The following is a 229,483-nucleotide window of genomic DNA, read 5'->3' as shown; positions in this document are numbered from 1 at the left end:
GCGTCAGGTCGCCGCCAACCGAGCGCTTTCGCTTGGCCTAATGGAGTATGACCAACGGCACGGCTACCGGGGCGCCGAAGGGCGAATGGAAAACAATGATCGCGAAGCTTGGCTGAAGGCACTTGGAAACTACCGTGGACAAGGCGACTTGATGCCCGCCATCGTTAGTGAAGTTGCCAACGATTCAATCAAGGTCCTGCTTCGAGACGGCAGCGAGCACAGCGTTAGTTGGGAAAGCATGAAGTGGGCTCGCCCGCACATCAATACGAACAGCCTGGGGCCTCAACCTAAAGCGCCGTCGGATGTAGTCGAATCCGGTGACGTGATACGTGTCCGTATCACCGACGAAGATGTACGCTTCGCCCAGGTACCTCAGGCGCAGGGAGCGCTGGTGTCCCTTGACCCGCTTGACGGCTCGATCGAAGCACTGAGCGGCGGGTTTTCGTTCGGGCAAAGTAACTACAACCGCGCCATCCAGGCGAAACGGCAACCTGGTTCCAGTTTCAAGCCATTCATATATAGCGCAGCTCTGGATGCCGGCTATACACCCGCAACGCTAGTCAACGACTCGCCCATCGTCTTCATCGAACAAGGCCAAGACCGGATCTGGCGCCCGAAAAACGATAACAACACGTTTTTAGGCCCGATTCGCCTGCGCGAGGCGTTGTACAAATCACGCAACCTGGTTTCGATCCGCTTGCTGCAGACCCTCGGAATCCCACACACGCTCGACTATGTCAAACGCTTCGGATTCAAGTCTGAGGACTTGCCACCGAACTTGTCGCTGGCGCTAGGCACAGCAACCCTCACGCCCATGGAAATCGCCACCGGCTGGACGGCATTCGCTAACGGCGGCTACAAGATAGAACCTTACCTGGTTGAGCGTATCGAGGACCGGGACGGCAAGGTGATATTCACAGCCAATCCAGCTCGAGTACCAGAGCGAACCCCAGCGAGTGCAGCTAGCCAGGCAGAAGACGGGACTGCTGCAGTCAGTTACGCACAGAATGACACGACGCTCGATGATGGCTCCGATGCAGTCACTGAGCGCAAGCACGCCGAGCAGATCATCGATGACCGAACCGCTTACATCATGACCAGCATGCTGCAAGACGTTATCAAGCGGGGGACAGGCAGAAAAGCGCTGTCCATGGGTCGGGGTGATCTGGCCGGGAAGACAGGCACGACGAACGAGTCCAAGGACAGCTGGTTCTCCGGGTACAACGCCGACATCGTGACGACGGTCTGGGCTGGATTCGATCAACCCCAGAGCCTGGGCCGGCGGGAGTACGGCGGAACCGTCGCGCTTCCTATCTGGATGCATTACATGAGCGCGGTATTAGACGGAGCGCCCGAGCATGCACCAGCTGAACCCGAAGGTATTCTTACGCTGCGTATAGATCCCAAGAGCGGCCGAGCGGCCGCACCGGGTACGCCTGATGCCTACTTCGAGATATTCCGAAGCGAGGATTCGCCTCCTGGGATGGACGGAGAGATGACGCCGGGTTCCGTGCTGCCCGACAGCCCACTACCAGAGTCCGAAGCGGCACCGATGGACCTTTTTTAAGCGATGAGCCCCCAGGTCTAACGTCGGCTACTATCGTGAAGCGCCTTGGTGTCCCAGGGCATGGCGCAGCGGGAAGACGTATACCTGATACTCATCCCACGAACTGCTTCCATAAAAAACCCCAGCCAAGGCTGGGGTTTGTCGTCTGGAGCTTCCGCCCGGTGCCGGGCGAGCTAATCAGTCATCCGTTGAAAACGTCGTCGACCGACTTCAGCGGGTAATTGGAAGGGTACGGCAGCGTCGCTACACCGCTTTCGATCGCAGCCTTGGCCACCGCATCGGAAACCAGCGTAATCAGGCGGGGATCCATTGGCTTCGGGATGATGTACTCACGTCCAAATTCCAGATTATCGACGCCATACGCAGCCGCCACTTCTGCCGGCACGGGCAGTTTAGCGAGCTCACGCAGCGCCTCAGCCGCGGCAATTTTCATTTCTTCGTTGATGCGCTTGGCCCGCACATCCAAAGCGCCACGGAAGATGAACGGGAAGCCGAGCACGTTGTTGACCTGGTTCGGGTAGTCCGAACGGCCAGTCGCCATGATCACATCGGAACGGGTTGCATGCGCCAGCTCTGGGCTGATCTCCGGATCGGGGTTGGAGCAGGCGAAGACTACCGGATTCGCCGCCATACGCTTCAGACCTTCGGCGCTCAGCAGATTTGCGCCGGATAGCCCGACAAACACGTCAGCCCCGTCGAGCGCATCATCAAGTGTGCGCTTGTCGGTCTCATGCGCAAATACCGCCTTGTACTGATTGAGATCGTCCCGACCGGCATGAATAACGCCCTTGCGGTCGATCATGAAGATGTTCTCAATCTTGGCACCCATGCTGACCAGCAATTTCATGCAGGAGGTCGCGGCAGCGCCAGCGCCGAGGCAGACGATCCTGGCCTGCTCCAGGGTTTTCCCAGCGATTTCCAAAGCATTCAGCATGCCCGCCGCAGTCACGATGGCTGTGCCGTGCTGGTCGTCGTGGAACACCGGAATATCGCATTGCTCGATGAGCGCGCGCTCGATCTCGAAACACTCGGGCGCCTTGATATCTTCCAGATTGATTCCACCAAAGGTGATGGAAATGCGCTTGACCGTGTCGATGAAGGCTTGCGGGCTCTCCGCATCGACTTCGATATCGAATACGTCGACACCGGCGAAGCGCTTGAAAAGGACACCCTTGCCTTCCATCACCGGCTTCGAAGCCAGCGGGCCGAGATTGCCGAGACCCAGAATTGCGGTGCCATCGGAAATTACTGCAACCAGATTGCCCTTACCGGTGTACCGGTACGCCAGTTCGGGATCGCGAGCGATTTCCCGGACCGGCTCCGCTACGCCAGGGCTGTAGGCCAACGACAGGTCGCGAGCGGTGGAAGTGGGCTTGGTCAGCTCGACGCTCAGCTTTCCCGGACGGGGCTGGGAGTGATAGTCGAGAGCGGCGGTTTTCAGGTCAGTCATGTGGCATTTCCGCTTATTTTACTGGGACAGACAGGGGGCCGAGCATACGCCAAGACCGATCGTCGTCACAAGCCGAGGGGAAAAGCTGACTGTCAAGTGCTGACTCTACGACTTTAAGCGCATAGCGTTGCAACAACACGCCATCTCAGCCAAACCCTTGCGGGACGGGTCACGGTTGCACGATGAGCATCGAGGGATCACTGATCTTCAGCAACCAACGCGCCTGCCGCGACAAATCCGCGCGACCCTTGCGATCGATCACCCAACCCCTCGCCTCAATCTCCTTGCCGGCGAGATCCTTCAACGGCTCGAACTTGTGAGCGACCTTATGAGGAACCTGCAAAACCGCAGATCCATCCAACTCCAACCAGGTACCGCCGCGGTTCGACTCAACGCGCTCCACCCGCCCATTGAGCACGGCAAATCCTCCACTGTGCAGCTTATTCGCGGGGACGACCGGGGATTGGCGCCAGACGCCAAGGCCTTCCGCGCGCGCCTCGCGCTCCAATTTCCTATGGCAGCCGACCAACTTAGTGTTTGGCGCGATGGCGACGAAGTACCCGAGGCCTTCGGCCAGAAGTAGCGCTTCGAGATTTCTGCCGTCATCGTCAAAGGCATGAGCCAGAACGCGACCGTAGTGGTCTTTCGCCTGCAGCCCAGGACGCAGTCCAACCTGCCAGCTATTGGCGCTGATCAGTGCTTTGAGCTTTAGCCGGGAGGCATCAGCAAAGGGTTCTGCACGTCGCCCTTGGCGCGCGACCTCTGGCGCATTCAAGCCAATGAGACGAACACTGCGCCCGTCGGCCAGGCGCAGCGTATCGCCATCAATGACCCTTGCAACCTTTACACGCGTCAGTGCACCACTGATTGGGCAAAGCGCTTGGGCCGGCAGACTGAGAAGAACAGAAACGAAAAAGGCGCCCACAAGGGACGCCTTCTTCAGATGCTCGGAAAACCGCATGGGGTTCCCGTCGCGGCGACAGCTTACTTGGCGCCGAACACACCGAAACGCTGCTTGAAGCGGTCGATACGGCCGCCGGTATCCAGCACTTTCTGCTTGCCGGTGTAGAACGGGTGGCACTCAGAGCAAACATCGATGCTCAGGTTCTTGGCCAGCGTGGAGCGCGTCTTGATGACGTTGCCGCAGCTGCAAGTGGCTTCGATTTCAACGTAGTTAGGATGGATATCGGCTTTCATGGAAAAATCCTCTAGGACTTGTGCCGCCACCCGACCCTATGTCGAGTACCGCACGGAAGGGCGCGAATAATACCAGAGCCGGTTAGCGATGCAAGGGCAGCCGGTCGCCATCAAATACCGCCTGGCTGTACCCAAGCCGACGTTGGTTGGCAGCCGCGGACGTCGCCAGGCCTGTTGCCTCGCTGGATAGTTTAAGATCGCCGCTCGCCGCCAAGGACTATCGCGTGCCCCAACCCATACTTCGCCTCGCCCTGCCCTCGCCGCTGCGCAGGCTTTTCGACTACCTGCCTCCCGCCGGCGTGCCGCATGCATCGTTGCGGCCGGGCATGCGCCTGCGAGTGCCGTTCGGTCGACGCGAGATCGTTGGCGTACTGATTGAGGTCGTCAGCACCAGCGAGGTGCCGGAGGCGAAGCTCAAGCCAGCGCTGGAACTGCTCGATGCGCAGCCACCGCTCCCTCCGCCGCTGTTCAAACTTTGCCTGTGGACTGCCCAGTATTATCAACACAGCCTGGGCGACACACTCAGCTGGGCACTGCCGGTTCTGCTGCGCCAAGGCGAGCCCGCCGAAGCGAGGCAGGAACGTTTCTGGCACGCGGCCAGCGAAGCGCGCCCGGAGGATCCGCGATTGAGCCGCGCCCCACGCCAGCGCGAGGCGCTGAAGACCATCGCTCAGCACCCACACGGCGTGGCGCATTCGTTGCTGACTCAGTTGCAACTCAACAAGGACAGCCTCGACCAGCTGCTGCAGAAAGGCCTGCTGCGAGTCGAGACCCGGCGCAGCCATGAGGCGCGGCAGCATCAAGGCAGCTGGCTCCTTCAGCCGGAGCTTTCGCTCAACCCGGAACAACGTGCAGCTTTCGAGGCCATCCGCGCCGGACTGGACGGATTCCAGACGTTCCTGCTCGCTGGCGTTACCGGGAGCGGGAAGACGGAAGTCTATCTGCAGCTGATTCATCAGGTGCTCGAGGCTGGCAAACAGGCCTTGGTGCTGATCCCTGAGATCAACCTCGGACCGCAAACGCTGGCGCGCTTCGAAAAGCGCTTCAACGCACGCATCGCCCTGCTGCATTCGAACGTCAACGATCGCGAGCGCCTGGATGCATGGCTGGCTGCGCGGGACGGCGAAGCGGACATCATCATCGGAACGCGGTCGGCGTTGTTTACCCCGATGAAGAATCCGGGACTGATCATCCTCGACGAGGAGCATGACGCCTCATATAAGCAGCAGGAGGGCCTGCGTTATCACGCCCGCGATCTTGCGGTTGTCAGAGCGCGCCAGGAAAACCTTCCGATTCTGCTCGGGTCTGCCACACCCTCTCTGGAAAGCCTGCAGAACGCCCACAGTGGCCGCTATGCATTGCTGAAACTGACCCAGCGAGCCGGCGGCGCCCAGGCACCGCGCTTCTTGCGTCTGGACGTCAAGAGCCGCCCGCTGGACTCGGGTATCTCAGGCCCCCTGCAGCAGGCCATGACCCAGACACTCGCTGCCGGGCAGCAGGTATTGGTGTTCCTGAACCGCCGCGGCTTCGCCCCATCGCTGCTCTGTCACGATTGCGGATGGATCAGCCAGTGTCCGCGCTGCGACGCCAGAATGACCTTGCACCAACGCCACAACGAGCTGCGCTGCCATCATTGTGGGCACGTCGAACGTCCTCCGCACAGCTGCCCGGACTGCAATAAACTCGATCTGCGGCCCGTGGGGGCGGGTACCGAACGTGCAGAAGAACGACTGACCACGATATTCCCGGAGTTCCCGGTACTGCGCATCGACCGCGACAGCACCTCCCGCAAGGGTTCGATGGAGCAGCTGCTGACAACTATCAACCGCGGCGAGCCTTGCCTGCTGGTGGGCACCCAGATGCTTGCCAAGGGACACCACTTCCCCCGGGTCACACTGGTCGCCATTCTCGACGCCGATGGTGGGCTGTTCTCTGCAGACTTTCGTGCTAGCGAGCGCATGGCGCAATTGATCGTACAAGTCGCCGGACGGGCAGGACGCGCTGAGGAGCCCGGAAAAGTAATCATCCAAACGCATCTGGCTGATCATCCGCTGCTGGTTCAGCTCACCGAACAAGGCTATTTCGCCTTTGCCGACCAGGCCCTGAGCGAACGCCGCGCCGCCGGGCTACCGCCATTCAGCCACCTTGCGCTGCTGCGCGCTGAAGCGCAGAAGCCTGGGCAGGCAGAAGAATTCCTCGACCAGGCGTGCAGCCAGGCCGAGCAACTGATCACGCAGCTGAGCATCACGGGCGTTGAGCTACTTGGCCCGGTACCGGCGCCCATGGAGCGACGCGCGGGGCGCTTCCGGGCCCAACTACTACTGCAGGGCAACGCAAGAGCACCGCTACACAAGTTGATGAGCACGTGGATTCCGCTCGTAGAAGCACTTCCGGGCAGCCGCACGGTGCGCTGGTCGCTGGATGTGGACCCGATCGACTTGTTCTGAGAAAGAGCAAATACAAGCGCAACCGGCAACTAGACGCCTTAAGCCTTGAAGGTTCGCCCCCTGCGCCCCGATAATGCCCAGTTTTCGACCAAAGCCTCCGGGCCGCAGAGCACACGATGAAAGACAGTATTCGCCACCTGATTCAGCAAGCCCTGGCCCGCCTTACCGCTGAAGGGGTGCTGCCCGAGGGGTTGAGCCCGACGATCCAGGTGGAGAACACTCGCGACAAGACTCACGGCGACTTCGCCAGCAACATCGCCATGATGCTGGCCAAACCGGCCGGTATGAAGCCGCGGGATCTGGCGCAAAAGCTTATCGACGCCCTCCCAAGCGATGCATCCGTCAGCAAGGTGGAGATCGCGGGCCCCGGCTTCCTCAATTTTTTCCAGAACAGCGCAGCGCTCGCCCAGCGGCTTGATGTAGCCCTGGCCGATCCGCAGCTCAGCGTCAGCAAGACCGGCGCCGCTCAACGCGTGGTCGTCGACTTGTCCTCGCCGAATCTCGCGAAAGAAATGCATGTTGGCCATCTCCGCTCGACCATCATCGGCGACGCTGTCGCGCGGGTACTGGAGTTTCTTGGTGACGATGTTATCCGCCAGAACCACGTAGGCGACTGGGGTACCCAGTTCGGCATGCTGCTGGCCTTTCTCGAGGAAAACCCGGCAGCCGCCGAAACCGAGCTGTCCGATCTTGAGCAGTTCTATCGTGCGGCGAAACAGCGCTTTGACGAATCCACGGAGTTCGCCGAGCGTGCGCGCGAACTGGTGGTGAAGCTGCAAGCAGGGGACGCTGACTGCCTGCGCCTGTGGAAGCAGTTCAACGAGGTCTCGCTCTCCCACTGCCAGAAGGTTTATGACCGTCTCAACGTCAAGCTGACACCCGCCGACGTCAAGGGCGAAAGCGCCTATAACGCCGACCTCGCCGATATCGTCGAGTCGCTCAACGTAAAGGGCCTGCTGAGCGAGAGCAATGGCGCCCATTGCGTCTTTCTCGATGAGTTCAAGAACGCTGAGGGCAATCCCCTTCCGGTGATCGTCCAGAAAGCCGGCGGCGGCTATTTGTATGCGACCACCGATCTGGCATCGATGCGCTACCGTAGCCAGCAACTGAAAGCAGATCGTGCACTGTATTTCGTCGACCAGCGCCAAGCGCTACATTTCCAGATGGCATTCGAAGTTGCGCGCCGGGCTGGCTTCGTCGATCCCGAGATGCAACTTGAGCACATGGGCTTTGGCACCATGAACGGAGCGGACGGACGCCCATTCAAAACTCGTGACGGCGGGACGGTGAAACTGGTCGACCTGCTCGACGAAGCCGAACAGCGCGCCTATAGCCTGGTCAAGGGCAAGAACCCCGAACTGGATGACACAGAGCTGCGGCAGATCGCGCGCGCAGTAGGCATCGGCGCTGTGAAATATGCTGACCTGTCCAAGCACCGCACCAGCGATTACAGCTTCAATTTCGAGCAGATGCTCAGCTTCGAAGGCAATACCGCGCCCTATCTGCTGTATGCCTATACCCGTGTCGCCAGCGTGTTCCGCAAGCTGGGCACTTCCATGGATGAGCTGGCCGGTGAGATTCATCTGGACGCAGAACAGGAACAGGCGCTGGGCGCGAAGCTGGCTCAATTCTCCGAAGTGCTCAACGGTGTGGGGGAGAAAGGCGTTCCACATCTTCTGTGCAGCTATCTGTACGATCTGGCAGGGCTGTTCTCCAGCTTCTATGAGCACTGCCCGATTCTCACTGCCGAAAGCGAAACCGTGAAACAGAGTCGTCTGCGCCTTGCCGCCCTGACTGGAAGGACGCTCAAGCAGGGCCTTGAGCTGCTTGGCCTGGAAACCCTGGAGCGGATGTAAGTGGCAGCCAAGAAGAAACCCGCACCCAAGCGTGGCGCGAGCCGCTATCAGGCGCCAGCCCGCAAGCCGATTCCTGGTTGGGTGTGGCTGGTATGCGGCCTGGTCATTGGAGGGTTCATCATGTTCCTGATGAGCCTCGAACCTGGCGGCGATGAGATCAAGCGCGCCAAGGACACGGCGAAGCCCAAGGAGCAGCCTAAGCGCTCGGCGCCTGCCACGGGTCAACCGGTGAAGCCCAAGTACGACTTCTACACGCTGCTGCCAGAGTCGGAAGTAATCCTGCCGCCCGAAGCGCCAAAGCCAGAGCCGCCCAAGCCGGTCACTCCCGAAGAGGCCGCCAAGATCGACGCCGCGCGGGCTGAGGCTGCACTGAATGGCCAGGTTCCGCCGCCACCCCCGACGGTAGCCAAGGCGCCGGTGACTCAGTTCTTTCTGCAAGCCGGCTCCTTCCGCAAGAAACCCGAAGCCGAGAAGGTCCGCGCACAGATCATCCTGCTGGGTCAGGATGTTCGGGTAGAGAGCGTCACGGTGCGTGACGAAGACTGGTATCGAGTACTGGTAGGCCCGTATGCAAATCGTGACCAGCTGGCCCAGGCACAGAAAGCGCTAGCGGCCAGTGGCTACAGCAATCTCCTGCTGCAACAGCGCCAGGTGCGGTAGCTGAAAACAACGAGCGCGGTGCCTTCCGAAGCTGGCACCGCAGCGCTAACGCCTGACGAGCCCCGCCCGCTCGAAGCTCAGTCGGCTAGCGCAACCAACCTAGTGATCGACACCCAGAAGCCAACAGGCTCTGTGGGGCGCTCTGCCCATCCAGACCTATTCTTGGCAACGAAACGATTTGCCTGAATGCCAGCCGTCAGCCAACAGGACAAGGCAGGCTACACGTGCCGACAAACTGAATATCTTGCCTGATACAGCACGGAAAATCAGCCCACCTCAACCCCGCCGTGGCGCATAGGCGAATACGTCCGCACGCATCTGGGTCGCATCCATCCCCGCCTCGACAAGCGCGTCCAGCGTGCCGTAGATCATGGCTGGAGATCCGCTTGCGTAGACATGCACCGGCTTCAGATCCGCGATGTCCTCGCACACCGCCTCGTGCAGCAGGCCGCAACGCCCCTGCCAGCCGCAAACGTCACTGACCACCTGATGCAAGTAGAGATTCGGCATACGCTGCCACTCCGCCCAGTGGGGGAGCTGATAGAAATCTTCTGGACGTCTGACACCCCAGTAAAGGTGTACCGGGTGCGCAAAGCCCTCGGCCCGGCAGTATTCGATGAGGCTGTGCATCTGAGCCATGCCGGTTCCCGCCGCGATAAGCACCAAAGGGCCATCCGGTAGCTCGGCAAGGTGCGTGTCGCCGAACGGCATCTGAACCGTCGCCATCCCCTTGTTCCTGATGAACTTCAGCAGTTCGATGGCCGATGGCTCACGCGCGAGCACATGAAGCTCCAGCTCGCGACCACGGCCGGGGGCCGACGCCAGCGAGAAAGCACTGAATTCTCCATCCGCTCGCTCAAGCAACAGGTATTGCCCGGCGTGATAGCGCGGCAACTTGCCCGCTGGCGCCCTGAGCAGCAGGCGAAAAACGTCGCCTCCAACCTCTTCGCAGCCGATCAGCTGGCAGCTGAGCGTACGCACCGGCAGCTCCCCCGGTGCCAGAACACCATCCCAGAGCAGCACACAGTCTTCTTCAGGCTGCGCCAGACACGCAAAAACTTCGCCGTGATCGTGACTCTCGCCGCGTTGGCGAACCCGCCCGTTAACGAGCAGAGCAGCACAGATCAGGCAGTTGCCGTTGCGGCACGCCTGCGGGCAGTCATAGCCCAGGCGCCGTGCCGCGTCGAGAATCAGCTCGCCACGCTCGACTTCGAGCACCGCGCCAGAGGGTTGCAGCGTAACTTTCATCTGATTCAAAACCTGAAATTGCGATTACGTATCATCAGTCGATACCCAGCTCGGCCCAGAGTTCGTCGACACGACGCTTGACCGCCTCGTCCTGAACGATGGCACGGCCCCATTCACGGGTGGTTTCACCCGGCCATTTATGAGTTGCATCGAGCCCCATCTTGCTTCCGAGGCCAGAAACCGGCGAAGCGAAGTCGAGATAGTCGATGGGGGTGTTCTCGATCAGAACCGTATCGCGCTTGGGATCCATGCGCGTCGTGATCGCCCAGATCACATCATTCCAGTCACGCGCGTTGATATCGTCATCGGTGACGATAACGAATTTGGTGTACATGAACTGACGCAGAAAGCTCCAGACACCCAGCATCACCCGCTTGGCGTGGCCGGGATACTGCTTCTTCATAGTCACTACAGCCATTCGGTAGGAACAACCTTCCGGGGGCAGATAGAAATCGGTGATCTCGGGAAACTGCTTCTGCAGAATCGGCACGAAGACTTCATTGAGCGCCACGCCCAGAATCGCCGGCTCGTCCGGCGGACGTCCCGTATAGGTACTGTGATAGATCGCATCCCGGCGCCGGGTGATGCGATCTACAGTGAACACCGGAAAGCGATCGACCTCGTTGTAATAACCCGTGTGATCGCCATAAGGCCCCTCGTCAGCCATCTCGCCCGGCTGGATATGCCCTTCGAGCACTATCTCGGCACCTGCTGGCACCTGCAGATCACTCCCTCGGCATTTGACCAGCTCGGTTCGACTGCCTCGCAGCAGGCCAGCGAAAGCGTATTCAGAGAGCGAGTCCGGCACTGGCGTCACCGCACCGAGGATGGTGGCCGGATCCGCCCCCAAGGCAACTGCAACCGGATAAGGACGACCGGGGTACTTCTCGCACCACTCCCGAAAATCCAGCGCACCACCACGATGGCTGAGCCAGCGCATAATCACCTTGTTGCGACCAATCACCTGCTGGCGGTAGATGCCGAGGTTCTGCCGCTCCTTGTTAGGGCCTTTGGTGATCGTCAGCCCCCAGGTAATCAATGGGCCCGCATCACCTGGCCAGCAGGTCTGGACTGGCAACGTCGACAGGTCGACATCGTCGCCTTCGATAACCATTTCCTGGCAGGCCGCATCCTTCAGCACTTTAGGTGCCATGCTGATGACCTTCTTATAGATCGGCAGCTTGCTCCAGGCGTCTTTCAGCCCTTTGGGCGGCTCGGGCTCCTTGAGGAAAGCGAGCAATTTACCTATCTCGCGCAACTCAGAGACTTCTTCAGCCCCCATCCCAAGCGCGACCCGCTTCGGAGTGCCGAACAGATTACCGAGCACTGGCATGTCGAATCCGGCCGGGTTCTCGAAGAGCAACGCTGGCCCCTGCTTGCGCAAGGTGCGGTCGCAAATCTCAGTCATCTCGAGAACAGGGGAAACGGCGGTCGAGACGCGTTTGAGTTCGCCGCGCTTTTCCAGACCGCTGATAAAGTCGCGAAGGTCACGATACTGCATGCTTGAGCCTCGTGTGGGCCGGCAGGATTGGGTCGCAGAGTTTAGCCTTGACGCTGGCGATTCCAAAACCTGCAGACAGACAAAGGCCGGGTTTCCCCGGCCTCGGTGCAACGAACCAGACGCTTACTTGCGCTTCATGGACATGAAGAATTCGTCGTTGGTCTTGGTGTCTTTGAGCTTGTCCAGCAGGAACTCGATGGCCGCACTCTCATCCATTGGATGCAGTAGCTTGCGCAGAATCCAGATCCGCTGAAGCTCTTCCTCGCTGGTCAGCAGCTCTTCACGGCGAGTACCCGAACGGTTGATGTTGATCGCTGGGAACACCCGCTTCTCGGCGATGCGACGATCGAGCTGCAACTCGAGGTTGCCGGTGCCCTTGAATTCCTCGTAGATCACCTCGTCCATCTTCGAGCCGGTTTCGACCAGCGCGGTGGCGATGATAGTCAGGCTGCCACCTTCCTCGATATTCCGTGCAGCGCCGAAGAAGCGCTTAGGCTTCTCAAGGGCATGGGCATCGACACCACCGGTCAGTACTTTGCCAGAGCTCGGAATCACTGTGTTGTAGGCGCGCGCCAGACGGGTAATGGAATCGAGCAGGATGACCACGTCTTTCTTGTGTTCGACCAGGCGCTTTGCCTTCTCGATCACCATCTCCGCAACCTGCACGTGGCGGGTCGGCGGCTCGTCGAAGGTCGAAGCAACCACTTCACCGCGAACGGTGCGCTGCATCTCGGTCACTTCTTCCGGACGCTCGTCGATCAGGAGCACGATCAGGTGGCATTCAGGATTATTACGCGTGATGTTGCTGGCGATGTTCTGCAGCATGATCGTCTTGCCCGCTTTCGGCGGTGCGACGATGAGGCCGCGCTGGCCCTTGCCGATCGGAGCACAGAGGTCGATTACGCGACCGGTGAGGTCTTCGGTGGAGCCGTTACCAGCTTCCATCGTCAGCCGCTTGTTGGCGAACAATGGGGTCAGGTTCTCGAAGAGAATCTTGTTCTTGGCGTTTTCCGGGCGATCGAAGTTGATCGTATCGACCTTGAGCAACGCGAAGTAGCGCTCGCCTTCTTTCGGCGGGCGGATTTTTCCGACGATGGTGTCGCCAGTACGCAGGTTGAAGCGGCGAATCTGGCTCGGCGAGACATAAATGTCGTCAGGGCCGGCGAGATAGGACGAATCCGCGGAGCGCAGGAAGCCAAAGCCATCCTGCAGAATCTCCAGCACGCCATCACCGGAGATTTCCTCACCGCTCTTAGCGTGCTTTTTCAGCAGAGAGAAAATCACGTCCTGCTTGCGCGAACGGGCCATGTTGTCGATGCCCATCTGTTCGGCCATTTCCAGCAGTTCGGTGATGGGCTTTTGCTTAAGTTCGGTCAGATTCATAGAGAGAGATCAGAAGGGATGAAGAAAGCGATTAGCTTGAGAAGCCGCGCAGCAAGAGACGAACAGGTTCGTTGTGCTTTATGAGGCTGAAGTGCGTCGGCGACGGCATGCAGGGGGCGACGGAAGAAGCGTCGCGAGGCCGAATTTAGCACCGTGCAGGCGAAGCGTCCACCCTGCAGTTATAAAAAAGCCCCCGCATTTTGCGAGGGCTTTCATAAACAGCCGAATCGGATCAGATGTTGCTGTCCAGAAACGCCGCCAGCTGCGACTTCGACAAGGCGCCGACCTTGGTGGCCTCGACATTGCCGTTCTTGAACAGCATCAGCGTCGGGATACCGCGGACGCCGTATTTTGGTGGCGTTTCCTGATTCTCATCGATGTTCAATTTGCAGACCTTGAGCCTGCCTTCGTATTCCTTGGCGATCTCGTCGAGGACCGGAGCGATCATCTTGCACGGGCCACACCACTCAGCCCAGTAGTCGACCAGCACAGGGCCGTCGGCCTGGAGCACGTCCTGCTCGAAACTGCTGTCGCTGACATTGTTGATGTATTCGCTCATGGAATTTTCTCCAGGGTCAAAATCGGAAGTGCCGCCATCATAGCCCGGCTTGGGAGGGATCGAAAGTCGCAGTCTGTCGCTTGGGTAATAGGCAATAACTATGGAACGGGGCACTGGAGCGATACGTCTCGCTGCGGCGAAGCAGCGCTGCGCGTTGGCGTATGAAGGCGATCATGTCAGGATGTCGGGGTTTTGCACAGAGACCGCCCCATGCGCCCACTAGCCGTCGAACCCTCGCCGATGATCGCTGCACTCGATCTTGGCTCGAACAGTTTCCACATGGTCCTTGCTCGGACCAGCAACGGTGAGATGCGCATCCTCGAACGGCTTGGCGAAAAGGTCCAGCTCGCAGCCGGCATAGATGAAAATCGTCAGCTCGACGAAGCCGCCATGCAGCGCGGCCTGGACTGCCTGCGTCGTTTCGCGCAACTGGTCAATCACCTGCCACAGGGCGCTGTACGTGTGGTGGGCACCAATGCCCTGCGGGAAGCCCGCAACCGTGCACAGTTCATTCGGCAGGCCGAGACGATCATCAATCACCAGGTGGAAGTGATTTCGGGCCGCGAGGAAGCGCGACTGATTTACCTGGGTGTCTCGCATACTTTCCCGGCATCGGCTGGCAAGCGGCTGGTCGTCGATATAGGTGGCGGCAGCACCGAATTCATCATTGGCGAAGGCTTCGACTCGCTATTGCGTGAGAGTCTGCAGATGGGTTGCGTAAGCTTTACGCAGCGATTCTTTCGAGACGGCAAGGTCACCCCCGCCCGTTACGCACAGGCATACACCGCTGCGCGATTGGAATTGATGAGCATCGAACACGGATTGCGTCGGCTCGGCTGGCAGGACGCAGTAGGCGCTTCCGGCACCATTCGTGCCGTCGGACTGGCTATCAAGGGTGCCGGGCTGGGCAATGGCGAAGTCACCGCCGAAGGCATCGGCTGGCTGAAACGCAAGCTGTTCAAGCTCGGCGATGTCGATAAGCTGGACATGGACGGCATCAAACCAGACCGCAAGGGTATCTTCCCAGCCGGATTGGCGATCATCGAAGCCATATTCGATGCGCTGGAATTGACCAGCATGGCGCACTCGGAGGGCGCGTTACGCGAGGGCGTACTCTACGACCTCATCGGCCGCCATCATCAGGAAGACATCCGCGACCGCACCCTGAGCTTTCTCATGGAGCGCTACCATGTCGATACCGAGCAAGCGTCGCGTGTCGAGAGCAAGGCCCTAGAGGCCTTCGATCAGGTTGCAGCGGACTGGGGGCTGGACGAGGACTGGCATCGCGAGCTGCTGAGCTGGGCCGCTCGCATCCATGAAGTCGGCCTGGACATCGCGCACTATCACTACCACAAACACGGCGCCTACCTGATCGAGCATTCCGACCTGCCCGGCTTCTCCCGTCAGGATCAACAAATGCTGGCTCTGCTGGTCCGCGGGCACCGTCGTAACATACCCAAGCAGAAGTTCGAGGAAATGAGCGAGGACGGCGTCAAGCTGACACGGCTTTGCGTGCTGCTTCGCTTTGCCATCCTGTTCCACCATATTCGTGGGCCGCAGCAGGCGCCCGCGTGCAAGCTCGAAGCCAGCGACAACGCCCTTGATGTGGCGTTTCCCGACGGCTGGCTGGAGCAGAATCCGTTGACCCAGGCCGATTTCGCATTGGAAGCCGATTGGCTCAAGCGAATCGACTTTGCGCTGATAGTACGCTGATTGGCCCGCCTGCCAGCCCAGGCCTCCCAGCAGGAAGTTTCTAGCGCGCCGCTGCGCTGCCCAAGCGTTCGAGCAAGGTGTTCTGTACGTTCCGTGCGTTCTGGTTGCCGCTGGGACTGTTACGCAAATAGCTACCGTCGGGTTGCAGCACCCAGCTCTGGGTGTTGTCCGTCAGGAAGCCTTCCAGCTCCTTCTTCACCCTGGTTATCAGCTTCTTGCCTTCTACCGGGAAGCAGGTCTCGACGCGACGGTCGAGGTTACGCTCCATCCAGTCTGCGCTGGAAAGGTAGAGTTTCTCGTCGCCGCCATTGAGGAAATAGAACACCCGGCTGTGCTCAAGGAAGCGCCCAATGATAGAGCGCACCTGGATGTTGTGCGAAACCCCAAGAATGCCGGGGCGCAGGCAGCACATGCCGCGGACGATGAGATCGATGCGCACGCCGGTCTGGCTGGCCTTGTAAAGGGCACGAATCATTTTCGCGTCGGTCAGCGAGTTGACCTTGAGAATGATATGCGCCGGCTTGCCCTCGCTGGCGTGCTGGGTTTCCTGAGTGATCATGTCCAGCAGCGCCTTTTTCAGCGTGAACGGCGCGTGCAACAGTTTCTTCATGCGCATGGTTTTACCCATGCCGATCAGCTGGCTGAACAGCTTCGAAACGTCCTCACAAAGCGCGTCATCCGAAGTCAGCAGGCTGTAATCGGTGTAGAGACGTGCATTTCCGGCGTGGTAGTTGCCGGTACCCAGATGAGCGTAACGCCTCAGCTCACCGTTTTCGCGACGCAGGATTAGCATCATCTTGGCGTGCGTCTTGTAGCCGACCACACCGTAGATCACTACGGCACCGGCCTGCTGCAGGCGACTGGCCAACTGCAGGTTGGATTCCTCGTCGAAGCGCGCGCGCAGCTCGATGACGGCCGTGACCTCCTTACCGTTACGTGCCGCTTCCACCAGTGCATCGACAATCTCGGAATTGGCGCCTGATCGATACAGGGTCTGCTTTACCGCGAGCACACAGGGATCTTTGGCCGCTTCGCGCAGCAGATCCACCACTGGAGTGAACGATTCGTAGGGATGCAGCAACAGGATGTCCTGCCGGCCGACGACGTTGAAGATGTTCTCGCTGTTCTGCAGGAGCTTGGGGATGGCCGGCGTGAACGGGGTGTATTGCAACTCCGGGTGGCTATCCAGCCCTGTGATACTGAACAGCCGGGTCAGGTTGACCGGACCGTTGACCCGATACAGTTCGCTCTCGCTCAGGCTGAACTGCTTGAGCAGGAAATCTGCAAGATGCTTCGGGCAGGTATCGACCACCTCCAGCCGTACCGCATCGCCATAGCGCCGTGAGATCAGCTCGCCGCGCAACGCACGGGCCAGATCCTCGACGTCTTCCGTGTCCACAGAAAGGTCCGCGTTACGCGTCAGACGGAACTGATAACACCCTTTTACCTTCATGCCATGGAACAGGTCGTCGGCATGAGCATGAATCATCGATGACAGGAACACGTGGTTCGCGCCGACCCCGCCAACCTCTTCAGGTACACGGATCACCCGCGGCAACAATCGCGGCGCCGGGATGATCGCCAGTCCGGAATCGCGCCCAAAGGCGTCGATACCCTCAAGCTCCACGATGAAGTTCAGGCTTTTGTTGACCAGCAATGGGAACGGATGGGTGGGGTCCAGCCCGATGGGCGTGATGATTGGCGCGATCTCATCGCGAAAATAACGGCGCACCCAGGTCTTGATCTTGGTCGTCCAATGCCGACGCCGGATGAAGCGCACCTGATGCTTGGCCAGCTCCGGCAGCAACACCTCGTTAAGAATCGAGTACTGCCGATTGACCTGGTCATGAACCAATTCGGAAATGCGCGCCAGCGCCTGATGCGGCTGCAAACCGTCGGCCCCCGCCTGTTCGCGGGCGAAGGTGACCTGCTTCTTCAAGCCCGCAACGCGAATCTCGAAGAACTCGTCGAGGTTGCTGGAGAAGATCAGCAAAAACTTGAGCCGCTCCAGCAGCGGGTAGGACTCGTCCAGCGCCTGTTCCAGCACGCGGATATTGAATTGCAGCTGAGAGAGCTCGCGATGGATGTACAGGCTGTTGTCGTCCAGGTTCGGCGGAATCACCGCAGGCACTGGTACATCCTCGACTTTTTCGAGTTCTGGGGCCGTCTGCACCACCTCCTCGAGGGGTTGCTCCTCGACGGTGGCCAACTGCAATTCGTTTTCGCTGAGTCCCTGATTGGTCATCGATCTGCCTCGGGCGGGCTCATCGGCCCTGTTTTAATTGCTGTGCCGCCTGCTTGGCGAAATAGGTGAGGATGCCATCGGCGCCCGCACGTTTGAAGGCGGTCAGCGATTCGAGAATCACTGCATCGCTTAGCCAGCCGTTTTGTATGGCGGCCATGTGCATCGCATATTCACCACTGACCTGATAGACGAACGTCGGCACGCGAAAGGCATCTTTGACTCGCCAAAGGATGTCGAGATAGGGCATGCCGGGCTTGACCATGACCATGTCTGCGCCTTCAGCCAGATCTGCGCCAACCTCGTGAAGCGCTTCGTCGCCGTTTGCGGGGTCCATCTGGTAAGTGTTCTTGCTGCCTTTGCCCAGGTTTGCAGCCGAGCCGACGGCATCGCGGAACGGGCCATAGTAGGCACTGGCATATTTAGCCGAGTACGCCATGATCCGTACGTTAGGGTAATCGGCTACCTCGAGCGCTTCGCGAATCGCCTGAATTCGTCCGTCCATCATGTCCGAAGGGGCGACTACCTGAGCGCCTGCCTCGGCATGGGATAGCGCCTGCCTGACCAATGCATCGACTGTGACGTCGTTCTGTACATAGCCCTGCTCGTCGAGGATGCCGTCCTGCCCGTGCGTGGTGAATGGATCCAGCGCGACATCCGTGATGACGCCGAGCTCGGGGAAGCGCTCTCGCAGTGCACGGGTGGCGCGCTGAGCGATGCCATCGGGATTCCACGCTTCGGCTGCGTCGAGCGATTTCTTTTCCAATGGCGTGACCGGAAACAGCGCCAATGCCGGAATCCCCAATGCCACGAGTTCAGCCGCCTCTTCGAGCAGCAAATCGATGGACAGCCGCTCCACCCTTGGCATCGACGGGACTTGCTCGCGGCGATTTTCGCCATCGAGGACAAATACCGGCAGAATCAGATCGTCCACACTCAGCAGGTTTTCACGAACCAGCCGGCGGGAAAAATCGTCACGGCGATTACGGCGCAGCCGAGTACCCGGGAACAGACGATTGGCAGGGACGAAACTCACAGCGAACTCCTGGCCCGTAGCACGGGCGAATATGACGTTTATAAGCCGACTTCGTGACTGAATGATGACAGAAACAGTCGAGCCGACAGGTAACCGCATACATTGTCGCCACCCATGGCGGTCGCGGCCAGTGCTTTAATCGAGTGATCGCCGATGCCCTGAGTGCACCACCTAGAGCCTTGGCAAAGCGAACGTCGGGCGCCACCAAGCCTCCAATGTACAGGTGGTGATCAGCGGTACGCTCACCACGCACCAGTATCCAAAGCCATCGCCCGAGGTCGTCGGGCCGTTCATCGATCAGGAGTACCCCTATGAATAGAAAAGTCGCCGTCATTCTCTCGGGCTGTGGCGTCTACGACGGCTCGGAGATCTACGAAAGCGTGATCACCCTGCTGCGGCTTGACCAACGTGGCGCTACGGTTCAGTGCTTCGCACCGAACATTGCTCAAATGCACGTGATCAACCACCTCACAGGGGAGGAGATGCCCGAAAGTCGTAACGTCCTGGTGGAGTCGGCTCGGCTGGCTCGTGGCGAGATCAAGGACCTGAGCGAAGCCCGCGCAGAAGATTTCGACGCCCTGATCATGCCCGGTGGGTTCGGCGCCGCGAAAAACCTGTCTGACTTCGCCACGCAGGGCGCTGGCTGCAAGATCCTGCCCGCGGTCTTGGAACTGGCGCAGGCCTTTGCAAGCTCCGGCAAGCCGGTGGGCATGATGTGCATCGCACCAACCATGGCTGCTCAGATATTCGGCCCAGGCGTCGTCTGTACTCTGGGCAGCGACGATGACCCGGCCGCAGCAGCCTCCAGAGAGATGGGCGTCGAACACCAGGCCTGCGAAGTGACGGAGATCATCGAGGATTCAAAGAACAAGCTGGTGACGACGCCGGCATACATGCTGGCTCAATCGATCAGCGATGCAGCTTCGGGCATCTACAAGCTGGTCGACCGGGTTCTTGAACTGACCAACAAATAGTCACCACCTCTCATGAATCCCGGGCTTGGCCCGGGATTTCGGAGCAGTGTGTGGCTATATAGCCAATCCTACCGACGCTCCGGCCGACCGGCTGGCCAATACGGCCACAATCCTGCAGTTTGAGCCGATCTGCTAGGAAGCCGCCTCATGACGCCGCCTCGAATCGAAACGATAGAAGAACAACAACAAGCCGTGCGCCAACTATTCGAGCGCATCCCCTTCAATGAATACTTGGGAATCGAACTGGACGAAGTCTCTCGGCAGCGCGTAGTGATGCATCTGCCGATGAAGCACGAGCTGATCGGAAATTTCTTTCACGGCATCCTGCACGGCGGCGTGATCGCGTCACTACTGGACGTAGTGGGTGGTGCCATGGCGATGATAGGAGCCTTCGAGAAACATCAGCACCTGACGACCGAAGAGCGAGCCGTTCGTTTATCGCGGCTCGGCACCATCGATCTGCGCGTCGATTACCTCCGCCCGGGACGCGGCAGTCGCTTTAGCGCCAGTGCAACGCTGTTGCGCTCCGGGAACAAGGTGGCAGTGGTGCGTTCTGAGTTGCATAACGAAGAGGAGGTGCTGATCGCAGTAGGCACCGGCACCTACCTTTGCGGTTGACGGCTGGATACGAAGACGCCGGGCCCTATGACCCTGCTAGCGACCCCGCGCTCGCGCCAGTTGCGTCAATATCCGATCCAGCGCATTGGCGAACGCTTGCCGGTCGCGGTCGCCATAAGCTCCTTGCCCCCCGCTAGCCTGTCCCTGTTCTCGCAGATCAGTGAATAGATTGCGCACCGCCAACCGGTCACCCATGTTGCGCTCGTCGAACTCCCGACCACGCGGATCAAGCGCTGCGACGCCCTTCTTGACCAGACGATCAGCCAGCGGGACATCGCTGCAAATCACCAAATCCCCCGGCCGAGCGTTCTCGACGAGATAGTCATCGGCAGCGTCCGGGCCACTTGGCACGACGATCAAACGGACGCAGGCGAAGGCCGGTTTGATCTGGCTTTGTCCGGCGACAAGCACGATCTCGAACTTACGTTTGAGGGCGAATTTGATCAGCTGATCCTTGGCCGCCTTCGGACAGGCATCGGCATCGACCCACACCCGTAACGGCTCGATAGCACTCACACCACGGCCCGCCGCACGGTTGCGAGCAATGCTGCCGCGCCAGCAAACATCACAGCGAAGCTGCGGTTGACCAAGCGCTGTTGGCGCGGCGTGCGCAGCAGACGCAGGACCTTGGCAGCCAGCCCGGTATAGCCGGCCATCACGATCAAATCGACCACAACCATGGTTGCCCCCATGTGCAGATACTGGATAACCAGATCTCGCTGCGGGTCGAGAAACTGCGGCAGCACAGCAAGAATGAAAACGATCGCCTTGGGGTTACTGGCGTTGATCAGAAAACCGCGAAACACCAGCGCAAGAGGGCGTCCGATAGGTCGCGGAGCGGCGCTGTCATCGAGCATCGAGGGGATCGCTTGCCACTGCTTGAGCGCGAGCCACAGCAGGTAGGCGACACCGAACCACTTGATCAGACTGAACGCCAGCGATGAGGTCGCCAGCACTGCACCGACGCCCGCCGCCACGACGGCGATTTGCAGCGCCAATGCGATTTGCAGCCCGAGCGCATTCCAGTAGCCGCGCCAGAAACCGTATTGCAACCCGCAGGACATCGAGGCAATGGCCCCCGCACCCGGCGACAGGCTGATGATCCAACAGGCGACCAGAAAGGCCAGCCAGGTTTCGAGCGTCATGCTTGATCCTCCAGAGGCCGCCGCGCCCGATCAGCGCAGCACGGCGACGGTCATCAGTCGGGGATGTCTTTGCCAAGCTGAACCGGCTCTTTCAGCTTCCGGTTCATCGCCTTGCGCATACGAATGTTGATCGCCTCGACACCAAGCGAGAACACCATGGCGAAATACACGTAGCCCTTGGGCACATGGGCACCGAATGCTTCAGCCACCAGCAGCGTACCGACCACGATCAGGAAGGACAGCGCGAGGATCTTCAGCGTGGGATGCTTATCGATGAAGTCACTGATGGTGCCCGCCGCGAGCATCATGACGCCGACGGCAATGACGATGGCAGCGATCATCACTTGCACGTTGTCCACCAGGCCAACTGCCGTGATCACAGAGTCCAGGGAGAACACGATATCGATCACTGCGATCTGCAGGATGATGCCCACGAATCCGGCCTTGACCGCTCCGGAAGTAGTACCCTCCTGCGATTCCTCGCCTTCGACACTGTGCCAGATCTCCATGGTGCTCTTGAACAGCAGGAACAGGCCGCCGAAAAATAGGATCAGATCACGTCCGGACACGCCATGATCAAAGACCGTAAACAGGTTATTGGTCAGGCGCATGACCCAGGCTATCGACAGCAACAACAGGATCCGCGTACCCATTGCCAGGGCCAATCCAAAGAAACGCGCTTTGGGCTGCTGCTCCTTCGGAAGGCGGCCGACCAGAATGGAAATAAAGATGATGTTGTCGATACCCAGGACGATTTCCAGGGCAGTCAGGGTCAGAAACGCGACCCATATTTCGGGGCTGCTAAGCCATTCCATGAGAGTTACCCGTGCGAGCTATGATTGGGCGTCTGAATGTCGGTCCCGCGCCAGCGTCGCAGAACCTTTTGAAAGAACAAGCTGTTGGGCACCTGGACGATGGCACCGGTTCCACCCTCCGAGACCTCTTCCAAGGTGGTATAGAGCAGATTGATGTCGATGACACGGCCTTTGACGATGGGTTTGTCGAAGCTCTCGACCAGCTCCACCAGATCTCCCAGGCGAAAGGGACCAGTTGTCATGATCAGCACCGCGCAGAGCAGGTTGGACAGCACACTCCACATGGCAAAGAAGGCCACCGCTGCCACGGCCACGAAACCGGAAAAGGCTGTCCAGATGATAGTGGCCGAAACGCCGACGCGCTCCAGCACCATGATCAGCGCACCACCAATAATGAGCCAGCGGATGCCGGCACGCAGCGGTAGAAGCAGCTCGGGCGGAAGCGGATAGCGACTGCCGAGCCGGGAAAACCCGCGCACGACCAGCCGCTGAAGCACGTAGGCGACCAGCAGAATCAAGAGTATCTGCAAGCCCAGCAATAACTGATCGCTCCAACGCTGCGAAAAAAACAACCACTGCTCGCTCACAGGCTGGCCTCGAGTTTGCTTTGTAGAACTTCAAGCGCTTCGAGCGCTTCCAACCAGGCTTCTTCCAACTCACCTTCGCGGACTTTCAGTTCAGCCTGCTTGGCCAGCAGCTCGCGCAGCTCGTCCTTTCGGCCCGCCTCGTATACCGCCGGATCGGCGAGGCGCGCCTCCAGCGGCGCAAGCTTTTCATGAACATCGGCCAGAGACTTTTCAAGCTTTTCAGCTTGCCGCTTCAGCGGCGCCAACTGCTGACGCAGGGCAGCGGCAGCCTGGCGCGCGGCGCGCTTATCCGTCTTGTCGCCCGTGGATTCCACAGAGCTCAGCGGCTGCTGGCGGGAGCGGTAGTCAACCAGCCATCGTGCGTAGTCCTCGAGGTCCCCTTCGAACTCCACAACCCGGCCGTCGGCAACCAACAGGAATTCGTCGGTCGTGCTTTTCAGCAAGTGCCGGTCGTGGGACACGACAAGTACGGCACCCTCGAAGTCCTGTAAGGCCAGCGTCAACGCCAGTCGCATTTCGAGATCGAGGTGGTTGGTCGGTTCGTCCAGCAGCAAGAGATTCGGCTTGTCCCAGGCAATCAGCGCCAGGGCCAGCCGCGCCTTTTCACCGCCGGAGAAATTAAGCACCGCTTCATCACAGCGATTGCCTCGGAAATCGAAGCCCCCCAGGAAGTCGCGCAGTACCTGTTCACGCTCGCCCGGTGCAATGCGCTGTAAATGCAGCAACGGGCTCGCCTTGGCATCGAGTGCATCGAGCTGATGCTGAGCGAAATAGCCGATCACCAGGTTCTCGCCGCGCTGCAAGCGCCCGCCTAACGGTTGCAGTTCGTTGGCCAGTGTCTTGATCAGCGTGGATTTGCCCGCGCCGTTGGGGCCGAGCAAGCCGATGCGGGCACCTGGGACCAACTGCAGCTTGACCTTGTCCAGCACCACTTTTTCGCCGTAGCCAAGACTTCCCTGCTCGAGATCAAGCAGGGGGCTGGAGATCTTATCCGCCTCGCGAAACACGAAGTCGAAGGGGGAATCGATGTGAGCCGGCGCCAGCTCTTCGAGCCTTTCCAGCGCTTTGATCCGGCTCTGCGCCTGACGTGCCTTGCTCGCCTTGGCCTTGAAGCGCCGAATGAAGTCTTCCATGTGTTCGCGCTGCGCCTGCTGCTTTTCGAACGCTTGCTGCTGCTGCGCCAGACGCTCCGCACGGGCGCGCTCGAAAGCCGAATAGCCCCCACGGTAGAGCGTCAGCTTGCGCTGTTCGACATGCACCACGTTGCCCACCACCTCATCGAGGAAGTCTCGGTCGTGGGAGATCAGCATCAATGTTCCCGGGTAGCTCTTGAGCCAGGCTTCAAGCCAAAGAATCGCATCCAGATCCAGGTGGTTGGTGGGTTCATCGAGCAGCAACAGATCCGAAGGACACATCAGCGCCTGCGCCAGATTCAGGCGCATCCGCCAGCCGCCGGAAAAACTGCTGACCGGAAGGTCCATTTGCTCATTGGCAAACCCCAGCCCGGCGAGCAGCTTGCGCGCACGTGCATCGGCGGTGTAACCGTCGGCGTTGTCCAGTTCGGTATGCAGTCGCGCCAGAGCAGTGCCGTCATGCGCCGCTTCGGCGGCAATCAGCGCAGCCTGAACCCGGCGCAGCGCCGTATCGCCATCAAGCACATAGTCAACGGCCAGCCGTTCGAGGGTATCGACCTCCTGGCGCATGTGGGCAATCCGCCAGTCCGGCGGCAGCTGGCAGTCGCCACCATCAGGTGTGAACTCGCCAAGCAACAGCGCGAACAGGCTGGACTTTCCAGCGCCATTGGCACCAACAAGCCCAACCTTCTGGCCAGGATGAAGAGTCAGCTCGGCGCCTTCCAGCAAACGCTGGGGGCCACGCTGTAGAGTGAGGTTCTGAAGTCGGATCATAATGGCGGCGGAGTTTATCAGGTCGCCCGGAAATCCATCCGGCTGCGCAAAAAAAAACAGCCCCGATGAAACATGACGATCTCTGGAGCTTCGCCCTCGCCTGCTATGCCCAACCGGGCGTGGAAGAGGCCTGCCTGGATTTGCAGTCGGCCGGTGCGGACGTCTGCCTGCTATTGACATGCGCCTGGCTGGAATGCCGCGCAATCGCTCATGACGACACGCGTTTGCACCAGCTACAGCGTTTTAGCGAGGAGTGGCGAACCCTGGTAGTCGCCCCGCTGCGAAGGCTGCGGCTGGCGTGGCGTGAACCAGCTGGTGAGGATGCCGATCTGGCTGGTCTGCGCGTCCGGGTGAAATCGCTCGAACTGGACGCCGAACATGTCCAGCTCCAGCGTCTGCAGTCGACGACCAAGGATTGGCCCGCCGAGGCGGGCTCAGTCGACTGGTTAGGGCGAGCCTGCGTTGGGCTCGGTCCTGAGACGCTGGCGTCAATCGAGACGCTGCGCAATGCGGCAGCGTCTGCTCATTTGGCAGCGGGAGGTGATTGAGTCGTAGCAGGGCGCTTTGTTGCAGCGGGCTTGCGGGGCGTCGTCTTTTTCGCAGCGGCGGGCTTCGCAGACGAGGCAGCCGCGCCTGCATCAGCGCCACTACCCTGCCTTGCCGTGGCCGGTTTCGCACTCGTTGCCACTGGCTTGTTCGCCTGAGCTCTGCTACCGCTCCTCGCTGCTGGACGAGCAGGGCCGGCAGCCGAGCCAGTTGCACCCGCAGATGCTTTCTCAGCGGCTTTCTCAGCGGCTACCTTGCCTGCTGCGCTCGCCGGTCGTGCGGCCGACTCGGTGCCCTTGGCGCTACGAGCGGGTGATTTCTTTGCTGCTGCGGCGCGAGCAGCAGCAGGTTTCGCCCGCGCGGCCAACGCTTGAGCGGCAGCTTGTTCGACCTTGGTGACGCCCTGAGCCAGCTGCATGCTCTGCTCTGCATCACGTTTCAATTCGGACAGATACGTCAGGGTCTCGCTTTGCCTCGCTTGCAGTACGGCAAGCATGTCATCGAGCTCGGATAACCGGCTACGAGCCTTGGTCTGCGACTTGGATTTGCCGGCATTACCGGCTTCATCCAGCTTGGCGCGGGCCTTGATGATTTTTTCCTGTGTTCTCCCGCGCTGCTTCTCAAGCTTGGCCAGTAGCATTTCCGCGTCTAGCTGCGCCTCGCTGCAAGCCTTTTGCAGATGCTCCACCAGACTGTTCGACAACTGCTGCAGCAGATGAAGCGGAGTGGTAACAGAGGGTTTCTTTGCGGGCATGACGGGGGCGCCTCCAGGCGGGGTCAGAGCAAGCTTCATAAGCGTAAGCACGGCTGGCGCAACCGCGGCAAGGCAGCGACTTGAGACGCTGCGGTTGCCCTGCGGATGATTCAGGCGGTAGCGGCAGGCTGCTTATGCGCAGTGTGCAGCACTTCGATGAGGCAGTCTTCAAGCTCAAAACGCTCATGCAGCAACTGCCCAAGGCGTTTCAACTCATCAGGCAAGCCGGGACTGTTCAGGCAGTCACCTTTATCGCAGCGATCATTGAATGCAACGGCTACTTCGGTAATGGCTTCGATTCGGGGATAGATCTGGCGGGCCAGCTCCAGCCCACGTTTGTCGCCAAACGCTTCTGCTTCATTGAGCAGCTGTTCGTAGATTTCGAAATGTCCTGCTGACACGTAATCAAGCAGGATTTCGCAAAACTTCTGCAAGGCGGCGCGACTTGCAGCAGCGTCGCTGACATGCAGCTCGTCGAATGCGTTGATCAGTGCATGGCGTTCCTGCAGCCAGCGATCAATCAGCAGGTGTACACCTCCCCAGCGTTCCTGGGCGTTCCGACAGCTCTCGAGCATGATGACCTCACTTCCCTAATCGATGATGCCTGTTGCGCCTTCCGAGACGATTATTTGTCTTGGTATATCGGCCTTGGGTGAGTGGCGGCGAAATCGGCAAGAAACCGACGCCGCCAGAGCAGACTAAGCTGCGGCGATCGAAGCATCAAGCGGCAGGACAAAAATCATCCGAGCAGCGGTGTCAGCATTGCTTCGCGCTGGTCGATTGACCGCCAAGCGCAGCGATCATTCGATCGCTGCGACAAAAAGCGCTAGTCGCGACGCAGCAGCTGCCAGAAGCAGAACAGCGCCATCGCGATGAACGCAAGCAGTGTCCACTCCGGAATGCTCATGCCCAGCAGGGTCCAGCTGACTTCGGCACATTCGGCGGTGCCATGCAGGACCAGCCGGGCAATCTCCTGAAATGGCAGCGCATCCATCATGTATTCGAGACTGGGCAGGCAGCTAGGCAGCTGGTCGGCAGGCATGTTCTGCAGCCATATCTGACGTATGGCGGTGGCGCCGCCTGCGACGGCAACGACCAGCGCCAGGATGGAATAGACACGGCGACCGGTTTTATGCGGCCCGTGAATAGCAGCGATCAGACAGACTAGACCGAAGCCGATCACGCAGATTCGCTGAACGATGCATAACGGACAGGGTGCCAGTCCGACGACATGCTCGAGATAGAGCGCCGCGATCATCATCAGCGCGCAGCCGATGAAGGCCAGAAGAAACAGCGAACGAGGGCTGGCCAGGTTCATGATGACTCCGCAGAGAGGAAAAGTTCGCTACGGTAGTGCTGCTCGCGTTTGGCTGCAAGCCAAAGGGGTACCAGCGCGGAGGAGCGGGACGCCTGTCACGTCCCGCTCCTCATGACAGCTATGGATTGCTGACCGTTGGCAGCTTGTTCGGGCTGCTCTGGTCGAGCAACCCGAGGCCCTCCTGGAACAAGCGATTGCTGCGCTCGTTATCGCCCAGCTGTGCCAACAGACGCGCCAGCTCGGCGCAGGTCTCGGCGCGATGTTCGAAGCGCAGACTGGCTTCAAGATAATCCCGCGCTTTGCCCCATAACTCGTTGCGAAGGCTCAGTCGGCCCAGGGCAAGTAGCAGTTCAGCGTTATCCGGACGCGCCTTTAGCCATCCCTCGGCGTGACCTAGCTGACGCGCTGGCTCGCGCCCCCGAACTCGCCCGTAGCGCTCGACCAGTCGGTCATCGTACTGTCGTTTAAGTGCAGCGTAGAGGACCTCTTCCGCTTTCTCCTCGGCACCCAACTTGCTCAGGCCGTCGGCATAGGCGCGGACCAGCAGCGGCTCGTTACGCAGCTTGCCTGGCACCGTCTGCCAACACTGATTGAGCGCCTGCTGCGGATCTGCCGGGGTCGCGGTCCCCACCAGCCCGGCTTGTTCCACAGCTGCGGTCCATGCCAGCAGCTCGAGCTCATCCAGCTTTGCCGGCGGCAAAACCCGGTGCTTGCGTAGTTCCGGGATCAACCGGCACAAGGCCGGCCAGTCTTTCAGTTGCACATAGAGTTGCTGAAGCAAAGTCAGCACGTGGGAATGGCGAGGATGCTCGCCGTGCAGCTCGTTCAGCGAGGATCGCGCTTCGGCATACTGGCCTCGATCGATCTGCAGTTGGGCTCGGGTCAGGCCAACGGCAAGCCCCGCTTCCGGGTCGCGCTCTTGAGCTTTGCGCAGCAACTCATCGCTCTGCTCATACTCACCCAGCTCACTCGCAGCTCGGGCGGCCCCGAGGTAATGCACCAGAGGCTGAGGATCATGCTCGGCAGCCGTACGCAAGTGGGTGAGCGCATTGCTCCACTGGCCCTCTGCAAGCTCCCGCAGGCCGGAGCGTGAGGCCTTGGCGACGCGTCGCGCACGGTGGCGACGCGACCATGGATTGACCAGCGCGCCCGAGGCATACAACAGCCCGAGTACCCAGTGCACCACCATCGACAGCAGCCAGAGAAAGCCAATCAGGGCGAGAAATATCCAGAAGCTCGACTCATAGCGAAAGCGGTCATAGCTGATCAGGACATAACCGGTGTCCTGATAGATGGCCCAGCCCAGGAAACCTACCGCGGCCAGGAGCAGGATGACGACAATGGCGAATCGCTTCATGTGCGCTGATCCCCTTCCGTCGCTTGCTGCGATTCAGCTGGCGCTTCGGCGTCACCGGCGGACGAGCCCTCTTCCTCGCTGTCGGCAGACCCACGCCCGCCCTGGCTATCCATGCCGCTCTGAGCCGATTCGCGCTTTTGCACGTAGGTCTGCATCGCATCCAATGCTGGCGCCAGGTCCGGAAGAGTCACCGAGACTTGCTGATCTGCCAGTTGCTCGATTCGATCACGCAGGCCTCGACTCTGGCCATTTTCCTCGCTGAAGTGATCTTTGATCAGGCGAGCGGCCTGTTCCAGTGACTGTCGATAGACCTCCTCATTGCTATTTAGCACGGCCCATTGGGCCTGCTCGATAGCCAAGGAAAGCGCCAGACGCACCTGCGCCAAGCTTTGCCCGGCAAGCAACGGCTTGACGTCCGTACCTGCGTTGAAATCGATTCGCACGTACCGCGTCAATTCATTCAGCCAGTGCTTCCAGCGACTTTCACCTTGACCCTCGGACTGGCCCGGACCGTTCTCGAACTCCGGAGCCAGGCCACTGAGTTGGTTGGCCTGGCCACGCAAGGCGCCCAACTGCAGGAACAGGCCGGTGCGATCCAGCTCGGGCAGACTGCGCAGCGCCTCGAGCCCTTCGAGCAACTTCTGGCGGGTTCCGTAGGCGCCGGGATCGTCCTGTTTGCGCAGGATCAGATCGGCTTCAGCGATCAGAGATTCAGCACTGTTCACGTCTTCCATGGCCGACAGGCGCAACATGGCCATTCGCAAAAGATGTTCGGCTTCAGCCAGACGCCACTGCTCACGGCTGGCACCCAGCACCTGCTCCACGCGCCCCGAGAGTCGCTGCTGGTCACTCTGCAATTCTGCAAGCAGGCGTCGCCGCTCTTCCAGCTGTTCCGCTGATGGCAACTGCTCCAGGCGGCCGAGGCGACCGGCTATCTGCTGCGTACGATCGCCCAAGCCTCGTGACTCGTCGCGGGCAGCCTGGAGCGCTTCGAGTTGCTGCTGTTCCTGTTTGGCCAGCTGCTGAGTCTGCAGCACGCTATAGCCACCGGCAGCCAGCCCCATCAAACCGACAACCAGCGCGACGCCAGCCAGCGCTTTGCCTCCACCATTGGAACTGGATGCTGTAGTCGGCGGCGGCTTCGGTGGATCCCGCGGGGGCTCTTTCGGGTCTTTCGGAGATTCTTTCTTGACGGGCTTTTGTGGAACGACAGCGTCGCTGCCCATGGGTTGCTGCGGTGCCTTATCGGGGTCTACTTCGCTCACGTTTCCATCCTTTGCGTCAGGAGGCGGGCTCGGGATACTCCCGTAGCGCCGCCAGCAAAGCCGCGGTTCCGGCACCACGGCAGTCCACTATTCTTTTGGCGCCCATCTGCGCGGCCATCTCTGCCACACGAGGGCTGGGTACGAACAAGGGTAGCTCAACCATTTCACGCCAATCGGCCGCTGCCAGCTCGCGCAACGACAGCAAACCCTGTCCACTGCTGACCACCAGCGCATTCAGCCGTTCCGAGCGAAGGGTCTTGAAGAGGGTCCCGGAGGGGTAATCGGGAAGATAGCGACGGTACAACTCAAGGCAGTCAACCTGAGCGCCACGGCAGCGAAGCGTTTCGGCAATGTGCTCACGTCCGCCCTCGCCCCGTATGATCAGTACCTTCGGCTCGGGCACTCCGAGCGCCTCAGCAAGTTGCGGCAGCGCCAGCAACGCCTCGCTATCGTCACCTACCGCAGGCCAGCTGACATCAAGACCATGTTGCTGCAGGATCGTACCCGTCGCAGCGCCGACACTGAACCAAGCCTGTTGCTGCGGTGGCTGTGGCCAGTAACGACCAAGCCTTTCCAGTGCCAACCTGGCCGCCGGTTTGCTCACCACCACTACCGCGGCATAACGGTTTAGCTCCAGCAATATCGCGCGTTGCTCGGGCGTTTCGACCAGTGGCTCGATGGCCAGCAACGGCAGGCTGACGCTCTGTATACCGTACTCGGCCAGCATGGCGGCCGTCGTGGCGCATTCCTCAGCGGGACGCGTCAGCAACAGACGCCAATTGCTCACGCCTTGCCAGCCTCGCCATAGATATCTTCAAGAATCTTGCCAGCGCCTTGCTGGAGCAGCTCTTCGGCGATCCGAATGCCCAGCGCTTCGGCTTCGGCTCCGGATGCACGGCCCTCGGCACGCAGCAGCTGAGTGCCATCAGGCTGGCCGACAAGGCCACGCAGCCACAGCTGATCGTCTTCCAGCACTGCATAGCAGGCAATGGGCACCTGGCAGCCACCATTCAGATGACGATTCAGCGCTCGCTCGGCACTGACGCGAAGCGCGGTCTGCGGATCATTCATGCATTGCAGAAGCTGATGCAGCTCGGTATCACCGGTGCGGCATTCGATGCCGACGGCACCCTGCCCGCCAGCGGGCAAGCTGTCTTCGACGCTGATACTGGTGCGAATGCGCTCACCGAAGCCCAGGCGAATCAGACCGGCAGCTGCAAGGATGATGGCGTCGTATTCACCCGCGTCGAGCTTGGCCAGACGGGTGTTCACATTGCCACGCAGAAACTGGATCTTCAGATCAGGGCGACGCGCCAGCAGCTGCGCTTGGCGCCGAAGGCTCGAGGTACCGACTACTGCGCCTGAAGGCAGCGCATCGAAATTCTCGTAGTGATTGGAAACGAAGGCGTCGCGCGGGTCTTCCCGCTCGCAGATGCAATACAGGCCGAGCCCTTCGGGAAACTCCATGGGCACGTCTTTCATCGAATGCACGGCGATGTCCGCTTCGTTCTCCATCAGGGCCGTTTCCAGCTCTTTGACGAACAATCCCTTGCCGCCAATTTTGGCCAACGGCGCGTCGAGCAGCTTGTCGCCGCGACTGACCATCGGCACCAGGCTGACGGTCACTTCGGGATGTGCTGCTTCCAGGCGGGCTTTGACGTATTCAGCCTGCCACAGGGCCAGGGCACTCTTGCGGGTGGCGATGCGAATTTCGCGGGACATGAGCAATTCCAGACAAATGAACTGCCGGCGATGATAACAGGCCGGGCCGCGCGACCGGGTTGGCCCGAATCAAGGAAAGGTCAGATGAAACCAGCCCAGCGCCCGACTCAAGCAGGGCTGGCTGGACAGTTCTCGCTAGAACCTGCCGGGTATCAGAGCGCCTGCATCAGCTTCCGCACACCGGCAACATGACGCCGGCTCACTGTCAGGGGCTCGCCCTCAAGGCCTTTGAGGAACAACTGGAAATGGCCAAGCGGCGTGCGCTGCAAACGCTCGATACGGTCGCGGTAGACCAATGCATTTCGGTGGATACGCACGAACCGCTCGCCGAACTCATCCTCAAGCGCTTTCAAAGGCTCATCCAGCAGGACCTCGCCGCCCTCATGCCGCAGCGTGACGTACTTGTGATCGGCGATGAAGTAGATCACCTGAGGCAGCGGGATCAGCTCGATACCCTTGCGGGTACGAGCGCTGATATGACTGCGTGGCCCGGTACCGGAGACCGCTGCCGGACGGGTAAGCGCAGCGAGCTGAACACGATTGGGGCGCTCGGCTTTCTTCAGCGCCTCGGCCAGATGCTCCGGGCGAACCGGCTTGACCAAGTAACCGACCGCACTGACCTGAAAGGCATCCAGCGCGAATTCATCGTGCGCCGTACAGAAAATCACGGCAGGCGGCGCATCGCGCTCACACAGCTTGGCAGCGACCTGGAGACCATCGAGTCCTGGCATACGGATATCCAGCAACACAACGTCGGGGCGCAGTTCCTCGATCAGGGACAGCGCCTCCTCGCCATTGGAGGCGGAAGGTTCCAGGACACGATAGCCGTCAAGGTCACCTACCAGTCGGCTGAGGCGCTCGCGGGCTAGAGGTTCGTCATCGACAATCAGCACATTCATATAGTTCTGGCTTCCTGCTTCTATGTCGCACACGGATAGCGTAGACAGGTGTAGTGACGGGCATTACGCCGCTTCACGCTGAGACTCGCTGCGGGGCCGAAAAGTGCCGTTAGTCGTGCGTCTATATTGTGCAGTGCCTGCTGAGTCCCCCGAGACGGCTGCGTTTGAGCGGTCTCATCAAAGGGGTTGCTGACCTCCAGTTGAAACACGCCGTCAGCATATTGCGCCGTCACGCTGACCATACCGCCTTCAATACGCGGTTGAATACCGTGAATAAGGGCATTCTCCAGTAACGGCTGCAAGGTCAGCTGAGGGATGGGCAGATCATCTGGAACGCCATTCACCTGCCATTCGACCTGCAGCCGGTCGCCGAGCCGGTAATGTTCGATCGCCAGATAGCGCCGCGACAGCTCCAGCTCCTCTCGCCAGGGCACCAGCGTGCCGGGGCGAGCCAAGCTGGCGCGGAACAGATCAGACAGATCAAGCACTGCTTGCTCGGCTTTGCGCGGATCGGTCACCACCAGGCTTGCAATGCTGTTCAGGCTGTTGAACAGGAAATGCGGGCGAATACGCGCCTGCAGCGACTCGATTCGCGCCTTTAGTTCAGCCTGCTCCTGACGTCGCCACTGGCTCTGCAGGTAGAAATAGCGCAGCAGCAGCCCTGTCATGATCAGGCTGATGAGCGCGTGGCGAAGATAGAGATTGACCTCTCCAACCCGTGTCAGTGGTCCGCCAAGCTGATAGATATCGGCCACTGCCGTGCAGGCCAGCGTCAGCCCGACCACCATCGCGCAACAGGCGAGCCCGGCCAGCCAGGCAGGCAAACGTGCCAGGAGTGGGCGCAACTGACACGTCAGGCCGGCCGACAGCAGCATCACCCATTGCACGAACAGCGATACCAGCGCCAGACGCATCCAGTTGAAACCCGGCTGCATCGGCTCGGCGAGCACCAGTACCAGCACCAGCAATTCGGCCAGCAGAACGAGGCCGAGCAGCGCCTCTGGCTGGCAGAGTTCAGGCACGAAGAAATCATCGACCGGCGCGGCGGGGCGCGCACGTTTGGGGCTTTTAGTTTGCATCACAGCAGTTTCCGCGGGCACTGGCGCTACCGCAAGAAGCATGACGGCAGCCGAGCGGTCAAACCTTCGAATTGCAGCGCAACGCACTGTTCTCTGCCGCCTCGAGGCGCCGGTCAACCCTGCTATCATCCGCGCTTTTCCAGTACCGATTCAGCGAGCGCAAACATGAGCACCGACAAGACCAACCAGTCCTGGGGCGGCCGTTTCAGCGAGCCCGTCGACGCCTTCGTCGCCCGATTCACCGCCTCCGTCGAGTTCGACAAGCGCCTCTACCGCCACGACATCATGGGTTCGATCGCCCATGCGACGATGCTGGAAAAGGCCGGCGTGCTGAACGCCGATGAACGCGACCAGATCATCGCCAATTTGAAAGACATTCAGGGCGAAATCGAAGCCGGCACCTTCGACTGGCGCGTCGATCTGGAAGACGTGCACATGAACATCGAAGCACGCCTGACCGATCGCATCGGCGTGACGGGCAAAAAACTCCACACAGGGCGTTCGCGCAACGATCAGGTCGCGACCGACATCCGTCTGTGGCTACGTGACGAAATCGACCTGATACTCGGTGAAATCACCCGTTTGCAAGAAGGCCTGCTGGGCTTGGCGGAAGCCGAAGCGGACACCATCATGCCCGGTTTCACTCACCTGCAGACCGCGCAGCCGGTAACCTTCGGCCATCACCTGCTGGCCTGGTTCGAGATGCTCAGCCGCGACTACGAGCGTCTAGTGGATTGCCGCAAGCGCACCAACCGCATGCCGCTGGGTTCGGCCGCGCTGGCCGGCACCACCTACCCGATTCAGCGGGAGATCACCTGCGAACTGCTGGGTTTCGAGGCGATCTCCGGCAACTCGCTGGATGGCGTGTCCGATCGAGACTTCGCCATCGAATTCTGTGCCGCCGCCTCGGTGGCCATGATGCACCTGTCGCGCTTCTCCGAAGAGCTGGTGCTCTGGACCAGCGCGCAATTCCAGTTCATCGACCTGCCGGACCGCTTCTGCACCGGTTCCTCGATCATGCCGCAAAAGAAGAACCCGGACGTGCCTGAGCTTGTGCGCGGAAAGACCGGCCGCGTATTCGGCGCGCTCGCAGGGCTCCTGGTGCTGATGAAGGGCCAGCCGCTTGCGTACAACAAGGACAATCAGGAAGACAAAGAGCCGCTGTTCGACGCTGCTGACACCCTGCGTGACAGCCTGCGAGCCTTTGCCGACATGGTTCCAGCGATCAAGCCCAAGCGCGAGATCATGCGTGAAGCGGCGCTACGCGGCTTCTCCACCGCAACGGATCTCGCCGACTATCTGGTGCGCAAGGGTCTGCCCTTCCGCGACTGCCACGAGATCGTCGGCCATGCCGTGAAATACGGTCTGCAGACGGGCAAAGACCTGGCCGAAATGAGTCTTGACGAGCTGCGCCAGTTCAGTGACCAGATCAGCGACGACGTCTTTGCCGTACTCACGCTGGAGGGTTCAGTGAACGCTCGCGACCATATCGGCGGTACGGCGCCGAACCAGGTCCGCGCCGCCGTGCAGCGCGGCCGCGAACTGCTGGTCGTCCGTTAGGCGCTTTTTCGCAGGATCGAGCTCGCTCGCGAGGGCCTTGTACCCAACCCCATCGCGAGTGGGCCCGCCGCCACAAGATTGGAGAATTCAATGTCGCTGCACATTCGCCCCGCCATCCGCGATGACGCCGCGCTGATTCTGCGCTTCATCACCGAATTGGCAATCTACGAGCGCGCCGAACATGAGGTGAAGACCGACGCTGCCGGTATCGAAGCCAGCCTGTTTGCGCAGGACTCCAGCGCCAGCGCGCTGATCTGCGAGCGCAACGGTCAGCCGATCGGCTATGCAGTCTACTTTTTCAACTACTCCACCTGGCTAGGCTGCAACGGGCTTTATCTGGAAGACCTCTATGTCACACCCGAGGCGCGCGGCACAGGCGCGGGCAAGGCGTTGCTCCAGCACCTGGCCCGAATCGCAGTGTCTCGCGGGTGCGGTCGCTTCGAGTGGTCGGTGCTGGACTGGAACGAACCGGCGATCCAGTTCTACGAGTCCCTCGGGGCCAGGCCGCAGGATGAATGGACAACCTATCGCCTGACAGGCGCAGCCCTGCACACGTTAGCCGAGCAACCCTGACCGGTTGGCTGGGACGGAACTCAGGTCAGCGATCATCGACCAAAACAGGGTCACGCACTGATGAAGCGGACCTGATGGCTGATCTAAAAACACTGTTACTCAACCAGGACACGCAGGGCGCCGAAGTCTTCGACTCGCCCAAAGAGCGCCTGAACTTCTACCGCTCTGAAATCCACTTCGAGTCGACGCTTCTGGCCAGCCGCACTAGCGGCTACCTGTCTTCTCAGTCGTTTCTGATAATCGCCTTTGCCTCGTCGATGGCCAACACCAACCCTGATTGGGGAAGCCTGTTCAGGCTCGTGGTACCGACCGTATTGGCGTTGCTCGGGTTGATCACCTCATTGCATGCGATACCAGGCATCAGAGCCAGTTATGACGTCATCGAGCGCTGGCATCGCAAGCAGGCCGACCTTCTGCAGACCGAGGGCAATGTCGGGCTGCTGCCCAACCATGACTCGGCGCTGTTCGGGGAAGGCAACAGCCCGGCTGGCGGACAGCGATACAAGCGCACGCTGATGTTTTCCCTGCGTACCCCCATCATCTTCGGTAGCGTTTGGGCCTTACTCGGAGTGTTCTGCGTCGTCCTGTATTTTTTTGGCTGATCAGAGCCAGTTGCGGAATTTGAACCAGGCGTAGGGGATGATCGCCGAGATAACCATCATCCCCAGCGCCATCGGGTAACCAAGCGACCAGCTGAGCTCAGGCATGCGATCGAAGTTCATGCCGTAGACCGTACCCACCAGGGTTGGGGGCAGGAACAGCACTGCAGCGATGGAAAACACCTTGATGATCGCGTTCTGCTCGATGTTGATCAGCCCCAGAGTGGCATCGAGCAGAAAGGCGATGTCGCCCAACAGACGTGCCTGATGCTCGCCCAGCGAACGGACATCGCGCTCCAGCGCTTTCAACAAACCCTTACCTACGCCTTGCTTGGACTCATTTGCGTGCAGGCGATAAAAGGCGATCAACCGGCTCGAACTGAACAGACTTTCGCCCAGCTGTGACAATAGCGATCGATGCTGACCCAGCTGCTGAATGATCTGCTGCAGATCGGTGCGCTGATCCTTTTGCTTATCGAAAATGCACCGGGACAATGTCTGCAACTGGATCTGAACGTTTTCCAGCACATCAGCGATGCGATCCACCACTGCGTCGGCGAGCCCAAGAAATATCTGGTGGCTGGAGGAAAAGGTCGAGGGCTGGCGGGAGCTTTTCGCCTCGAACTGGCGGAACGCGCTGAGCTCGCTGTAGCGAACCGTCACCAGGCATTGATTGGTGAGCACAAACGTCACTTCAGCATTTTCCGGACGCCGATCCGCGATTCCCATCACCACCGTAGTGGTCATGAATATCGCGCCGTCTTCATCGTAAAAGCGCGACGAATCCTCGATCTCCGCAAGCTCTTCGCGGGTCGGAATATCGAGTCGCAGCGTCGACTCGATGAAGCGCTCCTCTTCCGGCTCAGGAGAAAGGAGGTCGATCCATAGCGCATTGTCGGGAATCGCCTGCAAATTTTCAGCAGGGCGCCGTACAAGGGAGCCGTTTTCAAGACAGTGAAAGGTGATCATTGCTGTAGTCGCGTTCTCGATGGTCCATAGTAGGAATAGAAACCGACCTAAGCGAAGCGTTCAGACGGTCCTTGCCGCGCGGGCTACTTTGCAGGCGCGCTCTTCAACACGCTATCCGGATTTTACTGACTGAGAGTTTGCGACATGAACGACGTTACATCCGACGACGACGAAACCTTTGCGGAAGAAACCCTGATTCAGGCTATCGAAAACCAGCTCGAAGCCGGCGAACCTGCAGCGGCGCAAGCAACGCTGAACAAGCTGACGCTGGTTGGCTACGAGCGTGATGAAATCATCAAGCTGATGGCACTGGTGCTGGCGCGGGAAATCCGCGACATGCTCGCCGAGGACCGCGCATTCGACATCGAGGTGTACGAAACGCAACTGCGCAAGCTGCCGGAACTGGCCGAATAGTCCAAGACAGCAGCATGCCGGCCAACAACATCTACACTTCGCAAACAGGGCTTATCCCACCATCCCGAGGAGCAGACATGTCCTACACCCCAGAACTGGTAGCCGAGCTGGAAATTCTTCGCCTGTTCAACCTTGAAAACAAAACCGAAGGTCTGAAAGTCCACCACGACGCAGATAGTGCAGCCATTGCCGCTGCGAAGCGCCTGCACGCCAAAGGCCTGACGACCCAGCCCGACGGCGGCTATCTGACCGGCCTCGGCCGTGATGCTGCGGAGCATGCTCAGGTGTTGTTGACCATTATGTCGGAGACAGCCTCGGCGTAAGAGCGAGCGACCAGGCCTTTGATCGAGCGAACACGGCTCAAGCGGGTCTGGTCGCAACACTGCTGATCCAGGGGCGCTGCCGACTGCCGTTGCAGTTTTTCCCTGGAGCCCGGACCCGTGTTAACTTTCGCGCTTTCACGATCAACATGTCGGACAACTTCGCTTGCCTGAACGAACCGCCCCATGACGCGCCTACAGGAAATACGGCCCATCCTCGAAGAGGGGATCGATCGCAAGGTGCTCGCTGCGCTACGTGCTCGCTTCCTTACATTGAATACGGCACGCCTGGAACGCACCCGCCTGAGCATGTCGTCTCGTCAGCAGGCCGTCCTCACGCTGCTGCCGCTGCTGTTTCACGTCAATCACCCGATTCTGCCCGGCTACGTATCCAGCGCCACGCCGGCTGGCCTGGCGGGATTCGAGCCTGACGAGGACACGCTTGCAGAGGCCCAGCGCCTGAGCCGTTCGTTTTCCCACAAGCCGACGCGAGGCAAGGCGCACCAACCGATTCTCGGTCTGTTCCTGATGGGCAGCCTGGGGACCGTTGCCCAGGATGATCAGAGCGACCTCGACGTATGGGTCTGCCATGACCCTGACCTGTCGGCGCAGCAGCTTGGCGAGCTGCAACGCAAATGCGACCTGCTGCAAGCATGGGCAGCGACCCAGGGCAGCGAAGCACACTTTTTCCTGATCGATCCGGTGCGCTTCACGCAGGGCGAGCGCGACGCGAAACTGACCTCTGATGATTGCGGCACCACCCAGCATTACCTGCTGCTCGATGAGTTCTACCGAACCGCGATCTGGCTCGGAGGGCGTACGCCGCTCTGGTGGCTGGTGCCCGACTATGAGGAGCATCGCTACAGTGAATACGTGCGGATCCTGCTGGACAAGCGCTTCGTGCGCAGCGACGAAGTTCTGGATTTTGGCAGCCTCGCCCACATCCCGCCTGGCGAGTACCTCGGCGCCGGTCTGTGGCAGCTGTACAAGGCCATCGAGTCACCCTACAAGTCGCTATTCAAGCTTCTGCTGGTTGAGATTTACGCCAGCGAGCATCCCGGCGTGCGCTGCCTCAGCCTGGACTTCAAACAGGCGGTATACGCCAATCGCCTGGAACTGGACGAGCTTGACCCCTACATCGTCGCTTACCGCAGAATCGAGCGTTACCTCACCTTGCGCGCCGACCATGAGCGGCTGGCCTTGCTGCGTCGCTGCCTGTATCTGAAGGTCAACAAACCGCTCAGCCAACCACCCAGTAACCGCACCAAGAGCTGGAAAAGAAGACTCCTCGAGCGCCTCGCGTCAGATTGGAATTGGGACGAGCGCCAATTTGCCCAACTCGATGCGCGCTGCCAGTGGAAGGTCCGCCGCGTGGTGGAAGAGCGGCGAGCACTGGTCAACGAACTGACCTACGGCTACCGGTTTCTCAGCGAGTTCGCCCGCCGCCTGCAGATCATCAGCAGCATCAACGGCCGAGATTTCGGCGTGCTCGGCAGGCGCCTGCACGCGGCAATCGAGCGCAAGGCCGGCAAAATCGAAACGATCAACCTGGGCATTGCCCCGGATCTGGCCGAACACAGCCTGACGCTCGTACAAGGCTACGATGCAGCCGACGATGTGTCCTGGGCGCTGTACGAAGGCAACCTGACGGCCAGGCAGATCACCAATTTCTCTCCCCTTAAACGCTCGCGGGAGCTGGTCCCTCTGCTGGCCTGGTGTCACCGTAACGGCGTGATCGATACAGCAACGCATGTCGCGCTGCATCCTGGGGACAGTGGACTGACCGAGGCCGAGCTGTTCGCCTTGCTTACCGACGTGCGCCAAGCCCTTCCAATGCCGCCTCAAGCAGTTTCGGACGACGCTCTGCTTAGCGCGGCGAACCCAGTGAAAGTACTGCTGCTCCTGAACGTTGGCATTGATCCGCTAAGCCCTGCGCATCCGCTGTCATTCGATGAGCTGTCCGACTCATTGGGGCAAGGCGTCGCGCGGGAAAATCTGGTGCTCAGCATTGATCAGCTCACACTGAACAGCTGGAATGAACTAATCGCTACACGCTACGAGAACCCCGCCCCGCTGGCTGAGTGTCTACGCGATTATCTGCACGTGCTACCAGCCCATGGCGAGCGACCTAGTTTTCAGGTGCGATGTTTCAGCCGTAACGCAGGCATGGCGCTTTCTCGACGGGTCGAAACCGTGTTCATGGATGCCCAGGCAGTGCTCGACGAGCCAGAAGACAGCCGGTATCTGCTTCAGGTCCGCCAGCACTTTCACATGCTCGACCTGATTGCCGGCAACATTCGACACACATCCTTGAGCGATATGGCTGCATTACTGGAGCATCTAGGTGAGGCGCACCAAGAGGTAAGGCCGATCAGGGTAGACCGTAAAACTCTGGAAGGCACCGACCTTTCGCTGATCCTCACCCAGGCCAGACCGCATTGCCTTCAGGTCTTCTATCGCGCCCAGGGCGACATGGCAGAATTGACGGTACTCGACGAATTCAACGCACTCTGGCGCCAGCAGCAACCCTACCGCGACGAGCAAAGCCTGCTGACACCACTGCTGCGCTTTCTCCAGTCAGTGAGCTATCGCAGCAACACGCAACTGCCCTTCGAAGAAAGCCGCCTGGCCGCGATGGATATTCTTTTTTACCGATTATCGGGACTGGCAGCAGAACGCTCGCTGGACATTGAGCGCAGACCTGCACCGCGCGAAGAACCCAGCGACCCGTTCTACGACATACAAGCGATCGTCGAGCCATGCGAACGGGGCCGCTCGCATGTCACTCTGTATTGCAACCATCAGGAGTTTTCGAGCCTGGAATATGGAGCAGAATTGTTCGCGGCGGTTGCGCACTACATTCTTGCGCAGCGACGAGGCGGCGAGCGCTATCCCTGCTACATCACTGATCTCGACCTGTCCGGCCTGCACGGCACGGGGCGCGCTCAGACAGTCCAGCACCTGCGTTACAAGGCGCAGCTAGAAGCGAGCCTCAATCAAGCGTTAAGCGCGCTCTGACGTCCAGCAGCCGGGTTAGGCGGGGGCCTTCAGAGGTGGACGTCGCCGGCCGCTTCCGGCTGGTATTCGACAGCCAGCAGCGTAAGTTTGAGGACCTTGCCTCCAGGCGTCGGCCAATCGATGTGCTGGCCGACCGTCATGCCTAGCAATGCGGTGCCGACCGGCGCCAGAACGGAAACCGTGCCATCTTTTCCTGCGTCTTGTGGGAAGACCAGGGTCAGATGATAGTCCTTGCCGCTCCCCTCTTCGCGACAATGAACACGGGAATTCATGGAAACCACGCCGGCGGGCAATTCGCTGCGCTCGACCACCTGGGCACGAGACAGCTCTTCTTCGAGCGCCTCGGCTGCCGGACCGTAGTCAGCCAGGCCATCGAGCAGACGCTCGAGCCGCTGAAGATCGGGTTGAGTGATGATGATGGGCGGTGCGCTGGTCATGAGGCCGGATGAGCTCCTGAAAAAAGTAGAACAGACAAAAAAACAAAACCCCGCCCGAAGGCGGGGTTTTTAAACCTGAAACCGACCCTATCACAGCTCATTAAATAAGCAAGGGTGCGGGCTTAGCAGCCCCGGCGCAGCGGGCGACACGGCCACTGTCCGGTTTACAGATCCTCGAATTCCACCGACTCACCGCCCTGCTCCTGGGTGACGCGCACCAGCAGTTCGCCGAGACGCTCGTCGTTGGCATCGCAGATCCACAACGAAGCGGACTCGTCGTAATCGAAGTGAAAGCCCCCCGAGCGCGCGGCGACCCATAGTTGGCGCAGCGCCGGCTGACGGCTGAAAATCAGCTGTGTACCGTTTTCGAAACGCACGGTCAGCACGCCGCCCGAGTTTTCCAGATCGACGTCCAGACCGCTGTGATCGAACACGTCTTCGATTTCTTCCTGTACGGCATCGACCAGATCGTGAAAGCGCGCTTCGCTCAGACTCATGAATCATTTCCTCGGTACGGTGATGCGGCGGCGCTGGGCCGCCCGATGATGGCGGCGAGCTTAGCAGGCGATCGCCGCGTCTAGCGAGCGGCACACCGATGGAGTGCATGCCCGCCCTGCCGGCGAGCGCGGCCACATAGGCAATCCGGTGGGTGCTGGGTATACTCCGGCCCATCGATTTTTCTAGGATTGCACCCCAATGAAGCGTCTGCTGCTTCCACTCATTGCACTTGCGGTTCTTGCTTCCGCGCTCGCTGGCTGTGGCCAGAAAGGCCCGCTCTATCTTCCGGACGACGAGGCTACCGCCAAAGAACGTTCCAAAGACCGATTCGAACTGTAAGGAGGCATTCCATGGAGGCCTTCTCGTACCGCGACGGTCAACTCTTCGCGGAGGGCGTGGCGCTGCCCGCTCTCGCGCAACGCTTCGGCACCCCGACCTACGTTTATTCCCGGGCACACATCGAGGCTCAGTACCGTGCCTACGCAGATGCATTGAAAGGCATGCCCCATCTGGTCTGCTTTGCCGTCAAGGCGAATTCGAACCTCGGTGTTTTGAACGTGCTGGCCCGCCTGGGGGCAGGTTTCGATATCGTTTCGCGCGGTGAGCTGGAGCGGGTCCTGGCAGCCGGCGGGCAGCCGGATCGCATTGTGTTCTCAGGCGTTGGCAAGACGCGTGATGACATGCGTCGCGCGTTGGAGGTTGGCGTTCACTGTTTCAACGTCGAATCCACCGAAGAGCTTGAGCGGCTGCAGCAAGTCGCTGCCGAACTTGGCGCCGTTGCGCCGGTGTCGCTGCGGGTCAATCCGGATGTCGATGCCGGTACCCACCCGTACATTTCTACCGGCCTCAAGGAAAACAAGTTCGGCATCGCTATCGCCGATGCTGAAGCGGTCTATGCCCGAGCCCATGAGCTGAATAATCTCGAAGTGGTTGGCGTGGATTGCCACATTGGCTCGCAGCTCACCACGCTGCCTCCCTTTCTCGATGCCCTTGATCGGCTGCTGGCGCTGATTGACCGCCTCGCCGTGCGCGGTATTCGAATTCGTCATCTCGATCTCGGTGGCGGGCTTGGTGTGCGCTATCGCGAAGAGCAGCCGCCGCTGGCCGGTGACTACATCAAGGCCGTACGCAAGCGCATCGACGGGCGCGATCTGGCACTGGTATTCGAGCCGGGGCGCTCCATCGTCGCCAATGCCGGCCTGCTGCTGACCCGCGTGGAATACCTGAAACACACCGAACACAAGGACTTCGCCATCGTCGATGCAGCAATGAACGACCTGATCCGTCCGGCCCTGTATCAGGCCTGGATGGACGTCGTGCCGGTGCAGCCACGCGAAGGCGAAGTACGTCATTACGATATCGTCGGTCCAATCTGCGAAACCGGCGATTTTCTCGCCAAGGACCGGCCGCTGTCGCTCGCCGAAGGCGACCTGCTGGCCGTTCGTTCGGCGGGTGCCTATGGCTTCGTCATGAGTTCGAACTACAACACCCGTGGCCGTGCAGCCGAGGTGCTGGTCGACGGCGACGAAGCCTACGAAGTGCGCCGCCGCGAAAGCGTGCAGGAGCTATATGCAGGCGAAAGCCTGCTGCCTGCCTGAGGCCACGACGATGCTTTTGCGTTTTACCAAGATGCACGGCCTGGGCAACGATTTCATGGTCATCGACCTGATCAGCCAGCACGCGCACATCCAGCCCAAGCACGCCAGGCAATGGGGTGACCGGCACACTGGCATCGGCTTCGATCAGCTGCTGCTGGTAGAGCCGCCGCACAACCCCGACGTCGACTTCCGCTATCGCATCTTCAATTCCGACGGTTCGGAAGTGGAGCAATGCGGTAACGGTGCGCGTTGCTTCGCCCGTTTCGTGCTGGACAAACGCCTGACCATGAAGCGGCAGATTCGCGTTGAAACCAAAGGCGGCATCATCGAGCTGAGCGTGCGACCCGACGGGCAGATCAGCGTCGACATGGGCCCGCCTCGCCTGACCCCGACGGAGATTCCCTTCCAGGTCGACCAACAAGCCTTGAGTTACCCACTAGAGGTAGATGGTCAGCAGCTGGAGATCGCCGCCGTGTCCATGGGCAATCCCCATTCGGTGCTACGTGTCGAGGATGTCGATACCGCTCCGGTGCACCAGTTGGGCCCGAAGATCGAACACCATCCGCGCTTTCCGCAGCGGGTCAATGCCGGCTTCATTCAGGTGATCGACCGCAACCTCGCCAAGCTGCGTGTATGGGAGCGCGGCGCAGGCGAAACCCAGGCTTGCGGTACCGGTGCCTGCGCTGCAGCCGTAGCAGCCATCAGTCAGGGCTGGATGGATTCGCCCGTACAGCTCGACCTGCCGGGTGGCCGTCTGTCCATTGAATGGGCAGGCGAGGGACAGCCCGTTATCATGACCGGCCCCGCCGTTCGCGTATTCGAAGGACAGGTTCGCCTATGACCGAGCAAAATCAGGACAAGCCGCAACTGCCCGACTCCGAAGCCGTCGCGGCCTACCTGCGAGCGCACCCGGAATTCTTCGTCGACCATGACGAGCTGATTCCCGAGCTGCGCATCCCGCATCAGCCAGGCAGTGCCGTGTCGCTGGTGGAACGGCAGGTGAAACTCCTCCGCGAACGCAACATCGAGATGCGTCATCGTCTGTCCCAACTGATGGATGTCGCCCGCGACAACGACCGCCTGTTCGACAAGACCCGCCGCCTGGTGCTCGACCTGCTCGACGCCAACAGCCTTGAAGAGGTCATCGGTGCAGTGGACGAGAGCCTGCGTCACGAGTTCCAGGTGCCGTTCGTAAGCCTGATCCTTTTCAGTGACACGCCGCTACCGGTCGGGCGCAGCGTGACCAGCGCCGAAGCGCAGCAAGCAATCGGCGGGCTGCTTGGCAGCGGCAAAACCATATGCGGCGTGCTACGTCCACACGAGCTGGCGTTTCTCTTCGGTGAAGAGGAAAGCAGCGCAATCGGCTCGGCCGCCGTCGTCGCACTGAGTCAGCAACAAGGCATCCTGGCAATTGGGAGCCAGGACCCGCAACACTACAAGAGCTCGCTGGGTACCTTGTTCCTGGGCTATATCGCTGAAGTGCTGACACGGGTATTGCCCAGTTACTCGACGCCGTTGCGCTCGGTGCGCTAGCAGCGTTCTCGCTTGCAAGCTCGTCCGGGCAGAGCCAGCGGCTAGTCTTATTTTGCCTCAGCCCCAGCGTTTCCTAGCGCCGTTGCGAACGAAGGGACCTGCCCAATGCGATCAGAAGTCGATGCCTACCTGAGCCATCTTCGCAATGAGCGACAGATGTCGACCCACACCCTGGACGCCTATTGGCGTGACCTCGGCAAGGTCATGGCCTTTTGTGAAAAGCATCAGCTTGCCTCCTGGACTTCTCTGAAGAGCGCTCAGGTTCGTCAACTGATTGCCGAGCAACATCGGCAAGGGAAATCCAGTCGCAGCCTTGCGCGCTTGCTGTCTTCGCTGCGCGGGCTCTACCACTACCTCAATCAGGAAGGTTGCTGTGATCACGATCCGGCGGCCGGGATATCCGCGCCCAAGGGCGAGAAGCGCCTGCCTCGGCTGCTTGATACGGACCGCGCCATGCAGCTGCTCGATGGTGGAGTGGAGGATGATTTTATCGGTCATCGCGACCAGGCCATGCTCGAGTTGTTCTACTCCTCGGGGCTGCGCCTGGCAGAGTTGGTGGGCCTCAATCTGGACCAGCTCGACCTGTCAGCCGGTCTGGTTCATGTCCATGGCAAGGGCAATAAAGACCGTGTACTTCCCGTTGGCCGTAAAGCACGTGAAGCCCTGGACGCCTGGTTACCCGTTCGCGCCTTGAGCAATCCGTTGGACGGAGCGGTTTTCGTCAGTCAAAAAGGCAGGCGCCTCGGCGCCCGTGCCGTTCAAATGCGTGTCCGCGAGGCGGGCGTGCGAGAGCTTGGCCAGCATCTGCACCCGCACATGCTCAGGCACAGCTTCGCCAGCCATATGCTCGAGTCCTCCCAGGACCTACGCTCGGTGCAGGAGCTGCTCGGTCACGCCGACATCGGTACCACGCAGATCTATACCCATCTGGACTTTCAGCACCTGGCCAAGGTCTATGACCAGGCGCACCCGCGCGCCAAACGCAAGCAGAGCAGTGAGCACGAACAATGAGCATCCGGCTGATCACCTTTGACCTGGACGACACCCTGTGGGACGTCGGCCCGGTCATCCATAGTGCCGAAATCAAACTGCGCGACTGGCTCGGCCAGCATGCGCCACGGCTGGGAGAATTCCCGGTCGATTCGCTGGCCGCCATCCGCAGAATGCTGATCGAAGCTGATCCGGACCTCAAACACCGCATTAGCGAGTTGCGTCGGCGTATCCTCTTTCATGCGCTGCACGACGCGGGCTACGGCGAGGCGGAGGCGCGAGATATCGCTGCAGAGGCCTTCGAGGTCTTTCTCGAAGCCCGGCACGCCATCGAACTCTTCCCTGATGTGCATCCGACGCTGGAACGGCTGGCCAATGAGTACACGCTCGGCGTGCTGACCAACGGTAATGCAGACGTTGGCCGATTGGGACTCGCGGACTACTTCCGTTTCAGCCTGTGCGCCGAGGAACTGGGCGTCGGGAAGCCAGACCCTCACCCCTTTCGCGAAGCGCTCAAACGCGGCGGCGTCGAAGCGGCTCATGCGGTGCACATCGGCGACCACCCCTGTGATGATATTGGCGGCGCTCAACGCGCCGGCATGCGCGCGATCTGGTTCAACCCCGGCGGCACTGCCTGGCAGCACGACGGCCGTCCCGATGCAGAAATCGGCAGCCTCGCCGAGCTGCCTCCGCTCCTCCAGCGCTGGCGCTAAGGCAACGACAGGGAAGACCGGCCATAAAAAAACCGCTACTAGCGGTTTTTTTATCGCTGGCAAAGCGACTCAGATGGGTCGACTGCCGTACTTGCTGTCCGGCTTCTTGGGCGGGTCGGCTACCACGTTCGGTTCGACTTCCTGCACGCGTCCTCCGCGGGCAAGGAACTCCTCCATGGCACGAGCGAGCTCGTCGCGCTCCTTCTGCTTGGCTTCGAGGCTGGGCAGCTCCTCGACGACAACCGCCTTGGCCTTGGCCTTTTTGCTGGTCGGGGCCGCCCGGTCGCTGTCAGTACCCTCTTCGTCGGCGCTGTTGTCTGCATCGCCGTCATCGGCAGCAGGCAGTTCTTCGCCGTCTTCCTCGTCGTTAACGTCCAGATCGTCTTGTTCTAATTCTTCGTCGCTCATGTTCAACCTCGTACCATGCCAAAGCGGAAGTTATAGCCCAGCGATGTGCTTTGTTCGCCATCGCCAAAAAAAATTCAACTTGCCATCCCGTGCAATGTCGCCAGCACTTGTCTGGGCCCACCCTGATCGCGGTGTTCCCCCAGATAGACGCCTTGCCACGTCCCCAATGCCAGCCGCCCCTCGCTGATCGGGAGGCTTACCTGGCAGCCCAACAGGCTCGCCTTGAAGTGCGCTGGAAGATCGTCCGGCCCTTCATAATCATGCTCGTATCCACCCTGACCCTGTGGCACCAAGCGGTTGAAGAACCGCTCGAAATCGCGCCTGACCGCACCGTCGGCATTTTCATTGATGGTGAGCGAGGCGGATGTATGGCGCAGCCACAGGTGTAACAGACCGGTCTGGCATTGTTGCAGTTCCGGCAATTGCGCCAGCAGCTCGTCGGTAATCAGGTGAAAACCCCGCGGTCGCGGCTGCAGTGTAATGATCGTCTGTCGCCACATCGTCGAGCGCCTCTGGCTCACCGGAACGCAGCGCATTCTAGCGCGGCGCCAGAAAAAACAAAGGGCGCCCGAAGGCGCCCTTGTCGACAGCTGACGAATCAACGCTTGTTGGTGAACTCCGGGTAGGCTTCGAGGCCGCATTCGACGACGTCGACGCCCTCGTATTCTTCCTCTTCGCTGACGCGCAGCCCCATGACTGCCTTGATGATGCTCCAGACGATCAGGCTGGCGATAAATACCCAGGCGAAGATCGAAACCAGGCCCAGCAGCTGAGCGCCGAAGGATGCATCGGCGTTGGTCAGCGGCACGGCCAGCAGGCCCCACATGCCGACGACACCGTGTACCGAGATGGCACCGACCGGATCATCCAGCTTCAGCTTGTCGAGCCCAAGGATGCTGAACACAACCAGCACACCACCCACACCGCCGATCAGGACCGACTGCAGCGCGCTTGGGGTGAGCGGCTCAGCTGTGATGGCAACCAGACCCGCCAGCGCGCCGTTGAGCACCATGGTCAGGTCGGACTTGCCGAACAGCAGACGGGCGGTGATCAGCGCAGCGACCAGGCCACCGGCGGCGGCCATGTTGGTGTTGGTGAAGACCTGCGCGACGGCGTTTGCGTCTTCGATGGTGCTCATCTTCAGCTGCGAACCACCGTTGAAGCCGAACCAGCCCATCCACAGGATGAAAGCGCCCAGGGTCGCCAGTGGAAGGTTGGCACCGGGAATCGCATTGATCTGACCGTTGGGGCCATATTTACCCCGACGCGGACCAAGCAGCAGCACACCAGCCAGGGCAGCCGAAGCGCCGGCCATGTGCACCAGACCTGACCCTGCGAAATCCAGGAATCCGGCCGCGTCGAGGAACCCGCCGCCCCACTTCCAGAAACCTTGCACCGGATAGATCACACCGGTCATCACCACTGCGAAGGCGATAAAGGCCCAGAGCTTCATCCGCTCGGCCACCGCACCGGATACCACCGACATGCAGGTTGCCGCAAAGACCACCTGGAAGAAGAAGTCGGCGCGGGTCGAGTAGTAAGGCGCGTCCTCACCGCCGGCTGCCACGACATCGACAGCGTTCTCGTCACCGATCAGAAAACCCAGGCTCGGCAGAATGCCGCCGTCCGGGCTGGAGTACATGATGTAGTAGCCGATCAGCAGGTACATGATCGAAGCCACTGCATAGAGCACGATGTTCTTGGTGAGGATCTCGGCTGTGTTCTTGGCACGAACCAGACCGGCTTCGAGCATGGAGAAACCGGCCGCCATCCACATCACCAGCGCGCCGCAGATGAGGAAGTAGAAGGTGTCGAGTCCGTACTGGACGGGTATCAGTGCTGTGCTATCCATTGTTTATCACCTTTTGCCGTCGCGCCTCATGGCGCTGTTCGGTTAAGGCGCCCGGGTTGGCTCCGGGCGCACTCCGTGTGCTTACAGGTTGTAGCCACGCTCGTTGTGCAAGCTGAGATCAAGGCCGATGGTTTCTTCCTCTTCGCTGACGCGCAGGCCCATCACCATGTCGATCACCTTGAGAATCACGAAGGTGACGATGGCGGTGTAGACGACCGTGAAGAGCACGCCCTTGAACTGAATCCACAGTTGCAGCGCGATGTTCTCCACCTCGCCGAAGCCGCCCAGTGCCGGGGCCGCGAACACACCAGTGAGCAACGCACCGACGATGCCGCCTATCCCGTGCACGCCAAAGGCATCCAGAGAGTCGTCGTAACCGAGCTTGCGTTTGAGGCTGGTGGCGCAGAAGAAACAGATGACGCCCGAGGCGAGACCGATAATCAGCGCGCCCATTGGACCGACCGTGCCGGCTGCCGGGGTCACCGCGACCAGACCGGCCACGACGCCGGAAGCGATACCCAGCGCGCTGGGTTTGCCGTGGGTCATCCACTCGGCAAACATCCAACCCAGAGCAGCAGCAGCCGTGGCGATCTGAGTGACCAGCATCGCCATACCGGCGGTGCCGTTGGCGCCCAGCGAAGAGCCTGCATTGAAGCCGAACCAGCCGATCCAGAGCATGGCGGCGCCGACAAGGGTCAGGCCTAGGTTGTGCGGTGCCATCGCCGTGGTCGGGAACCCTTTGCGCTTGCCCAACACGATGCACGCCACCAGACCCGCGATACCGGCGTTGATATGGACTACCGTGCCGCCAGCGAAATCGAGTACTCCCCAGTCCCACATAAGACCGCCGTCGCCGCCCCAGACCATGTGTGCGATCGGTGCGTAGACAAGGGTGAACCACACGGTCATGAACACGAGCATCGCGGAGAATTTCATGCGCTCGGCGAAGGCTCCGACGATCAGCGCCGGGGTAATGATGGCGAAGGTCATCTGAAAGGTGATGAAGACGCTCTCCGGCACGGTGCCGGTCAGACTGTCAGGCGTCAGACCGCTGAGAAACACACGACCCAGCCCGCCGACGAAGGAATTGAGATTGGTGACGCCCGCTTCCATGCCAGCCGTGTCGAATGCCAGGCTGTAGCCGTAGACCATCCAGAGGATGCTCATAAGGCCAGTGATGGCGAAACACTGCATCATCACCGAAAGAATGTTCTTGGAACGGACCATGCCGCCATAGAACAGCGCCAGGCCCGGAATCGTCATGAAGAGCACGAGCGCAGTGGCCGTGAGCATCCATGCCGTATCGCCTGAATCAAGCGTTGCCTCCTGCGCCATGGCAATGCCTGGGCTTATCAGAGACAAAAGGGCTCCTAGCCCTGCGAATTTTCGCAGAGTCATGGTTTTACTCCTGGGGCGTGGGGGTTCGTAGGCCTGCTAAGCAGGCAATCGCAAAACTTCGGTCGGCGCGTGGCGAAATCCAAGTCGCTCGCGACGCGTCGGGCCGTCAGATTGCGTCGGTATCGGTTTCGCCGGTGCGGATACGGATAGCCTGTTCCAGGTTCACGACGAAAATCTTGCCGTCGCCGATCTTCCCAGTGTTGGCCGCTTTGGTGATGGCTTCGATCACGCGATCGAGCTGGTCATCAGCGATGGCCACATCGATCTTCACTTTCGGCAGAAAATCGACCACATATTCAGCACCACGGTACAGCTCGGTGTGGCCCTTCTGGCGACCGAAACCTTTGACTTCGGTAACCGTGATGCCCTGAACGCCAATCTCGGACAGCGACTCGCGTACGTCGTCCAGCTTGAACGGCTTGATGATGGCAGTGACTAGTTTCATGAAAACTTCTCCCGTTTAGGTGGACTTGCCCCAGAAGTACGAACCCGGCTCAAGTCTAAGCGCAGTGTCTGGCTCTTGTAACGCGCCGGCGTTGCCGAGCGACCTTCCGACACCATCAACCGATCCGACGAAACGTCCCGAATCGCCTATGCACCGCAACCTGTCGGCGCATGCGTCAGGATGAACCAAGCAGAAACGATGCCAATTTTCTGAAACTCCCGATCTGACGCGCCGCGCACCGCGGTCGACCGGACGCAACTGAACAGAGGCGGAAAATGATGCACCTGAATGGTGCGATCGCCTGTCAGCCAATGCCCGCAAACGTGCACGCGGTCAAAAAAGGGCAGCCAGAGGAGCGTGCTACACTGCCCGCCGCTCAGAACACAGGTGATCAGCATGTTTCCACCAAAAGCTTTTCTCGACGCCATCGGCTCCCAGGCCTCACGCCTGTTCAATGGTGAGACGCCCCTGCCCCGCGCCGACATCGAGGCTCAGTTCAAGAGCATCTTGCAAAGCGCGCTGAGCAAGCTGGACGTAGTCAGCCGTGAAGAATTCGATACCCAGATGGTCGTTCTCGCCCGCACTCGCGCCCGTCTCGAAGCTCTCGAGGCCAAGGTCGCAGAAATGGAAGAAAAGCTGACGCCACCCGCCTCCGAATAAACCCGGCGGCAACGATCAAAGGAGTGATCGGATGTCCCTTGCAATAGTTCACAGCCGCGCCCAGGTTGGCGTGGAAGCGCCGACCGTCACGGTCGAGGCGCATCTCGCTAATGGCCTGCCCTCGCTCGCCCTGGTTGGTCTGCCGGAAACGGCAGTCAAGGAAAGTAAGGATCGCGTACGCAGCGCGATCCTTACCTCAGGCTTCGACTTCCCCGCTCGCCGTATCACATTGAATCTCGCCCCGGCTGACCTGCCCAAAGACGGCGGCCGCTTTGACCTCGCGATCGCCCTCGGCATTCTCGCTGCCAGTGCTCAGATCCCCGGGGACCGTCTGGATAGCCTCGAATGCCTCGGCGAATTGGCCCTGTCGGGCGCACTGCGGCCGGTCCAGGGCGTCTTGCCTGCTGCCCTCGCTGCACGCAAGGCCGGACGCGCGCTGCTGGTGCCGCGAGCAAACGCTGAAGAAGCAAGCTTGGCGTCCGGTCTGGTGGTGTACGCGGCGGACCATCTGCTCGAGGTCGCGGCACATTTCAACGGCGTGGCACCCATCGCCCCGTTCGAAGCCCAGGGGCTGCTGCGTCAGGTCCTGCCCTATCCGGACCTGGCCGATGTACAGGGTCAGATGGCCGCCAAGCGCGGCCTGCTGGTCGCGGCAGCCGGGGCGCACAATCTGCTTTTTTCAGGCCCTCCGGGCACCGGCAAAACGCTGCTCGCCAGTCGTCTACCGGGGCTGCTGCCACCGCTCGAAGAACAGGAAGCGCTGGAAGTCGCGGCAATCCAGTCGGTGGCCAGCCAGTCGCCACTGGAACACTGGCCGCAGCGACCCTTCAGACAGCCCCATCACAGTGCATCCGGACCGGCGCTGGTCGGTGGCGGAAGCCGCCCGCGGCCAGGTGAAATCACGCTCGCGCATCAGGGGGTGCTTTTTCTGGATGAATTGCCCGAATTCGACCGCAAGGTTCTGGAGGTGCTTCGAGAGCCGCTAGAGTCCGGTTGCATCGTCATCGCCCGCGCGCGAGACAAGGTGCGATTCCCGGCACGCTTCCAGCTGGTCGCAGCAATGAACCCCTGCCCGTGCGGTTATCTGGGTGACCCGAGCGGCCGCTGCCGCTGTTCGCCGGATCAGATCCAGCGCTACCGCGGCAAGCTATCCGGGCCGCTGCTCGACCGTATCGACCTGCACCTGACGGTGGCACGCGAGGCGACGGCGCTGAACGCCCCGCTTGCCAGTAACGAGACGACGCAACTCGTCGCCCAACAGGTGACCGATGCGCGGCGCATCCAGCTGCAGCGCCAGGGCTGCGCTAACGCGTTTCTCGACCTGACCGGATTGCGCAGCCACTGCCAGCTGCAGCCCGAAGATCAATCATGGCTCGAACGAGCCTGCGAACGGCTCGGCCTGTCGCTGCGTGCTGCTCACCGGATACTGAAAGTGGCACGAACGCTGGCTGATCTGCAGCAGGCCGAGTCCATTGGACGTCCACACCTGGCCGAGGCGTTGCAGTATCGCCCCGGCAGCCAGGGCAGCTGAACCGATACGCCAAAGAGACACGAGCCAGCCGAATTTACCTGGCTCGACAGGCCGGTGATCATTGGCGGTTGCCGCCGCACCCTGCTCATTACGGCGCTCGAAGACAAAAGCCAGCTGTTGATCAAGGCCGAACGATCCAGTCTGATCCTGACCAATATGTTAGGTTACGTCCTCTTCGCCACAGGCGGCCACTCCCTAATCGGTAATCAAAGGAGCGCAGCATGGAGGCCAACACGTCTTCCTCTCCCACTCTCAACCCTCCCGTTTTCTACGGCTCTGCCGTCCTGATCCTGGCGCTGGTCCTCTACAGCGTCACCGCTCCCGAACATGCCCAGGGGCTGTTCAGCGAAGTCCAGGCATGGATCATCGCCAACGTCAGCTGGTTCTATATCCTCGCGGTGGCAATCATCCTGCTGACCGTCGTGCTGTTGGCATTCAGTCGCTATGGTGAAATCAAGCTAGGCCCGGATCACAGCGAGCCCGACTACAACTACCTGACCTGGTTTTCGATGCTGTTTTCGGCCGGCATGGGGATCGGCCTGATGTTCTTCGGCGTCGCCGAACCGGTGATGCACTTCCTCACGCCCCCGGTAGGTGAAGGCGGTACTGCTACCGCGGCCCGCGATGCGATGAAGATCACGTTCTTCCACTGGGGCCTGCATGCCTGGGCCATCTACGCCATCGTTGCGATGATCCTGGCCTACTTCAGTTTTCGACAAGGCCTGCCACTGACCCTGCGCTCAGCCCTGTACCCCCTGATCGGCGAACGCATCTACGGCCCTATTGGCCATGCGGTGGATATCTTCGCCATCATCGGTACGGTACTTGGCGTAGCCACCTCGCTTGGATTGGGCGTTACCCAGATCAACACCGGCCTTAATCACCTCTACGGCTTGCCCATATCAGTGCCGGTGCAGATCGCCCTGATTGCCGGCACGACGGTGCTGGCGACCATTTCGGTGGTGACCGGACTGGACAAGGGCGTACGTCGCCTCTCCGAGCTGAACCTCGGTCTGGCCGTGCTCTTGCTGCTGATCGTGTTGATCGCCGGCCCCACGGTTTTCATCATGCAGACCTTCGTGCAGAACACCGGCAACTACTTCTCCGAGATCGTCGCGGCCACCTTCAACCTCTACGCTTACGAGCCCAATGACTGGATCGGCGGCTGGACGCTGTTCTACTGGGGCTGGTGGTTGGCCTGGTCGCCCTTCGTCGGCCTGTTCATTGCGCGCATTTCGCGCGGGCGGACGATCCGCGAGTTCGTCACCGGCGTCTTGCTCGTGCCCACCGCTTTCACGCTGCTCTGGATGACGGTATTTGGTGACACGGCTATTCACATGATCCTCTGGGATCACGTCGACAGCCTGGGCGCCGCCATCGAGCGAGACAGTTCGCTGGCGCTATTCGCCTTCCTCGAACACTTTCCCTTCGCCTCCCTGCTGTCGCTGATCGCCATCATCATGGTGGTGGTGTTCTTCGTGACCTCTGCAGACTCCGGCGCGCTGGTGGTAGACATGCTCGCTTCCGGCGGTCAGGGCCAGACGCCCGTCTGGCAACGGATGTTCTGGGCAGGGTCCATGGGTGCCGTGGCTATCGCGCTGCTGCTCGCCGACGGGCTGACTGCTCTGCAAACCGCCACCATCGCCAGCGCCCTGCCATTCACCCTCGTGCTGCTCTGCGCCATGTGGGGGCTGCTCAAGGCGCTACGCGTCGACGCGACCAAGCAAGGGCTGCGTTATCAGGCGATCAGCAGCGCGCCCACAGCAGCGCCATCGGAAGGCGGCTGGCGCCGTCGGGTGCAGAACCTCACCAAATATCCGCGCCGCGGGGACGTGGAGCGCTTTCTCAGCGAAACCGTCGCGCCGGCCTGCGCCTCGGTTGCCGAAGAGCTGCGCAAGCAGGGTTACAGTGTCGAGCTGACCGAAGGCGAGGATCACCGCAACGGGCTGCAGATCACCCATGAAGGGGCGCCGGACTTCATCTATCAGGTGCGCCCGCGCGGCTATCCGATGCCAAGCTTCGTCGCCACCGAGAGCGACGGCGACGAGCCCACCTACTTCCGCGCCGAAGTCCACCTCAATGAAGGCGGGCAGAACTACGACGTGATGGGCTGGAGCCGGGAAGGCGTGATCGGCGACATCCTTGACCAGTACGAGAAGCACATGCACTTCCTGCACATGGTGCGGTAGCCGTCAGGCGCCGGGCGCAATGCCCGGCGCATTTACTCAGGCACTGGCGTGGGCCTCACGGCCTTCGGCCAGAAAGCGGCCCAGCTCCGCCAGGGGCAATGGCTTACTGATCAGATATCCCTGAACCTGATCCGCGCCGAAGCGTCGTAGCTGACCAAGCTGGGCCGCGCCCTCCACCCCCTCGGCCACGACTTCAAGACCCAGCTCATGGGCCAGACCGATCATCGCCCGCACCAGCCGACCATTCTGTGGGCGTGCATTCATCTGATCGACAAAGCTCTTATCGATCTTCAGCAAGCTGATGGGCAGGCGGCTGAGGTGCACGAATGATGAAAAGCCGGTACCGAAGTCGTCCAGGGAAAAGCGCACGCCCAGTGCCGCCAAGGCGTTCATGGTGCTGCGAACCTGATCGCTGCGACGCATGACGGCGGTTTCGGTAAGCTCGAACTCCAGCCAGTGCGGGTCCACCCCGCGCTCGTGGATCAGCCGCTCCAGCGTGGACAGCAGCTGGCTGTCCTGGAACTGCCGAAACGACAGATTGACCGCCATGTGCAGCTCGCCGGCTCCGCTTTCGCGCAGGCTCTGCATGTCACGCAGTGCCCGCGAGATGACCCAGTAACCCAGCGGCACGATGAGACCGCTCTCCTCGGCCATCGGGATGAACTCGTCAGGTGCCAGCAGTCCGCGTTCGGCATGAGGCCAGCGCACCAGCGCTTCCATGCCGACGATGCGCCCCGTTTCGATGCACAGCCTCGGCTGGTAATGCAGCTCCAGATCATCCCGTCGCAGTGCGCGGCGCAGTTCCCCTTCAAGGTCGGCCAGGTTGCCGGCGCTGCGGTTGACGCGTTCGTTGTAGAGATACCAGGTGCAACCCTGACTGGCCTTGGCGTGGCGCATCGCAATCTGTGCCAGCCACAGCAATTGGTCGGCATCGGTATCGGCTTTGGCGCGCGCAAGCCCAAGGCTGCAACCAAGCATCAGGCTCTCGCCATCGATCCAGTACGGCTCGGCCAGGGCTTCCATCAGCTGGTCAGCCAGTCGTTCGGCGCGCCCGGGGCGGGAGGCGTCCAGCAACACGGCGAATTCGTCACCGCCGAGTCGACCGAGCCGATCACCGACCTCCAGCTGCGCTTTCAATCGCGCCACCGTCTGGACGATCAGCCGATCACCGGCCTGGTGGCCAAGGGCATCGTTTACGCGTCGGAAATTGTCCAGATCGAGAACGCCCAGGACCAGCTCATCGCCGTCATGAGCCAGCAGCTCCGTCGCCATCAACGCCTGGAAGCCTTGGCGGTTGGCGATGCCGGTCAACGGATCCTGAATCGCCAGACGCTGCAGAATGCTCTGCAGATTGCAGCGTTCACGGGCGTAATGGATGCAGCGACGCAACAACTCCGGGTCGAACTGCGGCCCTACCAACCAGTCGATTACGCCATCGGGCGGTTCGACCGGGTTCTGTTCGACCAGTAGCACCGTTGGCCAAGGAAAGCGCCCTGATTCCGGGCGGTGCTGTGCAGTGGTGAGCAGCACGTTGATCCCGGCCTCGCTCAGCAAGGCGTTGGCGGCAGGCCAATCGGTCGCGACGACCAGCGGCTGCGGGCTGTGCAACGTTTTCAGCGCGGCCTGCAGACGCTCACGCCACTCCGGCTCGTCGGCGAGCAGAACCAGACGCAAAGATTTAACGGACGATGTCACTTTTGTTCCCCGATTCTTGCGGAGCAGTAAGGTGTGCAACCACCTTGAATTACACCTCCTTGTGTGAAGCGGGACGGCAGGCCGAGCGGCCTAAAGCGGGCGTCGGCGCATAGACTAGAGCATTGCACGGCATAACCCAGCCTCGCTGGCGACGACCGGTAGTTGCAGTCGCCGAGCAATCCCAATTCGAAGGGCCAGCCCTGCTAAACTCTCGCCCCCGCTTCAACAGACCAAACGACGATGTCCCGACTCAACCCCCGGCAGCAGGAAGCCGTGAACTACGTCGGCGGCCCCATGCTGGTGCTCGCCGGCGCCGGTTCCGGCAAGACCAGCGTGATCACTCGCAAGATCGCCTACCTTATCCAGCAGTGCGGCATCCGCGCTCAATACATCGTGGCCGTGACCTTCACCAACAAGGCCGCCCGCGAAATGAAGGAGCGCGTCAGCAGCTTGCTACGCGGCGGAGAAGGCCGCGGCCTGACAGTCTCGACCTTTCATAACCTCGGTCTGAACATCATTCGCAAGGAATACGCCAAGTTGGGCTACAAGCCCGGCTTTTCAATCTTCGACGAGGGTGACATCAAGGCACTGCTGACCGACATTATGCAAAAGGAGTATGCCGGCGATGACGGCGTGGACGAGATCAAGGGCTACATCGGCAGCTGGAAGAACGACCTGATCGTTCCTGAAGAAGCCCTGGCCAACGCGCGCAACCCGAAGGAACAGACTGCCGCCATCGTTTATACGCACTACCAGCGCACGCTCAAAGCCTACAACGCGGTGGACTTCGACGACCTCATCATGCAGCCGGTCAAGCTGTTCCAGAACCACCCCGAGGTGCTGGAGAAGTGGCGCAACAAGGTCCGCTACATGCTGGTGGACGAATATCAGGACACCAACGCCAGCCAGTATCTGCTGGTGAAGTTGCTGGTGCAGGAGCGCGCGCACTTCACCGTGGTCGGCGACGACGACCAGTCGATTTACGCCTGGCGTGGCGCTCGGCCGGAAAACCTGATGCAGCTGAAGGACGACTTCCCCTCGCTGAAGGTGGTGATGCTCGAGCAGAACTACCGTTCCACCAGCCGCATCCTCAAGTGCGCCAACGTGCTGATCGCCAATAACCCGCACGCGTTCGAGAAGCAGTTGTGGTCCGAAATGGGACATGGCGACGCGATACGGGTCATCCGCTGCCGCAACGAGGAAGCCGAGGCCGAGCGCGTGGCCATGGAAATCCTCACGCTGCACCTGAAGACCCAGCGGCCCTACAGCGACTTCGCGATCCTTTACCGTGGCAACTACCAGGCCAAGCTGATCGAGCTGAAGCTGCAGCATCATCAGATTCCCTATCGACTGTCCGGCGGCACCAGCTTCTTCGCCCGCCAGGAAGTGAAGGACCTGATGAGCTACTTCCGCCTCTTGGTCAATCCGGATGACGACAACGCCTTCCTGCGAGTCATAAACGTGCCGCGCCGGGAAATCGGCTCGACTACCTTGGAAAAACTCGGCAATTACGCTACAGAGCGCAAGGTCTCGATGTACACCGCGTGCGACGAGATGGGCCTCGGCGAGCATATGGACAGCCGCTTCACCGATCGCCTGTCGCGCTTCAAGCGCTACATGGACAACCTGCGCCAGCAATGTGCGCAGAACGACCCGATCGCCGCCCTGCGCAGCATGGTCATGGATATCGACTACGAGACCTGGGTGCGCCAGCAGACCTCCAGTGACAAGGCCGCGGACTTCCGCATGGGCAACGTCTGGTTCCTCATCGATGCTCTGAAGAACACCCTTGAGAAAGACGAAGAAGGCGAAATGACCATCGAGGAAGCCATCGCCAAACTGGTGTTGCGCGACATGCTCGAACGTCAGCAGGAAGAGGAAGAAGGCGCCGACGGCGTGCAGATGATGACCCTGCATGCGTCCAAAGGGCTGGAATTTCCTTACGTGTTCATCCTCGGCATGGAGGAGGAAATCCTCCCGCACCGCTCCAGCATCGAGGCCGACACCATCGAAGAGGAGCGCCGTCTGGCCTACGTGGGCATTACCCGCGCGCGGCAGAATCTGGCGATGACCTTTGCTGCCAAGCGCAAGCAGTACGGCGAAATCATCGAGTGCATGCCCAGCCGCTTTCTCGACGAACTGCCGCAGGAAGACCTGGAATGGGAAGGCCAGGAAGACGCGCCGGTGGAGGTCAAAGCCGCGCGCGGTAACGACGCACTGGCCGCCATGCGGGCAATGTTGAAGAAGTAGCAGCGCCTGCACGACTCAAGCAAACGTAGGGTGGATCACGCTTCACCGATCCACCGGGCGACGGCACGGGTTGCGCTCCACCAATTCGTGGGGCGGCGATTCAACGAGCGGGATCACGGTGGATGAAAAGAGCGTCATCCACCCTACCTGCTGACGACACCCGCCACATCGAACGGCGCTGCTGCGCTTTATGTAGGAGCGAGCTTGCTCGCGATCATGGCATTCGCGGGGCCGCGGATCGCCAGCAAGCTGGCTCCTACAGAACAGGTGGGGCCGTCTTGTCGTTTGGCATACCGCGCGGGCGGCTATCAGCCGGAGACAATCGCCTCCAACTCCCCAGCCGCCGCGCGCAAACGTGGCACGAACGCCAGCAGTTGCTCCATGCCACAGCGGATCACCGGCGCGTGGGTGAAGAGGCAGGCGCTCAGCTCACCGCGGGCATCGCGCACCGGCACGGCGCAGGCGACCATCCCGTCGATGAACTCCTCTGAATCGGTGGCCAGATCCTCTTCACGTATCCGCACGAGGTCGTCGCGCAAAGCGCTGAGATCAGTGAGGGTATTGCGCGCTATCTGCCGGATCGGCAGGCGCGGCAGGATGCGCTCCAGCTGCTCGTCCGGCAGCGAGGCGAGGTACAACTTGCCGCTGGCGGTGCACCAGAGCGGCGTGTGACTGCCGATGGGCAGATTGATCTGCAGCGGCCAATTGGTCTGCACGCGGTCGAAATAGAGCATGTCCAAGCCATCCGGCACCGACAGGCCGCAGGTTTCGCCGATCTCATCTGACAGCTGACGGAGAATCGCCTGCCGTAATGCCTTGTGCCGGCCGCTGCCCAGTATGTTCACCGCCGTCGCATGCAGCCGATCACCCGGTAGCAACCCGCCACGCAGGCCGAACTGCAGGAAGCCTTCCTTTTCCAGCGTCTGAACCAGTCGGTGGGCACTGGCTTTGGGAATGTCCAGCTTCTCCGCAAGCGCGCTGGGCGTCAGCGGCTCCGCAGCACAGGCCACAGCCTCGATGATTTCGAGCACGCGGGTGATGGACGAACCTTTTTCGCGGGAGCTACTGCGCATTGCCTGCCCTTTCCTTCGAAATAGAGAGTGCCCGGTCTGGGCGGCACGATTGTATCGGCAGGCAACACCGACGCAACCGAGCCGGCCGTTGACCGGGTTGGTCCTCCAGGGTGGGCTACAGCTCACCAGCTGGACGATCCATTCGATAGTGCTAGCGAACCAGACCCGTTGAGAATCGTCGCTGCCCATCGGCGGGCTGAAGCCCACCCAACTTGCTCACCGTACTTGCCACGTACTGCCCTGCCGTTCGAACGATGGCGCGCCAATCCGAGCGTTACGACTGTATTGGCCGGCGAGGTAACCGCTCACCCCGTAGGGTGGGCTTCAGCCCACCAATACGCATCGGTTTCAGACACATCTGTTGGCTGAAGCCCACTCAATGAGGCAGCGCTTTGTAGGAGCCAGCTTGCTGGCGATCAGCGACCAGGATCGCCAGCAAGCTGGCTCCTACCATGAGTCTGTGAATCCCGTTACTTCATCGTTGGCATGGAGAAGTCTGCCCCGGCACGGATGCCGGTGGGCCAGCGACGGGTCACGGTCTTCATGCGAGTGAAGAAACGCACGCCATCCGGACCATGCATGTTCAGCGGGCCGAAGATCGAGCGCTTCCAGCCGCCGAAGCAGTGGAAGGCCATCGGCACCGGGATCGGTACATTGACGCCGACCATCCCGACCTTGACCTCTTCCTCGTACTGGCGCGCAGTATCGCCGTCACGGGTGAAGATCGATGTGCCGTTGCCGAACTCATGGTCATTGACCAGCTTCAGCGCCTCGTCGAACGAGTTCACACGCATGACCGCCAGCACCGGGCCGAAGATCTCTTCCTTGTAGATGCGCATCTCGGGCTTCACCCGATCGAACAGCGTCGGGCCGACGTAGAAGCCGTTCTCGTATCCCTCGACCTTTAGCCCACGCCCATCGCAGACCAGCGTGGCGCCCTCCTCCACACCCAGATCGATATAGCTGACGACCTTCTGCTGATGCTCACGCGTCACCAGCGGACCCATGTGCGGCTCGGGCTCGACACCCGTACCCGGGCCGGTGCGCATCTGGCTGATCTCGGTCTTGATCATCTCGACCAGATTGTCCGCCACCTCATCACCCACACAGACCGCAACCGAAATGGCCATGCAGCGCTCGCCGGCCGAACCGTAGGCGGCGCCCATAAGCGAGCCGACCACCTGCTGCGGATCGGCGTCGGGCATGATCACCATGTGGTTCTTCGCGCCGCCCAGGGCCTGGCAGCGTTTGCCGTGCGCCGACGCAGTCGTATAGATGTATTCGGCGATTGGCGTCGAGCCGACGAAGCTCACCGACTGCACGCGCTCGTCGGTCAGCAGCACATCCACCGCTTCCTTGTCGCCGTTGACGATATTCAGCACGCCGGCCGGCAGCCCAGCCTCGGCCAGCAATTCACCGAGAAGCATGGTCGCGCTCGGGTCCTTTTCCGACGGCTTGAGGACGAAGCTATTCCCGCAGGCGATGGCCACCGGCAGCATCCACAGCGGCACCATCGCGGGGAAGTTGAACGGCGTGATGCCGACGCAGACGCCCAACGGCTGCATCAGCGAGTTCGAATCGATATCGCGACCGACGTTGGGTGAAAACTCGCCCTTGAGCAGATGTGGTATCCCGCAGGCAAACTCCACCACTTCCAGACCGCGAGTGACTTCACCCTGGGCATCGGAAAACACTTTGCCGTGCTCCATCGAGATCAGCCGGGCAACGTCGTCGCGACGCGCTTCCAGCAGCGCCTTGAAACGGAACATGACGCGCGCCCGCACCAGCGGCGGCGTTTTCGACCAGCCTTCGAAAGCTGCCTGGGCGGCGGCAATCGCTTCGCGGGTTTCGTCCGCCGAGGACAGCGAAACATACAGACGCGGCTCGCCGGTGGCCGGGTTGTAGACGGTGGCGTGGCGTTCAGAGCGGCCGGCGACGGCCTCGTTATTGATCAGGTTGCCGAGGGTCTGCATGGGGCTCACTCCTGGTTCCAGACGGTTTCATAAAGGTTGATGATTTCCGCTTCGCTGGGTACGCGCGGGTTGTTGCCCGGCGAGCCGGAAGCCAGCGCCTGCTTGGCCATGGTTTCGCGCAATTCGAAGAAGCGCTCACGGGTAATACCGAACCGCTCGGGGCTTGGCACCTGTAGCTCCTCATTGATCGCGCGCAGCTCGGTCAGCAGTTTGTCGTTGGCCACATCAACGCTGTCGGCCTCAGCGGCGACACCCATGGCACGGGAGCACTCGGCGTAGCGCTCGGGCGCCGCCGGAATCGAAAACGCTGTGATCGCTGGCAACAACATGGCGTTGGACAACCCGTGCGGCACATGGAAAAACGCACCGATAGGACGGCTCATGCCGTGCACCAGCGCCACCGAGGCATTGGAGAAAGCGATGCCGGCTAGCGTCGCGCCCAGCATCATCGCCTCGCGCGCCTGGCGATTGCCGGGTTCGTGGTAGGCCGCCCGAAGGTTGGGTGCCAACAAGCGCATGGCTTGCAGCGCCTGGGCATCGCTGTAGAGGCTGGCCTTGCGGCTGACGTAGGCCTCAATGGCATGGGTCAGCGCATCGATGCCGGTGTCGGCGGTTACCCGTGGCGGCAGCGACAGGGTCAGTTCGTAGTCGATCAAGGCGGCGACAGGCATGAAGCCGAGGCCGGCACAGAGCATTTTCTCGTCGCTGGTTTCGTCAGTGATGATCGTGAAGCGCGTGCCTTCCGAACCGGTGCCCGCCGTGGTGGGGATGGCGATGAGCGGCAATCCCGCTTCGCTCACATCGCGCGGGAAGCGGTAGTCGCGCATCTCGCCGCCGAACTTGCCAAGTATGCCGATGGCCTTGGCAGAATCGATGGGACTGCCGCCACCGAGCGCAATGATCGAATCGTAATCACCCTGACGAACCATCTCGACGCCCGCATGAATCGATGCCGCGGTTGGCTCTGGCAGGGTGTCGGCAAAACAATCGCTGCGGATATCAGCCTTGGCCAGGATCTCGCTGATCCGGGCCACGTAGCCCAGTTCGACCATCATTCGGTCGGCGACGATCAGTGGGCGTTTGCAGCTCAGGCTGTGCAGCACGGAAACGATCTGCTGAACGGCGCCAGCGCCAATTTCCATCAGACGCGGCAGGACGATGCGATTGCTCATGGTGCGCTCCGGTAGGGTTCGCGATGCACGTGGGACAGGTTTACGACCCGTCGAATAAGACGCTACGCGAACGGATTGCATGAGAAGACATCAGGTCTCGATTGAGAGGATTCGTCTCAGGTGGTCTTGAGACTAGAAAACAACGCACGCAAGTGCAATCTAAAACGAGACGATTTTTCTCGTTATTGATTTACAGGACAGCGCCGTCGGGAGGGAGCGGGACCGGATCGCCAGCAAGCTGGCTCCTACCAAGACTGGGATATGACTCTGGCGCGTGGATCTGCTTTTCGTAGGAGCCAGCTTGCTGGCGATCATCTGCACTGCGCGCAGAGATGAAGCCGCAGATTCATCAGATATTGGTGACGCGCGATTGATCAGGCAGTACCGGGGACTTCTCTAATAACCCGATCGCGCAGCCCCTCCAGCAGACCATCCCCCTCATCCTGCAAGCGCATGCGAGTCTGCGCGGCTTGGTCCCGGGCGGTAGGGTCATCCAGGCTCCCCATGTCCGCATCGACATTGATCAATGCAGCGCTGAGCCCCGAATGGATAAGCACAGCGCCGGCCTGAGCATCGCTTTGCACGTTCGGATCGGTAAGGGGCCAGGCTTTGACGGCAAGGTCGAGCGCTTCCAGGCAGCAGTGGGCCAAGGCAAGGGGCACAGCACAGGCCTGCCGAGAGGCCGCCTGTTTCTGCTCCGGCTCACCTGCTCGGGCAGCGTCCAAATAACCGCGGAAGGCCTGAACGTCATCGTCAGCGAAAGCGCCCGGCCTGCCCAAGAGCGATTCCGACGCTTGCAACAGCTCGAGCCTGGCCGGTTCGGAGCCGTGGGCCTCGCTGATGCGCAACCCCTTCACCACCAGCGCAAGGCCTATATCAGCTGTGACAGCCGCTACCGCGCCACAACCCGGCGTCGGCTGGCGGGCGGCCGTGGCCTCCCTGAATTCAGCCAGCCGTTGCGTCCAGACGCTTGCGCCCTCGCTCATGAAAGTCAGACGGCTCGCGCGCTGCCATCACCCCAGTGCAGCAGCACATCGAGCATGCGGTTGGAGAAGCCCCACTCGTTGTCGTACCAGGCCATCACCTTGACCAGTTCCCCCTGCACGCGGGTCTGGCTGAGGTCCGCTACGCAGGACGCGGGATAGCCATTGAAGTCGCAGGACACCAGCGCCTCCTCATTGCACTCCATGACGCCGGCCGGCATCTTCAGCGCGCCCTCGCGCAGGATCTGATTGATCGCCTCGACGCTTTCCGGCGGGTTTTCGGCAACGAAGGTGAGGTCGACGAGGGACACATTCGGCGTCGGCACCCGCACCGACAGGCCATCCAGGCGTCCCGCCAGTTCCGGCAGCACCAGCCCGATCGCCTTGGCGGCACCGGTGGTGGACGGGATCATCGACAGCGCCGCAGCACGCGCCCGATAGAGATCGCTGTGCGCCTTGTCTAGCAGGTTCTGGTCGTTGGTATAGGAGTGCACGGTGTTGAGCAGACCCTGACGAATGCCGACCGCCTCGTGCAGCACCTTGGCTAGCGGCGCCAGGCAGTTGGTTGTACAGGACGCATTGGAAATGACTCGCTGATCGCTCAGCAGCTGGTGGTTCACGCCGTACACCACGGTCAGGTCGGCGCCATCGAGCGGATGCGAGGCGAAGACCCGTGCTGCACCGGCCTGCAGGTGTTGCTCAATCAGCGCGCGCTTCTTGAATTTGCCGGTGCACTCGAGCACCACGTCGACGCCCAATTCCTTCCACGGCAGCTTGGTCGCATCCCGCTCGGCCAGCAGGCGGATCGCCTGGCCGCGCACCACCATCGATTCGCCTTCCAGCTCTACCGGCTCGGGAAAACGACCAAAGGTCGAATCGAAGCGCGTGAGGTGCACAAGGGTTTTGTGGTCGCTGAGATCATTGATGGCAACGACCTGTACCTGATCCTGCAGTCCACGCTCGAACAGCGCTCGTACGACGGCGCGGCCGATACGCCCATACCCATTGATGGCAATACGTAGCATGCAAATCTCCTCGCGGGGGGTTGAAAGCCAGTTGTTAGCTTAGGTCGAGTATCCACCCCTTGCGTTCACCGCGCACCGACCCGGATCAACAAAGCGGCGAACCCAGGTGCCGCTTGTCAGTCGTAAACCTGACAGAGCGGCCGAGCACCTTCGGCTGAGACCTGCGACAAATGGGGGTGTGAGGCATGAGCGAGACAACCCAGGCACCGTGGTGGAAGGGCGCGACCGTCTATCAGATCTACCCGCGATCCTTTGCAGACAGCAACGGAGACGGCATCGGCGACCTCAACGGCGTGCTGCGCCACCTCGATCATTTGCAGGCGCTAGGCGTCGATGCGCTGTGGCTGTCCCCAATCTTCCGCTCACCCATGGCCGATGCCGGCTACGACATCAGCGACTACTGCGACATCGATCCGCTGTTCGGTTCGCTGGCCGATATCGACCGGCTGATTGCCGAGGCCCACGCCCGCGGTATCCGCGTGCTGCTGGATTTTGTGCCCAATCACACGTCCGACGAGCACCCCTGGTTCGTCGAGTCGCGCAGCTCGCGAGACAACCCCAAGCGCGACTGGTATGTCTGGCGCGACCAGCCGAACAACTGGCGCGCCGCGCTGGGCGCCGGCAGCGCCTGGACCTGGGACGAGCACGCCCAGCAGTATTACCTGCACCTTTTCCTCGCCAAGCAGCCGGACCTTAACTGGCGCAACCCCGAGGTGGTCGAGGCGATGCACGACGTGCTGCGCTTCTGGCTCGACCGCGGCGTGGACGGCTTTCGCATCGACGTCATTCACTGCACCGGTAAGGACCCGAGCTTCGCCGACGACCCGCGGTGCCAGGCCGGTCAACCGCTCTCGGACTTCAACGATCAGCCCTACAGCCACGAAGTGCTGCGTGGTCTGCGCAAGCTCGTCGACAGCTATCCCGGCGACCGCATGCTGGTGGGTGAGGTGAACATCCGCTCAACCGAACGGGTGCTGCAATACTACGGCGCTGGGGATGAGCTGCACCTGGCCTTTAACTTCAACCCGCTGGATGCGCCCTGGGATCCGGTCATGTTTCGCACCTGCATCCGCGAGGTCGAGCACTGGCTGCAGCCGGCCGGTGCCTGGCCGACCTGGGTGCTTTCCAACCACGATAACGTGCGTCAGCGCAGCCGCTATCAGGGCTCCGAGCGAGCCGCCCGTGCCGCTGCGGTAATGCTGCTCACACTGCGCGGCACGCCTTTCATTTATCAGGGTGAGGAGTTGGGGTTGGAAGACGCGGTTATTACCGCCGAAACCCGAACCGATCCGGGTGGCCGCGATGGCTGCCGGGCGCCGATTCCCTGGCGGGCCGAACCGCCCCATGGATGGGACGGCGCGACGCCGTGGCTGCCCTTCCCTCCTGAGGCGGACGAGCTCGCGGCCGAGCGGCAGACCGGTGAGGCGAACTCCATGTTCGCGCTCTACCAGCGGCTACTTGCCGCGCGCAAGGCCAGCCCGGCGCTGCACCACGGCGATTTCGAAGAACTGGCCTCACACCCCGAAGTGCTCGCCTACCGCAGGCACTTAGGCGGCGACCAGCGACTGGTCTGCATTAACTTCTCGGATCAGCCCCACGCACACCCGCACGCCGGAGAATGGCACCTCGAGATCGCCAGTGACGGCGTCGGTGAAGGCGCTCCCTACAACGGCACCCTTAACCCAGGGCAGGCCGTCGTGCTGCGCCCAACGGAGAACTGAGCATGCGTCCACTCTGGTACCGCAACGCGGCGATCTATCAGATCGATCCCACCCTGTTTCGTGACAGTAATGGAGACGGCTGCGGCGATTTGCGCGGCATCACCGAGCGACTCGACTACATTCGCGGCCTCGGGTGCACGGCCGTGTGGCTGATGCCGTTCTATCAATCGCCATTCGACGACGCTGGCTACGACATCACTGACCATCTGCAGGTGGACAAACGCTTCGGTGATCTGGCCGACATCGTCGCTCTGCTGGAGAAGGCTGAAGAGCTGGGCCTGCACGTCATCATCGAGCTGGTAGTGCAGCACACGTCCATCCAGCACAAGTGGTTTCAGGAGGCGCGCCGTGACCGCGAGTCGCCCTACCGTGACTACTACATATGGGCCGACGAGCCAGACGACTTCATGGAGCCTATTTTCCCGACGGTCGAAGACAGCATCTGGACCTGGGACGAGGAAGCCGGCCAGTACTACCGCCATCTGTTCTACAAGCACGAGCCGGATCTGGACCTGACCAACCCGAAGGTCATCCACGAGATCGAGCGGATCATGTCGTTCTGGCTGCGGCTGGGCGTCTCCGGTTTCCGCATCGACGCCGCGGTGCACATGGTGCGCCAGGCCGGCGGCGGTGAACTGGAAAAAGGCTATTGGCTGCTTGAGCACATGCGCGACTTCGTCACCATGCGCCGGCCTGAAACCGTGCTGCTGGGCGAGATCGACACTGATCCGGAAAAATACGTCGAATACTTCGGCGACGAGGCCGATCGCGTCACCCTGCTGCTGGACTTCTGGACCAACAACCACCTGTTCCTGTCCCTGGCACGCCAGCAGGCCGAGCCGCTAGTGCGCGCCCTGAACAGCCAGCCGCTGCCGCCCAGCCATTCGCAATACGCGCTGTGGATCCGCAACCACGACGAGCTGAGCCTCGACCGGCTGGAGGAGGATGAGCGCAAAGAGGTGATGGACACCTTCGCCCCTGACGAGAACATGCGCGCGTACAACCGCGGCATTCGTCGACGTCTCGCACCGATGCTTGACGGCGACGAGCGACGCATCGCGGCCACCCACGCCCTGCTCTTCTCGCTGCCCGGCACGCCGATCATTCGCTACGGCGAGGAAATCGGCATGGGCGATGACCTCGACCGCCCCGAGCGACTTGCCGTACGCACGCCCATGCAGTGGTCCAACGAACCCAACGCCGGGTTCTCCTGTACCAAAGGTGAGCTAGCCGCACCGGTGATCGACGAAGGGCCCTTCTCGTACGAGAAGATCAACGTGTTCGCCCAAACCCTGCGCAGCGACTCGCTGATGGCGCGCACCGGCAACATGATCCGCACGCGCATCGGCCTGCGCGAGATTGGCATCGGCAAGCGCACAACGGTCGAGGTGAACGACCCCGCCGTCTTTGCCATCCGCCATGACAACGGCTCCACGGTGCTGATGCTGGTCAATCTCGCCGACAAGGAGACTACCGTCGAGATCACCGCGGACGACCTTCAGGACATGGTCGATGTGCTCGCCGACTGCGATTACGGGCAGCCGGAAGGTTCGCCGCTAAAGCTGAAACTGGGGCCGTACGGCTACCGCTGGCTGCGGCGCAAGCAGCAGTTGTTCGGCTGACTAGCCTATGATCCGGCAACTCGATGCATCGCATTGGCGCGCGTGGCACGGCGAGAGCTTTCCCGACGACTGCTGGCAGGTGCGCGGCGATGAGCTGCATGCCATTGCCGGCACCCGGCGAATCGACCTGATCTCGCTGGATCGTTATCGGGATTTCACGCTTCGCTTCGAGTTCGCACTGCCGGTGGGCGGTAACTCCGGCGTGTTCTGTCGCGTCGAAGAGGACGCCGACCTGAGCTGGCACAGCGGTCCGGAGATGCAGCTGCTCGATGATCGCGGTCATCCCGATGGCCGTGTACCTGAGACCCGCAACGGTGCCCTGTATGGGCTACAACCGCCGGAAGGGGAAACCCAGCTGGTTCCCGACCAGTTCATCGAAACGGCGCTAAGCGTTTGCGACGGTGAGGTCGAACACTGGCTGGGAGGCCGACGCGTTCTGCGCTATCGGCTGGATGACCCGGCGCTTCGCATGCGGATCGCCGACAGCAAGTTCAGCGGCTATCCACGCTTCGCCCAAGCGAAAGAAGGCCACATCGTGCTGCAGCACCATGGCGAGGCAGCGCGCTTTCGCCGCCTGTCGATAGAAACACCGGACTGAACGGTCCACTTGGACCCGCGCATGGAATTAGGCGAGAATGCGCGGCTTTCCAGGCTGCGGAAAGCAGTGACGAACGGATATTGGATCGAAACGAGCTGGGCGCTCGCCACCATGGCGCAGCGCCCAGCTGGCTTTTCGACCTCCGATTCGTCAGGTGAACCCGGCCGCCCACGCTTGAGGTAGCGCGTTCGTGGAACAGCTGAAACAGAAGATCCGCAATGAAGGCATCGTACTCTCCGACCGCGTGCTCAAGGTCGATGCCTTCCTGAACCATCAGATAGACCCCGTGTTGATGCAGCAGATCGGCCAGGAATTTGCCCGCCGATTCCGCGATGATGGCATCACCAAGATCGTCACCATCGAAGCCTCGGGCATCGCGCCAGCAATCATGGCGGGTCTGGAGCTGGGCGTGCCGGTGATCTTCGCCCGCAAGCATCAATCACTGACGCTGACCGATCACCTGCTCACCGCCTCGGTGTATTCCTTCACCAAGCAGGTTGAAAGCACCATCGCCATCTCCACCAATCACCTGTCGCCCAGCGACCGGGTACTGGTCATCGATGATTTCTTGGCCAACGGCAAGGCGGCGAAAGGGCTTATCTCGATCATCCAGCAGGCCGGCGCAAGCATCGCCGGGCTCGGTATCGTCATCGAGAAGTCTTTCCAGGCCGGCCGCCATGAACTCGAAGAAGCAGGCTTTCGCGTTGAGTCATTGGCCCGCGTTGCAGCGCTTAGCGACGGTGAAGTGGTGTTCGTCGAGTAAGCGCCGCTCGCTTTACTCGTTGCGCCAGAGGCTGACCAGCGCGCCCTGGGTGCCGGCGACCGGATCGCTTACCGGTACGCCGACCCGCTGCGCGCGCAACCGAGCCTCGTCATGGCTGCTTTCGTCCGGGCGCAGCAGATCGTATTGCTGCTCTATCGGATAACCACCGACTACCTCGAAATCCTCACTGGCGCTCAGTTGGCAATGTCCAGTGCCGGCAGGCAGCACCAGCGCGTCCCCCGCACTCACCTCCACTTCCTGACCGTGCTCGCCGCCCAGCATCAGCCGCGCCGATCCGCGCGAAACGCCAAGCACCTCGTGCGCGGTGGAATGGTAGTGGTGGTAGTCGTACACACCCGCTCGCCATTGCGCCGGCCACAGGTGGCTGTTGAACAGGTTTTCGAACGCGCTGGCGTAGTCGTTACCAGCCAAGGGCAGCTGACGGTAAACCAGCACCGGGTGGGCGCTGTTCGGCGTGCGACCATCGCTGGAAAAATGCAGCTGCTCGGGTTGCGGGGCGGAACTGGGCATGGGCACCTCATCGAATGCCGAGGGCGTCAATGAAACCCTCGGGAAGGGATTTGGAGTTTCGACCCGGCACCGAGCGGCTTTGCTCCCGCCAGAAACGACAAAGCCGCCCGAAGGCGGCTCAGTGTGACCGGCTGGCGCTTGAGGGCGCCTTTTACAGACCGGACATATGCTTGATGGCACCCAACAGCTCGTCATCCGAGCAGTCGGCACATGTGCCCTTTGGCGGCATGGCGTTGATGCCACTGATGGCATGCTTGAGCAGACCATCCAGCCCACCTGCCGCATCGGCACGCGCAGTCCAGGCAGCGCTATCGCCGGTTTTCGGTGAATTCAGCAGGCCGGACCCGTGGCAAGCAGTGCAGAATTTGCCGTACACGTCCTCACCGCTGCGAGCAGCGCCGCCAGCGGCGGCAGTCGCACCACCTGCAGCGGCGCACTCCTCACCTTGAATACATACTTCGCCCACCGGCTTGAGTCGCTCGGCGATGTCATCGTTGGTCGCAGCCTGAGCGCTCATTGCCCACAGGGCCACTACGGTAGCCTGTGCTACCAGGATCTTCTTAATCAGGTTCACCTTATACCCTCATGTGGCTAGATTCGCCCGCGGCCACGGTATCGCGAGCGGCGGTCAGTATAACGGCAAGCCATGCCCGCCGAAACAATACGAATGGCCCGCCCATCCTAAGCGACGCTTTGTCGCAGCGTCGCCCAGCACGGCAGCGCTGTCGCGCAATCGGCTAGAAATTGGCCGGTGTAGTCGCGCTGATCAGCCGAGCTGGCGCGTCGAATGGGTTACGAAAACGATGCGGCTTGCTGCTTTCGAAGTAATAGCTGTCACCCGTTTCGAGCACATAGGTTTGACCGCTCACCGTCAGCTCCAGACGCCCTTCGACCAGCATCCCGGCCTCCTCGCCCTGATGCGCCAGCATGTCAGTGCCCGTATCGGAGCCAGGCGGGTAAGTTTCCGTCAGAAAGGCGATGGCGCGGCCTGGATGGGCCTTGCCCACCAGCTTCATGCTTACCGCACCGTCGGATATATCGATCAGCTCACCGGCCTTGTAGACCACCTGAGTGTCGCTGTCCTGTTCGAAATCGGGCGAGAAGAATTCGACGAGCGACATGGGGATCCCGCTCAATACCTTCTTCAACGAACTGATCGAGGGGCTTACGCTGTTTTTCTCGATCATGGAAATCGTGCTGTTGGTGACGCCTGCACGTTTGGCGAGTTCGCGCTGCGACAGGCCCTTGAGTTTACGGATGGTTTGCAGTCGAACGCCGACGTCCAATACGGGAGCCCCCAATCAAGAGCGATAGCAGAGGCCGCTATGATGGCGAGGGCGTTCAGAATTTTCAACACACCGGGATGAAATGCCCGGCATGCTCGGTCAGGCAGGCAGCGCGGCTACGACTGATAACTCCACGAGAATCTCCGGCTCGCAAAGCTTGGCCTCGACCGTTGCGCGTGCCGGCGCGACGCCCTGGGGAAGCCATTGGTCCCATACGGCGTTCATGCCGGCGAAATCCGCATCGATGTCTTTTAGATAGATAGTCACCGAAAGGATGTGCTGCTTATCTGTGCCGGCTTCGTCGAGAAGGCGCTCGATATTCTCAAGGGTTTCGCGGGTTTGCTGCTCGATCCCGGCGGTCATGTCACCGCCCACCTGGCCGGCGAGATAGACCGTGCCGTGATGGATGACGATTTGGCTCATGCGTTCATTGGTGTGCAGGCGCTGAATGGGCATGCTTGTGCGATTCCTTGGTTTTGCCATAACGGGAGATATCCAGGCCATCGGTACTGATCTGGGTGCGCTTGTTCGCCAGCAGATCGGCGAGCAGGCGGCCAGAGCCGCAGGCCATGGTCCAGCCAAGCGTACCGTGCCCGGTGTTCAGATACAGATTTCGATAGGCCGTACCGCCAATGATCGGCGTACCGTCGGGGGTGGCCGGGCGAAGTCCGGTCCAGAGCTCGGCATTTCCGGGATCGCCGCCCTGAGGAAACAGGTCGCCAACAACCATGGCCAACGTCTCCCGACGACGTGGATTGAGGGACAGATCGTGCCCTGCAATTTCAGCCATGCCACCGACACGGATGCGCTGATCGAAACGAGTAATGGCGACCTTGTAGGTCTCATCGAGCACGGTGGACACCGGCGCCATGGCGGAATTGCTGATCGGTACGGTCAGCGAATAGCCCTTGAGTGGGTAAACCGGTGCGTGAATGCCAAGCGGCTTGAGCATTTGCGGGCTGTAGCTACCCAATGCCAGTACATAGCGATCGGCCTTCTCGAGCACGCCATCGATCCATAAGCCGTCGACGCGGTCGCCGGAATACTCCAGCCGCTGAATGTCCTGATTGAAGCGGAACTCTACGCCAAGCTCCTTTGCCATTTCGGCCAGCCTGGTGGTGAACATCTGGCAGTCGCCGGTCTGGTCGTTGGGCAGGCGCAACGCGCCGCTGAGCTTGTCTGCAACCTGGCCGAGCGCCGGTTCAGCACGGGCGATTCCGGCGCGATCAAGCAGTTCATAAGGCACGCCGGACGCTTCCAGCACGGCGATGTCCTTGGCGGCGTTATCCAGCTGTGCCTGGGTACGGAACAGCTGGGTGGTACCGCACTGGCGACCTTCGTAATCAATGCCGGTCTCATCGCGCAGCTGGTCGAGGCAATCACGGCTGTACTCGGACAGACGCACCATGCGCTCCTTGTTCACTGCATAGCGTGCAGCCGTGCAGTTGCGCAACATCTGCGCCATCCAGATGTACTGCTGGATGTCGCCGGTGAGCTTGATTGCCAGCGGCGCGTGACGCTGCATCAGCCACTTCATCGCCTTCAGCGGTACTCCGGGCGCCGCCCAGGGCGACGCATAGCCGGGGGAGACCTGACCGGCATTGGCAAAGCTGGTCTCCATCGCGGCGGCTGGCTGGCGATCAACGACCACCACCTCGAACCCCGCCCGGGCCAGATAGTAGGCACTGGTGGTGCCGATCACGCCGCTACCCATCACCAGAACACGCATTGCCGCCTCCCACCCGTCGCAGCCGGGCTTTTTCGAGTCACTGTTAATGCGGAGTATAGAAAGCGGCCAGTAGTGGATTTCGCTATATAACAGGCTATCTTTGCGATTTATTCACGCCATAACGCGCTTTACTGGAGGCGATACACCTATGCGAACCAAGCATCAGACCCGTCGGGAACTGGACAAGATTGACCGTCAGATCCTGCGTCTCCTGCAGGCCGAAGGGCGAATGCCATTCACCGAACTGGGCGAGCGCATCGGCTTGTCCACCACGCCGTGCACCGAGCGCGTACGGCGCCTCGAGCGCGAAGGCATCATCATGGGCTACACCGCGCGGCTAAATCCGCAGCACCTCAAAGGTGGCCTGCTGGTGTTCGTGGAAATCAGCCTGGCCTACAAGTCCGGCGATATCTTCGAAGAGTTCCGACGCGCCGTGCTCAAACTGCCGCATGTGCTGGAATGTCACCTTGTATCTGGCGACTTCGACTATCTGATCAAGGCGCGCATTTCCGAGATGGCCTCCTATCGCAAGCTGCTCGGCGACATCCTTCTGAAGCTGCCCCACGTACGTGAATCGAAGAGCTACATCGTCATGGAAGAGGTGAAAGAGTCGCTGGAGCTGCCGGTACCAGACTGATTCGGCGATGCGTTTTTGCTCCGTGCGCCCTCTCCGGTCTACCCTTCGACCTGGCAAATCGTCCAAGGCTTGAACATGACTCCCCGGCAAATGACCCCACGCGCTCAGCCCCACGCCCCTTCCTATTACGCTGCCAGCGCCAATCGAACGCTTGAATTCGACTCGTTGCAGGGCGAGCAACAGGCGGATGTCTGCATCGTAGGCGGCGGTTTCAGCGGCCTGAACACGGCCATCGAACTGGCCGAGCGCGGTTTGTCGGTGGTGTTGCTGGAAGCCCATCGCATCGGTTGGGGCGCCAGCGGTCGCAACGGCGGGCAGCTGATTCGGGGCGTCGGACATGATGTCGAGCAGTTCCAGCCGGTACTCGGTGACGAGGGCGTGGACAACCTCAAGCGCATGGGCTTCGAGGCGGTAGACATCGTCCGCCAGCGCATAGAACGCTACGCCATCGCGTGCGATCTGACCTGGGGCTACTGCGACCTGGCCACGAAACAGCGCCACGTCGAAGGCTTCGAAGCCGACTATGCCGATCTCAAGCGACTGGGCTATTCGCATCCGCTTAAGCCTGTAGCCCAGGATGCAATGCACGAGGTGATTGGCTCGGACCGCTACGTGGGCGGCCTCATCGACATGGGCTCAGGCCACCTGCACCCGCTCAATCTGGCGCTGGGCGAAGCCGCTGCGGCACAGTCGCTCGGCGTGCGGCTGTTCGAGCAGTCTGCGGTGGAGCGCATCGAGTATGGCCCGCAGGTACGGGTGCATACGGCGCAGGGCAGCGTGCGAGCCGGGCAGCTTGTTCTGGCCTGCAACGCTTATCTCGGCACATTGAATCGAGGACTGTCTGGCAAGGTGCTCCCCGCCGGGAGCTACATCATCGCCACCGAGCCACTGCCCGATGCAGTCAGAAAAGAGCTGCTGCCACAGAACATAGCGGTGTGTGATCAGCGGGTCGCGCTGGACTATTTCAGATTGTCCGCCGACGGCCGCCTGTTGTTCGGCGGTGCCTGCCATTACTCCGGCCGCGACCCCAAGGACATCGCCGCCTACATGCAACCAAAGATGCTCAAGGTATTCCCGCGCCTGGAAGGCAGTCGAATCGATTTCCAGTGGGGCGGAATGATCGGTATCGGCGCCAATCGCCTGCCGCAGATCGGCAGGCTGCCCGACCACGCCAACGTCTATTACGCACAGGCATATGCCGGGCACGGCCTGAACGCCACGCATTTGGCCGGGCGACTGCTGGCCGAAGCCATCTCCGGTCAGGCGGACGGCCGCTTCGACCTCTTCGCGCGAGTACCGCACCCGACTTTCCCCGGTGGCCAGCGTCTGCGCTCGCCGTTGCTGGCGCTGGGCATGCTCTGGCACAGGCTAAAAGATCAGTTCTGAATTTCGCCGTTGCGCTGACGTCAAACCTGCCGAGGAAGATAACAATCGACAGGAGTGACCCTGCGCATGCGTCTGCTACTCGTGGCAGTGCTCTTCCTGGCTGGCTGCGCCGGTCAGGTCGCCCCCACCCCGCCATCCTATGCCCTGCCGGACCGCAGCTCTGCCCTTGCTCAGCGGGTGGACGCGCTGGCGGCTAACCAACCCTCGGGCACATCCGGCTTTCGCGTACTCGCAGAGAGCGAAGACGCGTTTTCCGCGCGCATGCAGATGATCCGCCATGCCGACACCAGCCTCGACGTGCAGTACTACATCGTCCACGACGGGCTCAGCACCCGGGCGCTGATCGAGGAAGTACTCTGCGCTGCGGACCGCGGCGTCAGAGTCCGGCTACTGCTCGATGACATGACCAGCGATGGCAACGACTACCAGATTGCCACGCTGGCGGCGCACCCGAATGTCCTGATCCGCGTGTTCAATCCGCTGCATCTGGGGCGCAGCAATGCAGTGACGCGTTCGCTCGGACGCCTGCTTCACCTTTCCCAGCAACACAGGCGCATGCACAACAAGCTGATGCTGGCCGACAGCAGCCTGGCCATCGTCGGCGGGCGTAATCTGGGTGACGAGTACTTCGACGCCGATCAGGCCTTCAACTTTACCGACATAGATCTGCTGGCGGCCGGGCCGGTAGCCGGGCAGCTGGCGGCGAGCTTCGACCAATACTGGAATCATCAATTGAGCGTGCCGATTCAGCAGTTTTTGCGCAGGCCGCCCAGCAAGGACGACCTTGAACAGGCGCGCTCAGATATCCGGCGCTATCTGCAGAAAGAGAAGCTGAAAGACAACCGCCGCTACCAGCACCTGATGGGCGATCTGCAAGAGCCACTTCTCGCCCGGTGGCTGGACAACCTAATCTGGGCGCCAGGGCAAGCGCTCTGGGATCATCCTGACAAGATCGAAGCGCCGGGAGTCCCGGATGAAAAACTGCTGCTGACAACTCAACTGCAACCGAGCATGGACCGGGTGCGTCATTCGATGAGCCTGATATCCGCGTACTTCGTGCCTACCGAACAAGGGGTCAAATACCTCGCAGATCACGCCGCAAAAGGCGTTTCTGTGCAGGTGTTGACCAATGCGCTCGAGGCAACCGACGTGCCTGCGGTACACGGCGGCTACGCGCCCTACAGAGCGGAGCTTCTCAGGGCAGGCGTCAAGCTGTTCGAGTTGCGCAGACAGCCGGATCAGCAGTACGAGTACAGCCTGACGGGCAATTCCGAATCCAGCCTGCACAGCAAGGCCGCGGTATTCGATCGGCAGGAGGTGTTTCTCGGCTCGCTGAATTTCGACCCTCGCTCTGTATTGTGGAATACCGAAGTAGGCATCCTCATCGACAGTCCGGCACTGGCCAGCGACATATATGAGCTGGTTCAGGAAGGTACGTCCCCAGCAGTCAGCTATGAGGTGCGGCTGATCGAGCGCAACGGCCGGGAACAAATGATCTGGCTGGCCGAAGATCATAACGAGCGCAAGGTCCTGCTGCGTGAGCCCGGCGGCACCTGGCGACGATTCAACGCCTGGTTCAGCCGAATGATCGGCCTGGAGCGACTGCTCTAGGCGACAACCACTCATGAACGGTGTTTCGTGTCACTTCGGCCAATCTTGCCGCGCAAACGGCCGACCCGCTGGAATTCATCCTTTGGTGTGATACCAGGGTGCCATCCCTTGGCTAGGCTACCGAGCGGATGCCGAGCTGGTAATGCCAGCCGCACTTGCTTCTATAAAAATAAAAAGGGAGCGCGACATGTCTCATCGCACATGGCTATGGATAGTGGTCCTACTGGCGAGCTGGTTCCCAGCATTGCTCAATTCTGCCCAGGCGCAGTCCTACACCGCACTGGAAAGCATGCAAATCCATGCGAACCGAGCCACCAGCAGCCTGCTGCTCTACCGTGGCGAGGGCTTCCAGAAAGCGCACCTGACGCGAATGGAAAGCGACCTTCATACGCTGGCCAATACGGTTGAAAGCTACACTCAGGGCAGCGCCGAACTACGCGAGATGCACCAGACCCTGCAAGCCACTTTGAGAGAAGGGGCGGGGTTCGGCTACAGCGAAGATGACGTGCCATGGGGTTGGCCGCTGCAGATGAGCAAGGCCTTGCGCGACTTTCTCACGGAGGTGCGCAGTCAGCAGGGGGCTGATGTCAGCGCCGAGCTGCCAGCCAAGGTCGAATACCTCACCGTGCAGTACCTCAGCCGCGCCTATGTGGGTTCATTCGAAACCGCCCGGGAGCAGCCGGAAACCTACCTCGGGCAGGATGAGCGCCGCCTGGTGCCATCGATCGACGAGCAGCTCGCCCAACTCGACGGCAAAGCGAACCCCGCCATTGCCAAGCTCAAGACACGCTGGGACTTCCTCAAGGTTGCGCTGGAGGATATGAACAGCGGCAACAACAGTTTCAACACCGCATCTGGCCGTCCCTTCGCACCAATCATGGTTGATCGCCATGCGCGCAGCCTCAGTGATCAGTGGATGGCCCTGGCTCGCTGATTCAGGCGTCGACCGGATGCTGCCTCAGCTGCACCGGGCCGACACGCGCCTCGATGGCTTCACGCAGCGGCTCACGGCAGCCGAGCATGAAGCCCAGCTCAGCGGCGACGAACAGCGGCCCGATGATCAGCCCGGTCAGATCATCAACGAACGCCGGTTTGCGGCCTTCGAAGTAGTGCCCCACGAACTGAATGATCCAGCCGACCACGAACAGGCCAAGCCCCGCGCTCAGCCAGATCGTAGTCGACTGCTGCGCAAGCGCCGCGCCAACCCAGACGCTGATCAACAGCACGGCACCCATGAGCACCCCGAAGCGCAAATCCAGCCGCAGGTAGAACAGCGTGGAAGCCAAGGCCGCCAGCGCTGCTGGACTCAGCCACAGCCCCATTGCATCAACACCAGGCCGTGACAGCAGCACTGCGACGGCGAGGACAATCATCGGGATACCGATGAAATGGCTGAGAAGATTGCGCGGATCACGGTGGTAAGCGGCGTACTGCGCGAGGTGGTCAGTGAGTGTTTTCATCGGGCAAGCTCCATGTAGCCTGACTGGCAAGCTTAGCCAGCCTTCAGAGTCGAAGGGCAGTGGCGAGTGGTAATCGAGCGCCAAAGAACATGGCACTTATGCCAACGTGTCCGATGCCTAGGGCTCGGGGCGGTAGCCCAGCCGCAGGCCACCCCAATGCCGCCCGTTCACCATGATCGGAACCGACAGGTCATGCATCAGCTCGCCCGTATCGCGGCTGTAGGTTTGCAGCAGCACCTTTCGCTCATGGCTGCCACAGCGCGCACCCGTCCGGTCGTTGAACAGGCGCTTGCTGCGACTCTTGACCTTGTCGATCTCGGGGTCGCCAATCGGCGGCTGACTGAACGCTCGGTTGTGGGTCGGGACATAGCCGTCTGGCGTGGTAGCAATGGCATAAACCACCGCGTCACTGCGCTCCAGCAAGGGCTCCTGAATCCCCGGCAGAACCTCGTCAGCGTATCGATCGAAACGGGTGGTGTAACGGGGCGGATTGCTCCCTGGCTGCGGCTTGTAATTGCGATCAAAAAGATCATCGAGCGTCAGCCGGCCGGCCTGCAGATCCGCCTCGAAACGCGCCCCTATCGCCGCGGCGCCTTCTCGGGCGAGGTCGAAGACATTCTGATGGTAGGCATCGAGCTGTACCTCGGCGAGCTGCTCGCTCACCGTTTCCGCCTGGCCAACGAGCTTTTCTGCTGCCTGCTCCAGCTGGCGGGTCTGGTTCTCGCTCTCCAGGGCATCAGCGCGCAACTGCTCCACCGCTACGAACAGCTGAGACAGTCGTTCATGGTTGCTCGCGGTGCCTGCTGCAATCTCGGCCACCTGGGTTTCGACGCTGCCTGCCAGATCGGCAATGCCACTGAGCTGAACCCCGGTACCGGCAATCTGCGCCGCTGCCTCATCGAGTTCGCTGGCCTGCTTCTGAATATGGCTGACCACCGCGCCACTCTGCTCGCGAATGTCGCTGACCATCCGACCCACCTCTTCGGTAGCCGACGAAGTGCGCCCTGCGAGGTTGCGTACCTCATCGGCGACCACGGCAAAGCCCCGCCCGGCCTCGCCTGCACGGGCAGCCTCTATCGCCGCGTTGAGCGCGAGCAGATTGGTCTGGCTGGCGATGGACTGAATCACGTCGGTGATCTGGCGGATCTCCTCGGTTCGGGCCGAGAGTCCATCGAGCAATTCACGGCTGGCCTCGGTCTGCGCGCTGAGGTTCTGCATGCGTTCGATGGCGTGCTGCAGTTCCGTACGCCCGCTATCGCTATTGCGCCGCACGGCTTCGGCTGCCTCAAGCGCATGGCGTGCCCGGGCTGCGCTGTCCTGTTCGGTAGCCGTCATCGCTTCGGCACCGCCGGCTATCTCGCTGACCGCGGCCAGCTGCGACTGCAGCCGAATGGCCAGCTGCTCGGCGCTGTATGACACCTGAGCGGCGGACAAGGCGTTGTGGCAGGTGTGCCGCGACAGGCTTTTGCTCAGCGCAGCGGAACTCAGCACGCCCGTTTCGGCTGACGCAGACGGTTCGTTTGCGGTACGCCAGGGGCCGAACCAAGGCCACAGGCCAAGGAGCAGGATGGAGATGGCGGTTAGGGGAAAGGGCAGCTCCATCCATTGATGAAACAGCAACAACCCCAGCAGGGCAGCAGCGTGCAACAGACAGGCCTTCGGGTGAAGGCGGAAGGCAGGGCGCATGTGTGGCCTCTTGTTTTCATCCGGGAATAAGGTGTTGTAGCACCTCTGCCAATAAAGAACATCGTTCCTTAGTGGCAATCGGCCGGCACGAATGACAAAAGGGACCGCATACGCGCCGCTAACCCCGGCTCGCCGGGTTTACCGGGTTAGCGGCTGCTCATCAGATTCTTTAAGCGCTATTGGATCCTGCATATCAAAGCAGTGCTGGCGAGTCCGGCGCGGTCAGCGCGAGCCCCAGCTGCACACGACGGCGTAGCCACGGACTTGGTCGATAACGCGGCTCGTTGCCATAGCAGGCCTGCATGCCTTCCAGAATGGTGAGAATCCGCAGCGGGTTGTAGTGCTCGGCAAACCCAAGCGGCCCCTTGGGGTAACCCAGGGCAACCGTGACGGCACGATCAAGTGTCTCGGGAGAGGCGATACCTTTTTGAGCGATCTCGCACCCGAGATTAACGATACTGGCCACGACACGCTGACTGACAAAGCCAGGGGAATCATTGATCACTTCCACCGGCACCCCATCGGCGCCCAAGGCCTGTCGCGCCTGGGCTTCCAGCGCTGGATCGAGCGCGGGCTGGCGCATCAGCACGCGGCGCTTTTCGAGGTCGCTGAATGAATCCAGGGCGAGGGTGCGCACCGCTGGCAATCCCAGCCGCTCAATACAGTTGCTTGCATCTTCGCCCAGCGGAGTGATCAGGCAGATCGCCTGGCTCGAGGGCTCCGCGCCCTCCTCCAAGACTGCGCCTGCCTGCCGCAATATCGCGTCGATAGTTCCGCGTAGCGCGGGCTCGAGGCTGTCGAGCCAGAACGGTCGATCGATAGTCACGGGTTCGAAGCGGGGCTCGGGCGATCGAATCTGCTGACCGTCTTCGTAGCGATAGAAGCCCTGCCCGGTCTTGCGGCCGAGCAGGCCAGCGGCCACCCGCTGGGCAGCGAGATAGGACGGCGTGTAGCGCGGGTCGTAATAGAACTGGTCGTGCACCGACTCCATCACCGCATGGGAAATATCAAGCCCGGTCAGATCGAACAGCTCGAACGGCCCCATTCGAAATCCGGGGCCGTCCCGCAGAATACGGTCGATCTGCTCGGGCGTGGCGATACCCTCGCTGAGAATGCGCTGCGCCTCGGTACCGTAAGCACGACCGGCATGGTTGACCAGAAAGCCGGGCGTGTCGGGCGTTATCGCAGGGAAGTGACCGGCGTGCTCGGCCAGCTGCACCAGCCGATCGATTATCGCCGCGTCCGTGCGCTCACCACGCACCACCTCGACAAGCTTCATCAACGTCACGGGATTGAAGAAGTGATAGCCGGCCACGCGCTCCGGACGAGAACAGGCGCTGGCGATGCGGGTTACCGACAGCGATGAAGTGTTGGTCGCAAGCACGGCTTCGGGGGCAATCAGGCCTTCCAACTCGACGAACAAGCTCTGCTTGGCTTCGAGGTTTTCGACGATGGCCTCGATCAGCAGGTCGCACCCGGAGAGTTCCGCCAGCTGATGAGCTGGCTGCATCCGCTCCAGCGTTGTCGTCAACTCAGCAGCACTGAGACGGCCCTTGGCCACGCTGCGCTCAAGCAGCTCGCGGTTGAATTGCAGGGCTTGCTCGATGGCTTCCGGTCGGCTGTCGTACAGCCAGACCTGCTGCCCGGCGCTGGCGAACAACTGTGCGATGCCGCGCCCCATGGCGCCGGCGCCGATGATGCCGATACGGGAAAACATGCGGACCTCCTCAATGATGGCGTTGCGACTGTCTGATTTATTGTTGTATTCCGCAGTGCGAAATGACATTCCACCTACATTGACCAAGAGCCTAAAGACTGCCAGTCTCCTTAGCAAGCCATCCGCGACCGAGCGCCATGCCCACTTCCGACTACTCACCCGCCCAGCTGCAGCAGGTTCATGCATCGGTGACCGGCTTCTTTCAGGACATCGGCTGTGAGCTGCTCGCCTACGGCCCTGAGCACGCCACGCTGGCGCTGACCTTACTGCCGCGGCACCTGAACAACGCCAGCAACATGCACGGTGGCGTCATGGCGACCTTGATGGATGTCGCCATGGGCCTTTGCGGGACCTGGGAGCCTGACCCGGACGAGCGCCGTGTCGCCATTACCCTGTCGATGAACATCAACTTCAGCAAATCCGCCGCTGCTGGCAGCCGCGTCAGAGCCGTCGCCCGATGCCGTTCGGCTGGACACAAGGTGTTCATGGCCAGTTGCGATTTGCTGGACGAGAACGATCGCCTGATTGCCTTCGGCGAAGGCGTTTTCAAACGTGGCGCCCTGCGCCGTGAAATGCCCGCCTAAATGACCGCGCTATTGCCGTTGGCTCTGCTGTTCGAGCTATTGGCGCTGATTACCCATGTCCAGCCACTGAGTGTCACAAGCGGCGTGCTGCTGGCTGTGTTCTTTGCCTGGCACTGGCGTTCGCTGATGCCCTACCCCCGCCGGCTTGGGATGGTCACCCTGGCGCTGCTCGGATACTGGCTTCTTTCTGGCGAGGCGAACTGGCAGCAGGCCTCGCGCATGCTGTCCTCGGCGGCCTACTACGCCGCCTTTATCGGCGCATTGGGCCTGATGCACTGCCTGGTCAAGCGGCTGCGTCAACTTAGCGAGCTACATCGGCTGCTGCTCGCTGGCCCGCGCGCATGGCTTTATCCGGGCTACCTGATGAGTACTTTCGCGATCAGCTCCGTGCTCAGCTTCGGCATGCTCAACCTGATCTGCGGCTCGCTTGAACGCCATATGGAAGGGCGGCATTACAGCGAAACCCAACGGCGTGAGGGTCGCCGCGGCGTGATGGTTACCGCATTACGCGGGTTCGCACTGGTGCCGCTGCTGGCACCCACGAGCGTTGCGGTCGCGATCCTGACCCGTGAATTACCCGGCCTGAGCTGGAGTGCGCTCTTGCCATTCGGTCTGCTCGGCGGTGCGATTATGTTGCTGTTTGGCTGGCGCACCGAGAACCGGCGTCTGCAACAGTTGGTCGATCATCTGCCTGACGCGGCGGGCGCTGATTCGCATCAGCCCGCCGGGAGCCTGCGTGGTCTCTTTTTCGGCAGCCTGATCGGGATCGGACTGATCGCCTTGCTCGCCGCGCTGACGTGGCTGTCGGCGACCCAGGCCGCGATGCTGCTAGTGCCGCTCTCAGTGGTCGCAATTCTGCTCTGGCAACGCATCGCCCCGCGGCAGGTCTTCCGCGAAGTCAGCGAAACACTGATCGGCATGCGCAACGAGACGTTCATCTTCGCCAGCTCGGCCCTGCTCGCCGGGCTGGTTTCAGCCATTCTGCCGGTGCATCACCTGGCCGAACATCTGGGAAGCACGCCTCTGGCATTATTTGGCCTTGGCACCTTTGGCGCATTAGCCGTGATGAGCCTGGCGCTGCTGGGCGTCGCGCCACTGATCTCACTCAATCTCTGCGCCGCCTTGCTCGCACAGCTGGCGAGCCAGGGCCTGGAGGTGATGCAGCCTGCGGTAGCCCTGCTGTTCGGGTTTTCCCTGGCGATGCTGCTCTCACCTTATGGACCCTCCGCCTTATTGCTGGCCCGCCACGCGCAGCTGTCGCCCTGGCGGATAGCCGTCGGCTGGAACGGCCGCTTCGTGCTCAGCGTTTTGATCCCGTTGCTATTGATACCGCTGCTGGCGTGAGCAACCTTGGCTTACATCCAGCCGTATTCAGCCATCGACAATGGTTCGCCGTCGCCGACAATGAAATGATCGAGCACGCGCACGTCGATCAACGCCAAGGCATCGGTGAGTTTGCGAGTCAGCTGGCGATCGGCCTGGCTAGGTTCTGCGACGCCAGAAGGATGGTTATGGGTCAGGATGACGGCTGCAGCATTCTGTGCCAGCGCGCGCTTGACCACCTGTCTCGGGTAAACGCTGGCACCGTCGATGGTCCCGTGAAAGAGCACCTCGAACGCAAGCACCCGATGCTTGGAGTCGAGGAACAGGCAGGCGAAGAGTTCGTGTTGTTCATGCCGCAAGCGGGCCTTGAGGTAATCACGCACTGCCTGCGGGCTCTCAAGCGCGGAATCGCGGCGAATGCGCTCGGCAAGGTGGCGACGCGCCATTTCCAGGACAGCCTGGAGCTGCGCGAATTTCGCAGTACCCAGTCCCAGGTGCGAACCGAATTGCTCCAGATCGCTTTCCAGCAGCGCGCGCAGGCTGCCGAACTCGTTAAGCAGGTGCCGGGCCAGATCCACCGCGCTTTTACCGGACACGCCGGTGCGCAAAAAGATTGCCAGCAGCTCGGCGTCCGAAAGTGCCGAAGCACCTTGTTCCAGAAGCTTTTCCCGCGGTCGTTCCGCCGCGGGCCAGTCACGAATGCTCATGCTTTCTCCCTGTTGAGCGTGCCCTATTTCCCTTTGGGCCCTGTGCTATCTTAGCGGCCTTTTGACCAGCGTCACCGGCTTCCGCCGGAACCAGTTCTCACCACGCAACAAGGCAGGCCTATGCAGCGGCTTTATCGTAAACGCATCGTCCTGGGTGTCGGCGGCGGCATCGCCGCTTACAAGAGTGCCGAGCTGGTGCGCCGGCTCCGTGATCAAGGCGCCGAGGTTCGGGTGGTAATGACCAGTGGGGGTCGTGAATTCATCACGCCGCTCACGCTCCAGGCACTGTCCGGGCATCCGGTACACCTGGATCTGCTCGACCCAGCCGCCGAGGCTGCCATGGGCCATATCGAGCTGGCTCGTTGGGCCGATCTCGTCCTGATCGCCCCTGCCACCGCCGATCTCATGGCGCGTCTGGCCCAGGGCGTCGCCAATGATCTGCTGACGACGTTGGTACTAGCGACCAACGCACCCGTCGCGCTGGCACCGGCGATGAATCAGGCCATGTGGGCCGACCCTGCCACCCAGGCCAATCGCGCGCTTCTGCAGCAGCGCGGCATCAGGATGTTCGGGCCTGCGTCAGGCAGTCAGGCCTGCGGCGACGTCGGCATGGGCAGAATGCTGGAAGCTGACGATCTGGCCCAGGCCGCCGCCGATTGCTTCGAACGCAGCCTGCTGACCGGCAAACATCTGCTGATCACAGCCGGTCCCACTCAGGAAAACATCGACCCGGTGCGCTACATCACCAACCACAGCTCGGGAAAGATGGGCTTCGCCCTTGCCGAGGCGGCAGCTGAAGCTGGCGCTCGGGTCACCCTGGTAGCGGGCCCGGTGTTTTTGCCAACACCAGACAGGGTTCAGAGAATCGATGTAGTCAGCGCCCGCGACATGCTCGCCGCCTGCGAAGCTGCGATGCCCTGCGATCTGTTCATCGCTGCCGCAGCCGTCGCTGACTACCGCCCAGAAGTGGTCGCGCCGCACAAATTGAAGAAAGACCCCACCAGCGGCGACGGACTGCTGCTGCAGATGGTCCGCAACCCCGACATCCTTGCCACGCTGGCCGGGCGTGCAGATCGCCCGTTCAGTGTTGGTTTTGCCGCCGAAACGGAAAACCTGCTGGAGTACGCGACACGCAAACTGCGCGACAAGAATCTCGACCTGATCGTGGCCAACGACGTAGCCAACCCCAGCATTGGTTTCAACAGTGAAGAAAATGCCGTCACCGTGATCGACCGCCAGCAGCATGAAACCCGCTTCAGCCAGGCCAGCAAGGGCCACATCGCCCGCCAGCTGATCGCCTTTATCGCCGACCGTTACCACCAGGCCTGACCAATAATGCACAAACTCCAAGCCAAGATTCTCGATCCCCGCCTGGGCCAGGATTTCCCCCTGCCCGATTACGCCACCAGCGGTTCGGCAGGCCTAGACCTGCGTGCCATGCTGCAGTCTGACGCGACGCTTGAACCGGGCCAGACCCTGCTCATCCCCACCGGACTATCGATTCATATCGCCGACCCGAATCTGGCTGCTCTGGTGCTGCCCCGCTCCGGCCTGGGCCACAAGCACGGCATCGTGCTCGGCAACCTGGTCGGCCTGATCGATTCCGACTACCAGGGCGAGCTGATGGTGTCCTGCTGGAACCGTGGCCAGACCAGCTTCACCATTGCCGTGGGCGAACGCATTGCACAGTTGATGCTGGTCCCAGTGATCCAGGCGCAGTTCGAACTGGTCAGCGAGTTCGACAATAGTGAGCGTGGCGCCGGCGGCTTTGGCCATTCCGGCAGCCATTGAGGCATTTCTCACTTATTCAGGATGATCGAGGAGCTCCATGAAACTCTTCAAGCGCACGGCCAAGGACGACGGCGTTCTCAACCCCGCCGACACCCAATCATCACCAGCCCGTCGCAACAACGGGCTCAAAATGCTCATTCCCGGCTTGCTGCCAGGCTTGGCGGGTCTCGTCGCGGCCGGCGTCTTGCTCGGGATTGCCTACCAATCCAGCGGGCAACAGCATGCTGCCGAACTTGCCGAGGCGTGGGGCCGTAGTCAGGCATCCGCGGTCGACCAAGCCCTGCGCCAACTCGCCGAAGATACCCAGGCGGCTGTCCGCGACCCGCAACTGCTGGACGCCCTGCGCAGCGAGCAGCCCGGCCAGATGCGCGCCGCCGAGCGCGAACTGGGTTACCGGGACGGCGTGATCGATGTCCACATCAGCGCACGCGGCCAGGCGCGGCAGGACTCTGACCGCCCGGGGCCGTTGAACTTCGCCGCGCTGGACCTGCTTCAGCGTGCTGAAAACGGCGCCGCACCGGCACCCGAAGCATTCAAAGTGGGCGATCGCTGGCTGCTGTACAGTGCCGCGGCTCTGCGCCGCAACCCGCAACAACCGGTCGAAGGTACATTACTGTTGGTGACCAGCCTGGAGCGCTTTCTAACGACGCTGCCCGCGCTGCCCGCCGACGCAGGCCAGCTTCGCCTGGTACAACAATTCAGCAATGCACCGGCACAGACACTCGCTCAGCGCGGTTCGACATCAGCGTCGGGCGAAGCCATTCCGCTGCCCTCAACCAATCCGAACTGGCAAGTCAGCTTTGTACCGAGTTCGTCCGCAAGCACCACTGCGATATCTCCACTCCTGCTGCTCGTCGCCGCCTTGGCAGCGCTGTGTGGATTGCTGCTGGGCCTGCACACAGTGCTAAGTACCCAGCAACGTCGACTTCGCGAGGACGTCATGAACCTGGGTCGCATGGTGCAGGAACTCTCGAACGGCAAGACCATCAAATCACCGACTTTGAGCCTGCCAGCACTTGATGCGCTGGCCAAGAGTCTGGCCAGACTGCCGCAGCGCGCCCCCGCAGCGGCACCGACCAAAGCTGCCGCTGCACCACAGCCAGCGGTCCGAAAAGCAGCAACTAACGAGTACGTCGATCCTTTGTTTCAGGACACCGATATTCTCGACATCGACATTCTCGACGAGGACCAGGACTGGCTTGGCCTCGACACCAAGGAGCGAGAAACCGCAATGAGCGCCCCCAAAGCCCCGCAATTGCCTGCGAGCATCTTTCGCGCCTACGACATCCGTGGCGTTGTCGGCGATACCCTGACCAACGAAACCGCATACTGGATCGGCCGCGCAGTAGGCTCCGAGAGCCTGGCTCAAGGTGAGCCGAACGTTTCGGTCGGTCGCGATGGCCGCTTGTCAGGCCCAGAACTGGTCCAGCATCTGATCCAGGGCCTGGTAGACAGTGGTTGTACCGTGAGCGACGTCGGCATGGTCCCTACCCCGGTGCTCTACTACGCGGCGAACGTGCTGGCCGGCAAATCGGGCGTGATGCTGACCGGCAGCCACAATCCTCCGGACTACAACGGATTCAAGATCGTGATCGCCGGCGACACCCTCGCCAACGAGCAGATTCAGAAACTGCGCCAGCGCATCGAGACCGGCGACCTGGCCGAAGGCGTCGGCCAGGCAGAACCGGTTGATGTACTGGAGAGCTACTTCAAGCGCATCCGCGAAGACATCGCACTGGCCAAGCCGTTGAAGGTGGTGGTGGACTGTGGCAACGGCGTGGCCGGCGTGATCGCCCCGCAACTCATCGAAGCGCTGGGCTGCAAGGTCATCCCGCTGTTCTGCGATGTCGACGGCAACTTCCCCAACCATCACCCAGACCCGGGCAAGCTGGAAAATCTCGAAGACCTGATTGCCAAGGTCAAGTCGGAAAATGCCGATCTCGGCCTCGCATTCGATGGTGACGGTGACCGCGTCGGCGTGGTGACTAATGCCGGTACAGTGGTCTACCCCGACCGCCTGCTCATGCTGTTCGCTAAAGACGTAGTCTCTCGTAATCCAGGCGCGGACATCATCTTCGACGTCAAATGCACCCGCCGGCTGACACCGCTGATCAGCGGCTACGGTGGCCGTCCGGTAATGTGGAAGACCGGCCATTCGCTGATCAAGAAGAAAATGAAGGAAACCGGCGCCCTGCTCGCTGGCGAGATGAGTGGCCATATCTTCTTCAAAGAGCGCTGGTACGGCTTCGACGACGGCATCTATAGCGCCGTCCGATTGCTGGAAATCCTCAGCCAGGACAAGCGTAATGCCGAGCAGGTGTTTGCCGCGTTCCCCAATGACATCTCGACGCCGGAAATCAATATCCAGGTAACCGAGGAAAGCAAGTTCACCATCATCGAGGCACTGCACCGGGACGCTCACTGGGGTGAAGCCAACATCACCACCCTCGATGGCGTGCGTGTTGACTACCCGAAAGGCTGGGGTCTGGTTCGCGCATCGAACACGACGCCGGTTCTGGTACTGCGATTCGAAGCTGAGACCGATGAGGAGCTCAAACGCATCCAGGAAGTCTTCCGCGCCCAGCTTTATACTGTCGCGCCCGATCTCACCCTGCCGTTCTGACTTGCGGAGCCCTGCATGACCCTCAGCCGTGAAGCTGCCACCCAATTCGCCCAGGTTCTGTCCGAAGCGCTGCCCTATATCCGTCGCTTCGTCGGCAAAACGCTGGTCATCAAATACGGCGGCAACGCGATGGAAAGCGAGGAGCTGAAGACCGGCTTTGCCCGCGACATCGTGCTGATGAAAGCGGTGGGCATCAATCCCGTGGTGGTGCACGGCGGCGGGCCGCAGATCGGTGACCTGCTCAAGCGTCTGAATATCGAAAGCCACTTCATCGACGGCATGCGGGTCACCGACAGCCAGACCATGGACGTGGTGGAGATGGTACTGGGTGGTCAGGTCAACAAGAGCATCGTCAGCCTGATCAACCAGCACGGCGGCAGCGCGATTGGGCTAACCGGCAAGGATGCCAAGCTGATTCGCGCCAAAAAGCTCAAGGCCACACGGCAGACGCCTGAAATGACTTCACCGGAAATCATCGACATCGGTCATGTCGGTGAAGTTACCGGCGTCAATACCGAGCTGCTTGAAATGCTGGTTCGGGGCAATTTCATTCCGGTCATTGCACCCATCGGCGTGGGCCCAGACGGCGAGTCCTACAACATCAATGCCGACCTGGTAGCCGGAAAAGTGGCCGAGGCGCTGAGGGCCGAGAAACTGATGCTACTGACCAATATCGCCGGCCTTATGGATAAACAGGGGCACGTGCTGACTGGACTGACCACGGCCCAGGTCGATGATCTGATTGCCGACGGCACCATTTATGGCGGCATGCTGCCAAAGATCCGTTGCGCCCTGGAGGCAGTCCAGGGTGGAGTGCACAGCGCTCATATCATCGATGGCCGCGTCCCGAATGCCGTGCTGTTGGAAATCTTTACCGACATAGGCGTCGGCACATTGATCACCAATCGCAAGTAGCGATCACTAGTTCATAAAAAACCCAGTGCTTTTGATCAAGCACTGGGTTTTTTTATTCGGCGCCACTAATCAGACTGACCGAGCAGCTCTCCGACCCGCTGATGCTCACGTGCAAAACTGGTCTCGGCCTGCTTGCGGGCCTGCCTATAGCGCTCGATGTCACGCCGCAAACTGGCCTGTTCCTTGTTCAGATTCTCTATCTGAGTCAACAGCTGCTTGGGCACTGTACGGCCGGCACGCTCATGACCTGCCGCCTGACTCTGGAGATTAGCCTGTTGAGTGCGCAATGACTGCAGATTGCCGCGGGTGATGCCGATGACGCTATCCAGCTCCGACAGCTTGCGCACCTTGGCCCGCTCGACATCTTCAACGCTGGCGTACAGACGGAGCAGTTGAGCATCGGAACTGGCACGCGCTTGCGCCTCGAGCAATCGCTGGCGTTCTTCAGGTGTAGGCGCCGGAGGCACGACGCGCGTTACACGCCCCTGATCATTGAGAACTTCATAGCCCTTGCCGATATGCTGCGGTGGAACGCCCTGTCGATTGAGCACCACGACACCCTTGTCATCGACATAGCGATACAGCTCAGCCTGCACCGTTGCTGCCCCCAGCATCCCCAACAGCAACAGTAACCCGCTCCCTATTCGCATCATCCTGCCTTTTCGTATTCAGTGCGCACGGTACGGCACACCGAAACGCCTGATATTTTTATGTCGAAACACCGAGCTTATACAAACTATAGCTATCTGCAGAGCAATAACTGCACCAACTGGCATGCCTTGCCTTGTCCGGTTTTGAGGTTTGAGTTGCAACAGCTGTCGGAAGCCCGGCTCAGCTCATTCAGGCGCCCCCACATGGGCGAGCAGCTACGGATTCAGTGTTTCAGCCTTTCTGCGTTTCAAACAGTCTCCGACTCGCGCCAGAATTGTCAGGACCTGACAAAACAGAACACTCCGCAACGAAATGAGCTAGATGATGCGAGGACAAATTCAGGTAAACGGAGTGGCGAAAAGGACTGCAGGCTCAAATACCGTATTGATCTCTATAAGCCATGACCGCCGGCAAATGCTGGCGAAGCTGCTCATCCTCAGCCAGGTAATCCAGGACCTGAGTCAACGATACGATGCTCACAACGGGCATCCCGTAGTCACGCTCCACTTCCTGGATTGCAGATAGCTCGCCCTGACCGCGTTCCTGCCGGTTGAGGGCGATGAGTACGCCCGCCGCCGCTGCACCCTGGGTGCGAATGATCTGCATGACTTCACGAATGGCCGTGCCGGCGGTAATCACATCGTCAATGATCAACACGCGGCCGTTCAACGGCGATCCCACCAGCGTGCCGCCTTCCCCATGATCCTTGGCTTCTTTGCGGTTGAAGCACCAGGGCAGGTCGCGGTCATGATGTTCAGCCAGTGAGATCGCTGTTGCCGTTGCCAGCGGAATACCCTTGTATGCGGGCCCGAAGATCACATCGAAATCAATTCCGCTGTCGACAACCGCAGCCGCGTAAAAGCGTCCGAGCTGAGCCAGAGCGGAACCACTATTGAACAGTCCGGCGTTGAAGAAATAAGGGCTGGTCCGCCCGGATTTCAAAGTGAACTCACCGAAACGCAGAACCCCGCGCTCGATGGCGAAGCGGATGAAGTCGCGCTGGTACGCCTGCATGAAGAATATTCCCGGAAGACACTGGCTTAGCTAATTGCAAAGAGCTTGGGTTATCATACACGCACGTGTTTTTAGGGGCCATTTATGCGGATCATCAGCGTCAACGTGAATGGCATTCAAGCGGCGGCGCAGCGGGGTCTTCTCAGCTGGTTGCAAGCGCAGAATGCCGATGTCATCTGCTTGCAGGACACCCGTGCCTCCGCAGTTGAACTTGACGATCCCGCTTACCAGCTCGACGGGTATTTCCTCTACAGCGTCGACGCGGAAATCCCTGAACAGGGCGGCGTCGCTCTGTATTCGCGGCTTCAGCCGAAAGCCGTGATCATGGGTCTCGGCTTCGAGACTGCCGACCGCTACGGCCGCTACCTTCAGGCCGATTTCGACAAGGTCAGTATTGCCAGCCTGCTGCTGCCAACCGGCCGTGGCGGGGACGAAGACCTGAACCAGAAATTCAAGTTCATGGACGACTTCGCTCATTATTTGGATAAGCAGCGCCGCAAGCGCCGCGAATACATCTATTGCGGCTCGCTGTACGTTGCCCACCAGAAGCTGGACGTGAAGAACTGGCGCGACTGCCAGCAGGCCACTGGTTTCCTCGCTCCAGAGAGGGCCTGGCTCGACGAGATTTTCGGCAACATGGGTTACATCGATGCCCTGCGCGAGGTCAGCCGTGAAGGTGACCTGTACAGTTGGTGGCCAGATACCGAGCAAGCCCAGATGCTGAATCTCGGCTGGCGCTTCGATTATCAGATCCTCACCTCCGGCATGCGTCGCTTCGTACGCAACGCCCGCCTGCCACGCCAGCCTCGCTTCTCCCAGCACGCGCCTCTGGTTGTGGACTACGATTGGACCCTCAGCCTCTAAGCTGCAAGCGGATTAGGATGGCATCCAGTCCATACTGATCGCTTCGCCAAGCGGTTTCTGCTTTTCGCTGAAGCTTGCCGCTACTTCACGATCCGCCAGCAGAATGGATAACGATAGGGTCTGCCCTCATTGGCGCGGATGCCCGCGATTACTACCAGCACCAACGCCACCACACTGATTAACGCCATCAGCGGGAAGCCGATAAGGATCCAGGCAAGCGCACCGCAGATCATCAGCAGGATGCTGAAGGTGATCTGAAAGTTCAGCGCCTCCTTACCCTGCTCATCGACGAAGGGGTCCATGTCCTTCTTCAGCTGCCAGACAATCAGCGGTCCCAGCACGTTGCCTATCATCGGCACCAGAAACCAGAAGAACGCCGAATAGTGACAGAACATGGCCCACTGCCGCGCTTGCGCAGAGGGTTGAGGAATCAGCTCTTGATCAGCCATGGCGTTCTCCTTTAGGTCAATCGGCGAGCGCTGCCGTTTGCAGCGCAAACAGCTCCTTCATGCCATCTTGCGCGAGCGCGAGCATGGCGTTCAGCTCGCTTGGCTGGAACGGAGCACCTTCAGCGGTGCCTTGCACTTCAATGAAACCGCCGGCACTGGTCATCACAACGTTCAGGTCGGTTTCAGCCGCTGAGTCCTCAAGGTAGTCCAGGTCGAGCACCGTTTCTCCCTGATAGATACCGACCGAGACTGCCGCAACCATCTGCTTGAGCGGGTCGCCACCTTTCAGACCGCCGCGCTTCTTCAGCAGCTTCAAAGCATCGACCAGCGCAACCATGGCACCGGTGATAGATGCGGTGCGGGTTCCTCCGTCGGCCTGAATCACATCACAGTCGATGTAGATCGTGTTTTCGCCCAACTTGCTCATGTCCAGCGACGCACGCAGCGAACGGCCAATCAAACGCTGAATTTCGAGCGTTCTGCCACCCTGCTTGCCCCGGCTGGCTTCCCGCTGGTTACGATCGCCAGTCGCGCGAGGCAACATGCCGTACTCAGCGGTCAACCAGCCTTGCCCCTGCCCTTTGAGGAAGCGCGGCACGCCATTCTCGATGCTGGCGGTGCAGATCACCTTGGTGTCACCGAACTCCACCAACACTGAACCCTCGGCGTGCTTGGTGTAGTTGCGCGTGATGCGGATGGAACGCAGCTGATCGGCGGCGCGGCCACTGGGTCGCTTCATGAGACTTGTCCTGCTTATGGGGAATGAACGGCGCCCATTATAGAGCGCTCGGGCAACACAACGACCACCGCCGAGCTAAATGGCCTGGAACCTCAGCCCACACCCGTCATTTTTATCAAGCCCAGCCATAGCCGCACGGGCGATACGCGGACGCAACGTGAAGGTTTTTCCTTTACAATCCTTCGCCTTTCGCATCGCACCGAGGGTTCCCCAATGATCCACAGCATGACCGCTTTCGCACGCGCCGAGCAGGCCGTCGACCACGGCACTCTAAGCTGGGAAATCCGCTCGGTGAACCATCGCTACCTGGAGCCCCACTTGCGTCTCCCGGATGCATTCCGGGAACTGGAAGGCGCCGTCCGTGAAGCGTTGCGCAAAGGCCTCTCACGGGGCAAGGTCGAATGTACCCTGCGATTTGCAGAGGACGCCGCTGGCCGCTCCATGCAAGTGGACAATGAGCGCGCCAGCCAGCTGATTGCTGCTGCGGAGAGTGTAGCCGCGCTGATCAAGCAGCCCGCCCCACTCAACCCATTGGAAATCCTTGCCTGGCCGGGTGTCCTGGTCGGTGATTCGGCTGACCCACAAGCGCTCAATAGCGCAGCACTGCAGCTGTTTCACAAGGCGCTCGAAGAAATGAAGGCGGGAAGACTTCGAGAGGGTGAGGAGCTCGCCCGTCTGATCAACGAACGCCTCGACCTGATCGCCGATGAGACCGCCACGCTGCGCGCCCAAGTCCCGCACATGCTCGCCACCCAGCGTCAGAAGGTTCTTGATCGCTGCACAGAGATGCGCGTCGAACTTGAACCGCAGCGCCTTGAGCAGGAAATGGTGATGCTTGCTCAGAAAAGCGACGTCGCCGAGGAGCTGGACCGGCTCAGCACTCATGTCAGCGAAGTTCGCCGCGTACTCAAATCTGGCGGAGCCGCCGGCCGGCGCCTGGACTTCCTCATGCAGGAACTGAATCGGGAAGCCAATACCCTCGGCTCCAAAGCGTTCGACACGCGCAGCACCCAGGCCGCCGTAAACCTCAAGGTGCTTATCGAACAGATGCGCGAACAGGTCCAGAACATCGAATAGCAACTACGCTTGGCCTTAGCCGAATCGACCTCGCCCCCGGCATATCTCAGCAACCGTACAGAGAACCACATGTCAGCCTCCACCGGCACGCTCTACATCGTTTCTGCACCTTCCGGTGCTGGCAAAACCAGCCTGGTCAAAGCCCTGCTCGATGCCCAGCCGCAGGTCAGGGTGTCCGTCTCCCACACCACCCGGGCCATGCGCCCGGGTGAGGTGGACGGCGTCAACTACCACTTCGTCAGCCGCGAGGAATTTCAAGAGCGCTTGAGCCACAACGAATTCCTCGAGCACGCGGAGGTGTTCGGCAATCTGTACGGCACATCGCAACGCTGGCTCGAACAGACGCTCAGCGAAGGCTTCGATCTGATTCTGGAAATCGACTGGCAAGGTGCGCAGCAAGTGCGCCGCCTGATGCCCCAGGCAAAGTCGGTCTTTATCCTGCCGCCGTCTCAGGAAGCCCTTCGTCAGCGTCTGACCAATCGAGGCCAGGACAGCGACGAGGTCATTGAAAAACGCATGCGCGAAGCGGTCAGCGAAATGACCCACTTCGTTGAATACGACTACCTGGTGATCAACGACGACTTCGCCCACGCCCTGATCGATCTGCAGGCGATCTTTCGAGCTAACCAGCTTTTGCAACCTTCACAACAGCAACGCTTCCAGGGTCTGCTGGAGCAGCTGCTGGCCTGAGATCGGCCACTCGCACCGATGTTCGCGACACCCTGCCGACTGCAAGCTGACTGAAACGCCGGCAGCCTTCCGGCGCGGAAACGTTTTACCGCTTCCCTATTGGCTGGTGATTTTTTAGACTATCCCGTCCGCTCGCCCATTCGGGCACGCTTTATCGCTATTGATGAGGAACACCATGGCCCGCGTTACCGTTGAAGACTGTCTGGACAACGTAGATAACCGCTTCGAGCTGGTCATGCTCGCTACCAAGCGCTCTCGCCAACTCGCCACCGGCGGCAAAGAGCCCAAGGTAGCCTGGGAAAACGACAAGCCGACCGTTGTGGCCCTTCGTGAAATCGCATCTGGCCTGGTGGACTATGACGTCATCGCCCAGGACGAAATCGTCGACGACGAGCCGCTGTTCGTACAATACGAGGAAGAGCCGAACGAGGCCCTCTGATTAAATGCCAGGTCGAAGTCGAACCGCAGATGTAGCGCCGCGCCAGCAGGGAGAACTCCCTTGCCAGCCATAGACGCACTTGCCGATCGCCTGTCGACCTACCTCGGCGATGACCAGGTCAATCTGGTCCGCCGTGCCTATTTCTACGCCGAGCAGGCCCACGACGGCCAGCGTCGACGCAGCGGTGAAGCGTACGTCACCCACCCCCTCGCAGTAGCCAACATCCTCGCCGACATGCACATGGATCATCAGAGCCTGATGGCTGCGATGCTGCATGACGTCATCGAGGACACTGGCATCGCCAAGGAAGCGCTCACCGCACAATTTGGCGAAACCGTCGCCGAACTGGTGGATGGGGTCAGCAAGCTGACCCAGATGAAGTTCGAAACCAAAGCCGAAGCTCAGGCCGAGAACTTCCAGAAGATGGCCATGGCCATGGCGCGCGACATTCGCGTAATCCTGGTCAAGCTCGCCGACCGCCTGCACAACATGCGTACCCTTGAAGTGCTGGCTGGTGAGAAACGCCGGCGCATCGCCAAGGAAACCCTGGAAATCTATGCGCCGATCGCCAACCGGCTTGGCATGCATGCCATGCGCATCGAGTTCGAGGATCTGGGCTTCAAAGCCATGCATCCGATGCGTTCGGAGCGTATCCGCGCTGCAGTCCGACGCGCGCGGGGCAACCGCAATGAAATCGTCGACAAGATTGAGCAGTCACTCGTCCACTGCCTGGAACGTGACGACCTGCAAGGTGAAGTAGTCGGACGAGAAAAACACCTCTACAGCATCTACAAGAAGATGCGCGGCAAGCGTAAGGCGCTCAACGAGATCATGGACGTTTACGCCTTCCGCATTGTCGTCGACAAGGTCGATACCTGTTATCGCGTGCTCGGCGCAGTGCACAGCCTCTACAAGCCACTGCCCGGCCGCTTCAAGGATTACATCGCGATCCCCAAGGCCAACGGCTATCAGTCCCTGCATACCACCCTGTTCGGTATGCACGGCGTGCCAATCGAAATCCAGATCCGCACACGCGAGATGGAAGAGATGGCCAACAACGGCATTGCAGCGCACTGGCTCTACAAAGCCAACGGCGAAGAAACAGCCAAGGGCACTCACGCGCGTGCCCGGCAGTGGGTCAAGGGCGTGCTGGAGTTGCAGGAGCGTGCCGGCAACTCGCTGGAATTCATCGAAAGCGTCAAGATCGACCTGTTCCCCGACGAGGTTTACGTTTTCACACCCAAGGGCAGCATCATGGAACTGCCCAAGGGTTCGACAGCGGTCGACTTCGCTTACGCGGTCCACACCGACGTCGGCAACACCTGCATTGCCTGCCGCGTCAATCGCCGGCTGGCACCGCTTTCCCAAGCACTGGAAAGCGGCTGTACGGTGGAAATCGTCACTGCCCCCGGCGCAAGGCCCAATCCTGCCTGGCTGAACTTCGTGGTCACTGGCAAAGCGCGGACGCACATCCGCCATGCGTTGAAGCTGCAGCGGCGTTCGGAATCGATCAACCTCGGCGAACGCCTGCTGAACAAAGTGCTAACCGGATTCGAAACGAGTCTGGACAAGATCGCCCCAGAGCGCATCCAGGCCGTGCTTAGTGAATATCACATGGAAGTCATCGAGGATCTTCTCGAAGACATAGGCCTCGGCAACCGGATGGCTTACGTCATTGCGCGCCGCCTGTTGGCAAGCGAAGGCGAGCAGGCTCCGAGCGCCGAAGGCCCATTGGCCATCCGCGGCACAGAAGGATTGGTGCTGAATTACGCCAAGTGCTGCACCCCGATTCCCGGCGACCCCATCGTTGGCCACCTTTCCGCCGGTAAGGGAATGGTCGTGCACCTCGATACATGTCGGAACATCGCCGACGTCCGCCACAATCCCGACAAATGCATCCAGCTGTCCTGGTCCAAGGATGTCACAGGTGAATTCAATGTCGAACTGCGCGTCGAACTGGAGCACCAGCGCGGACTGATTGCACTGCTCGCCGGCAGCGTGAATGCCGCAGACGGCAACATCGAGAAGATCGGCATGGACGAGCGCGATGGCCGCATCAGCGTCGTCCAGTTGGTGGTGAGCGTCCATGACCGAGTACATCTGGCCCGCGTGATCAAGAAGCTACGTGCAATCAAAGGCGTCATGCGCATCACCCGGATGAAAGCCTAGTTCTACACCAGCGACGCGCCTCGGGGCTTTTGCCCGTTCGCTTCAGCCCGTATCCTCTGGGGCCGCACTCTTCTATCGGAGCACCCCATGAGCAAGACCGTGATCCACAGCGACAATGCCCCGGCCGCGATCGGCACCTATTCGCAGGCGATCAAGGCGGGCAATACCGTGTACATGTCCGGCCAGATCCCGCTCGATCCGAAAACCATGGAACTGGTTGAAGGCTTCGAAGCGCAGACCGTGCAGGTCTTCGAGAACCTCAAGGCCGTCGCCGAAGCAGCGGGCGGATCGCTGAAGGACATCGTCAAGTTGAACATCTTTCTCACCGACCTTGGCAACTTCGCCACGGTCAACGAAGTCATGAGTCGTTATTTCCAGCAACCCTACCCGGCTCGCGCCGCCATCGGCATTGCTGCACTGCCCAAGGCGGCACAGGTCGAGATGGACGCCATTCTGGTGCTTGAGTAACAGACGGCTAGCCAGCCCAGCCCCTCGGCCGGTTGCAGGGAGCGCGACTGATGATGCCAACCGGCCGTTTGGTCCCAAGATTGCTGCTCGCCTGCGCCGGCCTGCTCGCCGCGTGCATTCTCTATCTTGCAGAGCCGGCGCTACTGCAGACCCTGCGCAATAACCTCTTCGATCAGTATCAGCGCTGGCAGCCACGCCCAGCGCCGGCAGATACCAAGGTGCTGGTGCTGGATATCGACGAGGAGAGCCTCGCACGCATCGGCCAGTGGCCATGGCCGCGTAACGTGATGGCGCAACTGCAGACACGCTTGCACGAGGCCGGCGCAGCAGTGGTGATATACGACGTTCTTTTCGCAGAACCGGATCGCAGCTCTCCGGCGCAACTGATCAAGCTACTTCCCCAGGCGCTTGCCCCTCAGCTCCAACAACTGCCCGATCATGACCAGATGTTCGCCACTGCCTTGTCCCTGGGGCCGAGCGTGCTCGGGTTTGCGGCAACGCGCGAAGCGACTCAGGCGACACCGAAAAGTCGCTTTGCCGTGCAGCTCAATGCTGATGCCGGCAGCCCCGGATTTCCGTCCTATGCCGGTGCCACCATAGCGTTGCCCGAACTCGAAACCGCGGCCGCCGGCAGCGGTGCCATGACCTTCCAGCCTGATGGCGATGGAGTCGTGCGGCGGGTACCGCTGATGATTCGAGTCGGCGATCACCTGCTGCCCTCGTTATCCGCCGAAGCGATACGCGTCTACCTTAAGCAGCGTTTTTACCGTATCGATGCCGATGAGCGCGGAGCCATCACGCGGGTCGATATCGGCGGCACCCGCCTGCCGACCAACCGCACCGGTCAGCTCTGGGTCCATTACCGCGCTGACATGAGCGAACAGACGATTCCGGCGTGGCAGCTGCTTCAGGATCAACCAGACACACGGCTGCAAGATGCGCTGGTGCTCATCGGCAGTTCGGCACAGGGACTGCAGGATCTGCGTTTTAGCCCGCTTGGAGGCATGATTCCCGGCGTCCAGGTGCATGCTCAAGCAATAGAGCAGGCCTTGTTCGGTGCCCCCTTGCAGCGTCCACACTGGGCCAATCCACTCGAAGCGCTGACGCTACTGCTCGCGGCATTGCTGATTTGCGGCGTAACACTGACCACCGGCGCGCTGACCGGCGCCCTTGTCTCTGCGAGCGTGCTCGGCGCGCTGAACGTACTCGCATGGTGGGCCTATTCGACTCACGGACTGCTGTTCGATTCGCTCAGTCCTTCCATCGGCCTCTTGCTGGCCTATCTGGGCGCCAGCATCGCCCGACACCGCGCCAGCGAACGGCAGCATCGCTGGGTGCGTGACGCCTTCTCGCGCTACATCTCACCCAATCTCGTTGAGCACCTGGTCAGCCATCCGGATCAGTTGCAGCTAGGCGGCGAGCGTCGTCATTGCAGCTTCGTGTTCACCGATCTCACCGGCTCTACCAGCTTGATGGAAGGGCAGCCCCCGGAACGGGTGGTCAGCATGCTTAACGAGTACCTCGAAGGCATCATCCGGATCGCTTTTCGACACGAAGGCACACTAGAACGCATCATCGGGGACGGCATGGCCATCCTGTTTTCCGCCCCAGTGGTTCTGCCTGACCATCAGCGTCGTGCGCTCGCCTGCGCACTCGAAATCCGCCAGTTCACCCGGCAGCACGCCGCGGCCCAGCAGGCTGAAGGAATCGCGCTCGGCCTTACCCGCATCGGCGTGCATAGCGGCGATGTGGTGGTAGGCAATTTCGGCGGTTCGACGCTGTTCGACTATCGGGCTCTGGGCGATGCGGTAAATGTCGCGGCGCGACTGGAAAACCTCAATCGCCATATCGGTACCGAACTCTGCGTTTCCGAGGCGATTCGCGACGCAAGCCCGGAAACGCCCATGCGGCCCGTCGGCGAGGTCGTACTCATGGGCAGACAGCAGCCAATCCGGCTTTATGAGCCCTGCGAAACCATAGCGGACGACGCTTACGAGGCGGCCTACACGTTGATGGCCGATGGCGACGATGATGCCGTGGAAGCGTTCGAGCGGCTGAAGGCACAACGACCCGCCGACACACTGGTGCAGTTCCAGCTGGAGCGTCTGCGCGCGGGGATGCGCGGTGAGCTTATCGTGATGACGGAAAAATGAGCCGCCTCAACGCACGCTGATTTCGACCCGGCGGTTGCGCGGTTCGGAGACCCCATCAGGCGTCTTAATCAGCAGGTTACGCTCGCCATGGGATGCGACGCGCAAGTCGATCACCTCGATCTTCCGCCGTCTGAGCAGATCAGCCACCGTTTGCGCGCGAATCAGGCCGAGCTGCTCGTTCCAGCGCGGCCCACTGAGCGTATCGGTATGACCAATTACCGAGACAGCGGACGGGCCACGCAACCGTATCGCTTCGAACACTTCGTCAACTGCCCGCTCAGATTCATCGGTCAGCTCGGCACTGCCAATCTTGAAATACAGCTGAAAGCGCTGCGGCAAAGCTGGCTGGGCTGCCAGCGCAGCGGCGAAGTCGCGGGTTATCCGAAAGTCGCCAACATCGAACGTGCCCGATCTGGCAAGCCCTGGCCCGATGTTGGCAGCCTGATTCTTACGATCCAGCCGGGTATGACCCTTACTGTCTTCGATCACCACAGCGCCAGTGGTCCCGTCCGGGCTTTCCAGCAGCACCACGTAGTTACCCGTCGCGCATCCTGACATCAACAGGGCAACGCACAACAGCGCGAGCCCTTTGCAAAACACTGAACTCACTCGCTGACCTTCACCAGAAAATGCGTGCCCCGAACGCCAATGGTACCGGTTGGGGTCTTCAACTCGACGGCTTCCGGTTTGAGCTTGGCAATCACGCCGGAGATGAAATTCAGCGTGCCGCGACTGATGCGCGCGCTCAATCTGAGCTCTTCGTGCGCAGGCTCGAACTGGTACTCGTCGAGGACAAACTCACTGTTGGGGCCGAACGACATCACCGTGTTGTCGCTGAGGGTGACGCCCATTGAGCCCTGCGGACCGGTGCGCAGCGTTGCGCCCAGGATCACGGCCTGCCCGACCCGGGCATCGATGGTCTGGCCACGGCTGGTCACGGTTGCGGGACTCTGGACTTTCATGATGTAGCCAATCGGCTCGCTTATCTCCTCGGCCCATGCCAAACCGGAGGCCGTCAAAAAGCCAAGGACGAGCACTGTTCGGGCGAATTTCGGCGCTGCATCCTTTTTACTGACCATGATCAATGTACTCTCCGTAGCTGGCCAATGGCCTGCGAGTCGACGCTACTGCAACCTCAGGTTCGGTCGCACGATGTTTTCTGGCACTTCCGTCAAGTAATCGCCGCAGGATGCAGTATGACCTCTAGCAAATACAAGCTCAGCTACGAGACCTGGGCCTCAGCGCTAGTCACCCTGTTTGTTCTATTACCCACCGTACCGGCGCTCATGCTGGTTGGTTTCGAGTGGTTCGATCTGCGCAGCATGCTGATCTCCGAGCTGCTGATCATGTTCGTGGGCCTCCCCCTGCTGCTGACCTGGCTCGGAAGCATCCGTCGCTCGCTCAGTGCCCTGGCAGACGATACCCGGCGTATCCGCCAGCTTGATTTCAGCACCGGCAACAGCCCGGGCTCGCTTATCCGCGAGCTCGACGATCTGCATCGCCAGCACGACGCCATGCGTAACTCACTGCATGTGCAGAACCAAGCCCTCGAAGAGGCGCAGGAGAAGCTCGCAAGCCTGGTGGAGAACGGCATGTTGCTTTCCTCAGAACGCGACAGACACCGTTTGCTGCAGCACATTCTCCTGCAAGGCAAGCGCATCTGTAACGCCGATGCCGCAACGCTGTACCTGATGACCGACCATGACAGCCTGCGCTTCACGCTGCGCTCGAAGGCCGATGATCTACCTGACGTCGAAATCCCGCTGCATGACCCGCAGACCGGCACGCCCAACGAGCGGCACGTGTCGACCTACGTGGCGTTGAGCAAGCAAACCCTGGTCATCGATGACGTGTACCGCGAGACACGCTTCGATCTTTCCGGCACCCGCCGGTTCGACGAGGAATCCGGCTACCGCACGGTCTCGATGCTCTGCGTGCCACTGGTCGCCCACGGCGGAGAGGTACTCGGCGTATTGCAGTTCATGAACGCTCTGGATCCCGTCAGCGGCGACGTCACCAGCTTCTCCAGACAGAGCCTGCGGTTCGTCGAAGCGTTGGCTTCACAATCCGCGGTCGCACTGGACAACCATAATCTGATCGACTCGCAAACCGCGCTTATCGACGCGATGATCGAGATCCTGGCCGGCGCAATCGACGCCAAGAGCGCCTACACCGGTGGTCACTGCGCGCGCGTGCCGGAACTGGCGATGATGCTGGCCGAGAAAGCCTGCGCCACCAACGAAGGTCCGCTGGCCGATTTCAATTTCGAAACCGAGGAGCAATGGCGGGAGTTTCGCATCGGCGCCTGGCTGCACGATTGCGGCAAGATCACCACGCCCGAGCACATCGTCGACAAGGCAACCAAGCTGGAGACGGTCTACAACCGCATTCACGAAATCCGCATGCGCTTCGAAGTGCTGCTGCGAGACGCCATGATCGAGCGACTCGACGCACTTGGGACCGGCGAAGCGTCTGAATTCGTTGAAGCCCGCTACGCCGCCACGGTGGATCGCCTGAAGGACGAGTTCGCCTTTGTGGCGCAGTGCAATATCGGCAGCGAGCTGATGGCACCGGAGCGAGTCGAGCGCCTGCAGCGTATCGCCGAGCAATGCTGGACTCGCCACTTCGATGACCGGCTCGGTATTTCCCACGAGGAGGCAGCTCGCCTGCAGAACTTCCCGTCCAAAGCGATACCAGCATCCGAAAAGCTGCTGGCGGACAAGCCCGAACACCTCATGCCCCATATTGCGACCAAAGCACTGGATCCGAAGTACGGTTTCAAGATGAGCGTGCCGGATCATCAGCTCAATTTCGGCGAACTCTACAACCTGAGTATCAATCGCGGCACGCTCACCGCCGAAGAGCGCTTCAAGGTCAACGAGCACATCGTGCAGACCATCGTGATGCTGGAGAACCTACCCTTCCCCAAAAACCTGCGACGTGTCCCGGAGTACGCAGGCACCCACCATGAGACGCTGCAGGGCACCGGCTACCCGCGCCAACTGGGACCGCATCAGCTGTCAATTCCGGCGAGGATCATGGCCATCGCGGACATCTTCGAAGCGTTGACCGCCTGCGACCGACCTTACAAACAGGCCAAGCCGCTCAGCGAGTCGCTGCGCATCCTGGCGCGGCTGCGTGATCGCGGCCATATCGATGCCGATCTCTTCGCACTGTTTCTGTCATCCGGAGTGCATCTGGTCTACGGCGAGCGCCACCTGCTGACCGAGCAACTGGACGAGGTGGACATCGCTGCGCTCATGCAGCCGGGTATCGACCCGGCAGAATGATGGGTATGCGAATTCAGATCGCGATCCGACCTTCCCACAGTTCCTTGTCGTCGAGTTGGCAGGTATCGACGTAACGCGGCAGGCCGCTGATCTCCTCCAGCTCGGTCATGCCGGCGAGCTGGCTGACGATGCGGTAGCGCTTGCCGGCGGTCTTGTCTTGCAGCGGATAGAGCACAGCGATCTGCTGGGCTAATTCAGTAAGGGTGGACATGGTGCGGGGACTGCTCTGGGTATGAAAAGCCAGGCTATTTACTACGAATTGCCGCTTCTTGCGCGAAGCAGCCGACGCCTAGCATTCCGCTCATCGGAACGGCTTGTTTCGGCCCCGAGAGCGAGCCCGTCCACGACCGGGTTCTTCACCGCACGCCTTCCTGAATAGCGTCCTTCGACAAAGCAGCCGCCCGATGTTCTCCGACTTGTTCCACTTGTTCTAACGGCCGTATCGCGCGTTGCGCCGCGTTGGGACGGCCGCACCGAATTCGCACCACAGGTGAGCGCATCAGGGCTCAGCGCTACGCTGACCGTGCAGTCAGCAACCCAGTCAAATCCACTCTTAAAACAGGGAGATAAGTCGAATCCGAGGCGTTGTGGCACAGCCGGTGCACCTTCAAACACAGGCGTTATGCCCTGTTAGTACAAGTTGCTCAACCGCCAAGGTGATGACAATGCACAACCGGAATAGCCTGCTTACAACCTCGTTTCTCGGATCGCTCGTGTTGTTCAGCGGCCAGGCCGCTGCCGAGACCATCCGCATCGGAATCGGCCATCAGAGCATGGTCACCAACACCGTCTCTGGCGGTGTCGTGCTGGAAAAGCTCGGCCTGCTGGACACGCACTTGCCCAAGACAGGTAAATATCAGGACGCCGACTACCAGATCGAGTTTCGAGACTACGATTCAGGCCCGCCGATCACTAATCAGATGCTCGCCGGCAAACTCGACTTCGGTGTCATGGGCGATTACCCGCTGATCGTCAACGGCGCCAAGTTCCAGCAAACCGGCAAGCAGCAGACGCGCTTCATCGCCGTGACCGGTTACAACCTCAAGGGTACCGGCAATGGCATCGTCGTTCCGGCCGCGTCTTCCGTGCAGAGCTTGCAGGACCTGGCCGGCAAGAGCCTCTCCACGCCGGTCGGTAGTGCAGCCTGGGGCATGACGCTCAAAGTACTGCGTGATGCCGGTCTGTCCGACAAAGTCACCCTGGTCAACCAGAGCCCACCCGTTGGCGCAGCCAACATCGCTGCCGGCAAGATCGACGCACACGCCGACTTCTGTCCCTGGTCGGAGATCATGGAATTTCGCGGCACTGGCCGGAAGATCTATGACGGCAGCGAGGCAGGCATTCCCACCTTTCACGGCATCGTGGTGCGCGAGGCCTTTGCCGAGCAATACCCGGAGGTGGTCCAAGGTGTACTCAAGGCTACGCTGGCCGCACAGAAGTGGATCAGCGAAGACCCGATGCGCGCCGCCACCCAGGTGGCCCAATGGACCGGTGTCGACAAGGAAGTGCTCTACCTCTACTTCAGCGAAGGCGGCATCTCGACCATGGAAGCGAGCATCAAGCCGCAGTGGGTCGAGGCCATGAAGTACGACCACGCACTGCTCCAGAAGGAAATGGACATTCCCGACCTCGATTTCGCGGCGTGGATCGATGATTCCTATCTGAAGCAGGCTTACGCCGCCTCGGAGCTCGATTACGACGCCATGGTGCAGAACGTGATCAGCCCCGCCCCCAGGGCACCGGGTCGCAAGCCCGCGGAAATCTGGTTCGCCGACAAAGGCATCGTCGCCTACGACAGCACCGCCGCGATGCTTGCCGCCGAAGAAAAGTCCAAAGCTGCGGGCACCGCGATCAACGCCACCTACGTCTACGACAACCTCACCGGGCTGAAGCTGTTCGGCAAGGCTGCCTACCTGATCAAGGATCCGAGCGGCGAAGTGCTCGCCTTCATGAAGAAGAGCGACTCGGAAGGGCACATCGCCGAAAGCGGAGGCGTACCGCTGATCGCCTCACAGCCAGTCGCAATGTTGCCCTGACCCGCATGAATGCGCCGCAGAGCGCAACCAGACCTGAGCCGAGGAGCGTAGCCATGAATACCAAGCCGAACCCTGTGTTCGATTCAGCCGCACCGGTGCCCGCAGCGGTAGCGTCGCCGACCCTGGAAGTAGCGGCGACGCCCAGCGCGCCCGCTGCCCCGGCAGATGCCAGCAAAAGCCTGCCGCGTCGGCGCATATCAGAGATGGCCGGCCGCTACGTGGTGCGCATCGCCGCGCTGCTGATGGCGCTGGTGGTCTGGCATTTCGCGTCAACTTACGGTTTCAACTTTTTCATCAACTTTGAAAACGTGCCGACGCCGCTGCTCGTGGGTGAGGCGCTGATGAGCCAGTTGTCCAGCTCGGAGTTCTACCTGCACATCGTCCACAGCCTGGAACGCATCGCCATCGCCTACGCCTATGCAGTGGTGCTGGGCGTATTGACCGGGGTGATGATGGGCAGATCACGCTGGGCCGAGGACATCATTCTTCCGTATATCGAACTGTTTCGGCCGATCCCGGCGGTGGCCTGGATTCCCTTGGCGATCCTGATGCTGCCCACCGAACAATCGAGCATCGTGTTCATTACCTTCCTCGGCGCCTTCTTTCCCATCGTGCTCAATACGGTGCACGGCGTGGAGCAAACCCCGGACGTGCTGGTGCGCGCCGCTCGCAGCCTCGGCGCTAGCAAGAAGGCAATTCTCTGGCATGTAGTGATCCCAGGAGCGATGCCAAGCATCGTCGCCGGGCTGGCGATCGGCATGGGCGTGGCCTGGTTCTCTTTGCTCGCTGGCGAAATCATCAGCGGCCAGTACGGCATCGGCTACTTCACCTGGACCAGCTACACCCTGGTCAAGTACCCCGAAATCATCATCGGCATGCTAGCCATCGGCTGCCTGGGCACCCTTTGCACGCTGCTCGTGCGCAAGGCTTGCACACCGCTGCTGCACTGGCAGGCCAAAGGAGGTCGGCCATGAACAGTGCTGTTCAGGACAACCGCCTCGCAGTACTTGACCACAGCCGGCTCCGAGCAAAGGCCAACAGCAAGGGCGACGGTCGCGGCCAAATCAGCGTGCGCAACCTGCACATCGAATTTGATCACCAGGGCGGCAAGCGTGCCGCCGTGCAGGACGCCCAACTGGAAATCCGCCCCGGCGAGTTCGTCTGCCTGCTTGGTCCCTCCGGTTGCGGCAAGTCCACCCTGCTCAATGCCATGGCCGGATTCGTCAGCCCGACCCGCGGTGAGCTGACCATTGATGGCAAAGGTGTCGACGCGCCGAGCCCCGACCGCGGCATGGTGTTCCAGCAGCACTCGCTGTTCCCCTGGAAGACCGTACGCGACAACGTCGCATTCGGTCCGCTGATGGCGGGCGCATCGCGCAACGAAGCCTGCAGCGTGGCACGTACCTTTCTCTCGCTGGTTGGCCTGGCGGCGTTCGAGGACGCCTATCCCGGCACGCTGTCGGGCGGCATGCAGCAGCGAGTGGGCATCGCCCGCGCGCTGGCGAACTACCCCAGCGTGCTGCTGATGGATGAACCCTTCGGCGCGCTGGATGCGCAGACGCGAATCATGATGCAGGAGAACCTGCTGGAGATCTGGCGCGAATTCAAGAACACCGTGGTGTTCGTCACGCACGACATCGACGAGGCGGTGTTTCTTTCCGACCGCATCGTGGTGATGAGCGCCAGTCCCGGGCGAATCATCGCTGACATCAAAGTCACCCTGCCCCGGCCGCGCGAGCAGAGCCTGCTCACCAGCGCCGAGTTCATAGATTACAAGCGCCAGTGCCTGGATCTGATTCGCCAGGAAACCCTGCTCGCTTTCCAACAGCAAAACGGAGCCTGAACCATGCGTGATTGCCGACGTTTCTCGCTTTCACTCGACATGACCTGTCATGACAGGCTGGAGCACGCTCGATGAAAGGAACCCAGCCACTCGCGCCGGGACAGTCGCCTCTGCCGCTGTACGTGCAGATTCGCGACGACCTGCGCCGCAAGATTCTCGAAGGCAGTTACCTGGTGCACGAGCGTCTGCCCTCTGAAAACGAGCTGATGAATGCTTTCGGCGTCAGCCGTATCACCATCCGCCAGGCGCTGCGCGACCTGCATAACGAAGGATTGGTATTCAGCGCTCAGGGCAAGGGCACCTACGTCAGCAAGCCGAAGGCCGTGCAGAACGTCCAACGCCTTCAGGGGTTCGGCGAGGCGATGGCAGCCCAGGGATACGAAGCCACCGCACGACTGCTTTCGATTCAGGAGCGCAAACCGCCCAAAGCGGTGGTTGCCGCGCTGCATCTGCTGACAGGCGAGGACGTGGTTGAGGTCAAGCGAGTGCGCTACCTCAACCGCGAAGCCGTCTGCGTGGAGAACAGCTATTTCCCCCTCGATATCGGTCGCCGGATGTTTGGTGTTGACCTGTCCGGCGACATTTTTCCAATGCTGGAGAACCTGTTCGGCATTGCCCTGGGCCACGCCAACATCGGCCTGGACGCCACCCTGGCAGATGAAGAACTCCATCAGTACCTGGCCCTGAAAGTTGGCGAGCCGATTCTGCGCGTCGAGCGGCTGACCCACGACCGTAACGGCCGCCCCATCGATTTCGAATACCTCTGCTACCGCGGCGACGCATTCAAATACCAGTTCCGAGTAGATCGGAAATAGGAGGCAACATGACCACTATCAATGGCATCCCAGTCATCGACACCGACGTTCTGGTCATTGGCGGCGGCACCGCCGGCCCCATGGCCGCCGTAACCGTCAAGGAGCAGGACCCGAACCTCAAGGTCATCCTGCTGGAAAAAGCCAACGTAAAGCGTTCCGGCGCCATCTGCATGGGCATGGACGGCCTTAACAACGCCGTGGTCCCTGGCCACGCCACGCCCGAGCAGTACGTCAAGGAAATCACCATCGCCAACGATGGCATCGTTCACCAGCCGGCCCTGATGGCCTATGCCACCCGCTCTTTTCCGATGATCGAAAAGCTCGACTCCTGGGGCGTGCATTTCCAGAAAGACGAGACCGGCGATTACGACATGAAGAAGGTGCATCACCTGGGCACCTACGTGCTGCCGATGCCTGAGGGCCACAACGTCAAAAAAATCCTCTATCGCCGCCTGCGACGCGTGCGGGTGGAGATCGAAAACCGCTTTCAGGCCACCCGCCTGCTCAAGGACCCGGATGGCAACATCGCCGGCATGATCGGGGTGAACACCCGTACCGCCGAGCCAATCATCATCCGCGCCAAAGCAGTGATCATGGCCACCGGCGCCGCCGGACGCATCGGCCTGCCCAACTCCGGTTACCTGTTCGGCACCTACGAGAACCCGGCCAACTGCGGCGACGGCCACGCCATGGCCTACCACGTCGGCGCCGATCTGGTGAATCTCGAATGCTTCCAGGTCAACCCGCTGCTCAAGGACTACAACGGTCCGGCATGCGCTTACGTCACCGGACCACTCGGCGGCTTCACCGCCAACGCCTATGGCGAGCGCTTCATCGAGTGCGATTACTGGTCCGGGCAAATGATGCTGGAGTTCTTTAAAGAACTCGAATCGGGCACGGGGCCTGTGTTCCTCAAGCTTGACCATCTGGCCGAGGAAACCATTCAGGAAATCGAGACCGTCCTGCACACCAACGAGCGCCCTACCCGCGGTCGCTTCCACGAAGGCCGCAACGTCGACTATCGCCAGCGCATGGTGGAGATGCACATTTCCGAAATAGGCTTCTGCTCCGGCCACTCGGCATCCGGCGTGTGGACCGACGAGACCGGCGCTACCACTGTCCCCGGCTTATATGGCGCTGGCGACATGGCCTCGGTTGCGCACAACTACATGCTCGGCGCCTTCGTCTACGGGCAGATCTGCGGAGAAAGCGCGGCTGCCTTCGTCAAGGATCGGGCCGAGCCGCAGCTCGACGAAGCCTTCATCGCCCAAGAGCTGGCGCGCATCCAGGCACCGCTCCTGGTCAAGGACGGCATCCCGCCGGAGCAGATGGAATACAAGGTCCGCCGCCTGGTGAACGACTACCTGCAGCCACCGAAGGTGACCAAGAAGATGGAGATCGGTCTGGAACGCATCATGGCCGTACGAGACGACCTGCACATGCTGTCCGCCGCCGATCCCCACGAGCTGCTCCGTGCGCTGGAAGTGCAGTCGATCATCGACTGCGCGGAGATGGCCGCGCGCGCCTCGCTCTACCGCACCGAATCGCGCTGGGGCCTGTACCACTACCGCGTCGACTTCCCCGAGCAGGACAACGCCGAGTGGTTCTACCACAGCCGCCTGTTCAAGGACGCCAGCGGCCAGATGGCCCACGGCAAGCGCCCGATCGCCGACTACATCGTCCCGCTCGGCGAGGAGAAGGATGCCTACAGCAAGTTGCGGGTGAAAAAGGCCGCCAACGCCTGACCTTCTGGTGACCGTTCACCTTGTAGGGGCGAATTTATTCGCCGGCCGAACCTGACATACGCGGGCGAATGAATTCGCCCCCACAGAAAAGCGGGCTAACCGTGCCCGCTCGACTGGAACCGAGGAGATAAACCATGCCCGTAGCCAACCACCGCTCTGCCGTTCCGGTGATCGTGGACGAAGAAAAATGCATCGCCGAGAAGGGTTGCCGTGTCTGCATCGATGTTTGCCCGCTGGACGTCCTGTGGATCAACCCGGACACCGGCAAGGCCCATATGAAATACGACGAGTGCTGGTACTGCATGCCCTGCGAGACCGACTGCCCGACCGATGCGGTCAAGGTAAACATTCCTTACCTGCTGCGCTGAACCAGGCCCGAATTGCGGCCTGCAACGGCCCAGGAGATGAACATGAAGACATACGACAATCCGCAGCTGCAAAGCCTTGCTGACAACCTAGCCTCAGAGGACCCCGGCATTCGCCGTGTTGCCGTGCTCGAACTGGTTGATTGCGGCGAGCCGGAAGCGGCCGAGCTGCTGATCATCGCGCTCAACGACGCTGACCCCGCGGTACGCCAGGAGGCGGCCAAGGTGGTCGATGAATTCGACGCTGTGGATATCGCCGATGCACTGATCGCGGCGCTGCAGGACAGCAACGAAGTCGTGCGCAACGCCGCCGCTCACGCGCTGGCTGACCTGAAGGACCCGGCCGCCGCCCTGCCATTGCTCGAGGCGCTTGAAGGCACGGATGACCCCTTCGTCGTGGCTGGCATCCTGCGGGCGGTCAAACCGCTGCGCAACCCGGCGTCCCAGGCTCCGGCTCTGCAACGTATGCACGCCGAAGACCCCGGCGTACGACGTGAGGCCGTGGCGGTGATCGGTTGGCTCAAACAGGCCGAAAACCTCCCTGCGCTGATGGAACGCGCGCAGCAAGACAGCGATGCCGAAGTGCGCCGCGCGGCCACCGGTGCGCTGGTGTACGCGACGCCTGAACAGGTCGGCCCGACACTCGTTGGCCTGCTGCGCGACGAGCACTGGCAGGTGCGCGTCGAAGCCGCGGTCAGCATCGGCAAGCTCAACTACCAGGCCGCCCTGCAGCCACTGGTTGATGCCACCCACGACAGCTTCTGGCAGGTCCGTGAAAAAGCCGTGGATTCACTGGGCAAGCTCGGCTCCATCGGCGCTATCCCGGCGCTCGGCGTCTGTGCTCGTGATCCGATGAGCAACCTGCGCAAGGCCGCCATCGGCGCGCTGGGCTCCATCGGCCACAGCGACGGGCGACCCTTCGTCGAAGCCGCCATGGACGACCCGGATCCGGATGTCCGCAAGTTGGCGCGCTGGGCCATTTCTAAACTCGACGCCGCCGCGTGAGGTCCGCGCTGTGCTTCCGCCCCCTCTCCCCTAGGGGAGAGGGCTGGGGTGAGGGGCGAGGCGCACCAGAGGAGCCTACGACATGACCTATGTAGTGACAGAGAACTGCATCCGCTGCAAATACACCGACTGCGTCGAAGTCTGCCCGGTCGACTGCTTCCATGAAGGCCCTAACTTCCTGGTGATCAACCCCGAGACCTGCATCGACTGCAGCCTCTGTGCACCGGAGTGCCCGGCCGATGCGATCTTCGCCGATAACGCGTTGCCCGCCGACCAGACCCACTTCATCGAACTCAACGCCGAACTGGCCGAGGTCTGGCCGGTGATCACCCAGACCAACAGCCCGCTGGCCGAGGCAGACACCTGGGTGGACCAGAGCGACAAGCTGCAGTTTCTGGAGCGCTGAAGCATGCCCGAACTTGTCATGACGAGTTGGCTTCGTCGCGCGTTGCTGGCTCTGGTGATCGGCAGCGCCGCGCTCACCGGCAGCGCACGGCCGGTAGAGGACCAAAGCCGCTCTGTCAGAACGCCGGAAACGCCGTCGCTGATGGTCCTGGACGGCTACCCGCCGCGACTGTTGATTTCCATTACCCGGATTGCTTGAGGAGTTACCCATGACCGCTCAGATCCTGACCGCACCCCCTACGGAAATCCGCCTGCGCAAGGCGCTAAAGATGCTCGAAGTGCTTTGGCCCGACGGTGTGCGCAGCCAATTGAGCTGCCTGGCGCTGCGCAAGTCCTGTGCATGCTCGATGTGTGCCCAGGCGCAACAGCGCGGCGTGCTGAGCCTGATCGATGCCGACGTAGGCGTCGACCGGCTGGAAGTGTCCGGCGTCAGCGGTGTGCAGTTCCATTTCAGCGACGGGCATTACCGGGGCCTGTATCCCTGGGCTTATCTGCGCGAACTGGGAGAGCGCCTGCAATGAACACCCGCGCCCAGCAACTGCTCGCACCGCCTTTCGCCACGCTGCGCCGGCTCTACCCCGGCGCAGCACTGTGCGCGGTGCTGGCACTGGCCGGCAGCTTTCTTGCCGATCACTACTCGGCGCCCGCGCTGATGCTGGTTCTGCTGCTGGGTTTTGGCTTCGCCAATCAAGCCGCCGATGCGCGGATGCAACCTGGCGTGACCTTCTGCAGCCGGCAGGTATTGCGCATTGGTGTGGCGCTGTTGGGCGCGCGTATCGGCGTAGAACAACTGCTCACCGTTGGCAGCCTGCCGGTGGTGATGGTGCTGACCAGCGTGCCGCTGGTTATCGGTGCCGCATTGCTATTTGGTCGCTGGCTGGGACTGCCGACCCTACACAGCCTCGTCGCAGGGGTCGCAGTGGCAATCTGCGGCGTGTCGGCGGCGATTGCCGTGGCGGCGGTGATTCCTGCTGGCAGGCTGGAGGACCGGCGACTGCTGGGCGTGGTCGTCGGCGTCACCGCGCTAGGCACGCTCTCGATGCTGGTATATCCACCTTTACTCAGCACCCTCGGCTACACCGAGATCGAAAGCGGACTGCTGCTCGGCGCCAGCATCCACGACGTAGCCCAGGCCGCTGGTGCCGGCTATTTGGTATCCGACAGCGCCGGCGATATCGCAACGCTGACCAAACTACTGCGCGTAGCGCTGCTGGCGCCGCTGGTACTGCTGCTCGGCTTCCTGCTTCACCGGGAAGATTCCGGCAGCGCCGAGCTTCCCCTGTTTCTGCTGGGTTTCCTGGCGCTGTTTGGCCTGAACAGCCTCGGTTGGCTACCGACCGGCCTGCGTGATGTGCTGGTTACCGCCTCCAATGCCTTCCTGCTGATGACCATGGCTGCGCTCGGCATGCGCACCACGCTGGGCGCACTGCTTGCCCAGGGCTGGCGCCCGATGCTGCTTCTCGTATTGCTCAGCGGCGGCCTGCTGCTCAGCGCAATGGCGATGCTGGCAATGGCCTCGCCCTGACGATTTCTACTGCCTCGTTCTACTTACTGTTGGAGGATTGGCCCATGGCTGCAATCGGTACCGAAAGCGTTCTCAGCGTTCGTCACTGGAACGACACCCTGTTCAGCTTTACCACCACCCGCGATCCGGGGCTGCGCTTCGAGAATGGTCACTTCGTGATGATCGGCCTCGGTGTCGAGGGCAAGCCCCTGATGCGCGCCTACAGCATCGTCAGTGCCAATCACGACGAGCACCTGGAGTTCCTCAGCATCAAGGTGCCGGATGGCCCGCTCACGTCGCGCCTGCAGCATCTCAAGGAGGGCGACCCGATTCTGGTGAGCCGCAAGCCGGTCGGGACGCTGGTGATGCATGATCTTCGACCCGGCAAGCACCTCTACCTATTCGGCACCGGCACTGGCCTCGCGCCGTTCATGAGCATCGTCCGTGACCCGGAGGCGTATGAGCGCTTCGACAAGATCGTACTGGTGCACTGCGTGCGCGAGGTCAGTGAGCTGGCCTACCACGACTACCTGACCCATGAACTGCCAGAACAAGAATTCCTCGGCGATGAGGTGCGCGAGAAGCTCATCTACTACCCCACGGTCACCCGCGAGCCGTTCCGCAACCAGGGCCGCATCACCACCCTGGTGGAAACCGGCCGGCTCGCCGCCGACATCGGCCTTCCGCCGCTGAACAAGGACAGCGACCGGGTGATGCTCTGCGGCAGTCCAGCCATGCTCGATGCGCTGACCGGCATGCTCGACTCGACGGGCTTCGAAGCCTCCGCACAGCAAGGCGAGCCCGGCGACTACGTGATCGAGCGCGCCTTCGTCGAGAAGTAGCCGCACCGAACCCTAGGAGCGAACTTGCTCGCGAAGCGCTGCCTTTGTCTGCTCGCGAACAGGCTCGCTCCTATGCACGGATAACATCTTTCTTACGGGCCAAACCCCAGGAGCGTGCCATGAGCCTGATCACATTGAAGACGTCCGAACGCGACCTCTGCGCCCAGGCCGAGCAGGCGTTGGGCCAGTGGACTGAACCCTTTCTGGGTTGCGACCTGGTCAGCGCCGGAGCGGTACGTGCGCTCCAGGTCGAGGGGACGCACCTGCACCTCGCGCTATCGCTGGGCTTTCCCGCAGATGGCTATCGGCACGCGCTGAGCAGGGCCCTGCAAGCGCTGCTGCTGGCCCATACCCAGGCAACAGCGGTAACGGTCGATATCGACTGGACGGTCTCGACCGCGCCTGTCACAGCTCAGGCCGTGCCAGGCGTAAAGCATATGATTGCAGTCGCTTCGGGTAAGGGGGGCGTGGGCAAATCCACCACCGCGACGAACCTCGCGCTCGCCCTTGCCGCTGACGGCGCACGGGTCGGCATGCTCGACGCCGATCTCTACGGCCCCAGCCAGCCACGCCTGCTGGGGCTATCCGGCATACCGGATAGCCGCGACGGCAAGCTGCAGCCGATGCTCGGCCACGGACTGCAATGCATGTCGATCGGCTTTCTGGTCGATGACGAAGCGCCGGTGATCTGGCGCGGCCCAATGATCACTCAGGCCCTGACCCGCCTGCTCCAGGAGACCAATTGGCAAGAACTCGACTACCTGATCGTTGATCTGCCGCCCGGCACCGGCGACATCCACCTGACCCTGGCGCAGCGGATGCCGGTTTCCGCGGCGCTGATCGTCACCACGCCGCAGGACCTCGCCCTCCTCGACGCTCGCAAGGGCCTGCGCATGTTCGAGAAGGTCAACGTGCCGGTGCTCGGCATCATCGAGAACATGAGCCTGCATGTCTGCAGTCAGTGCGGGCACGAGGAGCACATTTTCGGTAGCGGCGGCGCTCGGCGCATGGCGCATGGCTGATCAGTACGGCAGCGAATTGCTTGGCGAGCTGCCATTGGACATGCGCATCCGCATTGGCGCCGATGATGGACTTCCGGTGGTCATCGCTGATCCGCATGGGAGCCTCGCCCAGACCTACCAGACCATCGCCCGCCGGGCCGCGGCAAGCTTGTCACTGCGCTCGCAGCAAGCATCGATGGTGCCTCTGCCGGAGGTTATTGAAGCCTGATCGCCGCAACGGCCCGTTCGGGTCCATCTGACTCTTTATTGTCACCCGGTGGGCAACTTTCGCCTCGCCTGTTGTCTCGTTCTTGAGCGCGCATCAAACCAACCATAAGCGCGCCGCTTTAGAGCCTGACGTGAGGTCCCTCCACAATGCTGACACTTTCCATCAACGGCGCCGACCTCGAGGTCGACGTTCCTGACGATATGCCCCTGCTCTGGGTCCTGCGCGATGTGCTGGGCCTGACGGGCAGCAAGTACGGTTGCGGCATTGCCCAATGCGGCGCCTGCACCGTCCACCTTGACGGCCAGGCAGCGCGCTCGTGCGTGTTGCCGGTGGGTGAGGTGAAGGATCGCAAGGTCGTGACCATCGAAAGCATCGGCAACACCGATCTGGGCCAGCAGGTGCAACAAGCATGGTTGGAAGACGAGGTGGTGCAGTGCGGTTACTGCCAGTGTGGGCAGATCATGTCGGCCGTCGCGCTGCTGGAGAAGAATCCGCAGCCCGATGACAAGGCCATCGATCAGGGTATGGCTGGCAATCTCTGCCGCTGCTGTACCTACACCCGCATCCGCAGCGCCATCAAGCGCGTCGCCCAAGCATGAGGATGCGCGAGATGACCAAGCCGGACACGACCCTGCAATCCCCCTCACGCCGGACCCTTCTGAAAATCAGCAGCCTCGCACTCGGCGGGCTGGTCATCGGTTTTTCATTCCCCTTCGCCGGTCGCAGTTTTGCCGAACAGGTGCTGAACGAGGGCCCGGAAGATCAGCCGATGTCCAACGCTACCGCGCTGGACGCCTTCATCAGTATCGATCGCGACGGCCAGGTGACCTTCACCGTGCCGAAGATCGAAATGGGCCAAGGCGCCCAGAGCGGGCTGGCGGTGATGGTGGCCGAGGAGCTGGAAGTCAGCCTCGACCAGATCACCCTGAAGGAAGCGCCGCCGAACGAGGAAATCTATAACGACAAGTTGCTCAACTTCCAGGCGACCGGCGGCTCGACCTCGATCCGCAGCAACTGGGAGCCGTTGCGCCAGGCCGGCGCCGCTGCGCGACTGTTGTTGATCCAGGTCGCGGCACAACGCTGGCAAGTCGGCGTCGATGGATTGCGTGCGGAGAACGGCCGGGTGCTCGGTCCAGACGGTCAGAGCTTCGGCTACGGCGAGCTGGTCGAGGACGCCTCGAAGCTGCCGGTACCGGAAAACATCCCACTCAAACCCGCCGAGCAGTTCAAGCTGATCGGCAAACCAACCCGACGCCTGGACACCCCCGCCAAGGTCAACGGCAGCGCGCGTTTCACTATCGATCTGGTGGTGCCGGGGATGAAGTACGCCTCCGCCCGCGCCTGCCCGGTGCTTGGCGGCACCGTGCGCAATGTCGATGAGCGCGCCGCGAGAGCCGTTTCTGGCGTGATCGATGTGATCCGTCTGGACAACGCCGTGGCGGTAATCGGCGAGCACACCTGGGCCACCTTCGCCGGCGTGCGCGCACTTGAGATCGAATGGGATTATGGCGACAACGCCAGCATCGACTCGGCGCAGATGGAGCGCGAGATCAAGGAGGCGCTGGACAAAACCGGCGCCATCGCCAACGAACAGGGCGACATTGACCAGGCACTCAAGGATGCGGCCAAGACCTTCGAAGCCGAATACCAGATGCCCTTCCTGGCCCACGCCGCGCTGGAGCCTATGACCTGCGTCGCCCAGGTTCGCCCGGACGCAGTGGAACTCTGGGTCGGCACCCAGGTGCCGGTGCGCGCGCAGACCGCTGCGTCCGAAGCCTCTGGGCGTCCTGCTGAACAGATCATCGTCAACAACCAGCTCATCGGTGGCGCATTTGGTCGGCGGCTGGAAGTGGACTTCATCCACCAGGCCGTGGCCATCGCTGCGAAGGTGGACTATCCGATCAAGCTGACCTGGACGCGCGAGGAAGACACCACCCACGACATGTACCGGCCGCACTACATCGACCGGTTCTCCGCCGCGCTGGACGCCGAGGGACGCCTGCAGGGCTGGCGCCATACCATTGCCGGCGCCTCCGTGCTGGCACGCTTCGCCCCGGCCGCCGTACCGGAAAACGGCCTGGACGGCGATGCGGTCGAGGTGGCGATGCATCCGATCTACGCCATGCCCAACCTGCGCGTGAATTACGTGCCGGTGCCGCCCAAGGCGCTGCATCAATCCTGGTGGCGAGGCGTCGGCCCTCTGCGTAGCACCTACATGCTGGAAAGCTTCATCGACGAGGTCGCGCGCAGCGTCGACCGAGATCCGGTGGAATACCGTATGGAATTGCTCGGCAAGCATCCCCGCGCCCAGGCGGTGCTGCGCCTGGCGGCCGAAAAGGCCGGCTGGAGCGAACCGCTGGAAGCCGGTCACGGCCGCGGCGTGGCAGTGCAGGAGGTGTTCGGCAGTTTCCTCGCCACGGTTGTCGAGCTGCAGGTAACCGAGGACAAGGGCATCAAGCTCAAGCGACTGGTGGTCGCGATCGATTGCGGGCAGGTCATGAACCCTGTGTCGGTCAAGTCGCAGGTCGAGGGCGGAACGCTGTTCGGCTTGTCCGCAGCGCTGTTCAACGAAATAACCGTCAGCAAAGGCCGCGTCGAACAGACCAACTTCCACGACTACCGCCAGCTGCGCATCAGCGATGCGCCTTCGGTGGAAACCTACATCGTCGAAAGCCGCGAAGCGCCAGGTGGCGTCGGCGAAGCCGGCACTGCGATGATCGCGCCGGCACTGGTCAATGCCCTTGCCACCGCCAGTGGCACTCGCATCCGCCGCCTGCCGCTGGCTCGCGCCGGCTACTACGTGATTTGAGGAACCCAGCATGACGATTCGACTTTCCCGCCGCGGGCTGCTGGGTGCTGCGCTTGCCGTTTGCGCTGGCGCATCCCTCGCACAACCCACCGACCAGGCATTGCTTGAACGCGGCGAGTATCTGACCCAGGCCGCCGATTGTCTGGCCTGCCACGTAACCGAAGGCGGCAAGCCCTATGCCGGCGGCCTGCCGGTCAAAATGCCCTTCGGCACCCTTTATACGACGAACATCACCCCGGACAAGGAGACCGGCATTGGCAACTGGAGCGACGACGACTTCGTCGAAGCCATGCAGCAGGGCGTCGGGCCGGACGGCAAACACTACTACCCGGCGTTTCCGTACACCTCCTACACGCTGATGCCGCGGGAAGACATTCTGGCGATCAAGGCTTATCTGTTCAGCCTGGAGCCGGTGAACCAGCCGAACAAGGAGAACGACATCGGCTTCCCGTTCAACCAGCGCTGGGGCATCGCCTTGTGGAACATGCTGTTCCTCGATGACGAACGCTTCGAGCCGGACGCTGAACAGTCCGAACAGTGGAATCGCGGCGCCTATCTCGTGGAAGGTCCCGGCCACTGCGGCGAGTGCCACACGCCACGTAACTTCATGCAGGCGAAGAAAGGCTCCGAGGCGCTCGGCGGCACCACCATCCAGGGCTGGGCAGCCTGGAACATCACCGGTGACGAACAGAGCGGAATCGGCGGCTGGCCGGATGAAGCACTCGCCAGCTACATGGCAACGGGCGTCGCCCCGGGCTACGGCGTCGCGGGCGGGCCGATGGCCGAGGTGGTCAACCACAGCTTGCGACACCTGACGCCTGAGGACATCCAGGCGATGGTGATCTATCTCAAGTCCGTGCCAGGCCAGCCGGCTGAGGTCAAACGTCCCGAAGCCAGAGCCCTGGCGAACGAACCACCGGCCGAGAGCCGTCACCCTCTAGGCCAGAAGCTCTTCGCAGACGCCTGCGCCAGCTGTCACCAGTGGGACGGCAGCGGACGCCAGAGTGACTACGCCTCACTACGAGGCCTCCGTACGCTGAACGATCCGAACGGCTTGAATCTGGTCCAGGTGATCCTGAAGGGCGACGCCCTCCACGGGCCAAGCGGGCACCACCTGATGCCGGCATTCAGTCGCCATTTCAATGATCGAGAGGTATCGGCCCTGAGCAATTTCATGCTCAGCCACTTCGGCTCGCAGGCTGGCGACTTGAAACCGGAAACGATTGCGGAGCGACGGAACGAAGGTCACTGACCATAGAGTGGGGGGCACGGTGTAGGCATTTGAGACCTACGCGGTACACGCTCGATGGGTATCGCTTCGCTCAACGCCATCCCACGCCAGGGTGAACGAACCGGGCAGATAGCTAATCGTTAAACGTTCCCACGCGCTCCGTGGGAACGCACTCTGTGACGCTCCGCGTCACGCGGCAATTCGCCATCGTCCGCGCTTGGCGGGGCAAAACAGAGGCAGGCATGACTTCAGCGTAGCTCATGGTCGTTTCGCCAATACGAGCCTAACGGCGCACTCGAAGCCTCTGGGAACCACAACGAGTGCGCCGCGCCGTTTCGGTTCCCAAACCTGCACTGTCATTCGTCGCAAACCTGTCCGCCATTCGTCGAGTGGCCGTTTGCATGATGGCACTTGTCGTATTCTCGCCGGCTATCGGAGCCTGAGAATCCGAGTCGCAGTCCGGCATATAAATCGCATCCAACACGCCCGTACTGTGCTGCGCCATGCAATTGGCGCCGCGGGGATTCCCCGCGAACAACTGTGGTCCGCCTCGCTGGCGGTTGTTTGTCGAACGTCGGGCTTCCCGATTGGATGTGAAATGAAAACACCACGTCTGCTACAAGGTCGCCGCGGCCCTGTGCTCTCCGTTTTCCTGCTTCTGGTGATCGCTGCGTGTGTGGCGTTCTGGCAGTTGCGCCCGACCGCTCCGTCGACGCCGGCAACCGGCGCTGCGGCCAGCATGCTCGAGGCCTTGAAGGACTCTACCGAACCTTGGAAAGCCAATCGGCGCGATCTCTCCGTGCTGATGGCCGACCTGCGCGGCGCGACTATTGCCAGTGCGGCACTGGACAAGGATGCCGTCTATATCAGCCTGGATGACGGCCTGCGCTACTGGGTGCCGGATCAGTCCGGGCGTGTCGCACAGCTCATGCTCGACCAGTACGCCAGCAGCGAAGGGCAGCTGTTCCCGCTGACCCTGTTCGAGACCGATGGCGAGGCGCCCTGGTACAAGGCTGTGGTGCCTTACGCACCCTTCATCCTGCTATTGCTTGGCGCGCTGACCTATCTGGCGATCAAGAGCCAGGCCTTCCAGGTGCAGCGTAAAGGCAGCGGCATCAGCTTTGCCGATGTCGTGGGCGCGGGTGAGGCCAAGCAGGCGCTTAGCGACGTCACCGATTATCTTCGCGACCCGGCCGCTTACGCCGCGCTGGGTGCTCGCCCGCCTAAAGGAGTACTGCTGACCGGCGAGCCGGGTACGGGCAAAACCCAGCTGGCGAAAGCTCTGGCGACCGAATCCAACGCCAGCTTCATTCAGGTGACCGGCAGCGATTTCTCGTCGATGTATTTCGGTGTAGGTATCCAGAAGGTCAAGGCGCTGTTTCGCACCGCACGCAAGCAGGCACCTTGCATCATCTTCATCGATGAGATCGACGGCATCGGCAAGCGCGCCGAGCAGCAACGCTCCAGCGACGCCGAGAGCAACCGCATCATCAACCAGTTTCTGGCCGAGATGGATGGCTTCGACGGTGCCAGCGGCGTACTCGTACTGGGCGCGACCAACTTCCCCAACTCCCTGGACCCGGCTCTGGTGCGTGAAGGCCGCTTTGACCGGTCCATCGCCGTCGGCCTGCCGGGCCTGAACGACCGCGAGGCGCTGTTCCGCCTCTATGCGGCGAAGATTCGCGCTGAGCAGGATCTGGATTTCCAGCAGCTGGCGCGCAACACCGTGGGCCTGACGCCCGCCGCCATCGCTTACATCGTCAACCACGCCGCACTGCTCGCTGCCCGTGGCGCGGCCAAGTCGGTCAGCATGGCGCACTTCGTGGACGCGGTGGAAACCTGCCGTATTGGCGAGCAGCCCTCAGGCGTGACGCCCATGTCCCCCACCGACCGCAAGCGCATCGCGGTTCATGAAGCCGGACACGCACTAGTCGCCGCCGCGCTGAAGGTCGGTCGCGTGGAGAAGGTCACCATCCTGCCGCGCGGTCAGGCGTTGGGTGTCACCCTCGTGACCCCGGTGGAAGACAAACGTCTGCACATGGAATCCGAGCTGCGCAATCGCATTCAGATGCTCCTGGCCGGGCGCGGCGCCGAACAACTCTACTTCCATGAAGTCTCCTCTGGCGCCGGACAGGATCTGCAGGAGGCATCCAAGATCGCCCTCTCCATGGTCGGTGCGCTGGGCATGGGGCCGAGCGGCTCGCTACTCAGCCTGCAGGCCGTCAGGGACGCGCACATCGAGTTCGATTCCGGTGACTCGATTCGCGCCGCCGATAACCTGCTCAAGCAACTCGACCGTGAATGCATGGCGCTGTTGCAGCGGCTCAGACCCGCGCTGGATGAGATCGCGGACAAGTTGTTAGCCGAGGAGACCGTACCGGGTGAGGATGTGCTGGCAGCGATTGAGCGCCTGCCCGAGCATCATCATGAGGCCAGCGTCAGCTCGATCATCGGCCATGCCATGAGCACCATCGACCGCGTCGCGGCCAGTGCGATGGAAAGCGCGCCCTTCCTTGAGCTTGCACCCGTGGAGCAACCCGAGGACGAAGGCCCCGGAATGGCCTGAACCCGACCGAAACAAAACGGCGGAGGCAGCGCGATGGTGAATCGCTCTACTCCGCCGTTTTTGTTTTCAGCCTGTTTACTTGTCGGCCACTGCGGTCATATGAGGCGGGTAACCCCCCCGCCATTCGTGGCTAACGCAGCCCACGTCGGGCTGAACCCCGCACCACACTCAGTTATTTCCTGGCTTCAGCCGACCAGCCTCAAGCACTCTTGCCACGGTCAATCCAGAACCACTAAATGGTTTGGCAACTCGTTGCGCTCGTGAGTCGCCGGCACGTGTTGCTTGAGCAACGAACCGCAGGTTTCGATACAGCCTAGGAAGCCTTCCAGCACCTGCCCGTTGCGCACGTCTTCGGTGAAGGTGTCGACAATGGACTGCCAGACGCTGTCATCGATGCGGCTGGATATTCCCTGATCCACCAGGATCTCCACATAGCGCTCGGCTTCGGAGACGAAGATCAGCATCCCCGTACCGCCGACGGTATGGTGCAGGTTCAGCTCGATGAACTGGCGCCGCGCCAGATTGCACGCGCGCCAGTGTCGAACCGAGCGTGGAATCAGCCGACTGGTCAGGCTTGGAATGCGAAATACCACCGCCAGCACGACGAAGGTCACCCACTGCACCAGCAGCAGTTGCCAAGCAGCCAGCCATCCGGTGAAGAACAGCAACGCGCCAGGCAATATCAGCGCCAGCAGGCTCGCCCAGAGCAACGGAATGTAACGGTAATCGTCTGCCTGAGCGGCCAGGACGGTCACCAGCTCAGCGTCTGTATCGCGCTCGATCCGATCGATCGCGTCGGATACCTGTTTCAACTCGCTCTCGTTCAATAACGTCATGGCGTAATCATCTTCGATGAAGGCACTCGTTGTGCTGAATGGGTCGCCGTGAGGCTCGGCAAGTTGGATGTCATGGATGCTGCTTCAAGGTCATCACCAGCCACCGGACGCACCGCCACCACCAAAGCCGCCACCGCCGCCGCCGAAACCACTGCCACCAAATCCACCGCCACCGCCGCCGCGCCCCATGCCTCCGAGCAACGCGCCGAGCAGCAGCGCCCGCCCTGCACCACGACCACCGCCGCCGCGACCGCCTCGTCCCCCGCCGATCACGAAGATGGCGACCAGCATCAGGAAGAAGCCGAGGATGCCGAGCCCGCCGGGCTCCTGAGCGCCCATAGGCATTGCAGGCTGCATGCCGGCGGTCCGCAAGGGATCTCCACCCAGCACCTGAATCATCGCAGCAGCGCCTTCGGTGATCCCGCGGGTGAAGTCACCTTCACGAAATGCAGGGGTAATGATGCGATTGATGATGACTGACGACTGCGCGTCGGTCAGTCGCCCTTCCAAGCCGTAGCCGACTTCAATGCGTACCCGGCGATCATCGCGGGCGACGATCAGCAGCGCGCCGGTGTCCTCGTCTTTCTGCCCGATGCCCCATTCGCGACCAAGATCGACGCCATACTCTTCGATGCTTCGGCCCTGAAGATCGGGCACGGTGACGACCACCACCTGCTCACCGCTCGCCTGCTCATGGGCGGCGAGCATGCTGGTCAGCCGGGCTTCAGCCTGAGTATCGAGCAGCTCGGCCTGATCAACCACACGGCCAGTCAAGGCAGGGAGCTCGACTTCCTGGGCGGCGACGCCGCTCGCCCAGAAGAGCAGCGCCAGGATCAGCGAAAGCGGACGCGTCATTGAAACTGCACTTTCGGCGCTTGATCGGCGTTCTCGGTAGTCGCCTCGAAGTTCTCGCGGATCGGCATGTCGCTGTACATCAGGGTGTGCCAGATGCGGCCAGGAAAGGTGCGGATCTCAGTGTTGTAACGCTCGACCGACGTGATGAAGTCGCGGCGCGCAACGGCGATGCGGTTCTCGGTGCCTTCAAGCTGGGATTGCAACGCGAGGAAGTTCTGGTTGGATTTCAGATCCGGATAGCGCTCGGACACGGCCATCAATCGGCTCAAAGCGCCGGTCAGCTGATTCTGTGCCTGCTGGAAGCGCTGCATTTTTTCGGGATCGTCCAGATCCTCTGCGCTGATCTGAATGGAGGTCGCCTTGGAGCGAGCCTCCGTAACAGCGGTCAGGGTTTCCTGTTCCTGACGGGCGAAGCCTTTCACCGTCTCCACCAGGTTGGGAATGAGGTCGGCGCGGCGCTGGTACTGGTTTTCGACCTGAGACCAGGCCGACTTCACCTGTTCGTCGTACTGCGGAATGTTGTTGATGCCACAACCGGCCAGCAGCCAGGACATGAACAGGACAACCGAAAGCTGCCAGGTAAATCGATAACGCTGCGTCTGCATGATTCGCTCGTCCGCCAAAATATGTGGGTACATCCATAGGGATGGCCGAACGGCGAGAGAGTTCAGCTTATGCGCCCGAGCCGGCCCGTTTCGGGCGATGGCTGAGGTGATGTAACGGCGTCCGTGCACATGATCGCCAGCAAGCTGGCTCCTACATGGCGGGCTGTGCGATCAACCCTGGCGATCAGACTTAGTGCTGGCCCGCGGTTTTTCGTAGGAGCCAGCTTGCTGGCGATCAGCCGGAGCCGCATCGCCGGATCGATTTAGATCACACTCGACTGCCGCAAGGACAAAATCTTGTCGAAACTCAAGCTCAGCATGTTCTGCAGCACGGCTTCACTGTGCTCGCCAAGCAGTGGCGGCGCCTTTCGGTACTCGACTGGAGTTTCGGAAAGCCGGATCGGGCTGGCGACTTGGGGCACGCTGCCGGCCAAGGGATGCGGCATGTCCACACGCAACCCGCGCGCCTGCACCTGCGGATCGGCAAAGACCTGGGCAAGATCATTGATCGGCCCGCAAGGTACTCCGGCCTGCTCCAGCACAGCGACCCACTCAGCCGTCGTTCGGAAGACCGTGACCTGACGAATCATCGGCACCAGCTCCTTGCGATGGGCGACGCGCGCCTTGTTGCTGGCGAAACGGGGGTCAGCCGCCCACTCGGGGTGGCCAGCCACCTCGGCGAATTTGCGGAATTGCCCGTCGTTGCCGATGGTGAGGATGATGTCGCCGTCTGCAGTGGGGAAATCCTGATAGGGCACGATATTGGGGTGTGCGTTGCCCATGCGCTTGGGCGCGACGCCGGTGGTCAGGTAGTTCATCGCCTGGTTCGCTAGGCAGGCGACCTGCACATCCAGCAGCGCCAGCTCTACGTGCTGACCGATGCCACTCTGCTCGCGATGATTGAGTGCGGCCAGCACGCCAACGGTTGCATACAAGCCGGTGAGGATGTCGGTCAGCGCGACGCCAGCCTTGACCGGCCCTGCGCCCTCTTCGTCCTCGGCACGGCCTGTCAGACTCATCAAGCCGCCAAGCCCCTGAATCATGAAGTCGTAACCGGCGCGATTTGCATAGGGGCCATCACTGCCGAAACCGGTGATCGAGCAATAGATCAGCTTCGGATTGATCACCTTGAGGCTGTCATAATCCAGCCCGTATGCCGCCAGCCCGCCAACCTTGAAGTTCTCCAGCAGCACGTCGCACTGTTCGACCAACTCGCGGATGATCCGCTGGCCTTCAGGCTGGGTGAAATCCAGCGTCAGCGACTGTTTATTTCGGTTCGCCGCGAGGTAATACGCCGCCTCCGAGGTGTTCTCGCCGTCCTGATCCTTCAGATAGGGTGGGCCCCAATGACGGGTGTCATCGCCGGTGCGCGGCCGTTCGACCTTGATCACCTCGGCGCCGAGATCACCAAGAATTTGCCCGGCCCAGGGCCCGGCAAGCACGCGCGACAAGTCGAGGACGCGGATATGGGAAAGGGCGCCGGGCATGGGTGAAGCCTCGAATTTCAAGTGAACGTAGGGTGGATCGGGGCGCGTAGCTGACGCTTTATCCATCCACCGTGCAGGGTGAAGGTGGATGAAAAGAGCGTCATCCACCCTACAGCGATGTCGGTGTTTTTACGTAGGTCGGTCAGCGTCCCGCTAGAAGAACGCCTGGATCCCGGTCTGCGCGCGGCCGAGGATCAGCGCGTGCACGTCGTGGGTGCCTTCGTAGGTGTTGACCACTTCGAGGTTGACCAGATGCCGCGCCACGCCGAACTCGTCGCTGATGCCGTTGCCGCCGAGCATGTCCCGAGCCAGACGGGCTACGTCCAGTGCTTTACCGCAGCTGTTGCGCTTCATGATCGAGGTGATTTCCACCGCCGCGGTGCCTTCGTCCTTCATCCGGCCAAGGCGCAGGCAGCCTTGCAAGGCCAAGGTGATCTCGGTCTGCATGTCAGCCAGCTTTTTCTGGATCAGCTGATTGGCAGCCAGCGGCCGACCGAACTGCTGACGATCGAGCACGTACTGGCGCGCGGTGTGCCAGCAGAACTCGGCAGCGCCCAGCGCTCCCCAGCTGATGCCGTAGCGAGCGGAATCCAGGCAGGTGAACGGACCGCGCAGGCCGCGCACGTCGGGGAAGGCGTTCTCTTCCGGGCAGAACACGTTGTCCATGACGATTTCACCGGTGATCGAGGCGCGCAGGCCGACCTTGCCGTGAATCGCCGGAGCGCTCAGCCCTTCCCAACCCTTCTCCAGCACGAAGCCACGAATCGCACCTTCGTCGTCCTTCGCCCAGACGACAAAAACGTCGGCGATCGGACTGTTGGTGATCCACATCTTGGCGCCGGACAGGCGATAGCCGCCGTCGACCTTCTTCGCGCGGGTGACCATCGATCCCGGATCGGAGCCGTGGTTCGGCTCGGTCAGGCCGAAGCAGCCGATGTACTCGCCGCTGGCCAGTTTGGGCAGGTACTTCTGCTTGGTTTCTTCATTACCGAACTCGTTGATCGGCACCATGACCAGCGACGACTGCACGCTCATCATCGAGCGGTAGCCCGAGTCGATGCGCTCCACTTCACGTGCAATCAGGCCGTAGCAGACGTAGCTCAGCCCGCTGCCGCCATAGGCTTCGGGGATGGTCGCGCCGAGCAAGCCGGTATCGCCCATCTCCCGGAAAATCGCCGCATCGGTGCGCTCGTGACGGAAGGCTTCGAGCACCCGTGGTGCCAGCTTGTCGGCGGCGAACTGCTGCGCGCTGTCACGCACCATGCGCTCTTCATCGGTGAGCTGCTGATCGAGCAGCAGCGGGTCGATCCAATTGAAGCTTGCTTTGCCGGCCATGGTTGGTCCTCTTGTCGTTAGCGATGAGCGAGCACGCGGCCCGATGCAGCTTGGTGATGCGTTGATCCTAGAAGCTGAAGCGGGATGCAGCAAACGAGTAATTCGCAACGACCTGTGCGGTTTACGCACTCCGAGGTATTCTGAGTGGCATCTTCGGCCGCAATTTAGTGAGGTAGCCGCATAATGCGTCGCAAGATCCCCAGCACCGCCGCGCTGGTCGCCTTCGAAGCCGCTGCGCGACATCAGAGCTTTACCCGTGCCGCGGAGGAACTGGCGCTGACCCAGAGCGCCATCTGCCGCCAGATCGGCGGTTTGGAAGAATTCCTCGGGCTGGAACTCTTCCGCCGCTCACGTCGCGGGGTAAAGCTGACCGAAGCCGGCCTGTCCTATGCCCGCCGCGTCGCCACCCAACTCGACGCCGTTGAGCGCGACACCCTTGCAGTGATGGGCCAACAGGGTGCACAAACCATCGAACTGGCGCTGGTGCCGACCTTCGGCACGCAATGGCTGCTGCCACGGCTGCGGCAGTTCCAGGCGCTGCACCCGGAAATCACCGTTAACCTGACCAATCGCACCCGCCCTTTCCTGTTTGCGGATACCGAGTTCGATGCGGCGATCTATTTCGGTGATGGGGATTGGTCCGGCACCGTCGCCCACCCTTTAATGCCGGAGCACTCGATACCCGTCTGCAGCCCCGTGCTGTTAAAGGATAGCGACGAACTGAGCGCCCAGGCAATTGCCGAGATGCCGCTGCTGCAGCAGACCACCCGGCCCTACGCCTGGCGTCAGTGGTTCGATTCGCTTGGGATGAAGATCGCACGAGACATGACCGGGCCCCGTCTCGAGCTGTTTTCGATGCTGGCCCAGGCGGCCGAGCACCAGATGGGCGTGGCGCTGATACCGCCGTTCCTTATCCAGCGCGAACTCGCCGAGGGGCGCCTGGTAATCGCCCACCCACACTCGTTCCGTCGCGAGGATCAGGCCTATCACCTGATGATTCCCGAGCGCCGCGTAGAGTCAGCCGCCATGCACGCCTTTCGCGACTGGCTGCTGGATGAGGCGCGCGCATGGATGGCGCAGCAGGCATAGGCCCGCCGCACTGAAACAGGGGACGCCCGCCCGAAACCGCCAATGTAACCGCGCGCTTTGTGAACGGCGCGCTTGAAACCCCCATTGCCGTCCTTCTTACTATGCGTCACGCAGCTGCAGACAGGATGTATGCCCAGCCGCGCGAGCCATCACCAGCCTTCACGGCATTCAACCAAGGACAGGTAGAAGCATGAGCGGTTACGTCCCCAACATCCCGAAAGCCAAGCGCGACGCCGAGCTCAAAGGCGTCGAACCCGTCGATATCCACGCCCAACGCTGGGCTGAATACGAACGCCACGCCAAGCAGCCTGCGAAGCCAGCCGAGAAAACCAAGATCGCTCTGCGCATCGGTGTCTTCTTCGACGGCACCGGGAACAACGCTGCCAATACGGCGCTAGGTATCGCCTGCGGTGCGCATCACCCGATAAAGCCAGAAGATCTGGATACGAGTTGCAAGCCCTATATGGCTGATCCAAGCAGCAGCTACGGAAATGACGCTACCAATGTAAAAAAGCTGAGTGAGTTGTACCACGCTCCTCCGTCACCTGAGGGCAGCGATCAGCAAAAGCATGCCTTTCGTAAACTGTACGTCGACGGTATCGGCACTAAAGCTGGTGAAAAAGATAACGCGCTAGGCTTGGGAGCGGGCCGAGGCGATACAGGCGTCGCCGGGTGCGTACAGAAAGCCTTTGACGGAATAAAAGACCTGATCGACAGCCTGAATCGAGAGCATCCAGATGGTGAAATCATCTCGCTGACTTTCGATACTTTTGGCTTTAGTCGCGGTGCCGCCGCAGCGAAGCACTTCGCTAACGAGATCGTCCGAGGCATAGAGGGGCCCCTAAGAAGAGCGCTGCAAGACAACGGCAGGGCGTTCAGTTCGAGCTTCATTCATCGTTATCAACGCGGCATCAATATGGGATTCATTGGGCTGTTCGACACCGTTGCTTCTGTCGGTGGCCTAGCGAATCTGGGAAATATCCAAAGTTCCACCACGCCCTGGCTAAAACAGCACCTACCCCGGAAATACTTCGCAGATGTCATCCATCTAGTAGCCCGAGACGAAGTACGTGCCAACTTTCCTCTAAGCCGAGTGAAACCGGATCACACTGAAATTACGCTGCCTGGTGCGCACTCGGATATCGGTGGTGGTTATTTGCAGGAAGCTGAAGAGTGCGTACTGGTCAGCCCCATGCAGGCCCTTGAAGTAGCGCTGCACATAGATGTAACTACCACTTCGATCTATCGGGATGCCATGCAAGCCAGGGATCGATTGATCGTCGAAGGGTGGTCGGCATCAATGCTTGAGATCATCACTCCGGAAGCTGAACTGCTGCCTACGAATCCGGAGGATCGCCTAGCCGCAAGACGCAAGCGGGTATACGTCGGGCTGCAGCTGAAACGCAGAGTGAGGGGGGAGCTATCGCGAGTGTACTTACGAGTGATGCATGAGCTAGCAAAACAAAGAGGCGTACGGTTTGAAACTATCGACGACCATGATCCTAACTATGTAATCCCGGATGATCTTAAGTCGCTCTGTGACCGCTTCACAGCAGGGGATTACAGCACTACGACCACTGACGAAATGTTGCTAAAGCAGCATTACATTCATATTTCCGCACACTGGAATAAGCCTGTTAAAAATTGGTCGCCCACCGGGTTTAAGCTGCTGTATATCAACGCTCCCGCGCCCGATGGGATCCGCCGACAACATCCTCATGTACCCGATTGGACACTATTGTGATGAAATCTTTCCTCGCCCTCTTGGGCATGATTTTTCTTTGCGGCTGCCAGGCAACAGATCCGTTGTCCGCAAAGCACGACCCGAAGGATCGCTGGTGGAGCCTAGAGTTTATTGGGCCGAACTATATGACCGGCTGGGTCGAATCCAGCGTTGTCGAAGATATCAACGGTAAGCTCTTTGACCACGGCAGTGGCGGTGTTATTGGCAATGGAAACCCCGGGTATGCAACCGAAACTGCCAGAGGATGGGTCGGTGGGGTTGGCGGAAACATAAGAGGGGTTGTCGGCGCGGACCTGCCAAAACGAATATACGTTCGGTGGCAGTCTGCAGTTGAACCACAAACCTATCGAGCCTGGATAGAAATCCCTGAAGAAGCCAGGGAGATCATGCACCAATCCACGCACCGGCGCTGCCCCCAAGCACCCGACCGGACTGCGCGCTATATGGCCGCGGCCTACTTAGGATTGGCCCCAGGCGGGGTTGTTCAAGTCTGGATAGCGAATAGCTGTGGTCATGCGATCAAAGTTGCTCGCGGCGAGGCAGAGATAGAACCACTTGGGCCGCACCTGGGAAAGTCCGGCGGCAACTACTATCCGCAACCTGAAGTATCCAAACGTTATGTGGAGAAGTTCGGTATCCCTTATGGAAGCTGGTAGACCTGCAACTGCAGGCCCTCATACCAAAGCAAGCGCTGTCAGACCCGTAGCCAGAAGCTAATCAAGCCATGCATTGCAGCGGATGCATGTTTCCTACCGACTGTGCTTAGCTTTTGCGGCAGATTGGGGTAGTCGTCAGCAAATCAAGCCGCCTCGACCTTCTTCTTCCGCGGCTTCAGGTACTTCGTCAACCCCTGAAACCACATCACCAACGCAGGGTTGCCCTGGATCTGAATTTCCTTGTTCTGGATCCCCTGCATGAAGGCGAGCTGCTTGTTCTTGGCGTTCATGGTGGCGAAGCCGTAGGCGCTGTCCTTGAAGCCGATGGCGAAGGCTGGCTCGTTTGCTGGGCCGCCATGGCTGGTGACGCGCTGATCCTTGACCCTGTAATGCCGAGCAACCTTGCCGTCTAGCGTATGCAGCTGGAAGGTCAGGTCTTTATCGCCGAGTTGTTTCTGGAAATCAGGGTTGGTGCGGCTGGCCTTGGTCATCAGGCGACCCAACATCCAGAGAAGAAAGCGAAATTTCATGATTGGCCGACCATTGGCGAGAAAACCGGCATTGTAACGGCTGGTCTGAGCGGCGAAAGCAGTAGAACAGAGGGGTCTGGAGCGGACTCTCCAGTCAGGTTGGCCCGGAGCCTGGCGGCCCCGGGCAGACGCGCACTCAGTTGATCGCGTCTTTCAGCATCTTTCCCGGCTTGAACGCTACGGTATTGCTGGCCTTGATGGTGACAGGATCGCCTGTCTGGGGATTCTTGCCAGTACGTGCACCGCGATGACGCTGCAGAAAGGTGCCGAAACCAACCAAAGTCACACTGTCCTTACGGTTCAGCGCGTTGGTGATCTCATCCAGTACGGCATTGAGTACACGATTGGCCTGATCCTTGGTGAGATCGGCCTTTTCGGCGATGGCGGCTGCGAGTTCCGGTTTGCGCATAATTAGCCTCTACGACTTTATTGTTTTTGTGCTTGCTGTTCTCCGAACAGCATCCCGGCGCGCCGCAACAGCTCTACGGTGCGGCAGCGCCTCGGGCAGCATGGCACGCTGCTAGCACCCGCGCCAGCCCCCGCCACTGCTTTGGCGGATCATTCAGGCGACTTTAATGACAGAACCTGAGGCACTTCCGCCAACACCGGTGGCAGCTGCTTGTTCAGCGCCAGACGCTCTTGCACAGCCGTTCCGGTCAGGGCGTAGCCCAGCAGGCTACCGTCTGCATCGCGGAACAGCGCCCTCAGGTCATTGCCCTCACCTTCCACGCTCCAGATGCCTTCGCTGCCTGCTGCCGGCGGCGATACCACGAGCGGGCAGACGGGGGTTTTCACGGTGATCGGCATTGGTCCGTAGGTGACGGGTGTCAGTTGTCCGGTGAGCGTTCTGGCCAGGGCTCGAACGCCGCTCATCAACGGCATTACGTACAACAGGTTGAGCCCATCCACCTCGGCGCAGTCGCCTAGGGCATAAACGTTCTCGGCCGAGGTCTGCAGCATGCGATCAACCTCAATGCCGCGATTGACCGCCAGCCCTGCCTCTGCGGCCAACTCGGTTCGAGGACGCAGGCCAACTGCACTGACAACGAGGTCGCATTCGATTTGCTGGCCGTCGGATAGCTGCGCCCGCAATGCGTCGCCCTTTCGCTCTAGCCGTTCGAGTACAGGACCGAGGTGAAAGCGCGCACCCAACGACTCGAGGCCCCGCTGCACCGCGGCTGCGGGCTCGGGAGGCAGAAGTGACGGCATGATCTGCTCGCATGGCGCGACGAGCTCGACTTCATAGCCACCATGCAGCAGATCGTTCGCAAATTCGCAGCCAATCAGCCCCGCACCGAGGATCAATACGCGACGCTTACCGTGAGCGGCTTCGCGGAAGCGGCCGTAATCGAGCAAGTCATTGATAGGGAAAACCGCGTCCTGCGCATCGCCTGCGACAGGCACCTCGATAGTCTGCGCGCCCCAGGCGATGACCAGATCGCGGTACGGGACGGGCTCGTTACCGATCCAGACGCGGTGATTCGCCGGGTCGAGGCGGGTCACCCGGGTATGGGTGCGAATTTCGGCGTTGAGCTGGATCGCCATCGGCCCGGCGACAGTCATGCCCAACGCATCGGCACTCTTGTTCATGGCGAAGCCGGTGGACAGCATGGGCTTGGAGTAGGAGCGCCCATCGTCGGCAGTGATCAGCAGCAGCGGTGTTTCGCTGTCGAGCTTGCGAAATTCCCGCGCCAGGTTGTAGCCCGCCAGCCCGGTGCCGATGATCACCAGCGGTGCTTTTTTGTTGTTCGATGGATTCATATCAGCCGATCGCAATCATTTCGAAGTCCATCTTGCCCACGCCACAGTCGGGGCACAGCCAGTCTTCAGGTACGTCTTCCCAGGCGGTGCCGGGCGCGATGCCTTCGTCAGGCCAACCCTCGGCTTCGTCGTAGATGAAGCCACATACCACGCATTGCCACTTTTTCATTATTCACCTCGATCAGTCACGGTTGCGCTGCACGCTATACCAGAACGTCGCCGGCCGCCAAACATGGCGCCACGGCTAATAGACACGTCGCCCGCGAAAGATTTCTGGGCAAAAAGAAACGGGCGGCCTGAGCCACCCGTTTCTTATTCAACTGCAGTCTCAGCTGCCGTTGGAGATGCCCACCAGCGGATCGGTGATTCCCATCACGTAGAAACCAATCAAGCCGATGGTGCCGGCCAGCACGAGGTAGTACAGCGTTGGCAGCATGGTCTTGCGCAACGTGATGCCTTCTCGTCCCAGCAAGCCGACCGTGGCCGAAGCCGCCACTACGTTGTGAATGGCGATCATGTTGCCCGCCGCGGCGCCCACCGATTGCAACGCCACCATCAGCGCACCGGAGAGGCCCAGCAGGCCCGCAGTGTTGAGCTGGAATTGCGAGAGCATCAGGTTGGATACCGTGTTGGAGCCGGCGATAAATGCGCCCAGCGCACCTACTGCAGGGGCGAAGAACGGATAGACACTGCCCACGCTGTTGGCCACCAACTGCGCCATGGCCACCGGCATCGAGACCAGATCCGAGCCGTTAACGCCGGAGTTGATCAGGATCCGCACCATGGGAATGGTGAAGATCAGCACGAAGCCCGCGCCCAGCAGCGTCTTGCTTGACTCGGAGATCGCAGCACCCAGTTGAGCGGCTTTCATGCGATGCAGGAAGAAGGTCACCAGCACCACCATGCAGAGGATCCCGCCTGGCAAGTACAGCGGCTCCAGCGTGCCGGACACGCCGGTTTCACCGAGGATGTCCTTCCAGCCGAAGCTGACAGACATCAGCGCTGCCTTGAGCTGCGGAAAGATCCGCGACATCACCAGGAAGATCGCCAGCAGCAGATAGGGAGCCCAGGCCATCGGCACGGAAATCGGCGTCCGCCCTGCGACGTCCTCGATCTTCATTTCGATCTTGCCCATCCACTCAACCGGCCACTCGCTGGCCGGGGCGAAATCCCAGCTGGTCTTGGGCAGCAGGAAGCCCGCCTTGGCCGCCGGAACAACGATGGCTAGGCCGACCAGCGCGCCGATCATCGACGGGAATTCCGGACCCAGGAAGACGCCCGCGGCGGCATAAGGAATTACGAATGCCAGACCTGTGAAGATGGCGAACGGCGCCATCGCCAGGCCTTCACCCCAGGAGCGGTTACGACCGAAGAAGCGCGTCATGATGCAGATCATGATCAACGGCATGAGGATGCCGCACAGCGCATGGATGATCGCCACGCGAGAGAAAATCAGATGGAAGAAAACGTCCCAGCTGCTTCCCACCGTTGCCAGCTGCCCACCGAGAGTAGCCTGGTCGAGGCCACCGGCGACACCGACCAGAATCGGCGTACCCACCGCACCGAATGACACCGGCGTGGATTGCACCATCATCCCCAGCACCACTGCCGTCAGCGCCGGGAAGCCAAGTGCGACGAGCAGCGGAGCCGCCACGGCAGCCGGCGTACCAAAGCCCGACGCACCTTCGATGAAGCAACCGAACAGCCAGGCCACGATTAGCACCTGGACGCGTTTGTCCGGGCTGACGTTGGCGAAGCCGCGCCGAATCGAAGCGATGCCCCCCGAATGTTTTAGCGTGTTTAGAAGAAGGATGGCGCCAAAGATGATCCAGAGGATCGCGGCGGTGAGAATCAACCCTTGCAGCGTGGAAGCCAGGACCCGGTTGAAGGTCATGTCCCAGGCCAGCAGGCCGATCAACGCAGTGAGCACGAAAACCAGCGGCATCGCGTACTTGGCCGGCCAGCGAAAGCCGATCAGCAGTACCCCCGCAAGCACCAGCGGCACGAAGGCCAGTATGGACAGCAGTGTCTGACTCATTGTTGGGTTCCTTGTTTTTTGTTGTGAACCACTTCTTTCCCGGAAAGCCCGGTCCCACGCATGGCCGACATGGAAAACCACACCGACCCGAGAAGTTGACTAACGAGTCACGTTAGCCGACCCCTCTTGCTCGAAAGCCCCGAACGCTAAAAGCGCCCGGGGCTTGTCAACTTGCGGCGCTCAGATTGCGCCTGAGTCGTATTGGTCCGCCGCTGCCTGGTCGGTCGAATAAATTCGACCCTACACAGACCGTTGCAGGATCGAAGTCCTTCGCCAGCTGCGGCATGGCGGACCCGATTCCGCTCAACCCGCCTGCTGCTTGAAGCGCTGGCGCCAGGCATGCAGTAGCGGCTCGGTATAGCCACTTGGCTGCTCGCGGCCCTTGAACACCAGATCGCACGCCGCCTGGAACGCAGCTGATTGAGCATAGTCGGCAGCCATCGGACGGTAGACCGGATCGCCGGCGTTCTGCTGGTCGACCACCTTGGCCATACGCTCGAGGGTCTCGCGAACCTGGGCTTCTTCAACCACACCGTGGCGTAGCCAGTTGGCCAGGTGCTGGCTGGAAATACGCAGTGTGGCGCGGTCTTCCATCAGGCCCACGTCATGGATGTCCGGCACCTTGGAGCAGCCAACGCCCTGCTCGACCCAACGCACCACGTAACCGAGGATCCCCTGGCAGTTGTTGTCCAGTTCCTGCTGAATCTCCTCGGCCGACCAATTGCGCTCCGCTGCAACCGGAATGGTCAGCAGATCATTGGTCAGCTTGTCGCGTTCGCTCGCCAGATCGATCTTTTCCAGCTCGGTCTGAACGGCCTGCACATCGACCTGGTGATAGTGCAGCGCGTGCAACGTAGCGCCTGTAGGCGATGGCACCCAGGCGGTGTTGGCGCCGGCTTTGGGGTGCGCAATCTTCTGCTCCAGCATGGCGGCCATCAGGTCAGGCATGGCCCACATACCCTTGCCGATCTGCGCCTTGCCGCGCAGGCCACAGTTCAGACCGACCAGCACGTTGTTGCGCTCGTAGGCCTGAATCCAGGCGGTGCTCTTCATGTCGCCCTTACGCAGCACGGCGCCGGCTTCCATGATGGTGTGCATCTCGTCGCCGGTACGGTCGAGGAATCCGGTGTTGATGAAGGCCACGCGATTCTTCGCGGCGCCGATGCAGGCCTTGAGGTTGACGCTGGTGCGGCGCTCCTCATCCATGATGCCGACTTTCAGCGTATGACGCGGCAGCCCGATCAAGTCTTCGACGCGCCCAAACAGCTCGTCAGTGAATGCCACTTCGGCGGGACCATGCATCTTCGGTTTGACGATGTACATCGAGCCGGTGCGCGAATTGCCCTTGCGCTGCTGGTCATGCTTGGCGATCAGGCTGGTGACCACGCCATCCATGATGCCTTCGGGGATCTCGTGACCCTCACCGTCGATGATCGCCGGGTTGGTCATCAGGTGGCCGACGTTGCGGATGAACAACAGCGAGCGGCCGTGCAGCTTCAAGTTGGAGCCGTCGGCTGCGGTGTATTCGCGGTCTTCGTTCAGGCGACGGGTGATGCGCTTGCCGCCCTTCTCCATGTCTTCGACCAGGTCGCCCTTCATCAGGCCCAGCCAGTTGCGATAGACCAGCACCTTGTCGTCGGCGTCCACGGCTGCGGTGGAGTCTTCGCAGTCCATGATGGTGGTGACGGCAGCTTCCATCAGCAGATCCTTGACGCCGGCGGCATCGGTCTGGCCGATCGGGCTGTTCGGGTCAATCTGGATTTCGACATGCAGGCCATTGTTCTTTAGCAATATCGCCTTCGGCTCGAGCGCTTCGCCCTGATAGCCGATGAATTTCTCAGGCTGCTTCAGCTCAGTGATATTGCCGTTTTCCAGGGTGACCTTGAGCTGGCCGTCCTGCACGCGATAGCTGACCGAGTCGGCATGGCTGCCTTCGGCCAGCGGTGCGGCCTTATCGAGGAAGTTGCGCGCGAAAGCGATGACCTTGGCGCCACGCACTTCGTTGTAGCCGGGGCCCTTCTGGGCGCCATTCTCTTCGCTGATTGCGTCAGTACCGTAGAGGGCGTCATACAGCGAACCCCAGCGGGCATTGGCGGCGTTCAGCGCGTAGCGGGCATTGCCGATCGGCACGACCAGCTGCGGGCCGGCCTGGGTGGCGATTTCGCTGTCGACGTTGCTGGTGCTGATCGCCACTTCGCCCGGCTCGGGCTGCAGGTAGCCGATGGACTCGAGAAAGGTGCGGTAAGCCGGCATATCGGTAATCGGGCCGGGATTGCTGCGGTGCCAGTTATCCAGCTCCACCTGCAAACGGTCGCGCTCGGCGAGCAGCTCGCGGTTCTTCGGCGCCAGATCATGAACCAGCTGATCGAAGCCGCTCCAGAAGGCAGCCGCCTCGACGCCGGTGCCGGGCAGGACTTCGTCGTCGATGAAACGTTGCAGGTTGGCCGCAACTTGCAGGCGGCCCAGGGTTACGCGCTCGGTCATGTTGTTCTCCTTTTCCGATTCAGTTGGCGACAGCGGCAACGCCGGCCTTGGCGACCTGTGCATCCTGAGCGGCCGTCACGCCGGACACACCGACAGAACCGATCACTTGACCGTCGTGAATGACCGGCACGCCGCCTTCCAGCGAGCAGACCACGGGAGCGGACAGGAAGGCGTTGCGTCCGCCATTGACCATGTCCTCGTAGCCCTTGGTTTCACGGCGACCCACTGCGGCGCTGCGAGCTTTCTCGGTAGCGATGTAGGAAGCGATCGGCGCACAGCCGTCCAGACGCTCCAGCGCCAACGGGTGGCCGCCATCGTCAGCAACCACGATGGTCACGGCCCAGCCGTTGTTCTGCGCTTCGGTACGCGCGGCGGCAAGGATGTTGGCAACTTCGGTCTGAGTTAGCATGGCTTTGGTCTTCATGGTCTCTCCTGTCTTGGTATTCGGTTGTTCGCTATGTCGGGTGGGCCGTTGCCGCTCCGATCCAGCTCATCAAAACAATTCGTCAGGCAGCTGGCTGGTGGGCTAAAGCCCGCCCTACGCCGGGGCGCTTTTGCAACTCCTATGCGGGCCTTTGCACGCCTGGCTGCATCCGCCTCTTAGGCGACTCCGTCAAACCGGCAGGGTGGACGCTAGCCCACCAAATGGCTCAGGCCCGCTGAGATGGTGATCTATCGCAGAGCGCCACCCGGCCCATCCTAACGGTCAATAATCGCGTTTATTGCATCGCCTCCTCGACGATTTCGATCCAATGCCGCACCGGCGTCCGTCCGGCGCCATCGAGGTGCGACTGGCAGCCGATATTGGCGGTGACGATGACCTCGGGCTTGCCGCTTTCCAGCGCTGTGAGCTTGTTGTCACGCAGCTGCTTGGACAGCACCGGCTGGGTGATCGAATAGCTCCCCGCCGAGCCGCAGCACAGGTGCGCATCGGGCACCGCGGTGAGCTGGAAGCCGAGCCGTGTGAGCACGTCTTCGACCGCGCCGCCAAGCTTCTGTGCGTGTTGCAGCGTGCAGGGGCAATGAAAGGCCATGCGCTTGTCGGCTTTGGCGTTCAGCCGCTCGAGTTCGGCGCTGCGCATCACTTCGACCAGATCCTTGGCCAGCATGCTGACCCGCGCGGCCTTCGTCGCGTAGGCGGGATCGTCCCGTAGCAGATGACCATAGTCCTTGATGAAAGCCCCGCAGCCACTGGCGGTCTGAACGATGGCTTCTGCACCCTCTTCGATAGCCGGCCACCAGGCGTCGATGTTGCGTCGCGCCCGGTCAAGCCCGGCTTCCTGGGCATTGAGGTGGTAGTCCACCGCACCGCAACAACCCGCCTCACGCGCCGTAGTCACGCTGATGCCAAGGCGATCAAGCACGCGGGCGGTGGCGGCGTTGGTGTTGGGTGACAGGCTTGGCTGCACGCAGCCTTCGAGTATCAGCACGCGGCGGGTATGCAGCACCTGCGGCCGAGGCTTGGCCGGTGTGACCTGGCGCGGCATGTGGGCACGCAGCGTCGCGGGCATCAGCGGGCGCAGTGCATTGCCGGTACCTAGCAGCGCCTTGAACAGCCCTGGACGAGGGATGACGGTACGCAAGCCTGTGCGCAACAAGCGTTCGCCTGCCGAGCGCGGCACCTGCTGCTCCATGAAGCCGCGACCGATATCCAGCAGGTTGTGGTACTGCACGCCGGATGGACAGGTGGTTTCGCAGTTGCGGCAGGTCAGGCAGCGATCCAGATGGGTCTGGGTGCTCTCCGTGACTTCGCCACCTTCTAACATTTCTTTCATCAGGTAGATGCGCCCGCGCGGGCCATCCAGCTCGTCACCGAGCAGCTGATAGGTCGGGCAGGTGGCATTGCAGAAACCGCAGTGCACGCAGGAGCGCAGGATGCTTTCCGCCTCCTCGGCACGCGGCAGCTTCTTCGCGGCCTCACTCAGATTCGTTTGCATAGTTAGGTCTAGACCTCGGAATACATGCGGCCGGGGTTGAATATCCCCTGCGGGTCGAGTGCCGTCTTGAGCTGTCGGTGATAACGCAGCAGCGGCTCGCCCAATGGCTGAAACGGGCTGGTGGTCGCGCCAGCGGTAAAGCAGATGGCATGGCCGCCGACTTCGTTGACGATGCTGCGAATGGTCTGCGCATCCGCATCGGACTTCAGCCAGCGTTGGGCGCCCGCCCAGTCGATCAGCTGTTCGCCGGGGAGTGCGAGAACAGGGGTGTCCGTAGGCAGCGAAAGACGCCACAGTGGGCGCGCGTCGCTGAAGAAGCCCAGTCGCTGCTCACGCAAATCCTGCCAGTAGCCGGCCTCCAGTGACTGCCCGCCAATCCGGTCACACGCGGCATTCACGGAGCCCTCACCACCCTCCAGGCGCAGGTGCAAAGCCTGGCCGTCGTGGCTTGCTGCCGTAATCGGCACAGGTTGCTGGCCCCATTCGGCAAGCTTCAGCAGCGCGCGATCAACCGGCATTTCCACCCGTAGACTGCGGCACAGGCGAGGTTTGGGCAGCACCTTCAGCGAGACCTCGGTCAGCACCCCAAGGCAACCAAAGCTGCCAGCCATCAAGCGCGACAGGTCGTAGCCCGCTACGTTCTTCATCACTTCGCCGCCAAAGCGCAGGTGTTTGCCCTGCCCTGTGATCACGCGTGTGCCCAGCACGAAGTCGCGGACCGATCCGGACCAGGGCCGGCGTGGACCGGACAGTCCGGCGGCAATCATGCCGCCAACGGTAGCGCCTTCTCCAAGATGCGGCGGCTCGCACGGCAGCATCTGGTTGGCTTCGTCGAGCGCTGCTTCAAGCTCCGCCAAGGGCGTGCCGGCGCGGGCAGTGACGACCAGCTCGGTAGGGTCGTAGGTCACGATGCCACGATGCGCCCGGGTATCCAGCAGAGTGCCCTGAACGGCACGCCCCAGAAAAGCCTTGCTGTTGCCACCCTGGATTCGCAGCGGCGCGTTGCTGGCCAGCGCCTGGTTGACCTGATCGAGCATCTGCTCGCTGGCGTCAAAGGAAACCGTCATCAGAAACGCTCCAGTTCAGGGAAGGGCAACTGCCCGCCATGCACGTGCATGGCGCCGAATTCGGCGCAGCGATGCAGCGTCGGGATGTTCTTGCCTGGGTTGAGCAACCCGCTGGGGTCGAACGCGGCCTTCACCGCATGGAAGAGGGTCAGCTCGTCCGCGTTGAACTGGGCGCACATCTGATTGATCTTCTCGCGACCGACACCGTGCTCGCCGGTGATCGAGCCACCGACCTTTACGCAGAGTTCGAGGATCTTGCCGCCCAGCGCCTCGGCGCGCTCCAACTCGCCCTCAGTGTTGGCATCGAAAAGGATCAGCGGGTGCATGTTGCCGTCGCCGGCATGGAACACGTTGGCCACGCGCAGGCCGTATTCATCGGACAGGTCGGAAATGCCTCTGAGCACGCCCGGCAGCTCGCGCCGCGGGATGGTGCCGTCCATGCAGTAGTAGTCCGGCGAGATCCGGCCGACCGCCGGGAAGGCATTCTTGCGCCCAGCCCAGAATTTGACCCGCTCGGCTTCGTCCTTGGCCAGCCGCACCTCGGTGGCGCCGGCCAGTTTGAGCACCTCGCCCACGCGGGCGCAGTCATCGTGGACATCGGCCTCAACGCCATCCAGTTCGCAGAGCAGGATCGCCTCGGCGTCCACCGGGTAACCGGCGTGGATGAAGTCTTCGGCGGCACGGATCGACAGGTTGTCCATCATCTCCAGCCCACCGGGAATGATGCCCGCGGCGATGATGTCGCCTACCGCACGACCGGCTTTTTCCACAGAATCGAATGCCGCCAGCAGCACCTTCGCCACCTGCGGCTTGGGCAACAGCTTGACCGTCACTTCAGTAACGATGCCAAGCATGCCTTCGGAGCCAGTGAACAGCGCCAGCAGGTCGAAGCCCGGCGAATCCAGCGCATCAGAGCCGAGCACCATGCGCTCGCCCTCGACAGTGAGAATTTCGACCTTGAGCAAATTGTGCACGGTCAGCCCGTACTTCAGGCAATGCACGCCACCGGCATTCTCGGCAACGTTGCCGCCAATGGAACATGCAATCTGCGATGACGGATCTGGCGCGTAATAGAGGTCATAAGGCGCAGCAGCCTGAGAAATTGCCAGGTTGCGCACACCCGGCTGAACACGGGCGAAGCGACCGGCCGGGTCGACTTCAAGGATCTTGTTGAAACGCGCCATGACCAGCAGGATGCCCTGCTCCAGCGGCAGCGCACCGCCTGACAAACCCGTGCCGGCACCTCGCGCCACAACCGGTACACCACGCTTGTGAGCAATCTTCAGCAGGGTTTCGACCTGTTCGATGCGCTCGGGCAGCACCACCAGCATCGGCGTGGTGCGGTAGGCGGACAGGCCGTCGCACTCATAAGGCTTGAGGTCTTCGCCACGATGGAGAACGTCCATGTCGGGCAGCTGCGCCTTGAGATCAGCAAGCAATGCCGCCTTGTCGACCTTGGGCAGCTCACCATCGACGCGTTCGTCGTAAAGGATATTCATGGCAGTCGGTGCTCTTCTTTATTCACCGTCAGCACGGCCAGCTGCGGTGGTTTGACGCATCATTAGCCCCTCAGCCATATCCCGTCCACCCGGAAAACCACTGGTCCTACCAGTTTCTTTCGCCAGGCTTTCAAGCGATGCGGACAGAAGACCCATATATCGGCATCTTGACCCTGTAAATGCCGGCTGGGCTAAACTACACAAAATTGGTCCTACCAGTTGAGAAGCGGCTTATGCTCATCGAAAACACCCACGACAATCGCCGCCTGGCAGACGTCGTCGCCGAGCGGATCGAACGCTTGATCGTCGATGGCGTGCTCAAGGTCGGACAGACACTGCCATCGGAGCGACGCCTGTGCGAGAAGCTCGGTATCTCGCGCTCGGCGTTGCGTGAAGGGCTGCGTGTGCTGCGTGGCCGCGGCATCATCGAAACCGCGCAGGGTCGCGGGTCGCACGTGGCCCGGCTGTCTGGCGAACAGGATGCCAGCCCGCTGATGCACCTGTTCAACTCACAGCCGCGCACGCTTTACGATCTGCTGGAAGTACGCGCCCTGCTGGAAGGTGAGTCGGCGCGACTGGCCGCGCTACGCGGGACCGATGCTGATTTCATCCTGCTCCGCCGCCGCTATGAAGAAATGCTCGCCGCCCACACCGAAGCGGGCGCCGACCCTCGCGAGCACGCGCGACTGGATCACGCCTTTCACCTGGCCGTCAGCGAGGCGTCGCACAACCCGGTGCTGGTGCACACGCTGCAATCACTGACCGACCTGATGCTTTCCACGGTCTTCGCCTCAGTCAACAACCTCTACCACCGACCGATGCAGAAGCGGCAGATCGACCGGCAGCACTCCCGGCTGTTCCACGCCATCACCGAGCGCCTGCCAGACCAGGCGCAGCGCGCCGCCCGCGATCACATCCATAGCATCCGCGACAACCTCAAGGAAATCGAACAGGAAGAGCAGCGCTTGGTACGCGCGACCATGCGCCTGGAAGGCTGGGCCTGACGCTATGGGAACTGGTGCGCTGCAGCGCAGACCCCTGCCGGCACTGGAAAGTGCACAGCTGAACGACCGTAGGTATTCGAGCGCACCGCCGCGCCTGGGAGCCGGTGCCTTTGTCCGCCAGCCCGTTCACACCGGCTTTCTTGCTAGACTCGCCGCTTCTTTTTAGTCCCCGTTACCGCACGTGTCCGATTTCCAAGAATGGTTACCTGCTGACCGCCTCGCTGTGCCGCTCTCCGCTGACCTGCATGACTGGCTCTATGTCGACCGGGGTTCGCTTACCCGACGCCTGACTCGGCTGGCCGAAGGCGCGTTCAGCGTCGTACCGCTGGCTGAAGGCTGGCAGGTACTGCGAGACGATGAATGCGCCGCGCTGGGCGTGGCAGACGGCAGCGAGGGCTGGGTGCGCGAGGTCTACCTGCGAGGGCACGAGCAGCGCTGGGTATTCGCCCGCAGCGTTGCGGCGCGTCACGCCCTGGAACGGTCCGGGCTGGACCTGCCACACCTGGGCAGCCGCTCGTTGGGGGAGTTGCTGTTTAGCGACCCGGCATTCAAGCGCGGTCCGCTGGAAGCGCGGCGCTATCCTTCCGAGTGGCTTCCCGAGGCGGTGCGCGAGCCCCGGCTGTGGGCGAGACGCTCCTGTTTCAGCCAGGGCGACCTGCGCGTGCTGGTTGCCGAGGTGTTTCTGCCGGAGCTGTGGCAGGCCGCACGGATAACGACCTGATCGCGGCACAGACTGCCTAACCTGACCTTTACTGATCGGAGACCCGCCGATGTATCAGAAGCTTCTGCAATCGAGCAATCGCCTGCACCCGCGCGCCTGGGACTTCATTCAGCTGATGCGCCTGGACCGTCCGATCGGCACCTATCTGCTGCTGTGGCCGACGCTATGGGCACTGTGGATTGCCGGAGAAGGCTCACCCAGCGTAAAGAACATCGTGATCTTCGTGCTCGGAGTCATCCTCATGCGTGCGGCCGGTTGTGTGATCAACGACTTCGCCGACCGCAATCTCGATGGCCATGTCAGCCGCACCAAGGGCCGACCGCTCGCCACCGGCAAGATCACGTCCAGGGAAGCCTGGATCCTGTTCGCCATCCTCGTCGCCCTGAGCTTCATTCTGGTGTTGTTCACCAACGCTGCCACCATCTGGCTGTCATTCGGCGCGCTGGGCGTGGCGTCGCTTTACCCCTTCATGAAGCGCTACACCTACTACCCACAGGTCGTGCTGGGCGCGGCGTTTTCCTGGGGCATGCTGATGGCCTTCACTGCAGAGCGCGGCGAGCTGCCGCCCGAAGCCTGGCTACTATTCATCGCCAACGTGGTCTGGACCGTTGGCTACGACACCTATTACGCCATGGCGGACCGCGAGGACGACCTGAAAATCGGCATCAAGTCCACCGCCATCCTGTTCGGCGAAGCCGACCGCATCATCATTGCGACGCTTCAGGGCCTCGCCCTGTTCTGCCTGATCCTCGCTGGCGTGCGCTTCGAACTGGGCCAGTGGTTCCACCTGGGCCTAACCATCGCCGCCCTGTGCTTCGCCTGGGAATTCATCAAGACCCGCTCGCGCAAGCCACAGGCCTGCTTCAAAGCCTTCCTGCACAATCACTGGGCAGGGCTGGCCATCCTCGCCGGGATCGTTCTGGACTACGCAACGAAGGCAAGCTAGAGCCTTTACCCGACCTAAGCGCGAAACAGGCACAACCTATTGCTGTCACATCCCTGCAATATTTCCGTTATCTAATGCCGAGCGACAAGAACCGGACCGAGAGCGGACATGAACGGCAAATGCATACTGATCGTCGATGACGAAGCGCCAATTCGCGAGATGATCGTCGTGGCGTTGGAAATGGCCGGCTACGAATGCCTGGAAGCGGAAAATACGCAGCAAGCTCACGCGCTGATTATCGATCGCCAACCGGATCTGATCCTGCTCGACTGGATGCTGCCCGGAACTTCGGGAATCGAACTGGCGCGCCGACTCAAGCGCGACGAGATGACCGCGAATACCCCAATCATCATGCTCACCGCCAAGGATGCCGAGGACAACAAGATCCAGGGTCTGGAAGTGGGTGCGGATGATTACATCACGAAGCCGTTCTCACCCCGCGAGCTGGTTGCGCGCCTAAAGGCCGTGCTGCGTCGCGCCGCGCCCAGCGATAACGAGACACCCATCGAAATTGGTGGCCTGCTCCTCGACCCAATCAGCCACCGCGTGACCATCGACGGCACGCCGGCTGACATGGGCCCGACAGAATACCGGCTGCTGCAATTCTTCATGACGCACCAAGAACGCGCTTACACTCGCGGACAATTGCTGGATCAGGTCTGGGGCGGCAATGTGTACGTCGAAGAGCGCACCGTGGACGTGCACATCCGGCGCCTGCGCAAGGCCCTGGGCGAAACCTACGAAAATCTGGTGCAGACCGTGCGCGGTACCGGCTACCGCTTTTCCACCAAGAGCTGAACAAACCGCAACCGCTGTGCGTCAGTGGGCGTTATAGATGATTTCCGGCCGGCATCAAGCTGCCTCAAGGAGCGTTAGCGGTGAATCAAGACTGGCAAGGCGCTCTGGTGCGTCGCCTGCTTCTGATATTGGCAGGATGCCTGCTGATCGGCATGATTACGGGCGAGTACGCCTGGGCGTTGGTGGTCGGCCTCACCGGCTACCTCGGCTGGACGCTGTATCAGATTCGCCGGCTGCTGCTCTGGCTCAAGAGCGACCAGGCCGATCAGCCGCCGCCCGACAGCCACGGCCTGTGGGGCGAGATCTTCGATAATCTCTATCAGCTCCAACGCCGGGACCTGCGCCTGCGCGGGCAACTGCAGTCGGTGATCGACCGCGTCCAGGGCTCGACGACCGCGCTCAAAGACGCAGTGATCATGCTCGACAGCGACGGCAATCTGGAATGGTGGAACCCTGCTGCCGAGCGCCTGCTCGGGCTGAAGAAGCCGCAGGACACCGGCCATCCGGTGACGAACCTGGTGCGCCACCCGAGCTTCAAGGAATACTTCGACAAGGGCCGTCACGAAGAACCTCTGGAGCTGTCTTCACCGGTCAACGACCGACTCTGGCTGCAAGTAACCATCACCCGCTACGGCAACAGCGAGCACCTGATGGTGGTGCGCGATATTACGCGTCTCCATCAGCTGGAACAGATGCGCAAGGACTTCGTCGCCAACGTGTCTCACGAGCTGCGCACGCCGCTGACCGTGATCGCCGGGTACTTGGAAACGATGCTCGAACACACCGAAGAAATGCCGGCGCGATGGCCGCGAGCCTTGAATCAGATGAACCAGCAGGCCGGGCGCATGCAGCATCTGCTCAACGACCTGTTGCTGCTGGCAAAGCTGGAGGCCACCAGCCCGCCGACCAACACGCACCCGGTGGATGTCGCCAAGCTGCTGCAATCGATAAAGGGCGACGCCCAGGCGCTATCGGCCGAACGCAACCACAGGATCACCCTCGAAGCCGATCCCACCCTGATGCTCAAAGGCAGCGAGAGCGAGCTGCGCAGCGCCTTCTCCAACCTGATATTCAATGCGGTGAAGTACACACCGGACGCCGGTGAAGTGCATGTGCGCTGGTGGTGCAACGAGCACGGTGCGCACCTGGCGGTGCAGGATTCGGGCATCGGCATTGAGTCCAAACACCTGCCGCGCCTGACCGAGCGCTTCTACCGGGTTGATTCCAGCCGCGCGAGCAACACCGGCGGTACGGGACTTGGGCTGGCCATCGTCAAGCACGTACTGTTACGCCATCAGGGCCGCCTAGACGTGAACAGCACGCCCGGCAAAGGCAGTACCTTCACCTGTCACTTTCCACTGACGATTGCCAGCGTGAAGTGAAGGAGCGCGCAGCGCGCCAGCCCCGAAGCGCCTTGAAATAAGCCCGGGTCGGCCCCATCCTTGGGCCGTCATCCACTACCCGACACCCTAATGGACCCTTCCCCCAGCTTAGCCGCCAGTTACGTTGCACCCTCCTACTTTGCCGATTTCGGTCTGATTCTATTTGCCCTCTTCCTGGTCCTGCTCAACGGCTTTTTCGTTGCGGCCGAATTTGCCATGGTCAAGCTGCGCTCGACCAAGGTCGAGGCCATTGCCAAGCAGCACGGCTGGCGTGGGCATATCCTGCGCAAGGTTCATTCGCAGCTGGACGCCTATCTGTCCGCCTGCCAGCTGGGCATCACGCTGGCCTCCCTCGGGCTCGGCTGGGTCGGCGAGCCGGCTTTCGCACACCTGCTGGAGCCAGTGCTGAAGGCGATCGGAGTGGAGTCGCCAGCCGTCGTTCACGGCATCGCGTTTTTCACGGCCTTTTTCATCATTTCCTATCTGCACATCGTGGTCGGCGAGCTAGCCCCCAAGTCCTGGGCAATTCGCAAGCCCGAGCTACTTTCGCTGTGGACGGCGGTGCCCCTGTACCTGTTCTACTGGGCCATGTATCCGGCTATTTACCTGCTCAACGCCAGCGCCAATGCCATCTTGCGGGTGGCTGGACAAGGTGAGCCCGGCAGCCATCACGAACACCACTACAGTCGCGACGAGCTGAAGCTGATCCTGCACTCCAACCGCGCGCTGGACCCAGCCAATCAGGACATCAAGGTACTGGCCTCTGCGGTAGAGATGAGCGAGCTGGAAGTCGCCGACTGGGCAAACTCGCGCGAAGATCTCCTGCAGCTGGAGCACGACGCATCGCTCGGCGACATTCTCGAGCTGATTCGCCGCCATAAGTACAGCCGCTACCCTGTGTACGACAGCGCTCGGAGCGAGTACATCGGGCTGCTGCACATCAAGGATCTGCTCCTGGCGCTCGCCGGTGACGAGCAGTTGGCGCAGCACTTCGATCTGATCGCCCTGCTACGCCCGCTGGAGCGGGTGTCCCGGCATCTACCGCTGAATGCGCTACTCGATCAGTTTCGCCAGGGTGGCGCGCATTTCGTGCTGGTGGAAGAAGGCGATCACAAGGTGGTGGGCTTCCTGACCATGGAGGATGTGCTCGAGGTGTTGGTGGGCGACATTCAGGATGAACACCGCAAGGCCGAACGCGGCATTCTCGCTTATCAACCCGGGAAGCTGCTGGTGCGCGGCGACACGCCGTTGTACAAGGTCGAACGACTGCTGAACATCAACCTCGACCACGTCGATGCCGACACCCTGGCAGGGCTGATCTACGAAACCCTGAAGCGGGTACCGGAGGAGAACGAAGTATTGCTGGTGGACGATCTGCAGATCGTCATCAAGAAAATGCGCGGCCCGAAGATCGTATTGGCCAAGGTGCTCAAGCAAGATTAGATTCGCAGCCGACCAATGCGTGCCGGCTGCTTTGAGTCAGTCCCCGCCGACGGCGAAGTTGGGCAGGCTGTTGACCGGCTGGGCGAAATCGAAAGGAATCGACTCGACGGCCAGCCCAACGTTGCGCTGGACCACGAAGTGCAGGTGCGGGCCGGTGCTATTGCCGGTATTGCCGGAGCGCGCCAGCTGGCTTCCGGTTTCGATACGCTGACCTTCGCGAACGCTCACCGAGCCCTTCATCAGGTGCAGATACACGCCCATGGTGCCGTCATCGTGCAACAGCCGCACGAAATTGCCGGCCGGGTTGTTGCCGCGCCCGCTCTGATCGTTCTCGATCTTCACCACCATGCCACCCCGCGCCGCCACGATGGGCGTGCCTTCAGGCATGGCGATGTCGGCGGCGTAGCGTCCTTTCGGGGTGAAGTGGCTGTACTTGCCATTGGCGCCCTGAGTCAGACGGAACGGGCCGCCACGCCAGGGCAACGGATAACGGTAGGGTTTGGGCAGTAGACGCGGATCACCCAGTGCGTGACGCAGCTTGGGCGTGTACTTGAGCGGCTTCGAGGGATCGAGCGCCGCGAGTGTCGCCAGCCGGATCTGGCTGCGCGGCGGCAGCACCCAGCGGATCGGCTTGTCTGGCGCGCCGACGGCGTTCTGTACGCCGGTCAACTTCAGCTCGATATCCACCGGCGCGAACAGATCATTGCGCACCAGCAGGGTCTCACCACCGGCGTGCTTGCGGGTTTCCAGCTTCACCTGGGTGTCGAGCTTCTCGACCATGCGATCACTGAACGTGAACACCCGCGCGCCCGGGGCAGCCTGGTCGCTGTAAGTGACCACGCCGTTGGCGTCAGTGTATTTATAAATGGTCAGGGCTGACGCGGATGAGGCCAGCCAGAACGATCCGAGAACGAGAATGATGCGCCACGACATAACGGCAGACTTCATAGGGTTATGTAGTAAGAGGGCTGCAGACTAGCAGCGCAACGGGGCACAGGCGAGCCACCGACCGTCGGCCTGTGAAATTGTTCCGGCGGCAGTGCAAAGTTTCTGATGAGCGGAGCGCCGGTCAAGCGACCGACGCGGCGGGCGACCCGGTTCAGGCGCCTGGAACGAAGTGTCGTTGTGCCGTGCCACGGGCGATGAGACGCGACAGGTAGTCAAGTTTCTGGGGATCACGATCGACGAAGCGGAAGGTCAGTTGCAGCCATTCGCTGTCCGGCTTCGGCTCCACAGCTGCAACGGCGTGCAAATAGCCGTTGAGGCGCGCGACTTCACCGCCTTCGCTCTGCTCAAGATCGAGCACAGCGCTTTCCAGCACTTGCGGCAACGTATCGCCGCGTTTGACGACCAACAATCCTTCTTTGAGGCTCAGGGCCTTGATCACGCAAGGCAGCGTCCCGGACGCCAGGCGTAGCTGGCCCTGACCACGACCGGCGCTAGCGGCTGCAGCAGCGGGCTTGCCTGCTGGAGGACGGATCAGGGGCGACGATGCAGCAGCCGACGGAGCGCTCACAGCCGGCTTGACCACGTCAGCCTTGCCGCCTGTCAGGGCCGCGAGCGAATCATTGGCCATCCCAGTATTGGTTGGTCGCGCTGGGGCGCTGGCTGCCAGAGCATCGAGCTTGCCGGCCCGGCCAAGCGCCTTGCGTACCTTGGTGCTCAGCTGTTCGTTGGAGAATGGCTTGCCGATGAAGTCAGACACACCGGACTGGATGGCCTGCACCACGTTTTCCTTGTCACCACGGCTGGTGACCATGATGAACGGGGTGGTTTTGAGCTTATCCTGTGCACGGCACCAAGTGAGCAGTTCAAGCCCGGACATTTCCGGCATCTCCCAATCGCAGAGAATCAGGTCGAAGGTGTCCCGATCGAGCATCTGCTGGGCCTTGCGCCCATTCACGGCGTCCTCGATACGAATCCCCGGAAACTGGCTGCGCAACCCCTTCTTGATCAGATCCCGAATGAAGGGCGCGTCATCCACCACCAGCACACTGACTTTGCTCATCACTCGCTCCTGCTTGAATGGCCGTCAGCATAGCGTTAGCGGCCCGTCGAAAAAAGCATTCCGGATCAACGTAGACAATTGCCTCCAGATGACCCGAAGCGTGCCGCACTGACGATGATCACCACAGCCCTGGCCGAGCGCGGCATACTGCGGATTCCGTTCCTGCACCGCGAGGCCCTGATGGTTCAGCATATTCTCGTCGCCCACGACCTCAGCCCCGATGCCGACCTCGCCCTGACTCGCGCAGCGCAACTGGCGCAGCAGACTGGCGCGAGGCTCAGCGTTCTGCACGTTCTGGAGGGCGACGTGGACGAGCCGCAGGCGCGCGGCAGCTTAGATGCCGCACTTACACGTCATGCGCTTGGCCAGGAGCAGCTCTGGATCAGGCAGGGCCGCGCCGCTGAAGAGATCCTCACTCAGACCGCCGGTCTGGAAGCCGATCTACTGGTGATGGGTCGCCATCATCGCCTCTCGCCACAAAGTTTCGCCGGCACGACCCTGGAGCAGGTGCTGCAAAGCTGCCCGGCACCGCTGCTGCTTGCGATCGCGCCGCCTGCACCCTACTCCAGCGCGCTGGCTGCCCTCGATTACTCGGGCTGCGCCAGCCGGGCGCTGTCCGTTGCTTGGGCATTGTTGTCGAGCAGCGGTGAGCTGACGGCGCTGAATATCCATGAGGTATCCGAACTCCAGCAGCCGGATGCATCGGACCTGGCTCTTCAGCAGGAACTGTTCGATCAGCTGGTGACCGACCTGCGTGCAGACCTGAATGAGAGCGACGGTCGGCTACATACCAGCCTTCGCTACGGTGAGCGCAACAATTGCCTGGATTCGGCCATCGCAGCAGTCCAGCCGCAACTGCTCGCCCTCGGCAGCCACAGCCGTGGAGAAATTAGCGACACGCTCCTTGGCAGTCTGACGCGGCAATACCTCGATCAACCGCCCTGCGACATCCTCATCGCACGCTGATACCGCCACCTGATCGCAAAAAATGCCGTTTGGCTTGAAAAGCGGCTGGCCTGCGCCGCACAGCCCGATCATGGCTGAATGATCCCTGCCGGATGCCGTCTCATCGCAGCGGTGCAAGTTGCGTCTGCCTGATCCCCTGCTACGTTTAGTTCTACAAAACAATAACTAGAAGAACCCTATGCCAGCTCGATCCATGTCGCAGCCTCCGGCGCCTATCGACTGTCCGTGCCAGCTCCACACGGCGGCATCCCGCTTATCGAAACGACCCCATTCTGCAGCCGCACAGCCCTCACTAGGCCATGGGCTCTTTCCTGCGCGTTCTTCCCGGCATTGCGTCGTACAGCCACCGGTGCGGCGCGCCCGCCCCATGCGATCTGGCAATAAAAACGACCGAACTCTTCAGTGCGTGACAGGCCGCATGTGCCGGTTTGTCAGCGCTCAACCCCCGCAAGGAGACAGGCGATGATGAAGCTTCTGGCATTGGCTACGGCAACCCTGGGCGCGGCAACTGCGCTTCCGGCGCTGGCGGCGGAGATTTCCGACGGCAAGGTGAAGATCGGAATTCTCAACGACCAGTCCGGCGTATACGCCGACTTCGGCGGCAAGTGGTCCTTCGAGGCGGCAAAGATGGCGGCGGAAGATTTCGGCGGCAAGGTGCAAGGCGCCGCCATCGAGATCGTCACCGCCGACCATCAAAACAAGCCGGACATCGCATCCAACATTTCCCGCCAGTGGTACGACCGCGAGCAGGTGGACTCCATCATGGAGCTGACCACCTCGTCCGTGGCGCTGGCTGTGCAGGGTATCTCCAAGGAAAAGAAGAAGATCAATCTGGTGACCGGCGCGGCCACCACCGAGCTGACCGGCAAGCAGTGCTCGCCCTACGGCTTCCACTGGGCCTATGACACCCATGCGTTGGCAGTCGGCACAGGCGGTGCGCTGGTTTCGCAGGGCGGCAAGAGTTGGTACTTCCTGACGGCCGACTATGCCTTCGGCTATTCGCTGGAGGAGCAGACCAGCAAGTTCGTCCAGGCAAACGGCGGCGAGATCAAGGGCTCGGTTCGCCACCCGCTGGCGACCAACGATTACTCGTCCTTCCTGCTGCAGGCGCAGTCTTCCGGGGCGCAGGTCATCGGACTGGCCAACGCGGGAATGGATACCGCCAATGCCATCAAGCAGGCTGCGGAGTTCGGCATCGTCGCCAGCGGCCAGCGCCTGGCAGCGTTGCTTTTCACCCTCTCGGAAGTTCACGGCCTGGGGCTGGAAGCGGCTCAGGGCCTGACCCTGACCGAGAGCTTCTACTGGGACCGTGACGACCAATCGCGCGAATTCGCGCAGCGCTTCTTCGAGCGTACCGGGCGGATGCCGAACATGGTCCACGCGGGAACCTATTCCGGCGTGATGCAGTATCTCAAGGCCATCGACAAGACCGGCACCGACGAAACAGAAGCCGTGGCTAAGGCTATGCACGAGATGCCGGTGGACGATCTGTTTGCACGCAACGCCAAGGTCGGCGCCAACGGCCGGCTGATCAGCGACGTTTACCTGATGGAAGTGAAGAAGCCGGACGAGAGCGAAAAGCCATGGGACTACTACAAAGTTCTGGCCACCGTGCCGGGTGACGAGGCTTACATCAAACCTGCCGACAGCGGCTGCGATCTGGTGAAGCAATAAGCATGACCGTCCAGAGCAGCCCGGCTGAGAGCCATCCGGCGCCGCTAGCGGTAGGCGAGAAGTCGTCTGTCGTGCTCTCGGCGCGCGGGCTGCGCCGGGACTTCAAGGGGTTCGTCGCCGTCAACAACGTCGACCTGGACGTGCATCACGCCCGGGTTCACGCGCTGATCGGGCCCAACGGCGCTGGCAAGACCACCGTGTTCAACTTGCTGACCAAGTTTCTGCAACCGTCCAGCGGCAGCATCACGCTGCTTGGAGAAGACATCACCCGTACCGACCCGGCCAAAGTCGCGCGCATGGGGCTGGTGCGCTCATTTCAGATTTCGGCCGTCTTCCCGCACCTGAGCGTGCTGGAAAACGTGCGCGTGGCCCTGCAGCGCCCCGGCGGTCTGGCGACGCAGTTCTGGCTGCCGCTGCGCTCGCTGAACCGGCTCAATGAAAAGGCCATGGCGCTGATCGAATCGGTCGGCCTTGAGGACGCTTGTAATAGCCCCGCCGCGGACCTGTCATACGGGCGCAAGCGGGTGCTGGAGATCGCCACCACCCTAGCGCTCGAACCCAAGGTGCTGTTGCTCGACGAGCCAATGGCAGGAATGGGCCACGAGGATGTGCACATCGTTTCCGACCTGATCCGCGAAGTAGCCCGCAGCCGCGCGGTGTTGATGGTCGAGCACAACCTGAAGGTCGTCGCCGATCTGTGCGATCAGGTGACGGTACTGCAGCGCGGAGAAATCCTCACGTCGGGCGATTACCGCAGCGTGAGCCAGGACCCTCGTGTGCGCGAGGCCTATATGGGGACTGAAGATGAGTGAAGCGATGCCGCTGCTGAGTGTTCGCGAGCTCAACGCCTGGTACGGCGAAAGCCACGCGCTGCACGGGATCGACCTGGAGGTGCGTCAGGGCGAGACGGTCACGCTGCTTGGCCGCAACGGCGTGGGCAAGACCACCGCATTGCGCTCGATCATGGGCATCATCCGCAAACGCACGGGCACCATCCATTTCGATGGACACGACATGATGCGCGTACCGCTGCATCGCGCCGCCCACACCGGCATGGGCTTCGTGCCCGAGGAACGTGGGATCTTCGCGACGCTGACGGTGGACGAGAACCTAAACCTGCCACCCATTATCGCCAAAGGCGGCATGAGCACCGCCGAAATCTACGAGCTGTTCCCCAACCTCAAGGAACGCCGCAACAGCGCCGGCACCAAGCTGTCGGGCGGTGAGCAGCAGATGCTCGCCATCGCGCGAATACTGCGAACCGGCGCGAAATTGCTGCTGCTCGACGAGCCCACCGAAGGCCTGGCGCCTGTCATCGTTCAGCGCATCGGCGACGTCTTGCTCACCCTCAAGCAACGCGGCATGACCATCCTGCTGGTGGAGCAGAATTTCCGCTTCGCCAGCAAGGTTGCTGATCGGTTCTATCTGGTCGACCACGGCAGGATCGTCGACACCTTTCACGTCAGCGAACTGCCGGATCGCATGTCTTTACTCAACGAAACCCTGGGGGTCTGATGACGGAGATCTTCGGCGTACCCATACAGGCCTTTCTCGGCCAGTTGCTGATCGGGCTGATCAACGGCTCCTTCTACGCCATGCTCAGCCTGGGGCTGGCGATCATTTTCGGCCTGCTCAAGGTGATCAACTTTGCTCATGGCGCCCAGTACATGATGGGCGCCTTCGCTGGCTATCTGCTGCTGGCAGTGCTGGGCATCGGCTACTGGCCGGCGCTGATCCTGGCGCCTTTGATCGTCGGCCTCGCCGGCGCAGCGGTGGAGCGGCTGGCGCTGTCGCGGCTGTACAACCTCGATCACCTTTACGGTTTGCTCTTCACCTTCGGCCTGGCCCTCGCACTCGAAGGCGCCTTCCGCTACTACTACGGCTCTTCGGGCCAACCCTACGCGGTGCCGAGCGCGCTTTCGGGCGGATACAACCTCGGCTTCATGTTTCTGCCCAAGTACCGCGCCTGGGTAGTCGTGGCTTCGTTGCTCATCTGTCTGAGCACCTGGTTGCTGATCGAAAAGACCAAGCTCGGCTCCTACCTTCGCGCCGCCACCGAAAACCCCACGCTTGTACGCACCTTCGGCATCAACGTGCCGCTGCTTTTGACCTTCACCTACGGCCTCGGCGCGGGTCTGGCGGGACTGGCCGGCATCCTCGCGGCCCCCATCTACCAGGTCAGCCCGCTGATGGGATCGAATCTGATCATCGTGGTCTTCGCCGTGGTGGTGGTCGGCGGCATGGGCTCGATCCTTGGCGCCATCATCACCGGCTACATGCTCGGCATCCTGGAAGGCCTGACCAAGGTGTTCTACCCCGAGGCATCCAATATCGTGATCTTCGTGGTCATGGCGATCGTGCTGCTCGTGCGTCCAGCGGGCCTGATGGGAAGGGATGGCTGACATGCAGCAAGCTACCGCAACCGCCGCAGCAAAGCACAAGCGCTGGAACGCCGAGACGCTACTGATCCTGCTCGGCGTCGCCGCGCTGATCCTGGCGCCACTGTATTTCTACCCCGTGTTCCTGATGAAGGTGATGTGCTTTGCACTGTTCGCCTGCGCCTTCAATCTGCTGCTGGGATACACCGGCATTCTCTCGTTCGGACATGCGGCATTTTTCGGCGGCGCGGCCTACTTCACCGCTCATGCGGTCAAGGAATGGGGCCTGACGCCGGAGCTGGGAATACTCGTCGGCGTCGTGGGCGCTGCGGTACTGGGCGTGGTGATCGGCTTTCTGGCGATACGGCGCCAGGGCATCTATTCGACGATGATCACCCTGGCGCTGTCGCAGATGTTCTTTTTCTTCTGCCTGCAGGCGCCTTTCACCCATGGCGAGGATGGCATCCAGGGCATTCCGCGCGGGCACCTGTTCGGCCTGATCGACTTGAAAGAGCCGCTGAGCATGTACTTCTTCGTGCTGACGGTTTTCCTGCTCGGGATGCTGGCGATCTGGCGGATCATCAACTCCCCGTTCGGCATGATCCTCAAATCAATCCGCGAGAACGAGAACCGGGCCATCTCCCTCGGCTATTCGGTCTCACGCTACAAGCTCGGTGCGTTCGTCATGTCGGCCGCGCTGGCAGGGCTGGCCGGCGGGCTGAAGGCGCTGGTATTCCAGTTCGCCACGCTCACCGATGTGAGCTGGCAGATGTCCGGCGAGGTGGTGCTGATGACCCTGCTCGGCGGTATCGGCACCCTGGTCGGGCCGGTCTTCGGTGCGGCGCTGGTGACCAGTCTGGGCAATTACTTCGCCACTTCCGAGCTGCCGGTCACTCTGGTCACCGGCATCATCTTCATGGTCTGCGTGCTGGTGTTCCGCCGCGGCATCATCGGCGAGCTTTACGCGTCGCGCCTGGGACGGCGCATCGAGCGCTCGCGCGAGGATTGATCAGTTTCCTTCCAGATGCTCATGCAACTGGACGAACTGCTGAGTCAGCTTGTGCCGGGGATCGAAATGGATCAACGGCATGCAGACCTGATGCGACTCGCGCATCCGCACCGAGCTCATCAGGTGCACTGGCAGTACCGGCAATCCTTCAGCCAGTAGTTCGTCGATCATCTGCTGCGGCAGCGCGGCCCTGGGCTGGAACTGGTTGACGATGATGCCCTCAACCTCCAGCCCTTCGTTGTGGTCTTCCTGCAGTTCCTCGATTTCACTTAGCAGGCTGTAGAGCGCCTGACGGGAAAAGCTGTCGCAATCGAAGGGAATCAGGCAGCGATCCGCGGCAATCAGCGCTGACACCGTGAAGAAATTCAGCGCGGGCGGCGTATCGATATAAATGCGTTCGTATTCCTCGGACAGACTTTCCAGCAGCTTTCGCAACTTGTTGATCTTGTACTTGGCTTCGAGCTTAGGCTGCAGGTCGGCCAGTTCCGCGGTGGCGGTGATGATGTGGAGATTATCGAATCGCGTTTCACTGATCGGCGGGCGCGCCTTCTTGCCTGCCGCACCGCCGGCCAGCACCTGCTTGAAGTAATCGGCGATACCAGTGGGCAGCGCCTCGCCAGTGAGCCCGGTGAGGTAATGGCTGGAGTTGGCCTGCGCATCAAGATCGATCAGCAGGGTGCGATAGCCCTGCGCTGCGCTGACTGCTGCCAGATTGCAGGCGATGCTCGACTTGCCAACGCCGCCCTTCTGATTGAACACCACCCTTCGCATGGTCCGCCCTCGCTGTCTGCTGTGATCTGGAGTCTATACAACGCAGATGGCATTGAGGCTACTCCTTGTCCTCCCTTGCACATCACAGGCCCGCCGGCGCTTTGCTACTCTGCGGCAAAAATAAAGTGCAGGAGCTACCGTGACCCGACCACTGATTGCAATGCTGCTTTGCCTCATGGCATCGGCACTGGCGCCCCACATGTCGGCGGCCCAGGAAATTCAGCAGACACTGCGCGTTGGCATCACCGAAGTGCCACCCTTCGTGATTCAGGAGGCCGACGGTAGCTGGAGCGGCATCAGCATCGAACTGTGGCAGCGGATTGCGGAGCGCAACGGCTATCGCTACGAGCTGCTGCCGATGCCCTTCGACAGGCTACTGCCGGAGCTGGAGAACCGTCAGCTGGACGCCGTGGTCGGTGCGCTGACCATGACAGCCGAGCGCGAAGAGCTGATCGACTTCACTCACCCCTTCTACCGCACCGGCCTGGCGATCGGACTGCCTGCACAGAGCAGCGGCGGCTGGGGCGCTTTGCGGGCATTGTTCTCCTGGCAGTTTCTGAGTTTGGTGGTCGGTCTGGCGGCGCTGCTCCTGCTGGTGGGCGCGGCACTGTGGTTGTTCGAACGCCGACGCAACAGCGAACAGTTCGGCGAATCGTCCGTGCGCGGCGTAGGCAATGGCTTCTGGTGGGCGGCGGTGACCATGACCACTGTCGGCTATGGCGACAAGGCGCCGGTCACCCTTGGCGGGCGTCTGATCGCGATCATCTGGATGTTCGCCGCACTGATCATGGTGTCGACCTTTACCGCGGCGGTGACGACTACTTTGACGGTAGGCAATCTGCAAGGCGGTCTGCAAGGCCCGGAAGATCTGAGACGTGCCCACGTGGCGACCGTCGCCGGCACGGTCAGCGAGGCCTATCTGGACAACCAGCGGATTCGCGCCAGCCGATATCCTGACCTCAGCCAGGCAATGCTGGCCGTGCAATCAGGCGATGCCGAGGCGGTGGTCTACGACCTGCCGATCATGCAATACCGTAACGGCGAACTGGGCCAGGGCGGGCTGCGCTTGTTGCCCGGCACCTTTGAAAACCAGTCCTACGCCTTTGCCGTGTCCAGCCAGAGCCCGCTGCGAGAGCCCATCAGCCAGGCAATCCTGCAGATTACCGGCGCCAACCCATGGCAGCAGGTGCTGCAGCGCTACCTGGGCGCGCCTTGAATTGGCTCGGACGGGTCAGACCGCGACCGGCGCCTTGATGTGCGGATGGGCTTCGTAACCGACCAGCTCGAAATCCTCAAAGCGGAAGGCGAACAGATCCTTCACCTCTGGGTTGATCTTCATCGTCGGCAGCGGCAGAGGCTCGCGGGTCAGCTGCAGGTCAGCCTGCTCCAGGTGGTTGGCGTACAGGTGGCAATCGCCGCCACTCCAGATGAACTCGCCTGGCTGCAGATCGCAAACCTGCGCGACCATCAGGGTCAGCAGCGCATAGCTGGCGATGTTGAAGGGTACGCCGAGGAAGATGTCGGCTGAACGCTGGTACAACTGGCAGCTGAGCTTGCCGTCGGCGACGTAGAACTGGAACAGGGCGTGACACGGCGGGAGCGCCATCTGGTCAACCAGAGTGGGATTCCAGGCCGAGACAATCAGGCGCCGTGAATCGGGATTCTTCTTGATCATCGCCAGCAGGTTGGCAATCTGGTCGACCGACTCGCCGTTGGGTGCCGGCCAGCTGCGCCACTGGTAGCCATACACCGGCCCCAGCTCGCCGTTTTCGTCGGCCCACTCGTCCCAGATACGTACGCCGTTTTCCTTCAGGTACTTGATGTTGGTGTCACCCTGAAGGAACCACAACAGCTCGTGGACGATGGACTTGAGGTGGCACTTCTTGGTGGTAACCAGTGGAAAGCCCTCCGCCAGATCGAAGCGCATCTGATGGCCGAACACGCTGTAGGTGCCGGTGCCGGTGCGGTCGCTCTTGAAGGTGCCGTTCTCGCGCACATGGCGCATCAGGTCGAGATACTGTTTCATCGATGGGCTCGAAGCGGGCGTCTGCGCGAGGGCCTGGACGCGATGGAAAGAAATCCTGCAGATAGTAAAAGTTCGGCGCCCGGCTTGTCGCGCTCTTGCGACAAGCCGGAGGTGCCAATCAGGCCGATGCCTTGGCCGGCTCGCGGCGATAGCCCCAGGCAATCATGCCGAGGCCGATCAGCACCATCGGCACGCAGAGCACTTGCCCCATGGTCAGCCAGCCGAACGCCAGGTAGCCGAGCTGCGCGTCAGGGACGCGGACGAACTCGACGATGAAGCGGAAGATTCCATAGCAGACGGCGAACAGCCCGGACACTGCCATGGTCGGCCGCGGCTTACTCGAATAGATCCACAGGATCACGAACAGCGCCACGCCTTCGAGCGCGAACTGATAGAGCTGCGAGGGGTGCCGCGCGAGCTGCTGCGGGTCGGTGGGGAAGACCATCGCCCAGGGCACATCGCTTGCCTTGCCCCATAGCTCGGCATTGATGAAGTTGCCGATGCGGCCCGCACCCAGCCCGATGGGTACGAAGGGAGCGATGAAATCCATCAGCTCGAAGAACTTCTTGCCGTTGCGCCGCGCGAAGATCCAGGTGCACAACAGCACGCCGATCAATCCGCCATGGAACGACATGCCGCCTTTCCACACCTGGAAGATCAGCGTCGGATCATTGATGTAAGCGGCCAGATCGTAGAACAACACATAGCCCAGTCGCCCACCGACGATTACGCCCATGGCGACCCAGAACACCAGATCGGACAGTTTGTCCTTGTCCCAGCTCGGGTCGAAGCGGTGCAGGCGACGCGAGGCCAACAGCCAGGCGCCACCGATGCCGATCAGGTACATCAGGCCGTACCAGTGGATTTGCAGCGGGCCTAGCGAAACGGCGACTGGGTCTATCTGCGGATAAGGCAGCATCCGGGTTTCCTCAGATCAAAAAGTTGATACCGACGCTCAGCAACAGCAGCGCGAACAGTCGCCGCAGCATCAGCGGCGACAGGCGATGCGCGAGCTGCGCGCCGATACGGGCGAAAAACATACTGGTGATTGCAATGCCGACCAGCGCCGGCAGATACACGAAACCAAGGCTCCACTCCGGCAGATGCGCATCCTGCCAGCCAACCACGGCAAAACTCAACGCACCGGCTATGGCAATCGGCAGACCGCAGGCGGCGGAGGTCGCCACGGCCTGCTGAATCGGAACGCTGCGCCAGGTGAGAAAGGGCACGGTCAGCGAGCCACCGCCGATTCCGAAAATTGCCGAGGCCCAGCCAATCACTATCCCGGCGACTGTCAGCACAGGCTTGCCCGGCACCCCTGCGCTGGATTTCGGCTGCAGGGAAAAGCCCATCTGAACGGCGATGACGATGGCGAACACACCAATGATCTTTTGCAGCATCGGCCCCTGAATCGCAGCGGCGGTAAGGCTTCCAAGCGCCGCGCCGATCAGGATGCCAAGCGTCATCCAGCGCACCACAGCCCAGCGCACAGCGCCCTGGCGATGATGCGCAAGGATCGAGTTGAGCGAGGTGAACACGATGGTCGCCAGCGAGGTGCCAACCGCCAGGTGAGTCAGAATCAGCGGATCGATGCCCTGCGCGGTAAAACTGAACACCAGCACCGGGACGATGAGCAAGCCGCCACCAACGCCAAACAGGCCGGCCGTGATGCCCGCGAAGCCGCCCAGCAGCAGATAAAGCGCGAACTCCATCGGACCATCCAGAAAAACAAAGCGGCATGTTAGCGGAAAACGCCTTGATGGCGGAGCGACTGACCATCCTCCGAAGCGATCCGACGGCATCGTCGGCTGGCGACCTCGATGTGTTTTGGTCTAGCCTCGCAGTTCCGCTTTGCTGGTTACGCTCGCATGTGTCTGATCGTTTTTGCCTGGCGCCCAAACCACGAACTGCCGTTGATCGTCGCCGCCAATCGTGACGAATTCTACGAGCGCCCCACCCTTGCACTTGGCCGCTGGCTCGATGCGCCTGATATCGTCGCGGGCCGCGATCTGCAGGCCGGTGGCACCTGGCTTGGGATTGGTGCAGCCGGCCGGTTCGCCGCGCTGACCAACATCCGCGCCCCCGGAACACCCACCGGTGCGCGCTCACGAGGCGAGCTGCCCGAGCGTTATCTACGCGGCCAGCTAACCCCTCACGCCTATCTGACCGAACTGGCCGGGCATCTCGAACACTACGCGGGCTTCAACCTGCTGGTCGGCGATGAGCATGAGCTGTGGTACCTGAATTCGCACGCAGCGGTGCCCGAACAACTCGGGCCGGGACTTTACGGCCTGTCCAACGCCGCGCTGGATTCGCCATGGCCAAAGCTGCTGCGGGCACGGGACGCCATGCAAGGCCACATGGACGAACCTGATGCAGAAGAATTATTGCAGCTGTTGAACGACCCGGCGCTCGCCGAGGATGCGCAGTTGCCGAAAACCGGCGTGCCCTATGAGTGGGAAAAGAGGCTGTCCAGCATCTTCATTACCAGCGCGGACTACGGGACCCGAGCGAGCACCGTGTTGATCCGTCGCGCGGATGGCTCAGCAGAGATCACCGAACGCAGCTTCGGCCCGTCTGGCGCGCTGAGGGACAGCCACATCAGCCTGCCGCCCGCAGCCCCAAGTCGGTGAGGGACTAAAGCGCTGCCGACGGATTGACCATGCGATCAAGCCCGAGATTGCGCAGGGTCAGCTGCAGCGTGGCGCGAATCACCTGAGGGCTGTCCATCACCATCACCTTGGCCAACAGCTCGCGGGCCGTCACCGAGCTGATCTGACGCAGCATCCACTTCACCTTTGGCAGGTTGGTGGCGTTCATCGACAGACTGTCGAAGCCCATCGCCAGCAGCAGCATGGCTGCACCGGGGTCACCGGCCATCTCGCCACAGATGCTGACCGGTTTGCCCTCTTCATGGGACTCACGCACGACCCGCTGCAGCGCTTCGAGAACCGCCGGATGCAGATAGTCGTAGAGATCGGCCACCCGAGGGTTGTTGCGGTCAACCGCGAGCAGGTACTGGGTCAGGTCGTTGGAGCCGACGGAGATGAAGTCCACCTGACGCGCCAGCTCGCGGGTCAGATAGACCGCAGCCGGCACCTCGATCATCACGCCCACCGGGGGCATCTCGACGTCGGTGCCTTCGTCGCGCACCTCGCCCCAGGCACGGTGAATCAGGTGCAGTGCTTCTTCAAGCTCGCGCGTGCCGGAAATCATCGGCAGGAGGATGCGCAGGTTGTTCAGCCCGGCGCTGGCCTTGAGCATCGCGCGGGTCTGCAATAGGAAGATTTCAGGGTGATCGAGGGTGACGCGTATCCCGCGCCAGCCGAGGAAGGGGTTTTCTTCCTTTATCGGGAAGTACGGCAGGCTTTTGTCACCGCCGATATCGAGGCTGCGCATGGTCACCGGCAGCGGATGGAAGGCTTGCAGCTGCTCGCGATAGATCGCCATCTGCTCCTTCTCGCTGGGGAAGCGCTCCTTGATCATGAAGGGCACTTCGGTGCGATACAGGCCGACGCCTTCGGCGCCTCGCTCCTGCGCCCGCACCACATCGGCCAGCAGGCCGGTATTCACCCAAAGCGGAATGCGCACGCCGTCGGTGGTTTCGCAAGGCAGCTCACGCAGGATGTCCAGGCCTTCGGAGAGCTGACGCTCCTGCTCGGCCAGGACCAGGTATTGCTCACGCAGCACCTTGGCAGGATTGGTGATGATCTCGCCACGCGTGCCGTCGATGATCAGCTCGATACCATCGACCTTGGAATACGGCAGATCCACCGCACCCATCACCGTGGGAATCCCCATGGCGCGCGCGAGGATCGCTACGTGCGAGTTGCTCGACCCGAGCACGGAGACCATGCCCATCAGCTTGCCTTCCGGCACCTCGCCGAGCATTGCCGGGGACAGTTCCTCGCTGACCAGAATGGTGTTGTCCGGATAGGTCAGCGTCTGCTGGCGGGCCTGTTGCAGATAGCTCAGCAAGCGCCGGCCGATGTCCTTGACGTCCGAGGCGCGCTCGCGCAGATAGGCGTCGTCCATCATTTCGAAACGGCCGACGTGGTCACTCACCACCTGACGCAACGCACCCTGCGCCCACTGGCCGGTGCGGATGACCTTGGACACTTCGCCGCCCAACGCAGAGTCGTCGAGCATCATCAGATAGACGTCGAACAGCGCGCGTTCTTCCTTGCGCATCTGCGTCGCCAGCTTCTCCGAGAGCGCGCGCATATCGGCACGCACGCCCTCAAGCGCCGCCTCGAACAGCGCCAGCTCCGCCGGAATGTTGGTAACGGTCTTGTCCGGGACCACATCCAGATCAGCAGGCGGCAACACGACCACCGCCGTGCCCACAGCCGCGCCGGGTGCGCCGGGGATGCCAATAAAGCGGGTTTCCTGAATGCCTTTGCCCTGTCGGCCAAGGCCTCGGATCGAACCGGTCGCCTCGGCATGGGCGATAACCCCGGCGAGCTGCGCGCTCATGGTGACGAGAAAGGCTTCTTCGCCCTCATCGAACAGGCGCTGCTCTTTTTGCTGGATGACCAGTACGCCCATCACACGGCGGTGGTGGATGATCGGCGCACCGAGAAAGGAGGCGTAGCGTTCTTCGCCGGTCTCTGCAAAGTATCGGTAGCGAGGGTGCTCGGAGGCGTGCTCGAGATTGAGCGGCTCCTCGCGGGTACCCACCAGGCCAACCAGGCCCTCGTTGGGCGCCATGCTGACCTTGCCGATGGCCTTCTTGTTGAGGCCCTCGGTGGCCATCAGGACGAAGCGTCCGGATTCAGGATCGAGCAGATAGACCGAGCAGACCTGGCTGCCCATGGCCTCCCGAACTCTCAGCACGATAATGCCCAAGGCCGCCTTGAGGTCCTTGGCGGCGTTCACTTCCTGGACGATCTTGCGCAGCGTGCCGAGCATGCTCAGGGGCTTTCTCCCGTCAGTCCCGCGCCAGTAGGCGCGGAGCGAGTTCTTTTAAGGCGCGACGATAAACCTCGCGCTTGAAGGTAACCACCTGACCCAGCGGATACCAGTAACTGACCCAGCGCCAGCCATCGAACTCGGGCTTGCCGGTGAGATCCATGCGTACACGGTCTTCGGCCCCGGTAAGGCGCAGCAGGAACCATTTCTGTTTCTGACCGATGCACAGCGGCTGGCTATGGGTACGAACCAGGCGCTGCGGCAGACGATAGCGCAACCAGCCCCGGGTGCAGGCGAGGATTTTCACATCCTGCTGTTCCAGGCCGACTTCTTCGTTGAGTTCACGGTAGAGCGCTTCTTCCGGCGTCTCGCGCGGGTTGATGCCGCCCTGCGGAAATTGCCAGGCATCCTGATTAATCCGCCGGGCCCAAAGCACCTGCCCGACATCATTGGTCAGGATGATGCCGACATTGGGGCGAAAACCATCGGAGTCGATCACGGCATACAACCTCGCAAACGCATGTCGCGGCATTGTTCCACAAAAACGCGAAAAGCAGAAAGCGCAGGGCAAAGCCATTGATCTACCCGGACTGCGGCCGGCACAAGCGCTTGGCGACTGCCATCCACTGGGTATTCCCGCTATGCTTCGCCTTCTTTCATCGCCCGAGGAACGCAGCGTGCGCCTGGCTCTTTTCGATCTCGACAACACCCTACTGGCCGGCGACAGCGACCATGCCTGGGGCGAATTTCTCTGCCAGCGCGGCCTGGTAGAAGCCGATGCCTATCGCGCGCGCAACGATGCTTTCTATCAGGACTACCTGGCCGGCGAGCTGGACGTCGCGGCGTATCAGAACTTCTGTCAGGAGCTGCTCGGTCGCAGCGAGATGGCTCAGCTTGCCCAATGGCATGCCGAATTCATGCGCGACCATATCGAACCCATCGTGCTGGCCAAGGGTGAGGCGCTGGTGCGCCAGCATCATGAGGCAGGCGACCGTGTGGTGATCATCACCGCTACCAATCGCTTCATCACCGGGCCGATCGCGAAGCGCCTCGGCGTGGATACCCTGCTGGCCACCGAATGCGAGATGCAGGACGGACGCTACACCGGTCGCCTCACGGACGTCCCATGCTTTCAGGAAGGCAAGGTCACGCGGATCGAACGCTGGCTGCAGGAGAACGACCAGAGTCTGGATGACAGCTACTTCTATAGCGATTCATGCAACGACCTGCCGCTGCTGGAGCGGGTCAGCCATCCGGTTGCGGTCGATCCCGACGCGACGCTAAGGGAAATCGCCCTGCAGCGTGGCTGGAGCGTTATCAGCCTGCGCTGACCAGTCGCCGCAGGCTGGTAGATGACTACGGATGTGACTAGACCGGCTTGGCGCCCATCAGCCCCATGATGACGATCAGGATCAGCAGGATCAGCCCGGCGTACACCAGCGCAAAGCGTGGGAGCCGAGCCGGTGCCGGGGTATCGCCTAACGCCTGCCAGGCGCGCAGCCGGCCACCGAGCAGCAGCCCGAGCGGCACCAGCACAAGAAACAGAATCGAGCTGGCCAGCAACCACAGCTGGCCAAGCGGAAAGCCTGCCAGATGCGCCAGCCACCAACCTGTCACCGGGAGCAGCAGCGCAAACACCGCAAGCAATGGCAGCGACATCAGCCGAGTCCGGCGCAGCTTCTGTTGCAGGACAGCTGGGTCGGCACGCCGCCAGGCTTTCCAGAGCATGACGATGTGGGCGATCAGCCCGAGCGTTAACAGAATTGCCAGTGCGGCATGGACGATATTCAGCAGCTGATAGTGTTCCATCGATCCTCGCGGTACGGCTGGTCAGCCGAGAAACAGTTGGTAGGCAGGATTGTCGGTTTCATCCCAGTAGCGGTAGCCGATCTTGTCCAGCGCGGCGGGTAAAAGGTGACGCTCCTCGGCCGGCACCTGCAGGCCGGCGACCACCCGGCCATCCGCCGCACCGTGGTTGCGGTAGTGGAACATCGAGATGTTCCAGCGCCCGCCCAGGTTATTCAGAAAGTTGAACAGCGCACCCGGCCGCTCGGGAAACTCGAAGCGGTAGACCACCTCGTCGCTGACGCCGGAAGCATGCCCGCCCACCATGTGCCGGGTGTGGAGCTTGGCAAGCTCGTTATCGGTGAGATCCAGCACCGGAAAACCTTTGGCCCTTAGCCCCTCAACCAGTGCCGCGCGCGGGTCGTTCTCCGGATGGGTCTGCACGCCAACGAAGATGTGCGCTTCGCGGTCCTGATGGTAGCGGTAGTTGAATTCGGTGATCTGGCGCTTGCCGATGGCCTCGCAGAACGCCTTGAAGCTGCCGGGCTCCTCGGGGATTGTCACGGCGATGATCGCCTCGCGCTTTTCGCCCAGCTCGGCGCGCTCAGCCACATGGCGCAAGCGGTCAAAATTCACATTGGCACCGGAGTCGATACCGACAAGCACCTGACCCTCGATGCCCTCGCGCTCCACATAACGCTTGATCCCGGCCACCGCCAGCGCGCCCGCCGGCTCGGTTATCGAGCGGGTGTCGTCGTAGATATCCTTGATCGCAGCGCAGATTTCGTCGGTGCTGACGGTGATCACCTCGTCGACGTAATCCTTGCAGATATCGAAGGTGTGCAGGCCGATCTGGGCTACGGCAACACCGTCGGCAAACAATCCAACCTGCGGCAGCACAACGCGCTCGCCGGCCGCCATGGCCTGCTGCAGACAGTTGGAATCATCCGGCTCGACACCAATGACCTTGATGTCCGGCTTCAGATACTTGATGTACGCCGCGACGCCCGCGATCAAGCCACCACCGCCCACCGGTACGAAGACCGCATCGAGCTGGCCCTGGTGCTGGCGGAGGATTTCCATCGCCACGGTCCCCTGCCCGGCGATCACGTGTGGATCGTCATACGGGTGGATATAGACGTAGCCCTTTTCCTCGACCAATTTCAGCGAATAGGCCAGCGCCTCGGGAAAGGCATCACCGTGCAGCACTACCTTGCCACCGCGGGCGCGCACGCCCTGCACTTTCAGCTCCGGCGTGGTGCGAGGCATGACGATGGTCGCCTTGATGCCCAGTTCGCGCGCCGCCAGCGCCAAGCCTTGCGCATGGTTGCCGGCCGAAGCCGTAACCACGCCGCGCGCCAGCTCCTCGGCCGACAGCTGCGCCAGCTTGTTGTAGGCGCCGCGAATCTTGAAGGAGAACACCGGCTGCAGATCCTCGCGCTTGAGCAGAATCTGGTTGCCGAGACGCTCGGAAAGCTGGCGGGCAGGCTGCAACGGAGTTTCCACCGCAACGTCGTAAACGCGCGAGGTGAGGATCTTCTTGACGTATTGTTCGAGCATCGTGGGCTATCTTGGCGGGCCTTGCGGGGCAGACGAGTCTACTCTGCGAAAAACCCGCCGACCACCGGCAATCCGCGCACAAAAAAGCCGGATAACCTCAGCAGACAAGACCCGGCCCTCGGGGCGCCGCTATACTTTCGCACCTCGTTTCTCTCAGCCCGGACCCATACGCCATGACTCAGGATCAACTCAAGCAGGCCGTCGCCCAGGCCGCCGTCGACCTCATCGTCCCGCAGCTCACCGACCGCAGCGTCGTAGGGGTCGGCACCGGCTCAACCGCCAACTTCTTCATTGATCTGCTGGCCAAGCACAAGGGCTTCTTCGACGGCGCAGTAGCAAGCTCCGATGCCACCGCCGAGCGCCTCAAGGGGCACGGCATTCCGGTTTATGACCTGAACTCGGTATCGGAACTGGAGTTCTACGTCGACGGCGCGGATGAAACCAACAGTCACCTGGAGCTGATCAAGGGCGGCGGCGCGGCATTGACCCGCGAAAAGATCGTCGCCGCAGTTGCGCGAACCTTCATCTGCATCGCTGACGGCAGCAAGCTGGTCGAACGCCTCGGCGAGTTTCCCCTGCCGGTCGAAGTGATCCCAATGGCGCGCAGCCATGTGGCGCGCGAACTGGTCAGGCTGGGTGGCGATCCGGTCTACCGTGAAGGCGTGGTGACGGACAACGGCAACGTCATTCTCGATGTGCACAACCTCATGATCGGCTTTGCCCCGGATGTCGAAGCGCAGATCAACAACATCGTCGGCGTGGTCAGCAACGGCCTGTTCGCCGCACGCCCGGCCGACATTCTGCTGCTGGGCACCAAAGACGGCGTGCAGACGCTCAAGCGCTGACCCACTCCGAGCCAGCTTGGCGCTGGCTAGCCACCCTTGCGGAATACATAGAACAGATTGGGCTCGCTGACGACGTAGATCGTGCCGTCAGGGCCCATGGCGATGCCTTCGGCCTGCGGCACGCCCTTCTCCAGCCCATGGTCCCCGGCTTTCAGCGAGAGCGCGCTGATCGCTTTGCCGTAGATGTCCAACTCCACCACCAGCCGGGACTCATCGGAGAGCGCCAGCAAGTGACCGGTCTGCTCGTCATATTGCAGGCTGGAAAGATCGCGCACGAACAGATCAGCGTCGCGCTCGACGTTCTCACTCACGTGAACGGATAGCGGCTGATCATCCTCGGCATAGGGAAAGCCTTCAATCTCGAAGATGCGCACCGGATCGCGCTCCTTGGCGACGAACAGTCGCTTGCCTGCCACGTCGTAGGCCAGCCCTTCGAAGCCCTTGTTGCCGTTCTGCCCAATGCCCAGCGACAACTGCTGGCTGGCCGCCGCGTCGATCGACTCGGTACGCTCGTCAACCGCCACCCGCAACAGGCGCTGCAAGCGCTCATCACTGATCACATAGACACCGCGGGAGATGTACTCGATGGCTTCCGGATCGCCGAAACCCACCAGCGGGATTGCGCGCAACAGCTTGCCGTCCAGGCTGAGTTCCAGCAGCTGGGGATTGCCGTTGGTGATGGCGATGAGGCTGTTACGGTCCGGATCGAAGGTCAGCGCCGACAAGTCGTCGTCGATGCCTTCCACCTGCTGCCCCTGAATCACCGCACGATAATCTGGCAACCACAAAGAGGCGGCTTCCCGTTGATCGGCCTGCCGCCATTGGGAGAATTGAAACCAGGTGAGCCCGAACAGGCGGTAGTGCTGTCCGGCGGCGATCGCCAGCAGCAGGGCTGCACCGGCCAGCGCAGCCAGCAGCCATTTGAAGACTGGGCGCATCTCGAATACTCAAGAAAATACGGGAACGCGATTGTGCCGAGCCAGGCTTAGCCGAACCTTAACGGCAGCGCCCGACTGCAGGGCGCACAGATTGACAGCGTGAACCTCGAGTCGTTACCGCTTGCGGCTGAATACATAAAGCAGGTTCGGCTCGGCGACTACGTAGATGTTGCCACGCTCATCCATCGCCACCCCTTCGGCCTGATCGATACCTTCCACCAGCCCATTGAGGCCGCCGAGCAGGCTGATGAAGCTACGCGGCCTGCCAAGCAGATCCAGCTCGACCAGCAGGCGAGACTCGTCGGAGAGCATCAGCGTATGGCCCGTACGCGGATCGATGGTCACCGATGAGATATCGCGTACCAGCAATGGCTGATCGGGCAGCGCCTCGAGCACGCCAGCTGCACCGTCCTCACCGGGGAACGGCAGTTCGAACAAGCCCTGGGGGTCACGCTCTTTTGCCAAGAGCATGCGTCGGGTATGGGGATTCCAGGCCAGCCCCTCGAACCCCTTGTTGCCAGCGCCATCGAAGCCCAGGTCATAGGTGGCAAGATCATCGAGATCGAGGCTCTCGACGCCCGGTGCCAGTCGGAATACCGCGACCAGACGGCGGCGCTCGTCTACGATCCCCAATCGACCGTCGTCCAGCGCCTCGACCGCCTCGGGGTCTGAGAATCCGCTCAGGGTGATGCGTCGCAGCACTACGCCGCCTGGGGAAAACTCCACCAGCTGCGGATTTTGACCCGTCACCGTGAATAGCGTGCCGGTTGCGGCGCTCCAGGTCAGGCCTGAGGTTTCATCCTCTTCAAGACCAAACAAGGTGGTTTGCAACGACAGCTCGTAATCGGGCAACCAGATACTGGCGGCGCGCTGTTCGGCATCGACGGATTGCTCCTGCCAATAGAGTCCGAGCTGGTCGTCCCAATGCAATAACCAACCCGCCAGCAAAGCCGCAGCGACGGTGAGACATAGCGAGGCGTAGAGAAACAGGCGAAGACGGGAGGGGCGAGAGGCGATGTCAGGCATAAAGACGGACCCAGGAAGAGGTCGCGATTACAACATGCCAGCAGACGTCGAGATATAGCCGCAAGAGGCCGGGCACGTCAGGCGTACCCGGCCGGCGTGGTTCAGAGCACGCGGCTCTCGAAGCGAGACAAGCCAACCAGCTCGAGCACCAGCTCGTCGCCCTGATTCAGCGGCCCGACGCCCACCGGGGTACCGGTCAGTACCACGTCGCCCGGCTGCAGGCTGAAATGCCCGGCGATGTGTTGCAGCAGCGGCAACACGGCGTTGAGCATCTGGTTGCTGTTGCCGTCCTGGCGGACCTCGCCGTTGATGGTCAGGCGGATGCCGATGTCATTCAGATCCTGCACCGCATCGCCCGGCACGAACGGCGCTAGCACGCAGGCGCCATCGAAGCTCTTGGCTGTTTCCCACGGGTGGCCCTTTTCCTTGAGCTTGGCCTGCACGTCGCGCAGGGTCAGGTCCAGCGCCGGAGCGAAGCCGGAGATGGCATCGCGCACTTCTTCTTCGTTTGGCTTGCGCGACAGCGGCTTGCCGATCAGCACGGCAATCTCGGCTTCGTAGTGCACTACCCCGCGGTCCGTCGGGATGTTGAAGCCGCCTTCCAGCGGCACCGTGCAGCTACCGGCCTTGATGAACAGCAACGGCTCGGTGGGCACCGGATTATTGAGTTCCTTGGCATGCTCGGCATAGTTGCGGCCGATGCAAACCACCTTGCCCAGCGGATAGTGGATGGGCGTGCCGTCGGTGTAATGGTGTTGGTAATTCATCGAAGCTCTCGTCTGTAGGGCGGGTCAGTCCCGCCGTGGCCGTTGGCGGGTTGTCACCCGCCCTACAATCAAACCGCGAATATCTTGCCCGGGTTCATGATGCCGTTCGGGTCGAATGCCGCCTTGATCGCCTTCATGTAACCGATCTCTGCCTCGGAACGGCTATAGGTTAGGTAATCGCGCTTGGTCATGCCGACGCCATGCTCTGCCGATATCGAACCGTTGTACTTTTCGACCGTCTCGAACACCCATTTGTTGACCGTCGAGCACTTGTCGAAGAACTCATCCTTCGTCAGCGCCTCGGGCTTGAGGATGTTCAGATGCAGGTTGCCGTCGCCGATATGGCCGTACCAGAGCACCTCGAAATCCGGGTAGTTGCTGGAGACAATGGCATCGATGTCCGCAAGAAATGCCGGCACCCGGGAAACGGTGACCGAGATGTCGTTCTTGTACGGTGTCCGGTGGGAGATGGTCTCGGAAATATATTCACGCAGCTTCCACAGGTTCTGCAGTTGCTGGTCGCTCTGACTCATGACGCCGTCGACTACCCAACCCTCGTTCACGCAATGTTCGAAGGTCGCCAGGGCCTGTTCGGCGCGCTCCTCGGTGGTCGCTTCGAACTCCAGCAACGCATAGAACGGCGTGCGGGTTTCGAAGGGTGCCGGTATATCTCCACGTTCGAGGATCTTGTCCAGGCACTTGTCGGAGAAGAATTCGAAGGCGGTCAGGTCGAGCTTGTCCTGGAAGGCGTGCAGCACCGGCATGATCGAATCGAAGTCCGGCGTGCCCAGCACCATTGCCGTGAGGTTGGTTGGCTGGCGCTCGAGGCGCATGGTCGCCTCGACGACGAAGCCCAGCGTGCCCTCGGCACCGATGAACAGCTGACGCAGGTCGTAGCCGGTGGCGTTCTTGATCAAGTCCTTGTTCAGCTCGAGCAGATCGCCCTTGCCGGTCACCACCTTCAGGCCCGCCACCCAGTTGCGGGTCATGCCGTAGCGAATCACCTTGATGCCGCCGGCATTGGTGCCGATGTTGCCGCCAATCTGGCTGGAGCCGGACGAGGCGAAGTCGACCGGATAGTAGAGGCCCTTGTCTTCAGCGAACTGCTGCAGCTGCGCGGTGATCACGCCCGGCTGACAGATCGCGGTGCGGTCCATCTCGTTGAACGAGAGGATCTGATTCATGTAATCGAAGGAGACCACCACCTCACCGTTGGCCGCCACGGCCGCTGCTGAAAGACCGGTCCGCCCGCCTGAGGGCACCAACGCGACCTTGCGCTCATTGGCCCAACGCACGATGGCCTGAACCTGCTCGACACTCTTCGGAAAGACGATGGCCGTGGGTGCCGGGGCGTAGTGTTTGGTCCAGTCCTTGCCGTAGGTATTCAGCGAATCGGCATCGGTCAGCACCTTGCCGGGCTCGACCAGGGTCTTCAGCTCATCGATCAGGACGGGATCGGTCATCATGTGAACTCTCATTCGATTCATGGTCACCCTGAGTACGCTTCAGCTCAGGACATAGGGTGTTTCGAGGGGCCCGTATGCTAGCATACGCACCCTTTTGAAACGTGCCTCGGCAGACTCCCGACACCGCTGATACCGGGTCGGCCAGCCTTCGCTGGACACTTCGTCCTACCCTTCGGCCTTAAGGTTTTAATGCAGATGAGCCAGACCTCTCTCGACAAGAGCAAGATCAAGTTCCTTCTTCTCGAAGGCGTTCACCAGAACGCTGTCGACACCCTCAAGGCCGCCGGTTACTCCAATATCGAGTACCTCAAGACCGCCCTGACCGAGGCGGAATTGAAGGAAAAGATCGCGGACGTTCATTTCATCGGGATCCGCTCGCGCACCCAGCTCACCGAAGACGTATTCGAGGCCGCCAACAAGCTGATCGCCGTCGGCTGCTTCTGCATCGGCACCAACCAGGTCGACCTGAACGCCGCCCGTGAGCGCGGCATCGCCGTATTCAATGCCCCCTACTCCAACACTCGCTCGGTAGCCGAGCTGGTGCTTGCCGAAGCCATCCTGTTGCTGCGCGGCATCCCTGAGAAGAACGCTTCGTGCCATCGCGGCGGCTGGATCAAGTCGGCGGCCAACTCGTTCGAGATCCGCGGCAAGAAGCTCGGCATCATCGGTTATGGCTCCATCGGCACCCAGCTGTCGGTACTCGCCGAGAGCCTGGGCATGCAAGTCTGCTTCTACGACGTAGTGACCAAGCTGCCGCTGGGCAACGCCACCCAGATCGGTTCGCTGTACGAGTTGCTGGGCATGTGCGACATCGTCTCCCTGCACGTCCCCGAGCTGGCATCCACCCAGTGGATGATCGGCGAGAAGGAAATCCGTGCCATGAAGAAAGGCTCGATCCTGATCAACGCCGCCCGCGGTACCGTAGTCGAGCTGGATCACCTGGCCGCCGCGATCAAGGACGAACACCTGATCGGCGCCGCCATTGACGTGTTCCCGGTCGAGCCCAAATCCAACGATGAAGAGTTCGAAAGCCCGCTACGCGGTCTGGATCGCGTGATCCTGACGCCGCACATCGGTGGGTCGACTGCCGAAGCCCAGGCCAACATCGGGCTGGAAGTGGCCGAAAAATTGGTCAAGTACAGCGACAACGGCACTTCGGTGTCCTCGGTCAATTTCCCGGAAGTCGCCCTTCCATCGCACCCTGGCAAGCACCGTCTGCTGCATATTCACCAGAACATTCCAGGTGTGATGAGCGAAATCAACAAAGTGTTCGCCGAAAATGGCATCAACATCTGTGGCCAGTTCTTGCAGACCAATGAGAAGGTCGGCTACGTGGTGATCGACGTAGACAAGGATTATTCCGACCTGGCTCTGGAAAAGCTCGAGCAGGTGAATGGCACCATCCGTAGCCGCGTCCTGTTCTGATTCGGTATCAGGCTCGAAACAAACGGGAGGCTTCGGCCTCCCGTTTTTTATTGCCTCGCTTGCATAGCGTCAACGGACAGTTGCGGGGCTTTCAGCCGCACTGCGCGCGTCCGTATCGCCATCCTGCGAGGGCTGCTCGGCTGGCGGCTCAGTCGGCGATTCCAGGGTTGGCGGCCTCGGCTTGTCCTGGCTGCCACTGCGATCCTCGATCACATCCTGGCGAGGCTCACGGGTATCGAGCGGATGCTCGCGGCTTTTCTCCGGAAGGGTCGGGCCGGTTCCTGTGGCGGATACCAGAGGTGCAGCCGCCACCATCATCACAAGTACAGGTACACGCATATCCATGGGTCCACTCCTTGCGAGAGATGGGCATTTCAGCGCAACCGGATACTTGTCACCACGGGCCGCACCGGACTGCCCAAAGAAAAAGCCCCGACCAGGGCCGGGGCTTTTCATCTGGCTGCGATGGCATCAGTTGCCCGCGCCGCCCGCGCCGCCTGAACCGGAACCAGTGCCGGAGCCGGTCGCGCTGTTGCCAGTACCAGTGGTGTTACCCACGCCAGTACCAGTGCCAGTGCCGGGACCTGCTTCCTGGCCAGAACCTGTGGTGGTGCCGGTGCCAGTGCTCATACCGTTGCGGTTGGTGTCATCAGTGGACTTGCCATCCATTGATGTGCCGCTATGGGTGCCGCTATCCATCGAGCCGTGTCCATCTTTGTCTTTCATGTGATCGCTATCGGACGTACCGGCTGCGAAAACGCCGGTGGACATCAAACCGGCCAGGGTCAGGGCTGCCAATTTAGTCGTTTTCATGTCGTTCTCCTATCACAAAGGGTTCCTATAATCGGGCAACCACCAGCGCCAGGGGTTTCATCTGACGCATTACAAAATTTGTACAAACGTTGATCAGGCCCGTTAAACCGCGCTCTGGCGGGAATTACCGTTCATCGCGATCACCGTTTTTGAGCCGTTCGTCGCTGTCCGGACGATCGCCCAGCACGTCTTCCACGTACAACATCCGGATCATCACCATCCCCACCGCTCCTAGTGGCGTCGCCAGCAACAGGCCAAGAGTTCCGGCGAGAAGGCCGAACAGCAGCTGCAGCGAAATGGTCAGCGCAGGTGGTACGGATACGATGCGGTTCTGCATCCACGGCGTGAAGACGTAGCTCTCGAGCACTTGCACCAAGGTATAGAGCCCTGCGACGTAGAGCATCGTCCGGGTGCCTTCCATCGACGCCAGTAACAGCGCAGGAATCACGGCGATCACCGGCCCGATATTGGGAATGAAGGACAGCAAGCCGGCAATCAGCCCAAGAACCAGCGCCAGCTCGATACCCAGCAACCACAATCCAAGCGTGGTCAGCACGCCGATCAGCAGCATTTCGATGAGCTTGGCGATCAGCCAGGACTGCAGCGTCGAACCGCTCTCGCTCAGCACCTCTCTGGTGCGTGCCCGGTAACCCAGAGGGATCAGTTTGACGAAGCCGTCAACGTAAACCCGAGGGTTGATGGCCAGGCAGACGCCGATGGCGAAGGCCACCACGAAGCTAGTCAGCGCTCCGCCTATCGACGCCAGCACAGCCGTCACCACGCTGAAGCCATCACCTGGTGATACGGCTTCGCTCAGGCTGTCCTGATATTCCATAAGTCGGCTGACCCATTCGGATTCGTCGGCACGCTCACGCAGGCGCTCGACGGCCTCAGGCAGAGATTCCGAGAGCGCATCGACCTGATCGGAAATGCTCGGCGCCACCAGCCAGCCGAACAGCCCTACCGACGTCAGGAACAGGACAAAAAACAATCCCATCGAGAGGTTGCGCGACAGAGGCGTTTTCTCGCTGATCCAACAGCTGATGCCGTTGATCAACACGCCGAACAGAATGGCGGCAAACAGCAGCAGAAGAAACTCGAATGCCAGCCACGCCACTATTACCAGCAGCGCGACCACGACCAGCACGCTGACCTTGATCAGGCTGCGGCTGGCGACCTCTCTTGCGCTTTTGTTCTCGTTATCTGCGTCGCTCATGCCATCCCCTTCTCGAAGTCTGAAGTTGGGACATGAGGCTGTTGGAGAAATTCAGGTCAAGCCGCTCTAGCGGAGCAGCTGCCACAGCGAAATACCGATCCCCGCGAGGCTTTCACCAGCGACCAGGCCGGCAGCTGCGACTATGACGAACCGCTCGGCGAGACTGCCCCAGCGGGCCGCGAACAGCCAGGCCAGCAGAGCGCCGAACGCCATCATCAATGAAATCGAAGCAGGGATGATAAAGGCCAGCCCCAGCGCCGCGGAACTCGGCAACCAGCGCAAGCGCCAGACCGGCGCCACACCTTCGAGCACGCCCAGCATCACGCCCGTCAGGGCACCGGCGAGCATGGCCCAGCGTATATCCAGACTGATCGAGCCGAGCCCGGCAGTCAGCGCCTCTGCCACGGCCTTCCAGGTCGCCACCGCTGGTGCCGGCCATTCCGGCGTGATCAACATCGACTGGGGGTCGGGGATCAGCAGCTGGTAGGCCAGCACGCCGACCAGGCTTCCCACCAGAATACCCAGGCATTGCGCGACGACCTGACGCGACGGTGTAGCGCCAATTGCATGACCGACCTTGAAATCGTTTAGCAGGTCGGTGCACTGACCGGCGGCACCGCCGGCGGTATTGGCACTCATCAGATTGATCGCCACCTGCCCCGGCGCGATGGCACCAAAGCTCAGCTGCGACAGCTGCCCGATCGCGCCGATGGGTGGGATGCCGGTCGCGCCCACCACCCGTGCCGCAACCATCGCCAACAGCAGCGCCAAAGGAATCGAAAGGGCTGCCATCAGCGGGTGAATGCCGAACAATGTCGTCTGCAGGATGATCACCAGAATCGCAGCCAGACCTAACCCAGCCGCAGGCAGCAATGCCGGACGGCCCAATGCGACTCGGCGCGACGGGTCAGTTCGACGGGCACGCAAGAAGCGTAGCCCAAGCGCGGTCAGCGTAGAGCACACCATCAGGCTTACCCCTGGCCAGAGCAACCACTCGATGAGCAAGGCGAACTGCGGCCCGCTGGCTCCTGCAGGCATTTCTACAAGGCCTTCTGCCAATAGCCACGGCGCGATCAGCCCCCATGCGATCACAGCACCCAGAAACAGTGAAAGGCCCACCCTCAGACCGATGATTCCACCGAAGCCGAGCAACAGCAGTGACGGTTCCAGATTGAAGGTGAGGCGTTCCAGCTGCGCACTCGGTGCCCAGCGTGGCAAGGTCCACCACAGGCTGTCGATCAGCTTGGCCAATGCCGCCAGCAACGCGGCGGAGCCCAACACCCACAGGCGCCGGGCCGCTTCAGCGCCGTGACTGTAGATCTGCTGCATGGTTGCCAGCGTCGCCATGCCTTCCGGAAAGCGCAGCTGGGATTCGATGATCAGCGATGGGCGCAGATACCAAGCGACCCATATGCCAAGAAAACTCACTGAGAACACCCACGCCATCAATGGCAGCGTGTCCAACTGCTGCCCGGTAATCAACGTGAATGCAGGAATGGGCGCCACCAGCCCGCCCGAAATGATCGAGGCTGCGGACGAGGCAGTGGTCTGGTTGATGTTGCTTTCATGGAGCGTCCAGGCCGGTCGGCCCAATGCCTTGCCCAGGTTTTGCCAGAAAGCGAAGCCGACCAGCAACGCGATGATCGACATGTTGAACGACCAGCCAATCTTCAGGCCTGAGTAGATGTTCGAAGGCGTCAATATCGCGCCCAGGATTAGTCCGGTGAGCAACGCGCGCACTGTCAATTCACGAGAGGGGTGATTCATGCCGTCTCCATCGAACGGGTGATTGACTCAAGGTAGTCCATTCATTCCAATTTGCCGGTACTTAACCGTCCGTCGGGTTGTCAGCGTCCGAGCGCAGATACCAGCTTAATCGCAACCCAAACGCTGAACTTCGTCATTTTCACCCGGTCGTTTAGTAACTTTTCTACGCGGCATAACGGCACCCCAGACCAAGGATTGAACATGGACGAAGCGGATTTCACCCACCTGGAACGTAACCGGCCTACTGTGACCCTGCTCACCGGCAATGAGCTACTGGGACTGTTCTTCAAACACTTTCTCGGCGAACAGGCTCAGCTGGAAGTAGCCCTTGCCCGGCTCGAGAAAATCGTTCCCGGCGCCACCGACCTCTACCTGCTCGATTCTGGCAACGCCCAGACCGAGCAGCTCTCTGCACTGCTGGATCAACTCGACGAGCAGACGCCCGTTGCACTGGTCAATATCGCTCCCGACCAGGCCGAGCAACTGGTCGACAAGCACCCGGCCATTCGCGGCGTGTTCTACAGCCACGCCACCCGCGAACATCTGCTCGACGGCATTCAGGTATTGCTCGAAGGCGGCGACTGGTTGCCGCGCGTGCTCACCGAGCGGCTGCTCAGCCAGTGGCGGCGGATGCGTCAGCTGGCGGGCAGCAAGCCATCGCTGACCTTGCGCGAGCGCGAGATTCTCAGCCTGGCAGGCAAGGGCCTGTCCAACGCCGAGATCGCCGAACAGCTATGCCTGAGCCCGCACACGATTAAAAGTCATATCCATAACCTGCTACGCAAGATCGGCGCCTCCAACCGGGCCGAAGCAGCCTTCCTGCTGCGTGGCCGGCTGGATTGGTCAGAGTCGTGCCACGCCTGACGCTGGGTCTGCTCCTGTTACTCACTCTCGCGCCGTTGCGCGCACAGGAGCAGCCGATCGAATCACAACAGGCAGAGAGCGAAGCGGAACTGAGCGGGCTGATCATCGACAATGCAATCACCCGCTTCGGTCACGATTTCCATCGCTACCTGAGCTTTGCCCTGCAGGATGCGACGGGTCTGGACGGCGACCTGGTGGTGCGCGAGCGGCCCTCGGCACGCTGGGGAAGCCTGGTCTGGGTCGAGCATGGGCAGCGCATCGTCTATCGCCGCTTCCTGCAGCCCAACGTCGCGGAGATCGAGACCATCGCCAATGAAGCTGCGCGCCTGATTCAGGAAAACATCAGCCGAAACAAACTGCAGAACCTGTTACTGGATACCTACGACATGGATCGCGACGAGCTGTAAACAATCGATGGCTTAATCCTTTACGGATGTCATTAAAGAGGCTTTTTGCACCGTTCGATGGATATTCACCGCCTCGCCTGCAGTCAAGAATCCGCACACTATCAAGAGGTGCCTGCATGGATTGTCTAGCCCTACTCCGCCGCAGCGTGTTCGCCGCATTCGTGCTCGCCAGCGCCGGGCTCCACGCCAATGATCTGATGGACAACGCCGATCTGGCCGGAGGCCCGGTCAGCCTGGGCAACTCTGCATCCGCGGCCATGCAGCTGCCTGACGGGCAGATCGCCCGGGTGCTGCAGGAAGGCAGTGACAACCTGACCGATATCACCCAGACCGGGACCAATCAGCTGGCGAACATCGTTCAGCAAGGTAGCGACCAGCAGGCCTTCATCCTCCAGCAGGGCGAAAACCAGCTGGCCACCATCCTTCAGATCGGCTCGGGCAACATCGCCGACATCAGCCAGATCGGCAGCGATAACGAGGCGGCAATCGCCCAGGTCGGATCCAACAACAACGCCAGCATCGAGCAGCTCGGCAGCGGCCTGAGCAGCAGCGTCGTCCAGTACGGCAGCGGCCAGCGGGTCGAGATCGTTCAGCATCGTTGATCACATAGCTTCATCACTAAGGTAACGATATGCGCAGCCTGCACTTCCTCGCGTCAGCCGCTTTGCTGGCTGTTGCCATTGGCGCTCATGCCGACACCAGCGCCAAGGTCGTGCAGACCGGCGACGATAACGATGCCACCGTCGAGCAGACCGGCCCGCTCAATGAAGCTGTGGTGCGCCAGAACGGCACCGCTAACATCGGCGCCGTCTACCAGACAGAGGGTGGCGAATCGAATCTGGCCACTATCGTTCAGATCGGTAGCGACAACGACGTAGCCGTCTATCAGGGCCCTGAAAGCCACTTCGCCACCGCCAGTGTTTACCAGGAAGGCAGCAGCAACCGCGTCGAGGTGGAACAGACCTGGTACGCAAACGACCTGCAGCTCAGCAGCATCGGCGATAACAACTTCATTTCCGCCACACAACAGGGTTTCGCTCAGGCCCAGGCCTACCAGATAGGTGACGACAACTCGGTCACTCTGACCCAGGACGGCATCCACCACGGCACGCAGCTGGCGGTTTACCAGGTCGGCGATGAAAACCGGGCGACCATCGACCAAGGCGACGCCGGCGACATCAGGCTTGCTCAGAATGGCAACTCGAACAGCGCTGACATCACGCAGTACGCGCTGTTTGGTGAGATCGCATTCAATCAGGCTGGCGACAACAACCTGTTGTCCGTCGAGCAAACCGGGCGTGGCAATGCGTTCAGAGGCTCATCGACGGGCAACGGCAACAGCGTAGAGGTGGTGCAGCAATTCGATGACAACCAGGCCAGCATCGTGCAGAACGGCGACGGTAACCTGGCAGCAATTCGGCAGTTTGCTGAGTTCAACGAAGCCCGCATCACCCAGGCCGGAGCGTCGAACCAGGCGGCAATCACCCAGAGTGCCGCGCTCATGAACGCCGTAATCCTGCAAACGGGAAGCGGCAATCAGGCCAACATCACCCAGCAGTAGGCCGCACTCACATGGGGTTGCATTCCGTCCATGCTTACCACTGCTCTGGCCACCGTGCTGCTCGCCACAGCTGCCACCGCCGCGCCGGTTGAAGCGCGGCTGGAACTGCTACCGGAAGACAGCCGCCTGCACCTGAGGCTCTGTTTCAGCAGCGCCGCACCTCACCAGCTCACGTACCAGCTGGAGGTACGCACCATCGGGCGAGCCGGCACCAGCCGCAGCCGCCAGTCCGGGCAGTTGACCAGCGGGCCGGAGGCGCAATGTCCACTGAATAACCGTGTCGGCCTGGCGGAGGACAGCCGCATCGAAGCCACACTATCCTGGACGGTGGACGGTGAAGAGCAACCAGCCGTACATCAGGTCTACCCCTCTACCCAGCCCACCAGCCCCACACCTCAGGCGCCCGCTTCGCCACCGAGCGAACCGCTACCCGACGGCCACCTTGTCGTCAAATCCGAATCAGACCTGCGATAGCTGCGATTGCTTGCTTCGGACCAGACGCCTGCCCGTCTCGATGCCCTTCAACTCGATGAAATGATAGGTGACGGCTGAAACGGCCAGCACCATCGCCAGCTCGAGCGCCGTTAGCAAGTCGTCGAGCAGGACGCTCCCCGAGCTGATGTAACGCATGATCTGCTCGCTGCCAGGCTGCTGCAGAATGATCGTGTAATCGGCGCCGGTGACTTTGGACAGCACTACCGCGGCGCTGGTGAAGGCAAAGATCACCGCGGCATGGGTTAGATAGATGGAGAACGAAAGCTCCCCCAGGCGGGTGAACACTTTGCGTTGCAACAGCTGCGACACCGCGCCCCGCTCGCCGGCAAATACCAGCACCGCCAGGCAGAACAACAGGCTGGCGAAGATGCCCTGATGCGGCACCTCGTGGGTCAGGGTGCGGTAGACCAGCAACAGGCAGAGCAGCTCGAGGCCCGTGAAAAAGGGCCGATCATCGAAGCGGTCGATCACCGGCTCCAGCGTCTGATAGAGCCGGTAGGTCAGCGCCCCGGCGAAGAAGCAGGAAGCGCCGCGCCAGATGAAAGGCTTGATCACGTCCAGTTCGACATACAGCGCCGCAAAGGACACCGCTGTAGCGACTACCAGAATCTGACCGCAGTAACGCGGCATCGCCAACAGCAGCACGCCCAACACCATGTACAGGTAGTACTCGATGCTGATGCTCCAGGCCGGAGTGTTGAAGGACAGGCTGTTGAAATCACCGATCCAGCTCTGCAGCAACAAGGCGTTGGGCAGGATCTCGCTCGGTGCCGTCTTGCCGGTAAACGCCGCGTCGTTGAAGGAGAATCCGTGGTGCTCGGCCCACAGCTTGCCGAACTCCAGGCCAATGAACACCAGCAGCATCACCAGGTGCAACGGATAGAGGCGGAACGTGCGGCTGATGACGAATCGCCGCAGCATGTCGGCTGAGAACTGGCGCGAACCGTAGGCGTGGAACATCACGAAGCCACTGAGCACGAAGAAGAACTCGACGAACAGGTCAGCATGACGAAAGAAACTGAGCTCTGAAAAACTCAGCAGGATCTGGGTGTGAAACAGGACCACCGCAACCGCGCAGATGCCACGAAAACTATCCAGCACAACGAAACGCTTCATTCCTAAGCCTTGCTCGACATCCAGGCATGCTCGCTGCACATCCAGCGCGCCGGTTCCTGATCAACGGGGGAATACCGGGAAAGGGACTCCCGGCCTTAATGAGAGCAATTGGCCATCAAAGAGTTCCGAACCATACAAGCAGTTCTTCACTCGGCTACGGTCGCTTAGGCTGAAGCGCTCTGCAGAGGGCACGTTAAGTGGGCGATACTCCCCCTCTTGCTCCGGATGAACCGAGGTCACCTTGTCACGCTGGTATCACATCTCGAACCTGTTTCGTGTCGCGGCCATCGTAGGCGTTGCAGCCCTGGTCGCTCTGGGTGGGATGGCCTTTCTGGAGCGCAATACCTTTGCCCGCTTTGACAAGCTGGTAGGTCCGGACGAGCCCAGCGAGATCAAAGCCGACGTTCCAACTGACTGGCGAACCTACGAAAGGGGCGAACCTTCAAGATTGGCGATCCTGTTGACCGATGAAGATTCCGCCTGGCTCGGGCTCGCGCAAGGGCTCAAGAGCATCGGCGTTCCGTTCACCATCACCCGCGACGTGACTCAGGCTATCCGGCACAACGTGGTGCTCGCTTATCCAACGGTGTCGGGGCGTGTGCTGGAAACAAAGGCTGTGGAAGCCTTGCGCCAGCACGTGGCACGGGGCGGAACGCTAATCGCAACCCAGGTTCTCGGGGGTGGCGTACAGGACCTGTTCGGCTTCGACTCGGTCGTCGAGTCACGACATCACCGTATCGATTTTGATACCGACACCGCTGACACGGAGCCCTCGCTTAGCTGGATCAATCATCCGCATGAGCGATCGGTACTGCTGGGCAATCCTGATAACCCGGCCAGCTGGATGGGCACACAGGTGTACGAAGGGGCGGTAAACGTCATGGCCCGCTTCGAGGACGGCGCGCCAGCGCTGATTCAGCGAAGCGACCCCGGCGGCGGCAAGGCCTACGCGCTAGGTTTCGACCTTGGCTTTTTCATTATGCGTGCACATGGCGACCGCAACGACCAGAGCTACCGCAACTACGCCAACCACTACGAACCTTCGGTGGACGTATGGCTGCGTTGGCTTCGCGAGCTATACATCCAGAACGAGCCGTTGGCCGTAACGCTGGGCACTGTGCCCGACGGCAGGTCCCTTGCTGCGGTGGTGACCTTCGATGTGGACTTCGTCCAGTCGATGGAGCACCTGACAGCCTACCGAGACTTGCTTCAGCGTATGCAGGTGCCGGCCACCTTCTTCATTCAGACCAAGTACTACCGGGACTTTCAGGACGAAGGGTTCTTCAACGATCGAACGCTGGAGGCGATCACGGAGCTGCAACGTGCCGGAATGGAGATCGCCAGTCATTCGGTCAGCCATTCAGACATGTACGCATCGGTACCTCTCGGTGATGGTGCTGAAACCTATCCGAACTACCAGCCCCGGGTGAAAGCGCAAGGTGATACGCGCAATGCCTCAGTGCTCGGCGAGCTACGGGTCAGCAAGTTTCTTCTCGAACAGTTGTTCGATGCGCAAGTGGTGTCATTTCGTCCCGGCTATCTCGCTACGCCTGCGAGCTTGCCGCAGGCTATGGAAGCGTCAGGCTATCGCTTCGGTTCGTCCGCCACGGCTGGGAACGTGACAACCCACCTACCGTATCGCAGCAATCACGACCGGATGTACGCCCGCGAGACCAGCGTGTTCGAATTCCCAATCGCCATCGAAGATGAAATCCCGCCGCACATGGACCTGCGTGTCGACGAGGCAGTCGACCTGGCGCAACGGCTATCCAGCTACGGCGGCAGTTTTGTGATCCTCATACATCCCAACCAGCTCGAGCATAAATATCGATTCCTTGAGGCCGCCATACCACGGCTTAAACCCTTTGCCTGGTTCGGCACCCAAGGGCAGCTGGGTCGATGGTGGGCGGCGCGCGACCAGCTGCAGGTCGATGTCAGGCGCGAGAAGAAGGGCACGGTGATCAGCGTAGTCAGCGCCGAGCAAATTGACGGGCTGAGCCTTCAACTGCCGCCCGGTACGACTGTTCATGCATTCGAGCAGCCAGGCGTATTGCTTGATGGCGAGCGCCTGCTGATTCGCCAGCTGCCGGCGGGAACGACCGAGATCAGGTTCAACTGAGCGGGTTTGCGTCATCGCGGATCACAGTCATGAGATCTCCACAACCAGCAACCGGCTCGCCAGCAGCTGCCATCCATCGCCTTTCCGGAACCGCCAGGGTGACAGAGGCTTCTACCGAGCCAACCTACCCTGCGGTCAGCTGGAGGAGTTCAGATGCACATTTCCTTGAAACCCTTGCGTGAACAGGTCGTCGTCATTACCGGCGCGTCCAGCGGTATAGGCCTGGCCACGGCGCGGATGGCCGTGGAACGTGGCGCTCGCGTGGTACTGGTGGCGCGTAACGAAGAAGCCCTGCAGGACATCAAGCAGCAGCTGAACGCAGGGGAACGCGTCCTGCACGTGCAGGCGGATGTAGGTGACCGCCAGCAGCTCGAACGTGTTGCCAGTGAGACCATCTCCCACTTTGGCGGCTTCGACACCTGGATCAACAATGCTGGCAGCTCGGTGTGGGGCCGCTTCGATGAGGTCAACGACGAAGATCACCAGCAGGTCATGCAGACCAATTTCTGGGGCACCCATTACGGCTCTTCGATTGCGGTGAAGCACCTGCGTGACAAAGGTGGCGCGCTGATCAACATCGGCAGTGTCGAGTCGGCCAACGCACTGCCCTTCCACAGCAGCTACAGCGCCAGCAAGCACGCGATCAAGGCGATGACGGACGTGCTGCGCGTTGAGCTGCAGAAATCCCGTACACCCGTTTCGGTGACCCTGGTACGCCCATCGTCGACCGACACCCAGTTCATGGATCACTCGAAGAACTACCTGCCCAGCGCGCCGGTCTTTCCGCCGCCAGTCTATGCGCCCGAAGTGGTCGCCAGGGCGATACTGAACGCCGCCGAGCACCCGCAGCGTGATGTTTACATTGGCAACGCCAAGCTGCTCTCCAAGCTGGCACAGAACGCACCGCGGCTGGCTGACTGGATCAACCGGACCTTCGTTTACGACGCCATCCAGAGCGGCCGACCAGACCGTCACCCGCATGGCGCGTTACATGACAGTGATGTCGGCGCGGCGGGCGATGGCAGGGCCAGCGGCAACTACCCGGGCATGGTCCTGAAGCGCAGTCTCTATACCCAGGCCACGCAACATCCGCTCGCCACTACCGCCGCGGTGGCTGTGGGCGCAGCGGCGCTGGTGGCTCTACTGGGGCGCCGCGGACGCTAGCGTTGGGGACGGCGCAGCAGCTGCTGCGCCGCATTCGTGATCGTTCAGCTCAGGTTCAGCCAGGGTTCAGGAGCGGTTCAGGGGGCTACAGGCAGGATGGCACTGTAACTTTTCCAGCCTGCACAGGAGCAACACATGAACAAGCTGCATACCCTGGCCATCGCCACTACCCTGAGTGTCTTCACCCTTGGCGCCCAAGCCGCCGACAACTTTGCCGGCCTGACCTGGGGCAAGAGCACGGTCAACATCGACCGCTCCAGCACTCTGAAGCAGAACATGCCTGGCAAGAACCGCTTCGACGACACCATCAAGAACAGTGGCACCTGGGGCGTGCGGGCCGGTCAGATGACCGACGAGGCGCGCTACTATGCAACCTATGAGAACGTATCCGACGACTACGGCAGCTCGCTCAAGCTGCGCCAGCAGAACCTGATCGGCAGCTACGACATGTTCTTACCAGTCGGCGAAACCACCCGCCTGTTCGGCGGCGCCAGCGCCGGCCTGACCAAGCTTGAGAACGAGTCCAGCGGTTACCGTCGTGACAGCGACATCGGTTATCTGGTTGGCCTGCAAGCCGGCGTTCTGCAGGAGGTTGGCAGCAATACCTCAATCGAAGCCGGCTATCGTTATCTGCGCAGCAATGCCGGTACCGAAGTTGCCGAGCGCGGCGTCGGCAAGGTCGGCTCCATCGATGTGCATAGCAGCAAGCAGGCCTACCTCGGCTTGAACTATCACTTCTAAGCCGCGCGGTTTGCTTCAACAGGACCACGGCCGGGATTGTCCCGGCCGTTGCATGACGGGAGTTACCCATGAAAGTGCTGGTGGTGGAGGATGAGGCGCTGCTGCGCCACCACCTGTTGACTCGTCTGAGCGAGAGCGGTCACGTGGTCGATGCTGTGGCCAATGCCGAAGACGCGCTCTATCAGACCCGTGAGTTTCACCACGACCTGGCCGTAGTGGACCTGGGCTTGCCTGATATCAGCGGGCTCGACCTGATCCGCCAACTGCGCAGCAATGGTCAACGCTTTCCCATCCTCATTCTTACGGCACGCGGCAACTGGCAGGACAAGGTCGAAGGCCTCGCCGCCGGTGCCGATGATTACGTGGTCAAGCCGTTCCAGTTCGAAGAGCTGGAAGCGCGCCTCAACGCCCTGTTGCGGCGCTCGTCCGGCTTTACCCAGGCGAGCATCGAGGCCGGCCCGTTGAAACTCGACCTCAACCGCAAACAGGCGCTGGTCAATGACGAGCCGCTGGCGCTGACTGCATTCGAATACCGCATCCTCGAATACCTGATGCGCCACCAGCAGCAGGTGGTCGCCAAAGAGCGGCTCATGGAACAGCTCTATCCGGACGACACCGAGCGCGACACCAACGTCATTGAAGTGCTGGTGGGCCGCCTGCGGCGCAAGCTGGAAGCCCAGGGCGACCTCAAGCCCATCGATACCGTCCGCGGCCTGGGATACCTCTTTACCGAGCGCTGCCGATGAGCCGACGCTGGCGCCGCTGGCTGGTGCTGGCGAGAACCACGCGCAACGGGACTCTCTCGCTGCGCCTGCGCCTCATGCTCGGCGCGACCTGCCTTGCCGTCGTGTTCATGCTCGCGCTTCTGCCGGTGCTGCAGGCAGCATTCAGTCTGGCTTTCGAGCGCGTCATCGAGGAGCGGCTGGCCGCCGACGCCAATACCCTGATCACCGCGTCGCGCATCGAAGAAGGACAGTTGCTGATGCCCAGGCGACTGCCCGATGAAGAATTCAACCTGCCGGATGCCAAATTGCTCGGCTATATCTTCGACCCGGATGGCAAGCGGCTGTGGCAGTCGCGCTCGGCCGAGGATGAGCAGATCGACTACCAACCACGTTTGCACGGCGACCTTACCGAGTTCAAACGGGTGAAAGACGCCGATGGCCTGGAGTACTTTGTCTACGACGTCGAGCTGCGGCTCGCCGGCGAGGCGCGCAAGGCATTCAGCTTCGTCACCATGCAACCCACCAGCGAATACCGCAGCCTGTTCGACGAATTTCGTCAGCAGCTGTATCTCTGGCTGGGCGGCGGCCTGCTGGTTCTGCTGACCCTGCTGTGGCTGGGCCTGACCTGGGGCTTTCGTTCTCTCAAGCGCTTGAGCCGCGAACTGGATCAGGTCGAATCAGGTCGACTGGATCGACTCAGCGACCGGCATCCGCAGGAACTGCTGCGCCTGACCCGCTCGCTTAACCGACTGCTCGACGGTGAACGCCGCCAGCGCGAGCAATACCGCAACTCGCTGGGCGACCTGGCGCACAGCCTGAAAACCCCGCTGACGGTGCTGCAAAGCGTCGGCGAAGTCATCAGTGCTCAGCCCGACAATCGCGAGCAGGCCCGCGTGATGCGCGCACAGATCGAGCGGATGAGCCAGCAGATCGGCTACCAGCTGCAACGCGCGTGCTTGGGCCAGAGCGGCCTGGTGCGGCACCGCGTAGCCTTGCAACCGGTGCTGGTGCGCCTGTGCAGCACGCTGGACAAGGTCTATCAGGACAAGCGCGTGCAGGTCGACCTGCAACTTCCGCCGGGTGCCACCCTGCCGCTGGAGCAGGGCGCACTGATGGAGCTGCTCGGCAACCTGTTGGAAAACGCCTACCGGCTCTGTCTCCATCAGGTGCGCATCAGTCTGCATGAGGACGGCGACCGCCTCTTATTGAGCATCGAAGACGACGGCCCAGGCGTGCCAATCGACCAGCGCGCGCGCATCCTGCGTCGTGGCGAACGGCTGGACGCACAACATCCGGGTCAGGGCATTGGCCTGGCGGTCGTGAAGGACATTCTCGACAGCTATGGTGGCGAGCTCAAACTCGACGACTCAAGTCTCGGTGGCGCGGCGTTCCGGCTGCGCCTGCCTCAGGGCTGAGCCGACGAAGGGCTCGGAGGATGGATGCCGCCCCCCGGTTGCGGCTGCTACAGTTCAATCCCCCGCCCCGCACACGGACGCAACGCAATGTCACTGGACGACAACAAAAGACTGGTTCGCAACCACATTGAGCTGAGCTGGAACCGGGGTCGCCTGGCCCTGGCCGAGCAATTGCACAGCAAGGATTTTCTCTACAAGAGCTCTTTCGTGGGTCGCCCCATGAACAGCACCGCATTTGCCGCAATGGTCTCGCAGATCCGTACGGCCATGCCGGATCTCGAGGTGGTCATCGAGGAGTGCGTCGCCGAAGGCGACAAGGTAGTGACCTGGTGCACGCTGATCGGCACCATCGAGAACGAAGCCCTCGGTTATCCCCCCAGTGACAAGGTGTTGAGCATCTCGGCGATGGCGTTCTGGACCCTGACACCGGGCGGCCTGATTCGCGAGATATGCACCATGTTCGACATGGAAAGCTTCCGCTCACAGATAGGGCTGGCGACCCGGACCTACGCCGAAAAAGCCCTGCCCTGACGGGAGTCAGCTGATGCCGCGTGCCGTTTCATCGCCTTGAAGCAGTCGGCGAAGCGGTTTCGCGGTCCACTGTGAATACGCCCCGATTTCGAAAGGCAGGCTGAATGCACCGAACGCAGTTGCTCAAGACCCTGGTTGGCCTCGTCGTACTTGCCCTGATGGCGTCTGCCATCAATCCCCATGACCGCACCACCTGGCTGCTGGAAATCCTTCCGGCGGCCGTTTTGCTACCGGTGCTGATCTACAGTCATCAGCGTTTCCCGCTTTCGTCCTTGCTCTATCTGCTACTCGCCGTCCAGGCGCTGGGGCTGATTGCCGGCGGGCACTACAGCTTCGCCCGCGTGCCCATGGGCTTCTGGTTGCAGGATTGGTTGGAACTTAGCCGCAATCCTTACGACCGGCTCGGGCATTTCCTGCAAGGCGTGGTGCCGGCGCTGATAGCCAGGGAGCTGCTGCTGCGTAACGGGCATAGGCTCGGCCGCCACCTGCTGCCGTTTGTCTGCGTCTGCATGGCAATGACGCTAAGCGCCGTTTACGAACTGGTTGAATGGGCGGCGGCGCTCGTACTGGGCCAGGGCGCCGAGGAATTTCTAGGGATGCAGGGCGACCAGTGGGACACCCAGGCCGATATGTTCTGCGCGCTGCTCGGTGCTTTGACGGCAATGACGGCTCTGGTTCCACTGCATAACCGCAGCATGGCGGCGATCGATCAATCCAACCGCGGGCGAACCGACATGCACGGCGAGACCGCCAGTTAATACGATCAGCTAATCACTATCGATCTCATCGATTTATATAATTGGCTGATTGGATAGTTATATACCGACCTCAAAGAGCATCACCAGTATCGATTAGCACTATTGATACGCTCACGTTTGTCCATTCAGTCCTCGCCCGTAGCATAGGTCCCGTACCCAACTGCACCGAGGATCACATCATGAAAAAGTTACTTGCAAGTGTAATTCTGGCCAGCGTCGCCTCCACCGCATTTGCTGTGCCCGCTAGCCAACCGCAGCCGCTTCTCGGCGAAGTGCAAGGCGCATCAACTGTTCTGAATGACTTGATTCCGGACCTTACGCTTTCTGAAAATGGCTTCGATCGCACACCGTTAAGTGAGCTTATTGCAGAAGATGGCTTCGATCACACACCTATCAGTGAACAGATTGCGGAGGATGGTTTTGATCTGACGCCACAGGCCGATCAGATCGCCGATGACGGCTTCGACCGCACTCCGCTGGGCCAGCTGATCGCTGAAGATGGAAGTGATCGCACCGGGCTTGGTACTGCTTGAGCCTGACGTAAAATCCAAGGCGCCGTTGGCGCCTTTTTTATTGCGCGAAATTATGAAAGTTAATCATCACGCGGTAATTGCAGGAATTATCTAACTTCAATGTTGCGTTGTTTCAACCCTATCAAGTGGGAATAAACAACCTGATGATCCGGCGTATTCTGTAATCCGTTCCGCCTACCACAACCATCCCAGCCACAGCAGAGCGGCCAGCACCCAGGCGCTCATGGCGAGCGCGCCCTTGTTCCAGAATCGATTCCAGCGGCGCTCTCGTTGACGCCAGCGCGATGCATCCGGGCGCACAATCGGCACGGCCATGGGAGGTCGCATCACCAGACGCTTGAGGCGCAACGACATCCATAGCGCCGGATTCGGAAGGTTAGCCAAACGAGCCGGCACCCTCAGATCGCGCTTCACGACCACACCAGCCACGCAAAAGGCCAGGAGCAATGGCCACAGCGAAGACCAGAGCCCCCCGGGATACAAGCCATGCAGCATCGGCTCGCGCAACACAGGCCAGAGCCAGGGCAGGAGCAGCGCCAGGACGCTTAGCAACGCCCAGGGCAATATCTGCAGCAGTGGCGGACGGCCGGCGGGCGCATCGGCGGCATCGGAGCGCAGCAACAAGAGCGCACGAGCCAGCAGCAAGGCGGTGGTCAGGCTGCTGACGGTCAGCCAAAGCAGCCAGCCTTCGAATTCGCCGGCGTGCCAGACATCCTTCAAGGCCGTCTTCACCGCGCCGCCACTCGTGAGCGGCAAGCCGACAATAGCCAGCGCCGGCAACGTCAGCAGCAGCCAGCCGATTCGCGGCAGCCTACCGGCGTGGATCAGGCCTGCGGCGAGGAACAGCGCGCCTTTGGCCAGCCCGTGGTGCACGCCGTAAAGCATCAGCACGACGGTCATGGCCTGGTGTTGTTGCGGGTGTCGCCAGGCCAATGCCATGAGAATCACCAAATAGCCCATCTGGCTGACCGACGAATAAGCCAGCACCGCCTTGGTCTTACCGGCAATCAACCCCATCAGCGCTGGATAGATCGCCCCGAAGATACCCATGACGAGCAACACCTCGGCCCAGCTCGACAGCAGCGGGTCGCCCTCGGGCAGGCAGCGCCATATACCCAGCAGCCCGGCCTTGAGCATTGCCCCGGACAGGACCGCGCTGGCTGGCGCGGGCGCGGCTGGATGCGCCAGGGGCAGCCAGACATGCAAGGGCCAGAAACCGGCCTTCAAGCCCAGCCCGATCAGCAATAGCAGCAGGGTTAGCCCATCCATGGGCACCGCCTGCCAGGCTGCAAAGGAGAAATCGCCGCCAGTGGCATGGCTGCGTAGCATCAACCCTGCAAGCAACGCCATCTCGCCGCAGATCGCCAGTTGCAGATACAAGCGCCCAGCGCGCCGCGGGCCAGGGCCGCCCTGATGGACGATCAGCCCGTAGGCGGAAAGGCTCATGGCGCTGAAGCCAAAGTAAAAGCTCAGTGCATCCGCAGCGATGATCAGCAGCAGATTGCCGGCCAGCGCCAGCAGCCAGAACGTCCAGAAGCGCATCTGCTGCGGGTCACCCTTCTGGCTGCTGCTGGCAAAGACCCCGGCGCAGCCCCAAAGCAGCGCGGTGAATCCCAACCAGGCACGACTGAGATCGTCACTCGCTCCCCAGCGAATGCCGTCCCAAAGCATCGGCAGATCCAGCGTAGGCATCGGCTGGAAGACCAACACCAGCGCCGGAACACAGGCCAGCCACAGCCAGACGACCGCGCGCTCGCGCCAGATCGCCAGCGCACCGGCAGCCAACAACGGTGCCAGCGGCACCAGCAGCCACATCCAGGCGCCAGTCATATCCGGAACTCCCGGTCGACGATCAGCTGCGCCCAGCCCAGCGGGCTCAGCGCAGTGCCGGCCAGCAGCCCGACCAGCACGGACAGCGCAGCGGTAAACAGCGCCGGCAACAGCAACATCCAGTGGGTTTCCCAGCGCTCTTCACGCCAGTTGTCCTCGTGCCAGTCGGCCGGCTCGGCAAACCAGCCGCGCCACAGCAGCGGCAGGAAGTACCCCGCGTTGAGCAGGGCCGAGCCCATCAGTACCAGCAACACCCAATCCTGACCGACCTCCAGCGCACCCATGCCCAGCGCCCATTTGCTGACGAAGCCGGCAATCGGCGGAATCCCGATCATGCCCAGCGCACCGATGCTGAATGCGGTCATGGTCAGGGGCATGCGTTTGCCGACGCCGTCCATCTCGCGGATGCGGTGGATGCCCAGCGTTTCGGCGAAGTTGCCTGCGCAGTAGAACAGCGTGACCTTCATCAGGCCCTGATGCACCAGATGCACCAGCCCGCCAACTGCCGCGATTGGGCCGAGCAAGGCAACGCCGAGCGTTACGTAGGAAACCTGACTGATGGTCGAGTAGGCCAGGCGCTTTTTCAGTTCCTGTTGCTGCAGTGCGCGCACCGAGCCATAGATGATGGTTGCCGCGGCCAGCCAGAGCAGCGGCCCCGCGATATCCAGCAGCCCCATCGCTTCTGCACCGTACACGTCGTAGACCACGCGGATGATGCCGAACGCACCAGCCTTGACCACCGCCACGGCATGCAGCAATGCGCTGACCGGGGCAGGCGCGACCATCGCCTTGGGCAGCCAGCCGTGCAGCGGAAGCAGCGCCGCCTTGACCCCGAGCCCGGCTATCAGCAGGACGAACGCCACCTGTAGCGCGAGATCATGCTCGCCCACCGCTGACAGCAAGTAACCACCCGGCTGGAAGTCCTGCCCGCCTGCCAGGCTATGAAGCAGTGCCACGCCCATCAGCACCAAGGCCCCGCCACCGACGGTATAGGCCAGGTAGACCCGCCCGGCACGGAGCGCCTCCGGCGTTCCGCGATGCACCACAAGCGGAAAGGTCGCCAGAGTCAGCATTTCGTAGAACATCAGGAAGCTGACCAGATTGCCCGCCAGCGCCAGCCCCACGGTGGCACTGACACAGAGGCTGAAATAGCCGAAAAAGCGCGAGCGCAGCGGTGACTTTTCCAGATAACCGATGGCGTAAAGGGTGGTCGCCATCCACAGCACGGATGACAGCGCGACGAACAGCAACGAGAGCGCATCGGCCTGCAGCACCAGCGGCGCGCCGGGCAGGAACGGCAGGCTGAAGCGAAACTCCAGGCCACGGCTGACGCCGACGATCATCGCCACCACCAGCAGCAGTTTGATCACCACGCCGCAGAGGTTGAGGGTGACCCGCAACCGTTGCTGGTCTTCGCGCAGGGTAAAGATGAGCAGCCCCGGCACCAGCGAGCTGAGCACGATCGCCAGGGGTAGCCAGTTGGTCCAGGTCATCGTGCCACCCCGCCAAGCCATAGCAGCAACGGCTCGCTGATCAGCGCCAAGCTCAAGACAACTATCGCCGGCAACATCGCCAGCCATTGTGCGAGCGGATCGGGCTTGACGCTTGGCGGGTTGGGCCGCGCGCGATCAAATCCGAGGGCGACCACGCGAAATACATAGGCGGCCGACATCAGCGTGCCGAGCAACACACCAAATGCCCAGGGCCAGTGTTGCGGCTGCTCGAACATCGGTTGCAGCAGCAGCCACTTGGCCAGAAACCCGCCGCTGGGCGGCAGGCCGATCAGGCTGCCGCCCGCCACGGCAAAGGTCGCCATGGCCACCGGCATGTTCTGGCTGGCGCCTTTCAACGCGCGCACCCGACGCGTGCCCAGGACGCGCTGCAGTTCGCCGGCCGCAAGGAACATCGAGACCTTGGCCAGACCGTGGGCCAGGATGAACAACCACAGCGCCGCTTCCATCCGCGGCTCTTGCCAGTGCAACAGCAGGCCGAGCGCCAGCAATGCATAGCCCAGCTGAGCGACCGTGGAATAAGCCACCAGCATCTTCAGCCGCGGCGCACGCAGGGCCGACCAGCCACCGGAAATCAGCGCCAGAATGCCGGCCCCGGCAAACAGCACACCCGCCGGCTGCCCCAGCTCCGGCGGGGCAATCTCGCTCCAGACCAGCCAGAGAATGTAGATAGGCCCCTTGACCACCAGTGCCGAGAGCAAGGCGCTGACCGCGGTCGGCGCGCCGGAATGCGCGGGGGGCAACCAAAGATGCAGCGGCCACAGGGCCGCCTTGAGCATCAGCCCCAGGCTCATCAGCAGCAGCGCGAGACGGGTGGTTGAATCGGCCTGAGCCAGCTCTGCCAGCACCGAAATATCGAGCACGCCGTAGCGACCGTAGAGCAGCGCGACGCCGAACAGGTAGGCCAGCGATCCGGCCAGCGACAGCATCAGGTAATTGAAGGCCGGTCGATAGGCCTTGCGCCCCGCCAGTGCCACCAGCGCAACGGCGCACAGACTCAGCAGTTCGAGCGTGACGTAGAGGTTGAACAGGTCTGCCGATAACCACAGCGCGACCAGCGCTGCATGCAAGAGGCAGGACAGCGGCCAGTAATCCTCGTTGCCGGTGGCGTGCGGGCTACGCGCGGCATAGAGCGCAACCAGCAGGTGCAGGCCAGCGGTGAAGACCATCAGCAAGGCAGTCAAGGGCGTCAGCTGGAAGCGGATTGCCAGGGGCGTTTGCCAGCCGCCGATCTGCGCCAATTGTGGCCCCAGCTGCATGACCTGATGCAGGGCGAAACCCGCGGCGATCAGGCTGGCCAGACTCACCGCGATCACCCAGAGACCTTTGCGCCGCGGTTGCAGCAGCACCAGCAGCAGGCCAGCGACCAGCGGCAGCGAGAGGCTCAGCAGGGCTGCGTTCATCGCCGCGGCTCCTGTTTTTCCTGCACTACCCCGGCCAGCCGCAGTGCCAGGGCAGTGGCGCTGACCGCCACCACCAGCCCGGTCACCACAAGTGCCACCAGCAAGGGATCACTTGGCTGCTGGCGTGCGGCCAGGGCGATCATCACCAGAAACACGCCGCTGCCCATCAAATTGAAGGCGATAATCCGCCGCAGTGCCTGACGCAAGGTCAGCAGCCCGTGCAAGCCGAGCAGCCAGAGCGCCGCGCCGATGATCATCCAGAACAGGCTGCTGCTCATGTGGGGGCGTCCTCCCCTTCGCCCACCACCAGCAGGCTCAGGCTTGCCGCGATGGACAGCGTCGCGACCGTCTCGATCAGGAGAATGATCGATTTGGCTGCACCAACGGGATAGGTCAACCAACCCTGCCCCAGCCAGGCGGTGAGCGCCGCGACACCCAGGAAGACCAGCAAGCCGCCCAGAACCAGCAGGCGCAGCGGCAGGAAGGACCAGCGCAGCCGCGGCAGCACCCCCGACAGCCGCAACAGCACGACCCCGGAAGCGAGCAGCGCTCCGGCTTGAAAGGCGCCGCCCGGCGCGCTGGCACCGCGCCAGAGAATGTAACCGGCGGCCAATACCAGCAACGGCGCAAGCACACGCGCCCAGGCCCGCAGCAGCGGCCAGGGTTCGGCCAGGTCGAGGCGCCGCGGGCCGAGTTGACGCGCGCCAAGCAACGCCAGCAGCAGGACGGCGAGTTCAAGCAGGGTGTCCCAGGCGCGGTAGTTCAGGAGCACGGCCGTCACCGGATGGCTGACGCCGGTTTCATTCAGGTGCCGGGTGATCATCGCCGGCAGTTGCGGCTCAGCCTCATTTGGTAGCCCACCAATGGGGGCAAGCCCCTGCACCATCACAAACAACATTGGCAGCACCACAACCGCAGCACCCAGACGCAGGCGGGTTCCGGTGATGTCGGGCAGGTCCGCAGCACCCGGCTGACGTGCAAGGGCGGTGAACAGCAGCACACCGGTCAGCCCCGCACCGATGGCCGCTTCGGCAAGCGCCAGATCGGCCGCCCCCAGGCGAGCCCAGATCAGCGCCAGCGCGAGGCCAAAGGCGATGAACAGCAACACGCTGGCGTAGAGATTGCGACCATGCAGGGCACCAAAGGCCAGGCCCAGCAGCAGCAAGCCGAGCACCCCGTCGAACAGCCATTCAGTCATCGCCGCGCTCCTCATCGGCGTGGCGGGCCAGCAGCTGACAGGCGGTGGCGCCGGAGGCCAGCAGTAACAACCAGATCAGCACCATCTGGCCGACCTCCCAGAGGCTGTCGGCACGCAGCGAAAGCCCGGCGATCACCAACCCGAGGCCCAGGGTGTCTGCCTTGGTCAGCGCGTGCAGACGGCTGACCGTGTCTGGAAAGCGCAGCAAACCGACGCTACCGGCGACAAAGAACAACAGGCCGCCGATCAGCAGCAGCCAGCTCAGGCCGTCGAGCAATGCTTCAGTCATGGCGACCTCGGCGCAACAGCTGCACCAGCGCCGCGCTGGCCACGGCGGCCAGCAACCCAAGCAGCAGCGCTACGTCACGCAGTGCCGGTTGCGACTGCCATTGCGCCAGCACCAGCAGCAAAGCAGTGCCTGTAGTGCCGAACAACTGAATGGCAAGCAGCCGATCGACCCGCCCAGGGCCTCGCACCACGCGGCCCAGGCCGATGATGATGGTCAACAGCAACAGCGCCGAATACACCGCCATCAGCGCAAGGGCTCCCGCGTCAGCAAGCGCTGCAGTCGCTGCTCAAGCTCACGAACCGTCGGCTCCCACGGCTGACGCTGATCCAGCACATGCACGCGCATGCTGTCACCGTCCACCCGCGAAGCCAGGGTGCCGGGTAGCAGGCCGACCAGCGCCGAAAGCACCAGTCGCACCTGGGGAGAGTGAGCAGTGAGTGGGTAGACGAGCCACGCTGGCTGCAATGACCGGCCGGGATGCAGCGCGCGCACGGCGACGTCCCAGGCACCGGCAACCATCTTGCCGAGGAAGAATCCGATGAATCCTGGCAGGACGGACAATGTCGGGTGCCAAGGCCGCATGCCCAGCCAGACCGAGACCCCAGCCGCGAGCAGGGCGGTAGGCACGCCCAAAGACCAACCACCACCCTCGCTGAACAGAGCCCAGAGCGCGGCGTAGATCAACGCCCAGCCCAGCCCATCGCTGAGGCGGTGCTTCCATCTGGTCCGCTCCATTTCGGTTCTCTTTATTCGACACATCGTGATTCTTGGACTGAGCCCAGCGCAGGCGTTCCGTCAAAGAGCGGGATCAGGGTGTTTCCAGCCGTTGCGATGGGTATTGCCGGTGCCGGATTCAGCTCATGTGGGATGGGCGAATAAATTCGACCCTACGGGAAAGCGCTGAGCGGCAGCCCGGAGTCGTAGGCTCGCCGGCCCTTGTAGGGGCGAATTCATTCGCCCATGGGACCCAGCCTCACCTCAGCCGGGTGAATAAATTCGCCCCTACGGGAAAGTGCTGAGCGACAGCTCGGAGTCGTAGGCTCACTCAGCCCTTGTAGGGGCGAATTCATTCGCCCATGGGCCCAGCCTCACCGCTGCAGGGCGAATAAATTCGCCCCAACGGGAAAGCGCTGAGCGGCAGCTAGGAGTCGTAGGGTCACCCGACACTTGTAGGGGCGAATAAATTCGCCCCTACGGGTTGAGATCAGCCGAGCCGGAACCGTGCGGTGTTCTGCGCCAGGCTGCGTGTGCCTTCGCTCAATCGATCAGCCACGCCATGCACGGCTTGCGCACCTTCCAGCAGCACCAGCGCCGCCTGATCGACGCGCTGGATATTGCCGCTGACGTCCTCGGCGGTCGCGGCTTGCTGCTCCACCGCGGTGGCGATCTGCACGATCATGTCACTGACGCGCTGCACCGCACCGGCGATTTCGCCCAGGTGATCGCCCAATTCGGTAACCGCGCCGGCATCGTTGTCGGCCTGGCTGCAGGCGGCGTCCATCAGCTCCACCGATTGCAGCACCACCCGCTGCAGCGCCTCGACGGTCGAGCTGATTTCACGCGTGGAGTCCTGGGTGCGCTGCGAAAGGCTGCGAACCTCGTCGGCGACCACCGCAAAACCTCGGCCCTGCTCGCCGGCCCGCGCGGCTTCGATAGCGGCGTTGAGTGCCAGCAGGTTGGTCTGCTCGGCGATGCCCTTGATCACATCGACGACACGGTTTATCTGCTGCGCCTGCTCGCGCAGCTGGCCGAGCGCGGCGGAGGTCTCGCCCATGCGCAGGGTGAGCTGACGCATGCTGGCGGTGGTCTGCACGCTGCGCTGGTTGCTCTGCTCGGCGATTTTGCGCGTATGCGCGGCGTCCTGCGAGGCCTGTTCGCAGCTCTCGGCAACGGCTTGGGCGGTGGCCGCCATTTCCGTTGCGGCGGTGGCGATCTGGCTGACCTGCGATTGTTGCTCTTCCACTGAACGCAATGACTGCTGCGCCTGCCCGGCGAGCGTTTGCACCGTACCGCCCAGCGCCGCGCTCTGCTGGTTGACGCCCTGCAAAGAGTCGCGCAGGTGCGCCACCGCCTCGTTCAACGCCGTGCCGATCAGGGCCAGCTCGTCGTGGCCGTGAGTGCGGGTCTCGCAACGAAGATCACCGTCACGCAGCGCCTGGGCCATGGCCGTGATACGGGCCGTGCTGGCGCGAATCGAGGCCTGCAGGCAGACCAGCGTGTACAACGCCAACAGCACCAGCAGGCCGAACGCGGTGGCAGTCAGGGTCAGGGCACGCAGTGATTGTTCACGGTACTCGGCCAGGCGCTGGTCGAGGGCGGCCAGGGTTGCGGCTTGCAACTGGTGGGTCTGTTGCAGGGCGGCATCCATGCCCTGCTCGAAGGTGCTGGCGTTCAGCTTGACGCTGCCGTCGAACAGGTCGCTGTCCAGTTGCGCCATCCAGGCGTCAACGGCCTGCAGGTTGCCGCGATAGCTCTGCTCCCAACCGGCGAGCGAAGCGGGCAGCTTGCCTTGCAGGTGATCGCCATATTTACCCAGCTGCGCTCGCAGGGCGCCGCTGGCGCTGCGGATCTCGCGCAGTTGCAGGCGGCTCTGCATGCTGAACTGTCCAGAGGCGACCACCCCCTGGCCGACGCTGGCAAGCACGCCGAGTTGCTGCACGAGGCTTGGCGCGCCCTGGGTGACCATCTGCATCATCAGGTAGGTTTCCAGCCAGGGATCGAGAATCAGGCCGCTGTCAGTAGCGACTTGCTCGCGAACAGTCACCACCTGTTGCAGTGCATCGGTGAATCGGTTGTAGGCATCCGGCCACCAGGCGATGCCCTTCAGCGCCTCGGTCCGCAAGCCATCACGCTGTGCCTGGAGTTGGCCGATGACGGCAAGCACCTCGGGACCGGCGCCCTCCTCGTCGAGCCGAGTCTTCAGCCCGACCAGGCTGTCATCGAGCTGGGCTTCGCTGAGCTGCATGGCGTCCATCAGGGCGCGGGTCTCGTTGCTGATTTCGCGGTTGGTTTCGCTGGCCTTCCAGCGCGCCGTGAGGTTGCGCTGCGCGACCAGCAGCGCCTCGACCTGATCCAGTGCAATCAACTGCCGCACGCCGGAGCGCTCGTTGGCAACCAGTTGCAATTTGTCGATGTAGCCCTGGCCGATGGCCCAGATGGCGTAGCCCAGCGGCAACACGAACATCAGCGCCAGCAGCTGAAATTTGCGGGCGAAACTGAAGCGCTCGAGGGTGCGCACTCCTGGTAGCAACAAGGCATTCATCACCGATCTCCTTGATCGTTCATTGCATTCACCAACGGGTCGAGCCGGTGTAGAACCCGATCCAAAGCAAAGGGCGCGCCACGGCGTGGGTGTCAGGTGCATCGCACGCATTGCCTGCACCAATAAAGGCACTGTGCCACCAGGCTCGCTTCGCAAGTCTAGTCGGCCGGCAGCAAACCGCCTCCCGCCGTGCACCTCAATGAGCACGAGCCGGTCGCCAGTGCACCAAATTCAGCCGCAGCTCCCCGTCCTTGAGCGCTGGCGGGAAACCTTTCGTGGTGACATCGCTCGAATCTCCAAGGTCGGTTCTGCACCGACACAGCGGACGGCCGCCCGCTCGGGTGGCATGGATCACTGGGCAGTAGCCCAAGCCTGCGTGATGCCTGGACTGGGCACGCGTGCGAGGAGCCTTCGATGAGTGCGATTGCGTTGATGATTGTGGGGCTGGCGGCGATGTCGCTGGGGTATGTCTTCTACTCGAAGTTCATCGCCGAGAAGATCTACCGCCTCGATCCCAACTACCGTACCCCTGCCCACACCATGCGCGACGGCGTGGATTACGTGCCGACCAACAAGTTCGTGCTGTGGGGCCATCACTTCACCTCGGTGGCGGGCGCAGCGCCCATCGTCGGGCCGGCCATCGCGGTGATCTGGGGCTGGGTGCCGGCCTTTCTCTGGGTAGTCTTAGGCACCATCTTCTTTGCCGGCATCCACGACTTCGGTGCCCTCTGGGCCAGCGCACGCAACCGCGGGCAATCGGTGGGCATGCTCAGTGGCCGGCTGATCGGCTCACGTGGGCGCAGCCTGTTCCTCGTTGTGATCTTCCTGGTGCTGCTGATGGTGAACGGCGCCTTCGCTGCGGTGATCTCCAATCTGCTGGTCTCGACGCCCACCTCGGTGATTCCGGTGTGGGGTGCGATCGTCGTCGCGCTGGTGATCGGCCAGCTGATTTACCGCTACAACGTCAAATTGCTCTGGCCTTCGCTGGGCGGCGTCATTTTGCTGTATCTGCTGATTCTGCTGGGCAGTGCCTACCCAGTCAGTCTGCCGGACACGGTGCTGGGCCTGAGCGCTAAGTCGTTCTGGATTCTGCTGCTGTTTGCCTACGCCGCGATCGCCTCGCTGCTGCCGGTGTGGGTGCTGCTGCAACCGCGTGATTACATCAACGGCCTGCAATTGTTCGTCGGTCTTGGATTGCTCTATATGGCCGTGTTGTTCGGCGCACCGGAGCTGGTCGCGCCGGCCTATAACAACGAGCTGCCGCCCGACAGCCCGAGCATCGTGCCGCTGCTGTTCGTCACCATCGCCTGTGGCGCGATTTCCGGATTCCACGGGCTGGTCGCTTCCGGCACCACCTCCAAGCAGCTGGACAAGGAAACCGACGCCCGCTTCGTCGGCTATTTCGGCGCGGTGGGTGAAGGGATGCTCTCGCTGGCTGCGATCATCTGCTGCACCGCCGGCTTTGCCACCCTGCTCGACTGGCAGCAGGTCTACACCGCATTCGGTCAGGGCGGTGTGAATGCCTTCGTCCAGGGCGGCGGCACGCTGCTCGCTAATGGCCTTGGCCTACCGGCGGACCTGGGCGCAACCATCCTCGCGGTGATGGCGATCCTCTTCGCCGGGACGACCATGGACACGGGTTTGCGTCTGCAGCGCTTCGTCATTCAGGAGGCCGGCGAGCTGGCCGGAATCAAGGTGAACACGCTGGTCGGCACCGTCATCGCCGTTGGCGTGTGCATGGCGCTGGCCTTTGGTGCGGGAGCCGAGGGCAGTGGCGGCATGGCGATCTGGCCGCTGTTCGGCACCACCAACCAACTGCTGGCCGGGCTGACGCTATCGATCATCACGGTGCTGCTGATCAAGCAGGGCCGCCCGGCAATGTACACGTTGGTGCCGCTGGTATTCCTGCTGGCCATGTCCATCTATGCGCTGCTGGTGCAGATGGGCCAGTTCTACCGCGCCGAGGACTGGCTGCTACTGGGCATGGACGTGGTGATCCTGATCGCCGCGTTGTGGGTCACGCTCGAATCGGTGATTGCCATGCGCAAAGGCCGCGATCCGGCCGCCGAGATGACCACCGACGAGCCGCTGCCGTGACCCAGCGGCCGTTCTTCGAGCGGGTCTCGCACGGGCTGAAAGAGTTCTACGTCGCGCCGTATCGACGTACCTTCGCCCGCGCCCGGCGCGACGAAGACGACCTGTTCATGCTGCTGGTGTTCTCCGAGGCACTGGGCGTGCCCAATCCGGCGGCCTGGTACACCCTAGAGCTGATGCCGGAACTCTACGAACGCTTCCACGACTGGCACCTGCGCATGGGCATGGAGCACTCGCCACTGGATCACATCGGATGTTGCTGACGCTGGCGGCCGAGCGCCGCGTGTTGTTCATCGGCGGCAAAGGCGGTGTCGGCAAGACCACGGTCGCTGCCGCCACGGCGCTGCAGCAAGCGCGGGCCGGTCGCCGGGTGCTGCTGATCTCCACCGATCCGGCGCACAACCTCGGGCACCTGTGGAACCGTTCCATCGGCTCCAACATCGTGCGATTGGCAGTCGGACTCGACGGGCTGGAACTGGACCCTGACGAAACGGTACGTCACCACCTCGATGAAGTCGGCAGCGCCCTGCGTCGGTTGATGCCGCCGCATCTGGCCGGCGAAGTCGACAAACACATGGCGCTTTCACGCGACGCACCCGGGATGCACGAAGCCGCACTGCTCGAGCGCATCGCAGACACCGTTATCCAGGGTCTGGCCGACTACGACCTGCTGGTCTTCGACACCGCCCCGTCCGGCCACACCTCGCGCCTGATGGCCCTGCCGGAAATGATGACCGCCTGGACCGAAGGCCTGCTGCAACGCCAGGAACGCAGCAAGCGCTTCGGCGACGTCCTGCGCAATTTAGGCAAGGACGACAGCGGCCTGGGCGAAAGCGTACTCGGCCAGGAAAAGGGCGACGGCGAGGACCGTCAGCAGCGTGTGCGCCAGCTGCTCTACCGACGCCGCGAACGCTTCCGCCAGCTACGTGACCTGATTCAGGATCGCCAGCGCTGTGCCTTCGTCATCGTGCTCGCCGCGGAGCGACTGCCCGTGCTGGAAACCATCGAGTTGCAGGCCCAGCTGCAACGCAGCGGCATCGAGGTGGCCGGGCTGGTGGTGAACAAGCGCTCGCCCGCCGACGCCGGCGCCTTTCTCGCCGAGCGCCACGCAGGGGAACAACGCCATCTGGATACGTTGCGACAAGCACTGCCCGGCCTTGCGCTGCAACAGCTGCCTCTACTGGCCGAAGACGTGGTCGGGGAAGCGGCGCTCGATGCATTCGGGGAGCAACTCGCTGTCCAGACAAAAACCCCGTAACAGTCTTTATGCCTGTACCCGACGAGGCCTGTAGATAATCCCGGCACTACATCCGGAGCTGAGCATGACCGCCTACCTGCGCGCCATCCTGATTTTTCTGCTAGCCGTGGCCTTTGCCACGGTTGTCGGCTCGATCATCCAAACCCAGATCAACCTCGCAGCACTGCAGAGCTTAGGCGCACCGGTCAGCCTGTCGGTACGACTGAGCGCCACCGCGCGAGATCTGCTTGGTTTCACTCCGGCATACGCGGCAATCATGGGCGTCACGCTTCTGTGCGCTCTGCCCCTTGCGGCCCTCGCGGCTCGTTTCCTGCCCACCTGGCGACTTCCGCTGTATTTTCTGGCCGGTGGCCTCGGCTTGCTTGCGGCATTCCAGATCGCGGATGCGGTCGCGCCGATGCCGACGCTGATCGCCGCCACCCGCAGCGCCGAGGGCACCGCGGCGATGATGCTCAGCGGCGCGTTCGGCGGCCTGCTGTTCGCCACCCTATGGAGGAACCGCCGGTGAACGCGCACAAGCTGATGCTTCACAAAACCCTCGCGGCGATGTTGATGACTATCGCCTTGGCAAGCCACGCCAGTGCGCGCAGCGAGTATCAGGTCGAAACGCTCACCGAAGGGCTGCAGTATCCCTGGGCGCTGGCGTTTCTCCCTGACGGCCGCATGCTGGTCACCGAGCGCGTCGGCAGGCTGCGCATGATCGAAGCCGATGGCGAGCTTCGAGACGAGCCTGTCGAGGGTGTACCCATGGGCTATCAGGACACTCAGGCGGGCTTGATGCACGTCGCGCTGGACCCCGACTTCGGGAGCTCGCCATGGGTGTACCTGACCCTGGCCTACGGCAAGGACGATGCGAACAACACGCGGCTGATACGCGGGCGCCTGGTCGATGATCGCCTGGAAGAGGTGGAGACATTGTTCGATGCCCACCCCGCCAAGGCCGGCGGTTCGCATTACGGCGGCCGCATTGCCTTTCTGCCTGACAAGACGCTGATCCTGACCCTTGGCGACGGCTTCGATTATCGGGAGCAAGCGCAGAACCTCGACAACCATCTTGGCACCCTGGTCCGCCTGACGCGTGAAGGTAAAGCACCCGAGGACAACCCGTTCCATGGGCGCACCGGTATGGTTGACGAGATCTACAGCTACGGACACCGCAACGTTCAGGGGATCGCCTACGACAGAAAAAACGACCGGCTGCTGATCAACGAGCACGGTCCGAAGGGCGGCGACGAAATCAATCTGATCGAGGCTGGCCGCAACTACGGCTGGCCCCTGGCGACCTTCGGCCTGGATTACACCGGGGCGCAGGTCAGCCCCTTCCAGAGCCAGCCGGAGACTGTCGCACCACTGCTGCACTGGACGCCCTCCATCGCGCCAAGCGCGCTGGCGATCTATGAGGGCTCGCTGTTTCCAGACTGGCAGGGCGATCTATTCAACGCCGCGCTGGCTGCCAAGGAGGTTCGCCGGGTCCGGCTCATCGACGGTGAGGTGGCCGAACAGGAAACACTGTTTGCCGAACTCGACGAGCGAATCAGGGACGTCCAGATCGGCCCGGACGGTGCGCTTTACCTGCTTACCGACGGCCCGGAAGGCCGGTTACTGAAAGTCACCCCAGCAGCCGATCAGGGTCGGGACTGAGTCAAACTTCCGCCTGCCTGATGCCCGGTCTGCAGCTGTCGCTCAACCTCCATGCAGGCCCGCTCGGCGGCGCCCCTTCCAAGTGCAGAAAATCTCCGTATAGTGCGCCGTCGTCCACCACACGCACCGACCTTACCGGGTCCGGCGTGGTCAGACGACCAGGGCATGATCCTTGCCTGAATTTCCCCGCAGCCCACCACCCCGGCGCTGCGTTTGCCGAATGCCCTATCCGGGTCGACGGCCTGATGCTGGAGATACACGATGTCTACCAAACCCGTCACCTTGATGGTGGCCCGCCGCGTGCGCGATGGCCGCTACCACGATCTCCTCGCCTGGCTCCACGAAGGCGAACTGCTGGCCGCAGACTTCCCCGGCTATCTTGGCTCCGGCGTACTGGCGCCGCCGCCTGGCGACGATGAATTTCAGATCGTCTTCCGCTTCGCCGATGAGCAGACCCTCGACACCTGGGAGCATTCAGCCTCCCGCCGTGCCTGGCTGCAGCGTGGCGGCGACCTCTTCGGCCAACCCCACGAGCAACGCGCCCGCGGCATCGACACCTGGTTTGGCAGTAACGACAGCACCCCGCCACCGCGCTGGAAGCAAAGCGTGGCGATCTGGTTGGCGTTCTTCCCGGTATCGCTACTATTCAACATGCTGTTTGGCGGCGTGCTCAGCGAACTTGGCCTGGTCGCGCGCATTCTGATCAGCACCCTCGCCCTGACGCCGTTGATGACCTACCTGTTCATTCCGCTGTCCACGCGCCTGCTTGCACCCTGGCTGACTGCCTCCCCCCGCCCTGCCCTGCGATCTCCAAAACAGGCCGCTACCGCCCGCTGATCGGATGGCCAGGGACGGCCGCATAAAGTCGTTGCTGCCGTTCGTCTGACGCCATTAAAGTGCCACTACTGCATGCCGATACGCCGTGTGTCCGTCACGCGTCCGCGGTCGGGTGCACGGCAGTAAAGAACACTTCTTTGCCGGCGGATGAGCCACATTGCAGCCGTCAGCGCAGCGGCCGAACGATTTTTTTTGCGGTGGATGGATAGCCTGATGAATAACAAGAAAACACCTGGCCTTGGCCGCTCACGCGGTTTATTCCTGGCCGCAGCCTGTCTGCTGTTCCCCTCGACTGCCACGCACGCGGCCGAAACCCTGAGCCTGCTGAACTGGGAGGAATATCTCAGCGAGGCGGTCATCGAGCGTTGGGAAGCCGAGACAGGGGTCAAGATCCAACAGGTCTACTTCGACAGTGGCGACAAGCGCGATGAAGTGCTGGCCAAGCCAGACCACCAGATCGATATTTCGCTGACCGAGCTGATCAGCGCCAACCGCTTCGGCGAGCGTGGCCTGCTCGAACCCATCGACTTCAAGGCGCTGCCCAATCTCAAGCATGTTTCCGAGCGCTGGCGTAACAGCTGCGGCGCCCACGCCATCCCTTACCTCTGGGGCACCCTCGGCATCGCCTACCGCACCGACCGGATGCCAGTCGCGCCGCAATCCTGGGCCGATCTGCTGCAGCCTACCCGCAGTGACGAGCCGCACATCATCATGATGGAGGATCACGAAGACATCCTGGCTGGCCCGCTGCTGTATCGCCAGCACTCGATCAACACCTCAAGCAACGAGGATCTGAAAGCCGCCTTCGATATGTTGACCGCGCAATCCAGTGCGGTGCTGACCTACGAATATGCGATCACCTCCCTGCGTAGCCAGCGCTACCTGGACAAGGCCGACATGGCCCTTGCCTACAGCGGTGATCAGCAGGTGCTCAATGAAGTCGAAGGCGTGGAAGGCGAGCCGTGGCGCTATGTGGTGCCCAAGGAAGGCACGCTGCTCTGGGTCGACTGCCTCTCCGTTCCGGCCAAGGGCAGCAAGAAGGAATTGGCTTACCGCTTCCTTAACTTCATCAGCGATCCGCAGATCGCTGCACTGAACGCAACCGACCTGGGCGTCGCCACGCCGAATGCCGCCGCCCGAGCTTTGCAGCCCGCGGAGATCAGCGAAGACCCGACCATCTACCCGACCGAAGCGGTGCTGCAGAACAGCCAGATCTACGAGCCGCGCCCCATGCAGTCAACACAGACGCGGCGGCGCATCATCAGCGCCCTGATCAACTCCCATGACGCTCGGTAAACGCGCACTGCTGGTGATCTTTCCGGTCATCCTGATCGTCCAGTTGCTTGCCGCCACCACCGCCTACGTGACCCAGCGCGCCTCGCTGCTGGGCCTGGAGCAGGCGCGCCTCGAACAACAGCTGTCGGCGCTCAAATCCGCCTATCTGGATTACGAGTCGTTCAACCGAAGCGTGCTGTATTCGATCATCGATAGCGATGCCCTGCTGCTGTTCCTACGTGAATCGAACACCGGCTATCGCAACGAAACGCTCGGCCTGCGCATCCAGCAGAGCATTCGCTCGTTGTCCACCACCCGCCTGTCGTTCGTCTCATTCGCCATCGTCGAACCCGCGGGCGAGGTGGCGTACTACTTCGAAAGCAGCCTGTCGCCCTTCGCCAGCATGAATGCCACTCAGCAGCAGATCGTCCGCGAAGCCAAGCTGGCCACCGAAACCCGCGAGATGACCTACGTGGAGAATGCGGAGGGCGGACCACTGTTGGTGGATACCGATTTCATCATGCCGGCTTCGGCCACCCGGCCGTTGCCCAGCCAGCGGGCTGATTCGTTCACGTTGCAGCTGGCCGTGCGCCCGGATCAGTTCATCGCACTGAAGACGCGCCTCGAGGCCGAGTACGGCGCAGCGATGGAGATCGCTCCACAGCTGGGGGCGGCGCCGTCGGGCCTGTCGGCCGAAGTCGAACTGTCATCTTCGATGAAGGCCCGGCTGACGCCGCCATCGGAGTACATTGCCGAGCGGCTGCGCACCTTGAGCCTTGCCTTTCTCATCGGTGGCTCGCTGATCTGCGTGCTGACCATCGCACTGCTGATGCTCTTGCTCCGCCGCTATATCACCGACCCCATCAGCCACCTCGACAGCCAGCTTACGGACCTCTTGCTGTGCAAGCGCGAAGCGCTGGACGAGCCCACCGACGGCGGCGAGATCGGCCGGCTGACGCTGAACATGAAGACCCTGCACGAGCGCAACACTGAGGCCCTGCAGCGCATTCAGGAGATCTCCTGGACCGACAGCCTGACCCACATTAGCAACCGCGCGCACTTCGCCATGCTGGCCTCGGCGATGCACGACAAATGTCAGCAAAGCGGTCAACAACTGGCGCTGCTGTTCATTGACCTGGACAACTTCAAGCAGGTCAACGACCAGCATGGGCATGACGCCGGTGACGCGCTGCTGCGGATATTCGCGCTGCGCGCCCAGGGCGCACTTGATCGCCACCGTGAAACCCGCCCGAATACGGAAACGGCCCTGGCGCGCCTGTCGGGGGACGAGTTCGCGGTATTGCTCATGTCCGAACCCGCGAACGACGGCTTGCGCGAGCTGACTGACGCCCTGCTCGGCCTTTGCCGCGGTGGCTTCCGGATGGACGACCGCCTCTATCAGGTCAGCGTAAGCATCGGCACCGCGTGCTACCCCAGCGATGCGGACTCCTTCACGCAACTGCTTACCCGCGCCGACACCGCCATGTACCAGGCCAAAGCCGAGGGCAAGAATGCCGCGGTGGCGTTTTCTGCGGAGCTGGAGCGGCGCGACCGGCGCATTCGGCTAATCGAAGAGCAGCTGCGCGCACTGGATGGCGACGACCAACTCCGCCTGGTGTACATGCCGGCAGTTGATCGCGAGGGCGCGGTGGTGAGTTGTGAGGTGCTGCTGCGCTGGCATTCGCCGGTGCTGGGCACGGTGTCACCAGGCGAATTCATTCCCATCGCCGAGCGCGCCGGGCTGTTTCCGAAGATCGACAGCTGGGTGATCGACCGCGCGCTGGCCGGTTATCCGGACCTGGTGACGCTGTTCGGCGAGCGGGTGATCCTGGCGATCAACGTATCCTCCGCGCAGCTGACCGATGACCGCCTGTGCAACTACCTCATCGAGCGCGCGGCGCATTACGGCATCTGCCCCACCCGCATCGAGATCGAGCTGACCGAGACCTATGCCGCCGAGCTGAGCAGCAACACCATGGAAGTCGTACGCACCATTCGCATGGCAGGCTTCCGCGTGGCCATCGACGATTTTGGAGTTGGCTACACCTCGATCCAGCAGCTGCTGGAGTATCCGGCCGACACCATCAAACTGGACATGGCCATCGTCGAACGTCTGACCCGCCCCGAGATGCAGCAGAGCCTGAGCGCCATCGTCGCGTTCTGCCATGCGCAGGGCAAACGGGTCAACGCCGAGGGTGTGGACACACTGGAAAAGCAGTCGGCGCTGCTGCAAGCCGGCTGTGATCTGTTCCAGGGCTATCTGATTTCGCCGCCACGATCGGTCAGCGCGCTCACCGACTGGGTCGCGGTCCGCAATCGCGCGCAGGCCGATCCGCGGCTCGACCTGATGCCGAGCCGCGCGCTGCCCGCGGAAGGCTGAGGGCTCGCGCCCTCAGATCGAGTCTTCTTCCGCTGCCCCGGCAGGGTTCTCGCGGGTCGGCATGCCCAGCATTTCCGGCAGCACCTCACGCTCGAATACGCCATGCAGGCGGCGCAGCTCCTTCATCGGATCGGGGTGATGATCGACCCGGATGTCCCACAAGGGATATTCCTCGCGGTCAACGACGTAGATGGTCGCCGACGACTCGCCGTGGCGGTCGCCGCCCAGCGCGTCGCCCGCCACCAGGGCTTCCATCAGGCGCTCGACGAGCGGCAGAAAGCGCGTGCAGTTGAGCGCATCGACCACGGCTTCCAGCACGTTGCGGCCGGTCAGCCGGTTGCCCTGCACGCAGAAACCATCACCTTCGATACAGCCGGACCAGGGCAGGCACTGATCGCCGGTCCAGCAAGCGGTGCGCCCCTGCGCGTCGATCACCGCGACTTGGCGTTGAGACATGCAGGGATCGGTCGCCTTCAGGCGCTCGATCACCTGCCCTGCCTCGCAACCTTCACGTAACAGAGCCAGCCCGTCGATGCCGAGGTAAGGATTAATACGCGCCTGGGTGGCGACCGCACCGACACCCGCGGCCGCATGGGTCAGCAGCTTGCCCACCGCCGGCATGGCCGTGGCGGCGGCGATCCCGAATTGGCCGGTTCGCGGGCATCGCGCAATGATGGAGAAGGTCATGGTCTGTCCTATGAACGTATAGCGGTTTGGGCCCAGCGGCCGCGTGATCGTTCCACGTGTGCATTTATCGGCGCGTGCGTCGCTCCAGCGTAAACATCCATCCGTTGGCTACAACGCCACTCCAGCACCTCCCAAAACAACAACGCCCAACACCCTGTAGCCGCGAATTTATTCGCCAACCAATGCCAAGCAGGCGAATAAATTCGCCTCTACAGGACGTGCTCAAGCGCAACCACTTATTCCGTGCTTAATGGCTCACCGAACCCAAAGACACCCGCGCCCTTGTAGGGGCGAATTTATTCGCCCGCGACCAATGACCAATGAATTCGTCCCGCGCAGCCCTGCATGCCGGCCTATCCCTCGTCGGCTTCCTGCTCCTTTTCGCCCAGGCGGCGATAGAGCGTGCGCCGGCCAATGCCGAGCAGCGCGGCGGCGCGGCGTTTGTTGCCTTCGACGCGCTCCAGCACGTGCTGGATGTAGCGCATCTCCAGCTCGTCAAGCGTGGGCAGCAGCGGGCCATCGATCATCAGCCCAAGCAATTCATCGGCTTTGCCTTCCTGCGGGCTGTCCTGATAGCTGGCGATGCGCGTCGGCAGATGCTCCAGTTCGATGCTGCGGCCGTGGCAGAAGGTCACCGCGCGCTCCATGGCGTTCTGCAGTTCACGCACGTTGCCGGGAAAGGGATAGCGCCGAAGCTGCTCGAGTGCCGCTTGCGACAAACCCCGCACGGGTCGCCCATCGCGCGCCGCGAAGTGGGCGACGAAACCGGCGGCGAGCAACTCCCGGTCCTCCTCGCGATCGCGTAACGGCGGTACTTGCAGAATGAAGGTCTCGAGACGGAAGAACAGGTCTTCGCGAAACGACTCGCGCCCGGCTGCGGTTTCCAGCGGGCGATTGCTGGCAGCGATGATGCGAACATCGACACTCAGTTCGCGCTCGCCCCCAACCGGTCGAATGGTGCCTTCCTGCAACACACGCAAGAGCTTGGCCTGCAGCGGCAATGGCATTTCGCCGATCTCGTCGAGAAACAGGGTGCCGCCGTCCGCCTGCTGGAACAGGCCCTTGTGCGCACGGTTGGCGCCGGTAAAGGCGCCAGCAGCATGGCCGAAGAACTCGCTTTCGAGCAGTTCGGCTGGAAGTCCGGCGCAGTTGATCGCCAGAAAGGGCCGCTGCGCGCGTTCGCTTTCGGCATGCACCGCGCGTGCAACCAGTTCCTTGCCGGTGCCGCTCTCGCCGATTACCAGTACCGGACCGGCCGCACGGGCCAGCTGACGGATCTGGTCGAACAGGCTGCGCATGACGCGACTGCGCCCGAGCATGCCGTGGAAACGATCATCGCTGAGCAGTTGCTGAAAACGCCGCACCTCGTCACGCAGATGGCGGGTTTCCAGAGCGCGCGATACAGCGAGGCCCAGATGATCGAGGTCCAGCGGCTTGGTCAGGAATTCATCAGCGCCTTCCTTCAATGCCGCGACCGCCTGCTGGATGCTGCCGAACGCGGTGATCACCAGAAACGCCGGCGCGGCCTGCATGCCTTTGACGCGACGCAGCAGCGCCATGCCGTCAGCGCCCGGTAGTCGCAAATCGCTGACCACCAGGTCCGGCTCATAACTGTCGAGCAACGGGACGGCCTCTTCGGCGCTGGCCACGGATCGCACCTCCAGTGCGCGGTCCTCAAGCTCTTCCACCAGTAACTGGCGCAGGCCGTCATCGTCCTCTACCACCAGAACTCGCTGGCGCGTGCTCTCATCCGTTTGCATTGCCTTCCTCCTCATCGGCCAGCGCCAGGGAAATACGAAACGCCGCGCCACCCAGCCGGCTCTCGACCAGATCAATCCGGCCCCCACATTCGGCCACTACGCCGTGCACCACAGCCAGGCCTAGGCCGCTGCCTTTACCGACTGGTTTGGTGGTGAAGAAGGGTTCGAACAGGGCGGCACGGTGCTCTTCGGCTACACCGGCACCATCGTCCTCGACCTGAAACAGCAGGCAGTCATCCTCTCGCCACCAGCGCAACAGCACCTGGCCGCCGGGACTGGCCTGGGCGGCATTGCGCAGCAGATTGGTCAGCGCCTGCTCGAAACGTGGCGGGTCAACTTCACAATACAGCGGCTCGGTTGGCGCCTCGAGCTGCAGCTCGACGTTCAGCGCAGCCAGTTCGTCGGCCACAGCGGCGGCGGACGAATGGGCCAGCACGTCGGCCGGCATGCGTCGCGGCGGACGCCCTGCAGCACGCCCGAAGTCCAGCAGCTGGCGGACGATTTCACTCAAGCGCTGGACCTGACTGCGGATCTGCAACAGGCCCTTGCGCTGGCCATCCTCCAGTGTCTCGCTGCGCAGGACGCGCTGAGCCTTGCCATCGATCACGCTGAGCGGGCTGCCCAGCTCGTGGGCGACGCCGGCGGCGAGTCTTCCCACCGCCGCAAGCTGCTGGGAACGCCGCAGGCGCGCTTCAAGCTCGGCCTCACGGGCTTTCTGTTCGGCCATTCGCTGTTCGGCATCAGCAATGCTGTCGAGCATCTGATTAAGCGCCCGGCCGAGCACCGCGATTTCCTGGGGACCGCTGCGTGGCGCGCGGTGCTGACGCTCCCCCGCGGCCACCCGCGCCATGCTCTGCGTCAGGTCCTGCAGATGTCGGCCGATGGCCGCCCAGTGCCCGAGCAGGACGATGCACACCGACGCCAGCGCTAGCACCGCGGCGGAGATACCAGCGATCATCCGCAGCTGACGCGTATCGCGTTCGAAATCATTCCAGCGGCGGGTCACCTGCAACAGCCCATTGATGCGCCCGCCGCTCTGCTCCAGCGGCAGAAAGTAGGAATAGACCTCGCGCCCGCGAATGCGCTGATAGCCACCACGGCGCTTGCCGTCGGCAGTCAATCGCTGAATGGACGACTGATCCTGATCCGGCTCGATGGCTCCGGCGAAAGCCACGAGCTCGCCCTGATCATCGTAGAGGTAGGCGCCGTAGACTCGCCCGACGCCGAGCACTGATTCAAGGACCTGCTGCGAAGTACGGTCGTGCTGCTTTTCCAGGCTGTCGCTGAGCGGCAGCCGAACGGCGCGGGCCACCAATTCGACCTCCTCCTGCAGGCGCCTCTCGCTGTTGCGCTCGACCGTCCACAACAGCAGATAACTAAAGCCGAGCATGATCGCCACAAGGGGGATTACCACCTTCAGCAGTAACGCGCCGCGTAACGTCGAAGTTCTTTGCCAAACTGCTACATGTGCCATTCTGGCACCATACAGAAGGAAGGATTGACCGTCGACTGGAGCGAGACCGGCGGTCATTTTCCTTACTGATCAACTACTTACAAAATCCGCCAGAAATGGCATGGCTGATGCAATGTCCTGATCGTCTTTTCAAACTCAGGATGAATACACATGACCAAGCTCAATACTCGCTTCGTATCCGCCAGCCTGTTCGCCCTGTTCATGGCCGCCGGCAGCTCGCAGGTTGTGGCGCAGCAAGCCGCTCAGCCGCAGGCACCGCAAGCCGCACCGGCGATGCAAGCCTCGGACATCAGCGACAAGAAGCTTGAGAAATTTGCCGACTCCCTGGGTGAAATCATGGAGATCCGCCAGGACTTCACCGCCAAGCTGGAGAAGACCGGCGATCCGTCCGAAGCCCAGCAGCTGCAGCAGCAGGCTAATGAGAAAATGATGAATACGGTCGAAGAAAATGACCTGAGCATCGAGGAATACAACGCCATCAACCAGGCGGTGCAGAGCGATCCTCAGCTGCGTGACAAGGTCATCTCGATGATCCAGAGCTAACGCTCGCCGATACGCAAAAGCCCCGTTCATGACGGGGCTTTTTTATATCTGCAGCACAGTGATTGCTCAGTTACCGCGTTGCGCCAGGCCCTTGAGGAAATTGCGCAATAGCTGATCGCCGCAGGCCCGGTAGTTGCTGTGCCCGGCCTTGCGGAACAGTGCATTGAGCTCTGGCTTGGATACCGGAAAGTCCACTGATTTGAGGATTTCGTGCATGTCGTCTTCCTTCAGCTCGAAGGCGACTCGCAGCTTTTTCAACACGATGTTGTTGTTGATCGGCAGCTCTATCGGCGGCGTCGGCCTGCTGTCGTCCTTGCCTCGCTTGTAGATCACCAGGCCATCGAGGAAATGCGCCATGATCCGGTCACCACAGGGCTTGTACCCTTCCTCGTCTTCTTTCTTCAGATAGGCAACCGCCTCGTCATCGGGAATCTCGCAACCGGTAAGGCGAGTGATCTCGGCGATCTTGGCGTCACTGACATTGAGGATGTAGCGCAGGCTGCGCATCACATCGTTGTTGAGCATGGATGTTCCTTACTTCGTCGAGGAGCGAGAGCGGCGCCACACCTCAAATTGTTGATACGTTGCCGGGCCGGCATGACGCAGCAGCGCCGCCGGCCCGAAAGGGCTGCGAGTATAGAGGATCGACCGGGCTTCCAGAGCATTGCCGTCGATGCCGCGCTCGCCGGCCTTACTGGGGCAGCTCCACGCTGACCTTGATGGCCGAGTACCAGGCCGTCACGAGGGCGATGTCCTCGTCGCTCAGTCCGGCGGCGATTACCGACATCTGCGGATGCTTGCGCTCACCACTGCGAAACGCCTTGAGCTGCCGGGCCAGATACAGCTCGCCGTTGCCGGCCAGATTTGGTGCATCGGCCACCTTGCTCAGGCCATCGATCCCGTGACAGGCCGCGCACATCTTGGCCTTGGCTTTCCCGGCCGCGAGGTCAGCGCGAACCTCTGTGGCAAAGAGCAACGACAGCAGAATGAGCCAGTGCATCACCATTTTGCGACGACGATTAACAGACATGTTCAGCCCCCTTGGACAACGTTGCCCGGTTCACAAGAGCCGGGCCACCTCATGGCACTGTGTCAGTTCGCATCGGCACTGTAGGAGATTCGGTAGATCGCCCCAGCGGTGTCGTCGCTGACCAGTAGGGAACCGTCCTTGAGCTGCGCAACGTCGACGATACGGCCGTAGTATTCACCGGTCTCCTTGTCCAGCCAGCCCTCTGCGAATGGCACGGTTTCCCCTGACGGCGCGCTGCCGTCGGCGGCGAAAGGCGTGAACATCACCCGCGCACCAGCCGGCTCGGTCCGATTCCAGCTGCCGCGCTGAGCGCTGAACAGCCCGCCGCGGTACTGCTCGGGGAACATCTTGCCGGTATAAAAGGTGAGGCCCATGTCAGCTGCGTGAGCGACGGTTTCGATCACCGGGAACGTCAGTCCCTCGGGCGGGGTTTCCTCGGCGTACTCCTTGGTGCGCACTTGGCCACCGCCGTACCAGGGCATGCCGAACGTCATGCCGGCCTTCGGTGCATGGTTGATCTCGCCCGGTGGAATGTCATCACCCATGCCATCCACCTGGTTGTCGGTAAACCAAAGCTCTTTGCTGGTCGGGTTGTAGGTGATACCCACCGAGTTGCGCACGCCGGTCGCGTAGACCTCGCGTTTGCTGCCGTCGCGCTCCATGCGCACGATGCCGCCGATACCGTGCTTGCTGTAGAGATCGAGCTTGTCCTTAGGCGGCACGTTGTGCGGTTGCCCCAGGGACACGGTGAGTTTGTTGTCCGGCCCTACGGCACAGACCCGGGCACCGTGGTTGTAGCTTTCTTCGTCGGTCGGAATCAGCTCGCCGGTGGGCACCACGATGTCCGCTGCGACATCCGGTCCTTCATAAAAGAACTCCGCGGCCGGGAAGACCAACACGCGGTTGTGTTCGGCAACGAAGAGAAAGCCGTCCTGACTGAAGCATGGGCCTGGCTGGGTAAAGGAGATCGCCGGAGCGAAACGCTTGACCTCGTCCGCCTTGCGATTTTTGGTGCGGTCGGTGACGGCCCAGAGGTCGGTCTTGCGCGTGCCGACGAACACCACGCCGCTGGATGGCCCGACCGCCATGTGCCGGGCATCGGGCACCACCGCATAAAGTTCGATCTTGAAGCCGTCCGGCAACTCGATTCGCGCAAGGTTGGCGCGTATCGCGTCGGCGATTTCGCCGGTCTGGGGAATGGTCGCCATCTCGAGCGACTGACCGGTGGTCTTCATAGAGCGCATACGTTCCAGGGCTTCGTCGCTGGTGGGCGCGGCAAGCGCGACCCCAGACATACAGATCAGCAATGCACTCAAGGCAAAAGGAGCAGATTTCATAGCGCATCTACCTCATCGGGGTCGTCCCGACAGACGATCGTTATTGTTGTTGTGCTCAGCGCCCCTCCCGCCGCAGGCCGAGCCGATACGACAGGCATAGGAAAACCGAGAACTCGATCACAGCGTAGCGGCAATCCGCGCCTTTACCAGATATCCGCACGCGCCTCTATCTATCCGCTCTTGGCAGAAGCATCGACCGGTACGCAGTAATCAGTTAGCCATCACCGAAACAATCTGTTTCAATTTGTTTCACCACTTTGTAGGCAGGCTTCCGACATCGACACGCTGAGGATTGACCATGAAGAAAGCTATATTGGCTGCAGGCGCTCTTACCGCCTGCATGAACGCCTGGGCTGTGACGCCTGGTACTCACTGGGAATATTTCGGCGCGGCCGGACCTGAAAACTGGGCGAAGCTCACGCCCGAATTTCATTCTTGCGGCGGGCAGAATCAGTCGCCGGTCAATCTGGACGGTTTCATCGAAGCCGAGCTCGCACCGCTTAAAGTGGACTATGCAGCCGGTGCGAGCGAGGCGGCCAATAATGGTCATACCGTGCAGGTGAGCTACGAGCCGGGCAGTACCCTCGAGCTGGACGGAACGTCATTTCAGTTAATCCAGTTTCACTTCCACATGCCAAGCGAGAATCAGATCAAGGGCCGCTCCTATCCGCTCGAAGGTCACCTTGTCCATGCTGACGAGAAAGGCAACCTGGCGGTCGTGGCAGTAATGTTCGAGGAAGGCGAGCGGAACGCCATGCTTGCTAATCTCTGGGGCACGCCGCCCGTCGAAGGCCAGAAACAGCCGATATCACCGCGCCAGAACATCCGCGACATGCTGCCAGCCGATCTTGATTACTACCGTTTCAATGGTTCACTCACCACTCCGCCCTGCTCCGAAGGCGTTCGCTGGTTGGTGCTCAAGCAGCCCGTCGTGGCGTCGCACGAGCAGATCGAGGCACTGACCAAGGCTGTCGGCCATGCCAATAACCGCCCCCTGCAACCGCTGAACGCTCGGGTGGTCCTGCAATAACGCGTCATTCGCGTCAATCGGCCTTCGCCTCGTCGGGGGCCGCTTCTGGCAGTCTTTAGGGCCCATGACAGCCCGCCCTGCCGCCGCTACACTTCGCGCCCGCGAACCTCCGGGTTCAGCGCCTGCTCACCCACCTCTGCCGGGGCCACCGGCCAGGACTCGTCATGATTCGCATCAACGAACTGCAACTTCCTCTGGACCATCCCGCCGAGGCCTTGCGCCAAGCCGTCATCACGCGCCTGAAGATCAGCGATACCGAGCTGATCGACTTCACGGTGTTCAAGCGCAGCTATGACGCGCGCAAGAAGAACAGCGAGATCACCTTCGTTTACATCATCGACGCCAGCGTGGCGGCCGAGACAAAGGTGCTCGAGCGCTTGGCGGACGACCGCAACATCCGCGTCTCGCCGGACACCGGCTATTACCCGGTCGGCCAGGCGCCCGAGGGGTTGAGCGAACGACCGCTGGTGATCGGCTTTGGTCCGTGCGGGCTGTTCGCTGCGCTGACCCTGGCGCAGATGGGCTTCAGGCCGATCGTGCTGGAACGTGGTCGCGATGTGCGCAGCCGCACCAAGGACACCTGGGCGTTGTGGCGCAAGAAGGTGCTGAGCCCCGAGTCCAACGTGCAGTTCGGTGAGGGCGGCGCTGGGCTGTTCTCCGACGGCAAACTTTACAGCCAGATCAAGGACCCGAAGTTCTACGGTCGCAAGGTGATGCACGAGTTCGTCCGTGCCGGCGCGCCGGAAGAGATCATGTTCGTCAGCAAGCCGCACATCGGCACCTTCCGCCTGACCGGCGTGGTTTCGACCATGCGCGAGGAGATCAAGGCGCTGGGCGGCGAGGTGCGGTTCGACAGCCGTGTGGTCGACTTCATTATCGAGGATGGCCGCATCCAGGGCGTGCGCATGGCAGACGGCGAAGAACTGCGCAGTCGCTACGTGGTACTTGCCCTCGGGCACAGCTCTCGCGATACCTTCCGCGTGCTGCACGAACGTGGCGTCTATATCGAGGCCAAGCCCTTCGCGGTGGGCTTCCGGATAGAACATCCGCAGTCGCTGATCGACCAGGCCCGCCTGGGCAAGTACGCCGGGCATCCGGAGCTGGGTGCGGCTGACTACAAACTCGTTTACCACGCCAAGAATGGCCGTGCGGTGTACAGCTTCTGCATGTGCCCGGGCGGCACCGTGGTTGCGGCGACCTCGGAACCAGGGCGCGTGGTCACCAACGGCATGAGCCAGTACTCACGCAATGAGCGCAATGCCAACGCTGGCATCGTGGTCGGCATCAACCCGGACGAAGACTTCCCTGGCGGTCCGCTGGCCGGCGTCGAGTTGCAGGAGCAGCTGGAGTCGCGCGCCTTCGAACTGGGGGGTAGCGATTACTGCGCGCCGGGGCAGCTGGTGGGTGACTTCATTCGCGGTCGCGCTTCTAGCGAGTTCGGTGAGGTCGAGCCGTCCTACAAGCCTGGTGTGCGCCTCGGCGACTTGGCGCCGTCGTTGCCCGACTACGTGATCGAGGCCATCCGCGAAGCGCTACCGGCATTCGGCAAGCAGATCCGCGGTTTCGACCGCGCCGACGCGATTCTCACCGGAATCGAAACGCGCACCTCATCGCCGGTGCGGATCAAGCGCGACAATGACAACCTGCAGAGCATCAACACCCGCGGCCTGTACCCGGCCGGTGAGGGCGCCGGTTACGCCGGGGGGATTCTCTCGGCGGGCGTCGATGGCATCAAGGTCGCCGAAGCGGTCGCAACCGCCATGCTGGCCGATCTGCAGGGCTGACCCTCATCCAGGGCGGACGCGCTGATGCCGTCCGTCTGTATTTGCTGATCCGAGCGGAAACAGGTGCAGAGGGCTTACCCCAGCCACCGTGGGCCTTTCGGCAGCCTTCGCGACGGCTGCGCCGCTCGATTGATGGTGACCTTTTTCAAGCTAGCTGGGGTCGACACCCTTACGTGGCTGCACCCGATGTAGCCGACCCTCATTCCACATCCGCGCAAGCGGACCGGAGCAGGAGGTCAGGTGGTCAAGGCAGCGAAGATTCTAGGTAGTGTGCTGGCAGTTGTGCTGTTGTTGCTCGTCGGCGCGGCGATGCTGGTACAGACGCAATGGGCGCGGGAGAAGCTTGAAGAACAGCTAAGCCAGCGCATGGACGGGCGCGGGGTGGAAATCGGTAATCTTGATATCGACTGGGGCTGGCCTCTTGGCATTCGCCTCAGCGACGTCAAGATTGAGAACCCGGCGTGGGCCGAAAACCCCTACATGCTCGAGCTCGATGCGCTTCAGATGCGACTCGATCCCGGCGAGCTGATGACCGGCAGCCTGGGCGTTGAGCTGCTCGGGCTTGAGGAACTGCGGGTTGATCTTAGTCGACGCGCTGACGGCCGCTCCAACTGGGAGCCGTTGATGAACGAAGACAGCCCAGAGAACAGCGAGCCGCCGATCCAGCCGGACAGAATCCGAATCAGCGACGGCCAGCTCACCTATAGCGACGCCGAGTTCGATGCGGAGCTGACACTCGAGATCACAACCACCGAAGCAGGCTCCGGCGAGCGCCAGCTGTCAGTCGAAGGTCGAGGCAATGTGCAGGGCAAACCACTGACGTTGACCCTGACAGGCGCGCCACCCTCCGAGGCACTGACCTCTGACGCGCCCTATGCAGTAATGCTCGACGCCCAGCTGGGGGAGATCCGTGCACGCTTCGATGGCGAGGCTGCACAGCTGCCAAATATGGATAAGTTGACGGGATCGGTAACGCTGAGCGCCCCGGAATCAGCCGAGCTGATCTCCTTCGAGCACCCCGCCATTGACGTTCCAGCATTCGAGTTCAACGCTCAATTGCAACGCGACGGCCAACGCTGGGCGCTACAGGATGTCGAGTTACAATCCGGCGAAAGTCAGCTCGAGGGTTCACTAGTCTTCGAACAAGGCGAAACACCCGAACTGACGGCCAATCTGCACGGTAATCAACTCGACCTTAACCGCTGGGGCGTGATGCGCTTGCTCGAGACGGACCAGGACGAATCGAATACACCCCGCGACGAGGAGTCGCAATCCCTGCAGGAACGCATCAGCCAAGTTTTGAAACCACTGCGCCGCTACCGGGGCGAAGTGGACGTCAGCCTCGAGCAGCTTCGCTACGGCGACGCCGAGCTGAGCGAGCTGGTGCTCAAAGGAGCATTAGCGGATCAGCAGCTGCAGATTGAACAGCTGTACGCCGAACAGGGTGACCGCGCGATCAACGTAACCGGTGCCCTTGATCTGAAACAGGACTCCCTGAGCGGAGATCTCGACGCCGATTTCGATCAGCTGGACCTCGGCCGGGCGCTGGGCCCCCTGGGTTATGAAACCCTTGGCACGTTGGACGGCGAACTTCATGGCCGTCTAGGGCAGGAAGAAGCCCGAGTGAGTGATACACAGCTGCGCTACGACGCACCGGCGCAGGATCTATGGATCGAGCTGGAGGCCAAATCCACAGAATCGGGGCTGGAGCTGGAAGGAAATGCCGAGCGCAATGAGATTCCGCTGCAGTTCGAGCTGAGCCTCGGCCCACTGCTGAAATTCTTTGACGAGCAGCCTAATCCGGTCGAAGGCACCCTGACTTCGCGGGAGAGCCGGCTCCATGTCGACGGCACCGTCACCGAGCCGCTTGAGCTCAAGGCAGCCGACATACAGGCGTCGCTCGAAGGTCCCAACCCGGCAACCCTGAATCCGCTGACGGGTCTGGACCTTCCCCCGCTCGCCGCTTACCAGCAGAGCGGCCGGCTGACTTGGGAGGAAGAGCAGCTGCGTTTACAGAACATCAAGGCACAGTGGGGCGAGAGCGATCTGAGCGGCGATGTTCGCCTTAGCCTTAGCGGCCGTCCGATGCTCTGGGCGAATCTGCACTCCAACAGGCTAGACACCGAAGATCTGAAAGCGCCCGGTACGCATACCGATCCCACTGATGACCAGGTGTTTTCGGACGAGCCTATCGGCCTTGACGCCTTGCGTGACCGTGACGCCATCATCCGGTACGAAGCGGAAAAGGTGAATACCGAAAGTTTCCCCCTCAATGGCGTCGACCTGAAAGCCGAGCTGGACGACAACGTTCTGCTGGTCGAACCGCTGAAGCTCAATATCGGAAAGGGCCGGGCAGACGGTCGGCTACGAATCGATGTGGGCCAATCGCAGCCCGCTGGCGAGCTGCGATTGGCTATTGAGAGCGTCAATCTTTCCCCAGTGCTGCGTGACGCCAATCTGTCGCAGGTGGCGGACGATTCCTCCGGCACTCTCGGCGGCAGGCTGGACCTGGCGTTCGAGGGGGAATCACTCGGCGAGATGGCGGCCGACCTCGAAGGCAAGATGGAGCTGGCCATGTCCGGCGGCAAACTCGATATGTTGGCCGTTGAGCTACTCGGCCTCGACGCTGGCGAAGCCGCCATCGCGGCACTGGCTGATTCAAAGAAGGTGGAGATGAACTGCGGCTATCTGCGCTTCGCCTCGACTCGCGGTATTGCGGAGCTGGAGCAGCTGTACATCAACACCACCGATAGCAACATCACTGGAGGGGGCGAGATCGATCTGGACAGCGAGGGCATGGACCTTGCGTTCGAAACCCGCGCCAAGGATTTCAGCCTGCTATCGGCCAACTCACCCGTGCAACTCAAAGGCACGCTGAGCAACCCGCAGGTCAGTGTAGTGACCGATCAGCTGGTCGCCCGCACGCTGGCCAGCGTGGCAGGGGCCCTGATCGCCCCGCCGCTGGCTATCCTGCCTTGGGTCGAAACTGGGCTCGGAGAAGGCGCCGGCGCAGGCTGTCGCAAGGCGCTCGACGAATTCGAGCGCGGCGGCGGAAGTTGAGGCGCCGCGGGGGCAGCTTAGCGGTGCCCTGCCATGATGCGTGTGACCACACCTTCGTCCCGCAGCCGCTCGAAGGCGGCCTGGGTGCGCAGTACGATCTCGTCTTCGGTCTGCCGGTTATAGGCCATGTACAGCTGCGTTGATGTGTTTGGCGTGAAAACACGCTGGACTTCCCCAGGATCAAGGCCCGCCTCTTTGCACAGCGCGAGGATGTCGCGTTCAGGCATGGGCACGAGATCGACCTGGCCGTTGAGCAGCCGCTTGAAGTTGTCACTGTTGTGCGCCGTCACCACTATCTTGGAGAAGCCGTTGGCCTCCAGATATTGATGTCGCACATCGTCGCGCAACACGCCGATCCGATAGGCTTTTGCAGACTCCAGATCGGCGACCTGGATATCGTCCCGCTCGCGAAGTTTGTAGAAGTGATAGTCGATGCGCAGAATCTCACCGACCCAGCGAAACAGCGCTTCGCGCTCAGACGTGCGCGCGATGAGATACACCAGCACGCCGGGCTCCTGCAGCGCCATGTCATAAGCGCGAGCCCAGGGGTACATGCCGATCTGATAGCCATCCAGCCCCGCGCGTTGCAAGGTCGCCTCGACCACTTCGGTCGCCGGGCCACCGACCTTGCCGTCATGGAGATAGCTGTAGGCGGTCTCTTCGGTCACTACCCGAACCGGATCGGCATGCGCCACCGTGCCGAGCAAAACGAGGGGGAAAGCGATCCAGGCAATCGGGTGCATCATTCGATCCTCGCTAGTCGGAAATGCAATTGCGGCCCTGCGTTTTGGCCCGATAAAGGGCTTCATCCGCACGTCGCAACAGTTGGTCGAATTGATCCACGGTCTCGGGATCGAACCCGCTCAGCCCGACACTCAGCGTGACGTAGGGCGAGACGGCCGAGGCCTCGTGCGGGACTTCACGCTCGGCCAGCCGTTGTTGCAGACGCACGGCTGAGCGGTGAGCGGACTCGGCATCGACGCCCGGCAGCAGCACGACGAACTCCTCGCCGCCAAGCCGAGCAACCACCTCGCCCGCGCGTGCGAACACGCTCTTGAGCGTATCGGCGACCGCCTTCAGGCATGCGTCACCCTGGGCATGGCCGTAGTGATCGTTGTAACGCTTGAAGAAATCCACATCGCACATCAGCACCGTCAGCGGCTGGCCGAGGCGCAGCGCGCGACGGAATTCGACTTCCTTGATCTCGTCGAAGTGGCGGCGGTTGGCCAACCCAGTGAGCGGGTCGCTGCGTGACAGTTCTTCCAGCAACACGTTGGCCGCGCGCAACTCGGTGGTGCGCTCTTCCACCAGTTCGGCCAGGCGATCGCGGTGAGCAGCCAGGGCCAGTTCGTCCTGATGCTGTCGCTCGAGATAGGCGGAGAGCTTCGCCTGCAAGCTGTTGACGCCGGACTCCAACAGGCTCAGCTCGTCACGCCGCTTCACAGATCGGCCAAGGCGCAGGGTCTGGTCGAGATTCTCTGGCGCCAGCGCGGTGAGGTGCCGGGCGATTCGCCGAACGTGCAGGGTCACGGTGCTGTTGAACATCCACATGATAAGCCCGGCCAGCAGAAGCGATTGAATGACCTGAGTGATGACTATTTCGGTGATTTCATCGACGAGGCGCTCCCAAAGCAGCCCTTCGTGACCGTCCAGCCTGAGATGGCCCACTGTTTCCCGGGCGCCCGCGTAGGCTTCGTACGTCAGAGGATGCTGCAACACGGGCGCACGGTGCTGGGCCTGCTGCTGCGCCCGTTGACGCTCAATGACCTCCGGCGCACGTCCGGCTCGGATGATCTGCAATTCCACCCGGCCTACCGGCGCTGCGCTGGCCACGCTGTCGAGCTGGGTTTCCAGGGCATCGCTGTCCATTTCCCAGATGGCCTTGGCCAGGTTGTTCTGGAACACCTGATCGATCAGCACCAGTTCGGCATTCATGGCCTTGAGGCTGTCGTGCCAGGCCAACCAGGTGCGCAAGCCGGCGCTCGCCAGGGTGAACAGCAGGCAGAAGCCCAACGTGGCAAGCACCAGCCGGCGGCCTAGCGAGCCGGTCTGGCGGCGCTGCGTTGTGGCGACTACGGCGTTCGGAATGCTGGCGTTCATTTAAGCCAACGGGCGGCGATGGCGTCATATCGACCGTCGGCGCGCACTCGGGCGAGCCCTTGGCGGAAGCGCTCGACAACTTCGTCCGGGGTGTTGCGGCTGAAGGCCATGCACAGGCCGTTGGCGCCACCGAGATCGTCCAGATTCAGCTGAGAAACGGCATTCTCCTTTGGATTACCGCTGGCTTCTCGCACCAGATAGTGGGCGTTTAGCTCGTTGGATATCCAAAGGTCCACACGTCCGGCCTTGAGCTTTTCGTAGTTGTGCTCGTACTTGTTGCTTGACTGCAGGTTACGGCCGATGGCGAAGCCTTTATCGATCAGGTACTGCTCGCCAACATCTTCTTTCACGGTAGCAATCTGATATTTACGCGCGTCGTCTAGGCTTTTCAGGTCGAACTGAGTGCCGGGAAGCGAAAACAGTGACCAGCGCGTTGGTGCGATGACGCCGACCCACTTGAACAACGCTTCGCGCTGCGGGGTACGGGCGATGGAATAGATCAGGACGTTTTCCGAGTTGAGCGCGATGTCATAGGCGCGGGCCCAGGGCATCGATTGTATGCGAGCCTCCTCGCCCACCTCCGCCAGCACCGCCTCCACTACCTCAGTTCCCATACCCGTCAGCTTGCCGTCGACGGTCATGTTGTATGGAGGGAGTTCTTCGGTAACGACCGTAACGCCGCTCGCCGCCTGGGCGGGCTGAAAACAGAACAGCCCTGCAATCAGAGTGAGAGCAAGCGTCACACGGCGGAACGAGGGTCGATTCATCAGGTGACCTCTGGGATGATTATCGTCCGGCATGCGACATTAGCTTGCCACCATAATGGCATCATTCGTTTGGCAATCGAGCCTTACTTTAGTCGGCACCGGGCTCGTTCCCTTGAACACAGTTGCGAGCTCAACGAAGACCGCCGACGAACGGAAACGAGCTGCGCTTTTGTGCGGCGAAGCAACCGACTGCGCCCTGATGCAGATACGCCCGAGCGGGCATGGCGTGCGCGGAACGCACCATGCCGGCATGGTCGCGGATCAGACCATTTCCACGAACGTGCGCGCGGTTTCGATGGCGCCCGGCAACGACTTTAGCAGCTCGTTTCGATCCATGTTGTCGGTCAACGGGCCCTTGACGGACTCAAGAGCCAAATCGATATCCCCGCCGTGATCCTCAAGCGCCTGCGTCAACGCCACGCTTTGCGCGATCACATACGGCAACGTGCTGCCGTTGGGTGCTTGCAACGGTCGAGCCTGGTACGCGATAGCTTCCTGCAGCACCTGTGGCAACTGCCAGCGACGCGCCAGTTCAGCACCTACTTCCGGATAACCAAAGCCCAACTGCAGGGTTTCGTTGGCCGCACGGGTCGGGCCGGAGGTTGCGCCGCCGCCGAGACAATCAGCCAGCTGAGGCGCGCCGGTTTGGATAAGCAGTTCGCCGATGTCATGCAACATGCCGCATGTGAACGCCGTTTCGACATCAGCGCCCACCCGCTTGGCCAGCAGCCTGCAGATGCTGGCTACCAGGAAACTGTGGTACCAGAACGCCTTGAGATTGAAATCGGTGTGCGATTTGAATGCTGAGGTGAATGCAGACGCCAGCACCAGTGTTCGCAGGGTATTGAAGCCCAGACGCAGGGCCGCATCTTCAATGCTGGTAGATTCGCGCGCACCGCGAAAACGAGCCGAGTTCGCCAGGCGCAGCACCCGGGCAGAGATCACCGGATCGCAGGCAATGTTGCGCGCCACGGACTCGACGGACGTGTTGGGATTATCGAATTGCAGGATCAGGTCCTGGGCGACCTTGGGTACGTTGGGAAGCTGATGAAGGTTGGCAAACAGATCGTCGAGTTGCATGAGCGCGGCTCCAGAGGGAATGACGTCTCCTACACATCGGGTTACAAACAGTTTTCTGAAGCCTCAGCAGACAGCCGGTCATGGATTCACCCGCACTCATCGGAACACCATCCAAGACAATGCCTGCGTCATGACAGATCTGAGCGCCACCGAACTCCCTGCGCGGACAGGGTATAGGCGGCGGCGTGACCGCGATGAGGGACTACGACATCGAACGCGCCTGCAGCCCGCGCCTCAGCTCACCGGGATATGCAGTGGCGGACGCCAAACTTTCTCAACGATTACGGACACACTGACCGGCACCTTCGACGTGAACAACCTGCTCGACCGCAAATCCGTTTTGCGAGTTGGCAGCGTCGGCACCTTCAAGGCCCGCGCTGAGGACTACACGCCCAACGCCGAGAATCGCCAGCGCCTTCCGGGCCTCGAATCACCGCCATCGGGCGGTGCCGATGAATTTCTGGCCTTTATCGAGCATGAACTCAAACTGCTGATCGCCAAGCTCTACACTGTCGAGGTTCGACGGCAGGCCCTGTTCGGCCATTCCTACTGCGGCCTGTTTACCCTCTACACCCTGCTCACCAAGTCACAGGCGTTCCAGGGGTGTGGCCGCCAGTCCGTTGATCTGGTGGTACAAGGCCTAAGTCGAACGCACGCTCGAAGCGTTCGAACGGCAGCTCGTAGACCAGCCTGTCGCCGCGCGCATGGTCGGCATTGCCCAGCCTATGGTCGACCGTCTGCAGCGGCTTTTCAGCCACGCTCTGCACAGCGAATTCCAGTTGTTCCGGGAGCCAACCACGGCACCAACGCCGCACACAGCTCCATCGTGGCACTGGCCCTGGCAGCTGCCATCCCGCGATCAGGACGAGTGAGGATGGCGAAAGCGACGAGAACCGACCGGTCAGCCGGCTAGGGCCAGCGCAAGCAAATGCCCGGTGCTAGAGTCGACGCTGCCTTTTCCATCACTGGAGACATCATGCGTCCTCTTTTCAATGCCCTGCTGCTGGCCCTGCCACTCTCGCTCTCGTCACTGGCGTTTGCCGCCGAATCGCCTGCCGGCCGCTGGCAGACCATCGACGACGAAACCGGCAAGCCCAGGTCCATCGTCGAAATCCAGCAGGCCGCTGACGGCACGCTAAGCGGCAAGGTCGCCGAAATCCTGAAATCGGATCACGGACCGAACCCGGTCTGCAGCGAATGCGACGGCGAGCGCAAGGATCAGCCCATCACCGGCATGACCATTCTTTGGGACCTCAAGCCGGACGGCGAGCAGGCTTGGAGCGACGGCACCATCCTCGACCCGGCCAAGGGCAAGACCTACCGCGCCAAGGCCAAGCTGGTCGAAGGCGGCGAGAAGCTGGAGGTCCGCGGCTACATCGGCATCGAGGCGCTGGGCCGCACGCAGAACTGGATTCGCCAGTAACGCCGACGCACATCGGGAATGCCGGGAGGCACGGCTGCCGGACTGCACGGAAGGGTAAGGACGGGGTCGAACCCTGCATGCCCATTCCTGACAAGCGCATCTTGCGCTCAACCTGGTATCGCCGCGCTCTCTGCGTGACGATGCTCTTTACCCTCAGCCCGCTGGCAACCGCGGACAGCGGACTGGCGACCGTGCTCGAGGAGGCCGAGCGGCTGGCCCCGCTGGAAACGCTGATCATCGCCCAACATGGCAAAGTGATCGCCGAGCGCGGTTACCGTGGCCATCGCACGACCCAGCCGAGCAACATCAAATCCGCGTCCAAATCGGTGATTTCCGCACTGGTCGGCATCGCCATCGACAAGGGCGTCATCAAGAGCGTCGACCAGCCCATTGCGGAGCTTCTGCCAGCCGACCTGCCCGGCAAGCCCGATCCGCGTCTGCATCAGGTGACGATTGGCAACTTGCTGACCATGCAGGCCGGGCTCGGATCAACCTCCGGGCGCAACTACGGCGCCTGGGTGGCGAGTCGCAACTGGGTTCGTGCGGCACTGGCGCGACCGTTCGAGGCCGACCCCGGAACGGCGATGATCTACTCCACCGGGTCCAGTCACCTGCTCTCGGCGATCCTCACCCGCCGCACAGGGAAATCCACATTGCAGCTTGCGCGGCAGTGGCTGGCGCCGCTCGACGGCTTCGCCATCAGCGCCTGGACGCGCGACCCGCAAGGTATCTATCTGGGCGGCAACGAGATGGCAATGACGCCGCGCTCGCTGCTGGCCTTCGGCGAGCTCTACCGCCGCGCTGGGCTCACGGCCTCGGGCGAACGGCTGCTCTCGCAGGACTGGATAGAAGCGTCCTGGACGCCCCGCACCCGCTCGCGATACACCGGTCACGACTACGGCTATGGTTGGTTCATCACCGAGCTGAGCGGAGAAGCGGTGCGCTATGGCTGGGGCTACGGCGGGCAGATGGTCTACGTGGTGCCGAGCCTAAAGATGACGGTGGTAATGACCTCCAACACCCGACAACCCTCCAGCGGCGCCATGGGGCATCGCGACGCGCTGCACCGACTGCTCGGCGACATAATCGACGTACTGCACGGACGTAAACAGATATCTTAAGCGAACACCAATCGTAGTAGCGCTGGATCGATATCGAACAGGTCGCCATTCGTAAATGCAGAGGCCTTGGATATATAGCCCCTTCCTGTGCATACAACTTCCGAAGCGCCTCATCAACATCAGCTGCTACTGCTTGCTCGATATAGGTACTGCAGCGCAGCATATCGAAGTTAAAGAGCAGCTATACCAGGCTAAACGAAGCACTAGCGCTGCGAGCTTCGTTAGTAACGCTGGCATGCGATTCGGTTGCCGCCTGCAGCCTCCCGCTTATCACTTCCACCAAACACCGTGCAAAAGAGACTGGGTGTTGGATGCCTTGCTTAGGTCAGTCACAGGCGCTTACGGCGCAGATGCTGCGTTGTCCAGGACTCTTAGCCGAGACGGTATCAACTGCGAACTTCCCAGCACATCTCTTGCGGCTGCTGGCTGAGTTCAGCGATTCCGCTTGCCTAGCTACCCAGCAGACTAACCCTAATCTCAGGGCGGATTGAGAAGCGCGAAT

General features: G+C 61.6%; 216 protein-coding genes and 2 pseudogenes (1 of these 218 cut by a window edge). 111 read left to right on the top strand and 107 right to left on the bottom strand.

Annotation, left to right across the window (positions count from 1 at the left end):
- Positions 1–1,567, top strand: partial view of a penicillin-binding protein 1A gene (locus tag NA619_RS05095; RefSeq protein WP_255960614.1) — the 3' portion only. The gene continues 881 nt to the left of window position 1, outside the view; only the last 1,567 of its 2,448 coding nucleotides appear in the window; its start codon lies off the left edge, out of view; the stop codon is at positions 1,565–1,567.
- A gap of 181 nt (positions 1,568–1,748) precedes the next feature.
- On the opposite strand, the gene NA619_RS05090 is transcribed toward NA619_RS05095, so the two are convergent.
- The 3 genes from NA619_RS05090 to rpmE form a co-directional block, all read right to left on the bottom strand.
- Positions 1,749–3,017: a malic enzyme-like NAD(P)-binding protein gene (locus tag NA619_RS05090; RefSeq protein ID WP_255960612.1), complete on the bottom strand. Its 1,269-nt coding sequence runs from the start codon at positions 3,015–3,017 to the stop codon at positions 1,749–1,751.
- Positions 3,018–3,186: 169 nt separating this feature from the next.
- Entirely contained in the window at positions 3,187–3,978 is a 792-nt protein-coding gene (locus NA619_RS05085) for a thermonuclease family protein (protein ID WP_255960610.1), read from the bottom strand.
- Positions 3,979–4,001: 23 nt separating this feature from the next.
- The gene (gene rpmE, locus NA619_RS05080) at positions 4,002–4,214 is read right to left on the bottom strand and encodes a 50S ribosomal protein L31 (protein WP_003283472.1); all 213 of its coding nucleotides are present in this window, start codon (positions 4,212–4,214) and stop codon (positions 4,002–4,004) included.
- 224 nt (positions 4,215–4,438) lie between these two features.
- On the opposite strand from rpmE, the gene NA619_RS05075 reads away from it, so the two are divergent.
- From NA619_RS05075 to NA619_RS05065, 3 genes are all read left to right on the top strand, one after another.
- A complete protein-coding gene (locus tag NA619_RS05075; protein WP_255960608.1) occupies positions 4,439–6,661 on the top strand; it encodes a primosomal protein N' in 2,223 nt (740 codons plus the stop codon).
- A gap of 116 nt (positions 6,662–6,777) precedes the next feature.
- On the top strand, positions 6,778–8,517 hold the full coding sequence (gene argS, locus NA619_RS05070) for an arginine--tRNA ligase (protein ID WP_255960606.1): 1,740 nt from the start codon (positions 6,778–6,780) through the stop codon (positions 8,515–8,517).
- On the top strand, positions 8,518–9,177 hold the full coding sequence (locus NA619_RS05065; protein ID WP_255960604.1) for an SPOR domain-containing protein: 660 nt from the start codon (positions 8,518–8,520) through the stop codon (positions 9,175–9,177).
- Between the two features lie 276 nt (positions 9,178–9,453).
- On the opposite strand, the gene NA619_RS05060 is transcribed toward NA619_RS05065, so the two are convergent.
- The 4 genes from NA619_RS05060 to trxA all read right to left on the bottom strand — a co-directional run bounded on the left by NA619_RS05060 (position 9,454) and on the right by trxA (position 13,868).
- The gene (locus NA619_RS05060) at positions 9,454–10,425 is read right to left on the bottom strand and encodes a CDP-6-deoxy-delta-3,4-glucoseen reductase (RefSeq protein WP_255960602.1); all 972 of its coding nucleotides are present in this window, start codon (positions 10,423–10,425) and stop codon (positions 9,454–9,456) included.
- Between the two features lie 34 nt (positions 10,426–10,459).
- Complete coding sequence (gene ubiD, locus NA619_RS05055) at positions 10,460–11,926, bottom strand: 4-hydroxy-3-polyprenylbenzoate decarboxylase (RefSeq protein WP_255960600.1); 1,467 nt, start codon at positions 11,924–11,926, stop codon at positions 10,460–10,462.
- A gap of 123 nt (positions 11,927–12,049) precedes the next feature.
- On the bottom strand, positions 12,050–13,309 hold the full coding sequence (gene rho / locus NA619_RS05050) for a transcription termination factor Rho (protein WP_122167035.1): 1,260 nt from the start codon (positions 13,307–13,309) through the stop codon (positions 12,050–12,052).
- Positions 13,310–13,541: 232 nt separating this feature from the next.
- Complete coding sequence (gene trxA / locus NA619_RS05045) at positions 13,542–13,868, bottom strand: thioredoxin TrxA (RefSeq protein ID WP_122167037.1); 327 nt, start codon at positions 13,866–13,868, stop codon at positions 13,542–13,544.
- 210 nt (positions 13,869–14,078) lie between these two features.
- Between trxA and ppx the strand changes: the two genes are divergently transcribed.
- Entirely contained in the window at positions 14,079–15,581 is a 1,503-nt protein-coding gene (ppx, locus tag NA619_RS05040; protein ID WP_255960593.1) for an exopolyphosphatase, read from the top strand.
- Positions 15,582–15,621: 40 nt separating this feature from the next.
- On the opposite strand, the gene ppk1 is transcribed toward ppx, so the two are convergent.
- Together ppk1 and hemB are read right to left on the bottom strand one after the other, a co-directional pair.
- The gene (gene ppk1 / locus NA619_RS05035; RefSeq protein WP_255960591.1) at positions 15,622–17,826 is read right to left on the bottom strand and encodes a polyphosphate kinase 1; all 2,205 of its coding nucleotides are present in this window, start codon (positions 17,824–17,826) and stop codon (positions 15,622–15,624) included.
- Positions 17,827–17,845: 19 nt separating this feature from the next.
- Entirely contained in the window at positions 17,846–18,859 is a 1,014-nt protein-coding gene (hemB, locus tag NA619_RS05030; RefSeq protein WP_255960589.1) for a porphobilinogen synthase, read from the bottom strand.
- A 311-nt stretch (positions 18,860–19,170) separates the two neighbouring features.
- Here hemB and elbB point away from each other — a divergent pair, with 311 nt between their 5' ends.
- Together elbB and NA619_RS05020 are read left to right on the top strand one after the other, a co-directional pair.
- Positions 19,171–19,833 carry an isoprenoid biosynthesis glyoxalase ElbB gene (elbB, locus tag NA619_RS05025; protein WP_255960587.1) on the top strand — a complete coding sequence of 221 codons (663 nt, stop codon included), beginning with the start codon at positions 19,171–19,173 and terminating at the stop codon, positions 19,831–19,833.
- A gap of 147 nt (positions 19,834–19,980) precedes the next feature.
- The gene (locus NA619_RS05020) at positions 19,981–20,451 is read left to right on the top strand and encodes a thioesterase family protein (protein WP_255960584.1); all 471 of its coding nucleotides are present in this window, start codon (positions 19,981–19,983) and stop codon (positions 20,449–20,451) included.
- Positions 20,452–20,487: 36 nt separating this feature from the next.
- On the opposite strand, the gene NA619_RS05015 is transcribed toward NA619_RS05020, so the two are convergent.
- Genes NA619_RS05015 through NA619_RS04995 form a run of 5 tightly spaced genes read right to left on the bottom strand, consistent with a single transcriptional unit; the run spans position 20,488 to position 24,905 of the window.
- A complete protein-coding gene (locus NA619_RS05015) occupies positions 20,488–20,967 on the bottom strand; it encodes a YaiI/YqxD family protein (RefSeq protein WP_336605443.1) in 480 nt (159 codons plus the stop codon).
- Positions 20,964–21,596: a LysE family transporter gene (locus NA619_RS05010; RefSeq protein ID WP_255960582.1), complete on the bottom strand. Its 633-nt coding sequence runs from the start codon at positions 21,594–21,596 to the stop codon at positions 20,964–20,966. Before NA619_RS05010 ends, NA619_RS05015 begins: the two co-directional genes overlap by 4 nt.
- A gap of 53 nt (positions 21,597–21,649) precedes the next feature.
- Entirely contained in the window at positions 21,650–22,411 is a 762-nt protein-coding gene (locus tag NA619_RS05005; RefSeq protein ID WP_255960580.1) for a TerC family protein, read from the bottom strand.
- Positions 22,412–22,416: 5 nt separating this feature from the next.
- Positions 22,417–22,998: a mechanosensitive ion channel domain-containing protein gene (locus NA619_RS05000; RefSeq protein WP_255960578.1), complete on the bottom strand. Its 582-nt coding sequence runs from the start codon at positions 22,996–22,998 to the stop codon at positions 22,417–22,419.
- The gene (locus NA619_RS04995) at positions 22,995–24,905 is read right to left on the bottom strand and encodes an ATP-binding cassette domain-containing protein (RefSeq protein ID WP_255960576.1); all 1,911 of its coding nucleotides are present in this window, start codon (positions 24,903–24,905) and stop codon (positions 22,995–22,997) included. Before NA619_RS04995 ends, NA619_RS05000 begins: the two co-directional genes overlap by 4 nt.
- Positions 24,906–24,970: 65 nt before the next feature.
- Between NA619_RS04995 and NA619_RS04990 the strand changes: the two genes are divergently transcribed.
- Positions 24,971–25,453, top strand: coding sequence for a TIGR02444 family protein (locus NA619_RS04990; protein ID WP_255960574.1), 483 nt, complete (start codon positions 24,971–24,973; stop codon positions 25,451–25,453).
- On the opposite strand, the gene NA619_RS04985 is transcribed toward NA619_RS04990, so the two are convergent.
- From NA619_RS04985 to NA619_RS04945, 9 genes are all read right to left on the bottom strand, one after another.
- On the bottom strand, positions 25,429–26,205 hold the full coding sequence (locus tag NA619_RS04985) for an AlgP family protein (protein WP_255960572.1): 777 nt from the start codon (positions 26,203–26,205) through the stop codon (positions 25,429–25,431). The genes NA619_RS04990 and NA619_RS04985 overlap by 25 nt on opposite strands.
- 110 nt (positions 26,206–26,315) lie before the next feature.
- Positions 26,316–26,780 (bottom strand): sigma D regulator, encoded by a 465-nt coding sequence (gene rsd / locus NA619_RS04980; protein ID WP_255960570.1) that lies wholly within the window; start codon positions 26,778–26,780, stop codon positions 26,316–26,318.
- A 251-nt stretch (positions 26,781–27,031) separates the two neighbouring features.
- Positions 27,032–27,523, bottom strand: coding sequence for a disulfide bond formation protein B (locus NA619_RS04975; RefSeq protein ID WP_255960567.1), 492 nt, complete (start codon positions 27,521–27,523; stop codon positions 27,032–27,034).
- 118 nt (positions 27,524–27,641) lie between these two features.
- Complete coding sequence (locus NA619_RS04970; RefSeq protein ID WP_255960564.1) at positions 27,642–28,880, bottom strand: heme biosynthesis HemY N-terminal domain-containing protein; 1,239 nt, start codon at positions 28,878–28,880, stop codon at positions 27,642–27,644.
- Complete coding sequence (locus NA619_RS04965) at positions 28,877–30,145, bottom strand: uroporphyrinogen-III C-methyltransferase (protein ID WP_255960562.1); 1,269 nt, start codon at positions 30,143–30,145, stop codon at positions 28,877–28,879. Before NA619_RS04965 ends, NA619_RS04970 begins: the two co-directional genes overlap by 4 nt.
- 16 nt (positions 30,146–30,161) lie before the next feature.
- Positions 30,162–30,932 carry a uroporphyrinogen-III synthase gene (locus NA619_RS04960; RefSeq protein WP_255960560.1) on the bottom strand — a complete coding sequence of 257 codons (771 nt, stop codon included), beginning with the start codon at positions 30,930–30,932 and terminating at the stop codon, positions 30,162–30,164.
- Complete coding sequence (gene hemC, locus NA619_RS04955) at positions 30,929–31,867, bottom strand: hydroxymethylbilane synthase (protein ID WP_255960558.1); 939 nt, start codon at positions 31,865–31,867, stop codon at positions 30,929–30,931. The genes NA619_RS04960 and hemC overlap by 4 nt, the downstream gene beginning before the upstream one ends.
- A gap of 152 nt (positions 31,868–32,019) precedes the next feature.
- Positions 32,020–32,766 (bottom strand): LytR/AlgR family response regulator transcription factor, encoded by a 747-nt coding sequence (locus tag NA619_RS04950; protein WP_122167074.1) that lies wholly within the window; start codon positions 32,764–32,766, stop codon positions 32,020–32,022.
- Positions 32,767–32,786: 20 nt separating this feature from the next.
- Positions 32,787–33,845, bottom strand: coding sequence for a sensor histidine kinase (locus NA619_RS04945; RefSeq protein WP_255960555.1), 1,059 nt, complete (start codon positions 33,843–33,845; stop codon positions 32,787–32,789).
- Positions 33,846–34,010: 165 nt separating this feature from the next.
- Between NA619_RS04945 and argH the strand changes: the two genes are divergently transcribed.
- The 3 genes from argH to NA619_RS04930 all read left to right on the top strand — a co-directional run bounded on the left by argH (position 34,011) and on the right by NA619_RS04930 (position 36,580).
- Positions 34,011–35,405, top strand: a complete 1,395-nt coding sequence (gene argH, locus NA619_RS04940; RefSeq protein ID WP_255960552.1) for an argininosuccinate lyase — start codon at positions 34,011–34,013, stop codon at positions 35,403–35,405.
- Between the two features lie 90 nt (positions 35,406–35,495).
- The gene (locus NA619_RS04935) at positions 35,496–35,978 is read left to right on the top strand and encodes a GNAT family N-acetyltransferase (RefSeq protein WP_255960549.1); all 483 of its coding nucleotides are present in this window, start codon (positions 35,496–35,498) and stop codon (positions 35,976–35,978) included.
- 74 nt (positions 35,979–36,052) lie between these two features.
- Positions 36,053–36,580 carry a hypothetical protein gene (locus NA619_RS04930; protein ID WP_255960546.1) on the top strand — a complete coding sequence of 176 codons (528 nt, stop codon included), beginning with the start codon at positions 36,053–36,055 and terminating at the stop codon, positions 36,578–36,580.
- Here NA619_RS04930 and NA619_RS04925 read toward each other — a convergent pair whose 3' ends face one another.
- Entirely contained in the window at positions 36,581–37,546 is a 966-nt protein-coding gene (locus NA619_RS04925) for a magnesium transporter CorA family protein (protein ID WP_255960543.1), read from the bottom strand.
- 156 nt (positions 37,547–37,702) lie between these two features.
- Here NA619_RS04925 and NA619_RS04920 point away from each other — a divergent pair.
- The 3 genes and pseudogenes from NA619_RS04920 to NA619_RS04910 all read left to right on the top strand — a co-directional run.
- A pseudogene (locus tag NA619_RS04920) lies at positions 37,703–37,960 on the top strand (hypothetical protein); the annotation flags it as partial.
- Positions 37,961–38,037: 77 nt separating this feature from the next.
- A complete protein-coding gene (locus tag NA619_RS04915) occupies positions 38,038–38,283 on the top strand; it encodes a TIGR02647 family protein (protein WP_255960537.1) in 246 nt (81 codons plus the stop codon).
- 183 nt (positions 38,284–38,466) lie between these two features.
- Positions 38,467–41,298 (top strand): class I adenylate cyclase, encoded by a 2,832-nt coding sequence (locus NA619_RS04910; RefSeq protein ID WP_255960534.1) that lies wholly within the window; start codon positions 38,467–38,469, stop codon positions 41,296–41,298.
- A 29-nt stretch (positions 41,299–41,327) separates the two neighbouring features.
- Here the strand turns inward: NA619_RS04910 and rnk are convergent, their stop codons facing one another.
- Both rnk and cyaY read right to left on the bottom strand, forming a co-directional pair.
- Complete coding sequence (gene rnk / locus NA619_RS04905) at positions 41,328–41,735, bottom strand: nucleoside diphosphate kinase regulator (protein ID WP_255960531.1); 408 nt, start codon at positions 41,733–41,735, stop codon at positions 41,328–41,330.
- Positions 41,736–41,899: 164 nt separating this feature from the next.
- Positions 41,900–42,232 carry an iron donor protein CyaY gene (gene cyaY, locus NA619_RS04900; protein ID WP_255960528.1) on the bottom strand — a complete coding sequence of 111 codons (333 nt, stop codon included), beginning with the start codon at positions 42,230–42,232 and terminating at the stop codon, positions 41,900–41,902.
- Between the two features lie 199 nt (positions 42,233–42,431).
- Between cyaY and lptM the strand changes: the two genes are divergently transcribed.
- From lptM to NA619_RS04870, 6 genes are all read left to right on the top strand, one after another.
- Positions 42,432–42,572 (top strand): LPS translocon maturation chaperone LptM, encoded by a 141-nt coding sequence (gene lptM, locus NA619_RS04895; RefSeq protein WP_122167096.1) that lies wholly within the window; start codon positions 42,432–42,434, stop codon positions 42,570–42,572.
- A gap of 11 nt (positions 42,573–42,583) precedes the next feature.
- Positions 42,584–43,831: a diaminopimelate decarboxylase gene (gene lysA, locus NA619_RS04890; RefSeq protein ID WP_255960525.1), complete on the top strand. Its 1,248-nt coding sequence runs from the start codon at positions 42,584–42,586 to the stop codon at positions 43,829–43,831.
- Positions 43,832–43,841: 10 nt separating this feature from the next.
- Positions 43,842–44,672, top strand: a complete 831-nt coding sequence (dapF, locus tag NA619_RS04885; RefSeq protein ID WP_255960522.1) for a diaminopimelate epimerase — start codon at positions 43,842–43,844, stop codon at positions 44,670–44,672.
- Positions 44,669–45,364 (top strand): DUF484 family protein, encoded by a 696-nt coding sequence (locus NA619_RS04880; RefSeq protein WP_255960519.1) that lies wholly within the window; start codon positions 44,669–44,671, stop codon positions 45,362–45,364. Before dapF ends, NA619_RS04880 begins: the two co-directional genes overlap by 4 nt.
- Positions 45,365–45,469: 105 nt before the next feature.
- A complete protein-coding gene (gene xerC / locus NA619_RS04875; protein WP_255960516.1) occupies positions 45,470–46,375 on the top strand; it encodes a tyrosine recombinase XerC in 906 nt (301 codons plus the stop codon).
- On the top strand, positions 46,372–47,067 hold the full coding sequence (locus NA619_RS04870; RefSeq protein ID WP_255960513.1) for an HAD family hydrolase: 696 nt from the start codon (positions 46,372–46,374) through the stop codon (positions 47,065–47,067). The genes xerC and NA619_RS04870 overlap by 4 nt, the downstream gene beginning before the upstream one ends.
- Positions 47,068–47,136: 69 nt before the next feature.
- Here the strand turns inward: NA619_RS04870 and sutA are convergent, their stop codons facing one another.
- The 6 genes from sutA to NA619_RS04840 form a co-directional block, all read right to left on the bottom strand.
- Positions 47,137–47,475, bottom strand: a complete 339-nt coding sequence (gene sutA, locus NA619_RS04865; RefSeq protein ID WP_255960510.1) for a transcriptional regulator SutA — start codon at positions 47,473–47,475, stop codon at positions 47,137–47,139.
- 74 nt (positions 47,476–47,549) lie between these two features.
- A complete protein-coding gene (locus NA619_RS04860; RefSeq protein WP_255960509.1) occupies positions 47,550–47,975 on the bottom strand; it encodes a secondary thiamine-phosphate synthase enzyme YjbQ in 426 nt (141 codons plus the stop codon).
- Positions 47,976–48,073: 98 nt separating this feature from the next.
- On the bottom strand, positions 48,074–49,327 hold the full coding sequence (locus tag NA619_RS04855; protein ID WP_255960507.1) for an ammonium transporter: 1,254 nt from the start codon (positions 49,325–49,327) through the stop codon (positions 48,074–48,076).
- A gap of 81 nt (positions 49,328–49,408) precedes the next feature.
- Complete coding sequence (locus NA619_RS04850; protein ID WP_255960504.1) at positions 49,409–50,725, bottom strand: ammonium transporter; 1,317 nt, start codon at positions 50,723–50,725, stop codon at positions 49,409–49,411.
- Between the two features lie 106 nt (positions 50,726–50,831).
- Positions 50,832–51,170: a P-II family nitrogen regulator gene (glnK, locus tag NA619_RS04845; RefSeq protein ID WP_003096476.1), complete on the bottom strand. Its 339-nt coding sequence runs from the start codon at positions 51,168–51,170 to the stop codon at positions 50,832–50,834.
- Positions 51,171–51,316: 146 nt separating this feature from the next.
- Positions 51,317–51,568 (bottom strand): hypothetical protein, encoded by a 252-nt coding sequence (locus NA619_RS04840; RefSeq protein ID WP_255960499.1) that lies wholly within the window; start codon positions 51,566–51,568, stop codon positions 51,317–51,319.
- Here NA619_RS04840 and NA619_RS04835 point away from each other — a divergent pair.
- The 3 genes from NA619_RS04835 to NA619_RS04825 all read left to right on the top strand — a co-directional run bounded on the left by NA619_RS04835 (position 51,567) and on the right by NA619_RS04825 (position 55,550).
- Positions 51,567–51,830 carry an accessory factor UbiK family protein gene (locus tag NA619_RS04835; protein WP_255960484.1) on the top strand — a complete coding sequence of 88 codons (264 nt, stop codon included), beginning with the start codon at positions 51,567–51,569 and terminating at the stop codon, positions 51,828–51,830. The genes NA619_RS04840 and NA619_RS04835 overlap by 2 nt on opposite strands.
- 31 nt (positions 51,831–51,861) lie before the next feature.
- Positions 51,862–53,361, top strand: coding sequence for a YifB family Mg chelatase-like AAA ATPase (locus NA619_RS04830; protein WP_255960480.1), 1,500 nt, complete (start codon positions 51,862–51,864; stop codon positions 53,359–53,361).
- A gap of 221 nt (positions 53,362–53,582) precedes the next feature.
- Positions 53,583–55,550, top strand: a complete 1,968-nt coding sequence (locus tag NA619_RS04825) for a BCCT family transporter (protein ID WP_255960477.1) — start codon at positions 53,583–53,585, stop codon at positions 55,548–55,550.
- 36 nt (positions 55,551–55,586) lie between these two features.
- On the opposite strand, the gene NA619_RS04820 is transcribed toward NA619_RS04825, so the two are convergent.
- Entirely contained in the window at positions 55,587–57,224 is a 1,638-nt protein-coding gene (locus NA619_RS04820; RefSeq protein WP_255960832.1) for a putative bifunctional diguanylate cyclase/phosphodiesterase, read from the bottom strand.
- Positions 57,225–57,485: 261 nt separating this feature from the next.
- Here NA619_RS04820 and rep point away from each other — a divergent pair, with 261 nt between their 5' ends.
- The gene (gene rep / locus NA619_RS04815) at positions 57,486–59,495 is read left to right on the top strand and encodes a DNA helicase Rep (protein ID WP_255960475.1); all 2,010 of its coding nucleotides are present in this window, start codon (positions 57,486–57,488) and stop codon (positions 59,493–59,495) included.
- Between the two features lie 308 nt (positions 59,496–59,803).
- On the opposite strand, the gene NA619_RS04810 is transcribed toward rep, so the two are convergent.
- From NA619_RS04810 to gap, 5 genes are all read right to left on the bottom strand, one after another.
- Complete coding sequence (locus NA619_RS04810) at positions 59,804–60,568, bottom strand: IclR family transcriptional regulator (RefSeq protein ID WP_255960473.1); 765 nt, start codon at positions 60,566–60,568, stop codon at positions 59,804–59,806.
- 470 nt (positions 60,569–61,038) lie between these two features.
- Positions 61,039–62,541, bottom strand: a complete 1,503-nt coding sequence (locus NA619_RS04805; protein WP_255960471.1) for a CoA-acylating methylmalonate-semialdehyde dehydrogenase — start codon at positions 62,539–62,541, stop codon at positions 61,039–61,041.
- Between the two features lie 5 nt (positions 62,542–62,546).
- The gene (locus tag NA619_RS04800) at positions 62,547–63,713 is read right to left on the bottom strand and encodes an iron-containing alcohol dehydrogenase (protein WP_255960469.1); all 1,167 of its coding nucleotides are present in this window, start codon (positions 63,711–63,713) and stop codon (positions 62,547–62,549) included.
- A gap of 374 nt (positions 63,714–64,087) precedes the next feature.
- Positions 64,088–64,699, bottom strand: a complete 612-nt coding sequence (locus NA619_RS04795) for a cyclodeaminase/cyclohydrolase family protein (RefSeq protein ID WP_255960466.1) — start codon at positions 64,697–64,699, stop codon at positions 64,088–64,090.
- A gap of 5 nt (positions 64,700–64,704) precedes the next feature.
- Positions 64,705–65,721, bottom strand: coding sequence for a type I glyceraldehyde-3-phosphate dehydrogenase (gene gap / locus NA619_RS04790; protein ID WP_255960464.1), 1,017 nt, complete (start codon positions 65,719–65,721; stop codon positions 64,705–64,707).
- Positions 65,722–65,906: 185 nt separating this feature from the next.
- Here gap and NA619_RS04785 point away from each other — a divergent pair, with 185 nt between their 5' ends.
- The 4 genes from NA619_RS04785 to xpt all read left to right on the top strand — a co-directional run bounded on the left by NA619_RS04785 (position 65,907) and on the right by xpt (position 70,425).
- A complete protein-coding gene (locus tag NA619_RS04785) occupies positions 65,907–67,442 on the top strand; it encodes an alpha-amylase family glycosyl hydrolase (protein WP_255960462.1) in 1,536 nt (511 codons plus the stop codon).
- Positions 67,443–67,444: 2 nt separating this feature from the next.
- Entirely contained in the window at positions 67,445–69,064 is a 1,620-nt protein-coding gene (locus tag NA619_RS04780; protein WP_255960460.1) for an alpha-amylase family protein, read from the top strand.
- A gap of 7 nt (positions 69,065–69,071) precedes the next feature.
- Positions 69,072–69,662: a 3-keto-disaccharide hydrolase gene (locus tag NA619_RS04775; RefSeq protein WP_255960458.1), complete on the top strand. Its 591-nt coding sequence runs from the start codon at positions 69,072–69,074 to the stop codon at positions 69,660–69,662.
- 190 nt (positions 69,663–69,852) lie between these two features.
- Positions 69,853–70,425, top strand: coding sequence for a xanthine phosphoribosyltransferase (xpt, locus tag NA619_RS04770; RefSeq protein WP_255960456.1), 573 nt, complete (start codon positions 69,853–69,855; stop codon positions 70,423–70,425).
- Positions 70,426–70,437: 12 nt separating this feature from the next.
- Here the strand turns inward: xpt and NA619_RS04765 are convergent, their stop codons facing one another.
- The 5 genes from NA619_RS04765 to dadA all read right to left on the bottom strand — a co-directional run bounded on the left by NA619_RS04765 (position 70,438) and on the right by dadA (position 73,971).
- Positions 70,438–70,956 carry a cupin domain-containing protein gene (locus tag NA619_RS04765; protein WP_255960454.1) on the bottom strand — a complete coding sequence of 173 codons (519 nt, stop codon included), beginning with the start codon at positions 70,954–70,956 and terminating at the stop codon, positions 70,438–70,440.
- A 151-nt stretch (positions 70,957–71,107) separates the two neighbouring features.
- The gene (locus NA619_RS04760; protein WP_255960451.1) at positions 71,108–71,530 is read right to left on the bottom strand and encodes a c-type cytochrome; all 423 of its coding nucleotides are present in this window, start codon (positions 71,528–71,530) and stop codon (positions 71,108–71,110) included.
- Between the two features lie 163 nt (positions 71,531–71,693).
- On the bottom strand, positions 71,694–72,242 hold the full coding sequence (locus NA619_RS04755; protein WP_122167136.1) for a cupin domain-containing protein: 549 nt from the start codon (positions 72,240–72,242) through the stop codon (positions 71,694–71,696).
- Between the two features lie 99 nt (positions 72,243–72,341).
- Positions 72,342–72,698, bottom strand: a complete 357-nt coding sequence (locus NA619_RS04750) for a RidA family protein (protein WP_255960450.1) — start codon at positions 72,696–72,698, stop codon at positions 72,342–72,344.
- Positions 72,670–73,971, bottom strand: coding sequence for a D-amino acid dehydrogenase (dadA, locus tag NA619_RS04745; protein WP_255960449.1), 1,302 nt, complete (start codon positions 73,969–73,971; stop codon positions 72,670–72,672). Before dadA ends, NA619_RS04750 begins: the two co-directional genes overlap by 29 nt.
- 148 nt (positions 73,972–74,119) lie before the next feature.
- Here dadA and NA619_RS04740 point away from each other — a divergent pair, with 148 nt between their 5' ends.
- The 4 genes from NA619_RS04740 to NA619_RS04725 all read left to right on the top strand — a co-directional run bounded on the left by NA619_RS04740 (position 74,120) and on the right by NA619_RS04725 (position 78,539).
- The gene (locus NA619_RS04740) at positions 74,120–74,608 is read left to right on the top strand and encodes an Lrp/AsnC ligand binding domain-containing protein (RefSeq protein WP_021207170.1); all 489 of its coding nucleotides are present in this window, start codon (positions 74,120–74,122) and stop codon (positions 74,606–74,608) included.
- A 75-nt stretch (positions 74,609–74,683) separates the two neighbouring features.
- Positions 74,684–75,994: an NAD(P)/FAD-dependent oxidoreductase gene (locus NA619_RS04735; RefSeq protein ID WP_255960446.1), complete on the top strand. Its 1,311-nt coding sequence runs from the start codon at positions 74,684–74,686 to the stop codon at positions 75,992–75,994.
- Positions 75,995–76,054: 60 nt separating this feature from the next.
- The gene (locus NA619_RS04730) at positions 76,055–77,605 is read left to right on the top strand and encodes a phospholipase D family protein (protein ID WP_255960831.1); all 1,551 of its coding nucleotides are present in this window, start codon (positions 76,055–76,057) and stop codon (positions 77,603–77,605) included.
- Between the two features lie 187 nt (positions 77,606–77,792).
- Positions 77,793–78,539 carry a hypothetical protein gene (locus NA619_RS04725; RefSeq protein WP_255960444.1) on the top strand — a complete coding sequence of 249 codons (747 nt, stop codon included), beginning with the start codon at positions 77,793–77,795 and terminating at the stop codon, positions 78,537–78,539.
- 1 nt (position 78,540) lies between these two features.
- Here the strand turns inward: NA619_RS04725 and NA619_RS04720 are convergent, their stop codons facing one another.
- The 3 genes from NA619_RS04720 to NA619_RS04710 all read right to left on the bottom strand — a co-directional run bounded on the left by NA619_RS04720 (position 78,541) and on the right by NA619_RS04710 (position 82,468).
- Positions 78,541–79,065, bottom strand: coding sequence for a DUF962 domain-containing protein (locus NA619_RS04720; protein ID WP_255960441.1), 525 nt, complete (start codon positions 79,063–79,065; stop codon positions 78,541–78,543).
- A 117-nt stretch (positions 79,066–79,182) separates the two neighbouring features.
- On the bottom strand, positions 79,183–80,751 hold the full coding sequence (locus NA619_RS04715; protein ID WP_272891642.1) for a methyl-accepting chemotaxis protein: 1,569 nt from the start codon (positions 80,749–80,751) through the stop codon (positions 79,183–79,185).
- A gap of 193 nt (positions 80,752–80,944) precedes the next feature.
- The gene (locus NA619_RS04710) at positions 80,945–82,468 is read right to left on the bottom strand and encodes a 3-hydroxyacyl-CoA dehydrogenase (protein WP_255960438.1); all 1,524 of its coding nucleotides are present in this window, start codon (positions 82,466–82,468) and stop codon (positions 80,945–80,947) included.
- A gap of 137 nt (positions 82,469–82,605) precedes the next feature.
- On the opposite strand from NA619_RS04710, the gene NA619_RS04705 reads away from it, so the two are divergent.
- On the top strand, positions 82,606–83,052 hold the full coding sequence (locus NA619_RS04705; RefSeq protein WP_255960437.1) for a PaaI family thioesterase: 447 nt from the start codon (positions 82,606–82,608) through the stop codon (positions 83,050–83,052).
- Positions 83,053–84,396 (top strand): hypothetical protein, encoded by a 1,344-nt coding sequence (locus NA619_RS04700; protein ID WP_255960436.1) that lies wholly within the window; start codon positions 83,053–83,055, stop codon positions 84,394–84,396.
- Positions 84,397–84,407: 11 nt separating this feature from the next.
- On the opposite strand, the gene radC is transcribed toward NA619_RS04700, so the two are convergent.
- Positions 84,408–85,082 (bottom strand): RadC family protein, encoded by a 675-nt coding sequence (gene radC / locus NA619_RS04695; protein ID WP_255960434.1) that lies wholly within the window; start codon positions 85,080–85,082, stop codon positions 84,408–84,410.
- A 120-nt stretch (positions 85,083–85,202) separates the two neighbouring features.
- Between radC and coaBC the strand changes: the two genes are divergently transcribed.
- The 4 genes from coaBC (at position 85,203) to argB (ending at position 90,411) form a co-directional block, all read left to right on the top strand.
- Positions 85,203–86,411, top strand: a complete 1,209-nt coding sequence (gene coaBC, locus NA619_RS04690) for a bifunctional phosphopantothenoylcysteine decarboxylase/phosphopantothenate--cysteine ligase CoaBC (protein ID WP_255960432.1) — start codon at positions 85,203–85,205, stop codon at positions 86,409–86,411.
- 6 nt (positions 86,412–86,417) lie between these two features.
- Positions 86,418–86,873 carry a dUTP diphosphatase gene (gene dut / locus NA619_RS04685; protein ID WP_255960430.1) on the top strand — a complete coding sequence of 152 codons (456 nt, stop codon included), beginning with the start codon at positions 86,418–86,420 and terminating at the stop codon, positions 86,871–86,873.
- A 1,231-nt stretch (positions 86,874–88,104) separates the two neighbouring features.
- Positions 88,105–89,496: a phosphomannomutase/phosphoglucomutase gene (algC, locus tag NA619_RS04680; protein ID WP_255960829.1), complete on the top strand. Its 1,392-nt coding sequence runs from the start codon at positions 88,105–88,107 to the stop codon at positions 89,494–89,496.
- 15 nt (positions 89,497–89,511) lie between these two features.
- Positions 89,512–90,411, top strand: coding sequence for an acetylglutamate kinase (gene argB, locus NA619_RS04675; protein ID WP_255960429.1), 900 nt, complete (start codon positions 89,512–89,514; stop codon positions 90,409–90,411).
- Between the two features lie 65 nt (positions 90,412–90,476).
- Here the strand turns inward: argB and NA619_RS04670 are convergent, their stop codons facing one another.
- Positions 90,477–91,061, bottom strand: a complete 585-nt coding sequence (locus NA619_RS04670; protein WP_255960828.1) for a DUF4124 domain-containing protein — start codon at positions 91,059–91,061, stop codon at positions 90,477–90,479.
- A 373-nt stretch (positions 91,062–91,434) separates the two neighbouring features.
- Positions 91,435–92,076 (bottom strand): orotate phosphoribosyltransferase, encoded by a 642-nt coding sequence (pyrE, locus tag NA619_RS04665; protein ID WP_255960428.1) that lies wholly within the window; start codon positions 92,074–92,076, stop codon positions 91,435–91,437.
- An 84-nt stretch (positions 92,077–92,160) separates the two neighbouring features.
- Between pyrE and NA619_RS04660 the strand changes: the two genes are divergently transcribed.
- A complete protein-coding gene (locus NA619_RS04660) occupies positions 92,161–92,940 on the top strand; it encodes an exodeoxyribonuclease III (protein ID WP_122167171.1) in 780 nt (259 codons plus the stop codon).
- 80 nt (positions 92,941–93,020) lie between these two features.
- Here the strand turns inward: NA619_RS04660 and NA619_RS04655 are convergent, their stop codons facing one another.
- Both NA619_RS04655 and rph read right to left on the bottom strand, forming a co-directional pair.
- Complete coding sequence (locus NA619_RS04655; RefSeq protein WP_255960427.1) at positions 93,021–93,389, bottom strand: DUF4870 domain-containing protein; 369 nt, start codon at positions 93,387–93,389, stop codon at positions 93,021–93,023.
- Between the two features lie 16 nt (positions 93,390–93,405).
- Positions 93,406–94,128 (bottom strand): ribonuclease PH, encoded by a 723-nt coding sequence (rph, locus tag NA619_RS04650; protein ID WP_255960426.1) that lies wholly within the window; start codon positions 94,126–94,128, stop codon positions 93,406–93,408.
- Between the two features lie 213 nt (positions 94,129–94,341).
- Between rph and NA619_RS04645 the strand changes: the two genes are divergently transcribed.
- From NA619_RS04645 to NA619_RS04620, 6 genes are all read left to right on the top strand, one after another.
- A complete protein-coding gene (locus NA619_RS04645; protein WP_255960425.1) occupies positions 94,342–95,205 on the top strand; it encodes a YicC/YloC family endoribonuclease in 864 nt (287 codons plus the stop codon).
- Between the two features lie 69 nt (positions 95,206–95,274).
- The gene (gmk, locus tag NA619_RS04640; RefSeq protein WP_255960423.1) at positions 95,275–95,895 is read left to right on the top strand and encodes a guanylate kinase; all 621 of its coding nucleotides are present in this window, start codon (positions 95,275–95,277) and stop codon (positions 95,893–95,895) included.
- 175 nt (positions 95,896–96,070) lie between these two features.
- On the top strand, positions 96,071–96,334 hold the full coding sequence (rpoZ, locus tag NA619_RS04635) for a DNA-directed RNA polymerase subunit omega (RefSeq protein WP_045431137.1): 264 nt from the start codon (positions 96,071–96,073) through the stop codon (positions 96,332–96,334).
- Positions 96,335–96,394: 60 nt separating this feature from the next.
- Positions 96,395–98,503 carry a bifunctional GTP diphosphokinase/guanosine-3',5'-bis pyrophosphate 3'-pyrophosphohydrolase gene (spoT, locus tag NA619_RS04630; protein ID WP_255960419.1) on the top strand — a complete coding sequence of 703 codons (2,109 nt, stop codon included), beginning with the start codon at positions 96,395–96,397 and terminating at the stop codon, positions 98,501–98,503.
- Between the two features lie 87 nt (positions 98,504–98,590).
- The gene (locus tag NA619_RS04625) at positions 98,591–98,971 is read left to right on the top strand and encodes a RidA family protein (RefSeq protein ID WP_122167183.1); all 381 of its coding nucleotides are present in this window, start codon (positions 98,591–98,593) and stop codon (positions 98,969–98,971) included.
- A 50-nt stretch (positions 98,972–99,021) separates the two neighbouring features.
- On the top strand, positions 99,022–101,124 hold the full coding sequence (locus NA619_RS04620) for a CHASE2 domain-containing protein (RefSeq protein ID WP_255960418.1): 2,103 nt from the start codon (positions 99,022–99,024) through the stop codon (positions 101,122–101,124).
- A 6-nt stretch (positions 101,125–101,130) separates the two neighbouring features.
- Here NA619_RS04620 and NA619_RS04615 read toward each other — a convergent pair whose 3' ends face one another.
- Complete coding sequence (locus NA619_RS04615; RefSeq protein WP_255960416.1) at positions 101,131–101,733, bottom strand: OmpA family protein; 603 nt, start codon at positions 101,731–101,733, stop codon at positions 101,131–101,133.
- A complete protein-coding gene (locus tag NA619_RS04610; RefSeq protein WP_255960414.1) occupies positions 101,730–102,203 on the bottom strand; it encodes a FecR family protein in 474 nt (157 codons plus the stop codon). Before NA619_RS04610 ends, NA619_RS04615 begins: the two co-directional genes overlap by 4 nt.
- Positions 102,204–102,320: 117 nt before the next feature.
- On the opposite strand from NA619_RS04610, the gene NA619_RS04605 reads away from it, so the two are divergent.
- Positions 102,321–104,414 (top strand): HD domain-containing phosphohydrolase, encoded by a 2,094-nt coding sequence (locus NA619_RS04605; RefSeq protein ID WP_255960412.1) that lies wholly within the window; start codon positions 102,321–102,323, stop codon positions 104,412–104,414.
- Positions 104,415–104,427: 13 nt separating this feature from the next.
- Here the strand turns inward: NA619_RS04605 and NA619_RS04600 are convergent, their stop codons facing one another.
- Positions 104,428–104,625, bottom strand: a complete 198-nt coding sequence (locus NA619_RS04600) for a hypothetical protein (protein WP_255960409.1) — start codon at positions 104,623–104,625, stop codon at positions 104,428–104,430.
- Between the two features lie 454 nt (positions 104,626–105,079).
- On the opposite strand from NA619_RS04600, the gene NA619_RS04595 reads away from it, so the two are divergent.
- The 17 genes and pseudogenes from NA619_RS04595 (at position 105,080) to NA619_RS04515 (ending at position 122,810) form a co-directional block, all read left to right on the top strand.
- Entirely contained in the window at positions 105,080–106,450 is a 1,371-nt protein-coding gene (locus tag NA619_RS04595; RefSeq protein WP_255960407.1) for an ABC transporter substrate-binding protein, read from the top strand.
- A 53-nt stretch (positions 106,451–106,503) separates the two neighbouring features.
- Entirely contained in the window at positions 106,504–107,424 is a 921-nt protein-coding gene (locus NA619_RS04590) for an ABC transporter permease (RefSeq protein WP_255960405.1), read from the top strand.
- The gene (locus NA619_RS04585; protein WP_255960404.1) at positions 107,421–108,293 is read left to right on the top strand and encodes an ABC transporter ATP-binding protein; all 873 of its coding nucleotides are present in this window, start codon (positions 107,421–107,423) and stop codon (positions 108,291–108,293) included. The genes NA619_RS04590 and NA619_RS04585 overlap by 4 nt, the downstream gene beginning before the upstream one ends.
- Before the next feature lie 71 nt (positions 108,294–108,364).
- Positions 108,365–109,108, top strand: a complete 744-nt coding sequence (locus NA619_RS04580; RefSeq protein WP_255960403.1) for a GntR family transcriptional regulator — start codon at positions 108,365–108,367, stop codon at positions 109,106–109,108.
- Between the two features lie 8 nt (positions 109,109–109,116).
- Entirely contained in the window at positions 109,117–110,853 is a 1,737-nt protein-coding gene (locus tag NA619_RS04575) for a fumarate reductase/succinate dehydrogenase flavoprotein subunit (RefSeq protein WP_255960401.1), read from the top strand.
- Positions 110,854–110,987: 134 nt separating this feature from the next.
- A complete protein-coding gene (locus NA619_RS04570; protein WP_042923047.1) occupies positions 110,988–111,221 on the top strand; it encodes a 4Fe-4S dicluster domain-containing protein in 234 nt (77 codons plus the stop codon).
- Positions 111,222–111,263: 42 nt separating this feature from the next.
- On the top strand, positions 111,264–112,223 hold the full coding sequence (locus NA619_RS04565; protein WP_255960398.1) for a HEAT repeat domain-containing protein: 960 nt from the start codon (positions 111,264–111,266) through the stop codon (positions 112,221–112,223).
- Positions 112,224–112,305: 82 nt separating this feature from the next.
- A complete protein-coding gene (gene fdxA / locus NA619_RS04560; protein WP_255960396.1) occupies positions 112,306–112,629 on the top strand; it encodes a ferredoxin FdxA in 324 nt (107 codons plus the stop codon).
- A gap of 3 nt (positions 112,630–112,632) precedes the next feature.
- Positions 112,633–112,827: a hypothetical protein gene (locus NA619_RS04555; protein WP_255960394.1), complete on the top strand. Its 195-nt coding sequence runs from the start codon at positions 112,633–112,635 to the stop codon at positions 112,825–112,827.
- A gap of 10 nt (positions 112,828–112,837) precedes the next feature.
- Positions 112,838–113,149 carry a gamma-butyrobetaine hydroxylase-like domain-containing protein gene (locus NA619_RS04550; RefSeq protein ID WP_255960393.1) on the top strand — a complete coding sequence of 104 codons (312 nt, stop codon included), beginning with the start codon at positions 112,838–112,840 and terminating at the stop codon, positions 113,147–113,149.
- Positions 113,146–114,153: a YeiH family protein gene (locus NA619_RS04545; protein ID WP_255960391.1), complete on the top strand. Its 1,008-nt coding sequence runs from the start codon at positions 113,146–113,148 to the stop codon at positions 114,151–114,153. The genes NA619_RS04550 and NA619_RS04545 overlap by 4 nt, the downstream gene beginning before the upstream one ends.
- A 44-nt stretch (positions 114,154–114,197) precedes the next feature.
- Positions 114,198–114,974: a ferredoxin--NADP reductase gene (locus tag NA619_RS04540; protein WP_255960389.1), complete on the top strand. Its 777-nt coding sequence runs from the start codon at positions 114,198–114,200 to the stop codon at positions 114,972–114,974.
- Between the two features lie 119 nt (positions 114,975–115,093).
- Positions 115,094–116,204 (top strand): annotated as a pseudogene (gene apbC, locus NA619_RS04535) (iron-sulfur cluster carrier protein ApbC).
- Between the two features lie 146 nt (positions 116,205–116,350).
- Positions 116,351–116,803 (top strand): (2Fe-2S)-binding protein, encoded by a 453-nt coding sequence (locus NA619_RS04530; protein WP_255960387.1) that lies wholly within the window; start codon positions 116,351–116,353, stop codon positions 116,801–116,803.
- A gap of 11 nt (positions 116,804–116,814) precedes the next feature.
- Positions 116,815–119,013, top strand: a complete 2,199-nt coding sequence (locus NA619_RS04525) for a xanthine dehydrogenase family protein molybdopterin-binding subunit (RefSeq protein WP_255960385.1) — start codon at positions 116,815–116,817, stop codon at positions 119,011–119,013.
- Positions 119,014–119,023: 10 nt separating this feature from the next.
- Positions 119,024–120,265: a c-type cytochrome gene (locus NA619_RS04520; protein WP_255960383.1), complete on the top strand. Its 1,242-nt coding sequence runs from the start codon at positions 119,024–119,026 to the stop codon at positions 120,263–120,265.
- Positions 120,266–120,842: 577 nt separating this feature from the next.
- On the top strand, positions 120,843–122,810 hold the full coding sequence (locus NA619_RS04515) for an AAA family ATPase (RefSeq protein WP_255960380.1): 1,968 nt from the start codon (positions 120,843–120,845) through the stop codon (positions 122,808–122,810).
- 218 nt (positions 122,811–123,028) lie between these two features.
- Here NA619_RS04515 and NA619_RS04510 read toward each other — a convergent pair whose 3' ends face one another.
- From NA619_RS04510 to NA619_RS04490, 5 genes are all read right to left on the bottom strand, one after another.
- The gene (locus NA619_RS04510; protein ID WP_255960377.1) at positions 123,029–123,646 is read right to left on the bottom strand and encodes a TPM domain-containing protein; all 618 of its coding nucleotides are present in this window, start codon (positions 123,644–123,646) and stop codon (positions 123,029–123,031) included.
- A 93-nt stretch (positions 123,647–123,739) separates the two neighbouring features.
- Positions 123,740–124,501 (bottom strand): TPM domain-containing protein, encoded by a 762-nt coding sequence (locus NA619_RS04505; protein ID WP_255960374.1) that lies wholly within the window; start codon positions 124,499–124,501, stop codon positions 123,740–123,742.
- Positions 124,498–125,106, bottom strand: a complete 609-nt coding sequence (locus NA619_RS04500; protein ID WP_255960371.1) for a LemA family protein — start codon at positions 125,104–125,106, stop codon at positions 124,498–124,500. Before NA619_RS04500 ends, NA619_RS04505 begins: the two co-directional genes overlap by 4 nt.
- 263 nt (positions 125,107–125,369) lie before the next feature.
- Complete coding sequence (locus NA619_RS04495; protein WP_255960368.1) at positions 125,370–126,593, bottom strand: CaiB/BaiF CoA transferase family protein; 1,224 nt, start codon at positions 126,591–126,593, stop codon at positions 125,370–125,372.
- Positions 126,594–126,746: 153 nt separating this feature from the next.
- Entirely contained in the window at positions 126,747–127,928 is a 1,182-nt protein-coding gene (locus tag NA619_RS04490; protein WP_255960365.1) for an acyl-CoA dehydrogenase, read from the bottom strand.
- 183 nt (positions 127,929–128,111) lie between these two features.
- Between NA619_RS04490 and NA619_RS04485 the strand changes: the two genes are divergently transcribed.
- From NA619_RS04485 to NA619_RS04475, 3 genes are all read left to right on the top strand, one after another.
- On the top strand, positions 128,112–129,017 hold the full coding sequence (locus tag NA619_RS04485; RefSeq protein ID WP_255960362.1) for a LysR family transcriptional regulator: 906 nt from the start codon (positions 128,112–128,114) through the stop codon (positions 129,015–129,017).
- Positions 129,018–129,207: 190 nt separating this feature from the next.
- Positions 129,208–130,761 carry a T6SS phospholipase effector Tle1-like catalytic domain-containing protein gene (locus NA619_RS04480; RefSeq protein ID WP_255960359.1) on the top strand — a complete coding sequence of 518 codons (1,554 nt, stop codon included), beginning with the start codon at positions 129,208–129,210 and terminating at the stop codon, positions 130,759–130,761.
- Positions 130,761–131,417, top strand: coding sequence for a DUF2931 family protein (locus NA619_RS04475; protein ID WP_255960356.1), 657 nt, complete (start codon positions 130,761–130,763; stop codon positions 131,415–131,417). The genes NA619_RS04480 and NA619_RS04475 overlap by 1 nt, the downstream gene beginning before the upstream one ends.
- A 143-nt stretch (positions 131,418–131,560) precedes the next feature.
- Here NA619_RS04475 and NA619_RS04470 read toward each other — a convergent pair whose 3' ends face one another.
- The 10 genes from NA619_RS04470 to glcD all read right to left on the bottom strand — a co-directional run bounded on the left by NA619_RS04470 (position 131,561) and on the right by glcD (position 142,733).
- Positions 131,561–131,947, bottom strand: a complete 387-nt coding sequence (locus NA619_RS04470) for a helicase (protein WP_255960354.1) — start codon at positions 131,945–131,947, stop codon at positions 131,561–131,563.
- 136 nt (positions 131,948–132,083) lie between these two features.
- Positions 132,084–132,356: an HU family DNA-binding protein gene (locus tag NA619_RS04465; protein ID WP_255960352.1), complete on the bottom strand. Its 273-nt coding sequence runs from the start codon at positions 132,354–132,356 to the stop codon at positions 132,084–132,086.
- 149 nt (positions 132,357–132,505) lie between these two features.
- Positions 132,506–133,708: an NAD(P)/FAD-dependent oxidoreductase gene (locus NA619_RS04460; protein ID WP_255960349.1), complete on the bottom strand. Its 1,203-nt coding sequence runs from the start codon at positions 133,706–133,708 to the stop codon at positions 132,506–132,508.
- Position 133,709: 1 nt separating this feature from the next.
- Complete coding sequence (locus NA619_RS04455; protein WP_122167216.1) at positions 133,710–133,877, bottom strand: rubredoxin; 168 nt, start codon at positions 133,875–133,877, stop codon at positions 133,710–133,712.
- Positions 133,878–134,036: 159 nt separating this feature from the next.
- Positions 134,037–135,746: an L-lactate permease gene (locus NA619_RS04450; protein ID WP_255960332.1), complete on the bottom strand. Its 1,710-nt coding sequence runs from the start codon at positions 135,744–135,746 to the stop codon at positions 134,037–134,039.
- 303 nt (positions 135,747–136,049) lie between these two features.
- Entirely contained in the window at positions 136,050–138,230 is a 2,181-nt protein-coding gene (locus NA619_RS04445) for a malate synthase G (RefSeq protein ID WP_255960329.1), read from the bottom strand.
- Positions 138,231–138,249: 19 nt separating this feature from the next.
- Positions 138,250–138,654 (bottom strand): heme-binding protein, encoded by a 405-nt coding sequence (locus NA619_RS04440; protein WP_255960326.1) that lies wholly within the window; start codon positions 138,652–138,654, stop codon positions 138,250–138,252.
- A gap of 295 nt (positions 138,655–138,949) precedes the next feature.
- A complete protein-coding gene (gene glcF / locus NA619_RS04435; RefSeq protein ID WP_255960323.1) occupies positions 138,950–140,167 on the bottom strand; it encodes a glycolate oxidase subunit GlcF in 1,218 nt (405 codons plus the stop codon).
- 8 nt (positions 140,168–140,175) lie between these two features.
- Entirely contained in the window at positions 140,176–141,234 is a 1,059-nt protein-coding gene (gene glcE / locus NA619_RS04430) for a glycolate oxidase subunit GlcE (RefSeq protein WP_423836798.1), read from the bottom strand.
- Positions 141,234–142,733 (bottom strand): glycolate oxidase subunit GlcD, encoded by a 1,500-nt coding sequence (glcD, locus tag NA619_RS04425; RefSeq protein WP_255960321.1) that lies wholly within the window; start codon positions 142,731–142,733, stop codon positions 141,234–141,236. Before glcD ends, glcE begins: the two co-directional genes overlap by 1 nt.
- Before the next feature lie 233 nt (positions 142,734–142,966).
- On the opposite strand from glcD, the gene glcC reads away from it, so the two are divergent.
- The 6 genes from glcC to NA619_RS04395 all read left to right on the top strand — a co-directional run bounded on the left by glcC (position 142,967) and on the right by NA619_RS04395 (position 149,027).
- Positions 142,967–143,737 (top strand): transcriptional regulator GlcC, encoded by a 771-nt coding sequence (glcC, locus tag NA619_RS04420; RefSeq protein WP_255960319.1) that lies wholly within the window; start codon positions 142,967–142,969, stop codon positions 143,735–143,737.
- 181 nt (positions 143,738–143,918) lie between these two features.
- Positions 143,919–144,458: a chorismate--pyruvate lyase family protein gene (locus tag NA619_RS04415; RefSeq protein ID WP_255960317.1), complete on the top strand. Its 540-nt coding sequence runs from the start codon at positions 143,919–143,921 to the stop codon at positions 144,456–144,458.
- A 49-nt stretch (positions 144,459–144,507) separates the two neighbouring features.
- Entirely contained in the window at positions 144,508–145,404 is an 897-nt protein-coding gene (gene ubiA / locus NA619_RS04410) for a 4-hydroxybenzoate octaprenyltransferase (protein WP_255960315.1), read from the top strand.
- Between the two features lie 108 nt (positions 145,405–145,512).
- The gene (gene phoB, locus NA619_RS04405; protein WP_021207221.1) at positions 145,513–146,202 is read left to right on the top strand and encodes a phosphate regulon transcriptional regulator PhoB; all 690 of its coding nucleotides are present in this window, start codon (positions 145,513–145,515) and stop codon (positions 146,200–146,202) included.
- Between the two features lie 80 nt (positions 146,203–146,282).
- On the top strand, positions 146,283–147,584 hold the full coding sequence (phoR, locus tag NA619_RS04400; RefSeq protein WP_255960313.1) for a phosphate regulon sensor histidine kinase PhoR: 1,302 nt from the start codon (positions 146,283–146,285) through the stop codon (positions 147,582–147,584).
- Between the two features lie 90 nt (positions 147,585–147,674).
- Positions 147,675–149,027 carry a hemolysin family protein gene (locus NA619_RS04395; protein ID WP_255960311.1) on the top strand — a complete coding sequence of 451 codons (1,353 nt, stop codon included), beginning with the start codon at positions 147,675–147,677 and terminating at the stop codon, positions 149,025–149,027.
- A gap of 36 nt (positions 149,028–149,063) precedes the next feature.
- Here NA619_RS04395 and NA619_RS04390 read toward each other — a convergent pair whose 3' ends face one another.
- Positions 149,064–149,960: a peptidoglycan DD-metalloendopeptidase family protein gene (locus tag NA619_RS04390; protein ID WP_255960309.1), complete on the bottom strand. Its 897-nt coding sequence runs from the start codon at positions 149,958–149,960 to the stop codon at positions 149,064–149,066.
- A gap of 166 nt (positions 149,961–150,126) precedes the next feature.
- The gene (locus NA619_RS04385) at positions 150,127–151,035 is read right to left on the bottom strand and encodes a response regulator (RefSeq protein WP_255960307.1); all 909 of its coding nucleotides are present in this window, start codon (positions 151,033–151,035) and stop codon (positions 150,127–150,129) included.
- Positions 151,036–151,215: 180 nt separating this feature from the next.
- Between NA619_RS04385 and NA619_RS04380 the strand changes: the two genes are divergently transcribed.
- From NA619_RS04380 to NA619_RS04355, 6 genes are all read left to right on the top strand, one after another.
- Positions 151,216–152,001, top strand: a complete 786-nt coding sequence (locus NA619_RS04380; RefSeq protein ID WP_255960826.1) for a universal stress protein — start codon at positions 151,216–151,218, stop codon at positions 151,999–152,001.
- 465 nt (positions 152,002–152,466) lie between these two features.
- Complete coding sequence (locus NA619_RS04375) at positions 152,467–153,675, top strand: ABC transporter substrate-binding protein (RefSeq protein ID WP_255960825.1); 1,209 nt, start codon at positions 152,467–152,469, stop codon at positions 153,673–153,675.
- A gap of 2 nt (positions 153,676–153,677) precedes the next feature.
- A complete protein-coding gene (locus NA619_RS04370; protein WP_255960305.1) occupies positions 153,678–154,487 on the top strand; it encodes an ABC transporter ATP-binding protein in 810 nt (269 codons plus the stop codon).
- Positions 154,480–155,190 carry an ABC transporter ATP-binding protein gene (locus NA619_RS04365; protein WP_255960303.1) on the top strand — a complete coding sequence of 237 codons (711 nt, stop codon included), beginning with the start codon at positions 154,480–154,482 and terminating at the stop codon, positions 155,188–155,190. The genes NA619_RS04370 and NA619_RS04365 overlap by 8 nt, the downstream gene beginning before the upstream one ends.
- Positions 155,190–156,077, top strand: coding sequence for a branched-chain amino acid ABC transporter permease (locus tag NA619_RS04360; RefSeq protein ID WP_255960301.1), 888 nt, complete (start codon positions 155,190–155,192; stop codon positions 156,075–156,077). The genes NA619_RS04365 and NA619_RS04360 overlap by 1 nt, the downstream gene beginning before the upstream one ends.
- 1 nt (position 156,078) lies before the next feature.
- Positions 156,079–157,062 carry a branched-chain amino acid ABC transporter permease gene (locus tag NA619_RS04355; RefSeq protein WP_255960299.1) on the top strand — a complete coding sequence of 328 codons (984 nt, stop codon included), beginning with the start codon at positions 156,079–156,081 and terminating at the stop codon, positions 157,060–157,062.
- On the opposite strand, the gene NA619_RS04350 is transcribed toward NA619_RS04355, so the two are convergent.
- Positions 157,063–157,833 carry a ParA family protein gene (locus NA619_RS04350; RefSeq protein ID WP_255960297.1) on the bottom strand — a complete coding sequence of 257 codons (771 nt, stop codon included), beginning with the start codon at positions 157,831–157,833 and terminating at the stop codon, positions 157,063–157,065.
- A 139-nt stretch (positions 157,834–157,972) separates the two neighbouring features.
- Between NA619_RS04350 and NA619_RS04345 the strand changes: the two genes are divergently transcribed.
- Positions 157,973–159,049 (top strand): transporter substrate-binding domain-containing protein, encoded by a 1,077-nt coding sequence (locus tag NA619_RS04345; protein ID WP_255960295.1) that lies wholly within the window; start codon positions 157,973–157,975, stop codon positions 159,047–159,049.
- Between the two features lie 15 nt (positions 159,050–159,064).
- Here the strand turns inward: NA619_RS04345 and NA619_RS04340 are convergent, their stop codons facing one another.
- The 3 genes from NA619_RS04340 to NA619_RS04330 form a co-directional block, all read right to left on the bottom strand.
- The gene (locus tag NA619_RS04340; RefSeq protein WP_255960293.1) at positions 159,065–159,859 is read right to left on the bottom strand and encodes a thymidylate synthase; all 795 of its coding nucleotides are present in this window, start codon (positions 159,857–159,859) and stop codon (positions 159,065–159,067) included.
- A 118-nt stretch (positions 159,860–159,977) separates the two neighbouring features.
- Entirely contained in the window at positions 159,978–160,778 is an 801-nt protein-coding gene (gene lgt / locus NA619_RS04335; RefSeq protein ID WP_255960290.1) for a prolipoprotein diacylglyceryl transferase, read from the bottom strand.
- A gap of 10 nt (positions 160,779–160,788) precedes the next feature.
- Positions 160,789–161,571 (bottom strand): sulfite exporter TauE/SafE family protein, encoded by a 783-nt coding sequence (locus tag NA619_RS04330; RefSeq protein WP_255960288.1) that lies wholly within the window; start codon positions 161,569–161,571, stop codon positions 160,789–160,791.
- 156 nt (positions 161,572–161,727) lie between these two features.
- Here NA619_RS04330 and NA619_RS04325 point away from each other — a divergent pair, with 156 nt between their 5' ends.
- Complete coding sequence (locus NA619_RS04325) at positions 161,728–162,492, top strand: NRDE family protein (protein WP_255960286.1); 765 nt, start codon at positions 161,728–161,730, stop codon at positions 162,490–162,492.
- A 4-nt stretch (positions 162,493–162,496) separates the two neighbouring features.
- On the opposite strand, the gene ptsP is transcribed toward NA619_RS04325, so the two are convergent.
- Together ptsP and NA619_RS04315 are read right to left on the bottom strand one after the other, a co-directional pair.
- Positions 162,497–164,770 (bottom strand): phosphoenolpyruvate--protein phosphotransferase, encoded by a 2,274-nt coding sequence (ptsP, locus tag NA619_RS04320; protein ID WP_255960283.1) that lies wholly within the window; start codon positions 164,768–164,770, stop codon positions 162,497–162,499.
- A gap of 19 nt (positions 164,771–164,789) precedes the next feature.
- Positions 164,790–165,269, bottom strand: a complete 480-nt coding sequence (locus NA619_RS04315; protein WP_045432287.1) for an RNA pyrophosphohydrolase — start codon at positions 165,267–165,269, stop codon at positions 164,790–164,792.
- Positions 165,270–165,447: 178 nt separating this feature from the next.
- Between NA619_RS04315 and NA619_RS04310 the strand changes: the two genes are divergently transcribed.
- Positions 165,448–166,101: an HAD family hydrolase gene (locus NA619_RS04310; protein WP_255960281.1), complete on the top strand. Its 654-nt coding sequence runs from the start codon at positions 165,448–165,450 to the stop codon at positions 166,099–166,101.
- A 37-nt stretch (positions 166,102–166,138) separates the two neighbouring features.
- Here the strand turns inward: NA619_RS04310 and NA619_RS04305 are convergent, their stop codons facing one another.
- Both NA619_RS04305 and ilvA read right to left on the bottom strand, forming a co-directional pair.
- Complete coding sequence (locus NA619_RS04305; RefSeq protein ID WP_255960279.1) at positions 166,139–166,579, bottom strand: DUF2269 family protein; 441 nt, start codon at positions 166,577–166,579, stop codon at positions 166,139–166,141.
- Positions 166,580–166,600: 21 nt separating this feature from the next.
- Complete coding sequence (gene ilvA, locus NA619_RS04300; RefSeq protein WP_255960277.1) at positions 166,601–168,115, bottom strand: threonine ammonia-lyase, biosynthetic; 1,515 nt, start codon at positions 168,113–168,115, stop codon at positions 166,601–166,603.
- Between the two features lie 173 nt (positions 168,116–168,288).
- Between ilvA and rpiA the strand changes: the two genes are divergently transcribed.
- Positions 168,289–168,960, top strand: a complete 672-nt coding sequence (gene rpiA / locus NA619_RS04295) for a ribose-5-phosphate isomerase RpiA (RefSeq protein WP_255960275.1) — start codon at positions 168,289–168,291, stop codon at positions 168,958–168,960.
- Between the two features lie 26 nt (positions 168,961–168,986).
- Here the strand turns inward: rpiA and NA619_RS04290 are convergent, their stop codons facing one another.
- The 4 genes from NA619_RS04290 to NA619_RS04275 form a co-directional block, all read right to left on the bottom strand.
- Positions 168,987–169,898: an SdiA-regulated domain-containing protein gene (locus NA619_RS04290; protein WP_255960274.1), complete on the bottom strand. Its 912-nt coding sequence runs from the start codon at positions 169,896–169,898 to the stop codon at positions 168,987–168,989.
- A 114-nt stretch (positions 169,899–170,012) separates the two neighbouring features.
- Positions 170,013–170,915, bottom strand: coding sequence for an SdiA-regulated domain-containing protein (locus NA619_RS04285; RefSeq protein ID WP_423836802.1), 903 nt, complete (start codon positions 170,913–170,915; stop codon positions 170,013–170,015).
- 110 nt (positions 170,916–171,025) lie between these two features.
- Positions 171,026–171,691: a fumarylacetoacetate hydrolase family protein gene (locus NA619_RS04280; RefSeq protein WP_255960271.1), complete on the bottom strand. Its 666-nt coding sequence runs from the start codon at positions 171,689–171,691 to the stop codon at positions 171,026–171,028.
- A gap of 68 nt (positions 171,692–171,759) precedes the next feature.
- Complete coding sequence (locus NA619_RS04275) at positions 171,760–173,154, bottom strand: FAD-binding oxidoreductase (protein ID WP_255960824.1); 1,395 nt, start codon at positions 173,152–173,154, stop codon at positions 171,760–171,762.
- Positions 173,155–173,352: 198 nt separating this feature from the next.
- Between NA619_RS04275 and serA the strand changes: the two genes are divergently transcribed.
- Positions 173,353–174,582 (top strand): phosphoglycerate dehydrogenase, encoded by a 1,230-nt coding sequence (gene serA / locus NA619_RS04270; RefSeq protein WP_255960269.1) that lies wholly within the window; start codon positions 173,353–173,355, stop codon positions 174,580–174,582.
- Between the two features lie 69 nt (positions 174,583–174,651).
- Here serA and NA619_RS04265 read toward each other — a convergent pair whose 3' ends face one another.
- From NA619_RS04265 to NA619_RS04250, 4 genes are all read right to left on the bottom strand, one after another.
- Positions 174,652–174,927, bottom strand: a complete 276-nt coding sequence (locus tag NA619_RS04265) for a hypothetical protein (protein WP_255960267.1) — start codon at positions 174,925–174,927, stop codon at positions 174,652–174,654.
- A 126-nt stretch (positions 174,928–175,053) separates the two neighbouring features.
- Complete coding sequence (locus tag NA619_RS04260) at positions 175,054–175,395, bottom strand: hypothetical protein (protein ID WP_255960265.1); 342 nt, start codon at positions 175,393–175,395, stop codon at positions 175,054–175,056.
- Positions 175,396–175,519: 124 nt separating this feature from the next.
- Positions 175,520–176,611, bottom strand: coding sequence for an AI-2E family transporter (locus NA619_RS04255; RefSeq protein ID WP_255960263.1), 1,092 nt, complete (start codon positions 176,609–176,611; stop codon positions 175,520–175,522).
- Between the two features lie 66 nt (positions 176,612–176,677).
- Positions 176,678–178,378, bottom strand: coding sequence for an OPT family oligopeptide transporter (locus NA619_RS04250; RefSeq protein ID WP_255960261.1), 1,701 nt, complete (start codon positions 178,376–178,378; stop codon positions 176,678–176,680).
- A 279-nt stretch (positions 178,379–178,657) separates the two neighbouring features.
- Between NA619_RS04250 and NA619_RS04245 the strand changes: the two genes are divergently transcribed.
- From NA619_RS04245 to csgH, 5 genes are all read left to right on the top strand, one after another.
- A complete protein-coding gene (locus NA619_RS04245) occupies positions 178,658–179,242 on the top strand; it encodes a helix-turn-helix transcriptional regulator (protein WP_255960823.1) in 585 nt (194 codons plus the stop codon).
- On the top strand, positions 179,230–179,649 hold the full coding sequence (locus tag NA619_RS04240) for a CsgE family curli-type amyloid fiber assembly protein (protein WP_255960259.1): 420 nt from the start codon (positions 179,230–179,232) through the stop codon (positions 179,647–179,649). Before NA619_RS04245 ends, NA619_RS04240 begins: the two co-directional genes overlap by 13 nt.
- Before the next feature lie 116 nt (positions 179,650–179,765).
- On the top strand, positions 179,766–180,251 hold the full coding sequence (locus NA619_RS04235) for a curli production assembly protein CsgB (protein ID WP_255960257.1): 486 nt from the start codon (positions 179,766–179,768) through the stop codon (positions 180,249–180,251).
- 29 nt (positions 180,252–180,280) lie between these two features.
- Positions 180,281–181,210, top strand: a complete 930-nt coding sequence (locus NA619_RS04230) for a hypothetical protein (protein WP_255960255.1) — start codon at positions 180,281–180,283, stop codon at positions 181,208–181,210.
- A 30-nt stretch (positions 181,211–181,240) separates the two neighbouring features.
- Entirely contained in the window at positions 181,241–181,684 is a 444-nt protein-coding gene (gene csgH / locus NA619_RS04225; protein ID WP_255960253.1) for a curli-like amyloid fiber formation chaperone CsgH, read from the top strand.
- Here csgH and NA619_RS04220 read toward each other — a convergent pair.
- The gene (locus NA619_RS04220; protein ID WP_255960251.1) at positions 181,670–182,821 is read right to left on the bottom strand and encodes an acyltransferase family protein; all 1,152 of its coding nucleotides are present in this window, start codon (positions 182,819–182,821) and stop codon (positions 181,670–181,672) included. The genes csgH and NA619_RS04220 overlap by 15 nt on opposite strands.
- A gap of 241 nt (positions 182,822–183,062) precedes the next feature.
- Here NA619_RS04220 and NA619_RS04215 point away from each other — a divergent pair, with 241 nt between their 5' ends.
- The 8 genes from NA619_RS04215 (at position 183,063) to NA619_RS04180 (ending at position 190,807) form a co-directional block, all read left to right on the top strand.
- The gene (locus NA619_RS04215; protein WP_255960249.1) at positions 183,063–184,940 is read left to right on the top strand and encodes a polysaccharide deacetylase family protein; all 1,878 of its coding nucleotides are present in this window, start codon (positions 183,063–183,065) and stop codon (positions 184,938–184,940) included.
- A 153-nt stretch (positions 184,941–185,093) separates the two neighbouring features.
- Entirely contained in the window at positions 185,094–186,104 is a 1,011-nt protein-coding gene (locus NA619_RS04210) for an SDR family oxidoreductase (RefSeq protein ID WP_255960247.1), read from the top strand.
- Between the two features lie 135 nt (positions 186,105–186,239).
- Positions 186,240–186,845, top strand: a complete 606-nt coding sequence (locus tag NA619_RS04205; protein WP_255960245.1) for a hypothetical protein — start codon at positions 186,240–186,242, stop codon at positions 186,843–186,845.
- A gap of 68 nt (positions 186,846–186,913) precedes the next feature.
- Positions 186,914–187,591, top strand: coding sequence for a response regulator (locus tag NA619_RS04200; protein WP_255960243.1), 678 nt, complete (start codon positions 186,914–186,916; stop codon positions 187,589–187,591).
- The gene (locus NA619_RS04195; protein ID WP_255960241.1) at positions 187,588–188,985 is read left to right on the top strand and encodes an ATP-binding protein; all 1,398 of its coding nucleotides are present in this window, start codon (positions 187,588–187,590) and stop codon (positions 188,983–188,985) included. The genes NA619_RS04200 and NA619_RS04195 overlap by 4 nt, the downstream gene beginning before the upstream one ends.
- A gap of 87 nt (positions 188,986–189,072) precedes the next feature.
- Positions 189,073–189,516 carry an ester cyclase gene (locus NA619_RS04190; protein WP_255960239.1) on the top strand — a complete coding sequence of 148 codons (444 nt, stop codon included), beginning with the start codon at positions 189,073–189,075 and terminating at the stop codon, positions 189,514–189,516.
- Positions 189,517–189,620: 104 nt separating this feature from the next.
- Positions 189,621–190,274 (top strand): DUF2238 domain-containing protein, encoded by a 654-nt coding sequence (locus tag NA619_RS04185; RefSeq protein ID WP_255960237.1) that lies wholly within the window; start codon positions 189,621–189,623, stop codon positions 190,272–190,274.
- 179 nt (positions 190,275–190,453) lie between these two features.
- Positions 190,454–190,807: a hypothetical protein gene (locus NA619_RS04180; RefSeq protein ID WP_255960235.1), complete on the top strand. Its 354-nt coding sequence runs from the start codon at positions 190,454–190,456 to the stop codon at positions 190,805–190,807.
- A gap of 174 nt (positions 190,808–190,981) precedes the next feature.
- Here NA619_RS04180 and NA619_RS04175 read toward each other — a convergent pair whose 3' ends face one another.
- From NA619_RS04175 to NA619_RS04135, 9 genes are all read right to left on the bottom strand, one after another.
- The gene (locus tag NA619_RS04175) at positions 190,982–192,637 is read right to left on the bottom strand and encodes a complex I subunit 5 family protein (RefSeq protein ID WP_255960233.1); all 1,656 of its coding nucleotides are present in this window, start codon (positions 192,635–192,637) and stop codon (positions 190,982–190,984) included.
- Positions 192,634–194,130, bottom strand: coding sequence for a complex I subunit 5 family protein (locus tag NA619_RS04170; RefSeq protein ID WP_255960231.1), 1,497 nt, complete (start codon positions 194,128–194,130; stop codon positions 192,634–192,636). Before NA619_RS04170 ends, NA619_RS04175 begins: the two co-directional genes overlap by 4 nt.
- Positions 194,127–195,551 (bottom strand): complex I subunit 5 family protein, encoded by a 1,425-nt coding sequence (locus NA619_RS04165; RefSeq protein ID WP_255960229.1) that lies wholly within the window; start codon positions 195,549–195,551, stop codon positions 194,127–194,129. The genes NA619_RS04170 and NA619_RS04165 overlap by 4 nt, the downstream gene beginning before the upstream one ends.
- Positions 195,548–195,829: an NADH-quinone oxidoreductase subunit K gene (locus tag NA619_RS04160; RefSeq protein ID WP_255960227.1), complete on the bottom strand. Its 282-nt coding sequence runs from the start codon at positions 195,827–195,829 to the stop codon at positions 195,548–195,550. Before NA619_RS04160 ends, NA619_RS04165 begins: the two co-directional genes overlap by 4 nt.
- Positions 195,826–196,749, bottom strand: coding sequence for a hydrogenase subunit MbhD domain-containing protein (locus NA619_RS04155; protein ID WP_255960225.1), 924 nt, complete (start codon positions 196,747–196,749; stop codon positions 195,826–195,828). Before NA619_RS04155 ends, NA619_RS04160 begins: the two co-directional genes overlap by 4 nt.
- Positions 196,742–197,038 carry a cation:proton antiporter gene (locus NA619_RS04150; RefSeq protein WP_255960223.1) on the bottom strand — a complete coding sequence of 99 codons (297 nt, stop codon included), beginning with the start codon at positions 197,036–197,038 and terminating at the stop codon, positions 196,742–196,744. The genes NA619_RS04155 and NA619_RS04150 overlap by 8 nt, the downstream gene beginning before the upstream one ends.
- Positions 197,031–197,282, bottom strand: a complete 252-nt coding sequence (locus NA619_RS04145; protein ID WP_255960221.1) for a monovalent cation/H+ antiporter complex subunit F — start codon at positions 197,280–197,282, stop codon at positions 197,031–197,033. Before NA619_RS04145 ends, NA619_RS04150 begins: the two co-directional genes overlap by 8 nt.
- The gene (locus NA619_RS04140; protein ID WP_255960219.1) at positions 197,282–197,773 is read right to left on the bottom strand and encodes a Na+/H+ antiporter subunit E; all 492 of its coding nucleotides are present in this window, start codon (positions 197,771–197,773) and stop codon (positions 197,282–197,284) included. The genes NA619_RS04145 and NA619_RS04140 overlap by 1 nt, the downstream gene beginning before the upstream one ends.
- A gap of 469 nt (positions 197,774–198,242) precedes the next feature.
- Positions 198,243–200,300, bottom strand: a complete 2,058-nt coding sequence (locus NA619_RS04135) for a methyl-accepting chemotaxis protein (RefSeq protein WP_255960217.1) — start codon at positions 200,298–200,300, stop codon at positions 198,243–198,245.
- 414 nt (positions 200,301–200,714) lie between these two features.
- On the opposite strand from NA619_RS04135, the gene NA619_RS04130 reads away from it, so the two are divergent.
- The 8 genes from NA619_RS04130 to NA619_RS04095 all read left to right on the top strand — a co-directional run bounded on the left by NA619_RS04130 (position 200,715) and on the right by NA619_RS04095 (position 209,785).
- On the top strand, positions 200,715–202,397 hold the full coding sequence (locus NA619_RS04130) for a carbon starvation CstA family protein (protein WP_255960216.1): 1,683 nt from the start codon (positions 200,715–200,717) through the stop codon (positions 202,395–202,397).
- Positions 202,394–202,657 (top strand): cory-CC-star protein, encoded by a 264-nt coding sequence (locus tag NA619_RS04125; protein WP_255960214.1) that lies wholly within the window; start codon positions 202,394–202,396, stop codon positions 202,655–202,657. The genes NA619_RS04130 and NA619_RS04125 overlap by 4 nt, the downstream gene beginning before the upstream one ends.
- Positions 202,648–203,652, top strand: a complete 1,005-nt coding sequence (locus tag NA619_RS04120; protein ID WP_255960212.1) for an ArsA family ATPase — start codon at positions 202,648–202,650, stop codon at positions 203,650–203,652. Before NA619_RS04125 ends, NA619_RS04120 begins: the two co-directional genes overlap by 10 nt.
- Positions 203,653–203,716: 64 nt before the next feature.
- Positions 203,717–204,160 carry a hypothetical protein gene (locus NA619_RS04115; protein ID WP_255960210.1) on the top strand — a complete coding sequence of 148 codons (444 nt, stop codon included), beginning with the start codon at positions 203,717–203,719 and terminating at the stop codon, positions 204,158–204,160.
- Positions 204,157–205,293: a PQQ-dependent sugar dehydrogenase gene (locus NA619_RS04110; protein WP_423836797.1), complete on the top strand. Its 1,137-nt coding sequence runs from the start codon at positions 204,157–204,159 to the stop codon at positions 205,291–205,293. The genes NA619_RS04115 and NA619_RS04110 overlap by 4 nt, the downstream gene beginning before the upstream one ends.
- A gap of 261 nt (positions 205,294–205,554) precedes the next feature.
- A complete protein-coding gene (locus NA619_RS04105) occupies positions 205,555–206,130 on the top strand; it encodes an antibiotic biosynthesis monooxygenase (RefSeq protein ID WP_255960208.1) in 576 nt (191 codons plus the stop codon).
- A 210-nt stretch (positions 206,131–206,340) separates the two neighbouring features.
- Entirely contained in the window at positions 206,341–207,426 is a 1,086-nt protein-coding gene (locus tag NA619_RS04100; protein WP_423836801.1) for an ABC transporter substrate-binding protein, read from the top strand.
- Positions 207,413–209,785: an EAL domain-containing protein gene (locus NA619_RS04095; RefSeq protein WP_255960204.1), complete on the top strand. Its 2,373-nt coding sequence runs from the start codon at positions 207,413–207,415 to the stop codon at positions 209,783–209,785. Before NA619_RS04100 ends, NA619_RS04095 begins: the two co-directional genes overlap by 14 nt.
- Positions 209,786–209,797: 12 nt before the next feature.
- Here the strand turns inward: NA619_RS04095 and NA619_RS04090 are convergent, their stop codons facing one another.
- The 3 genes from NA619_RS04090 to NA619_RS04080 all read right to left on the bottom strand — a co-directional run bounded on the left by NA619_RS04090 (position 209,798) and on the right by NA619_RS04080 (position 213,706).
- Complete coding sequence (locus tag NA619_RS04090) at positions 209,798–210,472, bottom strand: DUF1028 domain-containing protein (RefSeq protein ID WP_255960202.1); 675 nt, start codon at positions 210,470–210,472, stop codon at positions 209,798–209,800.
- Between the two features lie 353 nt (positions 210,473–210,825).
- Positions 210,826–212,232 carry a sigma-54-dependent transcriptional regulator gene (locus NA619_RS04085; RefSeq protein WP_255960200.1) on the bottom strand — a complete coding sequence of 469 codons (1,407 nt, stop codon included), beginning with the start codon at positions 212,230–212,232 and terminating at the stop codon, positions 210,826–210,828.
- A complete protein-coding gene (locus NA619_RS04080) occupies positions 212,219–213,706 on the bottom strand; it encodes a sensor histidine kinase (protein WP_255960198.1) in 1,488 nt (495 codons plus the stop codon). Before NA619_RS04080 ends, NA619_RS04085 begins: the two co-directional genes overlap by 14 nt.
- A gap of 150 nt (positions 213,707–213,856) precedes the next feature.
- Here NA619_RS04080 and NA619_RS04075 point away from each other — a divergent pair, with 150 nt between their 5' ends.
- Entirely contained in the window at positions 213,857–214,249 is a 393-nt protein-coding gene (locus tag NA619_RS04075) for a DUF4168 domain-containing protein (RefSeq protein WP_255960196.1), read from the top strand.
- A gap of 66 nt (positions 214,250–214,315) precedes the next feature.
- Here NA619_RS04075 and NA619_RS04070 read toward each other — a convergent pair whose 3' ends face one another.
- The 3 genes from NA619_RS04070 to NA619_RS04060 all read right to left on the bottom strand — a co-directional run bounded on the left by NA619_RS04070 (position 214,316) and on the right by NA619_RS04060 (position 216,616).
- The gene (locus tag NA619_RS04070; RefSeq protein ID WP_255960194.1) at positions 214,316–214,774 is read right to left on the bottom strand and encodes a DUF1456 family protein; all 459 of its coding nucleotides are present in this window, start codon (positions 214,772–214,774) and stop codon (positions 214,316–214,318) included.
- Positions 214,775–214,940: 166 nt separating this feature from the next.
- Positions 214,941–215,279: a c-type cytochrome gene (locus tag NA619_RS04065; protein ID WP_255960192.1), complete on the bottom strand. Its 339-nt coding sequence runs from the start codon at positions 215,277–215,279 to the stop codon at positions 214,941–214,943.
- Positions 215,280–215,341: 62 nt separating this feature from the next.
- Positions 215,342–216,616 carry a PQQ-dependent sugar dehydrogenase gene (locus NA619_RS04060; protein ID WP_255960190.1) on the bottom strand — a complete coding sequence of 425 codons (1,275 nt, stop codon included), beginning with the start codon at positions 216,614–216,616 and terminating at the stop codon, positions 215,342–215,344.
- A 298-nt stretch (positions 216,617–216,914) separates the two neighbouring features.
- Between NA619_RS04060 and NA619_RS04055 the strand changes: the two genes are divergently transcribed.
- The 3 genes from NA619_RS04055 to NA619_RS04045 all read left to right on the top strand — a co-directional run bounded on the left by NA619_RS04055 (position 216,915) and on the right by NA619_RS04045 (position 222,490).
- Entirely contained in the window at positions 216,915–217,646 is a 732-nt protein-coding gene (locus NA619_RS04055; RefSeq protein ID WP_255960188.1) for a carbonic anhydrase, read from the top strand.
- 164 nt (positions 217,647–217,810) lie between these two features.
- Positions 217,811–219,430: an NAD(P)/FAD-dependent oxidoreductase gene (locus tag NA619_RS04050; protein WP_255960186.1), complete on the top strand. Its 1,620-nt coding sequence runs from the start codon at positions 217,811–217,813 to the stop codon at positions 219,428–219,430.
- Between the two features lie 240 nt (positions 219,431–219,670).
- The gene (locus NA619_RS04045; protein ID WP_255960184.1) at positions 219,671–222,490 is read left to right on the top strand and encodes an AsmA family protein; all 2,820 of its coding nucleotides are present in this window, start codon (positions 219,671–219,673) and stop codon (positions 222,488–222,490) included.
- Positions 222,491–222,507: 17 nt separating this feature from the next.
- Here the strand turns inward: NA619_RS04045 and NA619_RS04040 are convergent, their stop codons facing one another.
- The 4 genes from NA619_RS04040 to NA619_RS04025 all read right to left on the bottom strand — a co-directional run bounded on the left by NA619_RS04040 (position 222,508) and on the right by NA619_RS04025 (position 226,437).
- Positions 222,508–223,236 (bottom strand): substrate-binding periplasmic protein, encoded by a 729-nt coding sequence (locus NA619_RS04040; protein ID WP_255960182.1) that lies wholly within the window; start codon positions 223,234–223,236, stop codon positions 222,508–222,510.
- Between the two features lie 10 nt (positions 223,237–223,246).
- Complete coding sequence (locus NA619_RS04035) at positions 223,247–224,590, bottom strand: GGDEF domain-containing protein (protein ID WP_255960180.1); 1,344 nt, start codon at positions 224,588–224,590, stop codon at positions 223,247–223,249.
- Positions 224,587–225,357, bottom strand: coding sequence for a substrate-binding periplasmic protein (locus NA619_RS04030; protein ID WP_255960178.1), 771 nt, complete (start codon positions 225,355–225,357; stop codon positions 224,587–224,589). The genes NA619_RS04035 and NA619_RS04030 overlap by 4 nt, the downstream gene beginning before the upstream one ends.
- 261 nt (positions 225,358–225,618) lie before the next feature.
- Positions 225,619–226,437: an HDOD domain-containing protein gene (locus tag NA619_RS04025; protein WP_255960176.1), complete on the bottom strand. Its 819-nt coding sequence runs from the start codon at positions 226,435–226,437 to the stop codon at positions 225,619–225,621.
- A 310-nt stretch (positions 226,438–226,747) separates the two neighbouring features.
- On the opposite strand from NA619_RS04025, the gene NA619_RS04020 reads away from it, so the two are divergent.
- The 3 genes from NA619_RS04020 (at position 226,748) to NA619_RS04010 (ending at position 228,981) form a co-directional block, all read left to right on the top strand.
- The gene (locus NA619_RS04020; protein ID WP_255960174.1) at positions 226,748–227,350 is read left to right on the top strand and encodes an alpha/beta hydrolase-fold protein; all 603 of its coding nucleotides are present in this window, start codon (positions 226,748–226,750) and stop codon (positions 227,348–227,350) included.
- Positions 227,351–227,413: 63 nt separating this feature from the next.
- Positions 227,414–227,860 carry a DUF2147 domain-containing protein gene (locus NA619_RS04015; RefSeq protein ID WP_255960172.1) on the top strand — a complete coding sequence of 149 codons (447 nt, stop codon included), beginning with the start codon at positions 227,414–227,416 and terminating at the stop codon, positions 227,858–227,860.
- Between the two features lie 77 nt (positions 227,861–227,937).
- Positions 227,938–228,981 (top strand): serine hydrolase domain-containing protein, encoded by a 1,044-nt coding sequence (locus tag NA619_RS04010; RefSeq protein WP_255960170.1) that lies wholly within the window; start codon positions 227,938–227,940, stop codon positions 228,979–228,981.
- Positions 228,982–229,483 lie beyond the last annotated feature (502 nt).

This window comes from Stutzerimonas stutzeri (assembly GCF_024448895.1).
Taxonomy (GTDB): domain Bacteria; phylum Pseudomonadota; class Gammaproteobacteria; order Pseudomonadales; family Pseudomonadaceae; genus Stutzerimonas; species Stutzerimonas stutzeri_Q.
Note: the sequence above shows the minus strand (reverse complement) of the source record. Positions and strands in the feature narration are given on the sequence as shown.

Coding starts and splice junctions, on each gene's coding strand:
- NA619_RS05090 (WP_255960612.1), bottom strand. CDS start 3,017: ATGACTGACCTGAAAACCGCCGCTCTCGACTATCACTCCCAGCCCCGT.
- NA619_RS05085 (WP_255960610.1), bottom strand. CDS start 3,978: ATGCGGTTTTCCGAGCATCTGAAGAAGGCGTCCCTTGTGGGCGCCTTT.
- rpmE (WP_003283472.1), bottom strand. CDS start 4,214: ATGAAAGCCGATATCCATCCTAACTACGTTGAAATCGAAGCCACTTGC.
- argS (WP_255960606.1), top strand. CDS start 6,778: ATGAAAGACAGTATTCGCCACCTGATTCAGCAAGCCCTGGCCCGCCTT.
- NA619_RS05060 (WP_255960602.1), bottom strand. CDS start 10,425: ATGAAAGTTACGCTGCAACCCTCTGGCGCGGTGCTCGAAGTCGAGCGT.
- ubiD (WP_255960600.1), bottom strand. CDS start 11,926: ATGCAGTATCGTGACCTTCGCGACTTTATCAGCGGTCTGGAAAAGCGC.
- rho (WP_122167035.1), bottom strand. CDS start 13,309: ATGAATCTGACCGAACTTAAGCAAAAGCCCATCACCGAACTGCTGGAA.
- trxA (WP_122167037.1), bottom strand. CDS start 13,868: ATGAGCGAATACATCAACAATGTCAGCGACAGCAGTTTCGAGCAGGAC.
- ppx (WP_255960593.1), top strand. CDS start 14,079: ATGCGCCCACTAGCCGTCGAACCCTCGCCGATGATCGCTGCACTCGAT.
- ppk1 (WP_255960591.1), bottom strand. CDS start 17,826: ATGACCAATCAGGGACTCAGCGAAAACGAATTGCAGTTGGCCACCGTC.
- elbB (WP_255960587.1), top strand. CDS start 19,171: ATGAATAGAAAAGTCGCCGTCATTCTCTCGGGCTGTGGCGTCTACGAC.
- NA619_RS05020 (WP_255960584.1), top strand. CDS start 19,981: ATGACGCCGCCTCGAATCGAAACGATAGAAGAACAACAACAAGCCGTG.
- NA619_RS05010 (WP_255960582.1), bottom strand. CDS start 21,596: ATGACGCTCGAAACCTGGCTGGCCTTTCTGGTCGCCTGTTGGATCATC.
- NA619_RS05005 (WP_255960580.1), bottom strand. CDS start 22,411: ATGGAATGGCTTAGCAGCCCCGAAATATGGGTCGCGTTTCTGACCCTG.
- NA619_RS04995 (WP_255960576.1), bottom strand. CDS start 24,905: ATGATCCGACTTCAGAACCTCACTCTACAGCGTGGCCCCCAGCGTTTG.
- NA619_RS04990 (WP_255960574.1), top strand. CDS start 24,971: ATGAAACATGACGATCTCTGGAGCTTCGCCCTCGCCTGCTATGCCCAA.
- NA619_RS04985 (WP_255960572.1), bottom strand. CDS start 26,205: ATGCCCGCAAAGAAACCCTCTGTTACCACTCCGCTTCATCTGCTGCAG.
- rsd (WP_255960570.1), bottom strand. CDS start 26,780: ATGCTCGAGAGCTGTCGGAACGCCCAGGAACGCTGGGGAGGTGTACAC.
- NA619_RS04975 (WP_255960567.1), bottom strand. CDS start 27,523: ATGAACCTGGCCAGCCCTCGTTCGCTGTTTCTTCTGGCCTTCATCGGC.
- NA619_RS04970 (WP_255960564.1), bottom strand. CDS start 28,880: ATGAAGCGATTCGCCATTGTCGTCATCCTGCTCCTGGCCGCGGTAGGT.
- hemC (WP_255960558.1), bottom strand. CDS start 31,867: ATGTCCCGCGAAATTCGCATCGCCACCCGCAAGAGTGCCCTGGCCCTG.
- NA619_RS04950 (WP_122167074.1), bottom strand. CDS start 32,766: ATGAATGTGCTGATTGTCGATGACGAACCTCTAGCCCGCGAGCGCCTC.
- NA619_RS04945 (WP_255960555.1), bottom strand. CDS start 33,845: ATGCAAACTAAAAGCCCCAAACGTGCGCGCCCCGCCGCGCCGGTCGAT.
- argH (WP_255960552.1), top strand. CDS start 34,011: ATGAGCACCGACAAGACCAACCAGTCCTGGGGCGGCCGTTTCAGCGAG.
- NA619_RS04935 (WP_255960549.1), top strand. CDS start 35,496: ATGTCGCTGCACATTCGCCCCGCCATCCGCGATGACGCCGCGCTGATT.
- NA619_RS04930 (WP_255960546.1), top strand. CDS start 36,053: ATGGCTGATCTAAAAACACTGTTACTCAACCAGGACACGCAGGGCGCC.
- NA619_RS04925 (WP_255960543.1), bottom strand. CDS start 37,546: ATGATCACCTTTCACTGTCTTGAAAACGGCTCCCTTGTACGGCGCCCT.
- NA619_RS04915 (WP_255960537.1), top strand. CDS start 38,038: ATGTCCTACACCCCAGAACTGGTAGCCGAGCTGGAAATTCTTCGCCTG.
- NA619_RS04910 (WP_255960534.1), top strand. CDS start 38,467: ATGACGCGCCTACAGGAAATACGGCCCATCCTCGAAGAGGGGATCGAT.
- rnk (WP_255960531.1), bottom strand. CDS start 41,735: ATGACCAGCGCACCGCCCATCATCATCACTCAACCCGATCTTCAGCGG.
- cyaY (WP_255960528.1), bottom strand. CDS start 42,232: ATGAGTCTGAGCGAAGCGCGCTTTCACGATCTGGTCGATGCCGTACAG.
- lptM (WP_122167096.1), top strand. CDS start 42,432: ATGAAGCGTCTGCTGCTTCCACTCATTGCACTTGCGGTTCTTGCTTCC.
- lysA (WP_255960525.1), top strand. CDS start 42,584: ATGGAGGCCTTCTCGTACCGCGACGGTCAACTCTTCGCGGAGGGCGTG.
- dapF (WP_255960522.1), top strand. CDS start 43,842: ATGCTTTTGCGTTTTACCAAGATGCACGGCCTGGGCAACGATTTCATG.
- NA619_RS04880 (WP_255960519.1), top strand. CDS start 44,669: ATGACCGAGCAAAATCAGGACAAGCCGCAACTGCCCGACTCCGAAGCC.
- xerC (WP_255960516.1), top strand. CDS start 45,470: ATGCGATCAGAAGTCGATGCCTACCTGAGCCATCTTCGCAATGAGCGA.
- NA619_RS04870 (WP_255960513.1), top strand. CDS start 46,372: ATGAGCATCCGGCTGATCACCTTTGACCTGGACGACACCCTGTGGGAC.
- sutA (WP_255960510.1), bottom strand. CDS start 47,475: ATGAGCGACGAAGAATTAGAACAAGACGATCTGGACGTTAACGACGAG.
- NA619_RS04860 (WP_255960509.1), bottom strand. CDS start 47,975: ATGTGGCGACAGACGATCATTACACTGCAGCCGCGACCGCGGGGTTTT.
- NA619_RS04855 (WP_255960507.1), bottom strand. CDS start 49,327: ATGGATAGCACAGCACTGATACCCGTCCAGTACGGACTCGACACCTTC.
- NA619_RS04850 (WP_255960504.1), bottom strand. CDS start 50,725: ATGACTCTGCGAAAATTCGCAGGGCTAGGAGCCCTTTTGTCTCTGATA.
- glnK (WP_003096476.1), bottom strand. CDS start 51,170: ATGAAACTAGTCACTGCCATCATCAAGCCGTTCAAGCTGGACGACGTA.
- NA619_RS04835 (WP_255960484.1), top strand. CDS start 51,567: ATGTTTCCACCAAAAGCTTTTCTCGACGCCATCGGCTCCCAGGCCTCA.
- NA619_RS04840 (WP_255960499.1), bottom strand. CDS start 51,568: ATGCTGATCACCTGTGTTCTGAGCGGCGGGCAGTGTAGCACGCTCCTC.
- NA619_RS04830 (WP_255960480.1), top strand. CDS start 51,862: ATGTCCCTTGCAATAGTTCACAGCCGCGCCCAGGTTGGCGTGGAAGCG.
- NA619_RS04825 (WP_255960477.1), top strand. CDS start 53,583: ATGGAGGCCAACACGTCTTCCTCTCCCACTCTCAACCCTCCCGTTTTC.
- rep (WP_255960475.1), top strand. CDS start 57,486: ATGTCCCGACTCAACCCCCGGCAGCAGGAAGCCGTGAACTACGTCGGC.
- NA619_RS04810 (WP_255960473.1), bottom strand. CDS start 60,568: ATGCGCAGTAGCTCCCGCGAAAAAGGTTCGTCCATCACCCGCGTGCTC.
- NA619_RS04805 (WP_255960471.1), bottom strand. CDS start 62,541: ATGCAGACCCTCGGCAACCTGATCAATAACGAGGCCGTCGCCGGCCGC.
- NA619_RS04800 (WP_255960469.1), bottom strand. CDS start 63,713: ATGAGCAATCGCATCGTCCTGCCGCGTCTGATGGAAATTGGCGCTGGC.
- NA619_RS04795 (WP_255960466.1), bottom strand. CDS start 64,699: ATGAGCGAGGGCGCAAGCGTCTGGACGCAACGGCTGGCTGAATTCAGG.
- gap (WP_255960464.1), bottom strand. CDS start 65,721: ATGCTACGTATTGCCATCAATGGGTATGGGCGTATCGGCCGCGCCGTC.
- NA619_RS04785 (WP_255960462.1), top strand. CDS start 65,907: ATGAGCGAGACAACCCAGGCACCGTGGTGGAAGGGCGCGACCGTCTAT.
- NA619_RS04780 (WP_255960460.1), top strand. CDS start 67,445: ATGCGTCCACTCTGGTACCGCAACGCGGCGATCTATCAGATCGATCCC.
- NA619_RS04775 (WP_255960458.1), top strand. CDS start 69,072: ATGATCCGGCAACTCGATGCATCGCATTGGCGCGCGTGGCACGGCGAG.
- NA619_RS04765 (WP_255960454.1), bottom strand. CDS start 70,956: ATGCCCAGTTCCGCCCCGCAACCCGAGCAGCTGCATTTTTCCAGCGAT.
- NA619_RS04750 (WP_255960450.1), bottom strand. CDS start 72,698: ATGCCCATTCAGCGCCTGCACACCAATGAACGCATGAGCCAAATCGTC.
- dadA (WP_255960449.1), bottom strand. CDS start 73,971: ATGCGTGTTCTGGTGATGGGTAGCGGCGTGATCGGCACCACCAGTGCC.
- NA619_RS04740 (WP_021207170.1), top strand. CDS start 74,120: ATGCGAACCAAGCATCAGACCCGTCGGGAACTGGACAAGATTGACCGT.
- NA619_RS04735 (WP_255960446.1), top strand. CDS start 74,684: ATGACTCCCCGGCAAATGACCCCACGCGCTCAGCCCCACGCCCCTTCC.
- NA619_RS04725 (WP_255960444.1), top strand. CDS start 77,793: ATGTCTCATCGCACATGGCTATGGATAGTGGTCCTACTGGCGAGCTGG.
- NA619_RS04720 (WP_255960441.1), bottom strand. CDS start 79,065: ATGAAAACACTCACTGACCACCTCGCGCAGTACGCCGCTTACCACCGT.
- NA619_RS04715 (WP_272891642.1), bottom strand. CDS start 80,751: ATGCGCCCTGCCTTCCGCCTTCACCCGAAGGCCTGTCTGTTGCACGCT.
- NA619_RS04710 (WP_255960438.1), bottom strand. CDS start 82,468: ATGTTTTCCCGTATCGGCATCATCGGCGCCGGCGCCATGGGGCGCGGC.
- NA619_RS04705 (WP_255960437.1), top strand. CDS start 82,606: ATGCCCACTTCCGACTACTCACCCGCCCAGCTGCAGCAGGTTCATGCA.
- NA619_RS04700 (WP_255960436.1), top strand. CDS start 83,053: ATGACCGCGCTATTGCCGTTGGCTCTGCTGTTCGAGCTATTGGCGCTG.
- radC (WP_255960434.1), bottom strand. CDS start 85,082: ATGAGCATTCGTGACTGGCCCGCGGCGGAACGACCGCGGGAAAAGCTT.
- coaBC (WP_255960432.1), top strand. CDS start 85,203: ATGCAGCGGCTTTATCGTAAACGCATCGTCCTGGGTGTCGGCGGCGGC.
- dut (WP_255960430.1), top strand. CDS start 86,418: ATGCACAAACTCCAAGCCAAGATTCTCGATCCCCGCCTGGGCCAGGAT.
- algC (WP_255960829.1), top strand. CDS start 88,105: ATGAGCGCCCCCAAAGCCCCGCAATTGCCTGCGAGCATCTTTCGCGCC.
- argB (WP_255960429.1), top strand. CDS start 89,512: ATGACCCTCAGCCGTGAAGCTGCCACCCAATTCGCCCAGGTTCTGTCC.
- NA619_RS04670 (WP_255960828.1), bottom strand. CDS start 91,061: ATGCGAATAGGGAGCGGGTTACTGTTGCTGTTGGGGATGCTGGGGGCA.
- pyrE (WP_255960428.1), bottom strand. CDS start 92,076: ATGCAGGCGTACCAGCGCGACTTCATCCGCTTCGCCATCGAGCGCGGG.
- NA619_RS04660 (WP_122167171.1), top strand. CDS start 92,161: ATGCGGATCATCAGCGTCAACGTGAATGGCATTCAAGCGGCGGCGCAG.
- NA619_RS04655 (WP_255960427.1), bottom strand. CDS start 93,389: ATGGCTGATCAAGAGCTGATTCCTCAACCCTCTGCGCAAGCGCGGCAG.
- rph (WP_255960426.1), bottom strand. CDS start 94,128: ATGAAGCGACCCAGTGGCCGCGCCGCCGATCAGCTGCGTTCCATCCGC.
- NA619_RS04645 (WP_255960425.1), top strand. CDS start 94,342: ATGATCCACAGCATGACCGCTTTCGCACGCGCCGAGCAGGCCGTCGAC.
- gmk (WP_255960423.1), top strand. CDS start 95,275: ATGTCAGCCTCCACCGGCACGCTCTACATCGTTTCTGCACCTTCCGGT.
- rpoZ (WP_045431137.1), top strand. CDS start 96,071: ATGGCCCGCGTTACCGTTGAAGACTGTCTGGACAACGTAGATAACCGC.
- NA619_RS04625 (WP_122167183.1), top strand. CDS start 98,591: ATGAGCAAGACCGTGATCCACAGCGACAATGCCCCGGCCGCGATCGGC.
- NA619_RS04620 (WP_255960418.1), top strand. CDS start 99,022: ATGATGCCAACCGGCCGTTTGGTCCCAAGATTGCTGCTCGCCTGCGCC.
- NA619_RS04610 (WP_255960414.1), bottom strand. CDS start 102,203: ATGGTCAGTAAAAAGGATGCAGCGCCGAAATTCGCCCGAACAGTGCTC.
- NA619_RS04605 (WP_255960412.1), top strand. CDS start 102,321: ATGACCTCTAGCAAATACAAGCTCAGCTACGAGACCTGGGCCTCAGCG.
- NA619_RS04600 (WP_255960409.1), bottom strand. CDS start 104,625: ATGTCCACCCTTACTGAATTAGCCCAGCAGATCGCTGTGCTCTATCCG.
- NA619_RS04595 (WP_255960407.1), top strand. CDS start 105,080: ATGCACAACCGGAATAGCCTGCTTACAACCTCGTTTCTCGGATCGCTC.
- NA619_RS04590 (WP_255960405.1), top strand. CDS start 106,504: ATGAATACCAAGCCGAACCCTGTGTTCGATTCAGCCGCACCGGTGCCC.
- NA619_RS04585 (WP_255960404.1), top strand. CDS start 107,421: ATGAACAGTGCTGTTCAGGACAACCGCCTCGCAGTACTTGACCACAGC.
- NA619_RS04580 (WP_255960403.1), top strand. CDS start 108,365: ATGAAAGGAACCCAGCCACTCGCGCCGGGACAGTCGCCTCTGCCGCTG.
- NA619_RS04575 (WP_255960401.1), top strand. CDS start 109,117: ATGACCACTATCAATGGCATCCCAGTCATCGACACCGACGTTCTGGTC.
- NA619_RS04570 (WP_042923047.1), top strand. CDS start 110,988: ATGCCCGTAGCCAACCACCGCTCTGCCGTTCCGGTGATCGTGGACGAA.
- NA619_RS04565 (WP_255960398.1), top strand. CDS start 111,264: ATGAAGACATACGACAATCCGCAGCTGCAAAGCCTTGCTGACAACCTA.
- fdxA (WP_255960396.1), top strand. CDS start 112,306: ATGACCTATGTAGTGACAGAGAACTGCATCCGCTGCAAATACACCGAC.
- NA619_RS04555 (WP_255960394.1), top strand. CDS start 112,633: ATGCCCGAACTTGTCATGACGAGTTGGCTTCGTCGCGCGTTGCTGGCT.
- NA619_RS04550 (WP_255960393.1), top strand. CDS start 112,838: ATGACCGCTCAGATCCTGACCGCACCCCCTACGGAAATCCGCCTGCGC.
- NA619_RS04545 (WP_255960391.1), top strand. CDS start 113,146: ATGAACACCCGCGCCCAGCAACTGCTCGCACCGCCTTTCGCCACGCTG.
- NA619_RS04540 (WP_255960389.1), top strand. CDS start 114,198: ATGGCTGCAATCGGTACCGAAAGCGTTCTCAGCGTTCGTCACTGGAAC.
- NA619_RS04530 (WP_255960387.1), top strand. CDS start 116,351: ATGCTGACACTTTCCATCAACGGCGCCGACCTCGAGGTCGACGTTCCT.
- NA619_RS04525 (WP_255960385.1), top strand. CDS start 116,815: ATGACCAAGCCGGACACGACCCTGCAATCCCCCTCACGCCGGACCCTT.
- NA619_RS04520 (WP_255960383.1), top strand. CDS start 119,024: ATGACGATTCGACTTTCCCGCCGCGGGCTGCTGGGTGCTGCGCTTGCC.
- NA619_RS04515 (WP_255960380.1), top strand. CDS start 120,843: ATGAAAACACCACGTCTGCTACAAGGTCGCCGCGGCCCTGTGCTCTCC.
- NA619_RS04510 (WP_255960377.1), bottom strand. CDS start 123,646: ATGACGTTATTGAACGAGAGCGAGTTGAAACAGGTATCCGACGCGATC.
- NA619_RS04505 (WP_255960374.1), bottom strand. CDS start 124,501: ATGACGCGTCCGCTTTCGCTGATCCTGGCGCTGCTCTTCTGGGCGAGC.
- NA619_RS04500 (WP_255960371.1), bottom strand. CDS start 125,106: ATGCAGACGCAGCGTTATCGATTTACCTGGCAGCTTTCGGTTGTCCTG.
- NA619_RS04495 (WP_255960368.1), bottom strand. CDS start 126,593: ATGCCCGGCGCCCTTTCCCATATCCGCGTCCTCGACTTGTCGCGCGTG.
- NA619_RS04490 (WP_255960365.1), bottom strand. CDS start 127,928: ATGGCCGGCAAAGCAAGCTTCAATTGGATCGACCCGCTGCTGCTCGAT.
- NA619_RS04485 (WP_255960362.1), top strand. CDS start 128,112: ATGCGTCGCAAGATCCCCAGCACCGCCGCGCTGGTCGCCTTCGAAGCC.
- NA619_RS04480 (WP_255960359.1), top strand. CDS start 129,208: ATGAGCGGTTACGTCCCCAACATCCCGAAAGCCAAGCGCGACGCCGAG.
- NA619_RS04475 (WP_255960356.1), top strand. CDS start 130,761: ATGAAATCTTTCCTCGCCCTCTTGGGCATGATTTTTCTTTGCGGCTGC.
- NA619_RS04470 (WP_255960354.1), bottom strand. CDS start 131,947: ATGAAATTTCGCTTTCTTCTCTGGATGTTGGGTCGCCTGATGACCAAG.
- NA619_RS04465 (WP_255960352.1), bottom strand. CDS start 132,356: ATGCGCAAACCGGAACTCGCAGCCGCCATCGCCGAAAAGGCCGATCTC.
- NA619_RS04460 (WP_255960349.1), bottom strand. CDS start 133,708: ATGAATCCATCGAACAACAAAAAAGCACCGCTGGTGATCATCGGCACC.
- NA619_RS04455 (WP_122167216.1), bottom strand. CDS start 133,877: ATGAAAAAGTGGCAATGCGTGGTATGTGGCTTCATCTACGACGAAGCC.
- NA619_RS04450 (WP_255960332.1), bottom strand. CDS start 135,746: ATGAGTCAGACACTGCTGTCCATACTGGCCTTCGTGCCGCTGGTGCTT.
- NA619_RS04445 (WP_255960329.1), bottom strand. CDS start 138,230: ATGACCGAGCGCGTAACCCTGGGCCGCCTGCAAGTTGCGGCCAACCTG.
- NA619_RS04440 (WP_255960326.1), bottom strand. CDS start 138,654: ATGAAGACCAAAGCCATGCTAACTCAGACCGAAGTTGCCAACATCCTT.
- glcF (WP_255960323.1), bottom strand. CDS start 140,167: ATGCAAACGAATCTGAGTGAGGCCGCGAAGAAGCTGCCGCGTGCCGAG.
- glcE (WP_423836798.1), bottom strand. CDS start 141,234: ATGACGGTTTCCTTTGACGCCAGCGAGCAGATGCTCGATCAGGTCAAC.
- glcD (WP_255960321.1), bottom strand. CDS start 142,733: ATGAATATCCTTTACGACGAACGCGTCGATGGTGAGCTGCCCAAGGTC.
- glcC (WP_255960319.1), top strand. CDS start 142,967: ATGCTCATCGAAAACACCCACGACAATCGCCGCCTGGCAGACGTCGTC.
- ubiA (WP_255960315.1), top strand. CDS start 144,508: ATGTATCAGAAGCTTCTGCAATCGAGCAATCGCCTGCACCCGCGCGCC.
- phoB (WP_021207221.1), top strand. CDS start 145,513: ATGAACGGCAAATGCATACTGATCGTCGATGACGAAGCGCCAATTCGC.
- NA619_RS04395 (WP_255960311.1), top strand. CDS start 147,675: ATGGACCCTTCCCCCAGCTTAGCCGCCAGTTACGTTGCACCCTCCTAC.
- NA619_RS04390 (WP_255960309.1), bottom strand. CDS start 149,960: ATGTCGTGGCGCATCATTCTCGTTCTCGGATCGTTCTGGCTGGCCTCA.
- NA619_RS04385 (WP_255960307.1), bottom strand. CDS start 151,035: ATGAGCAAAGTCAGTGTGCTGGTGGTGGATGACGCGCCCTTCATTCGG.
- NA619_RS04380 (WP_255960826.1), top strand. CDS start 151,216: ATGGTTCAGCATATTCTCGTCGCCCACGACCTCAGCCCCGATGCCGAC.
- NA619_RS04375 (WP_255960825.1), top strand. CDS start 152,467: ATGAAGCTTCTGGCATTGGCTACGGCAACCCTGGGCGCGGCAACTGCG.
- NA619_RS04370 (WP_255960305.1), top strand. CDS start 153,678: ATGACCGTCCAGAGCAGCCCGGCTGAGAGCCATCCGGCGCCGCTAGCG.
- NA619_RS04365 (WP_255960303.1), top strand. CDS start 154,480: ATGAGTGAAGCGATGCCGCTGCTGAGTGTTCGCGAGCTCAACGCCTGG.
- NA619_RS04360 (WP_255960301.1), top strand. CDS start 155,190: ATGACGGAGATCTTCGGCGTACCCATACAGGCCTTTCTCGGCCAGTTG.
- NA619_RS04355 (WP_255960299.1), top strand. CDS start 156,079: ATGCAGCAAGCTACCGCAACCGCCGCAGCAAAGCACAAGCGCTGGAAC.
- NA619_RS04350 (WP_255960297.1), bottom strand. CDS start 157,833: ATGCGAAGGGTGGTGTTCAATCAGAAGGGCGGCGTTGGCAAGTCGAGC.
- NA619_RS04340 (WP_255960293.1), bottom strand. CDS start 159,859: ATGAAACAGTATCTCGACCTGATGCGCCATGTGCGCGAGAACGGCACC.
- lgt (WP_255960290.1), bottom strand. CDS start 160,778: ATGCTGCCTTATCCGCAGATAGACCCAGTCGCCGTTTCGCTAGGCCCG.
- NA619_RS04330 (WP_255960288.1), bottom strand. CDS start 161,571: ATGGAGTTCGCGCTTTATCTGCTGCTGGGCGGCTTCGCGGGCATCACG.
- NA619_RS04325 (WP_255960286.1), top strand. CDS start 161,728: ATGTGTCTGATCGTTTTTGCCTGGCGCCCAAACCACGAACTGCCGTTG.
- ptsP (WP_255960283.1), bottom strand. CDS start 164,770: ATGCTCGGCACGCTGCGCAAGATCGTCCAGGAAGTGAACGCCGCCAAG.
- NA619_RS04305 (WP_255960279.1), bottom strand. CDS start 166,579: ATGGAACACTATCAGCTGCTGAATATCGTCCATGCCGCACTGGCAATT.
- ilvA (WP_255960277.1), bottom strand. CDS start 168,115: ATGCTCGAACAATACGTCAAGAAGATCCTCACCTCGCGCGTTTACGAC.
- rpiA (WP_255960275.1), top strand. CDS start 168,289: ATGACTCAGGATCAACTCAAGCAGGCCGTCGCCCAGGCCGCCGTCGAC.
- NA619_RS04290 (WP_255960274.1), bottom strand. CDS start 169,898: ATGCGCCCAGTCTTCAAATGGCTGCTGGCTGCGCTGGCCGGTGCAGCC.
- NA619_RS04280 (WP_255960271.1), bottom strand. CDS start 171,691: ATGAATTACCAACACCATTACACCGACGGCACGCCCATCCACTATCCG.
- NA619_RS04275 (WP_255960824.1), bottom strand. CDS start 173,154: ATGACCGATCCCGTCCTGATCGATGAGCTGAAGACCCTGGTCGAGCCC.
- serA (WP_255960269.1), top strand. CDS start 173,353: ATGAGCCAGACCTCTCTCGACAAGAGCAAGATCAAGTTCCTTCTTCTC.
- NA619_RS04265 (WP_255960267.1), bottom strand. CDS start 174,927: ATGGATATGCGTGTACCTGTACTTGTGATGATGGTGGCGGCTGCACCT.
- NA619_RS04260 (WP_255960265.1), bottom strand. CDS start 175,395: ATGAAAACGACTAAATTGGCAGCCCTGACCCTGGCCGGTTTGATGTCC.
- NA619_RS04255 (WP_255960263.1), bottom strand. CDS start 176,611: ATGAGCGACGCAGATAACGAGAACAAAAGCGCAAGAGAGGTCGCCAGC.
- NA619_RS04250 (WP_255960261.1), bottom strand. CDS start 178,378: ATGAATCACCCCTCTCGTGAATTGACAGTGCGCGCGTTGCTCACCGGA.
- NA619_RS04235 (WP_255960257.1), top strand. CDS start 179,766: ATGGATTGTCTAGCCCTACTCCGCCGCAGCGTGTTCGCCGCATTCGTG.
- NA619_RS04230 (WP_255960255.1), top strand. CDS start 180,281: ATGCGCAGCCTGCACTTCCTCGCGTCAGCCGCTTTGCTGGCTGTTGCC.
- csgH (WP_255960253.1), top strand. CDS start 181,241: ATGCTTACCACTGCTCTGGCCACCGTGCTGCTCGCCACAGCTGCCACC.
- NA619_RS04220 (WP_255960251.1), bottom strand. CDS start 182,821: ATGAAGCGTTTCGTTGTGCTGGATAGTTTTCGTGGCATCTGCGCGGTT.
- NA619_RS04210 (WP_255960247.1), top strand. CDS start 185,094: ATGCACATTTCCTTGAAACCCTTGCGTGAACAGGTCGTCGTCATTACC.
- NA619_RS04205 (WP_255960245.1), top strand. CDS start 186,240: ATGAACAAGCTGCATACCCTGGCCATCGCCACTACCCTGAGTGTCTTC.
- NA619_RS04200 (WP_255960243.1), top strand. CDS start 186,914: ATGAAAGTGCTGGTGGTGGAGGATGAGGCGCTGCTGCGCCACCACCTG.
- NA619_RS04195 (WP_255960241.1), top strand. CDS start 187,588: ATGAGCCGACGCTGGCGCCGCTGGCTGGTGCTGGCGAGAACCACGCGC.
- NA619_RS04190 (WP_255960239.1), top strand. CDS start 189,073: ATGTCACTGGACGACAACAAAAGACTGGTTCGCAACCACATTGAGCTG.
- NA619_RS04185 (WP_255960237.1), top strand. CDS start 189,621: ATGCACCGAACGCAGTTGCTCAAGACCCTGGTTGGCCTCGTCGTACTT.
- NA619_RS04180 (WP_255960235.1), top strand. CDS start 190,454: ATGAAAAAGTTACTTGCAAGTGTAATTCTGGCCAGCGTCGCCTCCACC.
- NA619_RS04175 (WP_255960233.1), bottom strand. CDS start 192,637: ATGACTGGCGCCTGGATGTGGCTGCTGGTGCCGCTGGCACCGTTGTTG.
- NA619_RS04170 (WP_255960231.1), bottom strand. CDS start 194,130: ATGACCTGGACCAACTGGCTACCCCTGGCGATCGTGCTCAGCTCGCTG.
- NA619_RS04165 (WP_255960229.1), bottom strand. CDS start 195,551: ATGAACGCAGCCCTGCTGAGCCTCTCGCTGCCGCTGGTCGCTGGCCTG.
- NA619_RS04160 (WP_255960227.1), bottom strand. CDS start 195,829: ATGAGCAGCAGCCTGTTCTGGATGATCATCGGCGCGGCGCTCTGGCTG.
- NA619_RS04155 (WP_255960225.1), bottom strand. CDS start 196,749: ATGACTGAATGGCTGTTCGACGGGGTGCTCGGCTTGCTGCTGCTGGGC.
- NA619_RS04150 (WP_255960223.1), bottom strand. CDS start 197,038: ATGACTGAAGCATTGCTCGACGGCCTGAGCTGGCTGCTGCTGATCGGC.
- NA619_RS04145 (WP_255960221.1), bottom strand. CDS start 197,282: ATGGCGGTGTATTCGGCGCTGTTGCTGTTGACCATCATCATCGGCCTG.
- NA619_RS04140 (WP_255960219.1), bottom strand. CDS start 197,773: ATGGAGCGGACCAGATGGAAGCACCGCCTCAGCGATGGGCTGGGCTGG.
- NA619_RS04135 (WP_255960217.1), bottom strand. CDS start 200,300: ATGAATGCCTTGTTGCTACCAGGAGTGCGCACCCTCGAGCGCTTCAGT.
- NA619_RS04130 (WP_255960216.1), top strand. CDS start 200,715: ATGAGTGCGATTGCGTTGATGATTGTGGGGCTGGCGGCGATGTCGCTG.
- NA619_RS04120 (WP_255960212.1), top strand. CDS start 202,648: ATGTTGCTGACGCTGGCGGCCGAGCGCCGCGTGTTGTTCATCGGCGGC.
- NA619_RS04115 (WP_255960210.1), top strand. CDS start 203,717: ATGACCGCCTACCTGCGCGCCATCCTGATTTTTCTGCTAGCCGTGGCC.
- NA619_RS04105 (WP_255960208.1), top strand. CDS start 205,555: ATGTCTACCAAACCCGTCACCTTGATGGTGGCCCGCCGCGTGCGCGAT.
- NA619_RS04095 (WP_255960204.1), top strand. CDS start 207,413: ATGACGCTCGGTAAACGCGCACTGCTGGTGATCTTTCCGGTCATCCTG.
- NA619_RS04090 (WP_255960202.1), bottom strand. CDS start 210,472: ATGACCTTCTCCATCATTGCGCGATGCCCGCGAACCGGCCAATTCGGG.
- NA619_RS04085 (WP_255960200.1), bottom strand. CDS start 212,232: ATGCAAACGGATGAGAGCACGCGCCAGCGAGTTCTGGTGGTAGAGGAC.
- NA619_RS04080 (WP_255960198.1), bottom strand. CDS start 213,706: ATGGCACATGTAGCAGTTTGGCAAAGAACTTCGACGTTACGCGGCGCG.
- NA619_RS04075 (WP_255960196.1), top strand. CDS start 213,857: ATGACCAAGCTCAATACTCGCTTCGTATCCGCCAGCCTGTTCGCCCTG.
- NA619_RS04070 (WP_255960194.1), bottom strand. CDS start 214,774: ATGCTCAACAACGATGTGATGCGCAGCCTGCGCTACATCCTCAATGTC.
- NA619_RS04065 (WP_255960192.1), bottom strand. CDS start 215,279: ATGTCTGTTAATCGTCGTCGCAAAATGGTGATGCACTGGCTCATTCTG.
- NA619_RS04060 (WP_255960190.1), bottom strand. CDS start 216,616: ATGAAATCTGCTCCTTTTGCCTTGAGTGCATTGCTGATCTGTATGTCT.
- NA619_RS04055 (WP_255960188.1), top strand. CDS start 216,915: ATGAAGAAAGCTATATTGGCTGCAGGCGCTCTTACCGCCTGCATGAAC.
- NA619_RS04050 (WP_255960186.1), top strand. CDS start 217,811: ATGATTCGCATCAACGAACTGCAACTTCCTCTGGACCATCCCGCCGAG.
- NA619_RS04040 (WP_255960182.1), bottom strand. CDS start 223,236: ATGATGCACCCGATTGCCTGGATCGCTTTCCCCCTCGTTTTGCTCGGC.
- NA619_RS04035 (WP_255960180.1), bottom strand. CDS start 224,590: ATGAACGCCAGCATTCCGAACGCCGTAGTCGCCACAACGCAGCGCCGC.
- NA619_RS04030 (WP_255960178.1), bottom strand. CDS start 225,357: ATGAATCGACCCTCGTTCCGCCGTGTGACGCTTGCTCTCACTCTGATT.
- NA619_RS04025 (WP_255960176.1), bottom strand. CDS start 226,437: ATGCAACTCGACGATCTGTTTGCCAACCTTCATCAGCTTCCCAACGTA.
- NA619_RS04015 (WP_255960172.1), top strand. CDS start 227,414: ATGCGTCCTCTTTTCAATGCCCTGCTGCTGGCCCTGCCACTCTCGCTC.
- NA619_RS04010 (WP_255960170.1), top strand. CDS start 227,938: ATGCCCATTCCTGACAAGCGCATCTTGCGCTCAACCTGGTATCGCCGC.